The 182,896-nt window shown below is 59.6% G+C and carries 163 protein-coding genes and 4 pseudogenes (1 of these 167 running past the window's edge); 82 read left to right on the top strand and 85 right to left on the bottom strand.

The window, feature by feature from the left end:
• Positions 1 to 140: 140 nt before the first annotated feature.
• Entirely contained in the window at positions 141 to 887 is a 747-nt protein-coding gene (locus tag ACQZ48_RS04295; protein WP_244634994.1) for a potassium channel family protein, read from the bottom strand.
• Between the two features lie 289 nt (positions 888 to 1,176).
• On the opposite strand from ACQZ48_RS04295, the gene ACQZ48_RS04290 reads away from it, so the two are divergent.
• Entirely contained in the window at positions 1,177 to 3,159 is a 1,983-nt protein-coding gene (locus tag ACQZ48_RS04290; RefSeq protein ID WP_137411297.1) for a BCCT family transporter, read from the top strand.
• A 78-nt stretch (positions 3,160 to 3,237) separates the two neighbouring features.
• Positions 3,238 to 4,500 carry a DUF2254 domain-containing protein gene (locus tag ACQZ48_RS04285; protein ID WP_448728589.1) on the top strand — a complete coding sequence of 421 codons (1,263 nt, stop codon included), beginning with the start codon at positions 3,238 to 3,240 and terminating at the stop codon, positions 4,498 to 4,500.
• Positions 4,501 to 4,780: 280 nt separating this feature from the next.
• Here ACQZ48_RS04285 and ACQZ48_RS04280 read toward each other — a convergent pair whose 3' ends face one another.
• Positions 4,781 to 5,569, bottom strand: coding sequence for a DUF4394 domain-containing protein (locus ACQZ48_RS04280; RefSeq protein ID WP_077983604.1), 789 nt, complete (start codon positions 5,567 to 5,569; stop codon positions 4,781 to 4,783).
• Between the two features lie 184 nt (positions 5,570 to 5,753).
• Here ACQZ48_RS04280 and ACQZ48_RS04275 point away from each other — a divergent pair, with 184 nt between their 5' ends.
• Positions 5,754 to 6,305, top strand: coding sequence for a sigma-70 family RNA polymerase sigma factor (locus tag ACQZ48_RS04275; RefSeq protein ID WP_077983603.1), 552 nt, complete (start codon positions 5,754 to 5,756; stop codon positions 6,303 to 6,305).
• Positions 6,302 to 7,006: an anti-sigma factor gene (locus ACQZ48_RS04270; RefSeq protein WP_077983602.1), complete on the top strand. Its 705-nt coding sequence runs from the start codon at positions 6,302 to 6,304 to the stop codon at positions 7,004 to 7,006. The genes ACQZ48_RS04275 and ACQZ48_RS04270 overlap by 4 nt, the downstream gene beginning before the upstream one ends.
• Before the next feature lie 6 nt (positions 7,007 to 7,012).
• Here ACQZ48_RS04270 and ggt read toward each other — a convergent pair whose 3' ends face one another.
• From ggt to ACQZ48_RS04230, 8 genes are all read right to left on the bottom strand, one after another.
• Positions 7,013 to 8,770: a gamma-glutamyltransferase gene (gene ggt / locus ACQZ48_RS04265; protein ID WP_448728579.1), complete on the bottom strand. Its 1,758-nt coding sequence runs from the start codon at positions 8,768 to 8,770 to the stop codon at positions 7,013 to 7,015.
• Between the two features lie 306 nt (positions 8,771 to 9,076).
• Positions 9,077 to 9,958 carry a carbohydrate ABC transporter permease gene (locus ACQZ48_RS04260; protein WP_137411299.1) on the bottom strand — a complete coding sequence of 294 codons (882 nt, stop codon included), beginning with the start codon at positions 9,956 to 9,958 and terminating at the stop codon, positions 9,077 to 9,079.
• Entirely contained in the window at positions 9,955 to 11,043 is a 1,089-nt protein-coding gene (locus tag ACQZ48_RS04255) for a carbohydrate ABC transporter permease (RefSeq protein ID WP_137411300.1), read from the bottom strand. The genes ACQZ48_RS04260 and ACQZ48_RS04255 overlap by 4 nt, the downstream gene beginning before the upstream one ends.
• A 13-nt stretch (positions 11,044 to 11,056) precedes the next feature.
• Positions 11,057 to 12,325: a sugar ABC transporter substrate-binding protein gene (locus ACQZ48_RS04250; RefSeq protein WP_448728578.1), complete on the bottom strand. Its 1,269-nt coding sequence runs from the start codon at positions 12,323 to 12,325 to the stop codon at positions 11,057 to 11,059.
• Positions 12,326 to 12,552: 227 nt separating this feature from the next.
• Positions 12,553 to 13,050: a DoxX family protein gene (locus ACQZ48_RS04245; protein WP_142913539.1), complete on the bottom strand. Its 498-nt coding sequence runs from the start codon at positions 13,048 to 13,050 to the stop codon at positions 12,553 to 12,555.
• Entirely contained in the window at positions 13,047 to 13,829 is a 783-nt protein-coding gene (locus tag ACQZ48_RS04240) for an HvfC/BufC N-terminal domain-containing protein (protein WP_448728577.1), read from the bottom strand. Before ACQZ48_RS04240 ends, ACQZ48_RS04245 begins: the two co-directional genes overlap by 4 nt.
• Positions 13,826 to 14,707 carry an MNIO family bufferin maturase gene (gene bufB / locus ACQZ48_RS04235; RefSeq protein WP_077983595.1) on the bottom strand — a complete coding sequence of 294 codons (882 nt, stop codon included), beginning with the start codon at positions 14,705 to 14,707 and terminating at the stop codon, positions 13,826 to 13,828. The genes ACQZ48_RS04240 and bufB overlap by 4 nt, the downstream gene beginning before the upstream one ends.
• A 64-nt stretch (positions 14,708 to 14,771) precedes the next feature.
• Positions 14,772 to 15,059 (bottom strand): BufA1 family periplasmic bufferin-type metallophore, encoded by a 288-nt coding sequence (locus tag ACQZ48_RS04230; RefSeq protein ID WP_080794706.1) that lies wholly within the window; start codon positions 15,057 to 15,059, stop codon positions 14,772 to 14,774.
• Between the two features lie 306 nt (positions 15,060 to 15,365).
• On the opposite strand from ACQZ48_RS04230, the gene ACQZ48_RS04225 reads away from it, so the two are divergent.
• Both ACQZ48_RS04225 and ACQZ48_RS04220 read left to right on the top strand, forming a co-directional pair.
• Complete coding sequence (locus ACQZ48_RS04225; protein ID WP_137411304.1) at positions 15,366 to 15,668, top strand: hypothetical protein; 303 nt, start codon at positions 15,366 to 15,368, stop codon at positions 15,666 to 15,668.
• Between the two features lie 594 nt (positions 15,669 to 16,262).
• Positions 16,263 to 16,718: a hypothetical protein gene (locus ACQZ48_RS04220; RefSeq protein WP_131829418.1), complete on the top strand. Its 456-nt coding sequence runs from the start codon at positions 16,263 to 16,265 to the stop codon at positions 16,716 to 16,718.
• Here the strand turns inward: ACQZ48_RS04220 and ACQZ48_RS04215 are convergent.
• Positions 16,710 to 17,156 (bottom strand): MarR family winged helix-turn-helix transcriptional regulator, encoded by a 447-nt coding sequence (locus ACQZ48_RS04215; protein WP_080794712.1) that lies wholly within the window; start codon positions 17,154 to 17,156, stop codon positions 16,710 to 16,712. The two genes, ACQZ48_RS04220 and ACQZ48_RS04215, sit on opposite strands and share 9 nt — an antisense overlap.
• Before the next feature lie 222 nt (positions 17,157 to 17,378).
• On the opposite strand from ACQZ48_RS04215, the pseudogene ACQZ48_RS04210 reads away from it, so the two are divergent.
• Together ACQZ48_RS04210 and ACQZ48_RS04205 are read left to right on the top strand one after the other, a co-directional pair.
• Positions 17,379 to 17,610 (top strand): annotated as a pseudogene (locus tag ACQZ48_RS04210) (hypothetical protein); the annotation flags it as partial.
• A 454-nt stretch (positions 17,611 to 18,064) separates the two neighbouring features.
• On the top strand, positions 18,065 to 20,008 hold the full coding sequence (locus tag ACQZ48_RS04205) for a methyl-accepting chemotaxis protein (protein WP_191216882.1): 1,944 nt from the start codon (positions 18,065 to 18,067) through the stop codon (positions 20,006 to 20,008).
• 182 nt (positions 20,009 to 20,190) lie between these two features.
• On the opposite strand, the gene ACQZ48_RS04200 is transcribed toward ACQZ48_RS04205, so the two are convergent.
• Complete coding sequence (locus ACQZ48_RS04200; RefSeq protein ID WP_137411308.1) at positions 20,191 to 21,090, bottom strand: LysR family transcriptional regulator; 900 nt, start codon at positions 21,088 to 21,090, stop codon at positions 20,191 to 20,193.
• Positions 21,091 to 21,209: 119 nt separating this feature from the next.
• On the opposite strand from ACQZ48_RS04200, the gene ACQZ48_RS04195 reads away from it, so the two are divergent.
• From ACQZ48_RS04195 to ACQZ48_RS04170, 6 genes are all read left to right on the top strand, one after another.
• A complete protein-coding gene (locus tag ACQZ48_RS04195; protein ID WP_077983586.1) occupies positions 21,210 to 22,142 on the top strand; it encodes a VOC family protein in 933 nt (310 codons plus the stop codon).
• A 141-nt stretch (positions 22,143 to 22,283) separates the two neighbouring features.
• Positions 22,284 to 22,976: a hydrolase gene (locus tag ACQZ48_RS04190; RefSeq protein ID WP_137411309.1), complete on the top strand. Its 693-nt coding sequence runs from the start codon at positions 22,284 to 22,286 to the stop codon at positions 22,974 to 22,976.
• A gap of 72 nt (positions 22,977 to 23,048) precedes the next feature.
• Positions 23,049 to 23,339 (top strand): XapX domain-containing protein, encoded by a 291-nt coding sequence (locus ACQZ48_RS04185; protein WP_077983584.1) that lies wholly within the window; start codon positions 23,049 to 23,051, stop codon positions 23,337 to 23,339.
• Positions 23,339 to 25,321: an amidohydrolase family protein gene (locus tag ACQZ48_RS04180; protein ID WP_448728576.1), complete on the top strand. Its 1,983-nt coding sequence runs from the start codon at positions 23,339 to 23,341 to the stop codon at positions 25,319 to 25,321. Before ACQZ48_RS04185 ends, ACQZ48_RS04180 begins: the two co-directional genes overlap by 1 nt.
• 199 nt (positions 25,322 to 25,520) lie before the next feature.
• Positions 25,521 to 25,961, top strand: coding sequence for a DoxX family protein (locus ACQZ48_RS04175; protein WP_142913532.1), 441 nt, complete (start codon positions 25,521 to 25,523; stop codon positions 25,959 to 25,961).
• Positions 25,958 to 27,556 carry an MFS transporter gene (locus ACQZ48_RS04170; protein WP_077983581.1) on the top strand — a complete coding sequence of 533 codons (1,599 nt, stop codon included), beginning with the start codon at positions 25,958 to 25,960 and terminating at the stop codon, positions 27,554 to 27,556. The genes ACQZ48_RS04175 and ACQZ48_RS04170 overlap by 4 nt, the downstream gene beginning before the upstream one ends.
• 54 nt (positions 27,557 to 27,610) lie before the next feature.
• On the opposite strand, the gene ACQZ48_RS04165 is transcribed toward ACQZ48_RS04170, so the two are convergent.
• The gene (locus ACQZ48_RS04165; RefSeq protein ID WP_448728575.1) at positions 27,611 to 28,393 is read right to left on the bottom strand and encodes a pyrroline-5-carboxylate reductase; all 783 of its coding nucleotides are present in this window, start codon (positions 28,391 to 28,393) and stop codon (positions 27,611 to 27,613) included.
• A 123-nt stretch (positions 28,394 to 28,516) separates the two neighbouring features.
• Positions 28,517 to 29,368 carry a LysR family transcriptional regulator gene (locus ACQZ48_RS04160; RefSeq protein ID WP_173991226.1) on the bottom strand — a complete coding sequence of 284 codons (852 nt, stop codon included), beginning with the start codon at positions 29,366 to 29,368 and terminating at the stop codon, positions 28,517 to 28,519.
• A 130-nt stretch (positions 29,369 to 29,498) separates the two neighbouring features.
• Between ACQZ48_RS04160 and ACQZ48_RS04155 the strand changes: the two genes are divergently transcribed.
• Positions 29,499 to 31,019 carry an MFS transporter gene (locus ACQZ48_RS04155; RefSeq protein ID WP_448728574.1) on the top strand — a complete coding sequence of 507 codons (1,521 nt, stop codon included), beginning with the start codon at positions 29,499 to 29,501 and terminating at the stop codon, positions 31,017 to 31,019.
• Between the two features lie 211 nt (positions 31,020 to 31,230).
• Here ACQZ48_RS04155 and ACQZ48_RS04150 read toward each other — a convergent pair whose 3' ends face one another.
• The 7 genes and pseudogenes from ACQZ48_RS04150 to ACQZ48_RS04120 form a co-directional block, all read right to left on the bottom strand.
• Positions 31,231 to 31,515 carry a copper-binding protein gene (locus tag ACQZ48_RS04150; protein WP_142913527.1) on the bottom strand — a complete coding sequence of 95 codons (285 nt, stop codon included), beginning with the start codon at positions 31,513 to 31,515 and terminating at the stop codon, positions 31,231 to 31,233.
• Positions 31,516 to 31,538: 23 nt separating this feature from the next.
• Positions 31,539 to 32,015: a cupredoxin domain-containing protein gene (locus ACQZ48_RS04145; protein WP_173991220.1), complete on the bottom strand. Its 477-nt coding sequence runs from the start codon at positions 32,013 to 32,015 to the stop codon at positions 31,539 to 31,541.
• A 54-nt stretch (positions 32,016 to 32,069) separates the two neighbouring features.
• A complete protein-coding gene (locus tag ACQZ48_RS04140) occupies positions 32,070 to 33,419 on the bottom strand; it encodes a multicopper oxidase family protein (protein WP_269823866.1) in 1,350 nt (449 codons plus the stop codon).
• A 14-nt stretch (positions 33,420 to 33,433) separates the two neighbouring features.
• A complete protein-coding gene (locus ACQZ48_RS04135; protein WP_448728573.1) occupies positions 33,434 to 34,909 on the bottom strand; it encodes a TolC family protein in 1,476 nt (491 codons plus the stop codon).
• Positions 34,906 to 35,136, bottom strand: coding sequence for a hypothetical protein (locus ACQZ48_RS04130; RefSeq protein ID WP_173991214.1), 231 nt, complete (start codon positions 35,134 to 35,136; stop codon positions 34,906 to 34,908). Before ACQZ48_RS04130 ends, ACQZ48_RS04135 begins: the two co-directional genes overlap by 4 nt.
• 87 nt (positions 35,137 to 35,223) lie before the next feature.
• Positions 35,224 to 35,637 (bottom strand): hypothetical protein, encoded by a 414-nt coding sequence (locus tag ACQZ48_RS04125; protein ID WP_448728588.1) that lies wholly within the window; start codon positions 35,635 to 35,637, stop codon positions 35,224 to 35,226.
• 123 nt (positions 35,638 to 35,760) lie between these two features.
• Positions 35,761 to 35,862: pseudogene (locus tag ACQZ48_RS04120) on the bottom strand (acetyltransferase); the annotation flags it as partial.
• Positions 35,863 to 36,011: 149 nt separating this feature from the next.
• On the opposite strand from ACQZ48_RS04120, the gene bioB reads away from it, so the two are divergent.
• Genes bioB through ACQZ48_RS04095 form a run of 5 tightly spaced genes read left to right on the top strand, consistent with a single transcriptional unit; the run spans position 36,012 to position 41,158 of the window.
• Positions 36,012 to 37,046 (top strand): biotin synthase BioB, encoded by a 1,035-nt coding sequence (gene bioB, locus ACQZ48_RS04115; RefSeq protein WP_448728572.1) that lies wholly within the window; start codon positions 36,012 to 36,014, stop codon positions 37,044 to 37,046.
• Positions 37,043 to 38,188: an 8-amino-7-oxononanoate synthase gene (locus tag ACQZ48_RS04110; RefSeq protein ID WP_448728571.1), complete on the top strand. Its 1,146-nt coding sequence runs from the start codon at positions 37,043 to 37,045 to the stop codon at positions 38,186 to 38,188. Before bioB ends, ACQZ48_RS04110 begins: the two co-directional genes overlap by 4 nt.
• Entirely contained in the window at positions 38,185 to 38,823 is a 639-nt protein-coding gene (gene bioD / locus ACQZ48_RS04105; protein WP_448728570.1) for a dethiobiotin synthase, read from the top strand. The genes ACQZ48_RS04110 and bioD overlap by 4 nt, the downstream gene beginning before the upstream one ends.
• The gene (locus ACQZ48_RS04100) at positions 38,820 to 40,115 is read left to right on the top strand and encodes an adenosylmethionine--8-amino-7-oxononanoate transaminase (protein ID WP_448728569.1); all 1,296 of its coding nucleotides are present in this window, start codon (positions 38,820 to 38,822) and stop codon (positions 40,113 to 40,115) included. Before bioD ends, ACQZ48_RS04100 begins: the two co-directional genes overlap by 4 nt.
• A 56-nt stretch (positions 40,116 to 40,171) precedes the next feature.
• Positions 40,172 to 41,158 (top strand): beta-ketoacyl-ACP synthase III, encoded by a 987-nt coding sequence (locus ACQZ48_RS04095; protein ID WP_448728568.1) that lies wholly within the window; start codon positions 40,172 to 40,174, stop codon positions 41,156 to 41,158.
• A gap of 155 nt (positions 41,159 to 41,313) precedes the next feature.
• On the opposite strand, the gene arsK is transcribed toward ACQZ48_RS04095, so the two are convergent.
• From arsK to ACQZ48_RS04070, 5 genes and pseudogenes are all read right to left on the bottom strand, one after another.
• Entirely contained in the window at positions 41,314 to 42,531 is a 1,218-nt protein-coding gene (gene arsK, locus ACQZ48_RS04090) for an arsenite efflux MFS transporter ArsK (protein WP_448728567.1), read from the bottom strand.
• On the bottom strand, positions 42,528 to 43,955 hold the full coding sequence (locus tag ACQZ48_RS04085) for an NAD(P)-binding domain-containing protein (protein ID WP_448728566.1): 1,428 nt from the start codon (positions 43,953 to 43,955) through the stop codon (positions 42,528 to 42,530). Before ACQZ48_RS04085 ends, arsK begins: the two co-directional genes overlap by 4 nt.
• A 54-nt stretch (positions 43,956 to 44,009) precedes the next feature.
• Entirely contained in the window at positions 44,010 to 44,330 is a 321-nt protein-coding gene (locus ACQZ48_RS04080) for an ArsR/SmtB family transcription factor (protein WP_191216867.1), read from the bottom strand.
• A 76-nt stretch (positions 44,331 to 44,406) separates the two neighbouring features.
• Positions 44,407 to 44,637: pseudogene (locus ACQZ48_RS04075) on the bottom strand (NAD(P)H-dependent oxidoreductase); the annotation flags it as partial.
• Positions 44,626 to 44,747, bottom strand: a pseudogene (locus tag ACQZ48_RS04070) (arsenical-resistance protein); the annotation flags it as partial. The pseudogenes ACQZ48_RS04070 and ACQZ48_RS04075, both read right to left, overlap by 12 nt.
• 337 nt (positions 44,748 to 45,084) lie before the next feature.
• On the opposite strand from ACQZ48_RS04070, the gene ACQZ48_RS04065 reads away from it, so the two are divergent.
• The 5 genes from ACQZ48_RS04065 to ACQZ48_RS04045 all read left to right on the top strand — a co-directional run bounded on the left by ACQZ48_RS04065 (position 45,085) and on the right by ACQZ48_RS04045 (position 52,049).
• Complete coding sequence (locus ACQZ48_RS04065; RefSeq protein ID WP_077983564.1) at positions 45,085 to 46,029, top strand: TAXI family TRAP transporter solute-binding subunit; 945 nt, start codon at positions 45,085 to 45,087, stop codon at positions 46,027 to 46,029.
• A 122-nt stretch (positions 46,030 to 46,151) separates the two neighbouring features.
• On the top strand, positions 46,152 to 48,263 hold the full coding sequence (locus ACQZ48_RS04060) for a TRAP transporter permease (RefSeq protein ID WP_448728565.1): 2,112 nt from the start codon (positions 46,152 to 46,154) through the stop codon (positions 48,261 to 48,263).
• On the top strand, positions 48,260 to 48,637 hold the full coding sequence (locus tag ACQZ48_RS04055) for a DUF1850 domain-containing protein (RefSeq protein WP_271365030.1): 378 nt from the start codon (positions 48,260 to 48,262) through the stop codon (positions 48,635 to 48,637). Before ACQZ48_RS04060 ends, ACQZ48_RS04055 begins: the two co-directional genes overlap by 4 nt.
• A 242-nt stretch (positions 48,638 to 48,879) precedes the next feature.
• Positions 48,880 to 50,694, top strand: a complete 1,815-nt coding sequence (locus ACQZ48_RS04050; protein ID WP_448728564.1) for a sensor histidine kinase — start codon at positions 48,880 to 48,882, stop codon at positions 50,692 to 50,694.
• Positions 50,691 to 52,049 (top strand): sigma-54-dependent transcriptional regulator, encoded by a 1,359-nt coding sequence (locus ACQZ48_RS04045; RefSeq protein WP_077983560.1) that lies wholly within the window; start codon positions 50,691 to 50,693, stop codon positions 52,047 to 52,049. The genes ACQZ48_RS04050 and ACQZ48_RS04045 overlap by 4 nt, the downstream gene beginning before the upstream one ends.
• Before the next feature lie 125 nt (positions 52,050 to 52,174).
• Here ACQZ48_RS04045 and ACQZ48_RS04040 read toward each other — a convergent pair whose 3' ends face one another.
• Positions 52,175 to 52,801: a GDSL-type esterase/lipase family protein gene (locus ACQZ48_RS04040; protein WP_448728587.1), complete on the bottom strand. Its 627-nt coding sequence runs from the start codon at positions 52,799 to 52,801 to the stop codon at positions 52,175 to 52,177.
• Positions 52,802 to 52,868: 67 nt separating this feature from the next.
• Positions 52,869 to 53,780 carry a 2-dehydro-3-deoxygalactonokinase gene (locus ACQZ48_RS04035; protein WP_448728563.1) on the bottom strand — a complete coding sequence of 304 codons (912 nt, stop codon included), beginning with the start codon at positions 53,778 to 53,780 and terminating at the stop codon, positions 52,869 to 52,871.
• Between the two features lie 115 nt (positions 53,781 to 53,895).
• On the opposite strand from ACQZ48_RS04035, the gene ACQZ48_RS04030 reads away from it, so the two are divergent.
• From ACQZ48_RS04030 to ACQZ48_RS03990, 9 genes are all read left to right on the top strand, one after another.
• Entirely contained in the window at positions 53,896 to 54,804 is a 909-nt protein-coding gene (locus tag ACQZ48_RS04030; protein ID WP_077983617.1) for a dihydrodipicolinate synthase family protein, read from the top strand.
• Positions 54,801 to 55,967 carry a mandelate racemase/muconate lactonizing enzyme family protein gene (locus ACQZ48_RS04025; RefSeq protein ID WP_173991183.1) on the top strand — a complete coding sequence of 389 codons (1,167 nt, stop codon included), beginning with the start codon at positions 54,801 to 54,803 and terminating at the stop codon, positions 55,965 to 55,967. The genes ACQZ48_RS04030 and ACQZ48_RS04025 overlap by 4 nt, the downstream gene beginning before the upstream one ends.
• 24 nt (positions 55,968 to 55,991) lie before the next feature.
• The gene (locus tag ACQZ48_RS04020) at positions 55,992 to 57,263 is read left to right on the top strand and encodes an ABC transporter substrate-binding protein (RefSeq protein WP_077983616.1); all 1,272 of its coding nucleotides are present in this window, start codon (positions 55,992 to 55,994) and stop codon (positions 57,261 to 57,263) included.
• Between the two features lie 83 nt (positions 57,264 to 57,346).
• A complete protein-coding gene (locus ACQZ48_RS04015; RefSeq protein ID WP_077983557.1) occupies positions 57,347 to 58,273 on the top strand; it encodes a carbohydrate ABC transporter permease in 927 nt (308 codons plus the stop codon).
• 10 nt (positions 58,274 to 58,283) lie between these two features.
• A complete protein-coding gene (locus tag ACQZ48_RS04010; protein ID WP_046800465.1) occupies positions 58,284 to 59,114 on the top strand; it encodes a carbohydrate ABC transporter permease in 831 nt (276 codons plus the stop codon).
• Positions 59,115 to 59,116: 2 nt separating this feature from the next.
• The gene (locus tag ACQZ48_RS04005; protein WP_448728562.1) at positions 59,117 to 60,199 is read left to right on the top strand and encodes an ABC transporter ATP-binding protein; all 1,083 of its coding nucleotides are present in this window, start codon (positions 59,117 to 59,119) and stop codon (positions 60,197 to 60,199) included.
• Positions 60,196 to 61,179 carry an NAD-dependent epimerase/dehydratase family protein gene (locus ACQZ48_RS04000; RefSeq protein ID WP_448728561.1) on the top strand — a complete coding sequence of 328 codons (984 nt, stop codon included), beginning with the start codon at positions 60,196 to 60,198 and terminating at the stop codon, positions 61,177 to 61,179. Before ACQZ48_RS04005 ends, ACQZ48_RS04000 begins: the two co-directional genes overlap by 4 nt.
• Complete coding sequence (locus tag ACQZ48_RS03995) at positions 61,176 to 62,858, top strand: SMP-30/gluconolactonase/LRE family protein (RefSeq protein WP_448728560.1); 1,683 nt, start codon at positions 61,176 to 61,178, stop codon at positions 62,856 to 62,858. Before ACQZ48_RS04000 ends, ACQZ48_RS03995 begins: the two co-directional genes overlap by 4 nt.
• Positions 62,859 to 62,861: 3 nt before the next feature.
• Positions 62,862 to 63,623 (top strand): SDR family NAD(P)-dependent oxidoreductase, encoded by a 762-nt coding sequence (locus tag ACQZ48_RS03990; RefSeq protein WP_077983552.1) that lies wholly within the window; start codon positions 62,862 to 62,864, stop codon positions 63,621 to 63,623.
• 40 nt (positions 63,624 to 63,663) lie between these two features.
• Here the strand turns inward: ACQZ48_RS03990 and ACQZ48_RS03985 are convergent, their stop codons facing one another.
• The 3 genes from ACQZ48_RS03985 to ACQZ48_RS03975 are packed head-to-tail and all read right to left on the bottom strand — an operon-like array spanning position 63,664 to position 66,828.
• Entirely contained in the window at positions 63,664 to 64,776 is a 1,113-nt protein-coding gene (locus tag ACQZ48_RS03985) for an ABC transporter substrate-binding protein (protein WP_448728559.1), read from the bottom strand.
• A complete protein-coding gene (locus tag ACQZ48_RS03980) occupies positions 64,773 to 66,191 on the bottom strand; it encodes a sensor histidine kinase (protein WP_244614269.1) in 1,419 nt (472 codons plus the stop codon). The genes ACQZ48_RS03985 and ACQZ48_RS03980 overlap by 4 nt, the downstream gene beginning before the upstream one ends.
• The gene (locus ACQZ48_RS03975) at positions 66,151 to 66,828 is read right to left on the bottom strand and encodes a response regulator transcription factor (RefSeq protein WP_077983549.1); all 678 of its coding nucleotides are present in this window, start codon (positions 66,826 to 66,828) and stop codon (positions 66,151 to 66,153) included. The genes ACQZ48_RS03980 and ACQZ48_RS03975 overlap by 41 nt, the downstream gene beginning before the upstream one ends.
• Positions 66,829 to 67,080: 252 nt before the next feature.
• Here ACQZ48_RS03975 and ACQZ48_RS03970 point away from each other — a divergent pair, with 252 nt between their 5' ends.
• From ACQZ48_RS03970 to ACQZ48_RS03960, 3 genes are all read left to right on the top strand, one after another.
• Entirely contained in the window at positions 67,081 to 68,055 is a 975-nt protein-coding gene (locus ACQZ48_RS03970) for a Bug family tripartite tricarboxylate transporter substrate binding protein (RefSeq protein WP_077983548.1), read from the top strand.
• Between the two features lie 161 nt (positions 68,056 to 68,216).
• Positions 68,217 to 68,690, top strand: a complete 474-nt coding sequence (locus tag ACQZ48_RS03965; protein ID WP_448728558.1) for a tripartite tricarboxylate transporter TctB family protein — start codon at positions 68,217 to 68,219, stop codon at positions 68,688 to 68,690.
• A 30-nt stretch (positions 68,691 to 68,720) separates the two neighbouring features.
• Positions 68,721 to 70,232, top strand: coding sequence for a tripartite tricarboxylate transporter permease (locus ACQZ48_RS03960; RefSeq protein WP_077983546.1), 1,512 nt, complete (start codon positions 68,721 to 68,723; stop codon positions 70,230 to 70,232).
• 237 nt (positions 70,233 to 70,469) lie between these two features.
• On the opposite strand, the gene ACQZ48_RS03955 is transcribed toward ACQZ48_RS03960, so the two are convergent.
• From ACQZ48_RS03955 to ACQZ48_RS03940, 4 genes are all read right to left on the bottom strand, one after another.
• The gene (locus tag ACQZ48_RS03955; protein WP_137411347.1) at positions 70,470 to 71,399 is read right to left on the bottom strand and encodes a sugar phosphate isomerase/epimerase family protein; all 930 of its coding nucleotides are present in this window, start codon (positions 71,397 to 71,399) and stop codon (positions 70,470 to 70,472) included.
• A gap of 96 nt (positions 71,400 to 71,495) precedes the next feature.
• Positions 71,496 to 72,668, bottom strand: a complete 1,173-nt coding sequence (locus tag ACQZ48_RS03950) for a Gfo/Idh/MocA family protein (RefSeq protein ID WP_137411348.1) — start codon at positions 72,666 to 72,668, stop codon at positions 71,496 to 71,498.
• A 79-nt stretch (positions 72,669 to 72,747) separates the two neighbouring features.
• Positions 72,748 to 73,650: a sugar phosphate isomerase/epimerase family protein gene (locus ACQZ48_RS03945; RefSeq protein WP_137411349.1), complete on the bottom strand. Its 903-nt coding sequence runs from the start codon at positions 73,648 to 73,650 to the stop codon at positions 72,748 to 72,750.
• A gap of 124 nt (positions 73,651 to 73,774) precedes the next feature.
• On the bottom strand, positions 73,775 to 74,077 hold the full coding sequence (locus tag ACQZ48_RS03940; RefSeq protein WP_448728557.1) for a hypothetical protein: 303 nt from the start codon (positions 74,075 to 74,077) through the stop codon (positions 73,775 to 73,777).
• Between the two features lie 148 nt (positions 74,078 to 74,225).
• Here ACQZ48_RS03940 and ACQZ48_RS03935 point away from each other — a divergent pair, with 148 nt between their 5' ends.
• Positions 74,226 to 75,266, top strand: coding sequence for a LacI family DNA-binding transcriptional regulator (locus ACQZ48_RS03935; RefSeq protein WP_448728556.1), 1,041 nt, complete (start codon positions 74,226 to 74,228; stop codon positions 75,264 to 75,266).
• Between the two features lie 9 nt (positions 75,267 to 75,275).
• On the opposite strand, the gene soxG is transcribed toward ACQZ48_RS03935, so the two are convergent.
• From soxG to ACQZ48_RS03915, 4 genes are read right to left on the bottom strand one after another with little or no spacing between them, the layout of a single operon-like run.
• The gene (soxG, locus tag ACQZ48_RS03930) at positions 75,276 to 75,812 is read right to left on the bottom strand and encodes a sarcosine oxidase subunit gamma family protein (protein ID WP_173991166.1); all 537 of its coding nucleotides are present in this window, start codon (positions 75,810 to 75,812) and stop codon (positions 75,276 to 75,278) included.
• A complete protein-coding gene (locus ACQZ48_RS03925) occupies positions 75,805 to 78,768 on the bottom strand; it encodes a sarcosine oxidase subunit alpha (protein WP_448728555.1) in 2,964 nt (987 codons plus the stop codon). Before ACQZ48_RS03925 ends, soxG begins: the two co-directional genes overlap by 8 nt.
• Positions 78,765 to 79,040 carry a sarcosine oxidase subunit delta gene (locus ACQZ48_RS03920; RefSeq protein ID WP_448728554.1) on the bottom strand — a complete coding sequence of 92 codons (276 nt, stop codon included), beginning with the start codon at positions 79,038 to 79,040 and terminating at the stop codon, positions 78,765 to 78,767. Before ACQZ48_RS03920 ends, ACQZ48_RS03925 begins: the two co-directional genes overlap by 4 nt.
• A gap of 24 nt (positions 79,041 to 79,064) precedes the next feature.
• On the bottom strand, positions 79,065 to 80,315 hold the full coding sequence (locus tag ACQZ48_RS03915; RefSeq protein WP_448728586.1) for a sarcosine oxidase subunit beta family protein: 1,251 nt from the start codon (positions 80,313 to 80,315) through the stop codon (positions 79,065 to 79,067).
• Between the two features lie 89 nt (positions 80,316 to 80,404).
• On the opposite strand from ACQZ48_RS03915, the gene ACQZ48_RS03910 reads away from it, so the two are divergent.
• The 7 genes from ACQZ48_RS03910 (at position 80,405) to purU (ending at position 87,526) form a co-directional block, all read left to right on the top strand.
• Positions 80,405 to 81,379: a GlxA family transcriptional regulator gene (locus ACQZ48_RS03910; RefSeq protein ID WP_448728553.1), complete on the top strand. Its 975-nt coding sequence runs from the start codon at positions 80,405 to 80,407 to the stop codon at positions 81,377 to 81,379.
• 33 nt (positions 81,380 to 81,412) lie between these two features.
• Positions 81,413 to 82,093: a helix-turn-helix domain-containing protein gene (locus ACQZ48_RS03905; RefSeq protein WP_162520544.1), complete on the top strand. Its 681-nt coding sequence runs from the start codon at positions 81,413 to 81,415 to the stop codon at positions 82,091 to 82,093.
• A gap of 96 nt (positions 82,094 to 82,189) precedes the next feature.
• Positions 82,190 to 83,095, top strand: coding sequence for a class II glutamine amidotransferase (locus ACQZ48_RS03900; RefSeq protein ID WP_077983537.1), 906 nt, complete (start codon positions 82,190 to 82,192; stop codon positions 83,093 to 83,095).
• 37 nt (positions 83,096 to 83,132) lie between these two features.
• Positions 83,133 to 83,819: a GltB/FmdC/FwdC-like GXGXG domain-containing protein gene (locus ACQZ48_RS03895; RefSeq protein ID WP_077983536.1), complete on the top strand. Its 687-nt coding sequence runs from the start codon at positions 83,133 to 83,135 to the stop codon at positions 83,817 to 83,819.
• Between the two features lie 16 nt (positions 83,820 to 83,835).
• Positions 83,836 to 85,164, top strand: a complete 1,329-nt coding sequence (locus tag ACQZ48_RS03890) for an FMN-binding glutamate synthase family protein (protein WP_077983535.1) — start codon at positions 83,836 to 83,838, stop codon at positions 85,162 to 85,164.
• An 82-nt stretch (positions 85,165 to 85,246) separates the two neighbouring features.
• The gene (gene glnT / locus ACQZ48_RS03885; RefSeq protein ID WP_137411358.1) at positions 85,247 to 86,554 is read left to right on the top strand and encodes a type III glutamate--ammonia ligase; all 1,308 of its coding nucleotides are present in this window, start codon (positions 85,247 to 85,249) and stop codon (positions 86,552 to 86,554) included.
• An 87-nt stretch (positions 86,555 to 86,641) separates the two neighbouring features.
• Positions 86,642 to 87,526 (top strand): formyltetrahydrofolate deformylase, encoded by an 885-nt coding sequence (gene purU, locus ACQZ48_RS03880; RefSeq protein WP_077983533.1) that lies wholly within the window; start codon positions 86,642 to 86,644, stop codon positions 87,524 to 87,526.
• Here purU and ACQZ48_RS03875 read toward each other — a convergent pair.
• The 4 genes from ACQZ48_RS03875 to ACQZ48_RS03860 all read right to left on the bottom strand — a co-directional run bounded on the left by ACQZ48_RS03875 (position 87,509) and on the right by ACQZ48_RS03860 (position 91,859).
• Positions 87,509 to 89,053 carry an HAL/PAL/TAL family ammonia-lyase gene (locus ACQZ48_RS03875; protein ID WP_448728552.1) on the bottom strand — a complete coding sequence of 515 codons (1,545 nt, stop codon included), beginning with the start codon at positions 89,051 to 89,053 and terminating at the stop codon, positions 87,509 to 87,511. The genes purU and ACQZ48_RS03875 overlap by 18 nt on opposite strands.
• On the bottom strand, positions 89,046 to 89,876 hold the full coding sequence (locus ACQZ48_RS03870) for a quaternary amine ABC transporter ATP-binding protein (RefSeq protein ID WP_269823837.1): 831 nt from the start codon (positions 89,874 to 89,876) through the stop codon (positions 89,046 to 89,048). Before ACQZ48_RS03870 ends, ACQZ48_RS03875 begins: the two co-directional genes overlap by 8 nt.
• Positions 89,869 to 90,726: an ABC transporter permease gene (locus ACQZ48_RS03865; protein ID WP_137411361.1), complete on the bottom strand. Its 858-nt coding sequence runs from the start codon at positions 90,724 to 90,726 to the stop codon at positions 89,869 to 89,871. The genes ACQZ48_RS03870 and ACQZ48_RS03865 overlap by 8 nt, the downstream gene beginning before the upstream one ends.
• 95 nt (positions 90,727 to 90,821) lie before the next feature.
• A complete protein-coding gene (locus tag ACQZ48_RS03860; protein ID WP_077983529.1) occupies positions 90,822 to 91,859 on the bottom strand; it encodes an ABC transporter substrate-binding protein in 1,038 nt (345 codons plus the stop codon).
• A 572-nt stretch (positions 91,860 to 92,431) separates the two neighbouring features.
• On the opposite strand from ACQZ48_RS03860, the gene hutC reads away from it, so the two are divergent.
• Complete coding sequence (gene hutC / locus ACQZ48_RS03855; RefSeq protein WP_077983528.1) at positions 92,432 to 93,172, top strand: histidine utilization repressor; 741 nt, start codon at positions 92,432 to 92,434, stop codon at positions 93,170 to 93,172.
• A 26-nt stretch (positions 93,173 to 93,198) separates the two neighbouring features.
• Here the strand turns inward: hutC and ACQZ48_RS03850 are convergent, their stop codons facing one another.
• Complete coding sequence (locus tag ACQZ48_RS03850; RefSeq protein WP_077983527.1) at positions 93,199 to 93,813, bottom strand: TetR/AcrR family transcriptional regulator; 615 nt, start codon at positions 93,811 to 93,813, stop codon at positions 93,199 to 93,201.
• A 303-nt stretch (positions 93,814 to 94,116) separates the two neighbouring features.
• On the opposite strand from ACQZ48_RS03850, the gene ACQZ48_RS03845 reads away from it, so the two are divergent.
• From ACQZ48_RS03845 to ACQZ48_RS03830, 4 genes are all read left to right on the top strand, one after another.
• Positions 94,117 to 95,193, top strand: a complete 1,077-nt coding sequence (locus ACQZ48_RS03845) for an efflux RND transporter periplasmic adaptor subunit (protein ID WP_173991151.1) — start codon at positions 94,117 to 94,119, stop codon at positions 95,191 to 95,193.
• Positions 95,193 to 96,278, top strand: a complete 1,086-nt coding sequence (locus tag ACQZ48_RS03840; RefSeq protein ID WP_269827102.1) for an efflux RND transporter periplasmic adaptor subunit — start codon at positions 95,193 to 95,195, stop codon at positions 96,276 to 96,278. Before ACQZ48_RS03845 ends, ACQZ48_RS03840 begins: the two co-directional genes overlap by 1 nt.
• Positions 96,275 to 99,346 carry an efflux RND transporter permease subunit gene (locus ACQZ48_RS03835; RefSeq protein ID WP_448728551.1) on the top strand — a complete coding sequence of 1,024 codons (3,072 nt, stop codon included), beginning with the start codon at positions 96,275 to 96,277 and terminating at the stop codon, positions 99,344 to 99,346. The genes ACQZ48_RS03840 and ACQZ48_RS03835 overlap by 4 nt, the downstream gene beginning before the upstream one ends.
• Positions 99,347 to 99,554: 208 nt before the next feature.
• On the top strand, positions 99,555 to 100,271 hold the full coding sequence (locus ACQZ48_RS03830) for a FadR/GntR family transcriptional regulator (RefSeq protein WP_448728550.1): 717 nt from the start codon (positions 99,555 to 99,557) through the stop codon (positions 100,269 to 100,271).
• On the opposite strand, the gene ACQZ48_RS03825 is transcribed toward ACQZ48_RS03830, so the two are convergent.
• Entirely contained in the window at positions 100,240 to 101,667 is a 1,428-nt protein-coding gene (locus ACQZ48_RS03825) for an aspartate ammonia-lyase (RefSeq protein WP_244614267.1), read from the bottom strand. The genes ACQZ48_RS03830 and ACQZ48_RS03825 overlap by 32 nt on opposite strands.
• A 270-nt stretch (positions 101,668 to 101,937) precedes the next feature.
• On the opposite strand from ACQZ48_RS03825, the gene ACQZ48_RS03820 reads away from it, so the two are divergent.
• The 9 genes from ACQZ48_RS03820 (at position 101,938) to ACQZ48_RS03780 (ending at position 112,920) form a co-directional block, all read left to right on the top strand.
• On the top strand, positions 101,938 to 103,389 hold the full coding sequence (locus tag ACQZ48_RS03820; RefSeq protein WP_137411367.1) for an amino acid permease: 1,452 nt from the start codon (positions 101,938 to 101,940) through the stop codon (positions 103,387 to 103,389).
• Positions 103,386 to 104,339, top strand: a complete 954-nt coding sequence (locus ACQZ48_RS03815) for an asparaginase (protein WP_077983520.1) — start codon at positions 103,386 to 103,388, stop codon at positions 104,337 to 104,339. The genes ACQZ48_RS03820 and ACQZ48_RS03815 overlap by 4 nt, the downstream gene beginning before the upstream one ends.
• A gap of 375 nt (positions 104,340 to 104,714) precedes the next feature.
• The gene (gene kdpF / locus ACQZ48_RS03810) at positions 104,715 to 104,804 is read left to right on the top strand and encodes a K(+)-transporting ATPase subunit F (protein ID WP_003506089.1); all 90 of its coding nucleotides are present in this window, start codon (positions 104,715 to 104,717) and stop codon (positions 104,802 to 104,804) included.
• 34 nt (positions 104,805 to 104,838) lie between these two features.
• On the top strand, positions 104,839 to 106,542 hold the full coding sequence (kdpA, locus tag ACQZ48_RS03805; RefSeq protein ID WP_137411368.1) for a potassium-transporting ATPase subunit KdpA: 1,704 nt from the start codon (positions 104,839 to 104,841) through the stop codon (positions 106,540 to 106,542).
• A 9-nt stretch (positions 106,543 to 106,551) separates the two neighbouring features.
• Entirely contained in the window at positions 106,552 to 106,716 is a 165-nt protein-coding gene (locus tag ACQZ48_RS03800) for a hypothetical protein (protein ID WP_162854292.1), read from the top strand.
• Between the two features lie 44 nt (positions 106,717 to 106,760).
• Complete coding sequence (gene kdpB, locus ACQZ48_RS03795; RefSeq protein ID WP_077983518.1) at positions 106,761 to 108,845, top strand: potassium-transporting ATPase subunit KdpB; 2,085 nt, start codon at positions 106,761 to 106,763, stop codon at positions 108,843 to 108,845.
• A gap of 12 nt (positions 108,846 to 108,857) precedes the next feature.
• Positions 108,858 to 109,424 carry a potassium-transporting ATPase subunit KdpC gene (kdpC, locus tag ACQZ48_RS03790; protein WP_077983517.1) on the top strand — a complete coding sequence of 189 codons (567 nt, stop codon included), beginning with the start codon at positions 108,858 to 108,860 and terminating at the stop codon, positions 109,422 to 109,424.
• A gap of 55 nt (positions 109,425 to 109,479) precedes the next feature.
• Positions 109,480 to 112,182 (top strand): sensor histidine kinase, encoded by a 2,703-nt coding sequence (locus ACQZ48_RS03785; RefSeq protein WP_142913485.1) that lies wholly within the window; start codon positions 109,480 to 109,482, stop codon positions 112,180 to 112,182.
• A 48-nt stretch (positions 112,183 to 112,230) separates the two neighbouring features.
• Positions 112,231 to 112,920, top strand: coding sequence for a response regulator transcription factor (locus ACQZ48_RS03780; RefSeq protein WP_077983515.1), 690 nt, complete (start codon positions 112,231 to 112,233; stop codon positions 112,918 to 112,920).
• A gap of 30 nt (positions 112,921 to 112,950) precedes the next feature.
• On the opposite strand, the gene ACQZ48_RS03775 is transcribed toward ACQZ48_RS03780, so the two are convergent.
• Positions 112,951 to 114,003, bottom strand: coding sequence for a threonine aldolase family protein (locus ACQZ48_RS03775; protein ID WP_077983514.1), 1,053 nt, complete (start codon positions 114,001 to 114,003; stop codon positions 112,951 to 112,953).
• A 370-nt stretch (positions 114,004 to 114,373) separates the two neighbouring features.
• Between ACQZ48_RS03775 and gltB the strand changes: the two genes are divergently transcribed.
• The 3 genes from gltB to ACQZ48_RS03760 are packed head-to-tail and all read left to right on the top strand — an operon-like array spanning position 114,374 to position 120,756.
• The gene (gene gltB / locus ACQZ48_RS03770; RefSeq protein WP_448728549.1) at positions 114,374 to 119,119 is read left to right on the top strand and encodes a glutamate synthase large subunit; all 4,746 of its coding nucleotides are present in this window, start codon (positions 114,374 to 114,376) and stop codon (positions 119,117 to 119,119) included.
• 8 nt (positions 119,120 to 119,127) lie between these two features.
• The gene (locus ACQZ48_RS03765; protein ID WP_448728548.1) at positions 119,128 to 119,253 is read left to right on the top strand and encodes a hypothetical protein; all 126 of its coding nucleotides are present in this window, start codon (positions 119,128 to 119,130) and stop codon (positions 119,251 to 119,253) included.
• Between the two features lie 48 nt (positions 119,254 to 119,301).
• Positions 119,302 to 120,756 (top strand): glutamate synthase subunit beta, encoded by a 1,455-nt coding sequence (locus tag ACQZ48_RS03760; protein WP_077983512.1) that lies wholly within the window; start codon positions 119,302 to 119,304, stop codon positions 120,754 to 120,756.
• Positions 120,757 to 120,839: 83 nt separating this feature from the next.
• Here the strand turns inward: ACQZ48_RS03760 and ACQZ48_RS03755 are convergent, their stop codons facing one another.
• The 4 genes from ACQZ48_RS03755 to ACQZ48_RS03740 all read right to left on the bottom strand — a co-directional run bounded on the left by ACQZ48_RS03755 (position 120,840) and on the right by ACQZ48_RS03740 (position 125,639).
• Positions 120,840 to 122,195, bottom strand: a complete 1,356-nt coding sequence (locus tag ACQZ48_RS03755) for a sensor histidine kinase (RefSeq protein WP_191216839.1) — start codon at positions 122,193 to 122,195, stop codon at positions 120,840 to 120,842.
• Complete coding sequence (locus tag ACQZ48_RS03750) at positions 122,192 to 122,866, bottom strand: response regulator transcription factor (protein WP_448728585.1); 675 nt, start codon at positions 122,864 to 122,866, stop codon at positions 122,192 to 122,194. Before ACQZ48_RS03750 ends, ACQZ48_RS03755 begins: the two co-directional genes overlap by 4 nt.
• A 248-nt stretch (positions 122,867 to 123,114) precedes the next feature.
• Positions 123,115 to 124,350, bottom strand: coding sequence for an SGNH/GDSL hydrolase family protein (locus ACQZ48_RS03745; protein WP_448728547.1), 1,236 nt, complete (start codon positions 124,348 to 124,350; stop codon positions 123,115 to 123,117).
• A 65-nt stretch (positions 124,351 to 124,415) separates the two neighbouring features.
• Positions 124,416 to 125,639: a lytic murein transglycosylase gene (locus tag ACQZ48_RS03740; RefSeq protein WP_077983613.1), complete on the bottom strand. Its 1,224-nt coding sequence runs from the start codon at positions 125,637 to 125,639 to the stop codon at positions 124,416 to 124,418.
• 195 nt (positions 125,640 to 125,834) lie between these two features.
• Here ACQZ48_RS03740 and galU point away from each other — a divergent pair, with 195 nt between their 5' ends.
• Positions 125,835 to 126,722, top strand: a complete 888-nt coding sequence (galU, locus tag ACQZ48_RS03735; RefSeq protein ID WP_191216837.1) for a UTP--glucose-1-phosphate uridylyltransferase GalU — start codon at positions 125,835 to 125,837, stop codon at positions 126,720 to 126,722.
• Positions 126,723 to 126,781: 59 nt separating this feature from the next.
• Here the strand turns inward: galU and uppP are convergent, their stop codons facing one another.
• On the bottom strand, positions 126,782 to 128,281 hold the full coding sequence (gene uppP / locus ACQZ48_RS03730; protein WP_448728546.1) for a polysaccharide biosynthesis protein UppP: 1,500 nt from the start codon (positions 128,279 to 128,281) through the stop codon (positions 126,782 to 126,784).
• 419 nt (positions 128,282 to 128,700) lie between these two features.
• Here uppP and ACQZ48_RS03725 point away from each other — a divergent pair, with 419 nt between their 5' ends.
• Complete coding sequence (locus ACQZ48_RS03725; protein WP_137411377.1) at positions 128,701 to 129,066, top strand: PAS domain-containing protein; 366 nt, start codon at positions 128,701 to 128,703, stop codon at positions 129,064 to 129,066.
• 111 nt (positions 129,067 to 129,177) lie between these two features.
• Positions 129,178 to 130,173, top strand: a complete 996-nt coding sequence (locus tag ACQZ48_RS03720; protein WP_137411378.1) for a KpsF/GutQ family sugar-phosphate isomerase — start codon at positions 129,178 to 129,180, stop codon at positions 130,171 to 130,173.
• Between the two features lie 20 nt (positions 130,174 to 130,193).
• Here ACQZ48_RS03720 and ACQZ48_RS03715 read toward each other — a convergent pair whose 3' ends face one another.
• The 6 genes from ACQZ48_RS03715 to ACQZ48_RS03690 all read right to left on the bottom strand — a co-directional run bounded on the left by ACQZ48_RS03715 (position 130,194) and on the right by ACQZ48_RS03690 (position 137,250).
• Entirely contained in the window at positions 130,194 to 130,658 is a 465-nt protein-coding gene (locus tag ACQZ48_RS03715) for an NfeD family protein (protein ID WP_077983505.1), read from the bottom strand.
• Positions 130,659 to 130,660: 2 nt separating this feature from the next.
• Complete coding sequence (locus tag ACQZ48_RS03710; protein WP_077983504.1) at positions 130,661 to 131,710, bottom strand: SPFH domain-containing protein; 1,050 nt, start codon at positions 131,708 to 131,710, stop codon at positions 130,661 to 130,663.
• A 57-nt stretch (positions 131,711 to 131,767) separates the two neighbouring features.
• On the bottom strand, positions 131,768 to 132,802 hold the full coding sequence (hemH, locus tag ACQZ48_RS03705) for a ferrochelatase (protein WP_077983503.1): 1,035 nt from the start codon (positions 132,800 to 132,802) through the stop codon (positions 131,768 to 131,770).
• A 353-nt stretch (positions 132,803 to 133,155) separates the two neighbouring features.
• Positions 133,156 to 135,063, bottom strand: coding sequence for a 5'-nucleotidase C-terminal domain-containing protein (locus ACQZ48_RS03700; RefSeq protein ID WP_191216834.1), 1,908 nt, complete (start codon positions 135,061 to 135,063; stop codon positions 133,156 to 133,158).
• Between the two features lie 217 nt (positions 135,064 to 135,280).
• Positions 135,281 to 135,655, bottom strand: coding sequence for an outer membrane lipoprotein Omp10 (gene omp10, locus ACQZ48_RS03695; protein ID WP_077983501.1), 375 nt, complete (start codon positions 135,653 to 135,655; stop codon positions 135,281 to 135,283).
• A 149-nt stretch (positions 135,656 to 135,804) separates the two neighbouring features.
• A complete protein-coding gene (locus ACQZ48_RS03690; RefSeq protein ID WP_191216833.1) occupies positions 135,805 to 137,250 on the bottom strand; it encodes a homospermidine synthase in 1,446 nt (481 codons plus the stop codon).
• A 258-nt stretch (positions 137,251 to 137,508) separates the two neighbouring features.
• Between ACQZ48_RS03690 and ACQZ48_RS03685 the strand changes: the two genes are divergently transcribed.
• Positions 137,509 to 138,417 (top strand): GGDEF domain-containing protein, encoded by a 909-nt coding sequence (locus ACQZ48_RS03685; protein ID WP_191216832.1) that lies wholly within the window; start codon positions 137,509 to 137,511, stop codon positions 138,415 to 138,417.
• Here the strand turns inward: ACQZ48_RS03685 and ACQZ48_RS03680 are convergent.
• Positions 138,414 to 139,049 carry an aminotransferase class IV family protein gene (locus ACQZ48_RS03680; protein WP_077983498.1) on the bottom strand — a complete coding sequence of 212 codons (636 nt, stop codon included), beginning with the start codon at positions 139,047 to 139,049 and terminating at the stop codon, positions 138,414 to 138,416. The genes ACQZ48_RS03685 and ACQZ48_RS03680 overlap by 4 nt on opposite strands.
• Positions 139,050 to 139,148: 99 nt before the next feature.
• Positions 139,149 to 140,999 (bottom strand): M3 family oligoendopeptidase, encoded by a 1,851-nt coding sequence (locus tag ACQZ48_RS03675; RefSeq protein WP_448728545.1) that lies wholly within the window; start codon positions 140,997 to 140,999, stop codon positions 139,149 to 139,151.
• A gap of 169 nt (positions 141,000 to 141,168) precedes the next feature.
• On the opposite strand from ACQZ48_RS03675, the gene ACQZ48_RS03670 reads away from it, so the two are divergent.
• Together ACQZ48_RS03670 and ACQZ48_RS03665 are read left to right on the top strand one after the other, a co-directional pair.
• Positions 141,169 to 142,716, top strand: a complete 1,548-nt coding sequence (locus ACQZ48_RS03670) for a sigma-54-dependent transcriptional regulator (RefSeq protein WP_191216830.1) — start codon at positions 141,169 to 141,171, stop codon at positions 142,714 to 142,716.
• Positions 142,717 to 142,892: 176 nt separating this feature from the next.
• Positions 142,893 to 144,782: a DUF882 domain-containing protein gene (locus ACQZ48_RS03665; RefSeq protein WP_191216829.1), complete on the top strand. Its 1,890-nt coding sequence runs from the start codon at positions 142,893 to 142,895 to the stop codon at positions 144,780 to 144,782.
• Between the two features lie 86 nt (positions 144,783 to 144,868).
• Here the strand turns inward: ACQZ48_RS03665 and pyk are convergent, their stop codons facing one another.
• Positions 144,869 to 146,308 carry a pyruvate kinase gene (gene pyk / locus ACQZ48_RS03660; protein WP_448728544.1) on the bottom strand — a complete coding sequence of 480 codons (1,440 nt, stop codon included), beginning with the start codon at positions 146,306 to 146,308 and terminating at the stop codon, positions 144,869 to 144,871.
• Complete coding sequence (locus ACQZ48_RS03655) at positions 146,308 to 146,694, bottom strand: DUF1036 domain-containing protein (protein WP_373692768.1); 387 nt, start codon at positions 146,692 to 146,694, stop codon at positions 146,308 to 146,310. The genes pyk and ACQZ48_RS03655 overlap by 1 nt, the downstream gene beginning before the upstream one ends.
• A 292-nt stretch (positions 146,695 to 146,986) precedes the next feature.
• Here ACQZ48_RS03655 and ACQZ48_RS03650 point away from each other — a divergent pair, with 292 nt between their 5' ends.
• The 3 genes from ACQZ48_RS03650 (at position 146,987) to ACQZ48_RS03640 (ending at position 148,501) form a co-directional block, all read left to right on the top strand.
• On the top strand, positions 146,987 to 147,775 hold the full coding sequence (locus ACQZ48_RS03650; protein WP_191216828.1) for an N-formylglutamate amidohydrolase: 789 nt from the start codon (positions 146,987 to 146,989) through the stop codon (positions 147,773 to 147,775).
• A gap of 15 nt (positions 147,776 to 147,790) precedes the next feature.
• Positions 147,791 to 148,096 (top strand): DUF1244 domain-containing protein, encoded by a 306-nt coding sequence (locus ACQZ48_RS03645; RefSeq protein ID WP_077984886.1) that lies wholly within the window; start codon positions 147,791 to 147,793, stop codon positions 148,094 to 148,096.
• Positions 148,097 to 148,243: 147 nt separating this feature from the next.
• The gene (locus tag ACQZ48_RS03640) at positions 148,244 to 148,501 is read left to right on the top strand and encodes a DUF2312 domain-containing protein (protein ID WP_006314683.1); all 258 of its coding nucleotides are present in this window, start codon (positions 148,244 to 148,246) and stop codon (positions 148,499 to 148,501) included.
• Between the two features lie 66 nt (positions 148,502 to 148,567).
• Here ACQZ48_RS03640 and ACQZ48_RS03635 read toward each other — a convergent pair whose 3' ends face one another.
• The 5 genes from ACQZ48_RS03635 to ACQZ48_RS03615 form a co-directional block, all read right to left on the bottom strand.
• Positions 148,568 to 149,188, bottom strand: coding sequence for a hypothetical protein (locus tag ACQZ48_RS03635; RefSeq protein ID WP_173991108.1), 621 nt, complete (start codon positions 149,186 to 149,188; stop codon positions 148,568 to 148,570).
• A gap of 99 nt (positions 149,189 to 149,287) precedes the next feature.
• A complete protein-coding gene (gene ykgO, locus ACQZ48_RS03630; RefSeq protein WP_003497670.1) occupies positions 149,288 to 149,413 on the bottom strand; it encodes a type B 50S ribosomal protein L36 in 126 nt (41 codons plus the stop codon).
• Between the two features lie 146 nt (positions 149,414 to 149,559).
• Positions 149,560 to 150,636 (bottom strand): 5-(carboxyamino)imidazole ribonucleotide synthase, encoded by a 1,077-nt coding sequence (locus tag ACQZ48_RS03625; protein ID WP_448728543.1) that lies wholly within the window; start codon positions 150,634 to 150,636, stop codon positions 149,560 to 149,562.
• An 11-nt stretch (positions 150,637 to 150,647) separates the two neighbouring features.
• On the bottom strand, positions 150,648 to 151,115 hold the full coding sequence (gene purE / locus ACQZ48_RS03620; protein WP_191216900.1) for a 5-(carboxyamino)imidazole ribonucleotide mutase: 468 nt from the start codon (positions 151,113 to 151,115) through the stop codon (positions 150,648 to 150,650).
• 48 nt (positions 151,116 to 151,163) lie between these two features.
• Entirely contained in the window at positions 151,164 to 151,367 is a 204-nt protein-coding gene (locus ACQZ48_RS03615; protein WP_003497661.1) for a YdcH family protein, read from the bottom strand.
• Between the two features lie 233 nt (positions 151,368 to 151,600).
• Between ACQZ48_RS03615 and ACQZ48_RS03610 the strand changes: the two genes are divergently transcribed.
• Positions 151,601 to 151,777, top strand: coding sequence for a YdcH family protein (locus ACQZ48_RS03610; RefSeq protein WP_006314700.1), 177 nt, complete (start codon positions 151,601 to 151,603; stop codon positions 151,775 to 151,777).
• A 100-nt stretch (positions 151,778 to 151,877) separates the two neighbouring features.
• Here the strand turns inward: ACQZ48_RS03610 and ACQZ48_RS03605 are convergent, their stop codons facing one another.
• Positions 151,878 to 152,642, bottom strand: coding sequence for a sulfite exporter TauE/SafE family protein (locus tag ACQZ48_RS03605; protein WP_191216826.1), 765 nt, complete (start codon positions 152,640 to 152,642; stop codon positions 151,878 to 151,880).
• 104 nt (positions 152,643 to 152,746) lie between these two features.
• Here ACQZ48_RS03605 and ACQZ48_RS03600 point away from each other — a divergent pair, with 104 nt between their 5' ends.
• The 6 genes from ACQZ48_RS03600 (at position 152,747) to ACQZ48_RS03575 (ending at position 159,463) form a co-directional block, all read left to right on the top strand.
• A complete protein-coding gene (locus ACQZ48_RS03600) occupies positions 152,747 to 153,400 on the top strand; it encodes a thiamine phosphate synthase (RefSeq protein ID WP_077984895.1) in 654 nt (217 codons plus the stop codon).
• Positions 153,401 to 153,408: 8 nt separating this feature from the next.
• Positions 153,409 to 154,509, top strand: a complete 1,101-nt coding sequence (locus ACQZ48_RS03595) for a tetratricopeptide repeat protein (protein WP_165691328.1) — start codon at positions 153,409 to 153,411, stop codon at positions 154,507 to 154,509.
• 164 nt (positions 154,510 to 154,673) lie between these two features.
• The gene (locus ACQZ48_RS03590) at positions 154,674 to 155,474 is read left to right on the top strand and encodes an inositol monophosphatase family protein (RefSeq protein ID WP_077984894.1); all 801 of its coding nucleotides are present in this window, start codon (positions 154,674 to 154,676) and stop codon (positions 155,472 to 155,474) included.
• 202 nt (positions 155,475 to 155,676) lie between these two features.
• On the top strand, positions 155,677 to 156,693 hold the full coding sequence (locus ACQZ48_RS03585) for a flagellar motor protein MotA (RefSeq protein ID WP_448728542.1): 1,017 nt from the start codon (positions 155,677 to 155,679) through the stop codon (positions 156,691 to 156,693).
• 2 nt (positions 156,694 to 156,695) lie between these two features.
• Positions 156,696 to 157,727, top strand: a complete 1,032-nt coding sequence (locus tag ACQZ48_RS03580; RefSeq protein ID WP_003520358.1) for a peptidoglycan -binding protein — start codon at positions 156,696 to 156,698, stop codon at positions 157,725 to 157,727.
• 89 nt (positions 157,728 to 157,816) lie between these two features.
• Entirely contained in the window at positions 157,817 to 159,463 is a 1,647-nt protein-coding gene (locus ACQZ48_RS03575) for an FAD-binding dehydrogenase (RefSeq protein ID WP_448728541.1), read from the top strand.
• 1 nt (position 159,464) lies between these two features.
• Here ACQZ48_RS03575 and ACQZ48_RS03570 read toward each other — a convergent pair whose 3' ends face one another.
• Positions 159,465 to 161,264, bottom strand: a complete 1,800-nt coding sequence (locus tag ACQZ48_RS03570; protein WP_448728540.1) for an ABC transporter transmembrane domain-containing protein — start codon at positions 161,262 to 161,264, stop codon at positions 159,465 to 159,467.
• A gap of 261 nt (positions 161,265 to 161,525) precedes the next feature.
• Between ACQZ48_RS03570 and rpmE the strand changes: the two genes are divergently transcribed.
• Complete coding sequence (gene rpmE, locus ACQZ48_RS03565) at positions 161,526 to 161,747, top strand: 50S ribosomal protein L31 (RefSeq protein ID WP_003497640.1); 222 nt, start codon at positions 161,526 to 161,528, stop codon at positions 161,745 to 161,747.
• 149 nt (positions 161,748 to 161,896) lie between these two features.
• Here the strand turns inward: rpmE and rcdA are convergent, their stop codons facing one another.
• The 3 genes from rcdA to ACQZ48_RS03550 all read right to left on the bottom strand — a co-directional run bounded on the left by rcdA (position 161,897) and on the right by ACQZ48_RS03550 (position 164,293).
• Positions 161,897 to 162,412 (bottom strand): protease adaptor protein RcdA, encoded by a 516-nt coding sequence (gene rcdA, locus ACQZ48_RS03560; RefSeq protein WP_077984878.1) that lies wholly within the window; start codon positions 162,410 to 162,412, stop codon positions 161,897 to 161,899.
• A gap of 403 nt (positions 162,413 to 162,815) precedes the next feature.
• Entirely contained in the window at positions 162,816 to 163,007 is a 192-nt protein-coding gene (locus ACQZ48_RS03555; RefSeq protein WP_077984877.1) for a DUF1192 domain-containing protein, read from the bottom strand.
• Positions 163,004 to 164,293, bottom strand: a complete 1,290-nt coding sequence (locus ACQZ48_RS03550; protein ID WP_077984876.1) for an MFS transporter — start codon at positions 164,291 to 164,293, stop codon at positions 163,004 to 163,006. Before ACQZ48_RS03550 ends, ACQZ48_RS03555 begins: the two co-directional genes overlap by 4 nt.
• Positions 164,294 to 164,430: 137 nt before the next feature.
• Between ACQZ48_RS03550 and ACQZ48_RS03545 the strand changes: the two genes are divergently transcribed.
• Entirely contained in the window at positions 164,431 to 164,586 is a 156-nt protein-coding gene (locus ACQZ48_RS03545) for a hypothetical protein (protein WP_003520354.1), read from the top strand.
• 89 nt (positions 164,587 to 164,675) lie between these two features.
• On the opposite strand, the gene ACQZ48_RS03540 is transcribed toward ACQZ48_RS03545, so the two are convergent.
• Positions 164,676 to 165,161 carry an Lrp/AsnC family transcriptional regulator gene (locus ACQZ48_RS03540; RefSeq protein ID WP_137411389.1) on the bottom strand — a complete coding sequence of 162 codons (486 nt, stop codon included), beginning with the start codon at positions 165,159 to 165,161 and terminating at the stop codon, positions 164,676 to 164,678.
• A 161-nt stretch (positions 165,162 to 165,322) separates the two neighbouring features.
• Between ACQZ48_RS03540 and ACQZ48_RS03535 the strand changes: the two genes are divergently transcribed.
• Positions 165,323 to 165,889: a DUF296 domain-containing protein gene (locus ACQZ48_RS03535; RefSeq protein ID WP_448728539.1), complete on the top strand. Its 567-nt coding sequence runs from the start codon at positions 165,323 to 165,325 to the stop codon at positions 165,887 to 165,889.
• Complete coding sequence (locus tag ACQZ48_RS03530; RefSeq protein WP_198939105.1) at positions 165,876 to 166,283, top strand: PPC domain-containing DNA-binding protein; 408 nt, start codon at positions 165,876 to 165,878, stop codon at positions 166,281 to 166,283. Before ACQZ48_RS03535 ends, ACQZ48_RS03530 begins: the two co-directional genes overlap by 14 nt.
• Positions 166,284 to 166,321: 38 nt before the next feature.
• Here ACQZ48_RS03530 and ACQZ48_RS03525 read toward each other — a convergent pair whose 3' ends face one another.
• The 13 genes from ACQZ48_RS03525 to tkt all read right to left on the bottom strand — a co-directional run.
• The gene (locus tag ACQZ48_RS03525; RefSeq protein ID WP_173991097.1) at positions 166,322 to 167,215 is read right to left on the bottom strand and encodes a PCC domain-containing protein; all 894 of its coding nucleotides are present in this window, start codon (positions 167,213 to 167,215) and stop codon (positions 166,322 to 166,324) included.
• Entirely contained in the window at positions 167,212 to 167,991 is a 780-nt protein-coding gene (locus ACQZ48_RS03520; RefSeq protein ID WP_173991095.1) for an SDR family NAD(P)-dependent oxidoreductase, read from the bottom strand. Before ACQZ48_RS03520 ends, ACQZ48_RS03525 begins: the two co-directional genes overlap by 4 nt.
• A gap of 31 nt (positions 167,992 to 168,022) precedes the next feature.
• Positions 168,023 to 169,648, bottom strand: a complete 1,626-nt coding sequence (locus ACQZ48_RS03515; RefSeq protein ID WP_173991093.1) for an acyl-CoA synthetase — start codon at positions 169,646 to 169,648, stop codon at positions 168,023 to 168,025.
• Positions 169,645 to 170,814, bottom strand: coding sequence for an acetyl-CoA acetyltransferase (locus ACQZ48_RS03510; RefSeq protein WP_077984871.1), 1,170 nt, complete (start codon positions 170,812 to 170,814; stop codon positions 169,645 to 169,647). The genes ACQZ48_RS03515 and ACQZ48_RS03510 overlap by 4 nt, the downstream gene beginning before the upstream one ends.
• Complete coding sequence (locus ACQZ48_RS03505) at positions 170,811 to 171,668, bottom strand: IclR family transcriptional regulator (RefSeq protein WP_448728538.1); 858 nt, start codon at positions 171,666 to 171,668, stop codon at positions 170,811 to 170,813. Before ACQZ48_RS03505 ends, ACQZ48_RS03510 begins: the two co-directional genes overlap by 4 nt.
• Before the next feature lies 1 nt (position 171,669).
• A complete protein-coding gene (locus tag ACQZ48_RS03500; protein ID WP_443387536.1) occupies positions 171,670 to 172,473 on the bottom strand; it encodes an SDR family NAD(P)-dependent oxidoreductase in 804 nt (267 codons plus the stop codon).
• A gap of 76 nt (positions 172,474 to 172,549) precedes the next feature.
• Positions 172,550 to 173,560 (bottom strand): TRAP transporter substrate-binding protein, encoded by a 1,011-nt coding sequence (locus ACQZ48_RS03495; RefSeq protein WP_003520342.1) that lies wholly within the window; start codon positions 173,558 to 173,560, stop codon positions 172,550 to 172,552.
• Positions 173,561 to 173,626: 66 nt separating this feature from the next.
• Positions 173,627 to 175,504, bottom strand: a complete 1,878-nt coding sequence (locus ACQZ48_RS03490; protein ID WP_448728584.1) for a TRAP transporter large permease subunit — start codon at positions 175,502 to 175,504, stop codon at positions 173,627 to 173,629.
• A gap of 682 nt (positions 175,505 to 176,186) precedes the next feature.
• Positions 176,187 to 177,212: a class I fructose-bisphosphate aldolase gene (locus ACQZ48_RS03485; RefSeq protein WP_003523197.1), complete on the bottom strand. Its 1,026-nt coding sequence runs from the start codon at positions 177,210 to 177,212 to the stop codon at positions 176,187 to 176,189.
• Between the two features lie 191 nt (positions 177,213 to 177,403).
• Complete coding sequence (locus ACQZ48_RS03480; RefSeq protein ID WP_448728537.1) at positions 177,404 to 178,606, bottom strand: phosphoglycerate kinase; 1,203 nt, start codon at positions 178,604 to 178,606, stop codon at positions 177,404 to 177,406.
• 67 nt (positions 178,607 to 178,673) lie between these two features.
• Entirely contained in the window at positions 178,674 to 180,539 is a 1,866-nt protein-coding gene (locus tag ACQZ48_RS03475; RefSeq protein WP_137411393.1) for a potassium/proton antiporter, read from the bottom strand.
• 848 nt (positions 180,540 to 181,387) lie between these two features.
• Positions 181,388 to 182,398 (bottom strand): type I glyceraldehyde-3-phosphate dehydrogenase, encoded by a 1,011-nt coding sequence (gene gap / locus ACQZ48_RS03470; protein ID WP_137411395.1) that lies wholly within the window; start codon positions 182,396 to 182,398, stop codon positions 181,388 to 181,390.
• 62 nt (positions 182,399 to 182,460) lie between these two features.
• Positions 182,461 to 182,896: the final stretch of a transketolase gene (gene tkt, locus ACQZ48_RS03465; protein WP_077985291.1), read on the bottom strand. The gene runs 1,547 nt beyond the window's last position; 436 of the gene's 1,983 nt are visible here — the last part of the coding sequence; its start codon lies beyond the right edge, outside the window — the gene reads right to left on this strand; it ends in the stop codon at positions 182,461 to 182,463.

Raw genomic sequence — 182,896 nt, 5'->3', positions numbered from 1 at the left:
TGAGTTCGTAGCGGCGGCGTGTCATCATAGCTCCTAATTCGGAAGCCTTGAATCACGCGGAACGCAATGCGCCAAGAGAATTTATGAGTTTACCGCCTAAGTAGTGATTGCCACAGACGCCGAGTCAGTAAGGACGCGTATTAGTCATTATTGTTTGGAATGTTGAGCAGGTGTCCGCAGGCCTTGCAATGGACCGCGTCAACCTCGTGCCTTTGCAGTCCGCATTTTCCGCAAGGAAAGAGTACCTTGCGGGGGCGCACGATCGACTGCGCCAACCTGACGAAGAGAGAAATACCGACGATCATCGTAACCACGGAGGTCAGTTTTCCGAGAGGTCCAGGAAGCGTAATGTCGCCGAAACCTGTCGTCGTCATCGTCGCGACCGTAAAGTAAAGGGCGTCGATGAAGCCGACTAAACCGCTCTGGTGATAGAAGAAGGTCGTGTAGACAAATCCTGTCACCATGAACAGGAAGACGAGGAAGTTAAGTGATGCGCGCGCAACGTCCTTGTAGTGATGGCAACCGAGCCGTTTCAGGATGACGGCGAAGAGCGGGCTTTCGCCCACGGCCCAGAGACGCATCGCCCTCAGGAAAGCAAAATTGAAAAGCGCGTTTGGAAACAACAACGTGGCAAGAATAACAAGATCAATCCAAGTCATCGGCCTCTTGAGGAGCGCGCCTAAAGAGCCAGTTGCGAATGCGCGTGCGAACAGTTCGGCAAGTATCCACACCGCGATCATGTAATCAATGATCAGATAGGAAGGCCCGCTGCGCAAAAATGGCCCGAAAATGAAGAACGAGATGATGCTGACATCGATAACAGCAAGCACAGCTTGCCAACGAAGTGCCCATGTGTCGCGCCCGCGCTCGATACGACGCAACTTCATCTGCAAGATTTCGAGACGAGACGAGACGGACCTTCTGGTTTTTGTCGTGAATATCATTTCTAACGGATAGGCGCGAGTGAAGACCGGGTCAATGCCAAGCAAAAGGCGCGTCATGCGGCAAGGCGGCAACGCTATTGACGAAGAAGATGGAGCCAAATCGTCGTTTCCGCATTCTCCAACAGCGGAAGATGTCCAGTCTGTGATGATCTTTTGCCGAAACTTGGGGTAAAATCAAAGAGCATATTTAAAATCCATCTGCTCATACGCATAAGGGAAGGCCATTGCAGCTATGAAATCGTTCATCATCAATCCGCCGGTGTTCTACGGGTCGGTGATTGTCATCACCTTGTTCGTCGCCATCGGTATCGTGCTCCCCGGCCAGGCGGAAGCACTTTTTGGTATCATTCAAGGTTCCATTCTCGGCGCTTTCGGCTGGTTCTACCTGCTTTCTGTCGGCGTATTTCTGGCGGCGATGCTGCTATTGTGTTTCGGCAGGTTTGGCCAGCTCAAACTGGGACCGGACGATTCAGTTCCCGATTTCCGTTTCCTGTCGTGGATTGCGATGTTGTTTGCCGCCGGGATGGGCATCGGTCTCATGTTCTATGCCGTTGGCGAACCGATGACCCACTATATGGCGCCGCCGACCGCCGAACCGAAAAGCGTGGCGGCAATGCGCGAAGCGATGACTGTGACTTTCTTTCACTGGGGCATACACGCCTGGGCGATTTACGCCGTCGTTGGCTTGTCGCTCGCCTATTTCGGTTACCGCTACAACCTTCCGCTGACAGTTCGCTCAGGCTTGTATCCATTGTTGAAGAACAGGATTAACGGCCCGATCGGACACGCGGTCGACATTTTTGCGATTGTCGGCACCATGTTCGGCATTGCGACATCGCTAGGGGTCGGCGTCGCGCAGATCAATGCCGGCCTCAACCACCTTGTCGGCTTGCCGATCAGCACCAGCGTACAGCTTGTCCTGATTGTCGTGGTGACCGGTATGGCCACCATCTCGGTTGTGACAGGCCTGGATAAAGGCGTGAGAATATTATCGGAGACCAATCTGGTTGTCGCCGTACTGCTCATGCTTTTCGTGCTGATCGCCGGACCGACGACACAGCTCTTCCGGGACTTCGTGCAGAATCTCGGCCTCTATCTCGATACGATCGTCCTGCGAACCTTCAACATTTACGCCTACGAGCCCACGCCCTGGATCGATTCGTGGACGCTGTTTTATTGGGCCTGGTGGATTTCCTGGTCGCCGTTCGTGGGAATGTTCATCGCGCGGATATCTCGCGGAAGAACCGTGCGCGAATTTGTTGCTGCCGTGCTGTTCATCCCGGCCGGTTTTACATTCTTCTGGATGACGGTTTTCGGCAACACGGCAATGTTCATTGATACAGGTGTAGCCGCGGGCGCTCTGGGCGCCGCCATCTCGAATGACGTTTCCGTAGGCCTTTTCCGCTTCTTCGAATATTTGCCTCTTTCTGGCGTCACTTCGACACTGGCGGTTCTGCTGGTCTCCATATTCTTCATCACTTCGGCTGATTCCGGGGCTCTTGTGGTGGATTCCATCGCCGCTGGCGGTGAAACGGAAACGACAACGGGCCAGCGGATTTTTTGGTGTTCGATGGAGGGGCTCGTTGCCGCATGCCTGCTGATGGCGGGTGGTCTCACCGCGTTGCAGTCCGCAACCGTCGCCAGCGCATTGCCTTTTACCGTGGTAATGCTGGCCTTGGTCGTGTCGCTGTATCTTGGAATGCAGCAGGATTTAGCGCAGCGTGAGGTGCACAGCAGCCGAAACGTTGGGCCCGCGGAGCCCGCTTCTGGTCAGACCTGGCAACGAAGGCTCGCTCTGATGCTGAGCACCACGACGGAGAAAGAAGTTGCGATCTTCATCGATGACAAGGTCGCACCCGCGCTTGACAAGGTTGCTGCCGAACTTCAGTCGCGCGGGAGACCGACGGAGGTAGATCGGGAGGGGGCCGGCGTTGTCACCCTTCGATCTCCTGCGTCTGACGTCCGTGACTTTATCTATGGTGTCTCGGTCCAGAAACATCGGGTTGCAAGCTTCACCACCATCCGCGCAGGCGAGGCAGAGTTTCGATACGAAGCGAGAACCTTTTTCTCCAGCGGCAATAGCGGTTACGATCTGATGGGCATGTCGCAGGATCAGATCATCAGCGATGTCTTGATTCAATTCGAACGCTACCTGCATCTGGTCAACTCGCCGGAGTTTCAGCTTGTCCATGGCGCGCCGGAACACACGGCATAATGTTCGGATTGCACGAGTTTTGACCACCCGGCACAAGCGACGGTCCGGGTGGTCGCTTTTGAAGGGAGCTGGCGAGTGATGAAGTCAAAGTGGCGGTGGTGGCTGGGCCAGATCGTTCGACGGATATGGTTCAGGGCAACGCTTTTTTCCATGGCTGGTGTCGTGACTGCTCTGCTTGCCGTCGCGCTTTCGCCTTACATCCCGCAAGAACTGCCAACAAAAATAGGCGCGGACGCCGTTGACAAGATTCTCGGTATTATTGCCTCCAGCATGTTGACGGTAACGACTTTCTCATTGAGCACAATGGTTTCCGCCTATTCCGCGGCCACCACCAACGTCACGCCGCGAGCCACGAAACTGGTCATGGAAGACAGTACGACACAGAATGTGCTGGCTACCTTCGTGGGCTCCTTCCTGTTCAGTCTGGTCGGAATAATTGCGCTTACGACAGGTGCATACGGGGATCGCGGACGCCTCATCCTTTTTGTGGTCACCATCGGCGTGATCGTTCTCATTATCGTCACGCTGCTGCGCTGGATTGATCATCTTTCGCGACTTGGGCGAGTGACCGAAACCACGGAGCGGGTTGAACGGACAACGATTGAAGCACTGACGGCATGGGTGGAAACGCCAAATCTCGGCGGCCACAGATTGCTTGAGGGTGACCCGAGATTAGGGGAGCCCAATACGCCCATTCACCAGAACGAGGTTGGCTACGTTCAACACGTCGATGCAACGCTTCTCTCCGAGATCGCCGAGGAGTTCGATTTTGACATTTTCATTGTCGCGATAGCGGGCAAGCTGGTTGCACCCAACACTCCGCTGGCTTGGGTTAACGGTGAGGTTCATGACAATGTTTACGAGCGTATCGCCTCGGCTTTTACTATTGGTAATGTCAGGTCGTTCGATCAGGATCCTCGCTTCGGGGCTGCGGTTTTGTCTGAAATTGCCTCCAGAGCGCTTTCACCGGCTATCAACGATCCCGGCACTGCGATTGATGTGATCTCCCGAGCGATACGCGTGCTGTCCGTCTGGGATTTGCAGGACAGCAAAACAAAGGTGGTGCATCCTCGGCTCTTCGTTACCCCAATTCGACTTGAAGACCTGTTTGATGACCTCTTCTTGCCCATCGCCCGAGACGGGGCGTCCATCATCGAAGTCGGGCTTCGATTACAGAAAGCCTTTCTTACCCTATCGAAATTCGGCGATGTGGAGTTCAAGAAGATTGCAATGCTGCACGCGGCAAGCGCTCTCAAACGTTCTGAAGCAACTGCAATGATTGACGAAGACTTGGCCAGGCTACGAGATACGGCAGCGCTGCTGAACAAAAACCAGTCGTAAACAGGATGTTTCGCCTGGCCTCTGCTTCCTGCGGAAGAACGAGAATTATAACCGAATGGCAAGACGTTGCCTTTGCGCCTTGGACTATGTTTTCCTGCAACTATTAAATTTACGGGGTGACACCAAGATCGTTGCCATCAAGCAGCCGAACGGCGTCATTCACGTCATAGACAAGGTCCTGCTTCCCGAAATGTAACCCTTTTTGCCGTGCAGATGGAAAGGGCTGGCTCCATTCAGGGGGCAGCCCTTTCATTCACGTTTTCATTGTCGCGACAAAGGCTCACATTGCGGGGAGAACGGTGATGTCGCGCAGCTCACCCTCGGCGCCGGTAATGGAACCAATTTCGGTCGCAGCGCCTGTTTCCAGATCGACGGTGTAAAGCATCTTGCCCGCGGCGAGATAGGCAGTGTTCTTGCCGCCTTCTTCTCCCTGGATATCAAAGGCATAGTTTGCTGGCATTTCCTTCAGGCCGAGCTTGCCGATTGCCTTCAATGTTCCGTCATTGGGTTTTGTCTGTTGGATCAGGGCACCGATGGTGGCATCGATATTGTACATTGCCGTTTTCTCGGGCTTGCCGGTCGAGTTGGTGTAGGCCGCAGCGACGATGTTTGGCGTTTCGCCCTTATGCATGTCACCATCCTCGAAAGCGAGTGCGCCATCCACCGTGACGGCTCCGGTATCGGGATGCACGCGGTGATTTGTCGTGCCCGTCATGAAACGCAGACGGTCAGCGGCAGGATTGAAATCAACGACAACCGGCGCATCGGCAAGGGTAAGCATCTTGTCCATCTTGGCGACCTCGGTTGCAGCGCCGGTTTCGAGATCGATGGTGACAATGTTATGATCCGGCGTCACACCGACGACGGTCTTGTTGCCCGGACGAAAGTCGATGCCGACAAGCCTGTCTACACCAGTCACATCCATCGACTTTGTAACCGCGGGCTTCTCCGTATCGAACATGACGAGGGTCTTGTCTCCCATGAGGCCAAGGACCGGCGCTGAAACGGCAATGCCTGCCGATGCCGTCAGGGCCATTGAGGCGAGAAGAGTGAGGCGGATAGTGCGCATGTGTTTCTCCCGTGAATTGAGCCATTCGGAAGGCGTCGTTTGAACGCTTCCGTCTCTAGGACACGGGGGGCAACGCATTTGGATGCAGACAGGAAAAATTATTTTTAAAGTGCATCCATTAACCTGTCTGATGGGTATTATGCACAGTTGACGGTGCTTTCGATCACGAGTGGAAAGGATTCAAATGCAGACGGGCCCTGTGCCGAACGATCTCGACAGGGCGCTTGCAGCCTGCGCGAAAGGCGATAAAAGCGCCTTGCGCTTGATTTTCGATCGCGAGGCCGGACGTCTGGTCGCGGTCGCCCAACGCATTGTCAAGCGGCGCGAACTGGCCGAGGAGGTCGTTCAGGAGAGCTTTGTGCGAATCTGGACACATGCTCATCAATACCGTGCCGACCAGGGATCGGCACGAGGATGGATTTACGCGATCGTTCGCAACCGGGCACTCAATCTTGTCCGTGATACGAGACGCGAGCTGATCGTTGAGGATGTCGAGATGCTTCGCGATGGTGAAGAAGCAACGGAGGTGGTTGCAGTCTGGCAGAAACTCGACAGGAATTCGCGGCTCTATGAGTGTCTCGGAAGTCTCGATGAGACGAAACGCCAGGGAATCCTGATGGCCTATGTCGCGGGATACTCCCATGGGGAAATCGCCGGCAGGCTTCGCATTCCCCTGGGAACAACAAAATCCTGGATCAGGCGAGGGCTTATCGCTCTGCGGGAGTGCATGGCATGAAATTTGATCGCAAAGACATTCCCGATCTTGCCGACGACTACGTTCTGGGATTGCTGGACGCTCTCGAGGCCGAGGCTATTGAAGCTGCACTCGTGCATGATGATGCTCTGCGGGCGGCAGTCTCCAGAAGCCGCGAGCGTTTTCTTCCCCTCGATACCACTGTTGAACCTGCCGCAATCAAAGACGACCTGTGGGAAAAAATTGAAACCCGCCTGTTGCCGCAGACCGGCGCTGCATACGCTACGTCGCCCAAGACAGCAAACGACAATAGGTCTAACAGCTGGCGTGGCATCGCCCTCTCTGCCATTGCCGCGAGTTTCCTCCTGGCCGCGGGTCTGGCCTTCAGCCTTACCCGCCCGATCGATCCGCTCGTGATCGCCGTGCTCCTTGATGAGAACGGTCAGGTTAAGGCTGTTGTCGAGGATTTTGGAAACGAGAAGGCAACCGTGCGGATGCTGGCTGATTTTGCAGTGCCGCGCGACAAGACGATTCAGTTGTGGACCTTACCTTCGAAGGAGGTCGGCCCCGTTTCTCTCGGATTGATCGAGGGTGTGCGTTCAGCAAAGCTAGAAGGGCCGGCTCTGCCGGCTCCCAGAAGCGATCAGCTCTACGAAATCACCCTCGAGCAGGCGGGTGGTTCGCCAACCGGCAGGCCCACCGGGCCCATTCTCGCAAAGGGATTTGCTCGAATGCCGCGATAGGTGTGTTCAGTCCCCGAGAACCGCTCCTTCGCGTCTTGGATCGGCGCTACCGGCCAAACCCTGGGCGGTCAGCTCGATCGCATGCAAACCGGAATTCATCTCACCCGGTTTCACCTCGTAACCCAGCGCCTTCAGCGGTCCTGCCAGCTCCTCCGCGCTAGTGTCTGCCTCGATGTCGTAGGTGCCGAACCGGTTGATGAGATGCGGCTGGGCGACGATCGCCTCAACCGGCATGCCCCAGTCGATATAGGCGATCAGCGCCTGCGCCACATAGCCGATGATCTGGCTGCCGCCGGGCGAACCAATAGCGAGCAGCGGTTTTCCATCTTTCATCACGATAGTCGGGGCCATCGAAGAGCGCGGCCGTTTGCCGGGCTCGACTCGGTTGGCGATCGGCAGGCCGCCATCGTGGGTCTTGAAGGAAAAGTCCGTCAATTCGTTATTGAGCAGGAAGCCTTTCGTCATCAGACGCGAGCCGAAACCGCTTTCGATCGTCGTTGTCATCGAAACAACGTTGCCCTGCCTGTCGACGATGACGAAATGGCTCGTCGAGGGCAACTCAAGCGCGGCATCCCGGCCGAAAAGCAGCGCATGGTCCCATTCCGGCTCGCCGGCCTTGACGACATCTTTGGCCAAGGCCTTTTCGCCGTCGAGCAAGCTTGCCCTTTCGCCTAGATAGGCCTTGTCGAGCAGGCCCTTGACCGGTAGCGGCACGAAATCGGCGTCAGCGACGTAACGCTCGCGGTCGGCGAAGGCAAGACGCTGCGCATCGCCGATAATGCGCCAGCCTTCGACATTTTTGGGCCCCAGCGAGCTTAGATCGAAGTTCTCCGCCATGCCGAGTATCTGGCCAATGGCGATACCGCCAGAAGATGGCGGCCCCATGCCGCAAACATCAAGCGCACGATAGATAAAGCAGACAGGCTCGCGTTCGATGACGCGATAATTGGCAAGGTCGGAAAGCGACAGCACGCCGGCATTGTCGGCCGCCTCGCGCACGGTTTTGACAATGGCTTCGGCAATTTGCCCCTTGTAAAACGCATCTGCACCGCCTTTGGCGATCATTGCAAGCGTTTCGGCATAGGAAGGATTTTTCAACGAAGTACCAGCCTGCAACGCGGCCCCGGCGGTGTCAAAGAAATAGGACCGCGCCTCTGGATATGTCTTCAGCCGGTCACCCTCGGACGCGATCAGAGAGGCAAGGCGAGGCGACACCTGAAAGCCCTCGGTCGCCAGCGTTTCCGCCGGTTTCAGCAGGCTCGCCCATTCAGCCTTGCCATAGCGTTTATGAGCTTCCTCCAGAAGTCGCACCGTTCCCGGCGTTCCGACGGAACGGCCGCCGATGACCGCGTTCATGAATTTAAGCGGCTGGCCATTTTCATCCAGGAAGAGTTTTGGCGTGGCTTCCATCGGTGCCGTCTCCCGGCCATCCAACGTCGTCAGCTTGCCGCTTTCTGCGTGGTAATAAACAAGGAAGGCGCCGCCGCCGAGACCGGAGCTCTGTGGTTCAACGAGGCCCAGCACGGTCTGCACCGCCACCATCGCATCTATGGCGTTGCCGCCCGCCGCAATCACGTCGCGTCCCGCTTTGGTCGCCAGCGGATTGGCTGCGGCGACCATGAAGTTCTTCGACTCGACACGTTTGGCGGTGGCAAGCCCGGTTGCCCTTTCCGGCGCCACCGTGTCGGACGCCTGCTGGGCGGAGGCGATTGCGGTGGAAAACATCAAGGCGAGAACAGCCTCACAGAGAAATCTCATTTTCATCGGCCTCATCCTTCAAAGCGGCGCAAACCATGAATGTGAGAAGGGCAAATCTCGCGGGGCGCTTAAGATCAACTCTCGGGCGACTGCCCTTCCCGGTCAAACATACGATTTTAATGGCAGTGTGATCAGCCAATCTGGAACGACGATCTGCCGGCGCCGTTCAGCGTTCAAGTTCGTAAGAAAACACAACAGCCTCCGGGTTGGCCAGAATATTCGGCGCCAATGGAATGCAGCAAGCTCCCGCAAGTCCCAGTTCATTCTCACTATCGCCTTATGTCAGGCCTTCACCCCGTGCAGGATGAGGCGCTATCCCTTTATACCGCTCGCTGCGATACTGGAGATGAACAGTCTCTGCAGGCAGAGATAAAAAATCAGCACCGGCAGCGTAATGATTGTCAGATAAGCCATGACTTCACCCCAGGGCGTGTTGAGCTGGAAAAAGTATTGCAGCCCGACCATGACAGGTCTGTATGTCTCGGATTGAGTGACAAGAAGCGGCCATAGATATTGCTGGCTGTACATGACTAGAAATTTCAAGATCGCAGCGGTTGCGATCACCGGGCCGCTGAGCGGCATCACCACCTGCGCATAAATCCGCAGCCAGCCGGCCCCGTCGATGCGCGCCGCCTCCAGCAACTCCTTCGGGAGATCCTTGAAATATTGTACGAAAAGAAAAATCGTCAGCCCGTCTGCGATCCATGGGATGATCTGCACATGCCAGGAGTTGAGCCATCCCCAGGTAAACCCGTTGCTGCCAATCCATGGCAGGCTGTTGACTTCCAGCAGCAACGGCACGGCAATGGTTTCAAAAGGAATGATGAGCGTGGCGAGGATGATCGAGAAGAGAACGTCCTTTCCGCGCCAGTTCAAGAAGGTGAAGGCGAAGGCCGCAAGCGAGCCAAGCAGCAGGGCGAGAAATACGGTAACGCCCGTCACCAGCACCGAATTGAATATGAAGGTCGCAATCGGTGCCCGGGCGAAAGCTGCTGTATAGTTTTCAAACGAAAGCTCCCCGACCGGCAGAAAGGCTCGTATCGACGTGGCGTCATTCAGCAACTGGTCGTTCGGTTTTAGCGACGAGAACCCCATGAACAACAGCGGCAAAATGAATATCGCCGCGAAGGCGAGCAAAAGTAGATAGTTGCCGATGAGAAAGCCGAGGCTTTTGCGTTGTCCGGCCTGCATCATTGCTTCTCCCTTGTGAGGTATCGCTGGGTCAGCGAAATGCACAGAACAAGCAGGAACAGCACGACCGAAATTGCGGAACCGGCCGCAATGTCCTGCTGGCGGTATCCTCGCTCAACCGCTTGATAGACGATGCTTTGTGTAGAATCGCGAGGGCCGCCTTTGGTCATCACGTCGATCTGCGCAAAAAGCGCAAAAGCCTGCATGGTAATGACGATGACAATCAACACCGCCGTGTTGCGCAGCAGAGGCCAGGTTATCATGTGGAATCTCTGCCAGCGACTAGCCCCTTCGATGTCGGCTGCTTCGTAAAGATCCGGAGAGATGGTTTGCAGACCGGAGAGCCAGATGACCATGTGGAACCCGACGCCCTGCCAGACCGACATCACCAGAATGGCCCATAAAGCGGTATCGGTTCTGCCCAACCAGTCGACAGGTTGAAACAGTCCGAAGCTCATGTAGCCCAAAAGGCTGTTCAAGAGCCCGTTATCGGCTGCATAGATAAACCGCCAGAGCAGCGCCACCACTACAACCGACAGCACCACCGGCATGAAGTAGATCGCGCGGAAAATCGTGACGCCGGGTATCTTCTGGTTCACCAGCAGGGCAAGAAACAGCGCCAGCGCCGCCTGAACCGGCGCGACGACCGCCACGAAAGCCAGCGTATTGACGAGCGCTGTTAAAAACACGACGTCGCGCGCCAGAATGACGACTTGATCGTCGCCCCAAGTGAAGCTCTTATATTCCCGCATTCCTTCCAGATGGGGATAGTCGGGATTGTTGCGGGTGAAATTGCGAATTCGCGGATAGGAGACGGAGCCATCCGCATCCTGGCTGATGCTGCCGTCCGCCTCTTTTTCCGGCTCGAGCGTCAGCACGCCGATACCCAGCAGCCGGGTGTAATTTTCAACGCCGACAAACTCGGTCGGATTGGGAGATGTCAGCCGCTGGTTGGTGAAGGAAAAACCGAGCCCCAGCAAAAAGGGCGCGATCAGAAACAGCCCGATCAGCACCATCGCCGGTGCAGCCATGAACCAACCCGTGAAGCTGTCCCGGGTCAGTTTTCCCTTTGAAGAAAAGAGCGCCATCGATAACCTGCCCCTATTTGGGTCGGTAACCGGAATTGCGCTCTATATTATTGTTTATCTCGTCGGTTGCGTTATCCAGCGTATCGGCAACATCCGCGCCGTTGGCAATGTCGGAAAGAGCCTTGGAAAAGACCGGCGAGATGAAGGCGTAAGCCGGAGTGACCGGCCGCAATGTCCCCTGACGTTTGGACAGCTCGAAGAAAACCTCAAGCGGGCCGCCCTGTTTGTAGTTCTTCGTCATCTGGGCAGCCGAAGACGTGGCCGGGATAAGACCGATCGCGTCGGAAAACTGCGCGAGATATTTGTCCTGTATGGCGAATTCGATGAAGGCCGATGCACCTTCGGGATGCTTGCTGGTGGCCGATACGCCAAACTGCCATGACCCGGCGCCGATCTTCGGGCCTTTCCCGAAATCGGGCGCAGGCAGGAACAACAGATCATCGCCGTATTTCTCCAGCGCCTTCACCGCAACCCAGTTGCCCATCCATTGCAAGGCGTGGCGACCTTCCAGAAATCCGGTTTCGTGATCGGCAGGCGATTGCGAGGTTCCCGGTGCGAGCTTCTTTTCGAACAGGGACTGCCACCATTCTCCGAACCTGACGGCGTTGTCTCCATTCAGCGCGCCCTCGGCGGTCTGGTTGTTTTCCTTGTTGATCAAGCTGCCGCCGAAACTCTCCAGAAACGGGCTGAAGGCATAGCTGTACCACTCGGTTTTATCGGCCATGCCAAGGTCCAGCGCATATTCGAACTTGCCGGTGGCTGCGAGTTTTTCAAGCGCCGCGTTGAACTCTTCGCCGGTCCAGGGCTGTTCCAGCGTTGGAATACGAATACCATTTTCATCGAGAACGGATTTGCTGGCGAATACAGCTACGGCTGCATCCCACAACCCGACGGAATAGAGCTTGTCTCCCCACTTGCCCACGGCGCCGGGCAGGAAGTTCGCAAGCTTTGCCTCATCGATCTTTAAAGGTTGCAGATAACCGGACCAGGCCCAGTTCGGCATGTTCGGCCCATCGACATCCAAAATGTCAGGCAACTTGCTGGAAAGCGCAGCGGCGGTGACGGATTCGTTATATGCGGTTTGAGGGAACTCCTGAAGCGATACCCTCCAGTCTGTCTGGGATGAATTGAAGTCCTCGATGATGCCGGTCAGGATCTTGCGCTCTTCAACGTTTCCGGCACCATGATACCACATCGTCAGCTCGGTCTGCGCCAGCGCAACGGTGGAAAAAAGCGTCGACAAGGCAGTGGCTGCCCCCACTAAAATGGCTTTTGCGATCATGGATAGTCCTCCTCCTGATGAAGGGTAACTTCAACATCCACAGATTGTTCCGCAAAAAAATGCGTTCTGGCATTGCGTCGTCTCGAGAACGCGACAGGAAGAAGCTTTCCAGGCATGAACATCAAGGAGAAACAACAAGGGGGCCGGGCCATGCCTGCGAAGGTCGACGTTGCCAGCACCACGCCCTGGAATTCAGGCGGCCGGGGTGTTCCACGATCAACGTTCGGTCAGTGTCGGCGCAATTTGACAAGGGCATCCAGCGCTATCCGGCCGCCGCCATAGACCACGAGGGTCAGCGCCATGGCAGCCCAGGGCAGATGGAAATTGGCCCAGCCATCCGGAACGGTAAGCTGGATCACCGCCGTCATCACCAGCAGACCCAAAGCGGCGTAACGGGTGAAAAGGCCAAGAACCAGCAGCACGGGCAGAACGAGTTCGGCAATGCCCGAGGCCGCCGCCATGACCAGCGGCATAGGGTAGGGGATCAGGTTGCCGAAGATATGCAGCCTGAATTCCTGTTCGAACAGATATCTGGCGCCAGTCGATAACGTCAGAAATCCGTCCCACTTGGTCAGTCCCGATTTGAAGAACGGGATTGCCAAGCCAAACCGCAGTGCCAAAAGCGGCAATGATTGCGGAATGGAGGCGAGCAGGCATTCGGCGTGACGATGAAGTGCTAAGAACGCGCCACTGAGGCTGCGTGCGGAGGCAAGTTCTGTGGTCATGGAAGGTCCCCTTCACGGTGTTCAACGGCGCTAAAAGCGCCAAGGCCGATCAGGCCAATCAAGGCCGATCCGAAATCAAAGGAAGATTTTGCGGCCAAAGCCGTCTCAGCCGCTTCGCCAAGGCTTGCGCCGGCAAAGAGACGCGCCGCGAAGGCAACATCTGCCGATGGCAGGACGTTGATCTCGACCTGCATGGCCGGCCGCACGACAAGCACCGTTTCGGCTCGCCAGTCGACAGGCGGTGTCACGGTTTCGCCCTGGTGGGCGTTCCAGATGCTGCCGGCTGGAAACGGCGATTGCACAAGCCGGGCCGAAGGATGCGGGATAAGCACCCTATCGAGAAGGTGTTCGGGTGAAAGGGCGGCGAGTTGGGAGACTTCGAGCGGCGCTCTGTCTGCCGCGTGATAGGCCGTGCTCCACGCCGCCTCGATCCGCGCCACATCCGCGAGATAGGCGAGAGACGATGCTGGCGGGAAAGTCGCAACAAAATCCGGGAAATCGTCGCCGTACTGCATGATGAGCGGTGAGGCCGGTTTGCGGTCGGCGGCATAGGCACGGGCCATTCCGGCAAAGAACTCAACGCCAACCAGCCGTTTCGTCACTGGAAAACGTAGCCCCAACGCCGTCGTCAGCCCGACATAGACGTTGTTGCGATAGATGGCAAAACGCGAGGGATCGGCAGCACCGCGCGCGGTGGTGATACCGTACGGTAGCGGTTGGTCCGGATCGAGCAGGGCGGAGGCAAAGGCGCCTTGGCTTTCGTAAAACCGCATGGTCACGCCGCCTGGCTGGATCGGCTTTTCAGGGCCGCTTCGTTCAACAGGATGTCAGCGCGCACCGCTTCTGCCTGAAGCGTCGCAAAGTCTGGCACGTCGTTGTCCCATTCGATCAGGGTTGGCAAAGCGCCGCTGCGCGATAGCGTGTGCCGGTAAAGCTCCATCACATCGGATCTGACGGCGGTGCCGTGGGCATCGATCAGCAGCCGGTCTCCAACGCTGTCGATGGTCTCGTCATAACCGGCAAGGTGGATTTCACCCACCAGCTCGACCGGGAAACGGTCGATATAGGCGACCGGATCGAGGCGATGGTTCACCGCCGAGACCATGACATTGTTCACATCGAGCAACAGCCCGCATCCGGTTCGGCTGGCAATGGCGGTGAGGAAATCCACCTCATCGATGGTGCTTTCGGAAAACAGCACATAGGTTGATGGATTTTCAAGCAGCATTTGCCGGCCCAGCCATTGCTGGGTCTCATCGACATGGTCGGCGACACGCGACAGGGTTTCGGCCGTGTAGGGCAAGGGCAGAAGATCGTTGAGGAAACCGGTGTCATGGGTCGACCACGCCAGATGCTCCGAAAAGCTCTGCGGCCGGTAACGATCGATAAGGTCGCGAAGCCGTCTCAGATGCCCGGTGTCGAGGTCACGGGCCGAACCGATCGACAGGCCAACGCCATGCAGCGACAGGGGATAAAGCGCTGCAACGGCTTCAAGATAACGGTGCGGCGGGCCACCGGCGCCCATATAGTTTTCCGCGTGGACTTCGAAAAAACCGATATCCGGCCTTGCGTCGAGGATAGTGTCGTAGTGTTCCGGCTTGAGGCCGAGGCCAGCACGGGGTGGCAGGACGGTGGCGCGGTCGGCTGAAACGGTCATTGCTGGTCTCCCGGTTTTGACGGATGAGGAGGAGGCCCGGCAAGCGGGCCTCCGGTGTCGCGGCTCAGCTTTTAGACGGCTCCAGCATGCCCTTGTGGCCATCCACGTTCATCGTGGTGCACGTGCCGGCGGGTACGGCCTTCCAGGCATTGCCCTGGTAATCCATGGTGGAGGTTCCGGCGCAGGTCGTGCCGGCGCCGGCAGCGCAATCATTCTGCCCCTTCAGGGCGATGCCGTAGCATTTCTCGTTTCCGGCCATCTTTTCCGGTGCCAGCGGCGCAGCAAAAGACACAGATGCGACAGCGCTTGCGAGTGAGCCTGCCAAAGCGAGGGTGAGCGTGGAACGGTTCATAAATGATCTCCTCTTGAATGTCCGCAGACCGTTCATCGGCCGCGTATGGCTGTATTCGATCTTTCCGGGAGCGACGTTACAGCGTGAGGCGAACACGAAAGCGTGACCGCAATCTGTGACCAACGATTTTCGTCTCAACGTTCGGCGCGCGTCATCACGGCCTGCAGAGGGCGTCGGCGGTCGCAGTATTTCATTTTCCCGCTCTCTCAACCCGAACCCGGTTTTCGTCGAGCAACTCGACATTGAAAAAAATATCATGTCGTGATATAAAATCGGTTGGGAGACTGTATCATTCGGGGGGAACAGATGAGCGACGTCAGTGAGATTGCAAAATTGTCTTCGTTGCTTGAAACGCGACTTTTGCAACATGGCCTGATTGAAAGGCCGGGCGGTGCAGTTCGAACTCTACCCGCTGATTTTCTCGAAAAATTCGATGGGCTGATTGATAATTCAACGGAACTGGAAGGTCTTTTGCGGATTGGCTATGCGGCCAGGCAGGGCGAAACCCTATCGGCTCCGGTCGCGAGCGCCGCACGATTTATGATTCAGGAAGTGTGTGAAGCCCTCTTCGACCGGAATGAACTGCAAGCGTTTCGCCGGACACACTGATTGATGGGTGTGCGTGACATTTTGTGTTCTTCGGTTTCTCTCACTGTGGCTTTCGTCTTGTGCGCCCTGCTGAATTTGGTTGGTGCGCCAGCCGTTGCCCAGACTGACTGTGCCGCCGCCGCTGAAGCATTCATGCGTGGGACGTCGGACAGATTGCTGTCGGTAAGCTCCAGAGGCGATCAATGTGTCGTCACTTATCTGATGCATCGAAGAGACAAACGGCCGATTCGGGTATCGCAGGATTTATCATTGGGAAGGGCTGACATCCTTCAGGCCGGTGATGAGAAGGACTTCTCGCAAAATAACAACGTCGATGAGTAGCTGAATTACGACTGCGCCTCCTGAGATTGCGCGGTCGCCAGCCGATTGATCAGCGATCTGTCCGCTTGGGAACTCCGGTGCGGCCGGTTATCCCTCTTCAGTTTTGTCAATCGTTGTTGTCGGGCTAACATGTTTCTCGTCGCTTTATCCCGCCATACGTGTCGCGCAACACCTAAATGTGACCAAAATGTGTTCAGTACGGCCGGGCCGCGTCTGCCGCTTTATGTCACCCCGCGATATACTTCGCGGCTATCGGCTGAGGAGGATGTGGTCGTGTTTCATGCGGTGCCAACAACAACTCGGATATTGGCTGCAATCAAGGTTGCTGGCCGCGCGCTCGATGAAACCTACGGCTGGCTGATCTTGTGGCTTCCAATCGCTCCGGTAATCATAGTTGTCGGTGCAACGATGATTGCCTTGACTGGTGATAGTGTAACGCCACTCTGGTTAAGGCTGTTGGCCGGCCTCGTCACTGCGACAAGTATTTTTGTCATTATATTTGGTGGATTTTTCAGCGCGTTGTTTTTCGCAGGGGCGGCGTGGCGACTTGCGCGGTCGCCTCAGCCTGGCAAAAAATCGACCGGCTCCTCTCAGCTGGAGCTCGGTCGATGGTTTTGGGTGTCGGGCACTGTATTGACATTGCTGTGGCTGATTCCATTTGCGATTACCATGGAGAATATCGCTTCAATGGTCATATCGTCCGCGGTTGTGACGCAGCCTTTAGGTTAGTTCGTTCAGATCGCGCAGTTTCCCAAGGGATTCGACAAGCAGGTCTTGATTGGCCAAGAGTCCTTCCAGATGTATTCTGGCAAGCGTTCGCAAAATGTGTTCGCCCTTTGGGGTGAGGCTAATCAGAATGCTCCTTTTGTCTCTCTGTGACGGTGTTCTTTCCACCAGACCGGCCGCCGCCAACCGGTCGACCAATTGCACCGCCCCATGCGCCTGGATGAGCATCAGTTCCGAGAAATCCCGTATTCTCATTTTCCCTTCCGGTGCGGTCTTGATGACCAGCATGGCCTGGTATTGCTGAGAAGTGACGTCGGCTTTTGCGAGAGCAGCGTCACTGAGCGACAGGAAGCGCCGCATGGCAAGCCGAAAGCCGGCAAGTCCATCATAGAGAGTAGAGGGGAGTTCAGCGTCTTCCGCGACATCTCCAGCGAGGCTCATTCGTAAAACCCTTCCAATAATTCACGGTATGACACTACATTATTATGGTCCGATTTAGGAGGACTGTGCGCGCAGCAAACCCTATGAACACAGGCCGGAAATGACTTGGGGTCACTGCGGTTCCCGCGAACCCTAATCTGCCGTCGCGGCCATAAAAAGATGGCGAGTTGCAAGAAGGCTGGCGGCGGCTTGTCGCCGAGCGATCGATAGGGCCGCACGCGCATGTCCAACTATGTTTCCACCAGCGAGATCCGTGCAGCGTTTTCAAGCGCCATGTCAGAAATATACCGTGAGGAGGTTCCTGCCTACGGCACGCCGATGGCACTCGTGGCACGCGTCAATGACGAGGCGCTGAAGCGCAATCCTTTCCGTGTCTTCGGATGCCGACTGTTTCGTAAAGGAGGTGCTGGAAACATTTCGTTGGCATGACAAGGCCAATGTCGATTTGCATATGCCTTTCGGAGAAGCCACGCGTTCCGAGGACTCCTATTACGTCGTTTATCCGGAGAGAAAGGCGAATAACCGCAACGTTGTGCTGTTCGGAGACTGGCTTATCAGGCAATCCCGAAAACATGCAGATCAAGAGGCCAATCTACCAGGCATTTGATATTCCATAAATCGTGATTTCGATGCTCGGAGCCGTCTGCGGCGCGGCGAATTGTCAGCACTTGCCTATCCCGGGTAACACTTCATTTAGTTATTTTGTGAAATCTAAAATACGCAGGTTCCAAGGTTTCATCGGCGGAGCCGGTAGAACAAGCGGACCCGGAACGACCCGCCCGGCGGCGACTCGAAAAAGGCGTCCGCTTGTCGCCCTATGAGGGGCAACAGCTACCCGCGATGTTTCATTATATATTCTGCGGCCTCCCGCGAGGGCGGCTGGAGAAATGTTTGCCTTGAGGCCATTCATGTCTTTCCTGAACAATACCAAGATAAAAACAAAGGTCGTTTTTGTCATCGCGCTGATGAGCCTGATGTCGCTTTCCGGCATAGGCTACGTCAGCCTGCAATATAAAAGCACCGACAACGTCTATAGCGATTTCATCGGCCATGAGGCCCTTGCTGCGGTTCTGAACGCCAGAACCAGCGGAAACCTCAATGCGCTTGGCATGCAGATGCTTCGCGCCAGCCTTAACGACCCGACGAGCGCTGATTTCGAAGCCGCTGTCAAAACCTTCAGAGCCGACCGTAAGCAGCTTGAGGAACGTCAGAACAAGATCATGGAGCTGGTGCCGGCACGCACCGATGCCGCGCGCGATATCCTAAAGGGTGTTGTCGAAGTCGAGGAGATCGGCAATCAGGTCATCGCCCTCATGCAGGCAGGGCAACGCGCCGAAGCGCAGCAGATGGCGCTCAACGTGCTTCGGAAAATTGCCGAAGTCTCGCCAAAGATCAGCGCCGGCAATGAGCAGCTCATCCAGGTGATGAATGAGGGTAGAGAACGCCTTACCGCCAGCACCAATACGACGATCTGGACAGGCCTGATTACGCTCGCGCTCGTTTCGCTGGCCGTGATCGCACTTGGCCTGCTCATTTCCTCCCGGGGCATCACCACCCCGATTGCGCGACTTCGCGCGCGCATGGAATCGCTCGCGGCCGGCGATACGGCAAGCGAAATTTCCGGGATGGATCGCAGGGATGAAGTCGGCCAGATGGCTGCCGCGGTTCAGGCGTTTCGCGAGAGCGCAATCGAACGCCTCCGCCTTGAGACTGAGACGGAAGCCAACCGGTCGACTTCGGAAAAGGACCGGATCGAGCGTGAAAAACAGAAGGCCAGGGAGGCCGCCGACGTACAGTTTGCCGTCGACAATCTTGCCACGGCCCTTTCGAAAATAGCACAGGGCGACGTTACTTACCGGATCGTTCAGCCGTTCGTCTCCGGTCTCGACGGTATACGTGGTGATTTCAACCGGGCTGCGGAACAGTTGCAGTCGACCTTAAGCCAGGTGGCGCAGAACGCCCGCGGTATCGACGCCGGCGCCAATGAGATCAGGTCTGCGGCGGACGATCTGGCCAAGCGCACGGAGCAGCAGGCGGCTGCCGTTGAAGAGACTGCGGCTGCGCTGGAAGAGATCACCACCACGGTGAAGGACGCCACGAAGCGGGCGCAGGAAGCGGGTCACCTCGTCGGCCGCGCCAAAGTCGGCGCTGAAAAATCAGGAGAGGTGGTGCAGCAGGCCGTCGCCGCAATGGAGCAGATCGCAACATCCGCCAATGAGATTTCCAACATCATCGGCGTGATCGACGAGATCGCCTTCCAGACCAACCTTCTGGCGCTGAATGCGGGCGTGGAAGCTGCCCGTGCGGGTGAGGCGGGCAAGGGTTTTGCCGTTGTCGCGCAGGAGGTTCGCGAATTGGCGCAACGATCCGCCGGCGCCGCCAAGGAGATCAAGAACCTGATCACGACATCCAATGGTCAGGTTCAGCAAGGCGTGCAGCTGGTTGGTGAAACCGGCAAGGCACTGGAACTGATCGTGACGGAGGTGCAGGAAATCAACCGGCACGTCGCTGCCATCGCGGAATCGGCGCAGGAGCAATCCTCCGGTCTTCAGCAGATCAATACGGCCGTGAACCAGATGGATCAGGACACCCAGAAGAACGCCGCCATGGTGGAGGAAAGCACCGCCGCCAGCCACGGGCTTGCACGCGAGGCCTCTTCGCTCAACGGGCTGATCGCCCAGTTCAAACTGTCCGAAGGCGGTTATGGCGAGACCTCCGCCCTCGTGCGCACGGCGTCGGTTGCCGACAGGCCCACAGCGTCTCCCGCGCGTGCGCTTGGCGGCAGGATAAGGGCTGCTTTTTCAGGCAATGCCGCGTTGAATACCGCCCCCGACAATTGGGAGGAGTTTTGATCCTTGCCCTGTCTTTACGGCGTCTTCAGCTGAGGCGCTGAAAGCGTGGCTCTAAAAATTGGTGCCGGTGATCGGAGGTTTCGGACTCCGATCACCGGCACCTTGCTTTTGGGCAATATCAGCCGGCCCGTCGCGGAGCAGGAATTGTGGCCGTCCCGACCGGAGAAAACGGCGGTGCGACCCTAGCCCAGCATCACCATATGCGCGGGTAACTGCTCTTCGAAGAATTTCGAGAAAGTCGCGATGCGGGGCGGCAGCGCCTGATAGGGCGGATAATAAAGCGTCAGCCAAAGTTCCGGCGGAGCCCAGTCAGGCAGGACATGAACGAGCCGGCCGCTGCGGATATGTTCGGCAATGTGAAATCCCGGCAGCATGGCCACACCGGCGCCTTCCGCCGCCATATCGGCCAGAACCTCGCCATTATTGGCGCTGAATGCGCGGCCGGCCGAGATGGCGATGCTCGATCCGCCGTCCGACAGGACCCAGTTCTCCCGCCGGCTTTCGCCGCTATAGGCAAGGCAATCGTCAGGGGTCAGTTCGCCCGGATGTTCCATCTGCGTGAACCGGCTGCCCGGGGCCGCCACCAATATTCTCGGCACGGCCCTGATCTTGCGCCAGATGGTGAATTTGTCCGATGGGGCCGACGAAATGCGGATTGCCAGATCGTAGTCGTCATCCACGATATTGATCAGGCCGTCCGAGAGCGAAATCTCGAAGCACATCTTCGGATAGAGTTCCCGGAAGCCGGACAGGATCGGCGGCAGCACCGTCTTGCCGAGCCATGTCGGCGCGCTGATCCTCAGCCGCCCCTCATCGGCCTTGTGCGCGTTGCGGACATCGCGCCGGGCATTCTCCAGCGCCTCGACCGCCGGCTGGATCTGTGCGGCAAAGACGGCGCCGTCGGTCGTCAACGACACCTGGCGGGTGGTGCGGACGAATAATTGCACACCGAGATCGTCTTCAAGCGCGGCAATTGCACGGGTGACGGCAGCCGCCGTCATGCCCAGTTCGCGGGCGACCTGCGCGAAGTTGCGCTTTTCAGCCGCCATCAGGAAGGTTTTGAGAGCTTTATAATCGTTCATCGCTATTATTTCAAAAATCGCAATTCATTCGAGAGAAATATTGCAATTCCGCGAGGCAATCAAGCAGGTTACATCTTTATCCATCGAAACGGACACACCAAAGATGAAAGGCGCCGACGATGATCAAGGATATCAAGGGCCTGCACCACGTCACCTCCATGGCGTCGGATGCGCGGCAGAACAACAGTTTCTTCACCGATACGCTGGGCCTGCGCCGGGTCAAGAAAACCGTCAACTTTGACGAACCCAGCGTCTATCACCTCTATTACGGTGACGAAAAGGGAACACCGGGTACGGTCATGACCTATTTTCCCTTCGCCAACATGATGACCGGTCGTCCCGGTGTCGGCGAAGTGGGCGAGACGCAGTTTTCCATCCCGAAGGGTTCGCTGGGCTTCTGGAAAGAGCGTCTCATTGCCAAAGGCGCCGCCGGCATTCAGACCGACACGGTCTTTGGCGCCAATCGCCTGCGCTTCACTGGTCCCGATGGCGATGGCCTTGCACTGATCGAAACCGGCGATGACGCCCGTGCCGCCTGGCTGGCCGAGGGAATTTCCGAAGATAACGCCATACGCGGTTTCACCGGCGCACGCTTTAATTTGCATGACACTGCCGCAACCGAAGAACTGCTGCGTTTCATGGGTTATGATCGGACTGAAGTTGAAGGCAATGTGACACGTTTCGTCATTCCCGGCGGCAACGGGGCAGATACGATCGATCTTGCCGCCCTGCCCAAGACGCCCTTTGCCCGTCCGGGAGCAGGTTCTGTCCACCATATCGCCTTCGCGGTCGAAAACCGCGAGAAGCAGCTGGAAGTGCGCAAGGCGCTGATGGATACGGGCTATCAGGTCACCCCCGTCATCGACCGCGATTATTTCTGGGCGATCTATTTCCGCACGCCGGGCGGCATCCTGTTCGAGATCGCCACCAATGAACCCGGTTTCGACCGCGACGAGGATACCGCGCATCTGGGCGAAGCGCTCAAGCTGCCGAACCGCTACGAACCTTTCCGTAATCAGATCGAGGCGAACCTCGCTCCGCTTGCGGCATAAAGCGGGCTTTTGCTCCGCATCGACTGACTGAAGCATATCCAAGCCATTCGAGACGGCTGCCCCGCTGGCAGCCGACCGGCCAAGCCTTCTCAATTTCCATAGCCGCAGACCGGCAATAACCACCTGAACGGAGAACTGAACATGTCCAAGCTCGAAGTCCTTACCCCCGCCAACAGCCAGCTCATCTTCATCGACCAGCAGCCGCAGATGGCTTTCGGTGTGCAGTCGATCGACCGGCAGACCCTGAAAAACAATGTCGTCGGCCTCGCCAAGGCGGCAAAGATTTTCAATATCCCGACAACCATTACCACGGTCGAAACGGAAAGCTTCTCCGGCAACACCTTCCCTGAACTGCTCGCGGTCTTCCCGGAAAACGACATTCTGGAACGTACTTCGATGAATTCCTGGGATGACCAGAATGTCCGCGATGCCCTGGCGAAGAATGCCGCCAACGGTCGCAAGAAGATCGTCGTCTCGGGCCTGTGGACGGAAGTCTGCAACACCACATTCGCGCTCTCGGCGCTCCATGATGTCGCGGATTACGAAATCTACATGGTGGCGGATGCGTCTGGCGGCACCTCCGCCGATGCCCACAAATATGCCATGGACCGCATGGTGCAGGCCGGTGTCATTCCCGTCACCTGGCAGCAGGTGCTGCTTGAATGGCAGCGCGACTGGGCACGCAAGGAAACCTACGACGCCGTCACCTCGCTGGTGAAGGAACATTCCGGCGCCTACGGCATGGGTATCGATTATGCCGTCACCCATGTCCATGGTGGTGAAGAACGCGTCAAGCACGGCAAGCGCATCGGCCCGAACCCGGCCAAGAAATAAGCTTTCAACCGCGCCGCGCCGGCAGGATCGCCATCCAGCCCGGTGCGGCTTTCATCCATCGAGGAGGTTCCCATGAAAGTCTATCTTCTGTCCCTTGGCGCCGGTCTGCTGGTTGGCATCGTTTACAGCCTGCTCAATGTGCGCTCTCCCGCACCGCCCGTCATCGCTCTCGTCGGTCTGCTCGGCATATTGGTCGGAGAGCAGATCATCCCCTTCGCGAAGACGATCGCCGGCAAGGAACCGGCCGCCGTTTCGTGGTTCAACCAGATCAAGCCGCACATGTTCGGCCATATGCCGAAGGGCGGCGCTGAAACAACTGGCCTTGCCGAAGTCAAGCAGCCGACCGAGCGGGAGAGAAGCTGATGACGACACGTCGCACCTTTCTTGGCGCGGCCTCGAGCCTTGCCTTTCCGAATCTGTTTTCACCGGCTAAAGCCGCTGATCCCATCAAGAGCGGAGGTTCTTCCATGCATCCAGATACGATCCTTCACAACGGCCGCGTCACGACGCTCGATCGCGGCAATCCGAATGCAACGGCGGTCGCCATCAAGGACGGACTGTTCCTGGAGGTGGGAAGCGACACCGAGGTCATGGCCCTTGCCGGGCCGGACACGAAGATCATCGACCTGAAGGGCAAGCGGGTTCTGCCCGGCCTGATCGACAACCACACCCACGTCGTGCGCGGCGGCCTCAACTTCAACATGGAACTGCGCTGGGATGGCGTGCGCTCGCTTGCAGATGCCATGGACATGCTGAAGCGCCAGGTGGCAATCACGCCGGCCCCGCAATGGGTGCGCGTCGTCGGTGGTTTCACTGAACATCAATTCGTCGAAAAGCGCCTGCCGACCATTGAGGAGATCAATGCGGCGGCGCCGGACACGCCGGTCTTCCTGCTGCATCTTTACGACCGGGCGCTGCTGAACGGCGCCGCCCTTCGCGCCGTCGGCTACACCAAGGATACGCCGAACCCGCCCGGCGGCGAGATCACCCGCGATGCGAACGGTAATCCGACCGGCCTGCTGCTCGCCAAGCCGAATGCAGGCATTCTCTATTCGACGCTCGCAAAGGGACCGAAACTGCCGCTCGATTATCAGGTCAATTCCACCCGCCATTTCATGCGTGAGCTGAACCGGCTGGGTGTGACCGGTGTGATCGACGCCGGGGGCGGCTTCCAGAACTATCCCGACGACTACGAGGTGGTTCAGAAACTGTCGGATGAGAACCAGATGACGGTTCGGCTGGCCTATAATCTCTTCACCCAGAAGCCGAAACAGGAGAAGGAGGATTTCCTCAACTGGACGTCATCGGTCAAATACAAGCAGGGTAACGACTATTTCCGGCACAATGGTGCAGGCGAAATGCTGGTCTTTTCCGCAGCCGATTTCGAGGATTTCCGTCAGCCGAGACCGGACATGCCGCCGGAAATGGAAGGCGAACTCGAAGACGTCGTCCGGATACTGGCGGAAAACCGCTGGCCCTGGCGTCTGCACGCCACCTATGACGAGACGATTTCGCGCTCGCTGGATGTGTTCGAGAAGGTCAACAAGGACATTCCGCTGGAAGGACTGAACTGGTTCTTCGATCACGCGGAAACCATCTCGGAACGCTCCATCGATCGTATTGCCGCGCTTGGCGGCGGTATCGCGACCCAGCACCGGATGGCGTATCAGGGCGAATATTTCGTCGAGCGTTACGGCCAGGGCGTGGCGGAAGCCACACCGCCTATTGCCCGGATGCTGGAAAAGGGCGTGAATGTTTCGGCCGGTACGGATGCAACGCGCGTCGCCTCCTATAATCCGTGGGTATCGCTGTTCTGGATGGTGACGGGCAAGACGGTGGGCGGCATGCAGCTTTATCCGCGCGCCAACTGCCTCGACCGTGAGACGGCGTTGCGCATGTGGACCGAAAAAGTCACCTGGTTTTCCAACGAGGAAGGCAAGAAGGGCCGCATCGAAAAAGGCCAGTTCGCCGATCTCGTGGTGCCGGACAAGGATTATTTCTCCTGCGCGGAGGATGAAATCTCCTTCCTTACCTCCGAACTGACCATGGTCGGCGGCAAGATCGTCTATGGCGCCGGCGACTTCAGGACACTCGATGAAAGCAATATTCCGCCGGCCATGCCCGATTGGTCGCCTGTGCGAACCTTTGGAGGTTATGCCGCCTGGGGAGAGCCGCAGGGTGCTGGAAAGAACTCGCTCAGACGCGCAGCCATCACCTCTTGCGGCTGTGCCAGCGATTGCGGCGTCCATGGTCATGACCATGCCGGTGCCTGGACGTCGAAACTGCCGATTGCTGACCTCAAGGGGTTCTTCGGCGCGTTGGGCTGCTCCTGCTGGGCAGTCTGAGCCGATCTTAAAGACCCAACGGGCGGCACATGCCGCCGCCCGTTGGCATGAAAATCGACCGCAAACTCAATATTGCGAAAATAACAATTATATCGAAACTATTGATGCAATTGTTGGCGGTAATCCTTTGCGCCAATATCGCTCCATCAGATGAACGCAGCGCCGCTCGAACCGACCGGCCAGATCGCAGGAGCAAAAAATGACCGAGCCATCTTCAACCCTTCGACTTCGCGGCTTCCTCGCAAATGTCGTTGCCGCCCCCACCACAAAGACCCTTGCGCTTCTGGCGCTTTGCTCGGCCTATATTCAGGGGCCGCTGACCAAGATCTTCGACTTCCCCGGCGCTATCGCCGAGATGAACCATTTTGGCCTTCAGCCGGCGGCCGCATTCGCCGTCGTCGTCATCCTGTTCGAGCTTACCGCCTCCGCATTGGTGGTGTCGGGCTTCCTCCGCTGGGCCGGTGCTCTCTCACTTGCAGGTTTCACGCTTCTGGCCACCTTCATCGCTTTGCGCTTCTGGGAAATGGCGCCTGGCATGAACCGCATGATGGCCACCAACGCCTTCTTCGAGCATCTTGGCCTTGCCGGTGCCTTCATCATCGTCGCCGCAATCGATCTCACGAAAGGAACAGGCAAATGAGTGCCGCAAAATCCTCCGCGAGCAGCTTTGCTCCCCTTGCTCAACCGGTTTTCGCCGTCCTCTGGGCGGCGACGGTGCTTGGCAATACCGGCAGCTTCATGCGCGATGTCGCCAGTTCATGGCTGATGACCGATCTTTCAGCCTCGCCGGCGGCCGTCGCCATGGTTCAGGCGGCAGGGACGCTGCCGATCTTTCTCTTGGCAATCCCGGCCGGCGTGCTGACGGATATTCTCGACCGCCGCAAATTCCTGATCGCGGTGCAGCTTCTGCTGGCCTCGGTCAGCGTCACCCTCATGGTTCTTGCTCACACCGGACTTCTATCCGTCAGCGCCCTGATCGGGCTCACCTTCCTCGGCGGTATCGGTGCGGCGCTGATGGGCCCGACGTGGCAGGCCATCGTGCCGGAACTGGTGAAGCGTGAGGATATCAAGAGCGCCGTGGCGCTGAACTCGCTCGGCATCAACATCGCCCGTTCCATCGGTCCTGCCGCCGGCGGCATTCTGCTTGCGGCCTTCGGTGCGGCCGTTACCTATGGCGCCGACGTTGCCAGCTATTTCATTGTCATCGCCGCCCTATTGTGGTGGCCGCGGGTGAAGAACGCCGACGATGCGCTGGCCGAAGGTTTCCTCGGCGCTTTCCGGGCAGGCCTTCGTTACACCCGCGCCAGCCGGCCACTGCATGTCGTCCTGCTGCGGGCTGCGATCTTCTTTGCATTTGCCAGTGCTGTGTGGGCGCTGTTGCCTTTGGTCGCCCGGCAATTGCTCGGCGGCGATGCGAGCTTCTATGGCATCCTGCTCGGTGCCGTCGGCGCCGGCGCCATTGGCGGCGCGCTGATCATGCCGAAGCTGCGCGGCCGTTTCGATGCCGATGCCCTGCTGCTGGGTGCGGCTCTCACCACTGCGCTCGTCATGGCCGGGTTGTCCTTCGCACCGCCAAAGTGGCTTGCCATCATCATCCTGCTCTTCCTCGGTGGCGCATGGATCACGGCGCTGACCACGCTGAATGGTGCCGCCCAGGCGGTTCTGCCGAACTGGGTGCGCGGCCGTGGCCTTGCCGTTTACCTAACCGTCTTCAATGGCGCGATGACGGTCGGCAGCCTTGGCTGGGGCGCTGTTGGTGAAGCGACAGGCGTTCCGGGTGCGTTGCTGATTGGCGCTGCGGGATTGCTGATTGCGGGCGTCGTCATGCACCGCCTGAAATTGCCTGCGGGCGATGCGGATATGGTGCCGTCCAACCATTGGCCCGAACCGCTCGTTGCCGAGCCGGTAGCCCATGATCGCGGCCCGGTTCTGATCCTGATCGAATATAATGTCGAAAAGCATCACCGCTCGGCCTTCCTGCATGCGCTGGACGAACTTTCCCAGGAACGTCGCCGCGATGGCGCCTATGGCTGGGGTGTGACGGAAGACTCCGCCGATCCGCAAAAGATCGTTGAATGGTTCATGGTGGAATCCTGGGCCGAGCATCTGCGCCAGCACAAGCGGGTTTCCCACGCTGATGCGGATTTGCAGGGCAAGGTGCTGGCTTATCATTCCGGGCTGGAAAAGCCTGTCGTGCGGCACTTCCTCACAATCAATCGTCCGGGGAAGGCATAAGACAGAAAGGGGCCGAAAGGTCCCTTTTTTGTTATTGCCGCTGCAACTATCCGGCTATTGCGTAATCCGCTCCAGCACGCGGCTCAATGCTTCTTTCAGAGTCCTTGAACCTCCCTTGCCGTTAAAGTCCAGCAGCACTTGCTCGTTGAGGCCGCCTTTGGTGGCGAATTCGCGGCTGGTCTCGCTAAAATCAGCCTTGCTTCCGGCCAATACCGCCACCTCGGAGAGACCGGCGAAGAGGGGAGTAATATAGGAACGGGCCTTTTCTTCTGGCAGACCGTTTTCAGCCAACCATTCGGTCGTTGTTTGCATGATGCCGAAATAGGTGGCCATCAGCGCGCTGGCGGCGGCCAGAAGATCGTATTCCGCTTTCGTCTCGCATTCCACCGCATTACCAAGCACGTTGAAGATTGCAGCCGTATCCGTATCGGCGGGATAAATGGCGGTGACGCCCTTGCGCCGGGCGACGAAGGGCAGCGGGATCGCCTGGGCGAGACGCACATCCGCGCCGATCCAGTCCAGAAGCGTCTCGCGGCCGGTTGCGGCAACGACGCTGATGACTTTCTGCGCGTCCCGGAACCGGAGAGACCGAATGACTTCCTCAGCTATCTGCGGCCGGATAGCCAGCATGACGGTATCGCAGCCATCGACGATTGCCTGATTATCGCCAGAGACGATCACCTGTGGGAAATCGGCGGCAAGACTGGCGGAAATATCGGCACTGCGTTGTGACACCATCACATGTGGAACGGCGGCGGGCTTCGCGAGCAGGCCACGCACCATCGCGTCGGTGATGGCGCCGGTTCCGATAAAGCCGATTTTCTGGGGAAGTGACATGAAGTCTCCGCTGCGGCGATTGGACCGAGAGAAGCATCGGTCGTTTCATTTTTCGTCCAATGCTAAATTTTCTGCCGGGAATTGTCGACAAGCAGGCGACGCCAATCTGAGGGACCATAGTGATTATGCTGGGCGGTGCTCGCGAAATGCCGCGGCGAGTGTGCGTAACGCTTCCCGAGATCTGCCGTCCGTCAGGGTCGAGAACATGATGATTTCCGTGGAAGGCAGTGGCGGCAGGCCAAAACGCTGGCTGACCTCCACGGTGCCGGGTGGCGCAAGACGGCAGGAGAAGGCGGAAACCGCAAGGCCCGCCGAGACGGCGGCGGTCACCATCGAAGATGTGCCGCCGAGAAACACTTCCGTCCACGCAATCGCAGCCGCATCCAGGGCGCGGGTGGCGATGTCACGCACGCCACAGGCGGGTGAGAGCGCCGCCAGCCGCAGCGGTTCACCCTGACGATATTCGAATTGCGGGGTCGCATACCAGCCGAAGTGTTCCGGTCCGAGCACTTCGCCGTCGCGCCGGTCATCCTCGCGCCGGATGATCGCGGCATCGATCTCCCCACGGTCGAAGGCGTCCAGCAAGGATCGGGAATGATCCATGCGCACTTCAATCGTAAGCCCGGGGTCGTGGTCGTTGAGACGTGCAAGCAGGGTCGGAACCTCCGGTCCCGCAACGTGGGCGGCAATGCCAAGGCCGAAGCGGCGGCGCGGCGAGGAAAGACCCGCCAGCGCCCGATCATGCGCGGCGAGAAACTCGCGGGCGGGGGCCAGAAACACCGCGCCCTGCGCTGAAAGCCGCACGGAGCGCGGCGTGCGTTCGAGCAGCCGCTGGCCGAGCCTATCTTCCAGCCGCTTGAGCTTGACGCTGATGGCGCCCTGGGTGGTACCGAGCGCTTCGGCAGCACGGGTGAAGCTCTGCATATCGGCGATGGCAACGAAGGCCTCGACGGCCTCAACATCCAGCGTGCTCATATCGATCATTCCAATTTGTTGTCTCTGAAATAGCCAATCATCCAATTCAGTTATGGTCAAGCTTTGTCTAGCGTACCTCCTCCACAGACCGGTTTTCGCAGTGGCGGACCGACCCATGAAAGGCTGAAGAATGACCCTTGCCGTTACCGCACCAGCAAACAGCAGAAGCGCCATGGCGCTCGCTGCCGTTTGCCTCTCCGCCCTGATGTTCGGGCTGGAAATTTCTAGCGTTCCGGCGATCCTGCCAACACTCGAACAGGTGCTGCATGCGGATTTCCGCCAGCTTCAGTGGATCATGAACGCCTACACGATCGGCGTGACGATGGTGCTGATGGCGACGGGGGCGTTGGCAGATCGCTTCGGTCGCAAACGTGTCTTCATCGCCAGCATCGCCGCTTTTGCACTCTCCTCTCTGGCCTGCGGAATGACGGAAAACGTCTCGGTGCTGATCGGCGCCCGTTTCATTCAGGGGCTGAGCGGCGGAGCGATGCTGGTGTGCCAGATCGCCATCCTGTCGCATCAGTTCCGCACGGCACGCGAACGCGGCATGGCGTTCGGGTGGTGGGGTGTCGTCTCGGGCATGGGGCTGGGCTTCGGCCCAATCGTAGGCGGCGTCATCGTTGCGCTTTGGAGCTGGGAATGGGTTTTCCTCGTTCACGTCCTGCTCGGCGCGGGAACATGGCTGCTTGCCGCCGGCGGCGTTGGGGAATCGCGCGATCCGGAGGCGGCGCGTCTCGATCTTGCCGGCATGGTCACGCTTTCAGTCGCCGTTTTTTGCCTTGCCTTTTTCATCACCCAGGGACCCGCGCTCGGTTTTGTCAGCCCGACGGCGCTTCTGATCCTTGGCATTTCTCTGGCAAGCTTCATCGCCTTCGTGATTGCTGAAAAGCTTAGTTCAAGACCGATGTTCGATTTCTCCGTCTTCCGCATCAGGCCTTTTTCGGGGGCGATCATCGGCTCTGCGGCGATGAATATCAGCTTCTGGCCATTCATGATCTATCTGCCTATCTGGTTTCAGGCGGGCCTCGGTTATGACAGCGTCACCGCTGGCCTCGGCCTGCTTGCCTATACGCTGCCAGCGCTGGTGATGCCGCCCTTGGCGGAGCGCCTGTCGTTGCGCTACCAGCCGCGCCTCGTCATTCCGTCCGGGCTGTTCACCATCGGCCTCGGTTTTATGCTGATGAAATTGGGAAGCGGCATCGAAAATGCGAGCTGGCTCACCATGCTGCCCGGCTGCATCCTCGCCGGTATCGGGCTGGGGATGACCAATACGCCCGTCACCAACACCACCACGGGTGCGGTTTCTCCCGCCCGTTCCGGCATGGCCTCGGGCATCGATATGAGCGCACGGATGATTTCGCTCGCCATCAACATCCCGATCATGGGCTTTATTCTGGTCGAGGGCGTCCAGGCTTCGCTTTGGGCAAACCTGCCTTCCGGTGCGGATGTGCATGAAGTGCAGTCGCTGGCGGAAAAGATCGCGGCGGGAACTGCCGGCGCCTCGGCGCAGGGGATTTCGGAAGAACTCGTCCATCGCGCGCTTGCGGACGGGTTCGGGCTGGTCATGCTCTATGCCGGCATCAGCGTCTGGTTCCTTGCCGCCATCAGTTTCATGATCTTCGGTCCGGCGCGAAAACCCGCCCGAGGTTAGGGCGACGGCTGCAAGAGGGAAAGCTGTTTTCTTCGCCTCGTCATTAGCAGCGTTGCGCCTGGAAGCGCGGAAACAGGGCCGCAGCATGCTGGAATGGATCAGCTTTAGGGATGATGCCAGCTCGGGAAAATCTGCGATCCCGTGGCTTCTTTACCATCGTATCGCACACGCCTGTGCGGATGCCTCACAGGCGTGTGCAACTGCCGATGTCTTATTTCACCTGGGCGACGACCAGCTTGCCGTTTTCGCGTTCGGCGACGAACTCGATATTGGCGCCTTCCTTGAGCTTGGCGAGGATCGCATCGTCCTTGACGCGGAACACCATCGTCATGGCCGGCATGTCGAGGTTCTTCAGTTCTTCATGGATGATGGTGACCTTCTTGGCTGCAGTATCGACCTTTTTGACCGTTCCCTTGGTGAATTCTTCCGCGAATGCACTGAGGGGAGCGGTGAGCAGGAGTGCCGTTGCAACGGCGATTTTTACGATGGTCTTCATGGTCAGATTCCTTTGTTGCCGGGTTACTTTGCAGAAACTTTGAGATCGCCGCGCATGCCGGCCTCGTAATGTCCGGGCTTCAGGCAGGCGAATTCGAACATGCCGTCATTGGTGAATTTCCAGATGATTTCGCCGCTTTCGCCGGGCGCGAGGCTGATCGCATTCGGATTGTCGTGCTCCATTTCCGGAGCCTTCTCCATGGCGGCCTTGTGCTCCAGATTGGCCTTCTGTTCGTCGAGAATGAATTCATGGTCCAGTTCGCCGACATTCTTCACGGCGAAGCGAACCGTTTTGCCCTTTTTGAATTCGAATTTGGCGGGCGTGAACACCATCTTTCCATCAGGCGTTTCCTTCATCGTCACCTGAATGGTCTGGGTCACCTTGGCCTTGTCGCCCGGTTCACCGATCGCCATCGCTTCATGGCCGCCGCCATGAGTGCCCGATGCAAGGGCGGGCGTGGCGAGAGCGGCAAGAAGCAGTGCAATTTTCAGTTTGGTCATTCCATATTTCCTTGATTTTGGTGAGGGATCTTGTGGGTGTGTGTGGCTGCGCGATCAGCCGTGTTTCATCGGTTTCGGCGTGATCTGCGTTTTGGGGTCATTGGTCTTGGTCGTATCCGGCAACGTGCCGGTCCATTCCCAGGCCTGGGTTCCGGGCGGATTTTCGTACCAGCCGGGATCTGAGTAATCGCCCGCGGAGATGCCTTCGCGGACCTTCACCACGGAGAACATGCCGCCCATTTCGATCGGGCCGTGCGGCCCCCAACCCGTCATCATGGGTACGGTATTTTCAGGGATTTCCATTTCCATCGCGCCCATATCGGCCATGCCGGCGGTGCCCATCGGCATATATTCCGGCCGCACCTTGCGGATTTTCTCTGCGACAGTCTTCTTGTCGACGCCGATGAAGGTCGGGACGTCATGTCCCATGGCGTTCATCGTATGGTGCGACTTGTGGCAATGGATCGCCCAGTCGCCGACATATTTGGCGTCGAATTCGTAGGCGCGCATGGCGCCGACGGGAATGTCGATGCTAACCTCCGGCCAGCGCGCCTCGGGCCGCACCCAGCCGCCATCCGTGCAGGTCACCTCGAAATCGTAACCATGCATGTGGATCGGATGGTTGGTCATGGTCAGGTTGCCGACGCGCACGCGCACCCGGTCGTCCTTGGAAACCACCAGCGGATCGATGCCCGGAAACACCCTGCTGTTCCATGCCCACAGGTTGAAATCCGTCATCGTCATGATCTTGGGAACGGAGGCGCCGGGGTTGATGTCGAAGGCGTTGAGGAGGAACACGAAATCGCGGTCCACCGGCATGAAGGTGGGGTCCTTCGGATGGACAACGAAGAAACCCATCATGCCCATCGCCATCTGCACCATCTCGTCCGAATGCGGGTGGTACATGAAGGTGCCCGATTTCACGAGATCGAACTCGTAGACGAAGGTCTTGCCGACAGGAATATGCGGCTGCGACAGGCCGCCCACCCCATCCATGCCGGACGGCAGGATCATGCCGTGCCAGTGGATCGTCGTATGTTCCGGCAGCTTGTTGGTGACGAAAATACGCACCCGGTCGCCTTCGACGGCCTCGATGGTCGGGCCGGGCGACTGACCGTTATAACCCCAGAGACGGGCGGTCATGCCCTCCGCCATTTCGCGCTCCACCGGCTCGGCGACAAGGTGGAATTCCTTGACGCCGTTGTTCATCCGGAAGGGCAGGGTCCAGCCGTTCAACGTGACCACAGGGTTGTAATCGGGGCCGGTAGTGGGCTTGACCGGGGCCTGGGTCGCGGCCGTTTCCATCACGGCCGCTTCCGGCAGGCTGGTGTTGGATGTTTTCGCCCAGGCCGCCGAGGAGACCATGGCGGCGCCGACACCCAGAAAGTTTCTTCTATTGAACATGGTGATTTCCTTTCTCAGTGTCCGCCACCGCCGCCAGCGGCGGCAACCTCGGTCTCCGCACCTGCCGCAGCACCCGTACCTCCCCCGTAGATGGCGGGAGCGAGGCCGGCCTCCGCGAGCCAGAAGTCGCGTTTGGCATTGATGGCCAGCAGGTTGGAACTGACCTTTTCCCGGCTGTCGGCCAGAAGCTCGAAGGTGTTGGTGATCATGCCATTATAGGTCAGCAGCGACTGCTCCTCGATTTTGGTGCGCAGCGGCACCACGCTGTTGCGGTAGTGTCGGGCGATGTCGTAATTTGAGCGATAGGCCTGATAGGCGGAGCGGGCTTCCGAGCGGACATTGACCGCCTTTTCCGCCAGCAGGTTCGCCGCACGCATATAGGCGAGTTCGGATTCCCGCATGCGTGCCTGACCGGAATCGAAGATCGGAATGACGAATTCCAGCTCTGCATTGCCGGTTGTCTGCTTGTGTTTTTCGCCATCCTCCAGCTCGCGTTCGGTCTCGAAGCCGGAACGGATTTCGAGATCGGTCACATATCGGGTGGCTTCGGTGAGCTTGAACGATCGGGCGGTTGCCTCCAGATCGAGCTTGGCCATCTGCAGGTCCACGCGGCGCTGCAGCGCCTCGGCCTCGATCATGTCCCGTTTGGCAAGCGCCTTCGGAAGCGGGGGCAGGCGGTTGGGAATGGTGTATTCGATGTCGGCGCCCCACAGTCCCATCAGCCGCGTCAGTTCTTCCTTGGCAAGGCGGGCCTCAAGCCGCGCCTTGGCGATCTGGCCCGTCAGTTCGGCGTAAAAGACCTGCTCGCGGGCTTGGCCCTCTTTGTTGAGCGAACCCGCTTCCCCAAGCTTGACGGCAAGTTCCGAGGCGGCATCCGCCGCGGTCTGTGCCTGCGCCAGCTGGCTGACATTTTCCCATGCCGCCACTGCGGTTATCCAGGCGCGGCGGGTATCAGACGCCAGTTGCAGCGTCTTCAGCGCGGCGCCAAGCTGCGCCTTGCGGAAACCGGTATCGGCGATCTCGACATTTTTCTTGAGGGTGGCGAGCGCCAGAATATTGGTTACGACGACACCTTCGATCGCCTTGTAGGCCCTGAGACCTGGGGTGCCGATCCCCGTCAGCCCGATGCCGATCCGCGGATTGACCAGCATGGTCGATTGCCATGCGGTGGCGGCGGATTCGCCGAGATCGGCATAGGCCGCCTGAAGGCCTTTGTTGTTCAGCAGCGCAACCTGCACCGCCGTCTCGACATCAAGGGTCTTGCTCTCTGCCATCAGCGATTTAACGCGGGCCTGCGTCGCCTGCGCCTCGGTCCGGTTCTGCACCCAGACCGCCTGTTTTCCCGTCGCCTCGGATGTCCTGGCCGAAACATTGGTGAAACCGGCGTCGCGCGACGCATACTGGGCGGCCGTGACACAGCTGCCAAGAAGAAACGGCAGGCAAAGGGTGGCCGCGAGTTTCGCGCCCAGTTTGAAGGTAAGTATCGTCATGATGCGTCTCCTTTCGGAGCCTGCGCATCGTTCTGGTTCCGCCAGGGCTTCGGATCCACCGGCGTGCGGTGCGCGTAACCCGCGACCGGGGTCTGATAGCGGATAGGGGCGGCGCCGAGCGACGGGTTTGCCGCGTCGTCATAGGAGGCGGTCTCGTTCATCAGGGATGTGGCTGTGCAGCCGCCCAAAAGCAGGGGCGCTGCAACCACAATGTAAATTGGGTTCATGGTTATTTTCCGAACAGGAGATTCAACGGCGCGACGGCGCTAAAGCCGCTCACGCACGGTCACTGCCCAAAGGCGGGCTTTGCCTGTTCAGATATTCGGGGGACGGTGAAGCAGCGGAGTCTGGCCCAGCGCCTTGCTGTCATCGAGGAACGAGCGGATGCTGTTGACGACGGGTCTGCCAGTGGTGTCGTAGCTGATCAGGACCGCCATGCCGAGACAGAAATCGCCGCAGCATTGGGGCTTTGCGTTTTTTTGGGCGCCGCTATCATGCTCGGCGGTCATGTCGTTGTGATCATGGCTATCGGACATCATGGTTGAACCGCCATGGTCCATCATTGCGCCGTGGTCGATCATGGCGGACTGATCGTGCTGCATTCCACCGGCTTCGGCAGGATGCATTGCGGCATCGACAGCGGAAACGCTATAGCCCGCCAGTGACAGGATCATCACCAGTCTGAACAACAGGGCCATTAATTTCGATGCTCGCAACATCTCACGCATGCGGGATAGAAAAGCTGCAGTCCTGTGATTTGTCAATGGATATACCTCATAACCATTGACAAAAGCCGTCATGTCGCATTCCCGCGCAGCGCGGGTGCCAAGCGTACTGGCGTAGCTTGCGGCCTATTCTCCCGTTGCGCGACATTGAAGAGGAGCGAGCGGATAGGGTCGCCCCTGTCCGTCGAGGGCGGAGCGTCCCGTCTGTTCGAATCCCAGCCGGCGATAACCCCATGGCCCCAACGATTCTGCTCCCGCATCTGCCGCCCATCTCTCCTGTCAAAAATTTTTTCTCGAAAAAAGTGCTTGCAAAACGGGGTTCGAGAAAAATAGATAAAACGAACTTCTATCTATTTATTTTGAGGAAAGGTCGACAGATGGGCCAGATCGTGACGCAAATTGACAGAAATCTAGCTCCAATTGCGAGTCCTGGAGATCGTTCGTCGCTTGAGGAAGCCATAATTATCTATAATTTGCCGTTTAACGATCTTCTGTTCCGCGCCCAGCAGGTGCATCGCTGTCATTTCGATCCCAACGCCATCCAGATGAGCCGGCTTTTATCCATCAAGACCGGCGGCTGCCCGGAGGATTGCAGCTATTGCAGCCAGTCCGCCCGCAACCCGACAGGCCTCAAGGCCTCCAAACTCATGGAAGTGGAGCGGGTGCTGGCTGAGGCGCGCAAGGCGAAGGAAGGCGGCGCGACGCGTTATTGCATGGGTGCTGCCTGGCGCAATCCCAAGGAGCGCGACATGGAGGCCGTGGTGGCCATGGTCGAGGGCGTGAAGGCGCTCGGCATGGAAACCTGCATGACGCTCGGCATGTTGACGCCGGAGCAATCCGAACGGCTGGCTGATGCCGGTCTCGACTACTACAACCACAACGTCGACACTTCCGAGCGGTTTTATTCTGAGATCATCACCACCCGCACCTTCGAGGACCGGCTGGAAACGCTGGCCAATGTCCGCGATGCCGGCATCAAGGTCTGCGCCGGCGGCATTCTCGGCATGGGGGAAACGGTGGAAGACCGGATCTCGATGCTGGTGACGCTCGCCAATCTACCGGTTCCGCCGGAAAGCGTGCCGATCAACATGCTGATCCCGATCCCCGGATCGAAGCTTGCCAATGCCGATCCCGTCGATCCCATCGATTTCGTCCGCACCATCGCGTTGGCGCGTATCCTCATGCCGCATTCGCATGTGCGGCTTTCGGCCGGGCGCACGGAGATGAGCGATGAGACACAGGCGCTCTGTTTCCTGGCCGGCGCCAACTCCATCTTCATCGGCGAGACGCTGCTGACGGCGGATAATCCGGGTGAGGACCACGACACGACGCTTTTCCGCCGTCTGGGCCTGAAGCCGATGGAATTGCAGTCCACGGAATTGCAGTCTGGGGAGGCGGGAGGGTGCCGGTGAACCTTGCAGCGTTCTCACCCTATGAGGCGAAGCTTGCCGGCCTGGAGCGCAAATCGCGGCTGCGCGCGCTTGCTCCTCAACAGGGGGTCGACTTCACCTCCAACGACTATCTTGGGCTTGCCGATTCACCCCGGCTGAAGGCGGCAATCGCCGACGCCATCGGAAGGGGCGTGCCGGTGGGGGCCGGCGGCTCGCGGCTGCTGCGCGGCAACCATTGCGAACACGAGGCGCTGGAAGCGGAAGCGGCGGTGCTTTTCGGGGCGGAAAAAGCGATCTATTTCGGCAGCGGTTTTGCCGCTAATGTCGCACTGTTCTCCACATTGCCGCTGCGGGAAGACCTCGTTCTTCACGACGCCCTGATCCATGCCAGCGTCCATGACGGTATCGTGGCCGGCAAGGCGAAGGCGATCGCGGTGCCGCATAATCAGGTCGAGGCATTCGAACGGGAAATAATCCGCTGGCGGCAAGAGGGTGGCCGGGGCCGACCGTGGATCGCCGTCGAAAGCCTTTATTCCATGGATGGCGACCGTGCGCCGCTTTCGGCCCTGGCTGATCTTGCCGGGAAATATGAGGGCTTCCTTGTCGTCGACGAGGCCCATGCCACCGGTGTTTTCGGCCCCGGCGGGCGTGGCCTTGCCGCGGAGCTGGAAGGCCGGGACAATTTGGTGGCGTTGCACACCTGCGGCAAGGCGCTCGGTCTTTCCGGTGCGCTTTTGAGCCTGCCGGCGGTTCTCGCCGATTATCTCGTCAACCGCGCCCGCGGTTTCATCTATTCGACCGCACCTTCGCCGCTGATGGCTGCTGCGGTTCGGGAAGCCCTGCGCATCGTCGACGATGAACCATGGCGGCGCTTGCGGCTGGCGAAACTGGTAAACTTTGCCGGCGAGGAGCTTCGCTCCCGGCTCGGCGTTGCGCCCAGCGGCTCGCAGATATTACCGGTGATGATAGGCGACAATGCCCGTTCGCTGCGTATCGCCGCGCATTTGCGGGAGGGTGGTTTCGATGTGCGGGCGATCCGCCCGCCGACGGTGCCGGAGGGCACGGCGCGCCTGCGCATCGCCATCACGCTCAATGTGGATGAAAGCCAGATCGCCAATATGATCGGGCTGCTCGCCCTTTCGCTTGCGGAGGAGCGGAAATGAGCCCTCGTTTCGTCATCTCCGGCACCGACACGGGCATCGGCAAGACGGTTTTTTCCGCAGCGCTGACCCAGGCCCTGCAGGCATATTACTGGAAACCCGTGCAATCCGGGCTGGAGGAAGAAACAGACAGCGAGACGGTGGAACGGCTGGGTGGCGTGCCGCGCGGGCGTATTCTACCGGAGGCCTATCGCCTGAAAATGCCGGCTTCGCCGCATCTGTCGGCACGCGGCGAGAATATAACGATCGATCCCGCGCTGCTGCTGCCGCCGCAAACGGATGGACCGCTGGTGATCGAGGGGGCGGGCGGGCTTCTGGTGCCGCTGACGGACACGGTGCTCTTCGCCGATATCTTCGCCCGCTGGCAAATTCCGCTTGTGTTATGCGCAAGGACGTCGTTGGGCACCATCAACCACACGCTGCTCTCGCTCGAGGCGTTGCGGCACCGTGCCATTCCCGTGCAGGGCGTGGTTTTCATCGGGGACGAGAACCGGGAAAATGAGCGCGTCATCGCCAATATAGGCGCCGTTCGCCCGCTCGGCCGTCTGCCGCGCCTGCCGGAGATGACATCAGAGGTGCTGCATCGGGCCTTTGCGCGACACTTCAATCTCGCTGATTTTCTGGAGACGCCGGCATGAGCCGTTCCCCGATCTGGCATCCCTTCACCCAGCATGGGCTGGAACCGCCAATGAAACGCGTGGTTTCTGCGGAAGGCGCATTTCTCGTCGATGAGGACGGCAATCGCCTGTTCGACGCCATTTCCTCCTGGTGGGTCATCACCCACGGGCACCGGCACCCGGCGATCATGGCGGCCATCCGCGCTGCGACAGAGGCCTTCGACCAGGTCATTTTCGCCGAGTTCTCCCATGAACCCGCCGAAACGCTGGCGCGCGGGCTGATCGAGCTTGCGCCCGCCGGGTTAAGCCATGTGTTTTATTCCGATAGCGGCTCGACTGCGGTTGAGGTAGCGCTGAAAATGGCGCTGGGATATTTCCATAATCGCGGAGAAAAGCGCGACCGTATCGTGGTGATGGAGCACGGCTATCACGGCGACACTATCGGCACCATGTCGACCGGTGAGCGCGGTGTCTTCAATGTCGCTTACGAACCGCTGCTCTTCGGCGTCGACCGGCTGGCTTTTCCGGAAGCGGGCAACGAACAGCACACGCTGGACATGTTCGAAAACTTCTGCCGTTCAGGCCGTATCGCCGCCCTGTTGGTCGAGCCGCTGGTGCTCGGGGCGGGCGGCATGAAGATTTACGGCGCGGATGTTCTGGCCGGGCTGAAACAGATCGCCGAACGCCATGGCTGCCTCGTCATTGCAGACGAGGTGATGACGGGCTGGGGCAGAACCGGAACCATGTTCGCCTGCGAACAGGCCGGCATTGCGCCGAATATTCTGTGCACCTCCAAGGGCCTGACCGGCGGCTCCTTGCCGCTGGCGGCAACGCTGTGCAGCGCGGAAATCTTTGATGCGCATTTTTCGACGGATCGCCGCAAGACCTTCTTCCATTCCAGTTCCTATACGGCCAATCCGATCGCCTGTGCTGCGGCCGTCGCCAATCTTCAGGTCTGGCGGGATGAGCCCGTGCTTCAACGCATGGGGCAATTGCAACAGGTTCTGCACGACAATCTCCAGCGATTTGCGGATGACCGGCGTTTTACCGGTATTCGGCAAATTGGGACCATCGCGGCCCTCGATCTCGTGACGCCCGCCGGTGGGTATCTCGCCGAGGCGGGGCCGCGCATGCGGCAATTGTTCCGTAAGCGCGGGATCGTTATCCGGCCGCTCGGCAATGTGCTTTACCTGATGCCGCCCTATTGTTCGACGGCGGAAGATTTAAGCAGCGTCTTTGACGCCATCGACGAGGTGGCCGGGATCGTCACCCAAACCGCATCGCTAAAATCGCGCGCGCTCGGCATCGCGTGAAAACAGGGTGCGGCCATGTTCAACCTGTTCCAGAACCGTCTCCGAAAGTCCTGACAATGCAGACCCGTTCTTCCCGCATGGCCGGTTTTGGTCATGCCGTTCCGTCAAGATGTGTTGAAAATGCCGAGATTGAGACCAGTCTCGGGCTGGAAGCCGGCTGGATCGAGCGGCGCACCGGCATCCGCACGCGTTATTGGGCGCAAGAGGGCGACACGCTGAGCGGCCTTGCGGCGAGAGCCGGTCGCATGGCGCTGGAAGACGCCGAAATCGCCTCCGATGACATCGCATTGACGCTGCTTGCGACTTCCACGCCGGATCATCTTCTGCCGCCCTCGGCGCCGCTGCTCGCACACAGGTTGGGCCTTACCCGATCCGGCGCGATCGATCTTGCCGGGGCCTGTTCCGGCTTTCTTTATGCGCTCACGCTTGCGGATGGCTTTGTCCGCACCCACGGCCGCGCCGTGCTCGTCGTTGCCGCCAATATATTGAGCCGTCGTATCAATCCGGCGGAAAGGGCAAGCGCTGTCCTGTTCGCCGATGCCGCCGGCGCTGTCGTACTCAAGCCCTGCCGCCAGACGCAGCGTGGGCTTTTGTCGGCCGATCTCGTTGCGGATGGCGGCGGTTACGATCTGATCCAGATAGCGGCGGGGGGCAGTAGCCAGCCCTTCTCAGCCGATACATCCACTGAGGAGGCGCTGATGACAATGCGTGACGGCCGCGAGGTTTTCTCCCGTGCCGTGACGCTGATGACCGAGACCGCGCAAAGGGTGTTGCATGAAGTCGGAATGACGGCAGTCGATATCGACCGTTTCGTGCCGCATCAGGCCAATGCCCGTATGTTCGACGCCGTCTGCGGCAATCTCGGCATTGACAGGCAAAAGACGGTCCGCACCATAGAAAGCTTCGGCAATTCTTCCGCCGCAACCATTCCGCTTTCGCTCTCCGTCACCAATGCCGAAAGGCCTCTCGCGGAAGGCGAAATCCTGCTTTTGACCGCCGCCGGCGCCGGTATGACGGGTGGAGCGGCCGTTTATCGCGCATGAATGATGCAGGGCACGGGATGTCGCGATGCTGTGCTGTATTCACAACTCAGGAAGCTGACTTTATTTGGAGAAATTTGGCTGGTGAACCTGGACCTTCATGGGGTGCGGAGGTGCTGCATAAGGCGGGTTTCCACATCAAGGATGAGCTGCCTGATTTAGGCAGGTTGTTCAAGCTGGGCCGTGTGGTTTCGCGACATTAAGCGCAGGATGCCGATGAAAGCTGCGACTGCAGCTGAACCGAGCAAGGCGGCGACCGACAAGGCCCATGCGACGCCGACCTCGTTCATCATGAAAGCCAAGACAAACGGTGCAGTCGACGAGATGACCAAACGGATCGAAAGGATTTGGCCTTGACGTTTTCCGTAACCTTGGCTTCCGAAGAGGACTAGCGGAAGAGTGCCTTGCACAATGCTGCTGAGGCCTGAACCCAGGCCGAAAACCACCGCAAACACCAGAGCACCTGGAACAGATGGAGCGGTGGCGATCAGAATAATGAGCGCCGCTGGCAACAGAACGGCGGAAATGAGTGCCAAGGTCAATTGAGACAGACCGCTCCCGAAAACCATATTAACGAAGCGGCTCAGAACTTGAGATGGACCAAACAGTGTGCCGACTATGACGGCCATGGCTCCAAGCCCGAGTCCGGAGAGAACGGGAACCATGTGTACGAGCAGCGCGGCGTTGACGAAACTCTCAAGCGCAAAGCCCGTCACCATCAGGACGAACGTAGCTGGTCGTATCGAAGGTTGCAGACCGGGAGCCACTTGCCTGGCCGGTTCTCCGCTCGCGCCCTTGCGGTTTCTTGTGACCTTGAACGACAGCCACGCGTGAAGTGGCAAGCAGACCGAGAGATTGAGCGCAGCGAAGACCAGATAGACCTGCTGCCACGACATGTGAGCCTGTAGCGCTGTCGTAATCGGCCAGAAGATCGTTGAAGCGAAGCCGGCGATCAGTGTCAGGTAGGTGATGCTGCGCTGCGCGACCTGCGGCTTGATCTGGACGAGCAATGCGAAGGCCGCTCCGTACTGCACCAGGTTGGATGCCGTCTCGATCGCGATCAGTGAGAGAACGAATGCCACCTTGCCGGAAGAGAGGGCGCAGGCCACCAGCGCCGCGGCGGCGATTGCCGAGCCGCCCGTCATGACACGGCCGGCGCCGAACCGATCGATCCATTTCCCCATCGTGGGCGCGGCGAGGCCCCCGATCAGGAGAGCGGCGGATAGTGCGCCGAAAATCCATTCCAACGACCAGTCCAAATCTCGCGCCATGGCGGGCGCGAGAATGCTGAAGCTGTAATAGAGACTTCCATAGCCAATGATCTGGGTCAGACCGAGGGCAAGGATCGCGACGACAGGAACCTTGTTATCGCTCATCGAACCTGTACCAACGTGTTGTCGGCACGGGCAGCACCGTTGCATCCGCATCCCGTTTGCTGGGCCGCCTTCGCCGCCGCGTCGGCCATGCAGCAGGCATCAACATTCGCTGGCGCCGGACCGCCGCAGCATTGCCCAGACCCCGCTCCTTCCGTCAGGCTTACGCCGAGATCGACACTGCAAACGCCTGTCTTCGGCAATACGAAATGGACCTCGCGCGCCGCCTTGTGATCGCCGGCGATCTCCGCCGCCACGGAGCGCACCTGCTCGTATCCGGTCGCCATCAGGAAGGTGGGCGCGCGCCCGTAGGACTTCGACCCGACGATCGTAAAGCCAGGTTCCGGATGCGCGAGTTCGACGATGCCATGCGGAGGCACGTCGCCACAGGAGTGGAGATTGGGATCGATCAGCGGCGCAAGCGCCGGCGGCGCCTCGACGGTAGGATCGAGTGCGATACGCAGTTCGCGCAGGAACGAGTGATCCGGCCGGAATCCCGTGGTCACAATGATCCGATCGACGACGATCGAGTATCGCGCACCAGCGAGCATTGCCTCCACGCGCAGACTGTAACCTTCCTTCTGAATCCTGTTCACCGCGAACGGTGTCAACATATTCAGGCGACCATCCTCCATGGCGCTCTTGGCGGCAAGGCCGAGCGCGCCGCGCTCCGGCAACTGATCGTTCAATCCGCCGCCTAGCAGGCGGTCGAGGCCACCACGACGAAGCGCCCAGAATATCTCCGTGCCCGGTTCTGCCTCCTGAACCTCCATCAGCGCCAGCGCCGCATTGATCGCGGAATGGCCGCCGCCAATCACGAGGACGCGCTTGCCCGCAAACTTACCCCTCTCTACGCCAGCGACATCGGGAATGCCATACGAGATGGAATCGGAAGCCGCCGTCTCGCCGAGGACGGGTAGGCCGTCGACGCCGATCGGGTTCGGTTGCGTCCAAGTGCCGGAGGCGTCGATCACAGCGCGGGCCCGAACCCGAACTTCCTCGCCATCTTGGTCCCTGTATCTGACGAGGAAGGCCGAAACGTCGCGGCCGGCGGACGAGACTTTGTCCAGACCCTCGCGGGTGATCGCGGTGACGGTGACGCCCAGCTTGAGGTTCCGCGCGATCTGCGGGAGTGAGGCGAGCGGCTGCAGATAGGCGCCAACAATGTCGGACCCGGTTGGCAGAGCATCTTCATCAGGGCCTTGCCATCCAGCGTTCTCAAGAAGGGAGCGGGCGGCTGCGTCAATATTGTATCTCCATGGAGAGAACATGCGGACATGTCCCCACTCGATCAGCGAAGCACCAACCGTGTCGCCGCGCTCGAAAACAACTAACGGGATGCCACGGATGGCGAGATGCGCTGCGGCGGCGAGACCGACCGGTCCTGCACCGATGACGGCCACGGGAAGTTCACCAGCATTCAACATGACAGTTCCTTCGATATTTCTAGTAATTTAGAATTATATGGGCAAAAAAAGGGATCATTCCGCGGCCTCCACGGTCTTCGATGAACAGTTGGCATCGGCACAGCATTCGTCAACGAGATAGCCGACTAGTGCCTGCATCTCCGGATAGTTGGCGCGGCAGATCAGCGTCGTCACCTGCCGTTCCTGGGTCACGAGGCCGGTATCGACCAGGCGCTTCAGATGATGGGAGAGCGTCGACGCCGCGATATCCAGCTTTTCCTGAATGCGGCCTACGGGTAATCCATCCTCTCCGGCGCGAACAAGCGTCCGGTAGAGTTGGAGGCGGGTGATATTCCCGAGGGCTTCAAGCTGGGCGGCTGCCATTTCGATTTTCATGGAAATAAAATGACTCGCATTCACCACGACGTCAAGGCTATTTCGACAGATGTGGAAATAGCCTTGACGCGGTCAGATCGTAGCAGGAGGATGGCTTCATGCGCCCGTCGGCGTCGAATTCCTGAAAGGCCTCGGCGACCGACGACTGGTTGGGAACGGTGATCATGCGCATCCAGCGGCTGAGAACCCGGGGCTGGTTGATGGCGTTGAACGACTGCGATCCGCTCAACACCTGCATGAGCGCAAGCGTCTTGCCCTGCGTCGGCCGGACTGAGTCGACAGACAGCGGAATCCAGTCGATCTGCGCTATCGGCAGCAATGGTCGGAAGGTCATCCGATGAACAGCCAACCCAACAGTGCCATCGAGAACGGCTTGACCGCCCAGTTCACCAGCAGCGTTACGCCGATGCCGCACCAATCGACCGAACTGTATCTCGCCGTCAATAAAGCGGATCAAAGTGGCCGGCTCCGTATCCACGAAACGCGGCTTCAACGGCTAATTCATCGGTATCCACGCCGAGAGCGCACGATCATCGAATGAAGCGGATTGTAGCAGAATTCAGGCGGAATCTTGCCAGTCATCCGCGCGCGACAGGCGGAATTTCGCCCGCTGTCGTTCGGGACTCTTTTTCTTCACCGCAAATTCAATTAGTTAGAGTTGGCCCGTCTTTTGCTGCTTTGGCGTCACGCGGTTCCGTTCCGGTAACGGTCGCGTCGATCACAAATGAGTGGGAGGAACCCAGTGAACAGCATATTGAAACGCGCCATCATTTTGGCAATCGCAAGCACGTCCATCACCTTTTCCGGGACAGCGGCAAAGGCGGCGGATTTCATCAACATCCTGACCGGCGGCACATCGGGCGTTTATTACCCGCTCGGCGTTGCGCTCTCCAAGATCTACGGCGAGAAGATTGAAGGTGCTCGCACCCAGGTTCAGGCGACGAAGGCCTCGGTCGAGAACCTCAACCTGCTGCAGCAGGGTCGCGGTGAAATCGCCTTTGCACTGGGGGATTCGGTCAAGCTGGCCTGGGAGGGTAACACGGATGCCGGATTCAAGGCCCCGCTCGATAAGCTGCGCGGGATCGCGGCCATCTATCCGAACTATATCCAGATCATGGCGTCGAAAGAATCCGGTATCGCCACCCTTGCCGATTTCAAGGGCAAGAGCCTTTCCGTCGGCGCGCCGAAATCCGGCACGGAGTTGAATGCCCGAGCGATTCTTGCCGCTGCCGGCATGAGCTATGCAGACCTCGGCAAAACGGAATATCTGCCCTTTGCCGAATCCGTCGAGTTGATGAAGAACCGGCAACTCGATGCGACGCTGCAGTCTGCCGGTCTCGGCGTCTCCTCTTTCAAAGATCTGGCAACCTCCGTCGAGGTACAGATGGTCACGATACCCGAGGAAATCGCCACGAAGCTCGGCGCGCCCTACATCAGCGCAACTGTTCCAGCCGGCACATATCAGGGCCAGACTAGCGATGTGAAGACGGTTGCGGTCGTCAATTTCCTCATCACACATTCCGAGGTTTCCGACGAAACCGCCTACCAGATGACCAAGCAGTTGTTCGAGAACCTGCCGGCGCTTGAGGCGGCGCACAAGGCGGCAGCGAACATCCGCATCGAGGACGCGCTCAAAGGCATGCCTGTTCCCCTCCATCCAGGAGCTGAGCGCTTCTATAAGGAAAAAGGTCTGCTTTAACGGCGACGGGCGGCGTCCGGCGCCGAGGTTGCTGCTGCGGCCATTGCGCGTCGGCCTCTGGAAGCACGGCCCTCCAGAGGGCCAGCGCCGCCCACATTTGCTCGGATTTTCGGGAGGAATCCATGCTCGACAATACAAATGAACAAAATCATGCCGCGGAGCTTAACGGGCACGAGACTCTGACCCAGGCCTTTCCGAAGACCTGGGACGGACGACTCCTGTTTGCGATCGCGCTTGCCTTCTCCATTTTCCAGATCTCGACCGCTGCGCATCTGCTCGACTTGCCGAGTCAGATCGTCAGGGCAGTGCACGTCGGCTTCGTCACCGTGCTCGTATTCCCGTTGCTGGCGACATTCGCTGGGCGCGGCGTGCCCGCAAAGACGTTTGCCTGGGTCCTTGCCCTGCTTGGCGCGGCGGTGGCCTTCTACCAGTGCTACGAATATGCCGAACTGCTCGTTCGTGCCGGCGATCCGCTTCCGCGCGATGTTGCCGTCGGCGTCCTGGCGATTGCTATCGTCTTCGCCGCCGCATGGGCGATCATGGGACCGGCCTTGCCAATCATATCCGGCGTCTTTCTCGCCTACAGCCTGTTCGGTGAATATCTGCCGCCGCCGCTTGATCATCGCGGCTATGGTTTCGCACAGGTGATAGACCATATGGCCTATGGTACGGAGGGCATCTACGGCATTCCGACCTTTGTGTCGTCGACCTATATCTTCCTGTTCATTCTCTTCGGCGCCTTCCTCGAAAAGGCCGGTATGATCCGGCTCTTCACCGATGTCTCACTAAGCTTCGTCGGCCACAAGCGCGGCGGTGCGGCGAAGGTGGCAATCATTTCCTCCGGCCTGATGGGCACGATATCCGGCTCCGGCGTTGCGAATGTGGTGACGACCGGGCAATTCACCATTCCCCTGATGAAGAAGTTCGGTTATCGACCGGCTTTTGCCGGCGGCGTCGAAGCGACGGCCTCGATGGGCGGGCAGATCATGCCGCCGGTCATGGGCGCTGTCGCCTTCATCATGGCAGAGACGCTCGGCGTCGAATATCACGAGATCGTCAAGGCGGCGATCATTCCGGCTATTCTTTATTTCGCTTCCGCCTTCTGGATGGTGCACCTCGAGGCCGGCAAGCGCGGGCTGCTCGGCCTGCCGAAGGCGGATTTGCCTTCGGCCAAGGCTGCGGTCGTCGAGCAATGGTATCTAATCCTGCCGCTCGCGGCGCTGGTCTGGCTGCTGTTCTCGGGCTACACGCCGCTCTTCGCAGGCACGGTCGGCCTTGCCTTCACGACCCTGCTGATCCTCGGCAGTTCGGTTGTCTTGGGTTTGCCCGCCGGCGTAATCCGAATCATCTTCTGGATCGGCCTTGGTCTCGTGGCGGCCGCCTTCTTCCAGTACGGCATCGGCGTGATCGTCGCCGCGCTGGCATTGCTCATCGGGGCCAACGCGTTCTCGAAGGGCGGCCGGGAGACGCTGGTAACCTGTCGCGACGCCCTTGCAGAAGGTGCGAAGACGGCCTTGCCGGTCGCAATCGCCTGCGCGCTTGTCGGTGTGATCATCGGAACGATGACGCTGACGGGTGCGGCCAACACCTTCGGCCAGTTCATCGTCTCGGTCGGCGGCCAGAGCCTCTTCCTGTCGCTGCTCCTGACCATGGTGACCTGCCTCGTGCTCGGCATGGGTATACCGACGATCCCTAACTACATCATCACCTCGTCGATCGCTGGCCCGGCGTTGCTGGAACTTGGCGTGCCGCTCATCGTCAGCCACATGTTCGTCTTCTATTTCGGAATCCTGGCGGACCTGACGCCGCCGGTCGCGCTCGCCTGCTTTGCGGCAGCACCAATTGCGCGCGAAAGTGGACTGAAGATCGCGATGCAGGCGATCAAGGTGGCGGCGGCGGGTTTCGTCATCCCGTTCATGGCCGTCTATTCGCCGGCGCTGATGCTCCAAGACGGCGGAGCGATGGCCGCGGCCATCGGCTATCCGCTCGCGGTCGCCTATATCGTCATCAAGACCGGCCTTGCGATCGGGCTCTGGGGTACGGCCGTGATCGGCTTCGTTGCCATCCGGCTGTCGATTGCAGAGCGCGTGCTTGCGGCCGCGGCTGCTTTTACCCTGCTTGCGGCCCTTCCTTCGACCGATGAGGTGGGCTTCGGGCTTGCCGCTCTCTTCGTATTTCTGATCTGGCGGCGGGCGCGAACGGCGAATGGCAAGCCGGCGTCGGAGGCCGTGTGAGCACGCTGGTCTGCATCATTGCTGGCGGCAAGGCCGTTGCCTTGGCCGCCAGCGTCTTCACGCTCGGCTGGACGCATTCTGTCGAGAAAACCCAGTGGCAGGAGCGCTGGGCTGCCACATCGCAGGGCCTTCTTCTCGAGGAGGCGCGCGTCCAGGGCTCGGGCGCCGGTATGGAACCGGGAGAAAATGCCCATCGCGAAGGCGGCTGGTCAATCTGGACGCCGGACCTTCCGCCGATCCCCGAGTTGGTCCTGGCCGCTTCCGGGGCGACAATCTCCGGCTGGACGCTCTGCGATGTCGGTGGTTGCCGCGAGTTCGGGCGAGAGAAACAGGAGCCGATCGTCCTGCGGCCATGTGACGCCCCTCCGTCGTGAGGCCTGCTGCAGGGGGCCTTAAATCGCAAGGTATTTGAAGAGGGAACGATGCAGCAGTTCAGATCGCTCGCTTGCGGATCTGCTGTTCTCTCTGCAAGAAAGAGGCGCTACACTTGATGCATCGGACAATTCTTGCGGCACGACACGGTTTTCAAATCCGCAAAGGTCGCTGCAACACTTACAATCCGTCCTTGGGTCGCTTTCGATCTAAGGACACATCCGGAAGGCAGGTCGACTCGGCAATGGCGCGCAACATCGGCAGAATGACTGTCCTGATGCTGGTCGTGACCTGCATTGCGCCTTTTGTCGCCTACCATCTTGCGAGCAGTTCGGCGACCGGCGCCCTGGAAGGGCAGATTCAGCGAAGTCTTTTCCTGACCAACAGGGCGATTGCCACGGAGATCGAACGGTTTCGTTATCTACCACTTGTTATGGGCGAAGATGCCCGCATACGCGCCCTTGCAGAAAGCGAACCCAGCCCGGCTGTTCTTGATGCCGCCAACCGCTATCTTCAGACAGTCGTAAGGCAAGCCGGCGCCGCCGAGCTCTACGTGCTCGACGCCCGCGGGATCGCGCTTGCCGCGAGCAATTTCGCGACTGGTGAAAGCTTCGTCGGCCACGATTACAGCTTCCGCCCTTATTTCCAGGATGCGCTGCGTACGGGCGAGGGACGTTATTACGCGATCGGCGTTACCACTCGCAAGCCTGGCTATTTTCTCACGTCGCGGATAGACGTGCCCGGTCGTCCGCCGATCGTCGCCGTTGTTAAGGCGGATCTGCTGCCGCTCGAATTGATCTGGGAGGCTGCGGGTGTCCAGACTGCGATCGCCGACCGCTGGGGCATCGTCTTTCTCTCTGGCAACCCGGATTGGAAATACCGGCCGTTGGCGGCACTTTCCGATGAAGCCGTCGAGCGGCTTGCCAAGGAACGGACCTACGAGGGGGCCGATCTCGCGGCGAGACAACCTATCCTCCCTTCGGGCGTAACCCCGCCGGCGGACAATACGGACGAGCGGGCGGTCCATGTGGAGGAGGGCGGGCAGCGGCTCCTGGCAAAATTCTCGCGCGTCGAGCCGGACGGTTGGATGGTGTTGGCGGCAACGAGCACGGGTGACGCCGGCAAGATCGCCGGCTTCTGGGCGCTCGCGGCGCTGATCGCCGGCCTCATATCCACCGGCGCGCTCTACTTCCTGCATCAGCGCGCGCTCATCATCCGGATGCGGCTGCGCCAGGGCGAAATCCTGGAACGCAAGGTGGCCGAACGCACGCAGGACCTCGCCCGCGAGATCGACATGCGCAAGCGGACAGAGGACGAGCTTCGCCGCGCGCAGGAAGGGCTCATCCATTCCGAAAAGATGGCTGCCCTCGGCCGGATGTCGACTGCGATCGTGCATGAGGTCAGCCAGCCGCTGGCGGCGCTTGAAGCCACATTGGCGACCGCCGGTGTTCTGGCGGAGAAAGAGGCCGCCGCGAAAGTGGGCGACCGGCTTCTCGATGCGCGCGCGCTGGTCAAGCGGATGCAACGAACGGTCAAGCACCTCAAGACATTTGGCCGTAAGGGGGCTTCCGACCTCGAAGCGGTCACCATCGACGCGGTCATAGGAAATGCTCTCGATCTTGCGGCTCCTCGGGCGAAGGCGCTTGGTGTCACGCCGGCGTTCGAGGCGAGGGGGCCGTCGCCGGTTGTCGTTGCCGTGGCGGTGAAGCTCGAACAGGTGACGCTCAATTTACTCCTGAACGCTCTCGATGCGGTGGAAGGCATACAGAACCCTTCTGTCACCATCCAACGGACTGCGCATGCCGGGCGGGTGAGCGTAGCGGTGATCGACAACGGTTCGGGTATCGCACCGGAGCACCGTGATCGTATTGCCGAGCCCTTCTTCACCACCAAGCTCACGGGTGAGGGCCTTGGCCTTGGCCTGTCCATTGCAACCGCGATTGTTCGGGAGTTCGGCGGTGAGATTCTTTTTGCCGAAACGCCAGGCGGCGGCACAATGGCGACGATTTCGATGCCGGTGGGCAAGCGGCCCGCACATCCGCTCGAGGCGGCGCAATGACCCGCGGACATATTCTTCTTGTTGATGACGACCGCGACCTCCTGAAGGCGGCAACCGACTGGTTGGAGGTCAGCGGGTTTTCCGTATCCGCTTTCCATCGGCCTGAAGAAGCGTACCAGCAATTCTTTCGCGACGAGCCGGATGTCGTGTTGAGCGATATCCGCATGCCCAGCATAGACGGCATGACGCTTCTGAACTCCCTCATCAAGGCCCGCAGCGAGGTTCCTATCGTTCTGATGACTGGCCACGGCGATGTTACCCTGGCGGTCAAGGCGATGAAGCAGGGAGCGGAGGACTTTATCGAAAAGCCCTATGATGCCGAGCATCTGCTTTCGATCCTCGACAAGGCGGTCGAGAAGCGTCGGATGAAACAAGAAATCGCCCGCCTTCAGGGGTTGGTCCAGACGGGCGGCGGCGTCGAGATCGTCGGCGACAGCCCGGCGCTCCGGGACTTGCGCAGCCGCATCCAGATGCTGGCGAATGTCGATATCGACGTGCTGGTCGTCGGTGAAACCGGAACCGGCAAGGAGCTCGTCGCCCAGGCGCTCCACCAGCAAAGCCGCCGGGCGGGCGGTCCCTTCGTAGCGATCAATTGCGCAGCGCTGCCCGAAAGCATCTTCGAGAGTGAAATTTTGGGTCATGCGAAGGGGGCCTTCACCGGCGCGCTCGCCGACCGGCAAGGCAAGTTCGAGCATGCCGCGGGTGGAACCATCTTTCTCGATGAAATCGAGTCGATGCCCCTGGGACTGCAGGCAAAAATCCTGCGCGTGCTGCAGGAGCGCTTGGTCGAGCGACTGGGCGAAAACCGGCTGCGACCGATCGATGTGCGGGTTATCGCCGCTGCCAAGAGCGACCTTTCCGGCGAAATCGCCGCCGGGCGGTTCCGCGAAGATCTGTTCTACCGGCTGGCGACCGTGGATGTGCGCATCCCGCCGCTCAGGCAGCGCCGGCAGGATATCGGCCTGCTCTTTGGTCATTTCGCTTCGCTTGCCGCCCATCGCTACGGCCGGGCCGAGCGGAGCGTATCCGCCGATCTCCTGGCGCGATTGCGGCAGCAGGAATGGCGAGGCAACGTCCGGGAGCTCAAGGCGTACGCCGAGCGCTTCGCTCTTGGGCTCGATGACGCCGCATCCGGAGGGGAAGTCCTGCAGCCCGGCGATCCCCTGACTTTGCCCGAGCAATTGGTCGCCTTCGAGGCTGACGTCATCGGCCGCGCGATCGATGACAGCAACGGCAATACGGCTAAGGCGGCCGCGAGGCTCGGCATCCCCCACCGCACGCTCAATGAGAAAATCGCCCGTCTCGGCCTGAGGGATCGGCCGGGAGAGCCCGCGGATACAGGGTTAAAGCGATAGAAGCGCGCGCGAGAGATAATGCTGAAGGGCTTCCGGCACTAAAAAAGCGTGCGATTGGCGATGCTCCTGGTTGGCCCGCGGCGGATTCGGATCCCTTCGATGCGAAGATAAAGTTGCCGCCCGTCTCAGTTGTGTAGGCCCAGCGTTTTTCTGAGCGCTTCCGACCAGACGGCATAGCCTGCGGCATTCAGGTGAACCAGATCGGGTAAATAATAACGGAACATCGGGAGGCCGTTCTCACCAATGAGGCCGGCGTTCGGGTCAAGCCATGTTGTGCGTTCGCTGCTATTGCACCAGTCGCGCGCCATCTGGTTGAAGAGATCGAATTCATGGCGGTATATCCAGCGCGCCGGACTGTGCTTGATCGCCACAACAAACACGTCCGCCTGCGGTAGCGCACGATAGATTCCATCCCGCAAATCGTGCAGGTGCCGGAGCGACGTCTGAGCCTTGAGGCCGTCGCTGGCAATATCGTTTTCGCCGAAATAAAGCACCACTCTGTTTGGTTTTAAAGGAACCAGAAGCTGGTGCATGTAGTGGCTGGCGGAGAGGTAAGTGCCGCCGCCAAATCCCAGATTGACGATATCCAGCGAGCCGAGATCTTCGGCAATGGAACCCCAGATTCGAAACGAGGATGAGCCATAAAAGGCGATCGGATTGTCTGGGAGGCCGATGCGCTGAAGGCGGACCAGAGCGGTAATGATATCGTTTTCGTGACGGCTGGTGCCGATATTGGCTGGGAAGTCGTACATGACGGTCCTAAAACAAGGTGTTTGAAAGCAGGATGCCGCCATTTGGGCATCCGGCGCTCGGCAGAGGTTACGAAATAGCTTGGCGCAGGACAGCCAGGGCACCCTTCGTGAGAGCATCGTCCGCCCCCATGGATGTCTTGAGCCCGAAAACATCTGCGGCAACCAGATAGAGATCGTTCAGCCCGTCATTGCCGACGATCCCTGCCTCGTCTCCCTCCGCATACCATCCGGCATCGCGGGCCTGCCGAAACTCCTGCCCGATGACCAGTCCCCGCACATAGGAGCGCAACTGATCCGGCGAAAGCCGGCCGGCAAGCCCGCCAGTTCGCGCCGAAAACAGCAGCGACAGCATGGCGGCGGATCGTTTTGCCTCTTTCAGACCCCAGCGATAGGCCTGCGGATCATCGACCGGCGGCTGCGTGGAACCGCGCGCGATGAAAGAGTTATTGATGAGCAGATTAAAGATTTCACCGGTCACGAATGTCTGGAAACCGTCGATCCGACCCGCCTTTATCCGCGCCCATTTGCTGTGCGTTCCGGGGATGATGAGGGTGGCGTCTTCGCCGAGGCCATGGCCGACGATCTGGGTTTCTTCGCCGCGCATCACGTCGGGAAAGGGCTGACGGGCGGGGTCATTGAGACCCGGCAAGAAGACGAGATCGGAGCCGTTCGGCAGCGATTTGCGCACCGTTCCGGCGGCAAGTTCCGCCGGGCCTGCCGGGCACGGCACATAAGCGACTTCGACCCAGCCGTTGCGGCTGGTGATCATGCCGAGCGCTGCGACGGGCAAGGCCCCGTGACGCGAAAACCAGGGCGCGAGTGCTGCCATCAGCGCAGCTTCGTGCTCACCCTTGCCGAGGCTCGAAATGCCGTCGGCGGTTTCCAGATGATCGAGTTCTTGACCACTTTCACCAACGAGCGCCGCCCTCAGTGATGTCGTTCCCCAATCAACGATGATCGATGTCGCCGGTGCTGGCATGTCTTGAACCTCCTCGTTCATTTCATCTTGGGGCTTGTCATAGGGTGCGAGTCTATGTAGTGTCAATTAGTGAATTCAAGGTATCAATATATGATACTTAATTGGGAGGAGAATGATGGTGGCTGGCCTCAAGGGGATTTTGCCTGTTCTGCCCACGCCTTTTCTGGCGGATGGCGGCATTGACGAAGGGGGTATGAAGCGGCTGGTGGTCTTTGCGCTCGACAAGGGCGTGGATGGTGTCGTGTTTCCCGGTTTCGCCAGCGAGGTGGAGACTTTGAATGCCGCCGAGCGTGCAACGCTCTTGAAGATCGTCGTGGATGCGGTGGCCGGTCGGGTGCCTGTTGTGGCCGGCGCCAGTGCGGCCGACTGGCGTGAGGTGGTCGAGCACGGGCGGGCGGCATCGGCGCTTGGCATTCGCCACCTGATGGTGCAGCCGCCCAAATCCGTCGGCACGGATGCGCCGGCGCTGATCGAATTCCTCGGGCGAATAGTCGAGGCACTGCCCGAGGTTGAAATCATCCTGCAGAACGCGCCTGCGCCGCGCGGCTCCGACCTTTCGCCACAGGCGATTGTGGAGATCGTGGGCGCCTTGCCGCAGGTCGCCTACGTCAAGGAAGAAACGCTTCCCGCCGGTCCGGCCATCAGCCACATCATCGCCCACGCGCCTTCGACGCTGAAGGGCGTCATCGGCGGCGGCGGTGCGCGGTACATTCTCGACGAATATGCCCGAGGCGCTACGGCGGCGATGCCGGCGCTGGAGATTGCCGAGGAACATGTGGCCATCGACCGGGCGCTTGTCGCGGGGCGGCAGGAGGAGGCTCGGAGAATCTATATCCGAACCCTGCCGCTTCTGGTGTTGCAGGCTGTTTATCGCATGCGGCTGACCAAATATGTGCTGGCCCGCCGAGGGGTGATCGACGGCATTGGCGTGCGCGCGCCGACACCCGAGCTCGATGCGGCGGCGCTTGCCGATATCGACGCCAATCTGGTCGAACTCGGCCTTGTTGCCGCGGAGGCCGCATGAATAGCCCCATCGCAACAGTCGAAGTCTTCACGCTGACCCAGCCGCGCAAGGTGCCCTATCTTGGCGCGCTTAGGGAAGGCGAGGTGGTCAATCCCAACGGCTACATCGTGCGCAAGGGCAATCGCACGGTCTACCCCACCTTCGACCGCAGCGTGCTGGTGCGCATGGCCACCGAGGCCGGCACTGTCGGCTGGGGCGAGACCTATGGCATCGTCGCCCCCGGCGCGGTCGCCGCCCTCATCAATGATCTTCTCGCCGGTTTCGTGATCGGCCGCGATGCGTCCGATCCTTCGGCTGTTTATGACGACCTCTACGACATGATGCGGGTGCGCGGTTATACCGGCGGCTTTTACGTCGATGCGCTCGCCGCGCTTGATATCGCGCTCTGGGATATTGCTGGGCAGGAAGCCGGAAAATCCATCCGCGATCTTCTTGGCGGCGGGGTAGATACGTTTCCGGCCTATGTTTCCGGCCTGCCTGAAAAAACGCTGAAGGCTCGTGGAGAGTTGGCGAAATACTGGCAGGATCGTGGTTTCGATGCCTTCAAATTCGCAACGCCGGTGGCTGATGACGGCCCGGCGGCGGAAATCGCCAATCTCCGGCAGGTGCTTGGTCCACAGGCGAAGATCGCCGCCGACATGCACTGGAATCAGACGCCGGAGCGGGCGCTGGAGCTCATTGCCGAGATGAAACCTTTCGATCCTTGGTTCGCCGAGGCTCCGGTCTGGACGGAGGACATTGCCGGTCTTGAGAGGGTTTCGAAGAACACCGATGTTCCGATAGCCGTCGGCGAGGAATGGCGCACCCATTGGGATATGCGCGCCCGCATAGAGCGCTGCCGTATCGCCATTGTGCAGCCGGAAATGGGTCACAAGGGCATCACCAATTTTATCCGCATCGGCGCTCTTGCCGCCGAGCATGGCATTGATGTTATCCCGCACGCAACAGTCGGCGCCGGCATTTTCCTTGCCGCCAGCCTGCAGGCGTCATCGACATTGTCGATGCTGAAGGGGCACGAATTCCAGCACTCGATCTTCGAACCCAACCGCCGCCTGCTGGAGGGCGACATGGATTGCCGCGAAGGCAGATATCACCTGCCTTCGGGACCGGGACTTGGGGTAAGACCGTCGGAGGCGGCACTCGGTCTGATTGAACGCATCTGATTTGGTTTTTTGGAGGAGGAAACCATGACAAAAAGAATGAAAAAGCTGGCGCTCAGCACCGCGGCCGCCGTTTTGGTAACGATGGGGGCCGTTGCCCCTGCCATGGCCGATACCGTGCTGAAGTTCATTTCCTGGCAAACCGATGATGCCGGCACGGGCGAATGGTGGCGTTCCGCCATTGCCGCCTTCGAGAAACAGCATCCGGGCGTGAAGATCGAGTTCACCAAGGCGGAGCGCAGTTCCTATGCCGACACGATGACGACGCTTTTTGCAGCCAACCAGCCGCCGCAGATCGTGCATCTGGCGTCTTTCGAATTCCAGATGTTTGCCGATAGCGGTTGGCTGGAGCCGCTCGATCCGTGGCTGAAGAAGGACGGTATCGACATGACGGGCTGGGCCGGCCAGCAGAAATGCGAATGGAACGGTGAAACCGTCTGCATTATGACCAACTATTTCGGTTTCGTGATGGCGTACAACAAGAAGCTTCTCGAAGAAGCGGGCGTTGCAGTTCCGAAGACCTATGACGAGTTTCTGGCCGCTGCAAAAGCCACGACCAAGGATCTGAACGGCGACGGTATTGTCGATCAGTTCGGAACAGGCCATGAAACCAAGGGCGGTCCGGGGCAATATCTGACGGAAATGCTGAACTATATCCTCGACGCCGGCGCCTACTGGACCGACAAGGACGGCAAAATCACCATCGACACGCCGCAGATGGTGGAAGGTTTGACCCGATGGAAAACCGTGATGAAAAGCGGCATCAGCCCGGTGGACATGAGCGCCAGCGACGTGCGCAAGCTGTTTGCCGATGGCAAGATGGCCATGCGGCTCGATGGGCCGTGGCTTTATGGCACAACCGAAAAGGGTTCGGCCAAGAGTGACATTGTTTATGCCGTACCGCCGCTTCATCCGCCGCTTGGCGGGTCTTCCAACGTGCTTGCCATGCCGGCCGATATTCCCGACGACCAGAAGGCATTGGTCTGGGATTTCATCAAGCTGACGATGACGCCGGAATTCCAGCGTAGTTACGCTATCCTCGGCGGCAACACCCCGCCTAGCCCGAAAGCGGATGTCTCTGGCGTCGAAAAGACCATCCCGCATTTTCCGGTGCTGATCGAGACAATGAAGGCCGCGTCTGAAGCCGGTATCGACCGCATTCCGACCGGGCTTGAGCTTTTCTACAACGAGTTCAGCAAGATGGTGATGGAAGAAAGCCAGCGGATGATCATTCAGGATCTCGATCCGGCGGAGGTGGCGAAAACCATGCAGGCAAAGGCCGAAGCCATCAAGGGTTGATCCCCCATTGTCCTGATCTTGTTGTCTTGCCATGGCCCGCAAAGGGCCATGGCCATCATCCGCATCCGGCAGGAGGACCATCCATGACCGAACCCGTTCGGGCTGGGCGTCGCAAGTTCTTTGATCTTGCGCGTCCCAGCCGGCAACATCTCCTCGGCTATATTCTGATCGCCCCCGCGGTCCTGATGGTTGCCGCCATCATCGTCTGGCCGCTCGTTCTGGCCATCGACCTGTCGTTCCAGCAGGTCAAGATACCGAGGCTCGGCGGCGCCAGCCGCCCGTTCTCCTTGACGAATTACAACTGGCTGTTTTCGTCGCCGGAATTCTGGCTGGCCTGCTGGGTCACGCTAAAGCTGGTCATCGTCGTTACTGCCGGAAGCGTCGCAGTTGGCCTCAGTACGGCGCTTCTTGCCAATAACCGTTTCAAGGGCCGCACCGTCGCGCGGCTGGGGATGGCGCTGCCCTGGGCGGTGCCGGAAATCATCGCGGTCGTCATCTTTGCATGGATGTTCGACACCTCCTTCGGCCTTTTCGGCTGGCTGGCGATCAAGCTCGGTTTTACCGACCAGATGATCCCGTGGGTGAGCAGCTCCACGGCAGCCTTCTGGGCTGTTGCCATCACCATGGTGTGGAAGGGTTTTCCTTTCGTGTCGATCATGTGTCTGGCCGGCCTGCAGTCCATTCCCGCCGATTATTACGCCGCCGCCAAGGTGGATGGCGCAAGTGTCTGGCAGCGTTTTCGCTGGATCACCATGCCGCTTCTGATGCCGGTGCTGGGCGTGACGCTGGTGCTGACGCTTCTGTGGGTGTTCCGCGACTTTTCGATCATCAAGGTTCTGACCGGCGGCGGGCCGCTGCGTTCAACCCAGACGCTTTCGATCATGACCTATGACCAGGCCTTCCAGTACCACAATTTCGGCCGGGCCGCCGCCGTCGGCGTGCTGACGCTGGTGATCTGCATCGTCGCGAGCCTCCTGATGCTCGGCCGGCGCTCGAAATCGATCTATTGAGGAGGCTTTGATGAAACGGACATTTTTACAGAGCCTTGCCCTTTACGCGACTGTGATCTTCACGCTGGTGATGATCCTGTTCCCGGTCTACTGGCTGCTGGTCACGGCACTTTCCACCACCGATGAACTCTACCGCCTGCCGCCAACCTTCTGGCCGGACGATCCGCAGTGGGACATCTTCGCCCGTGTCTGGGCGGCAAAACCGATCCTGCTGTGGCTTTGGAATTCGATGCTGGCGGCCATCGGCTCGGTGGCGCTGTCGATGTTGGTCTCGGTCAGCGCCGGTTATGCGCTGTCGCGTTATTCCATGCGGGGCGGCGCGACCATGGGTCTCTTCGTCCTGACGGCGAAGATGCTGCCCGCGACGCTGCTCGTCATTCCGCTGTTTTCGATTTTTTCCAGCTTCGGCCTGATCGGCAGCCTGTGGACGCTGGTTCTGGCGCATTCGACAATGATCATTCCTTTCGCCACATGGATGCTGAAAGGCTATTTCGACACCATTCCGAAGGAACTGGAACAGGCTGCCATGGTCGACGGCTGCTCGCCCATCGGCGCGATGGTGCGTGTTGTGCTGCCGATCGCCACGCCGGGGCTTGCCGCTACCGCACTTTATGCCTTCGTGCTCAGCTGGGCAGACTATGCCTATGCGCGCACCTTCCTCGTCAACTCGCCGGACAACTGGACGGCCAATCTCGGCATCACCACGATGCAGGGCGAATATGTCACCTACTGGAACGACATTTCTGCCGCATCCGTGTTCATCGCCCTGCCGATCATCGCAATCTACCTGTTCCTTGAACGTTATTTGGTCGGCGGCCTCACCGCTGGCGCGGAGAAATAAGCATGGCCAATATTTCCATTCGCAACGTCAGCAAGTCCTACGGCGCGCTAAACGTCCTCAGGCCCTTTTCGCTGGAGATCGAGAACGGCGAGTTCGTGGTGCTGGTCGGGCCTTCCGGCTGCGGCAAGTCGACGATGCTGAAAATCCTCGCCGGTCTCGAACCGGCAAGCGAAGGCCAGATCTTCATCGGCGACAACGAAGTGACGGATCTGGCGCCGGGTGACCGCGACATCGCCATGGTGTTTCAGAACTATGCGCTTTATCCGCACCTGACCGTTCGCCAGAATATCGGCTTTGGCCTCAAGATGCGCGGCACGGACAAGGCCGAGATCGATCGCCGGGTTGACGATGCGGCGCGCATTCTGGAAGTGACCCCCTATCTCGATCGCAAGCCCAAGGATCTTTCGGGCGGCCAGCGCCAGCGCGTGGCACTTGGCCGTGCCATCGTGCGCCAGCCCCAGGCCTTCCTGATGGATGAGCCGCTGTCCAACCTCGATGCCAAGCTGCGCGTCCACATGCGTGCCGAGATTGGCGCATTGCACAAGCGCATCGGTGTCACCACCGTTTATGTGACGCATGATCAGGTCGAGGCGATGACGATGGCGGACCGCGTCGTCATCATGCAGGGCGGCATCATCCAGCAGATCGCCGCACCCGACGAGCTTTTCAACAATCCGGCCAATCTTTTCGTTGCCGGTTTCATCGGCTCGCCGGGCATGAATTTCCTCAATGCGGAACTGCACGACGGCACTGTTACCCTCTTTGGGCAACAGGTCTCCCTGCCGGGCGCTGTCGGCCGGGAGGGCGGCGTGATTGTCGGTTTGCGGCCGGAACATCTCGTTCTGGGCGATGCGCCGGTTACCTTCGATGTCCGTCCGACGCTGGTGGAGAGCCTCGGATCGGAAAAATACGTCTATTTCGATGCGGAAGGCGCAAGGGTCGCGGATGGCGAGGAGGGCAAGTCCAAGGGGCTGATCGCCCGCGTCTCGCATACCGGCAGCCTTCCCGGCAATGGGGCGCTCCGGCTCGGTTTCGATCCAATGCAGCTTTATCTTTTCGATGCAAAGACCGGAGCACGGCTATGATCCTCGTCACCGGATCGGCAGGTCGTGTCGGCCGTGCCGTTGTTGCCGCCTTGCGCGCGCAGGGCCGCACCGTTCGCGGTTTCGATCTCAGGCCATCGGGAAGCGGCGGCGAGGAGGTTGTCGGCTCGCTGGAAGATGCGCGGGCGCTGTCCGACGCCATCGAGGGTGTGAGCGCCGTTCTGCATCTGGGAGCTTTCATGTCATGGGTCCCGGCGGATCGCGACCGCATGTTCGCCGTCAATGTCGAGGGCACCCGCCGGCTTCTGGATGTGGCTTCAGCGGCTGGCGTGCGGCGGTTCGTTTTCGCTTCGTCGGGTGAGGTCTATCCGGAAAACCGGCCGGAATTCCTGCCCGTCACCGAGGACCATCCGCTTAGTCCAAATTCACCTTATGGCTTGACCAAGCTTCTGGGCGAAGAACTGGTGCGCTTTCATCAGCGAAGCGGCGCCATGGAAACGGTGATCCTGCGTTTTTCGCATACGCAGGATGCGGCGGAACTGCTGGATGAGGAGAGTTTCTTTTCCGGTCCCCGGTTTTTCCTGCGGCCGCGCATTCGCCAGCAGCAGAATTTCGGAAACACTGTCATCGCCGAATTGCTTCAGTCCCGCGATATCGGTGAGCCGTCGCATATACTGGCGCGCAACGAAAACGGCCGTCCATTCCGCATGCACATCACGGATACGCGCGATATGGTGGCGGGCATTCTGCTTGCCCTCGATCACCCCGAAGCGGCGGGCGGCACCTTCAACCTCGGTGCCGATGAACCGGCCGATTTCGCCGTGCTTTTGCCGAAGATAGCGGCGCTGACCGGCCTGCCCATCGTGACAGTCGATTTTCCCGGCGACGGCGTTTATTACCATACGTCCAACGAGCGGATCAGAAACACTTTGGGGTTTGAAGCTGAATGGACGATGGACCGGATGCTGGACGACGCGGCGGCCGCAAGGCGGCTGCGATTAGCGAAGGAGCAGAGGCGATGAAACCGGAGACACCGGGCGGCACGGCGGCGCTGGCCAAGGGGCTGACCCTGCTCGACATGGTCGCCGATGCGCCGGAACCGCTGCGTTTTGCCGAGCTGTTGCGTTCCTCCGGTCTGCCGAAGCCGACATTCGCGCGCATCCTGCGCACTCTCATCGCCTATGGCCTCGTCCGTCAGGATGAGGCCCGTGGCACCTATGTCCTGGGCCAGCGTTTTCTGGAAATGTCCCACAAGGTCTGGGAGAGCTTCGATCTCGTCTCGGCGGCGACGCCGGAACTCGAGCGGCTGGCGGCCGAACTGGGGGAAACGGTTGCATTGTGCCGGCTTGACGGCACCATGACGCAATATCTGGCGGAACGTTCGCCGAACGGTCTTTCGGTGCGCGTCGAGGTGGGACGCCGTGTTCCCCTGCATTGCACCGCACCGGGCAAGGCGCTGCTCGCCTTTCAGGACCCCGCCGTCGGCCGCGCCCTGCTGGATCGCCTGACGCTCGATCTGCAGACACCCAAAACCATTACCACCCTCGATGCGCTGCAGGCCGATCTGACGCTGACCCGGGCGCGGGGTTATTCGATTTCCTACGAGGAGCATCTGCCGGGGGTGAATTCGGTCGCCGCCCCTGTGATGGGGCGTGACAATACGCCGATGGGCGTGCTCGTTGCGCTCGGGCCGTCCTCGCGACTGGATTCCTCCAATATCCATCCCGCCGGGCGTGAATTGATTGCCGCCGCCCGCCGCATTACCGGCGCCGCCGGGGCCGTGGCGATCAGCTCGCGGCCCCGCCCGCGTTCGGCAACGGGCCGCCCCAGCGCCGAACTCAGTTGCATTCTGCCATGGGGTGCGCAGTTGGGGGAAAGCCCGGTCTGGCACGAGGGGGAAAACGCGCTCTACTGGGTGGATATCCTGCATCCGGCGGTGCACCGCTTCGATCCCGTGACTGGCCGCAACGAAACCTGCGAGACCGGCAAGCTGGTCAGCGCGGTCATTCCGGTCACCGAGGGACGGTTACTGGTGGCATCGCAGGACGGCGTCGAATGGCTGGATTTCGCCTCCGGCCGGCTAACCCCCTTCGTCAGCCCGGAGGCTGGCATTGCAGATAACCGCCTGAACGACGCCAAATGCGGGCCGGATGGCGCGATCTGGGTCGGCTCGATGCGTATCGACGCCTCCAAGCCCACGGGTGCGCTTTATCGGATCAATGCCAATGGCGCATCCGAGCGCAAGGAAGGGGGCATCATCGTCTCCAACGGTCTCGGCTGGAGCCCCGATGGCAGGACCTTCTATTTCGTCGACACCGTGCCCGGCCTTATCCACGCCTATGATTGCGATCCGGCGACGGGCGCCCTGTCGCAGCGCCGTGAGTTCGCCCGCATTCCCGTGTCAGACGGCCGGCCGGATGGGCTGGCCGTGGATGCGGAAGGCGGTGTCTGGTGCGCGATCTGGGATGGCTGGTGCGTGCGCCGTTATCTTCCGAACGGCAAGCTGGATCAGGTGATCGACATGCCGGTGCCGCGTCCTTCCAGCATCGCTTTCGGCGGGCCGGACCTGTCGACGCTGTTCATCACCAGCGCCCGCACGCGCCTGCCGGCGTCGACACTCGCCGACGCGCCGCTCTCCGGCGGCCTGTTTTCCTGCCGCCCGGGAATCGCCGGCGCGCACATCTCGCTGTTTGAAGGATAAAGGATGCGTCTCGAAAGCGTGTTTGGACTGAAAGGCCGCACGGCGCTCGTCACCGGTTCCAGCCGCGGCATAGGCGCCGCCATTGCCGAGGGGCTGGCGGGCGCGGGTGCCCATGTCATTCTTCATGGCGTGAAGCCGGGCGCCGCAGCAGCCGTGCAACAGCGGATTGTCGCAGGCGGCGGTACGGCGCAGGAACTGGCGGGCGATCTTTCCCAGCCGGGCGCCGGCCGTGATCTCATCGAGCGGGCCGAGGCGGTCGCATCGGTCGATATTCTTGTCATCAATGCCAGCGCCCAGATCAACGCCGTGCTGTCGGAACTGACGCCTGACGATCTGGCGTTTCAGCTGGCAGTCAATCTGGGCTCGACGGTGGATATGCTGCAGGCGGCTCTGCCGCGCATGGCGGCCCGCAAATGGGGCAGGGTGGTTTCCATCGGCTCGGTCAATCAGCTGCGGCCGAAGGGCATCGTTACCGCTTACGCCGCCACTAAGGCGGCGCAACACAATCTGATCCAGAGTCAGGCGCGGGACTACGCGCGCGACAATGTGCTGCTCAACACGCTCGCGCCCGGCCTCATTGACACCGACCGCAATGCCAACCGTCGTGATGAGGATCCCGAAGGCTGGGCCGAATACGTCCGGACGCTGAACTGGATGGGCCGTGCCGGGCAGCCGCAAGAAATGGTGGGTGCCGCGATCTTCCTGTCGTCGCAGGCCTGTAGCTTTATGACAGGCGAGACCATCGTCCTGACGGGTGGTTATTGACGGATTTGCCGGTGTAGCCGAATTGGATAATCGTTTGCGATCAGCGCTTGAATAAATCCAGATTTGGCAAGCTGTATGGCCGGATCAGTCGGTACCAGCTATCGATAAAGGTGCGCCGTTGAATCTCGTCCTGGGCCGCCAGCAGTGTGGGTCCAATGCGGATGGGCCTCCCCACTCCGGATTCGATCAGATCTTCAGGTCCTTCTACACCCTCGGGAAGTGGCGCATTCTCGGCGAAAAAGAAAGACGAGCGCGACGCGATGTCTCGGCTGCGATCAGAGAGGAGATAGTCGAGAAAGCGGCGCCCCAATACAGCGTCTCGTGCTGTCGAAGGTATCATCGCGCCGCGAGACAGCACCAGAGTGTAATCCTGGGGAATAACGATACCCAGCGCCGGGTTGGATCGCATCGCGAAATAGGCGTAGGACCCAAGGACGTTGTAGGCAATACGAATCTCGCCCGTCGACAAGGCGCCGAGCACCTCATTGTTGCAGCAACGGATCACGGGCTCCACGCGGCTGATGCTCTCGAGCAGGCGACCATAGGTCGTTGGCGCCTGGCGCGAGTCGTAGAAGGCCAGAAGATAACCAATTCCAGAGGCGCTGATATCATAGGTGCCGATGCGTCCGCGATATTCATCCGGCTTGCGGCGCAAAAGATCGACCAGCGCCACGTGGCTGGTCGGAACGTCTTCTGGTGGAATCGCACGCTTGTCATAGGCAAATACGACAGGTTCGAAGGTAAAGCCAAACACTTCGTCACGCCAGTTGGCCCAGTTGGCAACCTTGGCGGTTTCACTGGACTGGTGCGGTTGTGCGCAGCCGTCATTTGCCAAACGAACGAGTTGATCAACGGAGGAAGACAGGATGATGTCGGCATTTTGCCTTCCGTCCGCGCAGGCAGCAGCAACCTCACGAAACAAATCATTGGTCACAAAGTCGAGGATCTCGACAGCGACCCCCGGCGCGGTCTCCTGGAAATCCAAAACGATTGGTCGCATGGCTTCAAGATCCGTGGCCGCATGAATGAGAAGGCGCCCCGTTTCCTCAATTCCCTTCGCCGGGAACAACTCCCTATCCCCTTCCACTGCATGGGCGCTGGTGATGAGGCAGAAACATGAAATGGCTGCGATGGCGGAGTAAACGCTTTTCATGGCCGTTCCTGCTTGATCAGCGGCAGTTCCAAATAGACGGCAAACAAATCCGTTTCTGTCTTCTCGCGAAACCCAAGCCTCCCCCCCAGCGCGCGCGCTACCTCCGCAGCAATTGCAAATCCCAAACCAGACGCCGGTCCCTGGCTGCGCGTCGAGAAGAAACGTTCGGTGACGCTCTCCCAATCGGCTTGAGGAATGCCAGGACCGTCATCCTCGATGACGATCAACCCGAAGTCGCCACAATTTTCCACGCGCACTGCCAGCTGTGTCTCGGCTCCGTGCCGCAATGCATTGTCGATAATGTTGGCCACGGCCTCTCGAAGGCTTAACGTGTCGCCCATCACTTGAAGCTGTTGTTCATCCGGCTCGAAGGACACCACAATATCCGGATCGATCGTGATCGGTATTGCCTGGCGAAAGGCTGCACGGGCGACCTCGTTCAGGAACAGGGGGGCAAGTTGCGCAGAATCGACCCGATGGATCACCATGGCATGATTGAGGAGTTGGTTGGTCAAGCGTGAAAGCTCCGACGTTCTGTTGCGGACACGCTCCAGATGGCGCCGATCCTCCGGTGCAAGCCTTTCCTCATTGATGAGACTAACCTGCGCCGATAACGCTGTAAGGGGCGTTCGTATCTGATGCGCGCTGTCTGCGACGTAACGTTGCATCAAACGCACGCGTTCATCGAGCCTGCGGATGAAGTGGTTTATAGAGGCAACGAAGGGCCAAAGTTCGCCGGGGACCGACACGGACAAGGGTGTTAGGTCTTGCGGTTCGCGGCTTGCCAAAGCCTCGCCAAGCGTCTCGACCGGTCGCAGCGAATAGCGGATTGCAAAGGCAGTGCCGACGAGCGCAAGCAGGCTCATCAGGCTCACGATGAAAATCGCCCTCGTCATCAGTTCCGAGATGAGCGCACGGCGTGCCTCCGTCGTTTGGGCGACCATCATATAGGCCCATTTCGTTTCCTCATTGATCGTGATCGCGTGGGATAGCGTGACCATGCGAACATCGACGCCGCGATAGACGGCGTTTTCAATGAGCGGAGCGGGGCGGCTGTGCGAAATCTCCAGGGGAGTTCCAAGATCGCGATAACCTGTCAGCGTCTCTCCTTCAGTATCAAGGACGCGATAGAAGATGCGGTCGCGTTGCGCGAGCCCCAGAAGTTCAAACGCAGAGGTTGGAAGTTGAAAAGTGAGTTTGTCATCGGAGACGACGAGCCCTTCGCTCATCTGAAACGCAGCACCCAGCAGAAGCCGGTCATACGCTTCGTCGGCGGCAGCGCGCGCATAATACAACGCAGCTGTGATCATGGCTGCTGCGCCCAGGGCCAGCACGATGCCGACGCGGCGCATCAGGCGAGAGAAGAGGGAGCCTCTATGCGCCAGCATCGGAAACCAGTTGGTAGCCCATGCCACGCACTGTCACGATGCGGGTTTGGGCGCCTTCGAGCTTTTTACGCAACCTGCCCACATAAAGCTCGATCGCATTCGGGCCTGCCGCCTCGTCGAAGCCAAACAGGCGGTCCAGCAGTTCCTCCTTGCTGAACACTTTGCCGGGGCGCGAAGCCAGCACTTCGAGCAGCGTCATCTCCCTCCGCTTCAACTGCACCTCCCGTTTGCCGACCCGAACGCTGCGATTGGTCCTGTCGAGACTGACATCGCCGCAGACGAGTATGTTCGTGGCGTCGCCGCCGCTACGTCGTCGCAGCAGCACCCGCGCGCGCGCCTCCAGCTCACGGAAATCGAACGGCTTTATCAGGTAATCGTCGGCGCCAAGATCCAATGCGCTGACCCGATCGTCGATCTCGGAACGAGCGGTCAATACGAGGACAGGCGCGGTGCTGCCAGATTTTCGCAACGCCTTCAGTATGGCAAAGCCATCCATGCCCGGTAGCATCACGTCGAGAATGATGAGGTCGTAGTCGGTGTAGGAAAGGACGTTGGACGCAGAAAGCCCATCCGAAATCCAGTCGACGGAATGCCCCGTCTGCTGAAATCGGCGGCAAATTGCCTCTCCAACATCTTGTGTATCTTCGACCAGAAATACCCGCACCTGAAAACCATCGCATAGCACTCTGTGCAGATCAAGATCGGCCCGATCCAGAGGTCAAGGCGGTCGCTAACGGCTTGACAGGATCGTGACAGGAACAGGCTTTATTTTCTGCGCGTCGACTTCAAGGGAGAGAACAAGTCGACCCGAGGAGGAATTCTGCACCGTCGCCGATAGCCAACCACTGTTCCGGTTGTGCTGGACCGATGCGAGCATTGCGGTCCTCCCGGTCTCAGGGATGAATGGGAGAGATCAATGATCCGTATGACGATGAAGACAATCGCCGCTGCCGCTTTCGGTACGCTCTGCATGACCATGGCCGCATCCGCCGAACCATCGAAGCCTGAATGCCTTGCTGGTGCAAAACCCGGCGGCGGCTTCGACCTGACGTGCCGATTGGCCGGCAATGCTCTTTTGGAGACCAAACAGATCTCCAGACCCATGGTTGTGACGTACATGGAAGGGGGCGTCGGGGCGGTGGCCTTCAACCATGTGATTGGCAAACGGGGCAAGGACGGCAATCTGATCACGGCTGCTTCGTCCGGTTCCGCCTTGCTGATCGCCCAAGGGAAATTCGGCAAATATGACGAAACGGGTGTGCGCTGGCTCGGGGCGCTCGGCGCCGATTACGGTGTTCTCGTCGTGGCCGCCGATTCGCCATACAAGACGCTCGGCGAACTTGTTGATGCATACAAGGCAAGCCCGAACGATTTTCCTATTGCCGGTGGTGGCGCCGTTGGCTCGCAGGATTGGATGAAGGGGTCGCTGCTCGCAAAGGCAGCCGGCCAGGACGCCAAGAAAATGCGCTATGTGGCTCTTGAAGGCGGCGGAGCGGTGCTGACTGCACTCGAAGGCGGCCACGTGAAGGTCGGTTCCGGTGATGCAGCTGAAATGGTCAAGCATCACGTTGCCGGCAAGGTTCGCATCCTGGCCGTGATGGCGCCGGAGCGTCTGCCGGGTGAGCTGGCGAGTGTGCCCACGGCCAAGGAGCAGGGATTCGATATCGATTGGCCTATCTGGCGTGGCTACTATGTCGGCAAGGATGTTTCCGACGAGGACTACAACTGGTGGGTCGACGCCCTCAAGAAAATGGCCGCCACCCCTGAATTTGCAAAGGAGCGCGAAGCGCGCGGTCTCTTCGAGTTCACCCTTCTCGGTCAAGATTTCGAGAACCGCGTCAAGGAAGATGTGGCGCGCTTCAAGGTTCTTGCCAAGGAATCCGGCATGTGAGGCAACCCTTGCCGGGCTCGATGCTTTCGCCCGGCAAGTTTCGATCTGGAGCGATCTCCGGACCACGGGATTGGTGCGAGAGCTTCGAAATCCGTCCAGCTTTTTACACATGGCGAGGGCTGAAATCAGCCTCGCCTATCATCCCCTTTTGTGAGGCTATAATGTCAGAAGCCCGTAACACCGAGCCGCGCAACGCCCGGCTGATTGGTCGCGTCTCGGCTGTCATTCTCCTGCTGCTTGCGATTGCCTATGGCTTTGGCGGAAGCGTCATCGACTACGCTTTCGCCTCCGATCCGCTCGGCCCCCGCGTTTTCCCGGTGGCCCTTGCCTTCATCCTCGGTGCGCTCGCAATCGTCTATTACCTTTCGCCCGGTTCGGTGGAAGGGTTTCCAGACGGGCCGCTTCTCATCAGGGTGCTCGCCACACCGGCTTTGGTCTTGATCGCTGCGCTGCTTTTTGAACCCGCCGGCTTTTTCGTCTCCATTCTCGTGCTGACCTTCGGCTCCGGTCTCCTCTTCGGTGCGCCGCTCAAAACGGCTCTGGCTGGTGCTGTGGGACATGCGCTGCTTTGGTGGTTCGTCTTCGACTTCTTGCTCGAAGTCTATCTGCCGGTCGGTTCCATGTTTGGTGGCTGAGCCAAGTCGCAATCCCGAAAGGTTCTTATCATGAATTTCGACTATCTCTGGCACGGCTTTGCCGTTGCTCTCACCGGGCAGAATCTTCTTATCGGTTTCATTGGCTGCTTCATCGGCACAATGGTTGGGGCACTGCCAGCCATTGGCCCGATCAACGGGATCGCGCTGCTGATGCCGATCGCGTATTCGATGGGGCTGCCGGCGGAAAGCACCATGATCCTGTTGGCCGCGGTTTATTGTGGCGCAGAATATGGCGGACGTATTTCCTCAATTCTGCTCAATGTTCCAGGTGATGCCGGCGCCGTCATGACGGCGATGGACGGCTATCCGATGGCCCGGCAGGGACGCGCTGGCGAAGCGCTGGCGCTTTCCGGAATTTCATCCTTTGTCGGAGGTATCATTGGCTCTATCGGTTTGGCGCTGTTTGCGCCCGTGCTATCCGGGCTTGCCATCGGTTTCGGTCCCGCCGAATATTTTGTGCTTATGGTCTTCGCCTTTGCAACGCTCGGATCCATGGTCGGCTCCCAGCCCGCCAAAACGCTGATCGGCTGTATGCTCGGTTTGATGCTGGCAACCGTTGGCCTTGACGCCACCTCCGGCGCTTATCGGTTCACCTTCAACGAACCGGAACTGGGCGACGGTATCGAATTCGTCGTGCTCGTCATCGGTCTGTTCTCGATTTCCGAAGCAATGCTCATTCTGGAGCACCAGGGCAGGGGCGTCACGGTGATCCGCGAACTCGGGCGCACGACCGCTCGCTGGGCGGATGTCGTCAAAAGCGCCGGTGCGACGGTGCGCGGGTCGCTTATCGGCTTTGTCGTCGGCGTCTTGCCAGGGACCGGCGCGTCGGTATCTTCCGCTGTATCCTATACCACTGAAAAACGCATCTCGGACTCGGAAGGCACCTTCGGCAAGGGCGATGTGCGAGGATTGGCGGCGCCCGAGGCGGCGAATAATGCGACAGCCGCCGGCGCCTTCGTTCCCATGCTCACACTCGGTGTTCCCGGATCGGGCACCACCGCCGTGATGCTGGGTGCGCTGATGCTTTACAACATACAGCCAGGCCCAATGTTGCTTGCAGAGCGCCCCGAAGTCGTCGGCGGCCTCATCGCCTCGCTTTTTGTGGGCAACTTTATCCTGCTCGCACTCAACCTGCCGCTCGTTAACATATTCGCTCGCGTGCTGACGGTGCCGAACTGGTTGCTTGTTCCAGGCATCCTCGTCCTGTCGATCGTCGGCGTCTATTCCACGCACGCCTCGGTCTTCTCGATCGTGCTCATGCTGGCTATCGGCTTCCTGGGCTGGTTGTTGCGCAAGGTCGGTTTCGATATGGCGCCGATCATCCTTGGTTTCGTGCTGGGACGCGTCATGGAGGTGAACTTGCGCAATGCCCTCGCGATCTCCGGGGGAGACGTCTCCATCCTCTTCAGCAGCACCATCTCCATCGTCTTGTGGTGCATGGCGGCAGGTGTTGCCATCCTCCCATTGGTGCTGGCCCGCCGCGCGCGCAGGATCAAGGCCATGGCTCTTGCCAAAGAGTAAGGCGTGATAACGACCGTTGCCGTTCTGACGGCAACGGTCTTGACGGGATATCGGTCGCTATTGGTATCGCCCATCCCCGCAGCGCGGATGGGATGTCCCGCTTTATCTCAAGACCGACCAGCAGGGCGAGGCCTCCCAAGGCCCTGAGACCCAAGTTTCCTCCGGAATTTCGGAGAGTCTTCGATTTCTTGCTCCGCGACCAAAATTCGGAAGAAGTTCAGTGGCTCAGGTCAACGCTTAGAACCCGCACTCGGCGAGAAATGCTCTGCTGGCCGCCAGATCGTCCAGAATGCCGCCGGCATTGCGCGGGTCGCGCTCCTGTTCGATGGTGATATAACCGCCATAGCCAAGTTCCGTCAGAAGGCGGCGGATGGCCGGATAATCGATTGAGCCGCGACCGATAGGGCACATGACGCCCTTGGCGCAGGCGTCGAAGAAGCGGATGCGTTCTGCCATCACCTTTTCAAAAACCGTGGCGTCGATGTCCTTGAAATGAATATAATCGACGCGATCCCAATAGCGACGAAGCGTGGTGACGGGGTCCATGCCCGAATAGGCCATATGGCCGGTATCGAGGCACAAGCCAGCCAGATCGGCGGGAATGTCGTCGACGATCTGCTGCAACTCATCGGCAAATTCGATGTAACCGCCGGCATGGGGGTGGATGGTGGCGCGCACGTCATATTTGTCACGGGCGAGCGTTGCGATGGCGCGGATGTTTTCGACCATGCCGCTCCATGCGCCGCCATCGAGGCGCGGCGCACGATCGGAATGGCCGGCGGCATAGTCCCGCTCGTCATGGCCCCAGTCCATCACCGTCAAATAGGGGGCGGAAAAGCGTTGGCCGGCATGGGTTTCCGGTTTTGGCAGGCGGGTGATCAGCGCGCAGATTTCATCAGTCTGGCGCAGCAGATTGTCGCGGTTCTGAGGTGAGACCAGATCGTCGAAGATCGTGCCGGCGACGATCTTCAAGTCGCGCCCATTGAGCGCCTGCGAAACGCGCTCGAGGTCGAGCGGCAGATAACCGTAGGGGCCGAGTTCCAGGCCGCCGAAACCGGCGGCCTTTGTCTCGTCCAACACCTTTTCCCAATGGGGCAGATGGGGGTTTTTGACGTCGTCGACGCCCCAGCAGCAGGGAGCGGTGGTGATGGTGATCTGGTTGGTCATGGCATCCTCGGGGCGCAATTGATGCTGGCCGCGTTCTGCGGCCCGAAGCAGGTCTCGGCGGCTGATAGTGGCTTGAAGGGCGTGTAGCCAATCTGATTATGCGAAGTCGATCCAGGCGGCGCCGGCGTCGGCCGAGCGGACGCAGTTCTCCAGCCAGCGAACGCCTTCGGTGCCGGCCGCGATGCCGGGATAATGGTGGGTTTTCAGGAAAGCCCTGTCACCGCGGTTTGCCGCGTCGATCGCCTGGGCGATCCAGAGATAGATATTCGACCAGCTATCCCCGAGACCTTCGGTATGCAGCGCGCCCATGCGGTCTATGGCGAGGCTTTCCTGTTCCAGATAAGGCATGCCGTGATGCAAGATGCGACCGGGTTCGCCCTGAACCTCGTAGATCAGCTGGTCGGGGTGGGAATCGGACCATTCGAGTGAGGCCTTGGAGCCGACGAAACGGTAACGCTGCGACCCCATATTGCCGGCATTCACCGAAGAGACCCAGAGACGGCCGCGTGCGCCATTGTCATAATGCATCAAGACTGTGGCGTGGTCTTCCAGCGGCGCGCGCGTGGGGATGAAGGCCTTGCGGTCGCAGAGCAGCCGTTCCACCTTCATGTGAGGGAGCACGATTTCCGAGAGATAATAGAGATGCGTGCCGATATCGCCGAGCACGAAGGTTGGGCCGGCAGTGCGGGGATTGGTGCGCCACTTGACGGCTTCGCCCGCGCCCACGTCGTCACCGGCATTGAAGCCGTGGGTATATTGCAGGTCGACGATACGGATGTCGCCCAGCATTCCCTTTTTGACCATGGCCGCCATCTGGTGGACGAGCGGATGCCCGGTATAGCCATAGGTAACGCCGACAATCAGCCCCTTCTGTTCGGCCAGCCGCGCCACCTCATCGCATTCGGCCACCGTGAAGAATAGCGGTTTTTCGCAGATGACATGCAGTCCCGCCTGAAGACAGGCTTTAGTGATTTCGTAGTGGGTGAAATTGGGGGTGGCGATGGAGACGACGTCAACGCCGTCTTCGCGCGCGGTTTCGCCGGCAATCAGCGCCTTGTAATCCTGATAGCAGCGTTCCGCTGCCACGCCGATGTTGACGCCGAAATCGCGGCCCATTTCTGCATCGAGATCGAAGGCGCCGGCGACGAGTTGGTAGCCGCCGTCGCGCAGAGCGCCTGTGCGATGTTTGTAGCCCACCTGTCCTGTGCGACCGCCGCCCACCATGGCCCAGCGCAACGGACGCGAAATCAGTCTTTCTCCATTGATCATGTCAATCGTCTTTCCATTTGATCGTTCGAATGACGGTGTTCCCCAAGGGCCGTCTCGGCCGCAGCGCCCGGCTGCCTCGTTATTTTCTGAAATAAAGGTCGATATAGTCCTGCATCTTGGTGCGCATGAACCGGCCTGATTCATCCGCCCTGTCCTCCCAGGCGAAGACGCAGGAGGTCATGATGCCGTCAAAGCCGATTTCGGAAAGCGTGGCGAAGAAGTCGTCCCATGGCACTTCGCCCTGGCCGATATTCAGGTGCTGGTGCACTCGCGCCTGCGTGCCCGGCGGGTTGAGGATATAGCGCAACCCGGAGCTGGCCTTGTGGTTGAAGGTATCGCCCACATGCACATGGGCGAGCACGTCCTTGGCTTCGCGCAGCATCGCCTTGGTGTCGTCGCCGAAATAAAAGGTATGCGGTGCGCAATAGAGGAACTTGACGTTCTTCGAATTGACGGTGCGGATGATGTCCAGCGCCGGCTGCAGCGTTTCGCACCAGTCTTCCGGATGCGGCTCGACATGCAGGTTGATGTTTTCGCGCTCGAATATCGGCACCAGTTCTTCCATCGAGCGCCACCAGGCATCCTCGCAGGCCTCGATCATCGAGCCGGTGTGGCAGCAATAACATGAACCCTTGTCGGGATGCGGTCCGCGGCCGAATTCGGAGTTCATCGTGTCGACTTCGAGTTCGATGGCGATCTCGATGGCGCGTTTCCAGTGTTTGACCGCCGCCTGCCGCTCGGTTTCGTCATTGGAGGCCCAGCGATACATCGGCAGCAGCGAGGCGATGCCGACATCAGCGTCCCTCAGCGCCTTCTTGAAAGACTTGATCCGCTCGGGAAAGGCGCGCGGTGCCTTGAACCATTCGAGGAAATCGGCGCGCGGACTGAGTTCGATCCAATCGTAACCAAGTTCCTTCACCTTGGCGGGAAGGACTTCAAGGCTGAGATGGCGGTGCATATGGGGGTCTAGGGCGATTTTCAACGGTCCTGATCCTTGCTTTGTGTTTTTGTTTTTACAAATTTTCCGGACGTAAAAGCGCAATCGCTCTTACTCGAAATGCTTTAATTCGATGGCGGCTGCGGCGGATGGCCGTCATGGTTGGCCATTAAATTTTCCACCTCGGCGCCGAGATCGGCGAGCGCCTCACCGCGACCTTCTGGCCGATGGCGGCCTGGATCAGCTGCACCACATCTGGCGCGAAATTGTCATAGGTCTGCAAACGCAGGTAGTTGACCTTGGCGCCATTCGCCTCGGCCGCGAGGCGTGCGTTGTTGACATCCTTTTGGATGAGGTTCCAGACCGCATCGTCATTCTTGTCGCCGACAAGGGCTATAGTGGCTGCAACCGCGCCGGACGCCACCACGAGCGACACCGCGCCCGTTGCGAGAAATTTCCTGACAAATGCCATTGCTTCCTCCCTGCCCATTTTCCCGACGGGCCTTAACGACAGGAGGGTTTATATCTTCCATCTTCATGGAAATGGAATTTATATTTCATTTAATGTTGCAATAAATATCATTTTATGTCATTCATGGATGATACAATTGTGAGGCGTCATGAATCGACCGACCATTGCCGATCTTGCGAAAGCCGCCGGTGTAAGCATCTCCACGGTCAACCGGTTGCTGCACGGCTCGACTGCCGTACGTCAGGATACGATCGACCAGATATTCAAGGCGGCGGAGGAGATCGGTTTTTATGGTCTCGGCACCATCAGGGACCGTCGCCGCGAGGCCATGCCTCATCACCGGCTCGGTTTTCTGTTACAGCAATCCCACCGGTCGCTTTACCGGCTTTGGGCGGAAGGGATTGTCGCTGCCGCACGCCAGCGGCCGGATAGCATCATCGAGCCGGATATCGTTTTCGAGGATGATCTTTCACCGGAAGCTGTGTCCTCCGATCTCTTGAAGATGGGACAATCCTGCGGCGCAATCGCGGTGGTGACGGCCGATCATCCGCTCGTCAGCCAGGCGATCGACGAGCTGCGAGGCAAGGGCGTTCCCGTGGTGACTTACGTATCCGATCTGTCGGCGGCGAGCCGCGCGGGCTTTGTCGGCACCGACAGCTGGAAACGCGGCCGCACGGCGGCATGGTTCCTCAGCCAGACGGTTAAGGGCGAGGGCGTGGTCGTGCCGCTGATCGGTAGCAATCGGTATCAGTGCCAGGATGTTTCGGACGCAAGCTTCCGCTCCTATATGCGCGAAAACACACCCGAACTTCAGGTCGTGGAAACCCTGCTGACCCACGAGGAACCGGAAAATGCCTATGTCATCGTGCGGGATATGATTGCTGGCGAACCGGGGCTCAGGGGGATTTATGTCAATGGCGGCGGCATATCGGGTGTTCTGCGTGCACTCAGGGAATTGCCTGCCGAGCGGCAGCGCGACATAAAAATCATCTGCAACGACATCGGACCGGAAACAAGAAAAGGCCTCAACGAAGGGCTGATCACCGCCTCGCTGCCGCTTCCTCTCGACAGGATGCCGCAGCAGTTGATCGACGTGATGTTGCGGCGCATCGAGAACGGAGATTCGTCCTCCGTTGAACAGCGGATCGTTCCTTTCGAAATCCTGACGCCCGAAAGCATCTGGACCTGACCGGCACGATCACTGGAATTCGAGGCTCATCCGGGCAAGGTCGTCCCACAGGCTTTCGGCAAAACCGCGCAGCACGATGACTTCGAAGACCCGCCCGTCAAGCCGGGTGAGGTGGGCGGCGATGTGGCCGATCAGCGTCGCGACGGAATGTCCTACCGGGAAGGCTACTAGAGACAGGTCGACCGCCGTGCCTTTGGCCAGAACCCGCTCGGCCATCTTGCCTTCGATGCGAATGCGAACGCGTCCCTGGCTCTGGTCGACACCCGTTGCCTGAGGTTCGAGCGCCGTAAGAAGCGCCTTCACATCAGCGTGAGGCAGAGGTTGTTCACCGACGATAAACCATTGGCCCGGTGAGAACGCGCGTATATCGCCTTTGGCAAGGTGGCGAAGGCGGGCTTCCAAATCCGTTGCGTCGGGTGCGGCCAGAACATGGATGATCGCGCCTTCCGGCAGGGGAGAGAGCTCGATGGCGGTGGAGGCAATTGCCCGCTTCGCGCCCAGCACCGGGCGCAGCGCCGGCCGGAAGCCAGACTTGAAATCAGACATGGAGTTTCTCGTTTTGAGGATCGACAAAAACCGGGTTGCAAAGGCGGGCTTGAGTAAATTCGCTACGCAGGCCGTTCCAGACCATGATTCCCTCGCCATGCCGCGCAGGGCCATTCTTGACCAGGGCGAGACCGATCGTTGAACCTAAATGCGGTGAGAACGCGCTGGAGGTCACATAACCCTGATCGTTCTCCAGCGTTGCCGCGGCATCCTTCGCAAGAATATGCGAGCCGGTGCGGAAAGACTGTTTTGGATCAAGCGGCACGACGCCGACGAGGCTCGGACGGTCGGTGGCGGAAAGCCCCTCGCGTTCCAGCATCCGTTGGCCAATGAAATCGGCCTTCGTGGCGGAGACCATTTTGCCGAAGCCGAGATCGGCGGGCACCACCGTGCCGTTGATTTCATTGTGGGTGACATGGCCCTTTTCGATACGCAACACACCGAGCGCCTCTACGCCATAGGGCATGATATTCTCCGGCTTGCCAGCTTCCAGCAGCGCGTCGGCAACGCTTTCACCGTAACCGGCCGGGACGGCAAGCTCGTAGGCCAGTTCACCGGAAAAGGAGATCCGGAACAGGCGTCCATGCAGTTGCCCGCCAAACAGAGAGACTTCCCGGGCTGCAAGGAAGGGAAAGGCCTCGTCGGAAATATCTTCATCGACGATTTTCTGAAGAATGGTGCGCGCCTCTGGTCCGGCAATCGCCATCTGCGCCCACTGGTCTGTGACGGAGGCAAGTCGCACGTCGAGGTGCGGCCAGAGCGCCTGGGCGCAGAATTCCAGATGGTTCATGACGCCCGCCGCGTAGGCAGTGGTGGTCGTCATGAAAAAGCGGTTTTCTTCCAGCCGGCTGGTGGTGCCGTCATCATAGATCATGCCGTCTTCACGCAGCATCAGGCCATATCGCGCCTTGCCGACCGGCAGCTTTAGGAAAGCGTTGCAATAGACCCGGTTGAGAAATTCGGCGGCGTCCTTGCCACAGATTTCGATCTTGCCGAGCATTGACACATCGCAGAGCCCGGCATTCTTGCGAACATTCAAAACCTCACGGTCGACGCTTTCCCGCCAGCCGTTTTCACCCTCGCGGGGAAACCAGGAGGAGCGATACCAGAGACCGGTTTCAACGAAGATGGCTCCATTTTTTTCGGCCCAACCGTGCAGCGGCGATTTGCGTACCGGTTGGAAATGATGGCCGTGATAAGCGCCGGTGAGCGCACCAAAGGAGACGGGCGTATAAAAAGGCCGAAAGGTGGTGGTGCCGACCTCCGCCGGGGAAACGCCACGCGCTTCGGCCAGCAACCCGATGGCATTGACATTGGAAAGCTTGCCCTGATCGGTCGCCATGCCGTTTGTCGTATAACGCTTGGCCAGTTCGACATGGCCATAACCTTCGCTGACGGCAAGACCGAGATCTTTGCGATGAACATCATTCTGGTAATCGACAAAGGCTTTGGCCTTGATGCCGGGGATGGACCAGAGTGCCTTCGTAGGCGAGGCAACGACATCATTTTCCACGCCGCCGAATGTCGGTGTTGTTGCCGTAAAACCGAGATCCTGCGCAAGTGCCGCGCCCTTCCGCGCACCATCCTCAAGGCAGGCGGCGATACCGTTTGTTGCGGAAACTGCGCCGGCGAGCTCCAGCCCCTTGAGATTGCCGGGTGCCAGAAAAGCGGCTTGGTCTTCCGACCAGACCGGCTTGCCGCCGCGATGGCAGGCGAGATGGATGATGGGGCTGAAGCCGCCCGACATGGCCAGCGCATCTACATTGAGGTTTTCCGAGCGGCCATTCGCATAAATCTCGATGGCGGAAAGCGCCTTGCCGCCCTTGGCATTGGATACGACGCCACCCCTGATGACGCGTGCCTTGCCGTCATAGCCCGAGTGACCCTGTTCGCGGCTATCGATGATGGCGGCAAGAGGAATACCCCGTGCCTCCAGATCTTGGGCGAGCGCATACCCGCTGTCGTTGGTGGTAAAAATTGCCGTCGCCGTGCCAGGGCTTATGGCATAGCGGTTGAGATAACTGCGCATCGCGCCGGCCATCATCACGCCGGGAATGTCGTTGCCGCCAAAGACCAGCGGCCGCTCTTCCGTGCCGGTGGCAAGCAGTGCGCGCTTGGCCACGATGCGCCACAGGCGCTCGACTGGCACATGCGCTTTCGGGCTTGCCAGGTGTTTCTGCACCCGCTCCACTGCGCCGAAGACATTGCCGTCATACCAACCGAAAGCCGTGGTTCGCGTCAGCACCGTCACATCAGGCAGGGCTTCGAGTTCGGCGACACAGTGCGCGGCAAAGTCGGGAGCGCTCCTGCCGCCGATGATTGCGGTTTCGGACAAAAGTCCGCCGCCTGCCACAGAATGCTCATCGACAATGATAACGCGTGCCCCTGCGCGGCCGGCTGCAAGAGCAGCGGCGAGTCCTGCCGCACCAGAGCCGATCACCAGCAGGTCGCAATGCGCCCAGCATTTGTCATAGATATCCGGGTCCGCCTCGTGGCTCGCCTTGCCGAGACCGGCGGCCTTGCGGATGAAAGGCTCGTAGATTTTTTCCCAGAAGGCGGCGGGCCACATGAAGGTCTTGTAGTAGAACCCCGCCCCGACGAAGGGTGAAAGCAGGCCGGTCAACGCGCCGATATCAACGTCGAGCGAGGGCCAGCGGTTCTGGCTTTTCGCTTCCAGCCCGGCATAAAGCTCCTGCATGGTGGCGCGTGTGTTCGGCTCGGTGCGGCCACCGCTGCCAATGGTCATTAGCGCATTCGGCTCGGCGGCGCCTGCCGTCAATATGCCGCGCGGGCGGTGATATTTGAAACTGCGGCCGACGAGCTGCTGGCCATTGGCGAGCAGGGCGGAGGCGACGCTGTCACCCGCAAAGCCTGACATCGTCTTGCCGTCGAAGGTGAAGGAAAGCGGTTTGGAGCGGTCGATCAGACCGCCGGTCTTCAGGCGGTGGGAACTCATGCACTTGTCACTTTCGTCTTGTCGGCCGCGTCGTGGCAGGCGGATATTTCGTGGGTGACGGTATCGCGGGCGACGACCAGCCAGCGGCGGCAACCGGAGGTGTGGTGCCAATATTCCTCATAGGAGCCGCGCGGATTGTCGCGCAGATAGACATAGTCGAACCATTCCTCGGTGCCGACATCGGCGGCGGGCCTTTGGAGGGCAGCACCCTTGATGGTGAATTCTTCCTTGGGTCTTGGCCCGCAATGCGGGCAGGGCACGAGACTTGCCATTTCGGATGTCCTTGCTGCGCAAAATCAGTGAAGGTTGGGCTGGGCGCCCTGACCCTTTTCATCGATGAGATAACCGCGCCGGAAGCGGTCCAGCCGGAAGGCCGTCGCCGTCTCCTGCGGTGTGCCGCGAGCGAGAAGATGGGCGAAGCAGAAACCGGAGGCGGGCGTCGCCTTGAAGCCGCCGTAACACCAGCCGGCATTGAGATAGAGATTGTCGATAGGGGTCTGGTCGATGATTGGCGAACCATCCATCGACATATCCATGATGCCGCCCCAGGAACGCAGCACCCGGACGCGGGAGAGCGCCGGTATCATCGCCTTGCCGGCTTCCGCCACATGCTCGACCGTCGCCAGATTGCCGCGCTGGGCGTAGGAATTATAGCCGTCTATATCGCCGCCGAAGACGAGGCCGCCCTTGTCCGATTGCGAGACGTAAAAATGGCCCGCCCCGAAAGTGACGACGCCATCGATAAAGGGCTTCAGCCCTTCCGACACGAAAGCCTGCAGCACATGGCTTTCGATCGGCAGCTTCAGTCCGGCCATGGCGGCGACCTGCGAAGAATTGCCCGCCGCCGCCAAAGCCAGCTTGCCGCAGCCGATGAAGCCGCGGCTCGTCTCGACGCCCACGACCGCGCCGTTCTCTCTTCGAATGCCTGTCACCTCACAGCCCTGGATGATATCGACGCCACGGCTGTCTGCACCGCGCGCATAACCCCAGGCGACGGCATCGTGACGGACGGTGCCACCGCGCTTTTGCAGCAATCCACCCTGAATGGGGAAGCGGGCATTGTCGAAATCGAGAAATGGCAACATCGCCTTGACCGAGGCGCGGTCCAGCAAGTCGGCATCGACGCCGTGCAGCCGCATGGCATTGCCGCGCCTTGTATAGGCGTCGCGCTGGGCATCCGAATGATAGAGGTTCAGCACACCGCGCTGGGAAACCATGGCGTTGAAATTGAAATCCTGCTCCAGCCCTTCCCACAGTTTCATCGAAAGCTCGTAAAACGGGTTGTTGCCCGGCAGCAGATAATTGGAGCGGATGATCGTGGTGTTACGGCCGACATTGCCGGAGCCGATGTAGTTTTTCTCCAGCACCGCGATATTGGTGATGCCGAATTCCTTGGCGAGATAATAGGCTGTCGCCAGCCCATGCCCACCGCCGCCAACGATGATGACATCATAATGCGGTTTCGGAGAAACGTCCCGCCAGGCGGGTTTCCAGGATTTGTTGTCGAAGAGACCATTCTTGAAAATGGAAAAGGCGGAATAGCGCATCTGCGTACCTCGAACGATATGGCGCATGCTTACCGGCGTTGTTCGAAAGGGAATTGCAAATAAAGGACATAATGATTTAAAAAAGAGACATGACGATCATTGAGCAGAAGAATGTCCAGCGCATTGGTTTCATCCTAGTTCCGAATTTCGCGCTGATGTCTTACGCCTCGGCCGCGGAGCCATTGCGCGCCGCCAATCTGATCGCCGGAACCGATCTTTACGATGTGGTTCCGCTTTCTTTCGATGGCGCGGCCGTCAGAAGTTCTTCCGGCATCATTGTCGAATGTGATGCGCTCGCCACCAGAGGCGAAAGATGCCACACGATCTTCGTCTGCGCGGGGGGCGGGCCGCAGGACTGGACCGTTGCGGAAAATTCCTATGGGACGTTAAGGCGGCTGGCGCGGCAGGGTGTCCGGATCGGGGGCATTTCCAGCGGCGCTTATGTGTTGGCGGCGGCGGGATTGCTGGAAAACCGCGATTTCACCATCCATTGGGAGCATGCGCCGGTGCTGAAAGAGGCCTTCGGCCATCTGACGCCCCGGCAGGCGCGGTTTGTTTTCGATGGGGACCGCATCACCTGCGCTGGCGGCGTTGCCCCCCTCGACATGATGCATGCGATGATTTCGCAGAGAATGGGCGCTCACTTCGCAAGGCGTGTCAGTGACTGGTACCTGCACACGGCGGTCGCCGAACCCGGCGCACCGCAGCGCGGTTCCTCGGCGGAACGTCATGGCACCAACCATCCGGCCCTGTTGACCGTGCTGGAAAAAATGGCAACGACCATTGAAAGCCCGCTTGATCGGCAGACCATGGCGAAATTGGCGGGAACCAGCGCGCGCCACCTCGACCGGCTTTTCGCAACCCATCTGAAAACGACGTTTTTGGGAACATACCGCGCGATCCGCCTCGATCACGCCCGGCGATTGCTCGAGCAAAGCCCGCTCTCCATCGCGGAAGTTGCCTTCGCCACCGGCTTTTCCAGCGCCGGACATTTTTCAGGGAGCTTCAAGGCCCGGTTCGGCCATACCCCAAATACACTGCGGCAAAGATTTCTTCCGAATTAAAATAGTTTTCCTGTAAGGAAGGAAAACACGATAATGCCGGAGGACCCCATGGCGAAGGATGCCACCCAGAGCGAAGCTGCGCAGTTCCTGTCGCAGGACCCGCATGCCGTTCGCGAGCCGAGGGTCAACAATCTGGAAATGGCGATCGGCCATGAGGTGCGCGCCTATCGCAAGAAACTCGGCATCACGGTCACCGATCTGGCATCGGCCACCGGCGTTTCCGTCGGCATGCTTTCCAAGATCGAAAACGGCAATATCTCCCCATCGCTTACCACCCTGCAGACGCTTTCAAAGGCGCTCGGCGTGCCGATCACGGCTTTCTTCCGCGGTTTCGAGGAACCGCGCAGCGCCACCTTCGTCAAGGCGGGGCAGGGCGTGAATATCGAGCGCAGGGGTACGCGCGCCGGTCATCAATACAGCCTGCTTGGCCATATCGACAACAATACCAGCGGCGTCACCGTCGAGCCCTATCTCATCACGCTGACCAAGGACTCGGATGTGTTCCCAACCTTCCAGCATGAGGGAATGGAGTTTCTCTACATGCTGGAAGGCGAGGTGGTTTACCGCCACGGCGAGCAGCTTTTCACCATGCAGGCCGGCGATAGCTTGTTTTTCGACGCCGATGCACCGCACGGGCCGGAGGAATTGGTGAAGCTTCCCGCTCGTTATTTGTCGATCATTTCCTATCCGCAAAGGCGGCTAGGCAACGATTGATAATTTGCCTTAGAAGAAAAAAATATTCCTCATAGTTGACGGAATAGAATTCCATATGTTAGCCCTTCATTCAGAAACGAATGGAGGCGCCTATCGATGTGCGGCATTGTTGGACTATTCCTGAAAGACAAAAGCCTTGAGCCGCAGCTGGGTCAGCTGCTCTCGGACATGCTCGTCACCATGACCGATCGCGGGCCGGATTCGGCCGGCATCGCGATCTATGGAAGTGCGGCCGATGGCCGTGCGAAAGTGACGATCCAGTCGGCCGAGCCGACCGCCGATTTCTCCGGCCTTGCCGAGGCGCTCACGGAAAACAGCGTTGACGCCGTGGTCACGGTAAAAAGCACCCATGCGGTTCTCGATATTCCCGCCGGGAAGCTGGATGGTATTCGTGCGGTTCTCGCCGCCATCCGGCCGAATGTGCGGGTGATGGGTTCCGGCGACAGTGTCGAAATCTATAAGGAAACCGGCCTGCCGAAAGATGTCGTCGCCCGTTTCGACGTGCGTTCCATGGCCGGCAGCCATGGCATCGGCCATACCCGCATGGCAACGGAATCGGCAGTGACGACGCTTGGCGCGCACCCCTTTTCCACCGGTGCCGACCAGTGCCTGGTGCATAATGGTTCGCTTTCCAACCACAATAATCTGCGCCGTGAACTGGTGCGCGAAGGCATGACGTTCGAAACCCAGAACGACTCGGAAGTCGCCGCCGCCTATCTCACGGCGGAAATGGCCAAGGGCAAGGATCTGGGCGAAGCACTGACAAGCGCGCTCGATGATCTCGATGGTTTCTTCACTTTCGTCGTCGGCACCAAATCCGGTTTTGGCGTGGTGCGTGATCCCATCGCTTGCAAGCCTGCTGTCATGGCCGAGACCGACCAATATGTCGCTTTCGGTTCGGAATATCGCGCTCTGGTCAACCTGCCCGGCATTGAAAATGCCCGGGTGTGGGAGCCGGAGCCGGCGACCGTCTATTTCTGGGACCATGAAAAGGCTGCCTGAGACCCGTCATCGGCGCCTGTTTTGAAAGTCATAATCCATGCCAGTTTTCGATCTCTCCCAAACACCCTTGCGTGAATTGAATAGCGCGCTCCACGGTCTTTCCTCCGGTGTCAACGATACCGAATTCGAAGTCGTCAATCCGCGCGGCCACCATGCCGTCGCCGTTGGCATCGACAGCCCCGTCACCGTCGATGTGCGCGGTTCGGTCGGTTATTATTGCGCCGGCATGAATGATGGCGGCACAGTCACCGTTCATGGCTCGGCCGGACCGGGCGTTGCCGAAAACATGATGTCGGGCACCGTCGTCATTGAGGGCGATGCTTCGCAATATGCTGGCGCCACCGGCCGCGGCGGGCTTCTGGTCATCAAGGGCAATGCCGCCTCCCGCTGCGGCATTTCCATGAAGGGCATCGATATCGTCGTGAAAGGCAATATCGGCCATATGTCCGCCTTCATGGGCCAGTCCGGCCATCTAGTCGTCTGTGGCGATGCGGGCGATGCGCTGGGCGATTCCCTTTATGAGGCGAAGCTTTTCGTGCGCGGCTCGGTGAAGAGCCTGGGTGCCGATTGTATCGAGAAGGACATGCGGCCGGAACATCTCGAAAAGCTTGCAGAGCTTCTCGAAAAAGCCGGCGTCACGGATGTCAGCCCAAGCGAGTTTAAGCGCTACGGTTCGGCCCGCACGCTTTACAATTTCAACATCGACAACGCCGACGCGTATTGAGGCGAGGGATATTCCGATGAGCTATCACAACCCCTTCACCCCGCCACGTAAATCCGCGACCTTCGACGACCATACGCTGGCGGAAATCCGCCGCGCGGCGGCGACCGGCATCTATGACATTCGCGGTGCGGGCACCAAGCGCAAGGTGCCGCATTTCGACGACCTGTTGTTTCTCGGCGCCTCCATCTCGCGTTATCCGCTCGAAGGTTATCGTGAGAAATGCGATACGACCGTGACCCTCGGCACGCGCTTCGCCAAGAAGCCGATCACGCTGAAAACGCCGATCACCATTGCCGGCATGAGTTTTGGCGCGCTTTCGGGCAACGCCAAGGAAGCGCTCGGCCGTGGTGCGACCATTGCCGGCACCTCCACGACGACGGGCGACGGCGGCATGACGGATGAGGAGCGCGGCCACAGCCAGACGTTGGTCTATCAATATCTGCCCTCCCGTTACGGCATGAACCCGAAGGATCTGCGTCGCGCGGACGCCATTGAGGTCGTTGTCGGCCAGGGTGCGAAGCCGGGTGGTGGTGGCATGCTGCTCGGCCAGAAGATTTCCGATCGCGTCGCCAATATGCGCAACCTGCCGAAGGGCATCGATCAGCGCTCCGCCTGCCGTCATCCTGATTGGACCGGCCCCGACGATCTGGAAATCAAGATCCTCGAACTGCGCGAAATCACCGACTGGGAAAAGCCGATCTACATCAAGGTCGGTGGTGCGCGGCCCTATTACGACACCGCACTGGCGGTGAAGGCCGGTGCCGATGTGGTGGTGCTGGACGGCATGCAGGGCGGCACGGCCGCCACGCAGGATGTCTTCATCGAAAATGTCGGCATGCCCACGCTGGCCTGCATTCGCCCCGCCGTTCAGGCGCTTCAGGATCTCGGCATGCATCGGAAGGTACAGCTCATCGTCTCTGGCGGTATCCGATCCGGTGCCGATGTTGCCAAGGCGTTGGCGCTTGGTGCGGATGCTGTCGCCATCGGCACGGCGGCGCTGGTAGCGCTGGGTGATAACGATCCGAAATGGGAAGACGAATATCAAAAACTCGGTACGACAGCAGGCGCTTATGATGACTGGCACGAAGGCAAAGACCCCGCAGGAATCACCACGCAGGATCCCGAACTTGCCGCACGCCTCGATCCCGTCGCCGCCGGCCGCCGTCTTGCCAATTATCTGAAGGTCATGACGCTCGAGGCGCAGACCATCGCGCGCGCCTGCGGCAAGAACCATCTCCATAATCTGGAGCCGGAAGATCTGGTGGCGCTGACGATGGAGGCCGCCGCCATGGCGCAGGTTCCGCTGGCGGGAACCAGCTGGTTCCCGGGCAAAGGCAGCTTTTAAGCCATAAAGACGGACGGGCGCATTTGGGAGGATGTGCCCGTCTTTTTTGATGAGTGTCTGATATTCAAAAAAGGGGAATGACGTGACACTGGATCTCTCCAAGTTTGCTGCCGAAAAGGGCGTCAAATATTTCATGATCAGCTATACCGATCTCTTCGGGGGCCAGCGCGCCAAGCTGGTTCCTGCAGAAGCGATCGCTGATATGCAGAAGGATGGCGCGGGTTTTGCAGGCTTCGCCACCTGGTTCGATTTGACGCCCGCCCATCCCGATCTATTCGCCGTGCCCGACGCCTCTTCGGTCATCCAGCTTCCATGGAAAAAGGATGTCGCCTGGGTCGCCGCCGATTGCATGATGGAAGACCAGCCGGTGGAGCAGGCGCCGCGCGTGGTGCTGAAAAAGCTCATCGCTGAGGCGGCAAGCGAAGGGCTCAGGGTCAAGACCGGCGTGGAGCCGGAATTTTTCCTGATTTCGCCGGACGGTGCGAAAATCTCCGACGAATACGACACAGCGGAAAAGCCCTGCTACGACCAGCAGGCGGTGATGCGCCGTTACGATGTGATCGCCGAGATCTGCGACTATATGCTGGAGCTGGGCTGGAAGCCCTACCAGAACGACCATGAGGACGCGAACGGCCAGTTCGAGATGAACTGGGAATATGACGACGCGCTGCAGACCGCCGACAAACATTCCTTCTTTAAATTCATGGTCAAATCCGTCGCCGAAAAACACGGGCTGCGCGCCACCTTCATGCCGAAGCCTTTCAAGGGCCTGACCGGCAATGGCTGCCATGCCCATATTTCGGTCTGGGACCTCGACGGCAAGGTCAACGCCTTCGCCGACAGGGAAATGCCGTTCGGTCTGTCGGCCAAGGGCAAGACGTTTCTCGGCGGCATCATGAAACACGCGTCGGCGCTTGCGGCCGTCACCAATCCGACGGTCAATTCCTACAAGCGCATCAACGCGCCGCGTACCGTTTCCGGCGCGACCTGGGCGCCGAATACGGTGACCTGGACCGGCAATAACCGCACCCATATGGTGCGCGTGCCGGGGCCGGGACGGTTCGAACTGCGCCTGCCGGATGGAGCCGTGAACCCTTATCTGTTGCAGGCCATCATCATCGCGGCCGGCCTTTCCGGTGTCCGCTCCAAGGCCGATCCCGGTCCGCACTACGATATCGACATGTATCGCGAGGGCCATACGGTCACGGATGCACCGAAGCTACCGCTCAACCTTCTCGATGCGCTGCGCGAATATGAGAAAGATGCGGAATTGCAGCAGGCGCTCGGCATTGAATTTTCGAATGCCTATCTGAAACTCAAACAGGGTGAGTGGAACAGCTACTGCTCGCAATTCACCGCATGGGAGCATCAGACGACCCTCGATGTCTAAGCCCGATTTTCCCCGCCGCGCTTGCGGCTTGCCCCGCGCGTCCAGCCGCGCGGGCGTTTTCCATATTGATGACAGAAAGATCGCCAGATGACGAACTTCGTCCTGACCGTGACATGCAAGTCTACCCGCGGCATTGTCGCCGCCCTTTCAGGCTTTCTCGCTGAGAAGGGGTGCAACATCGTCGACAGTTCGCAGTTCGACGATCTCGGCACAGGCCGTTTTTTCATACGCGTGGGTTTCATTTCCGAGGAGGGTGAGACACGCGACGCGTTGATGGACGGGCTGGCGCCCATCTCGGAAAAATTCGGCATGGAGGTGGCGCTGCACGATCAGGCAGAGCGGATGAAGGTTCTTTTGATGGTGTCGCGCTTCGGCCATTGCCTCAATGACCTGCTCTATCGCTGGCGCATCGGGGCGCTGCCGATCGATATTGTCGGCGTCGTCTCCAATCATTTCGATTACCAGAAGGTTGTCGTCAATCACGACATTCCGTTCCACCACATTCCGGTGACGAAACAGAACAAGCCGCAGGCCGAAGCCCGGATCATGGAGATCGTGGAAAGCTCGGGTACGGAACTCATCGTGCTGGCACGTTACATGCAGGTGCTTTCCGACAGGATGTGCGAGGCGATGTCGGGCAGGATCATCAATATCCACCACTCCTTCCTGCCCTCTTTTAAGGGCGCCAACCCTTACAAGCAGGCCTATCAGCGCGGTGTGAAACTGATTGGCGCGACGGCGCATTATGTGACCGCCGATCTGGATGAGGGACCGATCATCGAACAGGATATCGTGCGCATCACCCATGCCCAGTCGGCGGAGGATTACGTGTCGCTCGGCCGCGACGTGGAGGCGCAGGTGCTGGCGCGCGCCATACACGCCCATATTCATCGGCGTTTATTCCTGAACGGCAGCCGAACCGTGGTGTTCCCCCCCGGTCCCGGCTCTTACGCTTCAGAAAGAATGGGATGAGCATTCTGCGTGAGCCGGGTTGATGTTGTCGACACCTATCCCCGTAAGCGTGGTTTGCAACATTTCCCGAATGGCGACTACCAGATTGTTGAGCGGCTGGTCATCGCGGTAAAATGGCGCCGCCGTCCGGACGCGCTGATAAAGCCTATTGGTGCCGGGCGCACGGCCGCCTTCGTCTGGCTGCATGTCGTAAGCCTGCGCGGCGCTCATGATCTCGATTGCGAGAATGGTTTCCAGGTTGCCGATAATCGAAAGCGTCTTGTCGGCGGCGGCGGTGGCGTGAGTCAATATATCCTCCTGCAAGGCGGAGGTGATGCCGCCATCGAGGCTGGCGGGGGCGGCGAGGCGGCGGTTTTCCGCGGCAAGCGCTGCGGCGGTGTACTGGATGATCATGAAACCGGAACAGACACCATCACCTTCCGCCAAAAAGGCGGGCAGCCCGCTGACAAGCGGGTTGACGAGCCGGTCGATACGCCGCTCGGAAATCGCCGCGAGTTCGGCTGCGGCCGTCGCCAGCCCATCCATGGCAAGCCCGAGCGACGCACCGACGGCGTGGGCCTGGGAGTGGACCTCGGGCGACTGCGGCGTGCCGCCGACGACCGGGTTGTCCGTGACACTCGCGAGTTCGCGGTCTACGACGTCCGCGATCTGCGCGACGCTGTCGCGAACGGCGCCGTGCACCTGCGGCACGGCGCGCAGGCTAAGCGGATCCTGCGTGCGGGATCCGGCCGACCGGGCAAGCAGCGGGCTTGCCGCCAGAAGCTGGCGCAGGTTTGCGCCGACAGTCTGGATGCCGGGCGAGCTGCGCAGTGCCAGCGGCCCTGCGGCGAAGGGATCGGCCTGCGCGCCAAGGTTTTCATAGCTCATTGCCGCTGCCGCATCGGCCCAGTCAAGGAGCGAAGCCGTGCGCGCAAGCGCGAGGCTGGCGAGGCCGGTGGCGCAGGGTGTGCCGTTGACGAGGCTGAGCCCTTCCTTCGCCTGCAGAACCATGGGTTCGAGGCTAAGCTTTGCGAGCCCCTGCCGGCCGCTTATGAGTTCGCCCCCGTGGCGGGCCCAGCCTTCGCCGATCAGCACCAGCCCTATGGCCGCGGCATGGGTGAGGTAACCCACCGAGCCCTTTGACGGAATAACGGGAAGAATATCGCCATTCAGCAGGGCGAGCAGCGCTTCGACCGTTTTGACCTGCACGCCGGAATAACCATGCGCGAAGTTGTTGATCTGGGCGGCCATGATGGCCCGTGTTTCTTCGCGCCCGAGCGGTTCGCCGACGCCGCAGGAGTGGCTGAGCAGGATGTTGCGGGAAAGAGCCTGCTGCTGTGGGATGTCTACAATCACATCGCAGAGCGCGCCGACACCTGTGTTGATGCCGTAACCGCGCACCCGTTTTTCGACGAGCGCATCGACGACGGCGCGGGCTTCGGCAATGCGCCGCCACGCTTTGTCCGACAGGGAAAGCGTGGCGCCTTTTGCAACAGCGGCGATCTCTTGCCAGGTGAGGGGACGATCGATGGTGATCGTGTCAACCATGCTGGCCTTCTCCCGCACCCGCGCGGCGTTCCACGAAACGGGCGACATAATCATTTGCGGGGCTGTTGAGAATCTGATCCGGCGTTCCAACCTGCACCAGTTTGCCGTCCTTCAGGATCGCGATCTGTGCGCCGATGCGGAGCGCCTCGTCGAGATCGTGGGTGATGAAAACGATGGTCTTGTGCAGGTTCTTTTCGAGCTGCAGCAACTGGTCCTGCATGTCGGCGCGGATCAAGGGGTCGAGCGCCGAAAAGGCCTCGTCCATCAGTATGACGTCGGTATCGGCCGCGAGTGCCCGGGCCAGACCGACGCGCTGCTTCATGCCGCCGGAAAGCTGGTGCGGAAACTTGTCCTCATAGCCGGAAAGGCCGACGGTCTCGATCCACTTCATGCCGATGGGCCGTGCGTCGGCCTTGGTCAGCCCGCGCACGCGCTGGCCATAAACGACGTTCTGCAAGACGGTGCGGTGCGGCATCAGACCGAAATTCTGGAACACCATGCTGACGCGTCGGTTGCGGAAGTCGCGCAGGTCTTTGGGCTTCAGTGCTAGAACATTGTCGCCGCCGACGAGAATCTCGCCGCTTGTCGGTTCGATCAGCCGGTTGATGTGGCGCACCAGCGTCGACTTGCCGGAACCGGAGAGGCCCATGATCACGAAAATGCGGCCGGCTTCGATGTCGAGGCTGACATTGTCGAGGCCGACGCTGCATCCCGTTTTTGCCAGGATTTCGCTTTTTTCCGCGCCCTGCTGGGCCATGGTCAGCGCAGCTTTCCAGTTGCCGCCGAATATCTTGGACACGTTGCGGATATGGATATCAGTCATTGCCCATTTCCTTCCGGCTGGATCGACCAAAACCTTGGGTGATGCGATCGAGCACGATTGCGAGAATAACGATGCCGAGACCTGCTTCGAGGCCCTTGCCGACATCGAGCGTCTGGATGCCGTTCAGCACCTGCTCGCCAAGACCGCGCGCGCCGATCATCGAGGCGACGACGACCATGGAGAGCGCCATCATAATCGTCTGGTTGAGGCCGGCCATGATCGTGGGCGTGGCGAGCGGCAATTCGACGCCGAAGAGGATTTGTCTCGGGCTGCCGCCAAATGCGGTCGCCGCCTCCACCACTTCCCGGTCCACCTGCCGGATGCCGAGATCGGTCAGGCGGATCAGCGGCGGCACGGCATAAACGATGGTGGCCAGTACGGCCGGGACCTTGCCGAGGCCGAAAAGCATGATGGCGGGAATGAGATAGACGAAGCTCGGCATGGTCTGCATGACATCGAGTATCGGCAGGGTGATGCGCCGAGCCCATTCGCTTTTGGCAAGCAGGATACCCATGGGTACCCCGATGACGATGGAAATGAGGCTGGCAATCAGCATCAGCGCCAGCGTCTGCATCGTCAGGTCCCAGAGACCGAGCGCGCCGACGATGAACAGCATCACCGCCACCATGATGACGAGCGAAATCTTCTTCGCCGCGAACCAGGCGAGCACCAGGAAGACCAGAAAAATGGCCCACCACGGCAGACCGCGCAGCACCCATTCCACAAAGAGGATCGCCTGCAGGATCGTCTGCGAGATCGCCTTGAAAACGGAGCCGTAATTCACCACCAGCGAGCGCACGATCTCATTGATCGGGCCGCGGATGGAAATATGGAAAACTTCAGGAAACATTGGTGTCGTCCTCGCGCCTGCCGACCCCATGTGCGGTAGCCGGCCCCTGTCCTGACGGGAAAAGGCGCGCCGGAAGCCCGGCGCGCGTGCGATGTTTACTTGACGGCGGCTTCGATACGCGCCTTGGCGTCGGCAGAAACCCAGCTGCCCCAGACATCGCTCTTGGTCTGAAGGAAGGTTTTGGCGGCGGCTGTCGCATCGACCTGCTTGTCGGTCATGTAGGCGAGGCTGGCGTTGATCTCCGTCAACGGGAAGGTCGCCTTTTCAAGGATCGCAATGATCTCCGGTGCTTCCTTCGCAAAGGTGCTGTTCACGCCATAGGCCACCTCGACGGAGGGGAAGGCGCAACCGGCGTCGCGCTTTCCATCGGCGCTCGTCAGTTCCTTCCAGCAAGCGTCGCTATAGGCCGGCTCCTGCAGCTGGATGAGCTTGTATTTGCCCATGATTGCCGTCGGGCTCCAGTAATAGAACAGCATCGGTTCGCCCTGGAGATAGGCGGCGGCAATTGCGGCGTCGAGAGCGGTGCCGGTGCCGGGCCGGAAGTTCACATAGTTTGCTTCCAGCTTGTAGGCCTGCAGCTTTGCGGTGTTGACGCCTTCGCAGGTCCAGCCCGAGGGGCAATTGAGGAAGCGGCCCTTGGCGGGCTCTTCCGGATCCTTGAACAGTTCAACGATCTTCGGGTCGGAAAGCTGGTCGACGTTCTTCAGGTCCGGAGCTTTGGCTTCGATGCCTTTCGCCGGGTCGCCCTTGACCAGATACTCCGGCACGAACCAGCCTTCGGCGGCGCCGACGAAGGTCTTGCCGACCGATGTTACCTGCCCGGCTTCCGCAGCCTTGTTCCAGACGTCGGAGCGGCCGATCCATTCTTCAGCAAAGATCTGCACGTCGTTATTGGCGGTCGCCTGTTCCAGCGTCACGGAGTTACCGGGAATGGAATCGACCTTGCAATCATAGCCCTTGGAGAGGATTTCCTTCATGACTTCGGTGATGAAAGCGCCGCTTTCCCAGTCGATGCCGGCGAAGGTGATGGTCTTTCCAGCGGCGCAATAGCCTTCCGCTCTCGCTGACCCGGCATAGGCTCCCATGATGAGCGCGGTGGTGGCCAGCGCGATTTTCAACTTTGAATTCAGCATTGCATTCCCCTTTTGGTTTGATGATTGGCAAGTTGCTGGCATGCGTTTTGTGGTTTCAGCCGGGCGTGCCCTGGGCAGATGCCTACCCCTGAGCCCGGCGGTCATTGGTGCATTTCATGTCCCTGCGAAATCGGCGGTCGGGCGCTCGTCGAATCAACGTGGAATTGGATGTTCGCCTTGAAGCGGTATGCTGGAAGTTCACTATACAACTTTGAAAGATTCGCATGGGACGCGCGTATCGGCGACGTTGGGTCGAACGCCCCTGCGCTGGTTGGTTCTGAAAAGGGTGAGCTTTCAGCGCATATTGCCTAGGCGCGCCATCAAATACAGCTTCGCCTTCGGCATGGCAGCCGCTGCCCTTGCGCTTGGCGGGCATTTGAGTATCGCCACGACCATCGGCGGGAGACCTGCTGTTGCCAGAGATCGAGTCTTCGCTCGCCATTATTTTCCCCTCAAGTTGTATATGTAACTTCACACATTTGCGAAAGACAAGCAAGGCGGGATGTGATAATTTTGTGCTTGTGCGGATTCTGGCTGCGTTTTGTGCAGTCGCCCGATTTTTAGGAGTTTCAATGCTGTCCGTCATCGAAAACGAGTTTCCTGTCTCGGGCGATCGCTCCTCCCTGCCGCTGTATGAGCGAGTGAAAGAACAGATCAAGGAAAAGATCGCCGGCGGAGAGTGGTTGACGAACCACAGGATACCCTCCGAAAACGAGATCGTGGACATGCTGGGTGTCAGTCGGATGACGGCGAACCGAGCGCTGCGGGAGTTGGCAACCGAGGGGGTGATCGTTCGTGTGCAGGGGCGCGGGTCTTTTGTCGCCCCGAAAAAGCGAAGCGCTGGCATGATGGGCGTGCGCAACATTGCCGACGAGATCAAGGAGCGCGGTTCGACGCATCGACCGAGCCTGATCCTTGCCCAGACGGAAGTTTGCGGTCCCGATCTCGCAACGGCGCTGGAGATCGCCGTGGGAGCGAAGGTTTTTCACTCCATCATCGTCCACCACGAAGACGATGTGCCGATCCAGCTTGAAGATCGCTTCGTCAATGCGGAGATCGCTCCAGATTATCTGATGCAGGATTTCAATACGCTCACCCCGAATGCCTATTTGACAGCGGCGGCGCCAATTTCGCGAACAGAGCAATTCATCGAGGCCGCGTCGCCCCAGCCCTGGGAGTGCAAATTGATGGCCATAAGCCGAAACGAGCCTTGCCTTCTCGTGCGCCGCAGAACCTGGTCATCGAGCCGCGCCGTCACATCCGTACGGCTGCTCTACCCCGGTTCCCGATATCGGCTTGAAAGTCAAGAATAGAGGTCCGCGGCCGCGTGCCTTGATGGCTATGCCAGCAGTCCGCGCATAATCAGTTCGAGATGAATCTTGAGAACAGCCTGCCTGTCCAGAATGCGCCGGTCGTTGAAAATCAGCCGAAACACCAACGTTCCAACCATGGGCGACATCACGACCTTGGCGAGTTCGGGGGGATTAGCCCTGAACCTTTTTTTCGCCACGCCCTCCTCCAGGATCGTATCGATGCGCGCAAAGACCGGCGCCATCATCGTGTCATAGTGCTGGTCGATGAGATCCGGGAATTTTGCGCCTTCCGCGACGATTAGACGAAACAGTTCCCGCATTTTTCTGTTGTCGACGAGTGAGTCGAACAGGAATTCGAGCAGCAGGCGAAGCTGCTCGACGGGATCGTCTGACTTATGCGTATAGGCGCTGAACGTCTCCCGGAACGGCATGGAGGCACGTTTTACCATGGCCTCGAAAAGCGCCTCCTTGGTTTCGAAATAGACGTAGACCGTGCCTTTCGTCACTCCCACTCGTTCCGCGATGTCCTCCACCCGGGTCGCGGTAAATCCCCTTTTGGTGAATTCCTCGAATGCTGCATCGAGAATTTGCAACGGACGTTGTATCTTCTGTTCAGCACGTGTCAGCTTTGCTTTCGGCATGGCCCCGGATCCTTCTGTTTTCGACGCGCGCTCTTCCGTCCGTCGCGATTGGCGGAAGTGAGAGACGGGTTTGCCTATAGCACCGGCGCAAAAACCGGAACGATTTTTGTGAAGGCGCGCACATGCTTCGCTATGCCGGACCATTGCCAATGCGCCCGCAGGTATGTGCCGGACGACGAGGGAATGATCATTCGGGAACCCGTGCGGATGCTCCGCACAGCTCCCCGATCAGCAGCATAAGAATTTCATTGACTATTCAGTCAGTCAAATATTATAGGATGAGGCGAAAATCAAGAGGTCACCATGAGAACCATTCTTATCGCGGCGGCGCTTGGCGGCATTTTCGCCCTGTCGTCCTGCAGCAATGACGAGCCGCCCGCCGAAAAGCCGCTTCGCACCGTCGATGTGGTCGCGGTTGAGAAAAAGCCCGTCGATCGCGGTAGCGTCATCACGGGCGAAGTAAAGGCGCGAGTCCAAACGGATCTATCCTTCCGGGTCAGCGGCAAGATCACCGAGCGGCTGGTGGATGTGGGCGCACGGGTCAAGACCGGGCAATTGCTTGCCCGCATGGATCCCGAAGAGCAAAAGGCCGATCTCGATGTCGCCTTGGCCAACCTGCAATCTGCGGAGGCGCAGCAGACGCAGGCGCAATTGACGTTCGATCGTCAACAAAGCCTTTTCAAGACGCAGGTGACCTCGCGTTCGGCGGTCGACAAGGCCCAGGAAACCCTGCTCACGACGCAGGGTGCGGTGAGATCGGCGCAGGCGCAGCTCGATACGGCGCGCGATGCCCTGTCCTACACCGAACTCAGGGCGGATGCGGATGGCGTCATCACGGCGCGTAATGTCGAGGTCGGCCAGGTGGCGCAGGCCGCCCAGCTCGTCTTCACGCTGGCGCATGACGGGCCGCGCGATGCGGTCTTCGACGTTTATGAATCCCTGTTCCTCGAGCGCGATATCGATAATCTCGTCAATGTCAGCCTCCTGTCGGATCCCACCCACAGAATTGCGGCGCCGGTACGGGAGATTTCGCCGACTATCGACCCCGACAATGGAACGATCAGGGTCAAGGTGGGCCTGAACGGCGACATGACCATGCCGCTCGGCGCGCCCGTTTCCGGCCATTTCCGTTTCGAACAGATCGATGCGATTGAGCTTCCGTGGTCGGCGATGACGTCGCAGGACGGCCTGCCTGCCGTCTGGGTGGTCGATCCGCAATCTTCGGAAATCGCCATGCGGCGTGTCGAGGTCGCCGACTACGAGACGGGTCAATTCGTCGTCGCACAAGGGCTCAATCCCGGCGAACTTGTGGTCACCGTTGGTACCAAATTTCTCCGCGCCGGCGAAAAGGTCGCCTATGAAAAGGGGCAGGCACAATAATGTCCAGTATATACAGAAGCTTGTTTTTGGCGGTTGCGGCCATTGCGGTTTCCTCCTGCGAGGAGAAGCAGGAAGCCGCCGCCGAGGCGCCGCGTCCGGTGCTTTCCGTTGTCGTGGAAGAGAAGTCGGCCGACGCCCTGCGGCTGACCGGCACGGTGGAATCGCGCATTCAGACCGATCTCGGCTTTCGCGTTCTCGGGCGCATTATCGCGCGCAATGTCGATGTCGCCGATCTGGTAAAGAAAGGTGATGTGGTCGCGTCGATCGATCCGCTGGCGCTGGAGCTTGCGGTGAAGAGCGCGCAGTCCGACCTTTCCAATGCGGAAGCGCAGCTCGCCAATGCAATAACGACCGAGCAGCGCCAGCGCGTGTTGGCGGAGGCCCGCAGCGGCACGGAGGCCGCGCTGGAAGAAGCCCAACAGGCAACACGCACCGCCAACGCCGCCGTCGCCAAGGCCCGCGCCAATCTGGACAAAGCCGAGGAGCAGCTGGGCTATGCGCAGTTGCATGCAGAATTTGACGGCGTGGTTACGGGGACTTCGGGCGAAATCGGTCAGGTTGTCTCGGCCGGCCAGACAGTCGTGACCATCGCTCGCCCGGAAGTGCGCGATGTGGTGGTCGACGTTCCGCAATTTGCGGCGCAGCGCCTGGAGATCGGCTCCGCCTTCGAGATCGCCCTGCAGCTCGATCCGAAAATTCGAACCACCGGCGTGGTGCGCGAGATCGCTCCGGAAGCCGAAACGGCGACGCGCACGCGCCGCACGAAGATCAGCCTGCAGGATGCGCCGTCGGCATTCCGGCTCGGCTCCGTTGTCACGGCTTCGGTGCTTGCCGCATCCGAACCGCAGATCATGCTTCCGTCATCGGCCCTGCTGAAAACCGACAATGGCTGGGGTGTCTGGATCGTCAATGCCGAAACGGCGACGGTAACGCTCCGCACGGTCACGATAGATGGCGAGCCTGCTGAAGGCGGCAACGTGCGCATCACCGGTGGCGTCAAGCCCGGCGAGCGCGTCGCCAGCGCCGGCGTTCACAAGCTCAAGGATGGACAGGCCATCAGGATCGATCAGGAGGTCCGTCAGTGAAGAAATTCAACCTTTCCGACTGGGCGCTCGAGCACCGTTCGCTCGTCTGGTACTTCATGCTGGTTTTCGTTCTTGCCGGCGTTTTCTCCTATATCAACCTTGGTCGCGAGGAAGATCCGAACTTCACCATCAAGACGATGGTGATCAGTGCGCAATGGCCCGGCGCTTCCGCCGAAGAAGTGGCGCGGCAGGTGACCGACAGGATCGAGAAGAAGCTCGAGGAACTCGACAATCTCGATCATCTGCGCAGCCAGACGGTGGCCGGCCGCACGACGATCTTCGTGGAATTGGTGCCGGAAACCAAGGCGCGCAACGTCGAACCGACATGGTTGCGGGTGCGCAACATGATCGGCGATATCAAGGGCGATTTCCCCTCGGGCGTTGTCGGTCCCTTCTTCAACGACCGTTTCGGCGATGTCTATGGCAATATCTACGCTTTCACCAGCGATGGTCTCAGCCAGCGACAATTGCGCGATCTGGTGGAGGATGCCCGTGCGAAGGTGCTGACTGTCGACAATATCGGCAAGGTCGATGTCATCGGCGCGCAGGACGAAACGATCTATCTGGAGTTCTCCACGCGGAAGATCGCGGCGCTTGGCATCGACCAGCAGTCGATCATCAAGACGCTGCAATCACAGAACGCCGTCACGCAATCCGGTTTCGTCAATGCCGGGCCAGAGCGCGTGGCGCTGCGTGTCAGCGGCCAGTTCACTTCGGAAGACAGCCTGCGGTCCATCAATCTGCGGGTCAACAACCGGTTCTTCCCGCTGACGGAAGTGGCAACGATCCGGCGTGGTTATGTCGATCCGCCATCCTCGCTCTTCCGCTTCAACGGTCAGCCGGCCATCGGCCTTGCAATCGGCATGAAAACCGGCGCAAACCTGCTGCACTTCGGCGAGGCGCTGGATGCGCAGATGAAGCGGGTGGTGGCGGATCTGCCGGTTGGTGTCGATGTGCATCGCGTGTCCGATCAGCCGGCCGTGGTCGATGAGGCGGTCTCGGGCTTCACCTCGGCGCTGTTCGAGGCCATCGCCATCGTTCTTGTCATCAGCTTCATCAGCCTTGGTCTCAGGGCCGGCATGGTGGTTGCCGTTTCCATTCCGCTCGTGCTGGCGATCACCTTCGTCTATATGGAATATACCGGCATTTCTTTGCAGCGTATCTCTCTGGGCGCCCTCATCATCGCGCTCGGCCTTCTTGTCGACGATGCGATGATTGCCGTCGAGATGATGGTCGCGCGGCTCGAGGTCGGAGACGATCTCAGGAAAGCGGCGACCCATGTTTATACCTCGACCGCTTTCCCGATGCTGACCGGAACGCTGGTCACTGTCGCCGGCTTCATTCCGGTCGGTCTCAACAACAGCGCGGCAGGTGAATTCACCTTCACGCTCTTTGTGGTGATCGCCGTTTCGCTGATCGTGTCATGGATCGTCGCGGTTCTGTTCACGCCGTTGCTCGGTGTGACGATCCTGCCGAAGACGATGAAATCGCACCATGAGAAAAAGGGCCGTTTTGCCTCCGCCTTTTCCTGGCTTCTCGGCCGGGCGCTGCGCTGGCGCTGGGTGACGATCGTCGCTACGGTTGCGTTGTTTGCCCTGTCCATTGGCGGCATGGGCCTTGTGCAGCAGCAGTTCTTCCCGTCTTCCGACCGCGTGGAGCTGATCGTCGACTGGAACCTGCCGCAGAACAGCTCCATTGCCGAAACCAACCGGCAGATGGCCAAGTTCGAACAGGAAATGCTGGCCAACAATCCGGATGTCGATCACTGGACAAGTTATGTTGGTGAGGGCGCACCGCGTTTCATCCTGTCCTTCGACGTGCAGACGCCGGACGTGACCTTTGGCCAGACGGTCATCGTCACCAAGGGGCTGGATGTGCGTGACAAGGTGCGTGCCGAATTACAGGCTTATCTGGACCGTACATTCATCGGCACCGACGCCTTCGTGAAATTGCTCGATATCGGCCCTCCCGTCGGGAAACCGGTTCAATATCGCCTGAGTGGACCCGATATCCAGAAAGTCCGCGAGCTTGGACAGCAATTGTCGGGCGTCGTCAGCGAAAACCGGCTGCTGTCCAACATGGTCATGGACTGGAACGAGCCGACGCGCGTGGTCAAGGTCGATGTTCTGCAGGACAAGGCCCGCCAGCTCGGCGTCTCCTCGGAAGACATCGCCAATGCCATGAACAGCATTGTCGAAGGCTCCACCGTCACGCAGGTGAGAGACGATATCTACCTTGTCAACGTGGTGGCGCGGGCGCAGATGTCCGAGCGCGGCTCCATCGAGACGTTGCAGAACCTGCAATTGCCGGCGACCAACGGCAAGGCCGTCCCGCTTTCGGCGATCGCCAATTTCCGCTATGAGCTGGAGCAGCCGACCATCTGGCGTCGCGACCGCATCCCGACTGTCACGGTCAAGGCCGCCATTATCGGCCCAACGCAGCCGGCCACGATTGTGGAGCAGCTGAAGCCGAAGATCGAGGCGTTCCAGAAAACGCTTCCCGTCGGCTACACGTTGGAGACGGGTGGCTCGGTGGAATCCAGCGCGGATTCGCAGGCGCCGATTGTCGCTGTCGTGCCCATGATGCTGTTTGCTATGGCGACGATCCTGATGATCCAGCTTCAAAGCTTCAGCCGGCTGTTCCTTGTATTCGCCGTCGCGCCGACTGCCCTGATCGGTGTCGTGGTGGCGTTGCTCTTCTCCAATGCGCCGATGGGCTTCGTCGCCATCCTCGGTGTGCTGGCGTTGATCGGCATCCTGATCCGCAACTCGGTCATTCTCGTCGTGCAGATCGAGCATCTGAGAAGCGAAGGGGTTTCGGCCTGGCGGGCGGTCATCGAGGCGACCGAGCACCGCATGCGGCCAATCATGCTGACGGCGGCGGCAGCCACACTTGCCCTCATTCCCATATCCCGGGAGATTTTCTGGGGGCCGATGGCCTATGCCATGATGGGTGGTATCGTGGTGGGTACGGCGCTGACGCTGCTTTTCCTGCCGGCGCTCTATGTCGCGTGGTTCCGGATTCCGCGCGAGGATGACAAGCCGGAAGGACACGACGTCACGGCCTGATACTAGAAAAGGAGTGAGGGCGTTACCTCATCATTCCCATAAAAATATCCGCCATCGTTGTTCCCATGGGCAGGATAATGTTAGGAAGGTCGGCTTAGCTGCGAGAGCGGCGGCCGTCCTTTCGTTTTTGGACGCCGCATGATCTTGCATATCGAATCCGTATGTCGCCGATATTGCGGATCACAATGGGGTGCCGGAGGGCTTGAAGATGGGCGGGTTGTCGGATTGGCTTGCGGATGCGCAGCCGATCAATCGCAAGAATGCCGCAGAAGCGGTGTTCGATGATATCCGTTCCGCCATCACTTCGGGGCAGCTTGCGGTCGGCACCCGGCTGCCTTCCGAAGCCCATCTGGCCGCCCGATATGGCGTCAGCCGACCGATTGTTCGCGAGGCTTTGCGGTCTCTCCAGACCCTGGGGCTGACACAGACCCGCACCGGAAGCGGCACCTATGTGATGACGCCGACGCCGCCTTCCGAATTGAATTACGGCGCCTATTCCGCCCGCGATCTGATCGAGGCTCGCCCTTTCATCGAGGTTCCCGCGGCCGGTTGGGCGGCGTTGAGGCGGACCGACGCCCAACTGGCGGTCTTGCTTGATCTTTGCGGCCGGATGGAAGCCGAAGAAAGGCCGCATCCCTGGGTGCTGCTGGATGGTCAATTCCATTGCGCCATTGCGGAAGCTTCGGCCAACAGGCTGTTCGCCAAGGTGGTGGCCGACGCCCGTGAGGCGCTGTCCCAACAGTCAGAGATGGTCAACCTTATGGCCGGTCGCCGCGTGGCCTCGAATTTCGAGCACCGCCGGATCGTCGAGGCGATCCGGCGGGGGTCAGCGCCTGAGGCGCGGGAGGCGATGGAGCTTCACCTTGGGCAGGTGAAACAGGTGGTGACGACGATCATTGGCGAAGATCGGCTTCGCCAGCCGTGAGGGCGGGCAGGTTGGCAAGGTGCCGCGGGCTCAGCGCCTGCTGCAATTGTGCGTTCGTTAGATAACCGCGTTCCAGAACCACTTGCGGCACCGTGCGGCCGCTGGCAAGCGCTTCCTTGGCCACCTCCGTCGCCGCATAATAACCGATCAGCGGGTTGAGCGCGGTGGCGAGGCCAATGGATTCTTCCACGCGCTGCGCCATGATCGCCGGATTGGCGACGATGCCGTCGACGCAGCGTTCCGCCAAGGTGCGGCAGGCGGCGCTGAGTTGGCTGATGCTCTGTGAAAGCGCGCGCACGATGATCGGCTCGAAAGCGTTCAGCTGCAACTGCCCGGCTTCGGCGGCCATGGTGATGGTGATGTCATTGCCGATCACCGCATAGGCCACCTGGTTGACCACTTCGGGAATGACCGGATTGATCTTGCCCGGCATGATGCTGGAACCCGCCTGGACGGAGGGCAGGGTGATCTCACCGATGCCGGCGCGCGGACCGGAGGAGAGCAGGCGAAGGTCGTTGCAGGTCTTCGACAGCTTGACGGCAACGCGTTTCAGCACGCCGGAAAGGTGCACGAAGGCACCGGGGTCCTGTGTGGCTTCGATCAGGTCGGCAGCCGTCACGAGCGGCCTTCCCGTCAGTTCCGCCAGATGCTGGCAGGCGAGCGCTGCATAACCGCGCGGTGCATTCAGCCCGGTGCCGATGGCGGTGGCGCCGAGATTGATTTCGTGCAGGAGTGCTGCGGATTCGATGAGACGCGCCTGATCTTCTCCCAGCATCACCACGAAGGTACGGAATTCCTGGCCGAGCGTCATCGGCACGGCGTCCTGCAATTGGGTGCGGCCGATCTTGATGAAGCCGGCAAATTCCTGCGCCTTGCGGTCGAAAGCGTCCTTCAGAACGCCCATGGAAGCCGCCAGATCATCGATCGCCTCGATCAGGCCGACATTGATCGCGGTCGGATAAGCGTCGTTGGTCGATTGGCTGAGATTGACATGGTCGTTCGGGTGAAGCCGGGCATAATCGCCTTTTTCGTGACCAAGCAGCTCAAGCGCGCGGTTGGCGATGACCTCATTGGCGTTCATGTTGGTGGAGGTACCGGCGCCGCCCTGGATTTCATCCACCACGAACTGCTCATGCAGCGCCCCGGCGCGGATTTCGCGGCAAGCCTCTGCAATGGCTTCCATGCGTTCGGCATCGATGAGGCCGAGCTCGTGATTTGCGCGTGCGGCCGCCTCCTTCACATAGGCCAGTCCCCGGACGAGATAAGGGTTGTGGCCTATGGTCACCCCGGTGATCTTGAAGTTTTCCACAGCGCGCGCTGTGTGCACGCCCCAATAGACATCCGCCGGAATTTCCTTCGTCCCGAGCAAATCATGCTCCTTGCGCGTCACGCTCACTCTTTCCTCCACTGGCTTTTAAGTGTTGTAATATCTGTAAAGCTGTCTTACAGATTTTTCGACCTTAAACTTGGTGGAGGAGAAGGTCAATCATGTCGAATACCCTTGACGAACGGCATTATCTGCCATTATGACGGCAAAAATCTGTCATGCAGCTTTACAGCATGTTTGCATTCGCTGGCCATATTTCCAGCATTGGGGACGACGCCAGTTCCACTTTGATTTCCGGCTTATTGCCGACTACAAGCGTTTTATCGGGAGGATAAATCCATGCATTCTGGAAAAACGGCACCCGCCGAACGTGAGGTCTTCGTCGAAGAGGATCTCGGTTATCATAAAGCCCTGAAGCCGCGCCAAATCCAGATGATCGCCATCGGCGGCGCCATCGGCACGGGTCTGTTTCTGGGTGCCGGTGGGCGTCTCGCGCAGGCTGGTCCGGCGCTGGTTTTCGTTTATGCGCTTTGCGGCTTCTTCGCGTTTCTGGTGCTGCGCGCGCTCGGTGAGCTGATCATGCATCGCCCGAGCTCCGGTTCCTTTGTGTCCTATGCGCGCGAGTTCTACGGCGAGAAGATGGCCTTTGCAGCCGGCTGGATGTATTGGCTCAACTGGGCCATGACCTCGGTGGCCGATGTCACCGCCGTTGCGCTTTATATGAATTTCTTCAAGCAATACGTGCCGTGGCTTGCGGGTATCGACCAGTGGGTCTTCGCGATGACGGCGCTGGTGGTCGTGCTGGCGATGAACATGCTGTCGGTGAAGGTGTTCGGCGAACTGGAGTTCTGGTTCAGCCTGATCAAGGTTCTGGCTCTCGCCATTTTCCTCGTCGTTGGCGTCTACTTCGTTATTTTCGGCACGCCCATTGAAGGCCACGTCACCGGCTTCAGCCTGATTACGGACAATGGTGGCTTTTTCCCGAACGGCATTCTTCCCGCCTTCGTGATCATACAGGGTGTCGTTTTCGCTTATGCCTCGATCGAGTTGATCGGCACGGCGGCGGGTGAGACCGAAGACCCGCGCAAGGTCATGCCGCGCGCCATCCGCGCGGTGGTTCTGCGCCTCGTCGTCTTTTACGTCGGCTCCGTGCTGCTGTTCACGCTGCTTCTGCCCTATACCGCCTACAAGGCCGGCGAGAGCCCCTTCGTCACCTTCTTCGGCTCCATCGGTGTAGAGGGCGCTGACGTGATCATGAACCTCGTCGTGCTGACAGCCGTGCTCTCCTCGCTCAATGCCGGCCTGTATTCCACAGGCCGCATTCTCCACTCCATGGCGGTTTCCGGCTCGGCCCCGGCAGCGCTCGCAAAGATGAACAAGAACGGCGTGCCCTATGGGGGCATCGCGGTTACCGCCGTCGTTACCGTATTCGGCGTCGCGCTCAATGCCGTTGTCCCCTCCGCCGCGTTCGAAATCGCACTTAACCTGTCAGCGCTTGGCATCATCTGCGCCTGGGCCGTTATCGTGCTCTGCCAGCTGAAGCTCTGGCAGCTGTCGCAGCGCGGTGAGATCGTGCGTCCGGATTTCCGCATGTTCGGCGCGCCCTATACCGGCATCCTCACACTCATCTTCCTTTTCGGTGTCCTTGTGCTGATGGCGTTTGACTATCCTGTCGGCTCCTGGACCATCGCCTCGCTGATTGTCATCATTCCAGCGCTCGTCATCGGCTGGTATCTGTTGCGTGATCGCATCTACCGCCTCGCGGACGAGCGTGCGGGAGCGATACAGTGAGCGGGCAGGGCGCAACGCCTCTGGTGGCGGTCATCGCCACCGGCGGCACCATCGCCAGCCGGCGTGGCGCCGATGGCGCAAGCCAGCCCAGCCTTTCGGGTGAGGACCTGCTGGCGCTGGTTCCGCAGATCAACGCCCGGCTGAAGCCTGTCGATTTGATGGCGAAGGATTCCTCAAGCCTGACATTGGCGGACATGCAGCGCATCAGTGATGCGGTGGGAATGGAGCTTGATGATCCCGCCGTTGCCGGCATCGTGGTTCTGCATGGCACCGACGCCATGGAGGAATCCTCGCTGCTCGTACATTTGCAGCGGGCCATCACAAAGCCGGTGGTCTTCACCGGCGCGCAGTTTACCGCAGACCATAAGGACGCGGACGGACCGGCCAATCTGGCCAAGGCCATAGAAACAGCGCTCGATCACGCGAATGCCGCAAAAGGTGTGCTCCTTTCCTTCGGCGGCCGCTGTCTGCCGGCCTGGGGGCTTTACAAGCTGAGCGCGGACGAGGCGGATGCCTTCCGCTCGGCCCGGCCAATGGTGGCTGCCGCAACGCTGCGGCTTTCCGCCCCGGTAACCGATCAGCGCGTCGATATCGTCGCCATTCATCCCGGCTGTGACGCCACCCATATCGATGCAAGCCTGCAGGTGGGCGCGAAAGGCATCGTTCTTGCCGCACTTGGTTCCGGCAATGCCAATCCGCGTATCGCCGAAGCCGTGAAGCGCTGCGCAGAACGCGGCGTTCCCGTCATCGTTTCCAGCCGCGTGCCGGAAGGGCGGCTCGTGGCAAGTTACGGCGGCGGTGGCGGCGGGCATGACCTTGTCGCAGCGGGCGCCGTGCATTCATCCACCCTTCGTCCCGGACAGGCCCGCATTTTGCTGGCCGCGCTGCTTGCCAGTAAAAGCCCGGCGGAAACCATCGTTTCCGCTTTCGGTGACAGCCGGCTTGCTTAGAGCACTTCCAGGAAAAGTGGACCCCGGTTTCCCGTCCGGAGATGCGTCAAGACTCTAAGTAGCGGTAGCGATGCCCGCAACCGGCGGGCATCAAAATTCCTATAGAATTCCTATTTTATTCCATCTGTGGCCGTCTCGAACCTTTATGCGGTTCGGGTGCATTCTTCTGTTCGGGAAGGGATGGTGTTCCCTTTCCAGCCAGAAAGATTGAAAAGCGACGTCCCACATGACGGCGCTTTTCTTCCTGTACGGCTCCTCGATTAAAAAGGAGTCCCATCGATGATGGATGTTGTTCTGATCGGTGCAGCCACGGTGTTTTTCGCCCTCTGCTTTGCCTATACGCGCGCCTGCGACCGGCTTTAGACGGAGGCTGCGATGACATTCGACTATATCTTGAGCGGTGCTGTCACGGTCTTTATCGCCGCCTATCTCACCTATGCTCTCATTCGCCCCGAACGCTTCTGATCGGGAAGCGGCGGCTATTGAAAGTTAAAGTACCATGACCCTCAATGGATGGTTTCAGATTCTGCTGTTTTGCGGGATCATTTTTGCGCTGGTGAAGCCGCTCGGCTTCTATATGGCGCGTGTCTTTAATGGCGACCGCACCCTGCTGTCGCCGGTTCTCGTACCCGTAGAGCGTGGCCTCTATGCCCTTGCAGGAACAAGCGAGCGCGAGGAACAGCACTGGACGACTTATGCTTTCTCCATGCTTCTCTTCAACCTCTTCGGCTTTGCCCTGCTTTACGCCTTGATGCGCTTTCAGGCCGTGATGCCCTACAATCCGCAGGCGATGCCGGCCGTCGGGCCTGAATTGTCCTTCAATACGGCGGTCAGCTTCGTCACCAACACCAACTGGCAGAACTATGGCGGGGAAAGCACCCTGTCCTATCTGACCCAGATGGCCGGTCTCACCGTGCAGAACTTCGTCTCTGCCGCAACAGGCATGGCCATAGCCATCGGCCTCATCCGCGCTTTTTCGCGTGCTTCCGGCAAGGCGATCGGCAATTTCTGGGTGGATATGGTCCGGGCGACCCTCTACGTGCTTTTACCCTTCTGCATCGTGCTGACCCTCGTTTACGTCTGGCTCGGCGTGCCACAGACGCTCGGCGCCTATGTGAATGCGCAGACGCTGGAAGGCGCAAAGCAGACCATTGCCGTCGGGCCCGTGGCGTCGCAATTGGCGATCAAGATGTTGGGCACCAATGGCGGCGGCTTCTTCAGTGCCAATTCCGCGCACCCGTTCGAAAACCCCAACGCCATTTCCAACATGATCCAGATGGTGTCGATCTTCGCCATCGGGGCAGCCTTCACCAATGTTTTCGGCCGCATGGTCGGCAACCAGCGTCAGGGCTGGGCGATCCTCGCCGCCATGGGCGTGCTGTTCATCGCCGGCGTCGCCGTCACCTATTGGGCGGAAGCGGCTGGAAATCCGCTGATGCATGGCTTCGGTCTTGCCGGCGGCAATATGGAGGGCAAGGAGGCCCGTTTCGGCGTGGCGCTCTCGTCGCTCTTCGCGGTCATCACCACCGCGGCCTCGTGCGGTGCGGTCAATGCCATGCATGGCAGCTTCACGGCGCTGGGTGGTCTAATCCCGCTTATCAATATGCAACTGGGCGAAGTGATCGTCGGCGGTGTCGGCGCGGGTTTTTACGGCATTCTGCTCTTCATCGTCATCGCCATCTTCGTGGCAGGGCTGATGGTTGGGCGGACGCCGGAATATCTCGGCAAGAAGATCGAGGCCAAGGAAATGAAGATGGCGGTTCTGGCCATTCTCTGCCTGCCGCTCGCCATGCTTTTCTTCACGGCAATGGCCACTGTTCTGCCTTCGGCCGTGGCGTCGATAGGAACGGCGGGGCCGCACGGCTTCTCCGAAATCCTCTATGCCTATACCTCGGCGGCCGCCAATAACGGCTCCGCCTTCGGCGGGCTTACCGGCAATACGACCTGGTACAACATCACGCTTGGTTTCGGCATGTTGATGGGCCGTTTTCTGGTGATCATTCCAGCACTCGCCATTGCCGGTTCCTTGGTCGCCAAGAAGACCGTTCCGGCCTCGGCTGGCACCTTCCCGACGGATGGCCCGCTTTTCGTTGGTCTGCTGGTCGGCACGATCCTGATTGTCGGCGGCCTTACCTTCCTGCCTGCGCTAGCGCTCGGCCCCGTTGCCGAACATCTGGCGATGGCGGTAGGCCAGGTCTTCTGAGGTGATGCCATGAACGACGACAAATCCCGAAGTAACCGCGTCGTTTCCATCCGGAAAGGCGCTCCCGGCAGGGGGAGCGCGACGCCCGGCGGCTGGTGCGCTTCCAATGTCATTCTCGCGATGATGGCGGCTCTTGTCGCCGCCGTCGTCGCTCTCGAAGTTATCACGGGCTGATCGATCTTTATCGGTCGCCCCGTTTCAAACGCTGGAGCCTCTTCATGAGCCAGTCCAAACAAGCGAGCATCCTCGATTCTCGCATTCTCGTTCCGGCCATCGCCGCCGCATTCAAAAAACTCAATCCGCGCACATTGGCCCGCAACCCGGTCATGTTCGTGGTCGCGACGGTGTCGGTGCTGACAACAGTGCTGTTCATCCGCGATTTCATCATGGGTGGCGACAATCTCGGGTTTTCCTTCCAGATCAATCTCTGGCTCTGGTTCACCGTATTGTTCGCCAATTTCGCGGAAGCCGTCGCCGAAGGGCGCGGCAAGGCGCAGGCGGATTCACTGCGCCGGACCCGCACCGAAACCCAGGCGAAACTGCTCACTGGCGATGACCGCAGCCAGTATAAGATGGTGGCGGGCGCCGGCCTGAAGGTGAACGATGTCGTTCTCGTCGAGGCCGGCGATATCATTCCCTCCGACGGAGAGGTCATCGAAGGTGTCGCCTCCGTCAACGAGGCGGCAATCACCGGCGAATCCGCTCCCGTCATCCGTGAATCCGGCGGTGATCGCTCTGCCGTCACCGGCGGTACGCAGGTGCTGTCGGACTGGATCAGGGTTCGCATCACGGCCGCCGCGGGCTCCACCTTCCTTGACCGGATGATTTCGCTGGTTGAGGGTGCTGAACGCCAGAAGACGCCGAACGAGATCGCGCTCAACATTCTGCTCGCCGGCATGACGCTGATTTTCGTGCTGGCCACCGCGACCATTCCGAGCTTTGCATCCTATGCCGGCGGTTCCATCCCCATCATCGTGCTGGTGGCGCTGTTCGTGACGCTTATCCCCACCACTATCGGTGCTCTTCTCTCTGCCATCGGCATTGCCGGTATGGACAGGCTGGTGCGTTTCAACGTGCTCGCCATGTCCGGCCGCGCCGTCGAGGCGGCCGGCGATGTGGATACGTTGTTGCTGGACAAGACCGGCACCATCACGCTTGGTAACCGGCAGGCAACCGAATTCCGCCCCGTTGCCGGCGTTTCCGAGCAGGAACTGGCCGATGCAGCGCAGCTTGCCTCCCTTGCCGACGAAACGCCGGAAGGCCGTTCCATCGTGGTTCTCGCCAAGGAAAAATACGGCATCCGCGCCCGTGACATGCAGAAACTGCATGCGAATTTCGTACCCTTCACCGCCCAGACCCGCATGAGCGGTGTCGATTTTGAGGGCTCCTCCATCCGCAAGGGCGCAGTCGACGCCGTTCTCGCCTACGTCAACGGCGGCGCTTCGCAACAGGGCAATGCGGCGGTTGCCGTCAAAACCGAAACGGACGCCGCACGCGGCATCCGGACAATTGCGGAAGAGATCGCCAAGACAGGCGGCACGCCGCTCGCCGTCGTGCGGGATGGAAAGCTGCTCGGCGTCGTGCAGCTGAAGGATATCGTCAAGGGTGGCATTCGCGAGCGTTTCGCGGAGCTTCGGCGCATGGGCATCCGCACCGTGATGATCACCGGCGACAATCCGATGACGGCCGCCGCCATCGCAGCGGAAGCCGGCGTCGATGATTTCCTCGCCCAGGCGACACCGGAAAACAAGCTGGAGCTTATCCGCGAGGAACAGGCCAAGGGCAAGCTTGTCGCCATGTGCGGCGATGGCACCAACGACGCGCCGGCGCTGGCGCAGGCCGATGTCGGCGTTGCCATGAATACCGGCACGGTGGCGGCACGTGAGGCGGGCAATATGGTCGATCTCGACAGCGATCCGACCAAGCTCATCGAGATCGTCGAAATCGGCAAGCAATTGCTGATGACGCGCGGTGCGCTGACGACGTTCTCCATCGCCAACGATATCGCCAAATATTTTGCCATCATCCCGGCAATGTTCCTGGCGCTTTATCCGCAGCTTGGCGTCCTGAACGTGATGGGGCTCTCGACACCGCAGAGCGCCATCCTCTCTGCCATCATCTTCAACGCGCTCATCATTATCGCGTTGATCCCGCTGTCGCTGAAAGGCGTCAAATATCGGCCGATCGGCGCGGGCGCGCTGCTGTCGCGCAATCTGGTCATCTATGGCTTCGGCGGCATCATCGTTCCCTTCATCGGCATCAAGGCCATCGACCTCACTATTACGGCGCTCGGTCTTGCTTGAGGAGTAAAGACAATGTTTAGACAGTTTCGTCCCGCACTGGTGCTGATCCTTGCCACCACCGCCATCACCGGCCTCGCCTATCCGCTGGGCATGACGGGCCTCGCACAGGCGATCTTTCCCGTTCAGGCCAATGGCAGCCTGATCGAGAAGAATGGCACTGTCGTCGGATCGCAATTGATCGGGCAGGCTTTCTCCGGCGAGAAATATTTCCATGGCAGGCCGTCGGCCGCCGGCGACGGCTACAATGCTGCTTCGTCTTCCGGCTCCAACCTCGGTCCGACGAGCGCAAAGCTCATTGACCGGGTGAAGCAGGATTACGAGGCGGCGAAAACCGAAAATCCGACAGCTGAGGTGCCGGCCGATCTGGTGACGGCCTCGGGCAGCGGCCTTGATCCGCATGTTTCGCCAGAGGCCGCCTATTTCCAGGTTCCGCGTGTCGCCAGGGCAAGGGGCATGGATGAGGCCGCACTTCGCGCTATCGTAGAACGACATGTGGAAGGACCGGAACTCGGATTTATGGGAGAGCCGGTCGTGAATGTGCTGGCGCTCAACATGGCTCTTGACGCAGCCGGCTCATGAACTGAAATGGCTATGGCTTGTTCGCAAGCCATAGCCTCGACCACTGGTGGGTTCAATGCCTGACGATATCAGCAATATGCCAAGCCGACCATCGCCCGATGCGCTGCTGGAACACGCCCGGCGCGAGGCGCGGGGCCGGCTGAAAATTTTTTTAGGGGCGGCGCCCGGCGTCGGCAAGACCTATGAAATGCTGATGTCCGGCCGTGCGAAGCTAGCGGATGGTGTCGACACCGTCATCGGCGTTGTGGAAACGCACGGCCGCAAGGAAACCGAAACGCTGGTGCAGGGCTTCGAGATCGTTGCGCGGAAGCGCATCGATTATCGCGGCCAGACGCTGGAGGAGATGGATCTCGACGCCATTCTCGCCCGTCGTCCCGCCTTGGTTCTGGTCGATGAACTTGCCCACACCAATGCCGCCGGCAGCCGCCACCCCAAGCGCTACATGGACGTTCAGGAAATTCTGGCGCAGGGAATCGACGTCTATACGACGCTGAACATCCAGCATGTCGAAAGCCTGAACGATGTCGTTGCGCAGATCACCCGCATCCGTGTTCGTGAAACGGTGCCCGATAGCATCATCGACCGGGCCGACGATGTCGAAATAATCGATATTACGCCAGACGATCTGATCAAACGGCTGCAGGATGGCAAGGTTTACCTGCCCCGCACCGCCCGGCGTGCCATCGAGAATTATTTCTCGCGCGGCAATCTGACGGCGCTGCGGGAGCTTGCGCTCCGGCGCACAGCGCAACGGGTGGATGAGCAATTGCTCAACCACATGCAGTCCCACGCCATTTCCGGCCCTTGGGCGGCAGGAGACAGGGTTCTGGTCTGCCTTGACCATGGCAGCAACGGCCCGGGGTTGGTGCGTTATGCCCGCCGGCAGGCGGATCGCCTACGCGCACCCTGGACGGCACTGCATCTCGATACGCCGCGTTCGCAACAATTGTCAGAGTTGGAGAAGGACCGGCTGGCTGGCGCGATGCGGCTTGCCCAGCAGCTCGGCGGCGAGACGGTGACCCTGCCGGCGCTTGATCTCACGCGGGAAATCGTCTCCTACGCCAACGCCAATAATTTTACCCACATCATCATCGGCCGCCCGCGAAAATCCTGGTGGCAGCGGATTTTTCAGCGTTCGCTGACGCATGATCTGATCGACCATGCGGGCGATATCAGCGTTCATGTCATTTCCGGCGATAAAAAAGAAGAGAAACTGGGCCAGGCCGCAAAGCCGGCCTCGGCGCAATCGCATCCTTCTATAAGACCCTATCTTAACAGCACCCTGTTCGTCGGTTTGGCGATCGTGGCCGGCATCGTGCTGGACCAGACACTCGATGTCAGAAATCTGGCGCTGGTATTCCTGATGGCGGTTCTGGCCGCCGCCGTACGCGGCGGGCTGGGGCCAGCGCTTTATGCTTCCCTGCTCGGCGCTTTTGCATTCAATTTTTTCTTCCTCGAGCCGCGTTACACCCTGACTGTTCGCGATCCGGAAAGTGTCGTGGCGCTGCTGTTTTATCTCGGCGTGGCGCTTGTCGCCTCCAATCTCACGGCGGCCGTGCAAAGACAGGCCGCCGCCGCGCGGGCAAGAGCGCGAACGACGGAAGATTTATATCTGTTCTCCAAGAAGCTTTCGGTGACGGGAACGCTGGACGACGTGCTGTGGGCGGCTGCTTTCCAGATGGCCTCGATGCTGAAGGTTCGGATCGTTCTGCTTTTACCGGAAAACAATACGATCATGGTCAAGGCGGGATATCCGCCGGACGATACGCTGGGGGATGCCGATATTGCCGCCGCGCAATGGGCCTGGGAACATAACAAGGCCGCTGGCAGGGGCGCGGATACGCTTCCTGGCGCCAAACGTCTTTACCTGCCCCTGCGCACCGGCAGCGGCGCCGTCGGCGTGGTGGGACTGGACGATGACCGGCTCGGTCCGCTTCTGACGCCGGAACAGCAGCGGCTGTTCGATGCCCTGGCCGATCAGGCGGCGCTCGCTATCGAGCGAATCCAGCTTGTCTCGGATGTCGACCGGGCAAGGCTTGCGGCGGAAACCGACCGGCTGCGCACCGCGCTCCTGACGTCCATTTCCCACGACCTTAAAACACCGCTTGCGGCCATTCTGGGTTCGGCCGGAACGTTGAAGGATTTCGCCGAGGACATCCCGCCGGATGCGCGCGCCGAACTGCTTTCGACGATCATTGAGGAATCCGAGCGGCTGAACCGGTTCATCTCCAATCTTCTTGATATGACGCGGATCGGCTCGGGCGCGATGGAGCCGAATTACGGTCTGCATTTCTTGGGCGATATGGTTGGAACCGCGCTGTCGCGCGCCGCCAAAATCGTCGCCAGGCATGAGATTGTTCTGGATATTCCCTCCGACCTGCCGATGCTGAAGGTCGATCCCGTGCTTTTCGAACAGGTCCTGTTCAATCTCATCGACAATGCCGCCAAATACGCTCCCGAACATACCGCCATCGAGATTCGCGGCTGGCGGCAGGGCAAGAATATCTTCCTCTCCGTGGCCGATGCGGGACCGGGTATTCCACCTGACGATACGGAGCGGGTGTTTGACAGCTTCTACCGCGTGCGCAAGGCGGATCATGTGCAGGCCGGAACCGGCCTGGGACTATCCATCTGCAAGGGGTTTATCGAGGCCATGGGCGGTTCGATCCACGCGGAAAACAGGTCAGGCCGTACCGGTGCGCAATTTACCGTCAGTCTGCCGATTTCCTCCGGAGCTCCGGTGATCGATCATGATTAAGGCGCGATTGCCGACGACAAGCGATCATGCCGCTGAAGGAGATCGGGAATGACCAATTCCGCCGTTCGTATTCTGATCGTCGACGACGAACCGCCGATCCGCAAGCTTTTGCGCGTAGGGCTGTCGACCCAAGAATATGCGGTGAGCGAGGCGATGAATGCCAAGGTCGCCATGGAGTTGGTCAGCGAGGACAAGCCCGATCTCGTCGTTCTCGATCTCGGCCTGCCGGATATGTCGGGGCATGATCTTCTAGCGAAATGGCGCGGCGAAGGGCTGGCGCTGCCGGTCATCATCCTCTCCAGCCGCACGGATGAGGCGGGTATCGTCAAGGCGCTGGAGCTGGGGGCCGATGACTACATCACCAAGCCTTTCGGCATGAACGAACTCGTCGCCCGCATCCGCGTCGCCCTGCGCCATCGTCTGCAAAGCCAGGGGGAGAGGCCGGTGTTTCAGACCGGTGATCTTTCCGTCGATCTGGTCAGGCGTATCGTCAAGGTGGAGGACCGGGAGGTGAAGCTCTCACCCAAGGAGTATGACATCCTGCGGGTTCTGGTGCAGCATGCCGGGAAGGTTTTGACCCACCGTTTCCTGCTTGAACATGTGTGGGACGAATTGACCGACGTGCAATATTTGCGCGTCTATGTGCGCCAGCTTCGGCAGAAGATCGAAAAAACCCCGGATCAGCCGCGCTATATCCTGACGGAAACCGGTGTCGGTTACCGGCTGCAGGAGGTGTGAGGGCGCCGCAAGGCGACGCCCTGCGATAGTTTAAACGGCGGCGCAGATCGACAGGAATTCGTCCACATCGGCTTCTGTCGTGGCAAAGCTCGTGACCATGCGGATCAGCACTTCGTCCTTGCCGACATTTTCCGGCATATCGCGCGGCTCCAGCCAGTCATAGAACTTTGCACCCTTTGCCGTGGCGGCTTCTGCGGCGGCCTTTGGAAGAATAGCGAAAACTTCATTGGCCTGAGTCGGCCATGCAAGGCGGGCGCTGTTCAGCGAAGCGAAACCGGCACGCAGACGATTGGCCATGGCGTTGGCGTGGCTGGCGAGACCGAGCCAGAGGTCGTCCTGCAGATAGGCCTCGAATTGCGCGGCGATGAAACGCGATTTCGAGAAAAGCTGGGCGGTGCGCTTGCGCAGGAAGGAGAAATCCCTGGCGAGCGAGGGATCGAAGAAGACGATCGCTTCCGCACACCAGCAGCCATTTTTCGTGCCGCCGAAAGACAGGACGTCGACGCCGCGTTTCCAGGTCATTTCGGCGGGTGTGGTGCCGAGTGCGGCCAGCGCATTGGCGAAACGCGCGCCATCCATATGCAGCGGCAGGCCATTGTCTTTTGCGATTTTGGCGATGGCATCGATTTCATCGAGTGTGTAGACCGTGCCGGCCTCGGTCGCCTGCGTCATGGTGATGGCTGCGGCGCGGCCGTGATGCACGGCATCCTGCGGATAACGCGCAATGCGCTCAATGAGGTTCTCCGGCAGCATCTTGCCGTTCGGCCCCTCGACGGCGACCATGCGCATGCCGGAAAAGAAATCCGGCGCGCCGCACTCGTCCTCGATCACATGCGCTTCGGAGTGACAGAAGGTCAGGCCGCCGGCGCGGGCGATGCTGGCCAGCGAGAGCGAATTGGCCGCCGTGCCGGTCGCGACGAAAAACACCGCGACTTCGCGTTCGAAAATCTCGTTGAAACGCTTTTCGATGGAGAGATCGAGTTCGCTGGTGCCATAAGCCGCGGCAAAGCGTGTGGATTCCCGCGAAAGCCGTTCGTTGACGGCCGGATGGGCGCCAGCCCAATTGTCTGAAGCAAAAAACATCTCTGAAGGCTTTCCGATAGCTGAGGTTCTGTTCGGGCTGTTCGAAGCGATAACGGGGAAAGTTCTAGGTCGGAACATTGAGATTGGCAAATCCGGTAATGAAAGCAACGGGTCGACCTGCTTTGCGACAAGAAAGTTTCGCGCAATAGGTCAGTATCGAAACTTCGCTGCGAAGTGCGGCTTTCACTAATTGGATTCGCACCCTTGCAAAATCCGCCCGTTTCTGCCAAAATCCTACTGAATTGAGACAGCTTTGCTGTCCTAAATTGACCAAAGCCGGGTTGAATGCGAGTTTTGCGGGAAGCGAAAATTCGTGTCGAGCCGGATCTTCGCATGAAACCATGCAAGTAATTTTGCAGGAGGGACACAAATGACGAACAAGCCGCAGGCGAACATCGCTGCCGCCACCCTGACCACAGACTGTCCCACCGCGGCTGCGGCCGCGCCCGTTTCTGCGAAAGCGCGTTTCGCGGGCGGTTTGCCGGAAAGGCAGGGTCTTTACGATCCGGCTAATGAACATGATGCCTGCGGCGTCGGCTTCGTTGCCCATATGAAGGGCCAAAAGTCGCACCAGATCGTCAAGGACGGCCTGTTCATCCTGGAAAACCTCACGCATCGTGGCGCTGTCGGCGCTGATCCGCTCATGGGTGATGGTGCGGGCATTCTGGTGCAGATTCCTGATCGTTTCTTCCGTGAGGAGATGGCGACGCAGGGCGTGACGTTGCCGAAGGCGGGTGAATACGCCGTCGGCCATATCTTCATGCCGCGCGATCCTTCCCGCATCGAGCACTACAAGAAGGTCATCGTCGACGTTATCGGCGAAGAGGGGCAGCAGTTCCTCGGCTTCCGCGATGTGCCGGTCGATAATTCCTCGCTCTCCAAGGCGCCGGATATCGCCGCGACCGAACCGCACCACGTGCAGGTCTTCATCGGCGCCGGCCGCGACGCCGCGAGCAATGCCGATTTCGAGCGCAAGCTGTTCCTGATCCGCAAGGTTCTCTCCAACCGCATCTATGACGAGGGCGGCGGCAAGGAAACGCAGGATTTCTATCCCGTTTCTCTCTCCTCCTCGACCATCGTCTACAAGGGCATGTTCCTCGCCTATCAGGTGGGCGCCTATTACAAGGATCTCGCCGATCCGCGCTTCGAATCCGCTGTCGCCCTCGTGCACCAGCGTTTTTCGACCAACACCTTCCCGTCCTGGAAACTGGCGCACCCTTACCGAATGGTCGCCCATAACGGCGAAATCAACACGCTGCGCGGCAACGTCAACTGGATGGCGGCGCGTCAAGCATCGGTTTCCTCCGCGCTGTTCGGCGATGACATCTCCAAGCTCTGGCCGATTTCCTACGAGGGTCAGTCGGATACGGCCTGCTTCGACAACGCGCTCGAGTTCCTCGTGCGCGGCGGTTATTCCATGGCCCATGCCGTGATGATGCTGATCCCGGAAGCCTGGGCCGGCAACCAGTCCATGTCCGCCGAACGCAAGGCGTTCTACGAATATCATGCAGCGCTGATGGAGCCGTGGGACGGTCCGGCTGCCGTCGCCTTCACCGACGGCAAGCAGATCGGCGCGACTCTCGACCGCAACGGTCTGCGCCCGGCTCGTTACCTCGTCACCGATGACGACCGCATCATCATGGCGTCTGAGGCAGGCACGCTGCCTGTGCCGGAAGAGCGCATCGTCAAGAAGTGGCGTCTGCAACCCGGAAAGATGCTGCTGATCGATATGGAAAAAGGCTCCATCGTTTCCGACGAGGAAGTGAAGCACGAGCTTGCCGCCAAGCATCCGTATCGTAGCTGGCTCGACCGCACCCAGCTCATCCTTGAGGATCTGAAGCCGGTGGAGCCGCGCGCGCTGCGCCGCGACGTGTCGCTGCTCGACCGTCAGCAGGCCTTCGGTTACACGAGCGAAGACACCAAGCTCCTGATGTCGCCGATGGCGACGACCGGCCAGGAAGCCATCGGTTCGATGGGTACCGATACGCCGATTTCGGCCATGTCGGACAAGTCGAAGCTGCTTTACACCTATTTCAAGCAGAACTTCGCGCAGGTCACCAACCCGCCGATCGATCCGATTCGCGAAGAGCTCGTCATGAGCCTCGTCTCGTTCATCGGTCCACGCCCGAACCTGCTCGATCACGAAGGGGCAGCCCGCGCCAAGCGTCTGGAAGTGCGCCAGCCGATCCTGACCAATGGCGATCTGGAAAAGATCCGTTCCATCGGCCACACGGAAGACCGCTTCGATACCAAGACGCTCGACTTCACCTATGATGTGGAGCGCGGTGCGGAAGGCATGCCTGACATGCTCGAACGCCTCTGCGAGCGGGCGGAATCGGCCGTTCGTGGCGGTTACAACATTATCGTTCTTTCCGACCGCCAGCTTGGCCCTGATCGCATCGCGATCCCGGCACTTCTGGCGACGGCCGCCGTGCACCATCACCTGATCCGCAAGGGCCTGCGCACCTCTGTCGGCCTCGTCGTGGAAACCGGTGAGCCGCGCGAAGTCCATCATTTCTGCCTGCTTGCCGGTTATGGTGCCGAGGCGATCAATCCCTATCTCGCCTTCGATACCCTGCTCGACATGCACAAGCACGGCGCCTTCCCGAAGGAAGTGTCCGACGACGAAGTCGTTTATCGTTACATCAAGGCTGTCGGTAAGGGAATCCTGAAGGTCATGTCCAAGATGGGCATTTCCACCTACCAGTCCTATTGTGGCGCTCAGATTTTCGATGCCGTCGGTCTGTCGTCGCAATTCGTCGAGAAATATTTCTTCGGCACCGCTACCTCCATCGAAGGTGTGGGCCTGACGGAAATCGCCGAAGAAACCGTGGCGCGCCACACGGCGGCTTTCGGCAAGGATCCGATCCTTGCCAATACGCTCGATATTGGCGGTGAATATGCCTATCGCATGCGCGGCGAAAGCCACGCCTGGACGCCGGATGCGGTTGCCTCGCTGCAACATGCGGTGCGCGGCAACAGCCAGGACCGCTACCGCGAATTTGCCGGCATGGTGAATGAGACGGCGTTGCGCATGAACACCATTCGCGGCCTGTTCAACATCAAGTCTGCGGAAGCGCTCGGTCGCAAGCCTGTTTCCATCGATGAGGTCGAACCCGCGGCAGACATCGTCAAGCGGTTCTCGACGGGCGCCATGTCCTTCGGCTCCATCAGCCGCGAGGCGCATACGACGCTCGCCATCGCCATGAACCGCATTGGTGGCAAGTCCAACACGGGTGAGGGCGGCGAAGAATCCGACCGTTATCTGCCGTTGCTCAATGGCAAGCCGAACCCGGAACGCTCTGCCATCAAGCAGATCGCGTCTGGTCGTTTCGGTGTGACGACGGAATATCTCGTCAATGCCGATATGCTTCAGATCAAGGTTGCGCAGGGTGCCAAGCCCGGCGAAGGCGGCCAGCTGCCCGGCCACAAGGTGGATGCGACGGTTGCCAAGACCCGCCACTCCACACCGGGCGTCGGTCTCATCTCGCCGCCGCCGCATCACGATATCTATTCCATCGAAGATCTGGCGCAGCTGATCTATGACCTGAAGAACGTCAATCCGGAAGCCGATGTTTCGGTGAAGCTGGTGTCGGAAGTCGGTGTCGGCACGGTTGCGGCCGGTGTCGCCAAGGCGCGCGCCGACCACATCACCGTTTCCGGTTTCGATGGCGGCACGGGTGCTTCGCCGCTGACGTCGCTCAAGCACGCGGGCAGCCCTTGGGAAATCGGCCTTGCCGAAACCCAGCAGACACTGGTGCTGAACGGCCTTCGCTCGCGCGTCGCGCTGCAGGTGGATGGTGGTCTGAAGACCGGCCGTGACGTCATCATCGGCGCGCTTCTGGGTGCTGATGAATTCGGCTTTGCAACCGCGCCGCTGATTGCGGCGGGCTGCATCATGATGCGCAAGTGCCACCTGAACACTTGCCCCGTGGGCGTTGCCACGCAGGACCCGGTTCTGCGCAAGCGCTTCAAGGGCACGCCGGAACACGTCATCAACTACTTCTTCTTCGTTGCCGAAGAAGTGCGCGAAATCCTCGCCTCGCTGGGCGTGACCAAGCTGGACGAGATCATCGGCGCTTCCGAACTGCTCGAAAAGGATGAGATGCTGGCGCACTGGAAGGCAAAGGGGCTGGATTTCAGCCGCATCTTCCACAAGGTCGAGGCTCCCAAGGAAGCGACCTTCTGGACCGAACGCCAGAAGCATCCGATCGACGACATTCTCGACCGCAAGCTGATCGAGAAGTCTCTGCCGTCGCTGGAAAACCGCGAGCCCGTGGTCTTCGAAGTACCGATCAAGAACGTCGATCGTTCCGCCGGTGCCATGCTTTCGGGCGCGTTGGCGAAGCGCTGGGGCCATAAGGGTCTCAAGGACGATACGATCCATGTGACGCTGCGGGGCACGGCGGGCCAGTCCTTCGGCGCGTTCCTTGCCCGTGGCATCACCTTCGATCTAGTGGGTGATGGTAACGACTATGTCGGCAAGGGTTTGTCAGGTGGCCGCATCATCGTGCGCCCGCCGGAAAACACCCGCATCGTCGCGGAAAACTCGATCATCGTCGGCAATACCGTGCTTTATGGTGCGATCACCGGCGAGTGCTATTTCCGCGGTGTGGCGGGCGAGCGCTTTGCGGTGCGTAACTCCGGTGCCGTTGCTGTTGTCGAAGGTGTCGGCGATCACGGTTGTGAATACATGACCGGCGGTATCGTCGTCGTTCTCGGTGAAACGGGCCGTAACTTCGCGGCCGGCATGTCCGGCGGCGTGGCTTATGTTCTCGACGAGAAGGGTGATTTCGCCACCCGCTGCAACATGGCCATGGTCGAGCTGGAGCCAGTTCCGGAAGAAGACGACATGCTGGAAAAGCTGCACCATCACGGTGGCGACCTCATGCACAAGGGACGTGTGGACGTTTCCGAGGACATGACGCGTCACGACGAGGAGCGGCTCTACCAGCTGATCTCGAACCACTTCCATTACACGAACTCGTCGCGCGCCAAGGATATACTCGACCGCTGGAGCGAGTTCCGTCCGAAGTTCCGCAAGGTCATGCCGGTCGAATACCGTCGTGCGCTTGAGGAAATGGAGCGCATGCGCATGGGCGTGGCGGCGGAGTAATCCGCCGCGTGAGGATACTACACCAACTGGTCTCGCTGATGATCGCGGTCGCCGTTCCCATGGCGACCACTTGGACAAGCGGCGAGACCGGATTTGAATTCATCGTATTGGGGGCGGCTTTTGGTGTCGCTTGACGGTACTGGGGCCCGACAGGCGCTCCGCTTTGATGTGAGGATATAAACGTGGGCAAGGTTACAGGTTTTCTGGAGATCGACCGGCAGGTGGGCAAGTATCAGCCCGCGTCGGATCGTATCCGCCATTTCCGCGAATTCACCATTCCGATGTCGGATGCCGAGGTGCAGAAGCAGGCGGCGCGCTGCATGGACTGCGGCATTCCCTACTGTCACGGCCCGACGGGCTGTCCCGTGCATAACCAGATCCCGGACTGGAACGATCTGGTCTATAACAACAATTGGGAAGAGGCGATCCGCAACCTCCATTCCACCAACAACTTCCCGGAGTTCACCGGCCGCGTCTGTCCGGCACCCTGCGAGGAGGCTTGCACGCTGAACCTCGAGGATGCGCCGGTCGCCATCAAGACCGTCGAGCAGGCGATTGCCGACAAGGCCTATGAGCTGGGTTTCATCGTGCCGAAGCCCGCGACGATCCACACCGGCAAGAAGGTCGCCATCATCGGTTCCGGTCCTTCGGGCATGGCGGCTGCGCAGCAGCTGGGCCGCGCCGGCCACGAGGTTCATGTCTATGAGCGCGAATCTAAGCCTGGCGGCCTGCTGCGTTACGGTATTCCGGACTTCAAGATGGAGAAGAACTTCATCGACCGCCGTGTCGAGCAGATCAAGGGCGAAGGCGTCACCTTCCATTGCGGCGTCAATGTCGGCGTCGATGTAACGGTCGAAGCGCTTCTGGCCGACCACGATGCCGTGCTTTATTGCGGCGGTTCGGAAACCCCGCGCCCGGCCGGTATCGGCGGCGCCGATCTGCATGGCGTCTACGATGCCATGCCCTATCTCGTGCAGCAGAACCGCCGCGTCGGTCGCGAAAATATCGACAGCATTGGCTGGCCGGCCGATCCTATTCTTGCCGGCGGCAAGCATGTCGTCGTTGTCGGTGGCGGCGATACCGCATCCGACTGCGTCGGTACGGCTTTCCGTCAGGGTGCCGTGAAGGTCACCCAGCTCGACATCCGCCCGATGCCGCCGGAAAAGGAAGACAAGTTGGCGGTCTGGCCCTTCTGGGCGACGAAAATGCGTACCTCGTCCTCGCAGGCCGAAGGCGCCATCCGCGAGTTCCAGGTGGCGACGCTCGAATTCGTCGGCGAAGACGGCGTGCTGACAGGAGTGAAGTGCTGCCAGGTGGATGACCGCCGCAAGCCGATTGCTGGCACGGAATTCATCATCAAGGCCGATCTTGCGTTCATCGCGATCGGCTTTTCAGGTCCCTTCACGGACAGCGTGCTGAAGGAAATGGACGGCAAGCTGAAGCTCAACACTGACCGTCGCGGTTCCACCAATGTGATCGCCAATGAAACCGACTACAAGACTTCGGTCGACAAGCTTTGGGCGGCGGGCGACGTGCGCCGTGGCCAGTCGCTGGTGGTCTGGGCGATCCGGGAAGGCCGCCAGGCGGCGCGTGCAATCGATGAAGCGCTGATGGGTGCGACCGTCCTTCCGCGCTAAGCACTGACGGTAATACGAGCCGAAAAGGCCTGTTGCAGATGCAACAGGCCTTTTCTTTTGGTTGCGAAAATGAGGACTTTTCTTCAGCAATAGGGAAGGGTGATACGGAAGCAGGCGCCACCGGTGGAAGCATCGCTGATGGTAATTTCCCCACCGTGATAGCGGACGATTTCCTGCACGAGGTTGAGCCCAAGCCCGGTGCCGCGATCTTTCGGTCGCAGGCGGTGGAAGGCATCGAAAACCAGTTCCCGGTCCTCTTCGGGAATGCCATTGCCTTCGTCGGCTATCTCGATCACCCGGTTTGCTGCCACCCTTATCGTGATCGTGCCGCGATTGCCGCCATGTTCGATGGCGTTTTGCACGATGTTCATCAGGGCGCGCTGCAACGAAGCGTGGTCTGCAAGGGCGAGGATCGGCTCTTCCTCCGGTTCGAAGGACAGCGCATATCCCTGTGATATGGCGAGCGGGGCCATGTCAGCGACGACCGATCTGCACAGGTTGACAAGATCAAGCGGGACCAGAGGGGCCTTCTGCCCGCCAAGGCGCTGCAAATCGAGCAATTGTTCGGCCAGCACGGCGATACGGCTGGCATCCGCCAATATTCTGCTGCGGGCCGGGCCGTCCAGTAGCGTTTCAACGCGGGTTTGGAGAATGGCGACGGGGGTTCGCAATTCATGGGCGGCATCGAGAATGAAGCGCTTGTGTCGTTCGTAGCCGTCGTCCAGTCGCTTCAACGCGCCGTTGACGGCGTGAACGAGAGGCTGCACTTCCTTCGGAATATCGCCATCCGGCAATCGGTATCCGCGCCTGTCGATATCGATGGTTTCCGCTGTGCGAGCAATGGTGGAAAGGGCGCGAAATTCCCTGCGGATGATCCAGGGGATGGTCACGACCGTCACGATGGACATGAGAATGAGGACAGGCATGATCAAGATGTTCGAAAACAACAAAACCGGTAACGTCATGCTGAACGGCCCGCCTTTGCCGATCATGACGAATTCTCCCGCCGGCCCCGAAGCGCGGCGAACGACGGCGATTCGCACCACGGCGAGGTAGGAATAGGACAGCGCCGCGTCGCGCACGTCTGAGACCCTGATGTCGCTCAATTGCTGATCCATATTGCTGAATGCCTCGGGCACCTGCCCGCCCTGCACGATCTCACCGTTTTCGCTGACCGCGACGAACCAGAAATCGGAGGTATTGCTGCGCAGCTTGACGAATTCGGGCGTTTCTTTGAGAACCAGCCGATTATCTTCATTCCGTATGATCGCGTTGGCGGTTGTCTGGGCCGCCTCCGGGCTGAGCAGCGCGCTGCCTGCACCGCCGCTCGACATATAGGTGACCATGGCGGCGGTGACGAAGAACAGGCTGCCGATCTGGAACAACAGCAGTTGAAGGGTCAGCCGGCGCTTGAGCGATTTTCTTCTGGCCAGCTTCACGAGGTCGCCCTCAGCAGGTAACCCACGCCGCGAATGCCATGGACCTCAAGGCCCGCATCCGCTGCCGCCAATTTGCGGCGCAAGCGGGAAATATGGGAATCGAGTGCATTGGACTGGATCTCATCGTCGAAATTATAAACGGCTTCCTCGAGCAATGAGCGAAGCACCGTCCTGCCCTGTCGCCGCAACAGGGCTTCGAGGATCAGCAGTTCGCGTCTGGTCAGCGGAAGGAATTCACCCTTGATGCGCACTTCGCGGGTTTCGAAGCAGAATTCCAGCCTGCCCAGTTTTGCCGTCATCGTCACGGCGCCGGCCGGCCGGCGCATCAGGGCGCGGATGCGCGCAAGCAGTTCCTCGACCGCGAATGGTTTGGCCAGATAGTCGTCCGCGCCGAGGTTCAGACCGTTCACCCGATCCACAAGCGCTCCCTGCGCCGTCAGCACGATGACGGGCGGGGTGAGGGGCAGGAGCCGCAAATCTTCGATAAGCTGGATGCCGTCACCATCGGGCAATTGCCGGTCAAGCACGACAAGGTCATGGACGTCGTCCATGATGGCGTGACGGGCAAAATCGAGCGTGCCGACCGTATCCACGATAATATCGAACCGGTGGAGCGCGGCGGACAGGGCTGCTGCCATTTCGCGTTCGTCTTCAACAAGCAGCAGGCGCATGAATTCCATCTCGGTATTGTCCGGTATCCCTTCCGGGAAGGGGCGCGGCGAAAGGCAAAAACGTCGACGCCGCTCGCGCTAAGGACAAGCGAGGCGTCGCCGCCAAATCGATGTCGCCATGCAAAAAAAGGGACTGGGGATGGCGGATGGCCAATCCCGCACTCCTGCAAAGCTGTACCTATCCTGTCATGTGCGGATTGCCTAAACATTACGCCCGCTGCGGGGCGGTCGGGCCGCTCCGAAAGCCTCTATTGTTTTGTCTGCGCGGTATCGGGCGCCACACGATAGTCATCGATACGGCCTGCCGGCGCATCGGCCATCTCGCCGCGCTTGGTCAACCTTTCGCGTGGCGATTCCACCACGGAGACGCGTGTCGGCCCGGCGGCCAAAGGCGCATCGCCTAACAGCTTGTCGCCGCCGTCGAGATTGGGATCGGTGAGACTGATAGGCTGGGTGCGCACCTGCCCGGCATCGATGCCGAGTGCGGGCAGGGAGGTAAGTGCCGGTAGATTGCTGCCGTCCAGTTTCACAAGGTCCGGTCCGGCGCTATCGAGGTGTCTGCGCACGAATTTCTCAACGTAAAATGCAAGCTTGCGTTTGCCGGCCTGGGTCATGCCTATGCCATCAGCCTCGCGCAGGCGGGCCTGTTGGCCGTTCATGTCGTAACCGGTAATGACGAATTTTCCCGCCTCATCGACGAAACCGTCCCAGACGTCCACGAATTCACCGCCATATTTTTCGACATGGCTGCGATAAAGCCGGTTGAAACCGACAAGATCGGCCGAAAGCGACGGCGACTGGAAGGCAGGCAGGCCGACCCACAGCAGCGGCGCCTTCTGGCGTCCGGCAAGCGCCAGCAGCTCGTCGATCCGCCGTTCATATTCCTTGAACCAGACCTCCGTGCCGAACTTTTCCCTGGTGTCGCCGATCTGCATCTGCTGGCGATCGTTCGATCCGATCATGATGACGATGGTAGACGGGTTGGTTTCGCTGATGAACTGCGGAAGGTTTTTGAACCAGTCGTAATAATCGGTACGCACGAGGCCGGAGGAGCCGTTGGCACGCACATCGACGGCGATTGCAGGCGAATTGGCAAAGGCATTGACCAGTTCGTCCCCCATGCCGCCGGCGAGAAAATCGCCTATGACCAGAACGCGCCGCGCATTTTCAAGCTTGGCGGCTGGCTCCGGCTTTGCGGTCCGCATCTGAACCACCGAGGGCGCTTTTCTGGCGGGTTGGGGGCGGGTGACCGATCTTTCGCGCGGAGCAGACGGAAAGTCGCGGCGGTTGCGGGGCTGGTATTCGCGCCCAGATCCGCCGTCGCGGCCCACCGGTTTGCCAAAGAGCATTTCAAACAGTGTACGCCGTTTCTCCTGTGCGGAGCTTTCGGAAGGAACGAGCGGCACGGTAAGGACGGCTGAAAGAAGGACGGCCAAGAAACGCCAGCCGGTTCTTCCGTTTTTCACCTGAGGCTTCCCACTCATCACATCAACCCTTCCGGATATTTCGGCGGCGTTTCTTGATAGCCGCCGAATTCACCGGCACATTATCAATTACGCAAGGCTCTCAGCAACCGCTGCGACGGCTGGCCGTCGGTTTCCATACCCATGCGCGACTGGATGGCGCTGATTGCGGCTTTCGACCCGGAGCCGAAGTTCCCATCGACCTCACCGTTATAATAGCCGAGTTCCTTCATGCGGGTCTGCAGCTCGAATTTTTCGCGAATATCCAGCGTCCCATCGGGGCGTGGCCACTTCTGCTGCATACCGCCATAACCGGCGATCTCATCCGCAAGCAGGCCGACGGCGAGCGCATAGCTGTCGGAGGCGTTGTATTTCTTGATGGTGAAGAAGTTTTTCATCATCAGGAAACCGGGGCCGTTTGCCCCGCCCTGCAACTTCAGCATGGCGCGATCGGATCCGCGGGTGAAGTTCTTGCCGTTCGGGCGGGTGAAGCCAAGCTTCGCCCATTCCGCAATGGTCTTGGTCTGCCCTTCATAACGGGCGCCGCCACGCGGAACGGCGGTTTCATAACCCCAGGTCCGTCCGGGCTGCCAGCCGTTCTTGGAAAGCAGATTGGCCGCGGTCGCCAGCGCGTCCGGAATGGAGCGCCAGATGTCGCGCTTGCCGTTGCCATCCGCATCCACCGCATAAAGCAGGTAGCTGGTCGGGATGAACTGGGTATGACCCATCGCGCCCGCCCAGGAGCCCGTCAGCTGTTTCGGCGTCACATCGCCCGCCTGGAGAATCTTCAAAGCGGCGATCAATTGCGTGCGCGCGAATTTGGCGCGTTTGGGGTCGGAATAGCCGAGTGTTGCCAGCGCCTGCGGAATATTGTGCAGCCGCTCAGGCTTTTCGAGAACCGCACCGTAATTCGATTCCATCGACCAGATGGCCAGAATGATATGCTTGTCGACATTGAAGTTACGCTCGATCCAGTTGAGGGTCGTTGCGTGCTTCATCTTCATCTCGCGGCCGATCCGCACTGTATACGGATTGACCCGGGAATCGAGATAATCCCAGATTTGCGTGGTGAATTCCGGCTGGAAGGTGGCCTTGCGCAGCGCGTCGGGATCCGGCTCGCTGACACCGGCAAAGGCTTTCTGATATGTCGCTCTGCTAATGCCTTCTTTTGCGGCTGTTGCGTAGAACTGGTTGATCCACTGACGGAATCCTTGATCGGCGCGGGCCGAAACGGGCGCCAGCGAGATTGCCAGGCCTGCAACCACCATGCAGCCGAATTTGCGGACATCGGAAAGGATCATCTTTGTCATCGTCTGTCTTTCGTTCTCTCGAATGTCATTTCGATTGCGAAAACGCATCGGGCGTCATCATGGATAACAAAAGAACGTCAACAAATTCTTTACCATTAATAGATGGTAGCGTCACCCTTTACAAAACGTTGTTATTTTTGAAATAACAACAGCGTGCGGGGATTGTGATCAAGCTTTATCTCTCAGGAGGGATATGTGGTAGAACAGAAGAAAATTCGGAAGGCCGTATTTCCGGTCGCGGGTCTCGGCACGCGTTTCCTGCCCGCAACCAAGGCGGTTCCGAAAGAAATGCTCACCGTCGTCGACAAGCCGGTCATTCAATATGTCGTCGATGAGGCGGCGGAAGCGGGCATTGAGCATTTTGTATTTGTCACCGGCCGCGGCAAGGCGGTGATCGAAGATTATTTTGATATTCAATTTGAACTCGAACAGATGCTGCGCGAGCGCAACAAGAATGCCGAGCTGACATTGCTGGCCGGCCTTCTGCCCAAGGCGGGCACCGCGAGCTTCACCCGCCAGCAGGTGCCGCTTGGTCTCGGCCATGCGGTCTGGTGCGCCCGCGATATCGTCGGCGACGAGCCTTTCGCCGTGCTTTTGCCCGACATGATCATGCATTCGCAGAAAAGCTGCCTGAAGGGCATGGTCGAACTATACGACCAGACCCAGGGCAACGTCATCGCGGTGCAGGAATGCGCTCCCGATCAGACGCATAAATACGGTATCGTCGGCGTGGGTGACGCCGTGGGCGAAGGTTTCAAGATCACGGAAATGGTCGAAAAGCCGGCCAAGGGTACGGCGCCGTCGAATTTCTATATCAACGGCCGTTACATCCTTCAGCCCGAGATTTTCGACATTCTCGAAAATCAGGAGCGTGGCGCCGGCAACGAAATCCAGCTGACGGACGGCATGCTGACACTTGCCAAATCACAGCAGTTCTCCGGCTATCATTTCCGCGGCCAGACCTTCGACTGCGGCGCCAAGGATGGTTTCATTCTTGCCAACGTCGCTTTCGCGCTGGAGCGTGGCGATATTCGCCCTGCGATCGAAGAGCCGATCAAGGCCCTGATCGGCGGGCTGAAGTAATCCACCAGAACAGAAACGGGATCCCGGCCTCAGCGCCGGGATTTCTTTTTGGCCGAAGCCTATCGCTTGAGGACAAGTCCTGCGCCGACACGTAGCTCGCTGCTGTCATAAACCGGTGTCCACTGGTAGCTGACGTCCGCCGTCAGGTCGAGATAGCGGTTCAACCCCCAGGTCAGGCCGGCGCCTGCGGTATATTCAACGGCATTTTCCATGTCTGAAGAGGGGAATGTGCGATGCACGACCTGTCCCGTCAGGCGGGCAACGAGGTTGCTGCGCAATTCGTGGGTCAGGCCGGCATCCAACCGATAGGAAACCCAGCCGCCCTGTGGTCCGCCGGCGAAGTCCTCTATCGTCGTGCGCAGACCGAGATTGACGTTCGTGCCGCGCTGGGGTGACCAGTTGAGCTCGCCATCCAGCGTCAATGCGCCGATCGAGGCAAGGCGATCGTCGTCATATTGCTTGCGCAAATAACCGATGGCGGCCTCGCCGCGGGTCTTCTCGCCAAGATCGACTTCCGCGCCGACCTTCGCCCCATAGGCATTGGAGGAACGGGCATAGCCGGAATTGTCGAGACGCCTGTCATATTTGGTCGTCCCGGCATTCAGTTCCAGGAAGGGGATGAGCGCCGGCGACAACTCATAACCGATGCGTCCACGCAGGTTCGCGCCGTTCTGATCGCGGTCGCTGAGGCTGATCGGCCGGCCGTCGATGCCTTTCGCATCCGTATAGACCGTGCGCGACAGATCGAGCGCCGCCAGGCCGCGCAGCTTGCCGAAATCCCGCTCTATCGACGCGCCGGTGGTGAAGCGGTGCTCACCGCCTTGCACGGCAGCGCCGGTGAGAGCATTGGGGTCCGTCGTGTCCTCGCGGCTGAATTCATAACCGGCCTTGAGATTGGCCGTCGTTTCTTCACCGAGATCGAGGCGTAGATCGGCCTCTATCCTTGCCCGGGGCTCTTCGCCGTCCTTGTCGCTGCCGAAGTTCCTCTCCCAGGCCCCGTCGCCCGTCACCGTCAAAGCGTGACGGGACCAGTCGCTGGTGAGCGTGCCGCGTATGCCTGTCGTCAGATAGTTGCGTCTGGAGGGGCCGCCGGTATTCGTCTGCTTTTCCGTATTGATCGTCTGGCTGATTGACGGTCGCAGCAGGAACGTGCCGAGCCGGATGCCGGGCGTCTGTCCGGGTTCGGTCGCTATCCGTGGGTTTTCGCCACCGTCTACCGTCGGCTCATAGGGGTTTTCGGCCTCGGCAGAGGGTTGGCTTGCGTCGTCCTGCTGTTCGTAAATAGGATCGCCGGGATTGGTGGAGGGACGCCAGAGTTGTGGTGCGGGCGTGGTCGTAGCTGTGGCCGTGACAGTGCCGGTGCTCACCCCGCTGTCCGTCGCCGGTGTGGGTGAAACTGCTCCGTCGACGGCAGAAGCGGCGCCCGGCAAGACAGGTATGGCTGTCGTTGCAGTCTGCGCGAAGACGCTTCCCTGCGGGTAAAAAATCGTGCAGGCGAGCAGCAGGGTTGCTGCTTTCCGCGACGTCGGCAGACGTGTGGCGGTGCCCTTCACGTTCATTCCTTTTCACCCGGCAAGTTTGGCCGATGCCGGATCGAAGGGCCACCAAGACATCCCCTCAGGCCCGATGAGTAATAGGCCGATGAAATGACGTGAAGAAACCAGGGACCAGACAGGCGACGCAAGTTTTAACATCGCTTTAACAATAGGTTTTTTATGGTTAACAGTTGATAAACATCGCCGGAATTTCGGTGTTATGGTAGGAGCGCAAAGCCAACGGCGCCGATCATCAGGCCCGGTGGGACGATTTCACCCGTCACCATGACTGGAAGAAAATGGTCAAGAATGCAAAATATTCCTAATATGAGAAGATTAAAACGTTTCAATTTGGTGCGGAATCGCCCTATGGTTTATATGGGCTGATCTTCTATTGCCCAACAAGTGGTATTGAATTTTATTTTGTGTGACAGCATCGTTTCATGAATCCGGTTTTGAACACCAAGCAGCTCGGTTTTTATTGTTGGGATATTACCAATGACCGTTTCTATCTAGACGAAGTATGTGCCAAACTCTTTGGAATTCCGCTGCGACAGGCAATGCAGGGGATCAGCATTTTTCAGATGCTTGAAAAAGTGGATCTCGATCATCGAAACCGCGTGATCGAATCGGCATTGATCACCCTGAAGGCCGCAAGTTTTTATAATCAGGAATACGCTGTGCGCCGCAGCGACGGCTCGGTCTCATGGGTAAGGACGCTCGGGCGGTATCTGGTCGACGAGGAAAACATCCCCTTCAAACGGCTTGGAACGATGGAGGAGATTTCTCCGCCGGATCGGCGTCATTGACGAGGCGCCGCTTTACCGAAACCGTTGGAGATTTTCGGGCGGTATCTACTAAAACCCTGCGCCCGCCGGTGAAGAGTGGACTTATTTCGGTTGAAAGAGTAACAGTCGGCCATGATTACACGCGCCGTCAAATTGGTCGAAGACAACGCCATCGAATCCGCCGTGCGGACGATCTCAATGGAGCGGGCTGGCCTTGCCGCCCTCGAGGATGCTCTGAGGAACGGTCTTTCTGACCCATTCTGCAAGGCGATCGAGACCATCGGCCAGTCGAACGGCCGTCTCATCATTACCGGGGTCGGAAAAAGCGGCCATATAGGCGCAAAACTTGCCGCCACCTTCGCTTCCACCGGCACGCCCGCCTTTTTTGTGCATGCGGCTGAGGCCAATCACGGCGATCTCGGCATGATCGGCGGCGATGATGTGGTACTGGCCATTTCCAAGGGTGGTGAAAGCGCTGAATTGCGCAGCATCATCAATTATTCCCGCCGTTTCTCGATTCCGCTGATCGCGCTCACCTGTTCGGAAAATTCATCGCTGGCGCGGGCTTCCGACATCGTGCTGCTGGTTCCCAATGAGCAGGAAGCCTGCCCGCTCGGCCTTGCGCCGACGACCTCTACGTTGATGCAGCTTGCGCTGGGCGATGCCCTGGCCGTTGCGCTGCTGGAGGCGCGCAATTTCACTGCCGGTGACTTCAAGGTGTTCCATCCCGGCGGCAAGCTGGGGGCGAGCCTGACGCTGGTCGGCGATATCATGCATACGGGCGATCGCGTGCCGCTGGTCAACAAGGGAACGGCCATGCCGGAAGCAGTCGGTGTTCTCTCGCGCAAGCATTTTGGCTGTGTCGGCGTTCTGGACGAGGATGGCCGCCTGTGCGGCATCGTCACCGAGGGCGATATGGCGCGCAACCTGTCGCGCAACCTCGCCGAGATGACGGTCGATGACATCATGACCCGCACGCCGAAAACCGTCAAAAAATCCGTGCTGGCGACCAGTGCGCTGGCGACGCTGGAAAAATTCCACATTGGCGCGCTGATTGTCATCGATGAGGATAACCGGCCCATTGGGCTGGTGCATTTCCACGATCTCTTGAGAATTGGCGTGGCTTGAAGCCGTCGCCGATCTTGAACTTATCGGTCTAGCGGCTCGATTGTCAGCGTGCGTCCGCGTGCGGAAGCTATTCTTACCCGGGTGCCGGCCGGCAGGTCTTCGCCGTTGACCGGCCACCATGTGTCGTCCAGCCTGATCCGGCCACGCCCTTCGACAATCGGTTCCTGAAGGGTCGCGGTGCGTCCGACAAGGCTTGCCTCCCGCTGGTTGAGGAAGGGTTCGTCGCTTGCAGCCCGGTTTCTTCCGAAATATTTCCGGCCGAGCAGGGCGAAAACGATGGAGAGCGCGGCAAACAGCACCAACTGCAATTGCCAGGCCCAGAATGCAGCATCCCACAAAAGCAGCGAGACCGCGCCGATAACCAGCGCGGCGAGGCCGATCCAGATCAAGAACACGCCGGGAGCGATGAGTTCGGCGGCCAGAAGCACGAAGGCGACGATCCACCAGCTCCACGGCCCCAGCTCAGTGGCAAGCTGTTGTAACATCGTCATTTCTCCGACGAAGAACCGAATGGATTACCAGGGATCGTGACGTTGATGCTCTGGCCGGAGGGTCGCGTCGGCGGCACGGAGCGGGACGCCGTGGAGGTGGCAGGCGCAGTCGGTGCGTCGCCCCTTTCGCCGAAAACCTCTTTCGCAATCGTGCCGATACCGCCGAGGGAACCGATCAGCGCCGAAGCCTCCATCGGCATCAGCACGATTTTGGAATTCTTCGCGGTGCCGATCTCGGCGAGTGCCTCGGTGTATTTCTGGGCGACAAAATAGTTAATGGCGTGGACATTGCCGGCGGCAATGGCTTCCGAGACCATGCGGGTGGCGTTGGCCTCGGCCTCGGCCAGACGTTCGCGCGCCTCGGCGTCGCGGAACGCCGCCTCGCGTTGGCCTTCGGCCTCAAGAATGGCGGATTGCTTTGCGCCTTCCGCGCGCAGAATCTGGGCGTTGCGGGCACCTTCGGCTTCCAGCACCTGTGCGCGTTTTTCGCGCTCCGCCTTCATCTGCCGCGCCATGGAATCGACGAGATCCTTCGGCGGCGCGATGTCCTTGATTTCGATGCGGGTGACCTTGATTCCCCATGGCCCGACGGCCTCATCGACCACGCGCAGCAGGCGATCGTTGATGGCGTCACGGTTCGACAGCAACTCGTCGAGGTCCATCGAGCCCATCACCGAGCGGATATTGGTCATGGTAAGGTTCTGGATGGCGTTTTCCAGATTGGCGATCTGATAGGCGGCCTGCGCGGCGTTCAAAACCTGGTAGAAGGCCACCGCATCGGCAGAAACGCTGGCATTGTCGCGGGTAATGACTTCCTGGGTGGCGATATCCAGCACCTGTTCCATCACATTCATGCGGGCGCCGATACGCTCGAAGAAGGGTATGATCAGGTTAAGGCCCGGTTCGAGCGTGCGGGTATAACGCCCGAAACGTTCAACCGTGTAGCGATATCCCTGCGGCACGGTCTTGATGCCGGCAAACAGCACCAGAATGACCAGAACCACTGCCGCCAGCACGACGATATCGAAACCGCCCAATGCAATCATCACTTTTCCTCCAGATCAGAACCATGCGGGCTTTAGCCCGGCTTCGTTATGGCAAGATTACACCCACCCTTGCAACTCCCGTCTCACAACCTTTTCGAGAACATTCATGCCCTCGGCACTGTCGTTCAGGCAGGGAATATGGGTAAATTTCTCGCCGCCATTATGCAGGAAAATCTCGCCCGCTTCACCGGCGATTTCTTCCAGTGTCTCAAGACAATCCGAAACGAAGCCGGGGTTCATCACGGCAATGCGCTTGACGCCTTCCGACGCCAGCTTTTCCACGGTCTTGTCGGTATAGGGCTGCAACCATTCCTCCGGCCCGAAACGCGACTGGAAGGTGATCATGAAATTTTTCTCTGTACGCCCCAGCGCCTCGCGCAGCAGCCGGGCGGTTTTCTGGCAGTGACAATAATAAGGATCGCCTTTTTTGAAATAGGATTGCGGAATGCCGTGGAATGACGTGATCAGCATTTCCGGTTCCCAGTCCAGCGTCGCCAGATGGTTTTTCACCGAGGCGGCAAGCGCCTCGATATAGGCCGGATCGTCATGATATGGCGGGACGGTGCGGATGGCTGGTTGCCAGCGCAGCTTCATCAGGTGTTCGAAAGCCTTGTCGTTCACAGTTGCCGTCGTCGACGCAGCATATTGCGGATAAAGCGGGAAGAGCAGGATTTTTTCGCAGCCCAGTTCCTTCAGCGCGTCGATCCTCGAGGCGATGGAGGGCTGGCCGTAACGCATGCCCCAGTCGACCACAACATTTGGCAGGTCTTTCAGCGCTTCCGCCAGCAACTCGCCCTGGCTGCGTGTATAGGTGCGCAGATAGCTTTCGTTGCGCTCGTGGTTCCAGATTTCCTCATAGGCCTTGCCGACTTTCTGCGGGCGCTTGTTGAGGACAATGCCGTAAAGTATCGGATACCAGTAGAGACGCGACCATTCGATTACCCGCTTGTCGCTCAGGAATTCCGCCAGATAACGGCGCATCGACCAATAATCCGTACCGTCAGGCGTGCCGAGATTGACCAGCAGGACGCCGACCTTGCCAAATGCCGTGCGGGGATGGTTTGCGGGGAGTGCGGATAGTTCTGTCGCCATGAATGACACCCTGAAACTCTGACTGTTTGCGTGAGGAGCGGTTCGTTCCGGATAAGGGCTGAAACGCTCCATCTTCTGTTGATGCGCGCCGAACGCTAACCGCGGCGGGGTTTGGGCCGACGATGCCCGAGCTATACGCTCGTGCGGTCAATTCGTTCACGTGTTCTAGACGAAATTTTTCAGGATTAAACTACCGGTGAAGGCTATTTCCCGGGGGGAGAAAGCCACGCGCGGTCCCTTGCAAAAATTTGATCCGTAACGGTTTGTTTTAAAAGGAAAATAGGAAGCCGACCCCGATATCCGAGGGCCGGCTTCCTGTCTGCGGCAAATTGCCCTGTCTGTTCCCGTTCGGCTTATTGAGCCGGCAGTTCCAGTTCCTCACCGATCTCGATGTGGTTCGGATGCTTCAGCGTGTTTGCCTTGGCAATTCTGCTCCAGAGAGCGCCGTCGCCATATTTCTCCGCTGCGATCTTCCAGAGCGAGTCGCCCTTTTCAACGACATATTTGCTGGCGGCTGCTTGTGCAGTTGCAGGCGCTGCCGGGGCCATCGCAGCGGGCGCCGGTGCAGCGCCGGTGGTTGCGGCGGGCGCGGCGGCGGCGGGGGCTGATGCCGGCGGTGCTGGCTGTTTTGCAGGCGCCACGTAATCCGCAGGAGTTGCGTCGGTGATGCGGCCATCCATATGCGGCTTGTAGGGGCTGTTGGCGCTGATATAGGCCGCAACCGCGTCTTCAAGGCTTGGGCCGAAGTCATAGGGGTTTATCGCCTTGGTCGCGAAGACCTTGTAGCCGTCACCACCCGAGCGCATGTAGTTGTTGGAGACGACGCCATAGGTCTTGTTGGGGTCGAGCGGCACGAAGCTTTCGCCTTCCTTGACCTCGACGGAAACAACGCGGCTACCTGGCGGTTTGGAGCGGTCGAACGAATATTTGAGGCCGGCGACCTGCGCAAAACGGCCGGCGCCTTCTTCGATCTGGCTTGCGCCGTTCTCAAGAGCCGCGACCAGATCCGAACCTTTCAGCTGAAACGTGGCAATGGAATTCTGGAACGGCAGGACCGTCAGGACTTCACCCATCGTTACCGTTCCGGCATCGATGGAGGCGCGCAAACCGCCGCCGTTCTGGATGGCGATGGTCACGCCCTGATCCTTGACGCGATCCAGCAGCGCGTCGGAAACGAGATTGCCCATCGTGCATTCCTTGGCGCGGCAAACTTCACGCGAACCGTCGATCACACTTTCGGAGGAGCCGATTTCCTTTTTCTTCATCTCCTCGAGCGGGCCGGCAAGCTCCGTCACGCGTTTGGTGAATGCATCGTCCGGCGTAACCGAGACATCGAGAAGTTTCGGTGCGCCTTCGGCGGATTTGACGACGCCATTGTCATCGAAGGTCACGGCGAGGTCGCCGAGATATTTCGAATAGGCGTAGGCCGTTACGATTGGAACATCGATCCCCGACGGGTTCTTGACGAGCGTGGGATAAGGACCGGCGGCCTTGGGGTCGGTGCTGGAAAGCAGGGTGTGGCTATGACCGCCGACAATGACATCGATACCGTCCACCGCCTGCGCTATTTCCTGATCCCGGACGTAACCGACATGCGAAAGCAGCACGATCTTGTTGACACCCTGATCCTGAATTTCCTTTACGGCGCCTTTCAGATAGGCGATCTCGTCTTCGAAGCTGATCTTGTCGCCCGGCGAGGAGGTCTCGTTGGTGTCGGTCGCAAGCACCGAAACCACGGCGACCTTCTGACCGCCCAGATCCTTGATGACGTAGCCCTTGTACTTATCGGCCAGAATGGAGCCTGCGGCCGCCTTGGTGTTTCCGGAAATGATCGGGAACTTCAGCGCGTTGATGAATTTCAGCAGCTCTTCCGGACCGTCATCGAATTCATGATTGCCGATTGCCATGGCATCGAAGCCGATGCCGTTCATGAATTCAGCAATCGGTTCGCTCTTGTACTGCGTATAGAACAGCGAGCCCTGGAACTGATCACCGGCATCGAGAACGAGGAGGTTGGCGTTGCTGCCAAGCTCTCCGCGGCGCGCGTCGATCGCGCCTTTCACACGGGCGATACCGCCGAAGCATTCCTTCTTTTCCGTTTCGGCAGGTGAGCAGGTCGAATCGAATTTGTTGATCGCCTCGATACGTGAGTGAAGGTCATTGATGTGAAGAATGTTAAGTTTGTAGTCGGCCAGAGCGACCCCGGCTGAAAGCGTCATTACCGAAACGCTCAGCATACCCAGCGCCAAAATTTTCCTCATCGTCCCTCTCTCTTGTTCAAAGCGGAAGTACAGGCCGGCTGATCATCCTCCGACCGAACTCATTTTTTAATCCGAAAACATGTCAGTCTTTCGAACGCCGGATGTTTCCATTTAGCGGCAGCCGCCGCAAGCGAAATTATGACAGGCGCGCAATAAAGAAAAACGCACGCTGAAGGCGTGCGTTTCAGAAGGTCATCCCATTAAAAAAACGGTGCTATCAGCCCTGACGCGTCAGCGAGAACTGGCTGTTCGTATCCGTCGTGCAGTTCAATTGTGACGGGGAGACGAGGGCGCAGTTTACGCGCGACTGCGTGTTGCGCACCAGCGAGGTCATGTTGATTTCGTAAAGCGTCGGCGAAATCGTGACATAGGTGCCGGAGGCCAGAAGCGTGTTGGTGTCGGTCGAACGGGTGGAGAAGGCGCCGTTCTGGAAGGTCGATACGATGCCGTTACGGTCGATCCAGCGACCGTCGACGGCCGGGCCGCGGGAAAGCGAAGGCGCCATCGAGGACTGCTGCGAGGGTCCCGGCGCGACGCATGAAGACACCGCTATGGCGGCTGAAAGCAAAGCAGCGCTTGTCTTGAAGTTCATGAGCCTGTTCTCCTGCGATTCGATGAAACTTTCTATGCTTCGACCATGCCGTGAAGCGTTTCTTATTTCAAGGCAACGTTGCTCGCTCTCCCCGGTTCCTGACGTCATTCAGGAAAGCCTCTGCGTGACAAATATGAGACTCCGTCCCGTCAGCGCACGAGGATGTTGCGAAACTGCCAGGGGTCGGACGTATCGATGTTGTCGGGAAACAGGCCGGGGCGGCCATCGGTCGGTTTCCAGTCGGTATAATGGCCCTCCACGGGTCCGAGATAGGGGCGCTGCACCTCGAGACAACGGCGGTAATCCATTTCATCCGCCTCGACGATGCCGGCTTCAGGATTTTCGATTGCCCAGACCATGCCGGCCAGAACCGCGGAACTGACCTGCAATCCGGTGGCATTCTGGCTGGGCGCAAGCAAACGCGCCTCCTGCAGGCTCAACCGCGACCCATACCAATAGGCATTCCTGTCATGGCCATAAAGAAGAACGCCGAGTTCATCGGCGCCGTCGACAAGCTCGTCTTCGGTAAGCACATGCTGGATGGGCTGAGGGGTGCCGCCATTGCCGAAAAGTTCATGCAGGGAAAGAATGGCGTCGTTGCAGGGATGATAGGCATAATGGCAGGTCGGCCGATACGTCACGTCGCCATCATCGTTGCGGACGGTGAAATAGTCGGAAATCGAAATCGCTTCGTTATGCGTGACGAGAAATCCATATTGCGGACCAAGACCCGGACACCATGTCCGCACCCGCGTATTGGCGCCGGGCTGGTCGAGATAGATCGCCGCCTTGCTTCCCTTTTTCTGTTTTTTCGCGTTTTTCGGCATCCAGTTTTCATGTGTTCCCCAGCCGAGTTCGGCGGGCTGAAAACCCTCCGCGATAAAACCTTCAACGGACCATGTGTTCCAGAAAGCGCCGAAGGGCTTGGGTTCCTTCGCCCGCTGGGTGTCGCGTTCGGCCACGTGAACGCCTTTGACGCCAAGCCGCTTCATCAGCTTTGCCCAGCCCTCCCGGTCATGTGGCTGTGGCTCCTCGATGTCGTGGCCGGTATCCTTGGCGAGATTGACGAGCGCCTGTTTCACGAACCAGGACACCATGCCCGGATTGGCGCCGCAGGTGGAAACCGCCGTCGTGCCGCCCGGCTTGCGCGCCCTTTCCTTCAACATGGTCTCGCGTAGCGAATAGTTGGTACGGGCCGCATTGTCGGCATCGGCGTCGAAATAAAACCCGGGCCAGGGTTCGACGACCGTGTCGATGTAAAGCATGCCATGCTTGCGGCAAATCCGCATCAGATCGACGGAGGCGGCATCGACCGAAAGATTGACGCAGAAGCCCTGGCCCTGAACGCCCTTGAGGAGCGGCTTCAAAATCTCGCGGTAATTTTCCTTGGTCAGATGCGTCTGGATATGACGGATGTTCCTTTCGGCCAGAAAGGCGGCGATGTCCTCGCGCGGGTCGATGACGACGAGCCGGGTCCTGTCGAAATTGAAATGACGTTCGATCAACGGAAGAGTACCGCGCCCGATGGAGCCGAAGCCGATCATGATGATGGGGCCGTCAATATTGCCGTAAATCGGGTGGTTTGCATCCGTCATTCGTCAATTTTCCTTTTTCAGCCAATAAGTAAGCTAGATCACAAAAGCGTGCCACAATAAAGGGCAGGTGGATGACGGACATATGACGATGGTTATGACAGGACGGGCTCGGGCATCCTTTCCACCGCATTCTGCCTCTTCGCATTTTAGAGAGTGCGTTTATAATTAAGTTCTTCTTTTCCTCTCTATGTCCAAAGGCTTGGGGGCTTTGGCCGGATGACGACGGGGGAGTTTTCGCCATCGCAGGGGAGTTGCCCGTTGAATAATCTTATCGAGCGTGTCGCAGCGCTTCAGAGCGCCACCCCCGTTCTTATTGCCCTTTACGATTCCGAGGATCGGTTGCGCCATGCCAATCCGTCGTTTCGGGAAAGCTTTCAGCTTGCCGCCAACGATTTTCCGACCTGGGCGGACATCATGCGGTTGAACCATCGGCTGCGCAGCGGCGTCGTCGTCCGCAACAATGATTTCGAGGGGTGGCTGTTGTCGGCGCAATCCCGACGCGGCAAGCTGCCTTATCGCGCCTTTGAGATGGACATGTATGACGGCCGCTGGTTCTGGATGACGGAAACGGTGCAGCAGGATGGCTGGATGCTGTGTGTCGCAAGCGACGTTACCGAATTGCGCCAAGGTTACAGGACGCTAAGACAGGACAGGGATCTGGCGGTGCGCGCCTCGCAGACGGATGAATTGACCGGGACTGCAAACCGCCGCTTCGTCTTCGCCAAGCTGGCTCTGCAGGTGGAACGGGTTGCCAAGGGGCTGGAAACGCCCTTTTGCCTGTGCACGCTCGATATCGATTTCTTCAAGCAGATCAACGATCGTTTCGGCCATAAATGCGGGGATGCGGTGCTTCGCGATTTCGTCGGCATCGCCCATTCCGTCATCCGGCGGGTGGATTGTTTCGGCAGGATCGGCGGCGAGGAATTCATGCTCATCCTGCCGCGCAGCACGGTGGTCGAGGGCCGGGAGATCGTCGAACGGCTGCTGCAGAAGGTGCGTCTTTCGAGACCCCTCTCTGAATTCCCGGATTTTTCCTACAGCTGCTCGGCCGGGCTGACGGTGTATCGCGCACCGGAAAGCACGGATGATGTTTTCATGCGGGCGGATCAGGCTCTTTATGCGGCCAAGGACAAAGGCCGCGACCGGCTTCTGGCGGTGACTGTTTAGACGAGTTCCGCCGCAATCAATCCATGCAGCGAATTGCCGACGAAGAGTTTCCGGCCGGCAATGTCGTCCGGTTTCAGCGACTGTCCGCGCGCCCTGCGGTCGCGGATCAGATCGGCGCGCAGCACACCCGGCAGAATGCCGCTGTCGAGCGGCGGCGTCAGCAATTGCCCGTCCGGCATTTCGACGAAAATGCTGGTCGACGATCCCTCGCACAACTCGCCGCGCTCGTTGAGGAGCAGAACCTCGTCGGCCTCTCCGGCTGAAAATTCGGCCCGGGCGGCGTCATAGGGCTCGCGGCGTGAGGACTTGTGACGATAGAAGGTGTCGGAAGAATCGAGCGTGGTCTGTCGGGCGATGCGAACCCGCCAGACGGTATCCTGCCGCAAGGGCTGGAAGTCGGCGGTTTCGACGTCGAGTTCGCCCTTGTAGTTCATGACCAGCCTGACGCAGAGCGGCTTTTCGCCGCCCACCTTCTTTTCCAGCACCTGAAGCGCATTGACCGGCGCGCGAAAACCGAGCGCGTCGGCCGAGCGCAGCAATCGGCGCATATGCTGGTCGATGCGCTGAAAGCCGGTCTGCGGCTCCCAGCGCAAGGTTTCCCTCAAGGTCAGATCGGCGGGTTTGCGTTTCATTACCTGTGCTCGTCGCCTGAATTGTTTACCGGTGTTTCCGCCGGCAATATCAACCGGCAAAGCTTGTCCGAAATAGGATAGCCCTGCCGGCGGAAGAGATTAAGCCTGTTTGTTATCCAGCGCTTCCAGCTCGTCGATCAGCCCTTCGATCATCGAAAGCCCCTTGTCCCAGAACGAGGGATCGGTCGCGTCGAGGCCGAAGGGTTTCAGAAGCTCCGAATGGTGTTTGGTGCCGCCCGCCTTCAGAAGCTCGAAATATTTCTCCTGAAAGCCCGTCTCTGCCTTCTGATAAACCGCATAGAGCGAGTTCACCAGGCAGTCGCCGAAGGCGTAGGCATAAACATAAAAGGGCGAGTGAATGAAATGGGGGATGTAGGTCCACCATGTCTCGTAGCCTTCGGAAATCCGGATCGCCGGACCAAGGCTCTCGGCCTGAACGGACAGCCACAATTCGCCGATCTGCCCGGAAGTCAGCTCGCCCAGCTTGCGGGCGGTATGCAGCTTGCGCTCGAATTCATAAAAAGCGATCTGGCGCACGACCGTGTTGATCATATCCTCGACCTTGCGGGCGAGCATGGCCTTGCGTTCCCTGATGTCTCTGGTGTCGTCAAGCAGCTTGCGGAAGGTCAGCATTTCCCCGAAAACGGAGGCTGTCTCGGCAAGCGTCAGCGGCGTGGCGCACATCAAGGCGCCCTGTTCGCCGGCCAGAACCTGATGAACGCCGTGACCAAGCTCATGGGCAAGCGTCATCACGTCACGCGGTTTACCGAGATAGTTGACCAGCACATAGGGATGGGCCGAAGGCACGGTCGGATGCGCGAAGGCGCCCGGCGCCTTGCCGGGGCGCGCGGGGGCGTCGATCCATTCTTCATCGAAGAAACGACGGGCAATATCGGCCATCTCGGGGGCGAAACTACCATAGGCGGAAAGCACCGTGTCCTTTGCCTCATCCCAAGGGATGATCGTGTTCGACGTATCGGGAAGCGGCGCGTTGCGGTCCCAATAATTCATCTGCTCCATGCCGAGCCATTTCGCCTTCATGGCGTAATAACGATGAGAGAGGCGCGGATAGGCTTTCTTGACCGCCGCGGCCAAAGCATCGACCACTTCGCGCTCGACGCGGTTGGCGAGATGACGGCTATCGGCAATATCCTCGAATTTGCGCCAGCGGTCGGAAATATCCTTGTCCTTGGCGAGCGTGTTGGTGATGAGTGTGAAGACGCGCAGATTGTCCTTGAAGGTGGCGCTCAGCGCCTGAGCCGCTTTCTTGCGGGTTTCCGGCTCCGGCTCCTGCAGCATGTTGAGCGTCACTTCCAGCGGCAGGCTCGCACCGTCTATGTCGAAACGCAGATCGGCCATCGTTTCATCGAACAGGCGGTTGAAGGCCGCTGCGCTGGTCATCGATTTTTCGAGGAAAAGCTGTTCCAGCTGGTCGTCGAGCTGGTGCGGCTTGTCCTTGCGCAAATCCACCAGCCAGGGGCGGTAGTGACCCGCTACTGCGTCATTCGCCATGCAGGCGTCCATCGTGGCGTCATCGATGCGGTTGAGCTCAAGGGTGAAGAACAGGAGGTGGGAGGAAATATCCGTCAGCTTCGCTTGGGCATCGCCGTAAAGCTTGCCGTTTGCCGGGTTCGACGTATCGGAAAAATAGGTGAGCCCGGCAAAGGAGCCGATGCGGCCGATGAGATCATCCAGCGCTTCATATTCCTTGAGCGCCGCGCCGATGCCCTTGTCGCCCGTCGCCTTTGCGGCAGCTTCAAGCCTGCCCTTCCATTTCTCCTCGAAAGCCGCCGCCATCGACGCCGCCTTGTCGAGATCGCCCTTGTATTCCGGCGAATCCCCCGATGGATAGAGGTCCGTCAGCTTCCAGCCGGGAAGGTCGCCAAGTGCCGGACCGGTGGTTTCGGCAAGGGAGAAGACGGGTTGCGGGGTCGGGCGGTTGAGGGTCATCGAACGTGTCCTTCTGATTATGCGTGCGAAGCATATGGGGACCTTGTTTCCCGCGGCAATGGATAAAATGCAAGCAATTCTCAAAACTGGATGTTCAAGTCTCCCATGCCAGAGTGCGGAATAAGGGACCGCATGAAGCAGGTCCATAAACCGGAAACCGGAGCTAAAAATGACCGCGCATGTTCTCGTGATAGACGATGATCCCGTCCAGCGCCGCCTGCTCAAAAATGCGGTGGAACGTTATGGGCATCTCGCCTTGCTTGCCGAAAACGGCAAGGCGGGGCTGGAACTGCTCAAGCAATATAGCGGCGAGATCAACGTCATTGTCCTCGACCTCATGATGCCTGAAATGGACGGGCTTACCTTTCTCAAAGCTATCGGCGAAGTCGGCACCGATGTTCCTGTCATCGTTCAGACCGGTCAGGGCGGCATCGATACCGTCGTGCAGGCCATGCGCGCCGGCGCTTTCGATTTCGTCGTCAAGCCGGTTTCGCCGGAAAGGATCGGCGCTGCCATCTCCAATGCGCTCAAGCTCGACAGGAGAGAGGCAAAAGCCCGCACGGGAAGGCGCGGACGGAGCAATGCAGTGAATTTTACCGATATCGTTTCCGCAAGCCCGGCAATGCTGAGGGTTATCGAACTCGCGCAGCGCGCTGCCCAGTCCAGCATTCCCGTGGTGCTGGAAGGCGAATCCGGTGTGGGCAAGGAAATGGTCGCCCGCGCCATCCAGTCGGCCGGAGACAGGTCGAATAAGGCCTTCATCACCGTCAATTGCGGCGCCATTCCCCATAATCTCGTGGAAAGTATCCTCTTCGGCCATGAAAAGGGAGCCTTCACGGGCGCGACGGAAAAACATGTCGGCAAATTCATGGAGGCGGACGGCGGCACGTTGTTCCTCGATGAAATCGGCGATCTGCCGCTGGATGTGCAGGTGAAGCTGCTGCGCGCGGTCCAGCAAGGCGAAATCGAAACCGTCGGCTCCGCACGGGTGCAGAAGGTGAATGTGCGGCTGATTTCCGCCACCAACAAGAACCTCATCGAAGAGGTGAAGGAAGGCCGATTCCGCGAGGACCTTTATTATCGCCTCAACGTCTTCCCGATCACCATTCCGGCGCTGCGCCGCCGCAAGGAAGATATTCCCCATCTGGCGCGCGTTTTCGCCGAGCGCTTTTCGGCGGAACAGAAATTGCCCAATCCTGTTGGCCTTGACGCCAGCGCGCTGGCGCTGCTCACGGCCTATGACTGGCCGGGTAATATCCGTCAGCTCGAAAACGCCGTCTTCCGCGCCGTGGTGCTGTCGCAGGGTGAGGAACTGTCAGATTCCGATTTTCCGCAGATCGCCCTGCAACTGCCGGAATTTTCGACCGACGACGACGCGGACGATGTCATTCGCTCGCCTTCAGGGGCGTCGCTGAAGCTTGCGGCCTATTCACCGCCCCCTCCGGCGGTTGCTGAAAGCCATGCCGTCATCGAGGAGCCATCGGATATTTCCACCACCATCTACCGGGGCGGAAACCTGATCTCCAGCATGGATGAATCGGGCAACATCCGCAAACTGGCAGAAATCGAGGAAGAACTCATCCGTTTCGCTCTGCGCTTCTATCGCGGCCAGATGAGCCAGGTCGCCAGAAAGCTCGGCATTGGCCGCTCGACGCTTTATCGCAAGCTGAAGGATTATGGCATCGATCCCGACGATCCCCTTCGAGATGCAGCCTAACGGCACAAACCCCGCATTTGGAGGCAGATCGCAAAATTCGTTAACTTCTGAGCAAGGATATCCGCTTACCGTCTATAAACCTCTTGTTAGTGGCTGATTCACTATATAGAGGAAGGTTGTATGTGTGTGGCAATTTTGCCATCGTGTCACCGTATTTGACGTTCATTTGAGGCAATGTGACAGAAATTGTCTTCCAGGCGGGGATCGAATTGCCATATCTGCATCGGAATAACGCGCTTTCGACCAAGGTCGCGCGCGGCTTGATCAAGGATATATGCACGAAGCTGTCGGCGCGCGCTGTCACCTTTGCCTGCCTGATGCTCGCCGCAATGCCTTTCGTAGGTGTTTCGGCGACGGAAGCCGCCGCCGAGACGCGCAGCCTCAAACTGTATTATATCCATACACGCGAGAAGGCGGTCATCACCTTCAAGCGCAATGGAAAATATGATCAGAAAGGTCTGCAGGAGTTGAACCGATTCCTGCGCGACTGGCGTCGCAACCAGCCGACACGCATGGATCCGCGCCTTTTCGATCTCGTCTGGGAAGTTTATCGCCGCAGTGGCGCGACTGACTATATCAACGTTGTTTCGGCCTTCCGTTCGCCCGAGACCAATGGTCTGCTGCGCTCACGCACGAAGGGCGTTGCGGAAAAAAGCCAGCATATGCTCGGCAAGGCCATGGACTTTTATATCCCCGGTGTGAAGCTTGCCCGTCTTCGCGAAATCGGCATGCAGATGCAGATCGGCGGCGTCGGCTTTTATCCGACCTCAGGCTCTCCCTTCGTGCACATGGATGTCGGCGGCGTTCGCGCCTGGCCGCGCATGAGCCGCCAAGAACTCGTCCGCATCTTCCCGAACGGCAATACGCTGCATCTTCCTTCCGACGGCAAGCCGCTTCCCGGTTATGAGCAGGCGCTTGCCGATTACAAGAAGCGCGTCAGCTCCTCCTCCATTCAGGTTGCTTCCAGCGCCGGTGCAGGCCCTGCCTCATCTGGCGGCGGCAAGCGCAAGACGCTGTTGCAGGCCCTCTTTGGCGGCGGTGACGAGGATGAAGATCCAGATAGCATCGCAGCGCCGGCGCCCGCAGAGCGCCCCGCCGTTGCTCGCCCGGCGGCTCCGGAGCCTGAACCCAAGATTGCACTTGCTTCGGCACAGACGCTTCCGGGTGTAAACGATGCGCCGCTGCCGACGGCCCGACCCGCCTTCGGCAATCAGCCGCCGGCCAATACCGGCCTTGCGACGGCGCTTTATTCTCCGGCTCGCAATGCCGCGCAGGATGCCCTGCAGGCGGCGACCACGCCGACGCCGGCTTCCGCGCCTGCCGAGCGCCAGCAATTTGCCGATCTGGCTGAGGTATCCGTTCCGGTGCCCACGCTTCTCGGCCCGCGCGGCATGAGAGGTGATGCGGAAGGATCGATCCTGACGGCTTCTGTAGAGGGTGCGACACCGGCTGCAACCGGCGAACTCGCCTCTGTTCCGGTTCCCGCCAATCGTCCGGCCGTGGCGGAAGCCCTGCTGGCGGCGGCCAATGCCGACCCTGAAGGTGAGGACGATCTGGCCGAGGCGCAACAGGGTACGCTTTCGCCCACGGTGGTTGCCGCTCTTGAACAGAGCGGTCAGGCCGCCCGGTCGCAGGTCCAGTCGGCCGCGATGCCAACAGCTGCGCCATTCCCGGCCGCCGTCAACCACAAGGTTACCGTTGCGCCCGTCGAAACGGCCAAGGCCGAACCGCAGGCTGGCTTCGGTGATGCTTTCGACCTGAAGCCTGCTATCAATGGCGGCCTCAGCGCCGGCCTTCCGACCAAGGGTTCGCGCCCGAGCAAACAGGATGCCGCCGTTTCCCAGCAGGCCATGGTGGGCGGTGGACGCCTGACGCAGGATCTTATTTCGGATTGGGCGCTCAACCAGAACAAGGGTACGACCGGACGCTCGGTAAAGGCGCCGCGTGTTGTCGCCAATCGCATGCTCAGCAACGATATGTCGGCTTCCGCGACCTCCGCGAGCTTCAAGCCCGGTGCCGCGGCCATCGAATCCAGCCGCTTCAGCACGCCGGTGAAGATGCACTGAGCCAACTTTCATAAGGAAGACGGCCGAGAGGCCAACAAAAAACCCGCCGTTACCGGCGGGCTTTTTTATGCTGGATAGTTCAAGCTTTAGACGCCGCTTTGGCCGTCCGAGCCGATATAGGCGATGCGTACCATATTGGTCGCGCCGGGGGCGCCAAGCGGTACGCCTGCGGAGATGATGATACGATCGCCCGGCTTGCCGAAACCTTCGGAAACCACGATACGACAAGCGCGGTTCACCATGTCGTCCAGGTCGCTGGCATCGCCGGTGACGACGCAGTGCAGACCCCAGACGACCGACAGGCGGCGGGCGGTCTGGATGATCGGCGACAGCGCGATGATCGGAACCTGCGGCCGTTCACGCGCGGCGCGCAGGCCGGTCGTGCCCGAGGACGTATAGGTGACGATCGCCGCAAGCTTCAACGTTTCGGCGATCTGGCGGGCGGCAAGCGAAATGGCGTCGGCGCCGGTCGGTTCCGGCTGGGCGCGCTGCGCATAGATGATATTGGAATAATAGGGGTCCTGCTCCACCGTGCTGGCAATGGAGGCCATGGTGGAAACCGCTTCGACCGGATAGTCGCCCGATGCGGACTCGGCAGAAAGCATGATGGCGTCTGCGCCTTCGAAGACGGCGGTGGCGACGTCTGACACTTCGGCGCGGGTCGGCACAGGCGCTGTTATCATCGATTCCAGCATCTGGGTGGCAACCACGACCGGCTTGCCGGCGCGGCGGCAGGCGCGGGTCAGCTGTTTCTGGATGCCCGGAACGGCTTCCAGCGGCATTTCGACGCCGAGATCGCCACGGGCGACCATCAGCGCGTCGGAAAGCTCGATGATTTCCTCGATGCGCTCGACAGCCTGCGGCTTTTCGATCTTGGACATCAGGCCGACGCGACCGCGTGCAATCTTGCGCACTTCGGCAAGGTCTTCCGGACGCTGGACGAAGGAAAGCGCCACCCAGTCGACTTCGCCGGTGGCGAGAACGGCATCGAGATCGACGCGGTCCTTGTCGGTCAGAACACCGACGCCGAGCAGAGTGTCGGGCAGGCTGATGCCCTTGCGGTCGGAAATGCCGGTGCCGGAAATGACGGTGGTGACGATGCTTTTGCCGTCGCTCTTTTCAGCGCGCAGATGCAGCTTGCCGTCGTCGATCAGCAGGCGATGGCCGGGCTTGACCGCTTCGAGAATTTCCGGATGGGGCAGGAAAACGCGGGTGTTGTCACCAGGCGTTTCGTTGTTGTCCAACGTAAAAGTCTGGCCGGGAACGAGGTCGACCTTGCCTTCGGCGAATTTTCCGACGCGCAGCTTGGGTCCCTGCAGGTCGGCCAGAATGCCGATAGGGCGGCCGTTCCGGCTCTCGACGGAACGGATGCGCTGAATGAGCGTCCGCATCACGTCGTGGCTCGCATGGCTCATGTTGATCCGGAAAAGATCCGCGCCAGCAAGATGCAGCTTCTCGATCATCGCCTCTTCGGAGGAGGCCGGGCCGAGAGTTGCAAGAATTTTGACTTTGCGGTTACGCTTCATCAGTTTTGATTTCCCTGTGTGCCTGGCGTATCGGAGAGCTGGACCATCCAGCTGCCCTGTCTGCCCGTGTCATATTCCTTGAAACCCATTCTCTGGAAGCTGCGGGCATAACAATCGTCCACGCCGTTGATCTTGAACTCGTTTTCCGCCACGCACATGTTGACGTCACCGGTCCAGCGGCCGCCATGGGCGGCGTCTTCGGCATAGAGATAATAATAACGTGACTGCAGCTCACCCTCGATCAGCGTCGCGCAGGTCGAGGAGGGGACCTGCCACCAGCCTTCGCTGACCCAGCCTTCCTGAGCACGGTAGCCGATGGCTACCCCGACGAGGTTCTGCGTGCTGTTGCACACGCGAAAATCCGCGTGCGCGGGCGCCGCTATCATGAGCGGGGTCAGAAACAATGCCGCTACGGAAAAAAGACGGGCGAGATGCCTGAAGTGGCGAGGAAGAGCGAGAGATGACTGAGTCACGGCTTCCATCCGGATTCCATGGTTATAATGAACACACTTCTTGGCGTGGCCGCCAAAGAAAGTCAACGCGAGTTTAATCGATTATATTGTTCGTGGGATCGTGAGTGCGACAAGGTAGATGGCTGTTCTTCCGCCGTAACTTGCGCGCGGCCTCAAGCCATGCCATCAAGTTTCTCTCCTCAATCCTGCCCCAGAAAAATCATCGATGAACGACTTCATACCCTATGAAATCATAGAAGGCGATTATGACAAAGGCATGGTTCTTCTGGCGGACCATGCCATGAACCTCCTGCCGGCACACTACGGCAATCTTGGCCTTCCGCAAACCGCTTTTCATCGCCATATCGCATTTGATATCGGTATAGAGGGACTGACCCGCTCACTCGCCGCCCGCCTTGGCGTGCCGGCCGTGCTCGGACGGTTCTCTCGCCTGCTGATCGACCCGAATCGCGGCGAGGACGATCCCACTCTCATCATGAAGATTTCGGACGGAGCGATCATTCCCGGCAACCATCCGATTTCGGATGAGGAATGGCAAAGGCGGATCGAGGTCTTTCATCGGCCCTATCACAATGCCGTGGACCGTGTGCTGACCGGCGTGGCGAAAGCGTCCGAAGAGGCGCCGCTCGTGCTGTCGCTCCATTCTTACACGCCGTTCTGGAAGGAAACACCCCGACCATGGCATGCGGCGGTTCTGTGGGACACGGATCACCGTGCTGTCGATCCGCTTCTGGCGCATCTGCGCGCCACGGGCGATATCCTCGTTGGCGATAACGAACCCTACGACGGGGCGCTCAAAGGCGACACTATGTATCGCCATTGCATGATGAAGGGCATACCGCATGCGCTTCTCGAGGTTCGGCAGGATTTGGTCGCGAATGATGAGGGGATCGCCGAATGGTCGGACCGGCTCGCTCCCATTTTCGCCGCAATGAATGACGATCCCGTTTTGCATGAATATCAGCTGTTCGCCTCTCGCACCGGCCCCTATTGAGCCTGGAGTTTTGCCATGACGAATGAAAACGACAATCGGCAGGTTGAATTCGAGGCGGCGGCTTTCCGGCGCCTTGTCAATCATCTCCGTGAGCGCCACGACGTGCAGAACATCGACCTGATGAATCTCGCGGGCTTCTGCCGCAACTGCCTTTCCAACTGGTACAGGGAGGCGGCCGAAGAAGCCGGTGTTCCGCTCAGCAAGGATCAATCCCGGGAAATCGTCTACGGCATGCCTTATGAGGATTGGAAATTGCAATATCAAGGCGAAGCGAGTGACGACCAGAAAGTCGCTTTCGAGCAGAACCGACCCAAGGAATAGGTCTCCGCTAACGGAAACGACTTGACGGAACGCCTTTCTATGGGCAGTTCACAGGCCTGAATTTTGCTGTCCGCTGGCAACGACCGGCGAGGGCTTCGCCCGGATCAATGAATAAGGCTCGCATGCGAGCCGACAACGAAGGATAATATGATGGACGAAACGAGCACCACCGAAACCGTCGCCGCCGCAGAACTGCGCCAGTTCATCGAGCGCGTCGAGCGCCTCGAAGAGGAAAAGGCTGCCATTCAGGGTGATATCAAGGACGTTATGGGCGAGGCTAAAGGTCGTGGCTACGATACGAAGGCGATCCGCACCATCATCCGCCTGCGCAAGAAGGACGCCAATGAGCGCATCGAGGAAGAAACGATTCTTCAGACCTATATGGCCGCGCTCGGCATGGAATGATCGGCTGGAAACGCCTCAATGAAAAATCGCCGCTTTTGCGGCGATTTTTTTGCGCATCTTGCGAATTCAGCCGCGCGTGCCGGCGAGCTTCTCCGAAAGGTCGATTGCCTCCTTGCGGGCATCCTTGTCCGCGGGGTAGAGCGCCAGATAACGCTCCCAGGCCTTCAGCGCCAGCTCCTCTCGGCCCGAAGCTTCGAGGATGTTTGCTAGGCTTGCCAGCGCCGGGAAATAGCGCGGTTCCCTTTCCAGGGTCAGGTTGATATCCGCCATTGCCTTGCGAGTGTCGCCATCGGCAAAATGCACCATGGCGCGGCGATAGGGCGCCTGCACATAGTCCGGATCGAGCAGAATGACCTGGTCGAGAAAATCGTAAGCGGCGGCGTTGCGTTTCTCGTCGGCGGCTTCGCCTGCCCATTGCATGAGCAGATTGATCGTTGCGCTGCCGGAATCATTCCATTCGGAGGCGATCTGATTGGCGATGCTGCGCGCCTTGACCGCATTCCGTTCTTTTTTCAGCGATGCAAAAAGAGTATCGATGGTCTTGGCCGGTGAGGGCGCGGACTCCACAACGGCAGGCGGCTTTCCGTCCGCCGCATGAGCAACCGCAGCCATTCCCGGAAACGGGAGGCTTGAAAACAGGAAGCCCTGAGCGAGAATGAATGCTGTGCAAAAACGATTTGGGCGCATGGGGTTAAGCTTAACCCGGCTGCGCCCAATATCAAATGCAAACTTCTGCACTGTCAACAAAGTGATCCGCGAAACATCGCGAACCGCAGTTGCGATCAATCAGCCCTGACGAGCCTTGAAGCGCGGGTTCTGCTTGTTGATGATGTAGACGCGGCCCTTGCGGCGAACCAGGCGGTTATCGCGATGACGGGCCTTAAGCGCTTTAAGCGAATTCTTGATCTTCATTTTACTGGTCCGCAGTTTTGCACGGATTTTGCCGTGCTATTCAAACAATCAAAAGCGCGCAACGGGGCGCGCTCTTTTCGGTTGGCAGGCAGATACCTGTTTGAGCCCTGCCTGTCAACACTTGCCCGTGTCTTTGCCTTAAAAGACTAGGCTTTTCCTGTGTGCAGAAGCTGCGTCACATGGCCCATCTTGCGGCCCGGCCGTGCTTCCGTCTTGCCGTAGAGATGCACGAGACAGTCTCTTTTCGCCAACCATGCTGGAACATCATCGATGTCATCGCCGATCAAATTGGTCATAACGCAATCCGAATGGCGATCCGTGCTGCCGGGCGCGAGGCCCGATACGGCCCGGATATGCTGCTCGAACTGCGAGATCACGCAGGCGGCCTCCGTCCAGTGGCCGGTATTGTGGACACGCGGCGCCATTTCATTGGCGACCAACGAACCATCCGGCAGGACGAAGAATTCGATGCCGATGACGCCGACATATTCGAGCGCTGCCAGAAGCTTTTCCGCCGATTGTACGGCAACTGCCCTGGCGGCATTGGAGAGCGCTGCCGGAACGGTTGAAGTGTGTAGGATGCCGTCCAGATGGACATTCTCGGCGGGATCGTAACAGGTGACGGTGCCGTCCTGGAAACGGGCGGCAATGAGCGAAATTTCCCGCTCGAAGGAAATGAAGCTCTCGAGGATCAGCGGCACGCCGCCGAGCGCCGCAAAGGCGCCTGCGAGGTCTTCGCCACCCCGGAAGAGACGCTGGCCCTTGCCGTCATAACCCATGCGGCGGGTTTTCAGCACGCCCTTGCCGCCGAAAGTGGCCAATGCGGCCTCCAGCTCTTCCTGGCTGTCCACCGCGCGGAAATCGGCGGTCGGGATGCCGCAGCCGTTGAGGAAGCGTTTTTCCGTCAACCGGTCTTGTGAGGCGCTGAGTGCTTTCGGAGGTGGATAGACGGGAACGGAGAGGCTGAGCTTTTCGGCTGCCGCGACAGGCACGTTCTCGAATTCGTAGGTCACGACATCACAGCGGCTTGCGAGTTCCGCAAGCGCCTTTTCGTCGTCATACTCCGCGACGATCTGGTCGTTGCAGGCTTGCGCTGCCGGACAATCCGCCTGCGGTTCAAGCACGATGGTGCGGTGGTTGAGGCGGGCTGCAGCCATGGCCAGCATGCGGCCAAGCTGACCGCCGCCGATGATGCCGATGGTCAGATTATCTGTCTTTGCCATCACGTTTTTCGTCACTGGGCGCTGTCCATCGGATATTCCGCGACGGCAGCCGACTGGCGGCCACGCCAGGCATCCAGCCGGTCGGCCAGGTCCTCATCGCTGAGCGCCAGGACCGCAGCGGCCAGAAGGGCGGCGTTGATGGCGCCGGCCTTGCCGATGGCAAGCGTGCCAACGGGAATGCCGGCGGGCATCTGCACGATTGAATAGAGGCTGTCCTGACCGGACATGGTCTTCGACTGCACCGGAACCCCAAAAACAGGAAGCGGCGTCATGGCGGCCGTCATGCCGGGCAGGTGGGCGGCCCCGCCCGCACCGGCGATGATGACTTTGAAACCCTCGTCTTTTGCGCCATTGGCAAAATCATAAAGCCGGTCCGGGGTGCGGTGGGCGGAAATGATGCGGGCTTCATATTCGATGTCGAGCGCATCCAGCGTATCGGCGGCGTTCTTCATGGTCTCCCAGTCAGACTGGCTGCCCATGATGATGGCGACGGGGGGCGTTTCTGCTGTCACGTAATGTCTCCGGGCTCAGGCGATGATATCGGGAATGACCTGATCTTCAAGCTGGGTCATCTTGTCCTTGACGGCCAGCTTCTTTTTTTTCATGCGCTGTATTCTCAGCGCATCGCAGCTGGTCTGGATCATCGCGTTGATCGCCGCGTCGTAATCCTCATGCTCCTGGCGCAGCCGCGCCAGCGTGAGCCTGATGTCCGCCTGGTCCTGATCGGGCATCTCGTCATCCCCATTTTATGCCGCCGGATCGGCTCCGGCGCGTATGTGATCGTTCACGAGGCTCTATCATCAAATCGCGGTAACGGGAAGTTATCCCTTGCGACCAAATTGCCCACTTATTGCCTTCATTTCGCCTTCGACAAGCGGCGCGATCCGTGTCACATTGCCGTCGTAAACCTGAAACTCCAGCGATGGAGAGCTGGAGGTAGGTTCAAAAAGGAAGGACGTGCCGCATGACCATTCAGGCTCATATTGCATCGCTCGAAAAGAAACACGGTGCTCTGGAGGAGGAGCTCGAAAGTATTCTTGCTTCCCCGTCGTCTGACGACAAAGAGATCGCGGACCTTAAACGTCGAAAACTGCGCCTGAAGGATGAACTGCAGAGGCTCAAGGCCTCGACGAGACATTAATTTATGCCAGGCCGCGGCTCTCGATGAATGAAGGGCCACGGTCTGAGCGTTTCAAGCTCTGGCGGCGAAAACCTGCTGCCAGAGCTTTTTATTGCCGAATCTAGAGCGGCAGTCCGTCCCACAGCAGTTTAAGCGCCGCAATCAGCGCCATGGCGTACATGAGCGGGTAAAACACCGCGGGTTTCAGATATTTCACCACCTTGGCGCCGGCAAGCGTCGCCAGCATCGCCACCGGCAACAGGCTTGCCGATGTCTTGAGGTTGGTGGCGTCCAGTGCGCCGAGCGCGAAATAGGGAATGAGCTTGATCGCGTTCATGATGGCGAAGAACCGCACGCTCATGCCGGTATAGGTCTTTGGATCGAGCTTCAGCGGCAGAACGTAGATCTGGAAGGGCGGGCCGCCCGCATGGGCCACGAAACTGGCATAACCGGACAGACCGGACCAGAGGGTCGCAGCCGCCGGTCTTTGTGGCTTGGCCGGGATTTCCCGGCCCTTGCGGCTTTTGAAGCTTTCATAGAAATAACGCAGCACGAACAGGATCGTGACCGAGGCGACAACAAGGCGCATGGCGTCTGCGGAAACGAGGCTTGAGGTCGCCCAGCCCAGCGCGATGCCGGCAATAGCCCCCGGCAGCATGATGAGGAGCGTTTCCCGGTGGTTGTAGTGCCGCCAGGCAAAAAGCGCCACGATATCCATGACGATCAGGATCGGCAGAAAGATGGCCGCCGCCTGCACCGGCGATACGGCAAGCGCCATCAAAGGAACGCCCATCAGCGCCAGCGCGCCGCCCAGCCCTCCCTTGGAAAGGCCGACGAGAACGACTGCGGGAATGGCGACGAGATAAAAATGAAAATCGGTGAGCATGGATGGACGGTTGATCCTTTCGCCGGTCCGGTTTATCGGATTTGTCATATGAAAACGAGTGCAGATTGCGCAGCAAGCGTCTTCTGTCTGAAATGGACGAATCGATGACCCTAGTTGAAGACCGTTGCCGCCTTGTCCTGATCGTTCCGCAATCGGACGATGCGCAAAAGCAGGCTAAAGAGGTGGAAAACGCATTGCGGGGCGGTGATGTCGCTTCCGTCATCATTCCGCAATATGGTCTGGATGACGCCGCTTTCCAGAAACGCGCCGAACTGATCGTGCCCGTCGTCCAGAAGGCGGGTGCGGCGGCGCTCATCGCCGGTGACAGCCGCATTGCCGGCCGCGTGAAGGCGGATGGCCTGCATGTGGTCGGTAATGGCGAGGCGCTTGCGGAGGCCGTGGAAAAATTCACGCCGAAGCTCATCGTCGGCGGCGGCAATGCGGACGACCGCCATAAGGCGCTGGAGCAGGGCGAGGCCAATCCGGATTACATGTTTTTTGGAAAGCTCGAAGGCGACATCAAGCCGGAAGCGCATCCCAAAAACCTGGCGCTCGGCGAATGGTGGGCCTCGATGATCGAAATCCCGGCCATCGTCATGGGTGGCGCCGATGTGTCCTCGGTTGTTGCCGTGGCCGAAACCGGGGTGGAGTTCGTGGCCATGCGCAGCGGCGTTTTTGAAAATGCCGGTGGCGCCGCCCAGGCCGTTTCTGAAATCAACGCCCTGCTTGACGAAAAAGCGCCACGGTTTGGCGGTTGATACAGGCGATGATCATGCGCTCGGTTCACCTCTGCCTTTCCGTTTCACTGCTGGCGCTCGCTTTCGGCGCGCCGGCGGGTGTTGCTTTTGCCCAGTCCGGGCCGCAGAGCGAAAGCAATGCGCTGTCCCGCCAGCTGGAAAACGAGGCTCAGCCGACCCGTCAGGGCAGGGTGCAATCCGAAGAGCAGAAGGACTTGCAGCCGTCTGCGGGGGTGAACGTCTATCAGCGCATGGGCGCGGAATTGCCGGCGCTGCCGCCTGAAAAAGAATTCAAGGGCCGGGTGGACGAAGCTTACGGGCATTTCCAGCGCGGCGAATATGTGCAGGCGCTCGACAAGGCGCTGAACCGCGCGCAGAACGGTGACGCACCTGCCCAGACGCTGGTGGCGGAAATGATGTCGCGTGGTCTGGGCATCGCCCGTGACGAGAAGACCGCTGCTTTCTGGTACCAGCAGGCGGCTGAGGGTGGCGATCCCGTCGCCATGTTCAAATTCGCGCTGATTCTGATGGAAGGCAAATTCGTCACCCGCGACAAGACGAAGGCCGACGATTTCATGCGCCGTGCGGCGGAAGCCGGCAACGCCTCCGCCCAGTTCAACTGGGGCCAGATACTGGTTTCGGAAAATCCCGGAGCCAAGGGCCTGCTCATGGCTTTGCCGTTCTATGAAAAATCCGCCGAACAGGGCATTGCCGATGCGCAATATGCTGTGTCGCAGATTTACTGGTCGCTCAAGGATGTGCCGGCCGAGAAAAAGGCAAAGGCGCGGGACTGGCTGACGCGGGCCGCGAAAGCTGGATACGATACCGCGCAGGTCGATCTCGGCATCTGGCTGGTCAATGGGTTCGGCGGCGAGCGCAATCTGGATGAGGGTTTCCGCTGGCTCTACGGCGCGGCGCAGCGCGGCAATGTCGTGGCGCAGAACAAGGTGGCGCATCTTTACATTCAGGCGCTCGGTACGAGGCCGGATCCCGTGGAGGCGGCCAAATGGTATGTGCTTTCCCGCCGCGCCGGCCTGAAGGATCCGTCTCTCGAGGACTTCTATCTCGGCATCACCGACGAGCAGCAGAAGAAGGCGATTGAGGCCGCAAATCGTTTCCGCCCGACGTGATGGAAGGGTAGCCTTCCTGCGCTGGCATTGACCCATGGGCTTTTTGCCTTGAATTTCCGCGCGTTTTGTGGTCTTGAACCGCAAACTTTCAATTCAAGAAAATAATGACGTGCCTGCCCGGTGAGCTTCCGGGCGGTTCGCAAGCTTTCCAGGAAACAACATCGATGGCCCGTTCAGCCCTTCTCAATGTCATGGTTCAGGCCGCCATCAAGGCGGGTAAGTCTTTGTCGCGTGACTTCGGTGAAGTGCAGAACCTTCAGGTCTCGGTCAAGGGACCGAGCGATTTCGTTTCGCAGGCGGATCTGAAAGCCGAGAAGATCGTGCGTGACGAATTGATGAAGGCCCGCCCGACCTACGACTTCCTGGGTGAAGAAGGCGGCGAGGAAAAGGGCACGGACGGCGCACATCGCTGGATCGTCGATCCGCTGGATGGCACCACCAACTTCCTGCACGGCATTCCGCATTTCGCGGTTTCCATCGCGCTCGAGCGTAATGGTGAAGTCGTCGCCGGCGTGATCTTCAATCCGGCCACCGACGAACTCTACACCGCCGAGCGCGGCGGCGGCGCGTTCCTCAACGATCGCCGCATCCGCGTCGCTGCGCGCAAGGCGCTGACCGATTGCGTCATCGGCTGCGGCGTTCCGCATCTCGGCCGTGGCAATCACGGCAAGTTCCTTGTCGAACTTCGCCACGTGATGGGTGAGGCAGCCGGCATCCGCCGCATGGGTGCGGCTTCGCTCGATCTCGCTTATGTCGCTGCTGGCCGTCTCGACGGTTACTGGGAAGCTGATCTTTCGCCATGGGACATGGCCGCAGGCCTGGTGCTGATTCGTGAAGCCGGCGGTTTCGCTTCCGATATCAAGGGCGGCGCGGATATCTTCGGCAGCAGCTCCGTCGCTGCCGGCAACGAATATATCCACAAGGCGCTCGTTGAGGTCGCCAACCGTCCGATCCCGGGCCGCTGACGGGTTTTCGACGGAAAACCTGCCGTTTCTGCAAGTTTTAGACGCCCGGCGGATGTTCGCCGGGTGTTTTTTGTTTTCCATTGCCGGGTGCTCACACATTTTCCCAAAAACGCCTGTGACGAAAGACCGGCTTTTCGCTTCAAATCGTCGCAATTTTCAAATAGCTTCCGCTGGATACCTGACCAGAGGGAATGCGAACGTTATGGCGGATTCGGAGCTGCTCGATCTTGGCGTCGAGAAACCGGTGACCACACGGCAATACAGTCACAAGCTGTCCAGTCCGACACCGTTTCTCTGGACGATGGTTCTGTTTCTGATCCTTGTGGGCTTTCTGGCGGCCATTCTTTACCGGCAGGCCCACACCGCCTTCATGTCCAATCCGGGGCTCAACGGCTTCATTCTAGGCGTGCTGGCCATCGGCATCATTCTGGTGTTTACGCAGACGATGAGCCTGCGCTCGGAAGTCAGCTGGTTCAATGCCTTCCGCGCTGCCGGCAGCGTCGACAAAGTTGGCCGTGCGCCCAAGCTGCTCGCGCCGATGAGCACGCTGATCGGCAAGCGCGGCGAAGTCCGGCTTTCCGCCGTTACGCAGCGGACGATCCTCGATTCCATTGCGACGCGCCTCGACGAGACCCGTGATACATCGCGTTATCTTGTCGGCCTGCTGGTGTTTCTCGGCTTGCTCGGCACCTTCTGGGGCCTCATCGGCACCATCGGCGCGATCAGCAATGTCATCCAGTCGCTCGATCCGAGCGCCGGCGACAGCAACGACATTCTTGGCTCTCTCAAGGCCGGCCTGACTGCTCCTCTTTCGGGCATGGGAACGGCGTTTTCCTCGTCGCTGCTCGGTCTTTCGGGTTCGCTTATTCTCGGTTTCCTCGATCTTCAGGCCGGTCGCGCCCAGAACCGTTTCTATACACAGCTTGAAAACTGGCTTTCCTCGGTGACGGATACGACGGAAGGGCCGAGGGAGTTCAAGGGCGAATCCGGCGCCGTTGTCAGTACCGAGCGCTCGCTTGCGGCCATGACCAGCCTTGCCGAAGGCATTCAAGGCCTGGTCAAGAACATGCGCAGCGAACAGCAGATGCTGCGTGACTGGATCGAGGCGCAGCAGGAAGAATCGAAATCGCTCCGCCGCACGCTCGACCGGCTGTCAGAGCGGATCGACAGCGATACGAAGTCTTCCGGACGCATTCGGCACGATAACGGGAGCGAGTAGCCATGGCGCTTGCGCGCAACCGCCGCCGCGACAGGGGTGTGGATTATTGGCCGGGGTTTGTCGATGCGCTGTCGACCTTGCTCATGGCCATCATGTTTCTGCTCACGGTTTTCGTGCTGGCGCAATTCGTTCTATCACGGGAAATCACCGGCAAGGATGAGGTGCTGACGCGTCTCAACAGCCAGATTGCCGAACTGACCGAACTTCTGGCCATGGAAAAAGGCAATAAGCAGGATATTGAGGACGCGCTTGCCAGCCTGCAATCCACCCTTGCTGCATCCGAAAATGAGCGTTCCCGACTGCAGGCGCTTCTCGATGCGGGATCGGGAAGCAATGCGAACGCCAATGCGCGGATCGGCAGCCTGACCGGCGAACTGGACGAACAGCGGCAGGCCAATTCCCGCGCGTCCGCGCAGATCGAATTGCTCAACCAGCAGATTGCGGCGCTGAGAGCGCAGATCGCCTCGGTGGAAGCCGCGCTTCAGGCCTCGGAAGCCAAGGACGCCTCTTCTCAGGTCAAGATCGCCGATCTTGGCCGGCGGCTCAATGTTGCGCTGGCGCAGCGGGTGCAGGAACTGAACCGCTATCGCTCCGATTTCTTCGGGCGACTGCGCGAAATCCTTTCGGACCGCGAAAATATTCGCATCGTCGGTGACCGTTTTGTCTTCCAGTCCGAAGTGCTCTTCCCATCCGGTGGCAATGAACTCAATCCGGAAGGGCAGGCGGAGATGGAGAAGCTGGCGGTCGCGCTGCTCGATCTCGCCAAGGAAATTCCGGCGGAGATAAACTGGGTCCTGCGTGTGGATGGTCATACGGACAATGTCCAGCTTTCCGGTTCCGGCCGTTACCGTGACAATTGGGAGCTTTCCTCGGCCCGCGCCACCTCGGTGGTGAAATTCCTGATCTCCAAGGGCGTGCCGGCAAACCGGCTCGTCGCCGCCGGTTTCGGCGAATATCAGCCAATTGCCGAAGGCGATACGCCGGAAGCACGGCAGCAGAACCGCCGTATCGAACTCAAGCTCACAGAGCGTTGAAATCGCGGGCCGCGTCATCGCGGTTGCCTTCTGGTGAAAGAAAATTTACGTTCGCGTAAAAGTAATTCCGTCATATCTGGGAGGGGCTGATGGACGTCTATGACGTGATCGTTGTCGGCGCGGGGCTTGCCGGCCTCGTTTCGGCAACCGAGGCGGCTGAGCGGGGTTTCAGCGTCTGCGTCTTGGATCAGGAGGGCGAGCAGAACCTTGGCGGGCAGGCCTTCTGGTCGCTGGGTGGTCTGTTTTTCGTCGACAGTCCCGAGCAGCGCCGGATGCGGGTGCGAGACAGTCTTGATCTTGCAAGACAGGACTGGCTCGGTTCGGCCGGTTTCGACCGTCCGGAGGATTATTGGCCGCGCCGCTGGGCGGAGGCCTATCTCGATTTTGCCGCCGGTGAGAAACGCGAATGGCTGCACCGCATGGGCATGCGCTGGTTTCCCGTTGTCGGCTGGGCCGAGCGCGGCGGGAGCCTCGCCCACGGCCACGGCAATTCCGTTCCGCGTTTCCATGTCACATGGGGCACGGGTCCGGGCGTACTTGCACCCTTCATCGAAAAGGCGAAGGCCATGGCAGAAACCGGCCGGCTGACTTTCCGCTTTCGCCACCGGGTTGATCGTCTGGAGATCGCAGACCGCCGGGTGACCGGCGTTTCGGGTGCGATTCTAGCGTCCGACCCGGTACAACGCGGGCAGGAGAGCAGTCGGGAACAGCAGGGCGATTTTACCCTCTCCGCTGCGGCGGTCATCGTCAGTTCCGGCGGAATCGGCGGCAATCAGGAACTGGTGCGGCGCAACTGGCCGGTGGAACGGCTGGGCGAGCCTCCCGCGAGCATGGTCTGCGGTGTTCCCGCGCATGTGGATGGCCGCATGATCGCCATTACGGAAACGGCCGGCGGAGCCGTCATCAATCGTGACCGCATGTGGCATTATACCGAGGGCGTGAAGAACCACGATCAGATCTGGCCGGATCACGGTATCCGCATCCTGCCCGGTCCCTCGTCCTTCTGGTGCGATGCGGATGGAAACCGCCTCGCCGCCCCCGCCATGCCGGGTTTCGATACGCTCGGTACGCTAAAAATGCTGGGCGAACGCGGCAGCGGCCATAGCTGGTTCATTCTGACCAAGGCGATCATCAAGAAGGAATTTGCGCTTTCAGGCTCGGAGCAGAATCCGGATCTGACCGGCAAGGATATAAGGCTGCTGCTCAAAAGACTGGGCAAGGAACCGCCGGGGCCGGTGCGTGCCTTCATGGAGCGCGGCGAAGATTTCGTCGTTCGGGATACGCTCGAAGAACTCGTGACGGCGATGAATGCCGTCAGCGGCGACGACCGGCTGCATATAGAGCATATCCGCCGGCAGATAGAGGCACGCGACCGCGAAGTAGAAAACGGTTTCAGCAAGGATGCGCAGGTAACGGCCATCCACGGCGCGCGTCGTTATCTCGGCGACCGGCTGATGCGGACGGCAAAACCGCACCGGCTGCTCGATCCGGCAATGGGGCCGCTGATTGCGGTAAGGTTGCATGTGCTGACGCGCAAGACGCTCGGCGGTCTTCATACGGACCTTGAAGCGCGGGTACTGGACGCCGCGGGTGAGCCGGTGCCCGGCCTTTATGCCGCCGGTGAGGTTGCCGGTTTCGGCGGCGGTGGCATGCATGGTTATAATGCGCTGGAGGGCACATTCCTTGGTGGCTGCCTGTTTTCAGGCCGCGTTGCGGGACGCAAGGTACTGGGCTAGTTCACACTTTTGCGCGCAATTCGTCCGGCCCGGTCTGGAATTGCAGTCGGGCAAGCCGCGCATAGAGGCCATCCTGGCGAATGAGGCTCTGATGCGTGCCTTCTTCGATGATGCGGCCTTCATCCATCACCAGAATACGGTCGGCCTTCAGCACGGTGGCGAGACGATGAGCGATGACGATGGTGGTGCGGGTTTTCATCAGCTCATCGAGGGCCTTCTGCACCAGCGTTTCGCTTTCCGCATCCAGCGCTGAGGTGGCTTCGTCGAGAAGCAGGATCGGGGCGTTGCGCAGGATGGCGCGGGCAATGGCGATGCGCTGGCGCTGGCCGCCGGATAGCGTCACGCCGCGCTCGCCCACCTGCGTATCATACCCGTTGGCGAGACGTTCGATGAAGCTGTCGGCCTGCGCGGCGATGGCGGCGGCGCGCACCTCCTCGCGTGTCGCATCCGGCCGGCCGAAGGCAATGTTATCGTGGATGGAGGAGGCGAATATCGCTACATCCTGAGGAACGATGGATAGGCGTGCGCGTAGATCGGCAAGGCTGACGTCGCGAATATCCGCGCCATCGACGGTGATGCGGCCATGCTGCGGATCGTAAAAGCGCATCAGCAGCGAAAAGACCGTGCTCTTGCCGGCGCCGGAAGGCCCGACGATGGCGAGGGTTTCGCCGGCGCTGACCTTGAAGGAGAGGCCGGAAACGATTGGTCGTCCTGCCGCGAGCGGGTAGACGAAATCGACATTTTCGAATTCGGCTTCGCCGCGCGGCGGTTGCGGCATGGCGACGGGCGAGGTGGGTTCCGCGACGGGCGAGCGCTCGTTCAGCAGTTCGGAAAGCCGTTCGGCAGCACCACCCGCCTGCGCCAGTTCACCCCAGACTTCCGAGAGCTGACCGAGTCCGCTTGCCGCGATGACCGAATAAAGCACGAACTGGCCAAGCGTACCGGCCGTCATAGTGCCCGACAGGACGCTTTGGGCGCCATACCAGAGAATGCCGACAACGCTGCCGAAGACGAGCGCGATGGCGACGGCGGTGAGGATGGAGCGTGCGCCGATGGCGGCGCGCGCGCCCTGATAGGCGGCTTCCACGGAAGCGCCATAACGGGCATTTGCCAGCACCTCGGCATTAAAGGACTGCACGGTGCGGCTCGCCGCGATCGTCTCGGAGGCATAGGCGGCGGAATTGGCCAATGTGTCCTGCGTGGTTCGGGAGCGGGCGCGAACCGAGCGCCCGAAGGCGATCAGCGGAAAAACAATGAAGGGAATGGCAAGCAGCGCAAGGCCGGAAAGGCCGGGGCTGGTATAGATCATCATCGCCACGGCACCGCAGCACATGATGATGTTGCGCAGCGCCACCGAGGCGGACGAGCCAAAAGCCGAGCGAATCTGCACGGTATCGGCGGTCAGCCGCGAGGTCAGTTCGCCGGATCGATTGCTGTCGAAAAACTGCTGTGACAGCGTGGTAAGGTGGGCAAAGACATCGCGGCGCAGATCGGCGACGACCCTTTCGCCGATGGTCATGACGTAATAATAACGCATGGCGCTGGCGAGAGCGAGAACAACGGCAATCGCCAGAAGCATGGCGAAATAGCTGTTGATCATGCCGCCATCTGGCGTCTGGAATCCGTGATCGATGATACGGCGAACGGCAAGCGGCAGGGCGAGTGTCGTGGCGGAAGAAAGCACGAGAGCGAAAAGGGCGGTCGCCATCAGGCCGCGGTAACGCCGGAGATAGGGAAACAGGCCAAGAAGCGGCTTCAGGCTTTTCTGTTTCGCCGCTTTCTGCTCGTCAATGTCTGCCACGTTCTCTATGCTCCTCGTTCCCTGCTGTTTTTGGGCCTTTTACGGGTGAATTTCCGGTGTACGGCAAAATTCTCGCCCCTTTGGCTATCTCCTTTCACAAGGGGATAGCAGGCTCTTGTTATCTGGGCGACCTTCATGTATAGGCTCCGCATCGAATTGGGAAGCCATAGCCCATCTGGTCTATGGCTTCATTTATTGAAATGGCTCAGTTGACGCAATTGCGGCAAATGGACCGCACGTCACTTAACCAGGAAGATTGTCATGAAGGCTGATATCCATCCCGATTATCACACGATCAAGGTGGTCATGACCGATGGCACCGAATACGAAACCCGCTCCACCTGGGGTTCGGAAGGCGCTGTCATGAACCTTGAAATCGACCCCAAGTCCCATCCGGCATGGACGGGCGGCAACCAGCAGCTTATGGACCGCGGTGGTCGCGTTTCCAAGTTCAACAAGCGTTTCGGCGGCCTCGGCCTCTGATCCTCTTGCGGACGGATCGTTTAAAAAAGCCCGGTTTTGCCGGGCTTTTTGTTGCCATTTTTCGGCGATGGCGCTCGCGTAGCACGCAAAAGAAAAAAGCAGGCCGGTGAGCCTGCTTTTCAAATTGTCCGGATAAGGGGCGTTTTTTCTCAGTTGATCGAGAAAGCCGTGCGCAGGAGGTTAAGCTGCGCCTGCACGCTGTTTTCATTGTCCGGCACCTTGGCAGCTTCGGACGGGCGATAGATTTCGCGGTCGAGCAGGGCGATGCGGTTCTGGAGACGCAGCGAGCGCTCGATAAGATCGCGGAAGGATTCCGGCAGGTCGTTCCAGCCTGGCGCGTTACGGTCGACGTTGAAGCTGTCGAGTCGCACCTTGTTCTTTTCGCTCAGAACCTGATCACGGGTCATTTCGCCATTGTTCACGGCCCGCTGAAGCAGCAGCCAGGATGCCATCTGCATCAGGCGGGTGGTGAGGCGCATCGACTCCGCCGCGTAAAGCACGGACGCCATGCGCGGCAGAACCTTGGAGGCTGTGCGGCCAGCTCCATCGAGATAGCTCGCCGTTTCCTCAACCAAGGTCATGCCTTCGGTATAGAGGGCCTTGAACTGGTTGGAAGCAGCCGCGCGACCCGCAAAGCTTATGGTATTTAAAACCTGTTCCGACATTTCTTTAAATCCCTGCTCACGCACCACACTGTCAGGCAACGACGATCCGGATATTTTGTTCCGGCCTTTAGTGTTTTCAGGATGGTATCTTTACCTGAAATGCGCAAGGCAATTATTAAAGAAGGGTTAATACCCACAGTTTTACGAATTGCGGCGACGGGCAAAAAAAGAGCCGCGAAAGCGGCTCTCAAGGTAAAACAGGGAGAAAAATCAGACCAATTCGCCGTATGGAGAAGATGCCTGAGGTCCAGAAGAACTGGACATGTATAGTAATCTCTCAGAAAGCTTAATTTTTGGTTAATGGTAAACGAAAGACTGCCCCGTAGTATTCATGTTCGGATACTGGCGGAGCCTTATCTTACGGTGGCGGAAGTGCAGTCGCGTGTCTATTCTGAAGCGCGCATCAGGATCGGAAGAGATTTTCCGCCGCCTGTCTTCCGGCGGATTTCCGTGTCCTCTCCTCCTCGAGTCGGATGATTTCGGCTTGCAGAAGATCGATACGGCTGCTCAACTCGTCCACCGAAAGAAGGCTGAGATCGCCGCCAATCTCATGCGCTGCCGGTTTTTGAGGACGGTCATCGTCAAAGAGGCTCATATACCTGCTCCTTTTTCTACATAATCGCCATCGTCGTCTGGATATTGCGGCGCGCGCGGGTCAAGCGCAATACTTTCCGGCGTCACGAGCGGTGAGGGTGTTGTTGGCATCATCGTCGAGAAATTGTCTTTTTCCTCGGTTGAAAGCGCAGCGCGCCGGCGGCTTCTGATGATGGCGTAGGCGGTGATGAGCAGATGCGCCACAGCCGTCACCAGGAACAGCGCATAGGGGCCGGAATAGGTCATGATCGCGCCGCCGAACGTCGGGCCGATGATGGTGCCGATGCCGTAAAGCAGAAGCAGGCCACCGGAAACCTTGACGAAGTCTTCCGATGCGGCAAAGTCGTTGGCATGGGCCACGGCGATGGGATAAAGCGCGTTGGCGGCGGCACCGTAAATGGCGATCATGGGGATGAGCACATAGACATCATGCGGCTGCACGGCCGCGACGGCCAGGCCCGCGACAGCGCCAACCCCGGCCAGCCCGGCCAGCACGTAGCGGCGGTCTATCCGGTCTGAAAGCCGGCCTGCGGGAAATTGCGCCAGCGCACCCACGAAAATCGTGACGGACACCATGATCGCGATCATGGTCGGATCCAGCCCTGCCCGCGCACCGAAGACGGCGCCGAGCGTACCGTAAGCGCCGTTGGCAATGCCGATCATCAGGATGCCGACGAAAGAGACCGGTGAGTTGCGGTAAAGGGCCGGCAGATCCAGCTTCACCTTCTGCAACGGCTGTGGGCTCGCCGCTTTCGAAAGCGTGGCCGGCAGAATGGCGATGCAATAAATGATGCCGCAGATCATGAACAGCGAGGTATTGCTGATATCGCCCATCGGCACGATCATCTGCCCCGCCACGACACCGAGCAGCGTGATGGCGATATAAAGCGAGAAGATCATGCCACGACTTTCATTGGTGGCGCGCTCGTTCAGCCAGCTTTCGATGATCATCGAGGTTCCGGCCGTGCAGAAACCGGTCAGCGCGCGCAGCGCGATCCATGAGGTGTCGTCGATGATAAGGCCGGTCATCAGCACCGTCAGGCACACCAGCGCCACGAAGGACCCGAATGCCCGCACATGGCCAGCGCGGCGCACGATGGCGGGCGCGACAAAGCAGCCAACGACGAACCCCGCCGCCCAGGAGGTGCCTAGAAAGCCAAGAATTTCATTGGAATAACCTTCCGCTGAACCACGCACCGGCAGCACGAGGCCCTGAAGGCCATTGCCGAGAAAAAGAAACAGAGTGCTGGATAAAAGAGCGAATACGGGTAGAAGATTTCTGCTCATGAAAACACTCTCATGCGTTCGGACGGACGGTCGGACAGGTCATAGGACGGGCGTTACCCGAATGAGTTGCACTCTTCTGGTGAACGGTAAAAATGTCCAGCCTGTGACGATGCAGAAATAAAGAAAAGGCTCAATAAATGACGAAGGCGATCGGCCTTTTTTTACTGCTGGCCATGGTGGTCCAGATCATCCGGCCGCTCGGTCTGCCGGGCCTGAAAAAAAGAGGCGATTGCTGGAAGATCGCGGTTGCCGCCTTTGTCATCTGGTCGGTGACGCTGCTTCTGCGCCCGTAACGCAAAAGCCGCCTGTCGGAATGGTTTCAAAGGCTGGCAAGGTGCGAAAATCTCTCCACCGCGCCATTCCCGTATCTGTCCAGACCCGTTCAGGCAGACGGAGGCCCGGAATCGGGGACGACTGACAATGTGTGCTTGAGGCATTTAAGCGCGAAACAGGAGCGGGAGTGGCGCACACCCTCGATCTTGTAAAGCTTGCGGCGCAGAAACTGCTCGTAGCCCGCGGTTCCCGCCACCGCCACCTTGATGAGATAATCATATTCGCCGGTTGTCAGATAGGCTTCCAAGACTTCGGGAAGAGCGGCCATGGCTTCACCGAAACGTTCCAGAACCTCATCGTCGTGGCGGTCCAGCATGATCTCGATGATCACCGTTTCGGTCAGCCCCAGATGGGCCTGATCGAGAATGGCGGTATAACCGCGAATGACCCCTTCGTCTTCCAGCCGCTTGACGCGCTGCCAGCAAGGGCTGGGCGACAGCCCCACCTTTTCCGATAGCTCCGTATTGCTCAGCCTGCCGTTCTCCAGCAGGGCCCGCAATATTTTGCGGTCAATTCTGTCCAGCGGCTTCGTCATGCCGGTCTCCCTGAAATATATTGCAAAAAAATCTGCCGTCCGTGGGGTCGCTCGCGAAAGAAGTGTTTTCCGAAGGGCATTTTGGCGCCGCCATTCGAAAGCACCTTTGGCTGGTCTTTGAGTACCGTACTGCAAGGTACAGGCAGCAGGGAGGAGCAGGCATGGCACCCACACGGCAACAGCATTTTCCAAGGCCGAGAACGCTGATACATCCCGGTATTTCTTTGCCGGTGCGCATCAACAGCCTGCGCTCGCCGTCTGCGCGCCATATGCGGCTGTTCATCGCGCCGGGGTGCAGCCTTTACGATGGCATCGTGCGGTCTTTGGCCGCAAACGGCATCGAAAATGCCTCTTTGACCATTCTTGGCGGTTATTTCGACATCCTGTCCTATTGCGTGGCCCCACCCGATCCTTCCGGCAGGGCGGTCATCGCCTATACGAAACCCATCGACGCGGGGGCGGCCTGGCTGGTTTTCGGCAATGCCACGCTGGGGCGGAGCATGAAGGACGAGCCGATCGTGCATTGCCATGCCGCCATGCGGACTGCGGCGGGTGTGGTCAAAGGCGGCCATTTGCTGACGGAATCCTGTATCGTCGGAGAAGGCGGCATTTCCGCACTTGTGACTTCGCTCGACAGTTTCGTGCTGCAGCAGTCCTTCGATCCCGAAACCAATATTCCCCTTCTTCAACCCAGGAACCGCGCGGAGCACGCCGATGAACACGCATAACACTGTCGAATCCGGCTCCATGGGCCGTGTGGCCTATGCCCGCATCGCACCCAATGAAGATCTCGTGCTCGGCGTCGAGAAACTGTGTCTGGCCGAAGGTTTCCGCAACGCCTTCGTGCGCGGCGCGCTGGGCAGTCTGGTGGATGCGTGCCTCGGCACCCGCAGCGGCGCGTTTTTGCAGATAAGCGGTCCTGCCGTTGAAATCGTTTCGATTGCCGGTGAGGTACGCGCCCAGCCAGATGGTTCCCTGCGCGCCGCGCTGACCGGCGTTGTCGCTGACACCGATGGCGCGGTTTACGGCGGTCCCTTCATTGCCGGCGCCAATCCCGTATGCATGACCTTCGAGGTGACGCTGGAAGAATGGTTGCCTGTGGAGAAACCGCAGGCGGCGTGAGGTACGGTAAGGCGGGCGGTGGAGTTGCACGGCGCAACTCATGCGGCCGCCCCCTGTGTTTCGGTTAGAAGCAGTTCGAAAGTGACGCAGACCGGGTTCTTGCCGCGCACCAGCCGCCCGCCGCTGATCTGCGTGGTAAGATCGACCATCGCAATATCCAGCATTGCCCGTTCGCCACCCGTGGCGGCGGGGTGGATGCGGCCATTGCGGATGAGGATTTCGCTGGCATAGGCGGTGAGACTTGTTCCGTCTTCATAATCCGCACCAATCAGGCTGCCGATACCATTGATCTCGGCCTCCCGCAGGTCGAATTGTTTGCAGGCGGCTTCAAGCGCCGTGCAGATATCGGTATTGGGCCGCACGGTGCACAACAGCGCCCGGAGCCCCGCATCTTTCCGGTTGCGCGGCTGCGGGATGGGCGTGAAGAGGGGGAAGTTGGTTTCCTCATCCTTCTGCACATCCAGGATCGCGCCATCCAGCGCCAGCGCCTCAAGCGGTGTTTTCCCGGCAAATTCGGACTCCAAAGGCAGCAAGTGCCCCATGGATAGAACGCCTTCGGCGCTTTTCCACGAACCATGGCAGTGCAGGAACGGCTGACCGTCGCGTCGCCCCATATGCAGGCCGGCATCGATGATCGTGCCTCCCGGCATGGAGAATGTCTCGCTATACCAAGCGGCATGGGCCTCATCGGGGGCGGCCGCGGGCATGACATAGTGCAACCGCTTCATCGGCACATTTTTCAGTCTGACATAACCGCCATCGAAACCCTGTTCGACAAAGGCTTCTGCAATCGACTCGTTGACGCAGACACCGGGTCTGGCATTCAGCCTGACCGGATGGGCGTGGCAACCGACGACGCGGAAACGTTCGGGTGTTGCCGGCCCCGGATGGACGATACTGCGCGGAAGCCCCTCCGGGGGCATTGTCGTCATACTGCAAGCCCTGCGGTAATGAAGCCACCGTCTACGGCCAGCACCTGACCGTTGATGTAGCTCGCGTCGTCCGACACAAGGAACGCCACGGCAGAGGCGATCTCGTCCGTCCTGCCATAGCGGTGCATGGGAACGCGGCTGTGCCACTGGCTGCGAACATTCTCCGTATGAACCGCCTGGGTGAGGGGGGTATCGACAGGGCCGGGCGCAATCGCGTTGACGCGAATGCCAGATTGCCCCAGCTCGTTCGCCATAACCATCGTCAGAAGATTGACGCCGCCTTTTGAAGCGCCATAAGCGCTGCGGCCGCGATTGCCGCACATGCCGGAAACCGAGCTGATATTGACGATCGAACCGGAAATTGCGCGATCCAGCCAGTAACGCGCGGCGGTGCGGGCCACGGCGAAGCTGCCGACGAGATTAACGTCAACGATACGACGGAATTCTTCCACGCTGGTATCGACCGAAAGCTTGTCGATGCCGATGCCGGCGCTGTTGACGACGGCCACCAGATCAACGGCATGATCCGCGCCGCCTGCCGTCAAGGCGGTGAAAGCTTCCTCTATAGACGTCTCATCCGCCACGTTGCAGACGATGCCGCGCGAGGCATCGATGCCGAGTTTTCCGCAAGCGGCATCCAGCGCCTCACGCTTGAGATCCAGTAGCCATGGCTGCCAGCCGCGCGCCATCAACAGCTGCGCCGTGGAAAAGCCGATACCCGATGCGCCGCCGGTGATGGCGACAGCGCCTTTCATCTCTCTCGCCTGCTGTGTCATACCGTCTCCTCCCGGTTATGCGTTGCGGCCTTCAGCCGGTCAGTTTTTCCTCGAAAACCGGCATCTGGCCGCGCTTTTCCAGCTCCTCGCGGATCATCTTCTTGGTGATCTTGCCATAGGCGGATTTTGGCATGGCATCCCAGAACACAATGGCTTTCGGCAGCTTGTAACGGGCCATCTTGCCGTCGAGATAGGCTTTCAGGTCGATGCCGGCGATATCCGCGCCCTCCCGCGCCACGCAGACGGCGACGCCGACCTCGCCCCACACCGCATCCGGCACGCCCAGAACCGCTGTTTCGCTGATATCCGGGTGCATGAGGATTTTCTCCTCGATCTCACGCGGATAGATGTTCGAGCCGCCGGAAATATACATGTCGGAGGCGCGGCCGGTGATGTATACGAACCCGTTCTCATCGCGGTGGCCAAGATCGCCGGTGCGGAACCAGCCGTTGCGGAACGCTTTGGCATTGGCGTCGGGATTATCGTAATAACCCGCGAAAACAGCGGGACCGATCACGCAGATTTCGCCGGTTTCACCGGCCTGAAGCTCCTCGCCCGCATCGTTCTGGATTTGCACTTCCATGCCGGTGCGATCAAAACCGCAGGTGCCGATCCGCGCCTCAGGGCCGTCTTCGGCGGTGTGGAAGGAAGGCGGCAGCACGGTGATGTTGCCGGTCACTTCGCCGAGGCCGAAATATTGCACCAGCACCGGGCCGAGCTTGGCGAGTGCCCGTTTCTGATCGGCACGATACATGGGCGCGCCAGCATAGATAACGTAGCGCAGCGAGGAATGATCGAAACGATCCACGGAAGGGTCTTCGATCAGCATTTTCAGAATGGTCGGCACGGTGAAGGCATTGGTGACGCGCCATTTCTCGATCAGCGCCCACACCGCGGGCACATCGAGCTTTTCCGCGGCCGGAAGCACCGTTTTTGCCCCATGCGCCACCTGCACCAGCTGGTGAATGCCCGCGCCGTGCGAAAGCGGCGCAACGACGATGGAAGCGTCGCCCGGTCCGGTGCCGGGCATCAGATCGCAGAGATGGTTGGTGATGACAAAGGCCATCTGGCCATGGGTCAGCACCGCAGCCTTGGGCCGGCCCGTCGTGCCGGAGGTGAAGAAGAACCAGCAGGGATCGTCCCGATCCACCGCCTCGCTTTTCACTTTCTGACCCAGATGGCGGGCCACGATAGTATCGTAGTCCTCGCCGAATTCGGCCGTGCCAATGGCGATGGTGAAATCGATCGCGGTCGCCTCACGGCTGGCCCTTGCATGCTCGGGAAAAGCGCTGGCGCAGATCATGCCGCGTGCGCCGCTGGCTTTCGCCAGATAGGCGACCTCGTCGGGCGACTGGCGATAATTGGTCGGCACCCACACCGCGCCCACGCGAAAGCAGGCGAACATGGATTCGAACATCTGGTTGTTGTTGGAAGACTGCACCAGAATGCGGTCGCCTTTCCTGACGCCGAATTCGATCATCAGCGCCATCGCCATCGCATCGACGCGGGCGTCCATTTCAGCCCATGTCCAGCTCTTGTCACCCCATACGAAGCCGATGTCGGCAGGGTTGCGGCGCGCAGCCTGGGTCAGGAAATGCGAGAGGTTCATGACCCGCGTGGTCGAAGGCGCAACCCCGCCCGGAGGATGTATCGTCATTTCACGCGCTCCATGATCGAGACATAGTTGGCAACCGCAGTCCCTCCCATGTTGAAAACACCGGCGAGCGAGGCGCCGGGGATCTGCATGTCGCCCGCTTCGCCCATCAATTGCATCGCCGCCATGACATGCATGGAAACGCCGGTCGCCCCGACCGGATGCCCCTTGGATTTCAGCCCGCCGGAGGGGTTGATCGGCAGACGCCCGGTTTTCAGGGCTGTGCCTTCGCGCACCACCCGATGGCCTTCGCCGGGCTTCGCCAGCCCCATCGCCTCATATTCGATGAGTTCGGCAATGGTGAAACAATCATGGGTTTCGACGAAGGAGAGGTCGTTGAGCGTCGCCCCGGCGAGTTCCAGCGAACCTGCCCAGGCGCGGCGTGCGCCCTCGAAGGCCAGCGGATCGCGGCGGCTCAGCGCCAGAATGTCATTGACATGCTTGCGGCCCCTGAAACCGATGGCGCGGTTGAGTGTCGCTGCGGTTTCCTCATCGGCCAGAATGATGGCGGCAGCGCCGTCGGAGATCAGCGAGCAGTCGGTGCGGCGCAGGGGGCCTGCGACATAGGGGTTCTTATCCGATACCGTGTTGCAGAAATCGAAGCCGAAATCCTTGCGCATATGGGCATAGGGATTGACCGCGCCATTGGCATGGTTCTTGGCGGCGATCATCGCCAGTTCTTCGGAACGATTACCATAGCGCTGGAAATAGGCCTCAGCGATACGTCCGAACTGGCCGGCAAAGCCGCCGGAAATATCGGCTTCCTCAGCACGGTAGCAGGCGGATAGAAGGATTTCACCCACCTCGGCGGTTGGCAGCGCCGTCATTTTTTCGGCGCCGACAACGAGCGCGATGCGCCCGCGTCCCGCCTCGATGAAATCCATGGCGCTGTAAAGGGCGGCCGATCCCGTCGAGCAGGCGTTCTCGAAACGCACGGCGGGCGTATAGGCGAGGCGCTCATCGCCCATGGCCACCAGCGCGCCCTGAAAATCCTGCTTCGAGAAACCGTTATTCATCACGCCGACGAAAATGCCGTCTATATCGCCGACATCGACGCCGGCATGGTCTATGGCCGGCGCCACGACCGAAGCCATCAGTTGCTCGGTATTTTCAAGGGCCGATTTGCCGAAAGGCGAGTGCGCCCAGCCGACGATCTGTGCTTTGCTCATTTGCTCGTTCTCCTTGTTTGCCGTTTCGCGTCGCCTTCGCCGCGTGTGCGGGCGCGGCTGGCCATCATTTCCGCAATGCGTGTCTCGATGCGGGTTACTTCCTCGCGCAGCACTGCCGCCAGTTCCGGCTGACGCTCCGGCCGCATGCGGCTGTCGACAGCGGCAATGCTCAACGCCCCCGCCACCGCGCCATCCGGGGTTCGGATAGCAAAGCCGATACCCCAGGAATTCGAGAGGATCAGACCCGGATTGAGCGAATAACCATTGGTTCTCGTCAATTCGACGTCGCGGCGCAGTCCGTCAAGCGTGATGCCGGGATAGTTCGCGGCGATCAGCCCGCTATTGGCGGCAATGACGCTTTCCACCTCGGCGTCGGCCAGCGCCGCCAGCATGGCGAGCGATCCCGCGCCTATGCCCAAGGGGTGCTCGAAACCGGCCTGAAGCGCGTGGGTGCGCACCGGCCAGGTGCCTTCTTCGCGATAAAGGCACAGTGCAAACGTGTCGCGGCGCACGGAAAGGAAGCTCGAATCCTCAGTGCGGCGGGAAATGCGCGTCAGACTGTCCTGGGCCATCTGCAGCAAGCCGAAACGGCGCGATGACAGGCTGCCCAGCACATAGGCTTCCTCGCCCAGATAATAACGCCGCGTTTCCTCATCCTGCTCCACCAGGCCTGCGCGGATCAGTGCCAGCAGCAGGCGGCGGGCCGTGGGCTTGTTCAGCCCGCTTTCGGTAACGATGACCGAAAGCGCCACACCGCGTTCGGCATGACGCCCCACCATCGATAGAAGTCCCAGCGCCCGGTCTACCGCGCGCGCGCCCGTCAGGTCGCTTTCTGTGGGAAGCATCGTGGCCATATCAGGAGAACGCTCCCACCGCACAGCTTTGCCCACCATCGACCGGCAGGCAGACGCCGGTGATGAACTTGGCTTCATCGGATGCCAGAAAGACTGCCGCATGGGCGATATCGAAGGCATCGCCCATGCGCCCGACCGGGACCGCGGCATTGCGCGCCGCCACCATATCTTCGACGGAGGCATATTGATTGCTGATCTGCTTGTAGATCAGCGGCGTATCGATCATTCCGGGCAGAACGCAATTGGCGCGAATGCCTTGGCGGGCATATTGCATGGCCAGCGCCACGGTCGCCTGGTTTACGGCGGCTTTCATGGCGTAATAGGCAAAATAGGGATAGCCGGTCCAGCGAATGGAGGCGAGCGAGGAGATGTTGACGATGGCCCCGCCGCCTTGCGCCAGCATTACCGGCAGTACGGCCTTGGCGGTGCGATAAACGGAGCCGATATTGAGATCGACCGAGGCTCGAAAGCGTTCCTCATCCAGCTCGACCGGGCCGCCCATATGGGTCACGCCGACATTATTGTGCAGGATATCGATGCCGCCGAAGACCTCGCAGGTCCGAGCAACCGTGGCCGATACGGAATCGAGTTTCGTCACATCGGCAGCAATCGCAATCGCCTCGAAACCTTCGCCTCGAATGATCTGTGCGGTTTCCTCGGCCGCGTCAACGGAGAGGTCGACACAGGCCACACGCGCGCCTTCGCGGGCAAATTGCATGGCCGCGGCCTTGCCATTGCCGAAACCCGGACCAGATGATCCTGCGCCAAAAACAATGGCGCGTTTTCCCGTCAGGCGACCTGTCAAAACAGTCTCCATTACAATCGTCAGAAATAGTCGGGTCGGCCCCGCCTGACGCGGGGCCAGCTATTCAGCGGACCGATCAGGTCAGGCTGGCGCCAACGGCCTTTTCGAGAATGGCCCAGGCCTCATCGCCATATTTGCCCTTCCATTCGGAATAGAAACCGGCTTCCTTGAGGGTTGCGCGGAAGAGTGAGGCGTCCGTGTCGTTGAAGGTCATGCCCTTGGCAATCAGGTCTTCCTTCACCGAGGCGTTGAGTTTCGCCACATCGGCTCGCTCGTCCTTGCCGGCCTGATTGAGGTTTTTGGCAACGATGGCGCGCAGGTCATCGGGCAGGCGCTCCCAGGCGCGCTTGTTTGCCAGGAACCAGAAGCCGTCCCACATATGGTTCGTAACCGAGCAGAATTTCTGCACTTCGAACAGCTTGGCGGTGGAAATGATCGCCAGCGGGTTTTCCTGGCCATCGACAACGCCGGTCTGCAAGGCGGTGTAGACTTCAGCGAAATTGATCGAGGCAGGGGCAGATTTGAACGCCTTGAACATCGAGGTCCAGAGCGGGCTGACCGGCACGCGAATCTTGAAGCTTTCGAGATCGGCCGGCGTGGCGATGGGCTTCGAAGCGCTGGTGATCTGGCGGAAACCGTTATCCCAGATCGTGTCCATGGCAACGAGGTTCTGCTTGGCGATTTCGCCGCGCACATATTTGCCGAGATCGCCATCCATGGCCGCCCATACCGAATCGTAGTTCGGGAAGGCGAAGCCGATGCCGCTGATGGATGCATTCGGCACCAGCGTCGAGAGGATCAGTGGCGAAAGCGTAAAGAATTCAACACCGCCCGAACGTACCTGGCTCAACACATCGGTATCAGCGCCCAACTGGCTGCTGGGGAAGATGTTGATATTCACCTGGCCGTCGGTTTCCTTGGCGATACGGTCAGCCGCCTCCTTGGCGCGGATGTTCATGGGGTGCGCGGCAGGCAGGTTGTTGGCATATTTATAATTGAATTGCGCAGCGCGGGCGCGCGACACAAAAGCGGTGGCAAGAACGGCGGAACCGGCGCCGGCCAACACGGTACGTCTGTTGATATTCATTGCTTTCTCCTCCCAAAATAAAAGCATATGTCATTCATCGGCGTGGCGGATGGACCCGCCACGGTCTCAGAGCAGAACTGTCGAGAAGCCCGGAATTGCTGCAATCAGCAGCAGACCGATGACCATGGCTGCAAGATAGGGCCAGATGGCGCCCATGGCCTCATCAGGCGAGACGTTGCCAATCTTGCAGGCGATATAGAAACCGATGCCGATGGGCGGTGCCATCAGGCCGATATTCATGGCGACCACCACGACCATCGAATAATGGATGTCGTTGATGCCGAGTGTGCGGGCGATGGGGAACATGATCGGTGCAAGTAATACGATTGCCGGCAGGCCTTCCAGCACGCAACCGAGGATCATGAAAATCAGGATCGACACGACCATATAGGTCATCCAGCCGCCCGGCAGATCGGTGATCATCGCGGTCAGCTGGAAGGCAAAGCCGCTCTGCGTCAGCCCCCAGGCCATCGCCGAGGCGCAGCCGAGGATCAGCAGGATCGCGCCGGAGAGGGCTGCCGTCTCCACCAGCATCGAATAGAGCTTTTTGAAGCTGATGCCGCCGTAAAGTACCGCGCCGATGATCAAGGCATAGAGTACGGCAATGGTGGAAACCTCGGTTGCCGTCGCCACGCCGCCGCCGACCAGACTGCGGATGAGGAAGGGCAAAACCAGCGCCGGGGCGGCAATCAGGGCCGCCTTGCCCACCAGTGGCCATGGGGTGCGTTTTGCGCCTTCCATGTTTTCATGGCGCGCCTTCCAGCGGGCCAGAACGGCCAGCACCAGAAGCAGCACCATGGCGATCATGAAGCCGGAGGTGAAGAGGCCTGCAATCGACACGCCAGCGGCCGAACCGAGAACGATCAGCACGATGGAGGGCGGAACCGTATCGGCCATAGCGGCGCCGGTGGCCAGAAGCGCAATCATTTCCTTGGGCTTGTGACCGCGACGCTTCATTTCGGGAAACAACGCCGGTGCAACCGTCGCCATATCCGAAACCTTGGAGCCGGAAATGCCCGAGACCAGAAACAGCGAGCCGAGCAGCACATAGGACATGCCCGCGCGAATGTGGCCGAACATCGAGGATAGCAGCTCCACAATCGCCTTGCCCATGCCGGTGGCGTCGAGCACGCAGCCCAGCAGCACAAAAACAGGAACCGACAATAGGATGATGCCCGACATGCCTTCGTCGATGCGCCCGATCATCACGATGGTCGGAACCCAGGTGGTAAAGGTCAGGTAGGCGAGGGTTCCAAGGCCGAAACAGAAGGCGATCGGTACGCCCAGCACGAGAAACAACGCCACGAACAGGCCGAGGAAGATCGCCAGATTGAAATTGCCGAAAGTTTCGAGCGTCGGCGATGCCAGATAGAGCAGGCCGGAGGCGACCGCGACGGTGACAATGGCTGCGACGATGTCCCGCAGATTTTCCCTGCGGAAGAGGTTGTTGAGAACCAGCAGCAGCATAAGACAGCAGCCAACCGGCAATGCCGCGGCGCGGAAGGACATTGGAATATTCAGCGCCGCCGAGGTAACGACCCATTCCTCAATGGCATATTCTATCGCCGGCTTGATAATGGCCGCAAGAAATGTCGCCACCAGCACAAGGGCGAGCGAATTGACATAGCCGAGAATGCGCTGCGGAAACATGTTGAGAAACAGCGTCAGGCGCAGATGTTCGCTGCGGTCGATGGCAATTGCCGCACCCAGCATGGCAAACCACAGGAAGCTCAACGACGCCGTTTCATCGATCCAGACGATTGGCAAATGCAGGGCATAACGCGACGCCACGCCCAGCAGAAGCAGGCCGATCATCACCGCCAGCAGCACCGCCGCCACGGCCTCAATGGGTCGCATGAACCACGAGCCTGTTACCGGGCCGGTATGCAAAAGCTCTCCATCGAGTACAAATACGTCGTCATTCGCGTTTGCGGTCATGGTTATCGGGGCCTCCTCTCCCACAGAACAACCTTCGCAACGGACTGCGGCAGACAAAGAGAATTTTACCCACGCCGAGGCCGTAATCGTGGCCTGAGCATCAGGATATATCTGTCATTGCCAGACCGGCGAGACCCCTCCAAAAGCCTGAAACTAGCGGTATATTGCCTCCACAATATGGACCGTTAAATAACTGTGCATTCGGGATACACAGGAAAATTGCCAAAATCAACTGTATAAATGCAGTATTGCGTGGTTTTCATTGCATGTTTACAGGTCCACATAGTGGATCGTGTTGTAATTGATTGAAATTCATCTGTGAGGTAACGAGTACGCAGCAATTTCCGGGGCTTTTCGAGAGCCCGTCGAGACGAAAGCGCTTATGGTGCCGGGCGATCCGGATTGTCTGGCGCTATGCGCTGGAGAAGCCGGGGAGCGCATCCGCTGTCTATTGCGGCAATGACGGTCATAAAGTCGTCAGGTCGCACGGCTTCAGCGGATAAGGCTGCCCATGGTGGACATGCTTCCACGCAGGTAGCGATGCACAATCAAAACGGTTGAGAATTATCAGTCAGGTAAAATGAAAGACGATTGGGTCCGTGTGACGGAGTACGGATGATCTTGCTTTATCAAACGCAACAGCCGCCCGTTGGGGCGGCTGCTGTTTATCTGGTGTTCTCTGTCAGCCTCAGGCGGCCTTTTCGAGTTCCTGTTTCCAGTTGCCCTTGGCGGCGAGGCTGTTCATCGCGGCGCGGTGCGTGAAGGCGCGCTGGCCGGCGGCGACGTTTTCCTGCTTGCCGCCCCAGGTCTTGAGGGCCGTATCCTGAAGCGCGCGGCCGTAGGAATAGGTCAGCGACCAGGGCAGGTCGTAGCCGGCATTCATGGCGGAGAGATGCGCCGTCGCCTCTTCGGAGGACTGGCCGCCGGAGAGGAAGGCGATGCCCGGAACGGCCGAGGGCACGGTGGCCTTCAGAACCTTCACGGTCTTTTCCGCCACTTCCTCGACGGAAGCCTTGCGGGCCTTCTTGCCGTCGATGATCATGTTCGGCTTGAGGATCATGCCTTCAAGGTTCACGCGGGCGTCGAACAGATCCGCAAACACGGTCTGCAAAACCCATTGCGTAACTTCCGCACAGCGGTCGATGTCATGCGTGCCGGGCTCGCCGTCCATCAGCACTTCCGGCTCGACGATTGGCACGATGTCCGCCTGCTGGCAGAGCGCGGCGTAACGGGCGAGCGACTGGGAGTTTGCCTTGATAGAGCCCCAGCTCGGACGCTGTTCACCGATAGTGATCACGCCGCGCCACTTGGCGAAGCGGGCACCGGCTTCATGATATTTACGCAGGCGCTCGTAAAGACCGTCGAGGCCTTCGGTGATGAATTCATGCGGGTGGAAAGCCATAGGCTTGGCGCCAATATCCACCTTGATGCCCGGCAGGCTGCCGGCCGCCTTGATGATATCCACGAAAGGCGTGCCGTCGGCGGCCTTTTGGAACAGGGTCTCTTCATAGAGGATGACGCCGGAGATGTATTTCTTCATGGCGTCGTCGGAACGGAACAGCATTTCGCGATAATCGCGGCGGGCGGTCTCGGTCGACTCCAGATTGATGCTGTCGAAACGCTTTTTGATCGTTCCCGTGGATTCGTCGGCGGCGAGCAGGCCCTTGCCGTCGGCGACCATTTTGATTGCGATGTCTTCGAGACGTTCGGTCATTTGCTATTCTCCCAAGGCACAATAAATTTCCGATAACAGAAGTTCCAGGGCAGGGAAATGGCACGCTAACTCATTGAAACGATTGAAATCATTTCAATCGTTTGAAACTTTTCCTCCCGCGTGCACTTACCAAAAAACAAGGCCGGACAAGCATGGCTTGTCCGGCCTTGTGTCAGGCAAGTTAGATAAGTTTACTTGGCGGCGGAGAGGATGGCAACGCCCGGCAGTTCCTTGCCTTCCATCCATTCGAGGAAGGCGCCGCCGGCCGTGGATACATAGGAGAAATCGTCCGAAACACCGGCATGGTTGAGCGCCGCGACGGTATCACCACCGCCTGCAACGGAGACGAGCTTGCCGGCCTTCGTGCATTCGGCGGCATGTTTTGCCGCAGCCACAGTCGCTGCATCAAAGGGCTCGATTTCAAAGGCGCCGAGCGGGCCGTTCCAGACCAGCGTTTCCGCACGGGAAATCCAGGCCTTGATGCTTTCCACCGATTTCGGGCCGACATCGAGAACCATGGCGTCGGCGGGAATGGCGTTGATATCGACGATTTCATTGGCCGCACCAGCCTTGAATTCGCGAGCCACCACGCCATCTTCCGGCAGCACGATGGCGCAGCCGGATGTCGCCGCCTCGATCATGATCTGCTTTGCGGTCTCGGCCAGATCATGCTCGCAGAGTGATTTGCCAACATTTGTGCCGCGTGCGGCGAGGAAGGTGTTGGCCATGCCACCGCCGATGACGAGGGCGTCGACCTTCTTGACGAGGTTCATCAAGAGATCGATCTTGCTCGAAACCTTGGCGCCGCCGACGATGGCGACCACCGGACGGACCGGCTGGCCAAGACCCTTTTCCAGCGCCTCTAGCTCGGCCTGCATGGTGCGTCCGGCATAAGCGGGCAGGTGGCGCGCAAGTCCTTCGGTGGAGGCGTGGGCGCGGTGGGCGGCGGAGAAAGCGTCGTTCACATAGACATCGCCGTTGGCCGCCAGCGCCTCGACGAAGGTGGGATCGTTCTTTTCCTCGCCCTTGTGGAAGCGGGTGTTTTCCAGAAGCAGGATATCGCCGTCGTTCAGTTTCGCGACGGCGTCCGCCGCCGGTACGCCGATGCAGTCGGTCGCGAAGGAAACGGCGTGATCCAGCACTTCCTCGACGGCGGGCACGATCTGGGAGAGCGACATGTCGGCGACCGGTTCGCCCTTCGGACGGCCGAAATGAGCGAGCAGGATGACTTTCGCACCCTTGGAGGACAGCTCCAGAATGGTCGGCGCAACACGTTCGATACGGGTTGCGTCCGTCACCTTGCCATCCGCGACCGGCACGTTGAGATCAACGCGGACGAGAACGCGCTTTCCGGCAATGTCGTTGAGGTCGTCGAGGGTCTTGAAAGCGGGCATAGGTCGATCCTGATTTGTTGCGAGTTCGGCACGGACCATACTATGCCTGAATGCCGACGCAAGCGGGTCAGGTCTCATTTTCTCTCACTGTATTGGCAGGTGCCGGGGTGCTTTCTTCCAAGCCGGCGGGGCGCGGCTGGCGCTTCTCTGCGAGATAATGGCGCACACGGTTGAGGATTTCCGAAAAGCTGATGAAGATCGGCAGGCTGGTGGCCGGTTCTACCGGTTCGAGGGAGATGCCCACCCCGGTTATCACCTCGTGTTCGTCCAATGTGCGAACGATCAGAACGATGGAGCCGAGGCGCACGCGGTCGGCGTAAGCAGCCTTGCCGGCAAGGCGTGCTTCGATCAATTCTGCAACGCTCATCGTCTGTTCGGCGGCCGATAGCAAACCGGGACCATAGGCCGCGTCCAGCTCCTTCGCCGGGCGGGCGGGTGAGATCGCGAAGGTGCCGAAGAACTCGGCGTCGTCATCGGCAACCGGCAGGGCGCTGGCGAACAGCCGATCGATCAGGCGGGAATAGCCCGGTGCGATGAAGAGGTAGACGAGATCGTTCTCCCGCAGCCGCCCGGCATATTGATAGCGGATCGACTTGCCGTCGCGCACCACCAGCGAAGGCATGGCCCAGCGTGGAATGCGCTCGCCCTGCATGATGGCGCTGCCCTTCGCGACCCGGTAGGAGATCAGTTCATGATTGGCCGTGCCGGGAAGATCGACCTCCAGCTTGTCCACCTCGCCCATGCGCGGCGGCACGATCAGTCCGAGCCGTGTCGCCACGGGCTTGATGGTCCAGCCTTGCACGAGAAGTGACACCAGCACGATGATGAAGGCGGCGTTGAAATAAATCTGCGCATCGTCCAGCCCGCCGAGAATGGGCATGATGGCGAGCAGGATGGAGACGGCGCCGCGCAGGCCCACCCATGCCACGAAGGAGGTTTCCTGCTGGGTATAATTGAAGGGCATGAGGCTCAGCCAGACCGCAAGCGGGCGGGCGACGAAGATGAGGAAAAGCGCGAGCAGCACGGCCGGAATGGCGATCGCCGGAAATTGCGACGGGGTGGCGAGCAGGCCGAGCATCAAGAACATGATGATCTGCGCAAGCCAGGTCAGCCCCTCATGGAAACGGCGGATGGTTTCCTTGGCGAAAATCCGGCGGTTGCCGGCAACGATGCCAGCCACATAGACCGCCAGAAAACCGCTGCCGCCAATTGTACCGGTGAAAGAGAAGACCAGCAGCGCCAGTGCGAGCACGAAAATTGGAGCCAGTCCGCGGTCGGCGGCGAACCGATTGACGACGGTGGCGATCATGACGCCGCCGAGCAGGCCGAAAATCACGCCAAGCCCCATCTGCTCGATGAAAAGCAGCAGAAAGCCGCTGTCGATGCCGGCCAATCCCTGACCCTTGGCGATGATTTCAACCAAGGCAATGGTGAGGAAGATCGCCATCGGATCGTTGGTGCCGGATTCGACTTCCAGCGTCGAACGAACCTGATCGCGTATGTGGATGCCGCCGATGCGCAGCAGGAAGAATACGGCCGCCGCATCGGTGGAGGCGACGATGGCGCCAAGCAGCAGTCCTTCTAGCCAGGAAAGCCCGAGCAAAAGCGCCGCTGCACCCGCAAAAAAGACGGATGTGAGGATGACGCCGACTGTGGCGAGAGTGACGGCGGGTGCGGCCGAAAGCCGGAAGGACTGGATGGACGTGCCGAAACCGGAATCGAAGAGGATGACGGCAAGCACCAGCGAGCCAAGCATATAGGCCAACGGATTGTTGGCGAATTGGATGCCGAGGCCGTCCACGCCGGCTGCAAGGCCGATCATCAGGAAAAGCAGGAGGAGAGGCGCGCCGAAGCGGAAGGCGATGAGGCTCGAAAACGCGGCGACGAGAACGAGAACAGTTGCGACCAGCAACAGAAGATAAAATGATTCCACGTCCACCCGCCTTACTCAAACCGCCTTGGCCGCTGCGATGATGGCTCTGCGCGTTTGCAGTCAATGCGCCACGGGTTGCGGTCTGTCAGCGCTGTTTCGGGCGGCGTTGAAAGACGATGCAAGGCGGGGTGTATCGAATGATACGGCAGGGCCGCAGTGCATTGCGCACGACCATTATCCCTGTGTTTCTTGTCAGTCCCAAAATGGACCAGACAAAGGCAGGGAATCAGATTTTTTCCGGCTGCAGGGAAAAATGCAAGGCGTGGAGACGCGGCGCATACCCCGCAAAAACAATTCACCTACCCGTGTTTCAACGTAACATAGAGACAATGCAGCTGGGTTAGTTCTCGCCTCCGAATTGCTTTTTTCATTACCGGAGCGATCGGATGAAACGGATAACTACCTTTATAATACTACTGGCCGCCGGCCCGATAGTTTCGGGTTGCTCGAGTACGGAGCAGACGGCGGCAAACATGGCCGCGCAACGAGAGCGCTGCCGCGTCTTCGGCTACTACGAAGGCTAGCGGGATTTCGCCGACTGCATGATGAAACTCTCCATGCAGCAAAGCGAATTGAGGCAACAGACTTTCGATACGATCTGGAGCAGCGCCGGGAACTCGGGTCCGGTCGTTATCAACAATAGAAAATGACGAATGCGCGCGCCTCTTGCGGCTGGATGAGGGACGGCTTGCATCGTCAATCGGCCGGTGACGGTTTTCGATCCGAAGCGCTCCGCCTTGCTTCGGGATCGACGCCGGCGGGATCCCTCACTCCCGTCGGCATTTTTCAGGCAAACAAAAACCGGCAGGATTGCTCCTGCCGGTTCTTTTTATGGACGCGACGCCTGCTTAGATGGTCTTCGCGAATGCGACAGCCGTGTCCGACATACGGTTGGAGAAGCCCCACTCGTTGTCGTACCAGGACAGGATGCGCACGAAATTGCCTTCCATGACCTTGGTCTGGTCGATTGCGAAGATCGAGGAATGGCTGTCGTGGTTGAAATCGCGGGAAACCAGCGGCTCGTCGGTGTAGCCGAGGATACCCTTCAGCTTGCCATTGGCGGCAGTCTTGATGGCTTCGTTGATTTCTTCAACCGTGGTGGCGCGCTTGGCAATGAACTTGAAGTCGACAACCGAAACATTCGGAGTCGGAACGCGGATCGACGTGCCGTCCAGCTTGCCCTTGAGGTGCGGCAGAACGAGGCCAACGGCCTTGGCGGCGCCGGTCGAAGTCGGGATCATGGACAGGGCTGCGGCGCGGGCGCGGTACAGATCCTTGTGCATCGTGTCCAGCGTCGGCTGGTCGCCGGTGTAGGAGTGGATCGTGGTCATGAAGCCATGATCGATACCGACGACGTCATCGAGAACCTTCACGACCGGCACGAGGCAGTTGGTGGTGCAGGACGCATTGGAAATGACGAGGTGATCCTTGGTCAGCTGGTCGTCGTTGACGCCGAAGACGACTGTCAGGTCCGCGCCGTCAGCCGGAGCGGACACGATGACCCGCTTTGCGCCGGCCGTCAGGTGAGCGGCGGCCTTGTCGCGGGCGGTGAAGATGCCGGTGCATTCCAGCGCGATATCGACGCCGAGTTCCTTGTGCGGCAGCGTTGCCGGATCGCGAACGGCGGTCACCTTGATCGGCTTGCCGCCACCGACGGTGATCGTGTCGCCTTCGACCTTCACTTCGGCCGGGAACTTGCCGTGGATCGAATCGTAGCGCAGCAGGTGGGCGTTGGTCTCCACCGGGCCGAGGTCGTTGATGGCGACGACTTCGATATCGGTGCGGCCGGATTCGACGATGGCGCGCAGGACGTTACGGCCGATGCGGCCGAAGCCGTTAATGGCAACTTTTACAGTCATTTACAGTCTCCCGAACAAAAATGGGCGTGGTCTTTGCGGAGTGGTAAGGGCTTTTGAAGCCCTCACGCAAGTTTTGCCTCGACTGCGGCGACGACGGCTTCCGCCGTGATACCGAAGTGCTTGAAGAGATCCTTCGCTGGCGCGGAAGCTCCAAAGGAGTGCATGCCGACGAATGCACCATCGTTGCCGATGAAGTAATCCCAGCCCTGGCGGATGGCGGCTTCGACCGCGATCTTGACCGGAGCCTTGCCGATGATGGCGTTGCGATAGGTTTCCGGCTGTTCCTTGAAAAGTTCGAAGCAGGGAACGGAAACGACACGGACGGAAACGCCGTTGTCCTTCAACGTTGCGGCGGCCTTCAGCGCCACTTCGACTTCCGAGCCGGATGCGAAGATTGAAACCTTGGCGTCGCTGGCGGAGACGATTTCGTAAGCGCCGTAAGCCGAGAGGTTCTTCTCTTCATATTCCTTGCGCGAAGGAGCCAGATTCTGGCGGGTA

It is taken from the genome of Agrobacterium sp. 22-209-1 (genome assembly GCF_053522485.1).
The sequence above is the reverse complement of the archived record's forward strand: the minus strand, read 5'-3'. Positions and strand labels throughout refer to the sequence as shown.

What these genes read in the sequence shown, in the direction of transcription:
- ACQZ48_RS04295 (WP_244634994.1), bottom strand. Translation starts at nt 887, where the DNA reads ATGAAGTTGCGTCGTATCGAGCGCGGGCGCGACACATGGGCACTTCGT.
- ACQZ48_RS04290 (WP_137411297.1), top strand. Translation starts at nt 1,177, where the DNA reads ATGAAATCGTTCATCATCAATCCGCCGGTGTTCTACGGGTCGGTGATT.
- ACQZ48_RS04285 (WP_448728589.1), top strand. Translation starts at nt 3,238, where the DNA reads ATGAAGTCAAAGTGGCGGTGGTGGCTGGGCCAGATCGTTCGACGGATA.
- ACQZ48_RS04280 (WP_077983604.1), bottom strand. Translation starts at nt 5,569, where the DNA reads ATGCGCACTATCCGCCTCACTCTTCTCGCCTCAATGGCCCTGACGGCA.
- ACQZ48_RS04275 (WP_077983603.1), top strand. Translation starts at nt 5,754, where the DNA reads ATGCAGACGGGCCCTGTGCCGAACGATCTCGACAGGGCGCTTGCAGCC.
- ACQZ48_RS04270 (WP_077983602.1), top strand. Translation starts at nt 6,302, where the DNA reads ATGAAATTTGATCGCAAAGACATTCCCGATCTTGCCGACGACTACGTT.
- ggt (WP_448728579.1), bottom strand. Translation starts at nt 8,770, where the DNA reads ATGAAAATGAGATTTCTCTGTGAGGCTGTTCTCGCCTTGATGTTTTCC.
- ACQZ48_RS04260 (WP_137411299.1), bottom strand. Translation starts at nt 9,958, where the DNA reads ATGATGCAGGCCGGACAACGCAAAAGCCTCGGCTTTCTCATCGGCAAC.
- ACQZ48_RS04255 (WP_137411300.1), bottom strand. Translation starts at nt 11,043, where the DNA reads ATGGCGCTCTTTTCTTCAAAGGGAAAACTGACCCGGGACAGCTTCACG.
- ACQZ48_RS04250 (WP_448728578.1), bottom strand. Translation starts at nt 12,325, where the DNA reads ATGATCGCAAAAGCCATTTTAGTGGGGGCAGCCACTGCCTTGTCGACG.
- ACQZ48_RS04245 (WP_142913539.1), bottom strand. Translation starts at nt 13,050, where the DNA reads ATGACCACAGAACTTGCCTCCGCACGCAGCCTCAGTGGCGCGTTCTTA.
- bufB (WP_077983595.1), bottom strand. Translation starts at nt 14,707, where the DNA reads ATGACCGTTTCAGCCGACCGCGCCACCGTCCTGCCACCCCGTGCTGGC.
- ACQZ48_RS04230 (WP_080794706.1), bottom strand. Translation starts at nt 15,059, where the DNA reads ATGAACCGTTCCACGCTCACCCTCGCTTTGGCAGGCTCACTCGCAAGC.
- ACQZ48_RS04225 (WP_137411304.1), top strand. Translation starts at nt 15,366, where the DNA reads ATGAGCGACGTCAGTGAGATTGCAAAATTGTCTTCGTTGCTTGAAACG.
- ACQZ48_RS04215 (WP_080794712.1), bottom strand. Translation starts at nt 17,156, where the DNA reads ATGAGCCTCGCTGGAGATGTCGCGGAAGACGCTGAACTCCCCTCTACT.
- ACQZ48_RS04205 (WP_191216882.1), top strand. Translation starts at nt 18,065, where the DNA reads ATGTCTTTCCTGAACAATACCAAGATAAAAACAAAGGTCGTTTTTGTC.
- ACQZ48_RS04200 (WP_137411308.1), bottom strand. Translation starts at nt 21,090, where the DNA reads ATGAACGATTATAAAGCTCTCAAAACCTTCCTGATGGCGGCTGAAAAG.
- ACQZ48_RS04195 (WP_077983586.1), top strand. Translation starts at nt 21,210, where the DNA reads ATGATCAAGGATATCAAGGGCCTGCACCACGTCACCTCCATGGCGTCG.
- ACQZ48_RS04190 (WP_137411309.1), top strand. Translation starts at nt 22,284, where the DNA reads ATGTCCAAGCTCGAAGTCCTTACCCCCGCCAACAGCCAGCTCATCTTC.
- ACQZ48_RS04185 (WP_077983584.1), top strand. Translation starts at nt 23,049, where the DNA reads ATGAAAGTCTATCTTCTGTCCCTTGGCGCCGGTCTGCTGGTTGGCATC.
- ACQZ48_RS04180 (WP_448728576.1), top strand. Translation starts at nt 23,339, where the DNA reads ATGACGACACGTCGCACCTTTCTTGGCGCGGCCTCGAGCCTTGCCTTT.
- ACQZ48_RS04175 (WP_142913532.1), top strand. Translation starts at nt 25,521, where the DNA reads ATGACCGAGCCATCTTCAACCCTTCGACTTCGCGGCTTCCTCGCAAAT.
- ACQZ48_RS04170 (WP_077983581.1), top strand. Translation starts at nt 25,958, where the DNA reads ATGAGTGCCGCAAAATCCTCCGCGAGCAGCTTTGCTCCCCTTGCTCAA.
- ACQZ48_RS04165 (WP_448728575.1), bottom strand. Translation starts at nt 28,393, where the DNA reads ATGTCACTTCCCCAGAAAATCGGCTTTATCGGAACCGGCGCCATCACC.
- ACQZ48_RS04160 (WP_173991226.1), bottom strand. Translation starts at nt 29,368, where the DNA reads ATGAGCACGCTGGATGTTGAGGCCGTCGAGGCCTTCGTTGCCATCGCC.
- ACQZ48_RS04155 (WP_448728574.1), top strand. Translation starts at nt 29,499, where the DNA reads ATGACCCTTGCCGTTACCGCACCAGCAAACAGCAGAAGCGCCATGGCG.
- ACQZ48_RS04150 (WP_142913527.1), bottom strand. Translation starts at nt 31,515, where the DNA reads ATGAAGACCATCGTAAAAATCGCCGTTGCAACGGCACTCCTGCTCACC.
- ACQZ48_RS04145 (WP_173991220.1), bottom strand. Translation starts at nt 32,015, where the DNA reads ATGACCAAACTGAAAATTGCACTGCTTCTTGCCGCTCTCGCCACGCCC.
- ACQZ48_RS04140 (WP_269823866.1), bottom strand. Translation starts at nt 33,419, where the DNA reads ATGTTCAATAGAAGAAACTTTCTGGGTGTCGGCGCCGCCATGGTCTCC.
- ACQZ48_RS04135 (WP_448728573.1), bottom strand. Translation starts at nt 34,909, where the DNA reads ATGACGATACTTACCTTCAAACTGGGCGCGAAACTCGCGGCCACCCTT.
- ACQZ48_RS04130 (WP_173991214.1), bottom strand. Translation starts at nt 35,136, where the DNA reads ATGAACCCAATTTACATTGTGGTTGCAGCGCCCCTGCTTTTGGGCGGC.
- ACQZ48_RS04125 (WP_448728588.1), bottom strand. Translation starts at nt 35,637, where the DNA reads ATGCGTGAGATGTTGCGAGCATCGAAATTAATGGCCCTGTTGTTCAGA.
- bioB (WP_448728572.1), top strand. Translation starts at nt 36,012, where the DNA reads ATGGGCCAGATCGTGACGCAAATTGACAGAAATCTAGCTCCAATTGCG.
- bioD (WP_448728570.1), top strand. Translation starts at nt 38,185, where the DNA reads ATGAGCCCTCGTTTCGTCATCTCCGGCACCGACACGGGCATCGGCAAG.
- ACQZ48_RS04100 (WP_448728569.1), top strand. Translation starts at nt 38,820, where the DNA reads ATGAGCCGTTCCCCGATCTGGCATCCCTTCACCCAGCATGGGCTGGAA.
- ACQZ48_RS04095 (WP_448728568.1), top strand. Translation starts at nt 40,172, where the DNA reads ATGCAGACCCGTTCTTCCCGCATGGCCGGTTTTGGTCATGCCGTTCCG.
- arsK (WP_448728567.1), bottom strand. Translation starts at nt 42,531, where the DNA reads ATGAGCGATAACAAGGTTCCTGTCGTCGCGATCCTTGCCCTCGGTCTG.
- ACQZ48_RS04085 (WP_448728566.1), bottom strand. Translation starts at nt 43,955, where the DNA reads ATGTTGAATGCTGGTGAACTTCCCGTGGCCGTCATCGGTGCAGGACCG.
- ACQZ48_RS04080 (WP_191216867.1), bottom strand. Translation starts at nt 44,330, where the DNA reads ATGAAAATCGAAATGGCAGCCGCCCAGCTTGAAGCCCTCGGGAATATC.
- ACQZ48_RS04060 (WP_448728565.1), top strand. Translation starts at nt 46,152, where the DNA reads ATGCTCGACAATACAAATGAACAAAATCATGCCGCGGAGCTTAACGGG.
- ACQZ48_RS04050 (WP_448728564.1), top strand. Translation starts at nt 48,880, where the DNA reads ATGGCGCGCAACATCGGCAGAATGACTGTCCTGATGCTGGTCGTGACC.
- ACQZ48_RS04045 (WP_077983560.1), top strand. Translation starts at nt 50,691, where the DNA reads ATGACCCGCGGACATATTCTTCTTGTTGATGACGACCGCGACCTCCTG.
- ACQZ48_RS04040 (WP_448728587.1), bottom strand. Translation starts at nt 52,801, where the DNA reads ATGTACGACTTCCCAGCCAATATCGGCACCAGCCGTCACGAAAACGAT.
- ACQZ48_RS04035 (WP_448728563.1), bottom strand. Translation starts at nt 53,780, where the DNA reads ATGCCAGCACCGGCGACATCGATCATCGTTGATTGGGGAACGACATCA.
- ACQZ48_RS04030 (WP_077983617.1), top strand. Translation starts at nt 53,896, where the DNA reads ATGGTGGCTGGCCTCAAGGGGATTTTGCCTGTTCTGCCCACGCCTTTT.
- ACQZ48_RS04025 (WP_173991183.1), top strand. Translation starts at nt 54,801, where the DNA reads ATGAATAGCCCCATCGCAACAGTCGAAGTCTTCACGCTGACCCAGCCG.
- ACQZ48_RS04020 (WP_077983616.1), top strand. Translation starts at nt 55,992, where the DNA reads ATGACAAAAAGAATGAAAAAGCTGGCGCTCAGCACCGCGGCCGCCGTT.
- ACQZ48_RS04015 (WP_077983557.1), top strand. Translation starts at nt 57,347, where the DNA reads ATGACCGAACCCGTTCGGGCTGGGCGTCGCAAGTTCTTTGATCTTGCG.
- ACQZ48_RS04010 (WP_046800465.1), top strand. Translation starts at nt 58,284, where the DNA reads ATGAAACGGACATTTTTACAGAGCCTTGCCCTTTACGCGACTGTGATC.
- ACQZ48_RS04005 (WP_448728562.1), top strand. Translation starts at nt 59,117, where the DNA reads ATGGCCAATATTTCCATTCGCAACGTCAGCAAGTCCTACGGCGCGCTA.
- ACQZ48_RS04000 (WP_448728561.1), top strand. Translation starts at nt 60,196, where the DNA reads ATGATCCTCGTCACCGGATCGGCAGGTCGTGTCGGCCGTGCCGTTGTT.
- ACQZ48_RS03995 (WP_448728560.1), top strand. Translation starts at nt 61,176, where the DNA reads ATGAAACCGGAGACACCGGGCGGCACGGCGGCGCTGGCCAAGGGGCTG.
- ACQZ48_RS03990 (WP_077983552.1), top strand. Translation starts at nt 62,862, where the DNA reads ATGCGTCTCGAAAGCGTGTTTGGACTGAAAGGCCGCACGGCGCTCGTC.
- ACQZ48_RS03985 (WP_448728559.1), bottom strand. Translation starts at nt 64,776, where the DNA reads ATGAAAAGCGTTTACTCCGCCATCGCAGCCATTTCATGTTTCTGCCTC.
- ACQZ48_RS03970 (WP_077983548.1), top strand. Translation starts at nt 67,081, where the DNA reads ATGATCCGTATGACGATGAAGACAATCGCCGCTGCCGCTTTCGGTACG.
- ACQZ48_RS03965 (WP_448728558.1), top strand. Translation starts at nt 68,217, where the DNA reads ATGTCAGAAGCCCGTAACACCGAGCCGCGCAACGCCCGGCTGATTGGT.
- ACQZ48_RS03960 (WP_077983546.1), top strand. Translation starts at nt 68,721, where the DNA reads ATGAATTTCGACTATCTCTGGCACGGCTTTGCCGTTGCTCTCACCGGG.
- ACQZ48_RS03955 (WP_137411347.1), bottom strand. Translation starts at nt 71,399, where the DNA reads ATGACCAACCAGATCACCATCACCACCGCTCCCTGCTGCTGGGGCGTC.
- ACQZ48_RS03950 (WP_137411348.1), bottom strand. Translation starts at nt 72,668, where the DNA reads ATGATCAATGGAGAAAGACTGATTTCGCGTCCGTTGCGCTGGGCCATG.
- ACQZ48_RS03940 (WP_448728557.1), bottom strand. Translation starts at nt 74,077, where the DNA reads ATGGCATTTGTCAGGAAATTTCTCGCAACGGGCGCGGTGTCGCTCGTG.
- ACQZ48_RS03935 (WP_448728556.1), top strand. Translation starts at nt 74,226, where the DNA reads ATGAATCGACCGACCATTGCCGATCTTGCGAAAGCCGCCGGTGTAAGC.
- soxG (WP_173991166.1), bottom strand. Translation starts at nt 75,812, where the DNA reads ATGTCTGATTTCAAGTCTGGCTTCCGGCCGGCGCTGCGCCCGGTGCTG.
- ACQZ48_RS03925 (WP_448728555.1), bottom strand. Translation starts at nt 78,768, where the DNA reads ATGAGTTCCCACCGCCTGAAGACCGGCGGTCTGATCGACCGCTCCAAA.
- ACQZ48_RS03920 (WP_448728554.1), bottom strand. Translation starts at nt 79,040, where the DNA reads ATGGCAAGTCTCGTGCCCTGCCCGCATTGCGGGCCAAGACCCAAGGAA.
- ACQZ48_RS03915 (WP_448728586.1), bottom strand. Translation starts at nt 80,315, where the DNA reads ATGCGCTATTCCGCCTTTTCCATTTTCAAGAATGGTCTCTTCGACAAC.
- ACQZ48_RS03910 (WP_448728553.1), top strand. Translation starts at nt 80,405, where the DNA reads ATGACGATCATTGAGCAGAAGAATGTCCAGCGCATTGGTTTCATCCTA.
- ACQZ48_RS03905 (WP_162520544.1), top strand. Translation starts at nt 81,413, where the DNA reads ATGCCGGAGGACCCCATGGCGAAGGATGCCACCCAGAGCGAAGCTGCG.
- ACQZ48_RS03900 (WP_077983537.1), top strand. Translation starts at nt 82,190, where the DNA reads ATGTGCGGCATTGTTGGACTATTCCTGAAAGACAAAAGCCTTGAGCCG.
- ACQZ48_RS03895 (WP_077983536.1), top strand. Translation starts at nt 83,133, where the DNA reads ATGCCAGTTTTCGATCTCTCCCAAACACCCTTGCGTGAATTGAATAGC.
- ACQZ48_RS03890 (WP_077983535.1), top strand. Translation starts at nt 83,836, where the DNA reads ATGAGCTATCACAACCCCTTCACCCCGCCACGTAAATCCGCGACCTTC.
- purU (WP_077983533.1), top strand. Translation starts at nt 86,642, where the DNA reads ATGACGAACTTCGTCCTGACCGTGACATGCAAGTCTACCCGCGGCATT.
- ACQZ48_RS03875 (WP_448728552.1), bottom strand. Translation starts at nt 89,053, where the DNA reads ATGGTTGACACGATCACCATCGATCGTCCCCTCACCTGGCAAGAGATC.
- ACQZ48_RS03870 (WP_269823837.1), bottom strand. Translation starts at nt 89,876, where the DNA reads ATGACTGATATCCATATCCGCAACGTGTCCAAGATATTCGGCGGCAAC.
- ACQZ48_RS03865 (WP_137411361.1), bottom strand. Translation starts at nt 90,726, where the DNA reads ATGTTTCCTGAAGTTTTCCATATTTCCATCCGCGGCCCGATCAATGAG.
- ACQZ48_RS03860 (WP_077983529.1), bottom strand. Translation starts at nt 91,859, where the DNA reads ATGCTGAATTCAAAGTTGAAAATCGCGCTGGCCACCACCGCGCTCATC.
- hutC (WP_077983528.1), top strand. Translation starts at nt 92,432, where the DNA reads ATGCTGTCCGTCATCGAAAACGAGTTTCCTGTCTCGGGCGATCGCTCC.
- ACQZ48_RS03850 (WP_077983527.1), bottom strand. Translation starts at nt 93,813, where the DNA reads ATGCCGAAAGCAAAGCTGACACGTGCTGAACAGAAGATACAACGTCCG.
- ACQZ48_RS03845 (WP_173991151.1), top strand. Translation starts at nt 94,117, where the DNA reads ATGAGAACCATTCTTATCGCGGCGGCGCTTGGCGGCATTTTCGCCCTG.
- ACQZ48_RS03840 (WP_269827102.1), top strand. Translation starts at nt 95,193, where the DNA reads ATGTCCAGTATATACAGAAGCTTGTTTTTGGCGGTTGCGGCCATTGCG.
- ACQZ48_RS03830 (WP_448728550.1), top strand. Translation starts at nt 99,555, where the DNA reads ATGGGCGGGTTGTCGGATTGGCTTGCGGATGCGCAGCCGATCAATCGC.
- ACQZ48_RS03820 (WP_137411367.1), top strand. Translation starts at nt 101,938, where the DNA reads ATGCATTCTGGAAAAACGGCACCCGCCGAACGTGAGGTCTTCGTCGAA.
- kdpF (WP_003506089.1), top strand. Translation starts at nt 104,715, where the DNA reads ATGACATTCGACTATATCTTGAGCGGTGCTGTCACGGTCTTTATCGCC.
- kdpA (WP_137411368.1), top strand. Translation starts at nt 104,839, where the DNA reads ATGACCCTCAATGGATGGTTTCAGATTCTGCTGTTTTGCGGGATCATT.
- ACQZ48_RS03800 (WP_162854292.1), top strand. Translation starts at nt 106,552, where the DNA reads ATGAACGACGACAAATCCCGAAGTAACCGCGTCGTTTCCATCCGGAAA.
- kdpB (WP_077983518.1), top strand. Translation starts at nt 106,761, where the DNA reads ATGAGCCAGTCCAAACAAGCGAGCATCCTCGATTCTCGCATTCTCGTT.
- kdpC (WP_077983517.1), top strand. Translation starts at nt 108,858, where the DNA reads ATGTTTAGACAGTTTCGTCCCGCACTGGTGCTGATCCTTGCCACCACC.
- ACQZ48_RS03785 (WP_142913485.1), top strand. Translation starts at nt 109,480, where the DNA reads ATGCCTGACGATATCAGCAATATGCCAAGCCGACCATCGCCCGATGCG.
- ACQZ48_RS03780 (WP_077983515.1), top strand. Translation starts at nt 112,231, where the DNA reads ATGACCAATTCCGCCGTTCGTATTCTGATCGTCGACGACGAACCGCCG.
- ACQZ48_RS03775 (WP_077983514.1), bottom strand. Translation starts at nt 114,003, where the DNA reads ATGTTTTTTGCTTCAGACAATTGGGCTGGCGCCCATCCGGCCGTCAAC.
- gltB (WP_448728549.1), top strand. Translation starts at nt 114,374, where the DNA reads ATGACGAACAAGCCGCAGGCGAACATCGCTGCCGCCACCCTGACCACA.
- ACQZ48_RS03750 (WP_448728585.1), bottom strand. Translation starts at nt 122,866, where the DNA reads ATGCGCCTGCTGCTTGTTGAAGACGAACGCGAAATGGCAGCAGCCCTG.
- ACQZ48_RS03745 (WP_448728547.1), bottom strand. Translation starts at nt 124,350, where the DNA reads ATGAGTGGGAAGCCTCAGGTGAAAAACGGAAGAACCGGCTGGCGTTTC.
- ACQZ48_RS03740 (WP_077983613.1), bottom strand. Translation starts at nt 125,639, where the DNA reads ATGACAAAGATGATCCTTTCCGATGTCCGCAAATTCGGCTGCATGGTG.
- uppP (WP_448728546.1), bottom strand. Translation starts at nt 128,281, where the DNA reads ATGAACGTGAAGGGCACCGCCACACGTCTGCCGACGTCGCGGAAAGCA.
- ACQZ48_RS03725 (WP_137411377.1), top strand. Translation starts at nt 128,701, where the DNA reads ATGAATCCGGTTTTGAACACCAAGCAGCTCGGTTTTTATTGTTGGGAT.
- ACQZ48_RS03720 (WP_137411378.1), top strand. Translation starts at nt 129,178, where the DNA reads ATGATTACACGCGCCGTCAAATTGGTCGAAGACAACGCCATCGAATCC.
- ACQZ48_RS03715 (WP_077983505.1), bottom strand. Translation starts at nt 130,658, where the DNA reads ATGTTACAACAGCTTGCCACTGAGCTGGGGCCGTGGAGCTGGTGGATC.
- ACQZ48_RS03710 (WP_077983504.1), bottom strand. Translation starts at nt 131,710, where the DNA reads ATGATTGCATTGGGCGGTTTCGATATCGTCGTGCTGGCGGCAGTGGTT.
- hemH (WP_077983503.1), bottom strand. Translation starts at nt 132,802, where the DNA reads ATGGCGACAGAACTATCCGCACTCCCCGCAAACCATCCCCGCACGGCA.
- ACQZ48_RS03700 (WP_191216834.1), bottom strand. Translation starts at nt 135,063, where the DNA reads ATGAGGAAAATTTTGGCGCTGGGTATGCTGAGCGTTTCGGTAATGACG.
- omp10 (WP_077983501.1), bottom strand. Translation starts at nt 135,655, where the DNA reads ATGAACTTCAAGACAAGCGCTGCTTTGCTTTCAGCCGCCATAGCGGTG.
- ACQZ48_RS03690 (WP_191216833.1), bottom strand. Translation starts at nt 137,250, where the DNA reads ATGACGGATGCAAACCACCCGATTTACGGCAATATTGACGGCCCCATC.
- ACQZ48_RS03680 (WP_077983498.1), bottom strand. Translation starts at nt 139,049, where the DNA reads ATGAAACGCAAACCCGCCGATCTGACCTTGAGGGAAACCTTGCGCTGG.
- ACQZ48_RS03675 (WP_448728545.1), bottom strand. Translation starts at nt 140,999, where the DNA reads ATGACCCTCAACCGCCCGACCCCGCAACCCGTCTTCTCCCTTGCCGAA.
- ACQZ48_RS03670 (WP_191216830.1), top strand. Translation starts at nt 141,169, where the DNA reads ATGACCGCGCATGTTCTCGTGATAGACGATGATCCCGTCCAGCGCCGC.
- pyk (WP_448728544.1), bottom strand. Translation starts at nt 146,308, where the DNA reads ATGAAGCGTAACCGCAAAGTCAAAATTCTTGCAACTCTCGGCCCGGCC.
- ACQZ48_RS03655 (WP_373692768.1), bottom strand. Translation starts at nt 146,694, where the DNA reads ATGATAGCGGCGCCCGCGCACGCGGATTTTCGCGTGTGCAACAGCACG.
- ACQZ48_RS03650 (WP_191216828.1), top strand. Translation starts at nt 146,987, where the DNA reads ATGAACGACTTCATACCCTATGAAATCATAGAAGGCGATTATGACAAA.
- ACQZ48_RS03645 (WP_077984886.1), top strand. Translation starts at nt 147,791, where the DNA reads ATGACGAATGAAAACGACAATCGGCAGGTTGAATTCGAGGCGGCGGCT.
- ACQZ48_RS03640 (WP_006314683.1), top strand. Translation starts at nt 148,244, where the DNA reads ATGATGGACGAAACGAGCACCACCGAAACCGTCGCCGCCGCAGAACTG.
- ACQZ48_RS03635 (WP_173991108.1), bottom strand. Translation starts at nt 149,188, where the DNA reads ATGCGCCCAAATCGTTTTTGCACAGCATTCATTCTCGCTCAGGGCTTC.
- ykgO (WP_003497670.1), bottom strand. Translation starts at nt 149,413, where the DNA reads ATGAAGATCAAGAATTCGCTTAAAGCGCTTAAGGCCCGTCATCGCGAT.
- ACQZ48_RS03625 (WP_448728543.1), bottom strand. Translation starts at nt 150,636, where the DNA reads ATGGCAAAGACAGATAATCTGACCATCGGCATCATCGGCGGCGGTCAG.
- purE (WP_191216900.1), bottom strand. Translation starts at nt 151,115, where the DNA reads ATGGGCAGCCAGTCTGACTGGGAGACCATGAAGAACGCCGCCGATACG.
- ACQZ48_RS03615 (WP_003497661.1), bottom strand. Translation starts at nt 151,367, where the DNA reads ATGCCCGATCAGGACCAGGCGGACATCAGGCTCACGCTGGCGCGGCTG.
- ACQZ48_RS03610 (WP_006314700.1), top strand. Translation starts at nt 151,601, where the DNA reads ATGACCATTCAGGCTCATATTGCATCGCTCGAAAAGAAACACGGTGCT.
- ACQZ48_RS03605 (WP_191216826.1), bottom strand. Translation starts at nt 152,642, where the DNA reads ATGCTCACCGATTTTCATTTTTATCTCGTCGCCATTCCCGCAGTCGTT.
- ACQZ48_RS03600 (WP_077984895.1), top strand. Translation starts at nt 152,747, where the DNA reads ATGACCCTAGTTGAAGACCGTTGCCGCCTTGTCCTGATCGTTCCGCAA.
- ACQZ48_RS03595 (WP_165691328.1), top strand. Translation starts at nt 153,409, where the DNA reads ATGATCATGCGCTCGGTTCACCTCTGCCTTTCCGTTTCACTGCTGGCG.
- ACQZ48_RS03590 (WP_077984894.1), top strand. Translation starts at nt 154,674, where the DNA reads ATGGCCCGTTCAGCCCTTCTCAATGTCATGGTTCAGGCCGCCATCAAG.
- ACQZ48_RS03585 (WP_448728542.1), top strand. Translation starts at nt 155,677, where the DNA reads ATGGCGGATTCGGAGCTGCTCGATCTTGGCGTCGAGAAACCGGTGACC.
- ACQZ48_RS03580 (WP_003520358.1), top strand. Translation starts at nt 156,696, where the DNA reads ATGGCGCTTGCGCGCAACCGCCGCCGCGACAGGGGTGTGGATTATTGG.
- ACQZ48_RS03575 (WP_448728541.1), top strand. Translation starts at nt 157,817, where the DNA reads ATGGACGTCTATGACGTGATCGTTGTCGGCGCGGGGCTTGCCGGCCTC.
- rpmE (WP_003497640.1), top strand. Translation starts at nt 161,526, where the DNA reads ATGAAGGCTGATATCCATCCCGATTATCACACGATCAAGGTGGTCATG.
- rcdA (WP_077984878.1), bottom strand. Translation starts at nt 162,412, where the DNA reads ATGTCGGAACAGGTTTTAAATACCATAAGCTTTGCGGGTCGCGCGGCT.
- ACQZ48_RS03555 (WP_077984877.1), bottom strand. Translation starts at nt 163,007, where the DNA reads ATGAGCCTCTTTGACGATGACCGTCCTCAAAAACCGGCAGCGCATGAG.
- ACQZ48_RS03550 (WP_077984876.1), bottom strand. Translation starts at nt 164,293, where the DNA reads ATGAGCAGAAATCTTCTACCCGTATTCGCTCTTTTATCCAGCACTCTG.
- ACQZ48_RS03545 (WP_003520354.1), top strand. Translation starts at nt 164,431, where the DNA reads ATGACGAAGGCGATCGGCCTTTTTTTACTGCTGGCCATGGTGGTCCAG.
- ACQZ48_RS03540 (WP_137411389.1), bottom strand. Translation starts at nt 165,161, where the DNA reads ATGACGAAGCCGCTGGACAGAATTGACCGCAAAATATTGCGGGCCCTG.
- ACQZ48_RS03535 (WP_448728539.1), top strand. Translation starts at nt 165,323, where the DNA reads ATGGCACCCACACGGCAACAGCATTTTCCAAGGCCGAGAACGCTGATA.
- ACQZ48_RS03530 (WP_198939105.1), top strand. Translation starts at nt 165,876, where the DNA reads ATGAACACGCATAACACTGTCGAATCCGGCTCCATGGGCCGTGTGGCC.
- ACQZ48_RS03525 (WP_173991097.1), bottom strand. Translation starts at nt 167,215, where the DNA reads ATGACGACAATGCCCCCGGAGGGGCTTCCGCGCAGTATCGTCCATCCG.
- ACQZ48_RS03520 (WP_173991095.1), bottom strand. Translation starts at nt 167,991, where the DNA reads ATGACACAGCAGGCGAGAGAGATGAAAGGCGCTGTCGCCATCACCGGC.
- ACQZ48_RS03515 (WP_173991093.1), bottom strand. Translation starts at nt 169,648, where the DNA reads ATGACGATACATCCTCCGGGCGGGGTTGCGCCTTCGACCACGCGGGTC.
- ACQZ48_RS03510 (WP_077984871.1), bottom strand. Translation starts at nt 170,814, where the DNA reads ATGAGCAAAGCACAGATCGTCGGCTGGGCGCACTCGCCTTTCGGCAAA.
- ACQZ48_RS03505 (WP_448728538.1), bottom strand. Translation starts at nt 171,668, where the DNA reads ATGGCCACGATGCTTCCCACAGAAAGCGACCTGACGGGCGCGCGCGCG.
- ACQZ48_RS03495 (WP_003520342.1), bottom strand. Translation starts at nt 173,560, where the DNA reads ATGAATATCAACAGACGTACCGTGTTGGCCGGCGCCGGTTCCGCCGTT.
- ACQZ48_RS03485 (WP_003523197.1), bottom strand. Translation starts at nt 177,212, where the DNA reads ATGACCGAACGTCTCGAAGACATCGCAATCAAAATGGTCGCCGACGGC.
- ACQZ48_RS03480 (WP_448728537.1), bottom strand. Translation starts at nt 178,606, where the DNA reads ATGCCCGCTTTCAAGACCCTCGACGACCTCAACGACATTGCCGGAAAG.
- gap (WP_137411395.1), bottom strand. Translation starts at nt 182,398, where the DNA reads ATGACTGTAAAAGTTGCCATTAACGGCTTCGGCCGCATCGGCCGTAAC.